This is a genomic window from Chryseobacterium ginsengisoli, from assembly GCF_039542325.1.
GTDB classification, from domain to species: domain Bacteria; phylum Bacteroidota; class Bacteroidia; order Flavobacteriales; family Weeksellaceae; genus Chryseobacterium; species Chryseobacterium ginsengisoli.
Window position 1 is genome coordinate 115,343 of record NZ_BAABHX010000006.1, and the last position, 186,287, is coordinate 301,629.

At 33.6% G+C, this 186,287-nt stretch carries 155 protein-coding genes and 9 tRNA genes; 57 read left to right on the forward strand and 107 right to left on the reverse strand.

What is annotated here, in order from left to right; genetic code table 11:
• The first annotated feature begins 98 nt into the window (after positions 1 to 98).
• Entirely contained in the window at positions 99 to 1,394 is a 1,296-nt protein-coding gene (gene tyrS, locus ABD940_RS17195; protein WP_345206744.1) for a tyrosine--tRNA ligase, read from the forward strand.
• 128 nt (positions 1,395 to 1,522) lie between these two features.
• Here the strand turns inward: tyrS and ABD940_RS17200 are convergent, their stop codons facing one another.
• Positions 1,523 to 1,963: a hypothetical protein gene (locus tag ABD940_RS17200; protein ID WP_345206746.1), complete on the reverse strand. Its 441-nt coding sequence runs from the start codon at positions 1,961 to 1,963 to the stop codon at positions 1,523 to 1,525.
• Positions 1,964 to 2,204: 241 nt separating this feature from the next.
• Between ABD940_RS17200 and ABD940_RS17205 the strand changes: the two genes are divergently transcribed.
• The 3 genes from ABD940_RS17205 (at position 2,205) to ABD940_RS17215 (ending at position 4,813) form a co-directional block, all read left to right on the forward strand.
• The gene (locus tag ABD940_RS17205; protein ID WP_345206748.1) at positions 2,205 to 2,843 is read left to right on the forward strand and encodes an alpha/beta hydrolase; all 639 of its coding nucleotides are present in this window, start codon (positions 2,205 to 2,207) and stop codon (positions 2,841 to 2,843) included.
• Between the two features lie 109 nt (positions 2,844 to 2,952).
• Complete coding sequence (locus ABD940_RS17210) at positions 2,953 to 4,284, forward strand: PDZ domain-containing protein (RefSeq protein WP_345206750.1); 1,332 nt, start codon at positions 2,953 to 2,955, stop codon at positions 4,282 to 4,284.
• A gap of 1 nt (position 4,285) precedes the next feature.
• A complete protein-coding gene (locus ABD940_RS17215; protein ID WP_345206752.1) occupies positions 4,286 to 4,813 on the forward strand; it encodes a hypothetical protein in 528 nt (175 codons plus the stop codon).
• Here ABD940_RS17215 and ABD940_RS17220 read toward each other — a convergent pair.
• The 3 genes from ABD940_RS17220 to ABD940_RS17230 all read right to left on the reverse strand — a co-directional run bounded on the left by ABD940_RS17220 (position 4,810) and on the right by ABD940_RS17230 (position 7,395).
• Positions 4,810 to 5,847 carry a L,D-transpeptidase gene (locus tag ABD940_RS17220; RefSeq protein ID WP_345206754.1) on the reverse strand — a complete coding sequence of 346 codons (1,038 nt, stop codon included), beginning with the start codon at positions 5,845 to 5,847 and terminating at the stop codon, positions 4,810 to 4,812. The genes ABD940_RS17215 and ABD940_RS17220 overlap by 4 nt on opposite strands.
• A 109-nt stretch (positions 5,848 to 5,956) precedes the next feature.
• On the reverse strand, positions 5,957 to 6,430 hold the full coding sequence (locus tag ABD940_RS17225; RefSeq protein WP_345206756.1) for a hypothetical protein: 474 nt from the start codon (positions 6,428 to 6,430) through the stop codon (positions 5,957 to 5,959).
• A complete protein-coding gene (locus ABD940_RS17230; protein ID WP_345206758.1) occupies positions 6,430 to 7,395 on the reverse strand; it encodes a cytochrome P460 family protein in 966 nt (321 codons plus the stop codon). The genes ABD940_RS17225 and ABD940_RS17230 overlap by 1 nt, the downstream gene beginning before the upstream one ends.
• A 167-nt stretch (positions 7,396 to 7,562) precedes the next feature.
• Between ABD940_RS17230 and ABD940_RS17235 the strand changes: the two genes are divergently transcribed.
• Positions 7,563 to 8,675 (forward strand): LytTR family transcriptional regulator DNA-binding domain-containing protein, encoded by a 1,113-nt coding sequence (locus ABD940_RS17235; protein WP_345206760.1) that lies wholly within the window; start codon positions 7,563 to 7,565, stop codon positions 8,673 to 8,675.
• A gap of 14 nt (positions 8,676 to 8,689) precedes the next feature.
• Here the strand turns inward: ABD940_RS17235 and ABD940_RS17240 are convergent, their stop codons facing one another.
• The 7 genes from ABD940_RS17240 to ABD940_RS17270 form a co-directional block, all read right to left on the reverse strand.
• Positions 8,690 to 10,276, reverse strand: a complete 1,587-nt coding sequence (locus ABD940_RS17240) for a Na+/H+ antiporter (protein WP_345206762.1) — start codon at positions 10,274 to 10,276, stop codon at positions 8,690 to 8,692.
• Positions 10,277 to 10,423: 147 nt separating this feature from the next.
• Positions 10,424 to 10,795 (reverse strand): hypothetical protein, encoded by a 372-nt coding sequence (locus ABD940_RS17245; protein ID WP_345206764.1) that lies wholly within the window; start codon positions 10,793 to 10,795, stop codon positions 10,424 to 10,426.
• 246 nt (positions 10,796 to 11,041) lie between these two features.
• Positions 11,042 to 11,115, reverse strand: a tRNA-Asp gene (locus ABD940_RS17250).
• A 315-nt stretch (positions 11,116 to 11,430) separates the two neighbouring features.
• On the reverse strand, positions 11,431 to 12,120 hold the full coding sequence (locus ABD940_RS17255; protein WP_345206766.1) for a hypothetical protein: 690 nt from the start codon (positions 12,118 to 12,120) through the stop codon (positions 11,431 to 11,433).
• Complete coding sequence (locus ABD940_RS17260) at positions 12,074 to 15,688, reverse strand: hypothetical protein (protein ID WP_345206768.1); 3,615 nt, start codon at positions 15,686 to 15,688, stop codon at positions 12,074 to 12,076. Before ABD940_RS17260 ends, ABD940_RS17255 begins: the two co-directional genes overlap by 47 nt.
• Positions 15,689 to 16,080: 392 nt before the next feature.
• A complete protein-coding gene (locus ABD940_RS17265) occupies positions 16,081 to 18,525 on the reverse strand; it encodes a P-loop domain-containing protein (RefSeq protein ID WP_345206770.1) in 2,445 nt (814 codons plus the stop codon).
• Between the two features lie 585 nt (positions 18,526 to 19,110).
• On the reverse strand, positions 19,111 to 19,518 hold the full coding sequence (locus tag ABD940_RS17270; protein WP_345206772.1) for a VOC family protein: 408 nt from the start codon (positions 19,516 to 19,518) through the stop codon (positions 19,111 to 19,113).
• Positions 19,519 to 19,923: 405 nt separating this feature from the next.
• Between ABD940_RS17270 and ABD940_RS17275 the strand changes: the two genes are divergently transcribed.
• Positions 19,924 to 20,958: an SDR family NAD(P)-dependent oxidoreductase gene (locus ABD940_RS17275; RefSeq protein ID WP_345206774.1), complete on the forward strand. Its 1,035-nt coding sequence runs from the start codon at positions 19,924 to 19,926 to the stop codon at positions 20,956 to 20,958.
• 117 nt (positions 20,959 to 21,075) lie between these two features.
• Positions 21,076 to 21,891, forward strand: coding sequence for an AraC family transcriptional regulator (locus ABD940_RS17280; protein WP_345206776.1), 816 nt, complete (start codon positions 21,076 to 21,078; stop codon positions 21,889 to 21,891).
• Between the two features lie 167 nt (positions 21,892 to 22,058).
• Here the strand turns inward: ABD940_RS17280 and ABD940_RS17285 are convergent, their stop codons facing one another.
• From ABD940_RS17285 to ABD940_RS17335, 11 genes are all read right to left on the reverse strand, one after another.
• The gene (locus ABD940_RS17285; RefSeq protein ID WP_345206779.1) at positions 22,059 to 23,261 is read right to left on the reverse strand and encodes a PQQ-dependent sugar dehydrogenase; all 1,203 of its coding nucleotides are present in this window, start codon (positions 23,259 to 23,261) and stop codon (positions 22,059 to 22,061) included.
• 64 nt (positions 23,262 to 23,325) lie between these two features.
• Positions 23,326 to 23,787, reverse strand: coding sequence for a (R)-mandelonitrile lyase (locus tag ABD940_RS17290; protein ID WP_345206781.1), 462 nt, complete (start codon positions 23,785 to 23,787; stop codon positions 23,326 to 23,328).
• Between the two features lie 15 nt (positions 23,788 to 23,802).
• Positions 23,803 to 24,441 carry an NAD(P)H-binding protein gene (locus ABD940_RS17295; RefSeq protein ID WP_345206783.1) on the reverse strand — a complete coding sequence of 213 codons (639 nt, stop codon included), beginning with the start codon at positions 24,439 to 24,441 and terminating at the stop codon, positions 23,803 to 23,805.
• Between the two features lie 11 nt (positions 24,442 to 24,452).
• On the reverse strand, positions 24,453 to 25,451 hold the full coding sequence (locus tag ABD940_RS17300; RefSeq protein ID WP_345206785.1) for an alpha/beta hydrolase: 999 nt from the start codon (positions 25,449 to 25,451) through the stop codon (positions 24,453 to 24,455).
• Between the two features lie 102 nt (positions 25,452 to 25,553).
• Positions 25,554 to 26,300, reverse strand: coding sequence for a carboxymuconolactone decarboxylase family protein (locus ABD940_RS17305; protein WP_345206787.1), 747 nt, complete (start codon positions 26,298 to 26,300; stop codon positions 25,554 to 25,556).
• Between the two features lie 31 nt (positions 26,301 to 26,331).
• Complete coding sequence (locus tag ABD940_RS17310; RefSeq protein ID WP_345206789.1) at positions 26,332 to 26,961, reverse strand: flavodoxin; 630 nt, start codon at positions 26,959 to 26,961, stop codon at positions 26,332 to 26,334.
• 79 nt (positions 26,962 to 27,040) lie between these two features.
• Positions 27,041 to 28,120 carry an alpha/beta hydrolase gene (locus ABD940_RS17315; RefSeq protein ID WP_345206791.1) on the reverse strand — a complete coding sequence of 360 codons (1,080 nt, stop codon included), beginning with the start codon at positions 28,118 to 28,120 and terminating at the stop codon, positions 27,041 to 27,043.
• Between the two features lie 4 nt (positions 28,121 to 28,124).
• Positions 28,125 to 28,574, reverse strand: a complete 450-nt coding sequence (locus tag ABD940_RS17320) for a nuclear transport factor 2 family protein (protein ID WP_345206793.1) — start codon at positions 28,572 to 28,574, stop codon at positions 28,125 to 28,127.
• 52 nt (positions 28,575 to 28,626) lie between these two features.
• On the reverse strand, positions 28,627 to 29,610 hold the full coding sequence (locus tag ABD940_RS17325) for an aldo/keto reductase (protein ID WP_345206795.1): 984 nt from the start codon (positions 29,608 to 29,610) through the stop codon (positions 28,627 to 28,629).
• A 12-nt stretch (positions 29,611 to 29,622) separates the two neighbouring features.
• Positions 29,623 to 30,777, reverse strand: coding sequence for an aldo/keto reductase (locus ABD940_RS17330; RefSeq protein WP_345206797.1), 1,155 nt, complete (start codon positions 30,775 to 30,777; stop codon positions 29,623 to 29,625).
• Between the two features lie 28 nt (positions 30,778 to 30,805).
• On the reverse strand, positions 30,806 to 31,657 hold the full coding sequence (locus ABD940_RS17335) for an aldo/keto reductase (protein WP_345206799.1): 852 nt from the start codon (positions 31,655 to 31,657) through the stop codon (positions 30,806 to 30,808).
• 196 nt (positions 31,658 to 31,853) lie between these two features.
• On the opposite strand from ABD940_RS17335, the gene ABD940_RS17340 reads away from it, so the two are divergent.
• Positions 31,854 to 32,750 carry a helix-turn-helix domain-containing protein gene (locus ABD940_RS17340; RefSeq protein ID WP_345206801.1) on the forward strand — a complete coding sequence of 299 codons (897 nt, stop codon included), beginning with the start codon at positions 31,854 to 31,856 and terminating at the stop codon, positions 32,748 to 32,750.
• A gap of 99 nt (positions 32,751 to 32,849) precedes the next feature.
• On the opposite strand, the gene ABD940_RS17345 is transcribed toward ABD940_RS17340, so the two are convergent.
• The 20 genes from ABD940_RS17345 to ABD940_RS17440 form a co-directional block, all read right to left on the reverse strand.
• Positions 32,850 to 33,569: an IS1 family transposase gene (locus tag ABD940_RS17345; protein ID WP_345206803.1), complete on the reverse strand. Its 720-nt coding sequence runs from the start codon at positions 33,567 to 33,569 to the stop codon at positions 32,850 to 32,852.
• A 206-nt stretch (positions 33,570 to 33,775) separates the two neighbouring features.
• Positions 33,776 to 33,849, reverse strand: a tRNA-Asp gene (locus tag ABD940_RS17350).
• Between the two features lie 35 nt (positions 33,850 to 33,884).
• Positions 33,885 to 33,958 (reverse strand) — tRNA-Asp (locus tag ABD940_RS17355).
• Positions 33,959 to 33,993: 35 nt separating this feature from the next.
• Positions 33,994 to 34,067 (reverse strand) — tRNA-Asp (locus tag ABD940_RS17360).
• A gap of 145 nt (positions 34,068 to 34,212) precedes the next feature.
• Positions 34,213 to 34,551, reverse strand: coding sequence for a thioredoxin (gene trxA, locus ABD940_RS17365; protein ID WP_345207048.1), 339 nt, complete (start codon positions 34,549 to 34,551; stop codon positions 34,213 to 34,215).
• Positions 34,552 to 34,613: 62 nt separating this feature from the next.
• The gene (locus tag ABD940_RS17370; RefSeq protein WP_345206805.1) at positions 34,614 to 35,789 is read right to left on the reverse strand and encodes a cysteine desulfurase family protein; all 1,176 of its coding nucleotides are present in this window, start codon (positions 35,787 to 35,789) and stop codon (positions 34,614 to 34,616) included.
• 118 nt (positions 35,790 to 35,907) lie between these two features.
• Positions 35,908 to 36,495, reverse strand: a complete 588-nt coding sequence (locus ABD940_RS17375) for an HAD family hydrolase (protein ID WP_345206807.1) — start codon at positions 36,493 to 36,495, stop codon at positions 35,908 to 35,910.
• Between the two features lie 49 nt (positions 36,496 to 36,544).
• Complete coding sequence (locus tag ABD940_RS17380; protein ID WP_345206809.1) at positions 36,545 to 37,270, reverse strand: SDR family NAD(P)-dependent oxidoreductase; 726 nt, start codon at positions 37,268 to 37,270, stop codon at positions 36,545 to 36,547.
• Between the two features lie 5 nt (positions 37,271 to 37,275).
• On the reverse strand, positions 37,276 to 38,592 hold the full coding sequence (locus ABD940_RS17385; RefSeq protein WP_345206810.1) for an FAD-binding oxidoreductase: 1,317 nt from the start codon (positions 38,590 to 38,592) through the stop codon (positions 37,276 to 37,278).
• A complete protein-coding gene (locus ABD940_RS17390; RefSeq protein ID WP_345206812.1) occupies positions 38,589 to 39,476 on the reverse strand; it encodes a decaprenyl-phosphate phosphoribosyltransferase in 888 nt (295 codons plus the stop codon). Before ABD940_RS17390 ends, ABD940_RS17385 begins: the two co-directional genes overlap by 4 nt.
• Positions 39,477 to 39,583: 107 nt before the next feature.
• The gene (locus tag ABD940_RS17395) at positions 39,584 to 40,273 is read right to left on the reverse strand and encodes a YiaD family glycine zipper/OmpA-like lipoprotein (protein ID WP_345206814.1); all 690 of its coding nucleotides are present in this window, start codon (positions 40,271 to 40,273) and stop codon (positions 39,584 to 39,586) included.
• Between the two features lie 22 nt (positions 40,274 to 40,295).
• The gene (locus ABD940_RS17400) at positions 40,296 to 40,790 is read right to left on the reverse strand and encodes a hypothetical protein (protein ID WP_345206816.1); all 495 of its coding nucleotides are present in this window, start codon (positions 40,788 to 40,790) and stop codon (positions 40,296 to 40,298) included.
• Positions 40,791 to 40,915: 125 nt separating this feature from the next.
• Positions 40,916 to 42,592: a S8 family serine peptidase gene (locus ABD940_RS17405; RefSeq protein WP_345206818.1), complete on the reverse strand. Its 1,677-nt coding sequence runs from the start codon at positions 42,590 to 42,592 to the stop codon at positions 40,916 to 40,918.
• A 1-nt stretch (position 42,593) separates the two neighbouring features.
• Positions 42,594 to 43,217, reverse strand: a complete 624-nt coding sequence (locus ABD940_RS17410) for a WbqC family protein (protein ID WP_425550371.1) — start codon at positions 43,215 to 43,217, stop codon at positions 42,594 to 42,596.
• Between the two features lie 57 nt (positions 43,218 to 43,274).
• A complete protein-coding gene (lepB, locus tag ABD940_RS17415; protein WP_345206822.1) occupies positions 43,275 to 44,930 on the reverse strand; it encodes a signal peptidase I in 1,656 nt (551 codons plus the stop codon).
• A gap of 98 nt (positions 44,931 to 45,028) precedes the next feature.
• A complete protein-coding gene (gene dapB / locus ABD940_RS17420) occupies positions 45,029 to 45,730 on the reverse strand; it encodes a 4-hydroxy-tetrahydrodipicolinate reductase (RefSeq protein WP_345206824.1) in 702 nt (233 codons plus the stop codon).
• 121 nt (positions 45,731 to 45,851) lie between these two features.
• The gene (locus ABD940_RS17425; RefSeq protein ID WP_345206825.1) at positions 45,852 to 46,493 is read right to left on the reverse strand and encodes a DUF5683 domain-containing protein; all 642 of its coding nucleotides are present in this window, start codon (positions 46,491 to 46,493) and stop codon (positions 45,852 to 45,854) included.
• Positions 46,494 to 47,384 (reverse strand): ParB/RepB/Spo0J family partition protein, encoded by an 891-nt coding sequence (locus ABD940_RS17430; RefSeq protein WP_345206826.1) that lies wholly within the window; start codon positions 47,382 to 47,384, stop codon positions 46,494 to 46,496.
• 38 nt (positions 47,385 to 47,422) lie between these two features.
• On the reverse strand, positions 47,423 to 48,196 hold the full coding sequence (locus ABD940_RS17435) for a ParA family protein (protein WP_345206827.1): 774 nt from the start codon (positions 48,194 to 48,196) through the stop codon (positions 47,423 to 47,425).
• Positions 48,197 to 48,359: 163 nt separating this feature from the next.
• Positions 48,360 to 49,196, reverse strand: a complete 837-nt coding sequence (locus ABD940_RS17440) for an energy transducer TonB (RefSeq protein ID WP_345206828.1) — start codon at positions 49,194 to 49,196, stop codon at positions 48,360 to 48,362.
• A gap of 389 nt (positions 49,197 to 49,585) precedes the next feature.
• Here ABD940_RS17440 and ABD940_RS17445 point away from each other — a divergent pair, with 389 nt between their 5' ends.
• Positions 49,586 to 51,187: a hypothetical protein gene (locus tag ABD940_RS17445; RefSeq protein ID WP_345206829.1), complete on the forward strand. Its 1,602-nt coding sequence runs from the start codon at positions 49,586 to 49,588 to the stop codon at positions 51,185 to 51,187.
• Between the two features lie 311 nt (positions 51,188 to 51,498).
• Entirely contained in the window at positions 51,499 to 53,337 is a 1,839-nt protein-coding gene (locus tag ABD940_RS17450) for a hypothetical protein (RefSeq protein WP_345206831.1), read from the forward strand.
• A gap of 227 nt (positions 53,338 to 53,564) precedes the next feature.
• Here ABD940_RS17450 and ABD940_RS17455 read toward each other — a convergent pair whose 3' ends face one another.
• Complete coding sequence (locus ABD940_RS17455; RefSeq protein ID WP_345206833.1) at positions 53,565 to 54,851, reverse strand: adenylosuccinate synthase; 1,287 nt, start codon at positions 54,849 to 54,851, stop codon at positions 53,565 to 53,567.
• A 95-nt stretch (positions 54,852 to 54,946) separates the two neighbouring features.
• The gene (locus ABD940_RS17460) at positions 54,947 to 55,510 is read right to left on the reverse strand and encodes a hypothetical protein (RefSeq protein WP_345206835.1); all 564 of its coding nucleotides are present in this window, start codon (positions 55,508 to 55,510) and stop codon (positions 54,947 to 54,949) included.
• A 93-nt stretch (positions 55,511 to 55,603) separates the two neighbouring features.
• Here ABD940_RS17460 and ABD940_RS17465 point away from each other — a divergent pair, with 93 nt between their 5' ends.
• Positions 55,604 to 56,194, forward strand: coding sequence for a hypothetical protein (locus ABD940_RS17465; RefSeq protein WP_345206837.1), 591 nt, complete (start codon positions 55,604 to 55,606; stop codon positions 56,192 to 56,194).
• A gap of 75 nt (positions 56,195 to 56,269) precedes the next feature.
• Here ABD940_RS17465 and ABD940_RS17470 read toward each other — a convergent pair whose 3' ends face one another.
• Positions 56,270 to 57,859 carry an ABC-F family ATP-binding cassette domain-containing protein gene (locus tag ABD940_RS17470; RefSeq protein ID WP_345206839.1) on the reverse strand — a complete coding sequence of 530 codons (1,590 nt, stop codon included), beginning with the start codon at positions 57,857 to 57,859 and terminating at the stop codon, positions 56,270 to 56,272.
• A 437-nt stretch (positions 57,860 to 58,296) separates the two neighbouring features.
• Here ABD940_RS17470 and hpt point away from each other — a divergent pair, with 437 nt between their 5' ends.
• The 3 genes from hpt to obgE all read left to right on the forward strand — a co-directional run bounded on the left by hpt (position 58,297) and on the right by obgE (position 60,617).
• Entirely contained in the window at positions 58,297 to 58,851 is a 555-nt protein-coding gene (gene hpt / locus ABD940_RS17475) for a hypoxanthine phosphoribosyltransferase (protein ID WP_345206841.1), read from the forward strand.
• Between the two features lie 125 nt (positions 58,852 to 58,976).
• Positions 58,977 to 59,555 (forward strand): adenylate kinase, encoded by a 579-nt coding sequence (locus ABD940_RS17480; protein WP_345206843.1) that lies wholly within the window; start codon positions 58,977 to 58,979, stop codon positions 59,553 to 59,555.
• 78 nt (positions 59,556 to 59,633) lie between these two features.
• Positions 59,634 to 60,617 (forward strand): GTPase ObgE, encoded by a 984-nt coding sequence (gene obgE, locus ABD940_RS17485; protein ID WP_345206845.1) that lies wholly within the window; start codon positions 59,634 to 59,636, stop codon positions 60,615 to 60,617.
• Between the two features lie 63 nt (positions 60,618 to 60,680).
• Here the strand turns inward: obgE and ABD940_RS17490 are convergent, their stop codons facing one another.
• Complete coding sequence (locus tag ABD940_RS17490; protein WP_345206847.1) at positions 60,681 to 61,412, reverse strand: class I SAM-dependent methyltransferase; 732 nt, start codon at positions 61,410 to 61,412, stop codon at positions 60,681 to 60,683.
• A 199-nt stretch (positions 61,413 to 61,611) separates the two neighbouring features.
• Between ABD940_RS17490 and ABD940_RS17495 the strand changes: the two genes are divergently transcribed.
• On the forward strand, positions 61,612 to 62,040 hold the full coding sequence (locus ABD940_RS17495; RefSeq protein ID WP_345206849.1) for a DUF6438 domain-containing protein: 429 nt from the start codon (positions 61,612 to 61,614) through the stop codon (positions 62,038 to 62,040).
• Positions 62,041 to 62,124: 84 nt separating this feature from the next.
• A complete protein-coding gene (locus ABD940_RS17500) occupies positions 62,125 to 63,432 on the forward strand; it encodes a DEAD/DEAH box helicase (RefSeq protein WP_345206851.1) in 1,308 nt (435 codons plus the stop codon).
• Positions 63,433 to 63,486: 54 nt separating this feature from the next.
• Here ABD940_RS17500 and ABD940_RS17505 read toward each other — a convergent pair whose 3' ends face one another.
• The 8 genes from ABD940_RS17505 to ABD940_RS17540 all read right to left on the reverse strand — a co-directional run bounded on the left by ABD940_RS17505 (position 63,487) and on the right by ABD940_RS17540 (position 71,735).
• A complete protein-coding gene (locus ABD940_RS17505; RefSeq protein WP_345206853.1) occupies positions 63,487 to 64,635 on the reverse strand; it encodes a hypothetical protein in 1,149 nt (382 codons plus the stop codon).
• A 45-nt stretch (positions 64,636 to 64,680) separates the two neighbouring features.
• On the reverse strand, positions 64,681 to 65,442 hold the full coding sequence (locus ABD940_RS17510; protein ID WP_345206855.1) for a TatD family hydrolase: 762 nt from the start codon (positions 65,440 to 65,442) through the stop codon (positions 64,681 to 64,683).
• Positions 65,443 to 65,447: 5 nt separating this feature from the next.
• Positions 65,448 to 65,963: a DUF4269 domain-containing protein gene (locus ABD940_RS17515; protein WP_345206857.1), complete on the reverse strand. Its 516-nt coding sequence runs from the start codon at positions 65,961 to 65,963 to the stop codon at positions 65,448 to 65,450.
• Positions 65,956 to 66,915: a GSCFA domain-containing protein gene (locus tag ABD940_RS17520; protein ID WP_345206859.1), complete on the reverse strand. Its 960-nt coding sequence runs from the start codon at positions 66,913 to 66,915 to the stop codon at positions 65,956 to 65,958. The genes ABD940_RS17515 and ABD940_RS17520 overlap by 8 nt, the downstream gene beginning before the upstream one ends.
• 86 nt (positions 66,916 to 67,001) lie before the next feature.
• Positions 67,002 to 67,973 carry a polyprenyl synthetase family protein gene (locus ABD940_RS17525; RefSeq protein WP_345206861.1) on the reverse strand — a complete coding sequence of 324 codons (972 nt, stop codon included), beginning with the start codon at positions 67,971 to 67,973 and terminating at the stop codon, positions 67,002 to 67,004.
• A 102-nt stretch (positions 67,974 to 68,075) separates the two neighbouring features.
• On the reverse strand, positions 68,076 to 69,218 hold the full coding sequence (locus ABD940_RS17530) for an inorganic phosphate transporter (protein ID WP_345206863.1): 1,143 nt from the start codon (positions 69,216 to 69,218) through the stop codon (positions 68,076 to 68,078).
• 15 nt (positions 69,219 to 69,233) lie between these two features.
• Positions 69,234 to 69,872 carry a DUF47 domain-containing protein gene (locus ABD940_RS17535; protein ID WP_345206865.1) on the reverse strand — a complete coding sequence of 213 codons (639 nt, stop codon included), beginning with the start codon at positions 69,870 to 69,872 and terminating at the stop codon, positions 69,234 to 69,236.
• Between the two features lie 150 nt (positions 69,873 to 70,022).
• The gene (locus tag ABD940_RS17540) at positions 70,023 to 71,735 is read right to left on the reverse strand and encodes a DEAD/DEAH box helicase (protein WP_345206867.1); all 1,713 of its coding nucleotides are present in this window, start codon (positions 71,733 to 71,735) and stop codon (positions 70,023 to 70,025) included.
• Between the two features lie 227 nt (positions 71,736 to 71,962).
• Here ABD940_RS17540 and ABD940_RS17545 point away from each other — a divergent pair, with 227 nt between their 5' ends.
• The 7 genes from ABD940_RS17545 (at position 71,963) to ABD940_RS17575 (ending at position 80,043) form a co-directional block, all read left to right on the forward strand.
• The gene (locus ABD940_RS17545) at positions 71,963 to 73,273 is read left to right on the forward strand and encodes a TolC family protein (RefSeq protein ID WP_345206869.1); all 1,311 of its coding nucleotides are present in this window, start codon (positions 71,963 to 71,965) and stop codon (positions 73,271 to 73,273) included.
• 4 nt (positions 73,274 to 73,277) lie between these two features.
• The gene (locus ABD940_RS17550) at positions 73,278 to 74,558 is read left to right on the forward strand and encodes an efflux RND transporter periplasmic adaptor subunit (protein ID WP_345206871.1); all 1,281 of its coding nucleotides are present in this window, start codon (positions 73,278 to 73,280) and stop codon (positions 74,556 to 74,558) included.
• A gap of 21 nt (positions 74,559 to 74,579) precedes the next feature.
• Positions 74,580 to 75,329, forward strand: coding sequence for an ABC transporter ATP-binding protein (locus ABD940_RS17555; protein ID WP_345206873.1), 750 nt, complete (start codon positions 74,580 to 74,582; stop codon positions 75,327 to 75,329).
• Between the two features lie 26 nt (positions 75,330 to 75,355).
• Positions 75,356 to 76,585: an ABC transporter permease gene (locus tag ABD940_RS17560; RefSeq protein WP_345206875.1), complete on the forward strand. Its 1,230-nt coding sequence runs from the start codon at positions 75,356 to 75,358 to the stop codon at positions 76,583 to 76,585.
• 97 nt (positions 76,586 to 76,682) lie between these two features.
• Positions 76,683 to 77,348, forward strand: a complete 666-nt coding sequence (locus ABD940_RS17565) for a DUF2461 domain-containing protein (RefSeq protein ID WP_345206877.1) — start codon at positions 76,683 to 76,685, stop codon at positions 77,346 to 77,348.
• 394 nt (positions 77,349 to 77,742) lie between these two features.
• The gene (locus ABD940_RS17570) at positions 77,743 to 78,534 is read left to right on the forward strand and encodes an FkbM family methyltransferase (protein ID WP_345206879.1); all 792 of its coding nucleotides are present in this window, start codon (positions 77,743 to 77,745) and stop codon (positions 78,532 to 78,534) included.
• A gap of 9 nt (positions 78,535 to 78,543) precedes the next feature.
• Positions 78,544 to 80,043 carry a lipopolysaccharide biosynthesis protein gene (locus ABD940_RS17575; RefSeq protein ID WP_345206881.1) on the forward strand — a complete coding sequence of 500 codons (1,500 nt, stop codon included), beginning with the start codon at positions 78,544 to 78,546 and terminating at the stop codon, positions 80,041 to 80,043.
• Here the strand turns inward: ABD940_RS17575 and ABD940_RS17580 are convergent.
• The 4 genes from ABD940_RS17580 to ABD940_RS17595 form a co-directional block, all read right to left on the reverse strand.
• Positions 80,036 to 81,082, reverse strand: a complete 1,047-nt coding sequence (locus ABD940_RS17580) for a hypothetical protein (RefSeq protein WP_345206883.1) — start codon at positions 81,080 to 81,082, stop codon at positions 80,036 to 80,038. The genes ABD940_RS17575 and ABD940_RS17580 overlap by 8 nt on opposite strands.
• Before the next feature lie 111 nt (positions 81,083 to 81,193).
• Complete coding sequence (locus ABD940_RS17585) at positions 81,194 to 82,048, reverse strand: glycosyltransferase family 2 protein (protein ID WP_345206885.1); 855 nt, start codon at positions 82,046 to 82,048, stop codon at positions 81,194 to 81,196.
• A 95-nt stretch (positions 82,049 to 82,143) separates the two neighbouring features.
• Complete coding sequence (gene aspA, locus ABD940_RS17590; RefSeq protein WP_345206887.1) at positions 82,144 to 83,544, reverse strand: aspartate ammonia-lyase; 1,401 nt, start codon at positions 83,542 to 83,544, stop codon at positions 82,144 to 82,146.
• Positions 83,545 to 83,615: 71 nt separating this feature from the next.
• Entirely contained in the window at positions 83,616 to 84,641 is a 1,026-nt protein-coding gene (locus tag ABD940_RS17595) for an N-acetylmuramoyl-L-alanine amidase (protein ID WP_345206889.1), read from the reverse strand.
• A 136-nt stretch (positions 84,642 to 84,777) separates the two neighbouring features.
• Between ABD940_RS17595 and ABD940_RS17600 the strand changes: the two genes are divergently transcribed.
• The 3 genes from ABD940_RS17600 (at position 84,778) to ABD940_RS17610 (ending at position 85,066) form a co-directional block, all read left to right on the forward strand.
• Positions 84,778 to 84,862: transfer RNA gene (locus ABD940_RS17600), tRNA-Ser, on the forward strand.
• A gap of 23 nt (positions 84,863 to 84,885) precedes the next feature.
• A tRNA-Pro gene (locus tag ABD940_RS17605) sits at positions 84,886 to 84,960 on the forward strand.
• Between the two features lie 32 nt (positions 84,961 to 84,992).
• A tRNA-Arg gene (locus ABD940_RS17610) sits at positions 84,993 to 85,066 on the forward strand.
• Between the two features lie 103 nt (positions 85,067 to 85,169).
• Here the strand turns inward: ABD940_RS17610 and ABD940_RS17615 are convergent.
• On the reverse strand, positions 85,170 to 85,496 hold the full coding sequence (locus tag ABD940_RS17615; protein ID WP_345206891.1) for a hypothetical protein: 327 nt from the start codon (positions 85,494 to 85,496) through the stop codon (positions 85,170 to 85,172).
• Positions 85,497 to 85,660: 164 nt separating this feature from the next.
• Here ABD940_RS17615 and ABD940_RS17620 point away from each other — a divergent pair.
• Positions 85,661 to 85,735 (forward strand) — tRNA-Pro (locus tag ABD940_RS17620).
• A 32-nt stretch (positions 85,736 to 85,767) separates the two neighbouring features.
• Positions 85,768 to 85,841 (forward strand) — tRNA-Arg (locus ABD940_RS17625).
• Positions 85,842 to 85,944: 103 nt separating this feature from the next.
• Here the strand turns inward: ABD940_RS17625 and ABD940_RS17630 are convergent.
• The 10 genes from ABD940_RS17630 to ABD940_RS17675 all read right to left on the reverse strand — a co-directional run bounded on the left by ABD940_RS17630 (position 85,945) and on the right by ABD940_RS17675 (position 100,443).
• Positions 85,945 to 86,445, reverse strand: coding sequence for a hypothetical protein (locus tag ABD940_RS17630; RefSeq protein WP_345206893.1), 501 nt, complete (start codon positions 86,443 to 86,445; stop codon positions 85,945 to 85,947).
• Positions 86,446 to 86,459: 14 nt separating this feature from the next.
• Positions 86,460 to 86,936 carry an SMI1/KNR4 family protein gene (locus ABD940_RS17635; RefSeq protein ID WP_345206895.1) on the reverse strand — a complete coding sequence of 159 codons (477 nt, stop codon included), beginning with the start codon at positions 86,934 to 86,936 and terminating at the stop codon, positions 86,460 to 86,462.
• Between the two features lie 63 nt (positions 86,937 to 86,999).
• On the reverse strand, positions 87,000 to 87,845 hold the full coding sequence (locus ABD940_RS17640; RefSeq protein WP_345206897.1) for an SH3 domain-containing protein: 846 nt from the start codon (positions 87,843 to 87,845) through the stop codon (positions 87,000 to 87,002).
• Between the two features lie 18 nt (positions 87,846 to 87,863).
• Positions 87,864 to 88,691, reverse strand: coding sequence for a 50S ribosomal protein L11 methyltransferase (prmA, locus tag ABD940_RS17645; protein WP_345206899.1), 828 nt, complete (start codon positions 88,689 to 88,691; stop codon positions 87,864 to 87,866).
• A gap of 513 nt (positions 88,692 to 89,204) precedes the next feature.
• Positions 89,205 to 89,918, reverse strand: coding sequence for a 3-ketoacyl-ACP reductase (locus ABD940_RS17650; RefSeq protein WP_345206901.1), 714 nt, complete (start codon positions 89,916 to 89,918; stop codon positions 89,205 to 89,207).
• A 169-nt stretch (positions 89,919 to 90,087) separates the two neighbouring features.
• Entirely contained in the window at positions 90,088 to 91,671 is a 1,584-nt protein-coding gene (locus ABD940_RS17655) for a calcineurin-like phosphoesterase C-terminal domain-containing protein (protein ID WP_345206903.1), read from the reverse strand.
• 88 nt (positions 91,672 to 91,759) lie between these two features.
• Entirely contained in the window at positions 91,760 to 93,211 is a 1,452-nt protein-coding gene (locus tag ABD940_RS17660; protein ID WP_345206905.1) for a SusD/RagB family nutrient-binding outer membrane lipoprotein, read from the reverse strand.
• 12 nt (positions 93,212 to 93,223) lie between these two features.
• Positions 93,224 to 96,187 carry a SusC/RagA family TonB-linked outer membrane protein gene (locus tag ABD940_RS17665; RefSeq protein ID WP_345206907.1) on the reverse strand — a complete coding sequence of 988 codons (2,964 nt, stop codon included), beginning with the start codon at positions 96,185 to 96,187 and terminating at the stop codon, positions 93,224 to 93,226.
• 338 nt (positions 96,188 to 96,525) lie between these two features.
• Complete coding sequence (locus tag ABD940_RS17670) at positions 96,526 to 97,272, reverse strand: glycerophosphodiester phosphodiesterase family protein (protein ID WP_345206909.1); 747 nt, start codon at positions 97,270 to 97,272, stop codon at positions 96,526 to 96,528.
• Positions 97,273 to 97,335: 63 nt separating this feature from the next.
• The gene (locus tag ABD940_RS17675; protein ID WP_345206911.1) at positions 97,336 to 100,443 is read right to left on the reverse strand and encodes a TonB-dependent receptor; all 3,108 of its coding nucleotides are present in this window, start codon (positions 100,441 to 100,443) and stop codon (positions 97,336 to 97,338) included.
• A gap of 242 nt (positions 100,444 to 100,685) precedes the next feature.
• On the opposite strand from ABD940_RS17675, the gene ligA reads away from it, so the two are divergent.
• Both ligA and ABD940_RS17685 read left to right on the forward strand, forming a co-directional pair.
• The gene (ligA, locus tag ABD940_RS17680) at positions 100,686 to 102,692 is read left to right on the forward strand and encodes an NAD-dependent DNA ligase LigA (RefSeq protein WP_345206913.1); all 2,007 of its coding nucleotides are present in this window, start codon (positions 100,686 to 100,688) and stop codon (positions 102,690 to 102,692) included.
• Between the two features lie 95 nt (positions 102,693 to 102,787).
• Positions 102,788 to 105,346 (forward strand): DUF7619 domain-containing protein, encoded by a 2,559-nt coding sequence (locus ABD940_RS17685; RefSeq protein ID WP_345206915.1) that lies wholly within the window; start codon positions 102,788 to 102,790, stop codon positions 105,344 to 105,346.
• Between the two features lie 51 nt (positions 105,347 to 105,397).
• Here the strand turns inward: ABD940_RS17685 and ABD940_RS17690 are convergent, their stop codons facing one another.
• Positions 105,398 to 106,102: a hypothetical protein gene (locus tag ABD940_RS17690; protein WP_345206917.1), complete on the reverse strand. Its 705-nt coding sequence runs from the start codon at positions 106,100 to 106,102 to the stop codon at positions 105,398 to 105,400.
• Between the two features lie 94 nt (positions 106,103 to 106,196).
• On the opposite strand from ABD940_RS17690, the gene ABD940_RS17695 reads away from it, so the two are divergent.
• The gene (locus tag ABD940_RS17695) at positions 106,197 to 106,844 is read left to right on the forward strand and encodes an MgtC/SapB family protein (RefSeq protein WP_345206919.1); all 648 of its coding nucleotides are present in this window, start codon (positions 106,197 to 106,199) and stop codon (positions 106,842 to 106,844) included.
• Between the two features lie 185 nt (positions 106,845 to 107,029).
• Entirely contained in the window at positions 107,030 to 109,168 is a 2,139-nt protein-coding gene (locus ABD940_RS17700) for a S46 family peptidase (RefSeq protein WP_345206921.1), read from the forward strand.
• Positions 109,169 to 109,242: 74 nt separating this feature from the next.
• On the opposite strand, the gene ABD940_RS17705 is transcribed toward ABD940_RS17700, so the two are convergent.
• Positions 109,243 to 112,110, reverse strand: a complete 2,868-nt coding sequence (locus tag ABD940_RS17705; protein WP_345206923.1) for a M16 family metallopeptidase — start codon at positions 112,108 to 112,110, stop codon at positions 109,243 to 109,245.
• A gap of 150 nt (positions 112,111 to 112,260) precedes the next feature.
• Here ABD940_RS17705 and ABD940_RS17710 point away from each other — a divergent pair, with 150 nt between their 5' ends.
• From ABD940_RS17710 to ABD940_RS17800, 19 genes are all read left to right on the forward strand, one after another.
• Positions 112,261 to 113,586, forward strand: coding sequence for a sigma-54-dependent transcriptional regulator (locus tag ABD940_RS17710; RefSeq protein WP_345206925.1), 1,326 nt, complete (start codon positions 112,261 to 112,263; stop codon positions 113,584 to 113,586).
• A gap of 580 nt (positions 113,587 to 114,166) precedes the next feature.
• The gene (gene kdpA / locus ABD940_RS17715; protein ID WP_345206927.1) at positions 114,167 to 115,861 is read left to right on the forward strand and encodes a potassium-transporting ATPase subunit KdpA; all 1,695 of its coding nucleotides are present in this window, start codon (positions 114,167 to 114,169) and stop codon (positions 115,859 to 115,861) included.
• Positions 115,862 to 116,005: 144 nt separating this feature from the next.
• Complete coding sequence (gene kdpB / locus ABD940_RS17720; protein WP_345206929.1) at positions 116,006 to 118,045, forward strand: potassium-transporting ATPase subunit KdpB; 2,040 nt, start codon at positions 116,006 to 116,008, stop codon at positions 118,043 to 118,045.
• 12 nt (positions 118,046 to 118,057) lie between these two features.
• Entirely contained in the window at positions 118,058 to 118,606 is a 549-nt protein-coding gene (gene kdpC, locus ABD940_RS17725) for a K(+)-transporting ATPase subunit C (RefSeq protein ID WP_345206931.1), read from the forward strand.
• 258 nt (positions 118,607 to 118,864) lie between these two features.
• A complete protein-coding gene (locus tag ABD940_RS17730) occupies positions 118,865 to 120,232 on the forward strand; it encodes an outer membrane beta-barrel protein (protein WP_345206933.1) in 1,368 nt (455 codons plus the stop codon).
• Positions 120,233 to 120,296: 64 nt separating this feature from the next.
• Positions 120,297 to 121,379, forward strand: coding sequence for a porin (locus ABD940_RS17735; protein ID WP_345206935.1), 1,083 nt, complete (start codon positions 120,297 to 120,299; stop codon positions 121,377 to 121,379).
• A gap of 106 nt (positions 121,380 to 121,485) precedes the next feature.
• Positions 121,486 to 122,598 carry a sensor protein KdpD gene (locus ABD940_RS17740; RefSeq protein ID WP_345206936.1) on the forward strand — a complete coding sequence of 371 codons (1,113 nt, stop codon included), beginning with the start codon at positions 121,486 to 121,488 and terminating at the stop codon, positions 122,596 to 122,598.
• 4 nt (positions 122,599 to 122,602) lie between these two features.
• Positions 122,603 to 124,318, forward strand: coding sequence for a HAMP domain-containing sensor histidine kinase (locus tag ABD940_RS17745; protein ID WP_345206938.1), 1,716 nt, complete (start codon positions 122,603 to 122,605; stop codon positions 124,316 to 124,318).
• Positions 124,319 to 124,373: 55 nt separating this feature from the next.
• The gene (locus ABD940_RS17750) at positions 124,374 to 124,958 is read left to right on the forward strand and encodes a hypothetical protein (protein ID WP_345206940.1); all 585 of its coding nucleotides are present in this window, start codon (positions 124,374 to 124,376) and stop codon (positions 124,956 to 124,958) included.
• A 181-nt stretch (positions 124,959 to 125,139) separates the two neighbouring features.
• The gene (locus ABD940_RS17755) at positions 125,140 to 125,853 is read left to right on the forward strand and encodes a hypothetical protein (protein ID WP_345206942.1); all 714 of its coding nucleotides are present in this window, start codon (positions 125,140 to 125,142) and stop codon (positions 125,851 to 125,853) included.
• 2 nt (positions 125,854 to 125,855) lie between these two features.
• Positions 125,856 to 126,608 carry a helix-turn-helix domain-containing protein gene (locus ABD940_RS17760; protein WP_345206944.1) on the forward strand — a complete coding sequence of 251 codons (753 nt, stop codon included), beginning with the start codon at positions 125,856 to 125,858 and terminating at the stop codon, positions 126,606 to 126,608.
• 23 nt (positions 126,609 to 126,631) lie between these two features.
• Positions 126,632 to 127,786, forward strand: coding sequence for an FAD-dependent oxidoreductase (locus ABD940_RS17765; protein ID WP_345206946.1), 1,155 nt, complete (start codon positions 126,632 to 126,634; stop codon positions 127,784 to 127,786).
• 152 nt (positions 127,787 to 127,938) lie between these two features.
• Complete coding sequence (locus ABD940_RS17770; RefSeq protein ID WP_345206948.1) at positions 127,939 to 128,367, forward strand: hypothetical protein; 429 nt, start codon at positions 127,939 to 127,941, stop codon at positions 128,365 to 128,367.
• Between the two features lie 39 nt (positions 128,368 to 128,406).
• Entirely contained in the window at positions 128,407 to 128,967 is a 561-nt protein-coding gene (locus ABD940_RS17775) for a YdeI/OmpD-associated family protein (protein ID WP_345206950.1), read from the forward strand.
• Positions 128,968 to 129,508: 541 nt separating this feature from the next.
• Positions 129,509 to 129,907, forward strand: a complete 399-nt coding sequence (locus ABD940_RS17780; RefSeq protein ID WP_345206952.1) for an immunity 22 family protein — start codon at positions 129,509 to 129,511, stop codon at positions 129,905 to 129,907.
• 21 nt (positions 129,908 to 129,928) lie between these two features.
• A complete protein-coding gene (locus ABD940_RS17785; protein WP_345206953.1) occupies positions 129,929 to 130,663 on the forward strand; it encodes a protein phosphatase 2C domain-containing protein in 735 nt (244 codons plus the stop codon).
• Positions 130,664 to 130,683: 20 nt separating this feature from the next.
• Entirely contained in the window at positions 130,684 to 131,100 is a 417-nt protein-coding gene (locus tag ABD940_RS17790; protein ID WP_345206955.1) for a hypothetical protein, read from the forward strand.
• Positions 131,075 to 131,320: an FEKKY domain-containing protein gene (locus ABD940_RS17795; protein ID WP_345206957.1), complete on the forward strand. Its 246-nt coding sequence runs from the start codon at positions 131,075 to 131,077 to the stop codon at positions 131,318 to 131,320. The genes ABD940_RS17790 and ABD940_RS17795 overlap by 26 nt, the downstream gene beginning before the upstream one ends.
• A 249-nt stretch (positions 131,321 to 131,569) precedes the next feature.
• Complete coding sequence (locus tag ABD940_RS17800; RefSeq protein ID WP_345206959.1) at positions 131,570 to 132,799, forward strand: hypothetical protein; 1,230 nt, start codon at positions 131,570 to 131,572, stop codon at positions 132,797 to 132,799.
• Between the two features lies 1 nt (position 132,800).
• Here ABD940_RS17800 and ABD940_RS17805 read toward each other — a convergent pair whose 3' ends face one another.
• From ABD940_RS17805 to tssO, 25 genes are all read right to left on the reverse strand, one after another.
• Entirely contained in the window at positions 132,801 to 133,775 is a 975-nt protein-coding gene (locus ABD940_RS17805) for a hypothetical protein (RefSeq protein WP_345206961.1), read from the reverse strand.
• A gap of 19 nt (positions 133,776 to 133,794) precedes the next feature.
• Entirely contained in the window at positions 133,795 to 134,586 is a 792-nt protein-coding gene (locus ABD940_RS17810) for a hypothetical protein (RefSeq protein ID WP_345206963.1), read from the reverse strand.
• Between the two features lie 13 nt (positions 134,587 to 134,599).
• Entirely contained in the window at positions 134,600 to 135,952 is a 1,353-nt protein-coding gene (locus ABD940_RS17815) for an AbiH family protein (RefSeq protein ID WP_345206965.1), read from the reverse strand.
• A 4-nt stretch (positions 135,953 to 135,956) separates the two neighbouring features.
• Positions 135,957 to 138,794 (reverse strand): DNA polymerase I, encoded by a 2,838-nt coding sequence (polA, locus tag ABD940_RS17820; RefSeq protein WP_345206967.1) that lies wholly within the window; start codon positions 138,792 to 138,794, stop codon positions 135,957 to 135,959.
• 398 nt (positions 138,795 to 139,192) lie between these two features.
• Positions 139,193 to 139,543 carry an immunity 51 family protein gene (locus ABD940_RS17825; protein WP_345206969.1) on the reverse strand — a complete coding sequence of 117 codons (351 nt, stop codon included), beginning with the start codon at positions 139,541 to 139,543 and terminating at the stop codon, positions 139,193 to 139,195.
• A gap of 112 nt (positions 139,544 to 139,655) precedes the next feature.
• Positions 139,656 to 140,414, reverse strand: a complete 759-nt coding sequence (locus ABD940_RS17830; protein ID WP_345206971.1) for an immunity 22 family protein — start codon at positions 140,412 to 140,414, stop codon at positions 139,656 to 139,658.
• 11 nt (positions 140,415 to 140,425) lie between these two features.
• Positions 140,426 to 145,171, reverse strand: a complete 4,746-nt coding sequence (locus ABD940_RS17835; protein WP_345206973.1) for an RHS repeat-associated core domain-containing protein — start codon at positions 145,169 to 145,171, stop codon at positions 140,426 to 140,428.
• Positions 145,172 to 145,360: 189 nt separating this feature from the next.
• The gene (locus ABD940_RS17840) at positions 145,361 to 146,620 is read right to left on the reverse strand and encodes a tetratricopeptide repeat protein (protein WP_345206975.1); all 1,260 of its coding nucleotides are present in this window, start codon (positions 146,618 to 146,620) and stop codon (positions 145,361 to 145,363) included.
• Positions 146,621 to 146,732: 112 nt separating this feature from the next.
• Positions 146,733 to 148,901, reverse strand: coding sequence for a type VI secretion system Vgr family protein (locus tag ABD940_RS17845; protein ID WP_345206977.1), 2,169 nt, complete (start codon positions 148,899 to 148,901; stop codon positions 146,733 to 146,735).
• 236 nt (positions 148,902 to 149,137) lie between these two features.
• Positions 149,138 to 149,545 (reverse strand): type VI secretion system tube protein TssD, encoded by a 408-nt coding sequence (gene tssD / locus ABD940_RS17850; RefSeq protein WP_345206979.1) that lies wholly within the window; start codon positions 149,543 to 149,545, stop codon positions 149,138 to 149,140.
• A gap of 466 nt (positions 149,546 to 150,011) precedes the next feature.
• Positions 150,012 to 150,995: a DUF2931 family protein gene (locus ABD940_RS17855; RefSeq protein WP_345206981.1), complete on the reverse strand. Its 984-nt coding sequence runs from the start codon at positions 150,993 to 150,995 to the stop codon at positions 150,012 to 150,014.
• Positions 150,996 to 151,082: 87 nt separating this feature from the next.
• Positions 151,083 to 152,753, reverse strand: a complete 1,671-nt coding sequence (locus tag ABD940_RS17860) for a T6SS phospholipase effector Tle1-like catalytic domain-containing protein (protein ID WP_345206983.1) — start codon at positions 152,751 to 152,753, stop codon at positions 151,083 to 151,085.
• A gap of 2 nt (positions 152,754 to 152,755) precedes the next feature.
• Entirely contained in the window at positions 152,756 to 154,693 is a 1,938-nt protein-coding gene (locus ABD940_RS17865; protein WP_345206986.1) for a type VI secretion system Vgr family protein, read from the reverse strand.
• A gap of 46 nt (positions 154,694 to 154,739) precedes the next feature.
• Entirely contained in the window at positions 154,740 to 155,612 is an 873-nt protein-coding gene (locus ABD940_RS17870) for a lytic transglycosylase domain-containing protein (RefSeq protein ID WP_345206988.1), read from the reverse strand.
• A gap of 57 nt (positions 155,613 to 155,669) precedes the next feature.
• Positions 155,670 to 158,165, reverse strand: a complete 2,496-nt coding sequence (locus ABD940_RS17875; protein WP_345206990.1) for an ATP-dependent Clp protease ATP-binding subunit — start codon at positions 158,163 to 158,165, stop codon at positions 155,670 to 155,672.
• Between the two features lie 272 nt (positions 158,166 to 158,437).
• On the reverse strand, positions 158,438 to 158,842 hold the full coding sequence (tssD, locus tag ABD940_RS17880) for a type VI secretion system tube protein TssD (RefSeq protein ID WP_345206992.1): 405 nt from the start codon (positions 158,840 to 158,842) through the stop codon (positions 158,438 to 158,440).
• 189 nt (positions 158,843 to 159,031) lie between these two features.
• Complete coding sequence (locus ABD940_RS17885) at positions 159,032 to 159,994, reverse strand: hypothetical protein (protein ID WP_345206994.1); 963 nt, start codon at positions 159,992 to 159,994, stop codon at positions 159,032 to 159,034.
• A gap of 161 nt (positions 159,995 to 160,155) precedes the next feature.
• The gene (locus ABD940_RS17890; protein WP_345206996.1) at positions 160,156 to 160,686 is read right to left on the reverse strand and encodes a hypothetical protein; all 531 of its coding nucleotides are present in this window, start codon (positions 160,684 to 160,686) and stop codon (positions 160,156 to 160,158) included.
• A 153-nt stretch (positions 160,687 to 160,839) separates the two neighbouring features.
• Complete coding sequence (locus ABD940_RS17895) at positions 160,840 to 161,673, reverse strand: hypothetical protein (protein ID WP_345206998.1); 834 nt, start codon at positions 161,671 to 161,673, stop codon at positions 160,840 to 160,842.
• 1 nt (position 161,674) lies between these two features.
• A complete protein-coding gene (locus ABD940_RS17900; protein ID WP_345207000.1) occupies positions 161,675 to 164,905 on the reverse strand; it encodes a glycoside hydrolase family 19 protein in 3,231 nt (1,076 codons plus the stop codon).
• A gap of 19 nt (positions 164,906 to 164,924) precedes the next feature.
• A complete protein-coding gene (locus ABD940_RS17905; RefSeq protein WP_345207002.1) occupies positions 164,925 to 165,428 on the reverse strand; it encodes a DUF4280 domain-containing protein in 504 nt (167 codons plus the stop codon).
• A gap of 92 nt (positions 165,429 to 165,520) precedes the next feature.
• On the reverse strand, positions 165,521 to 167,920 hold the full coding sequence (gene tssR / locus ABD940_RS17910) for a type VI secretion system protein TssR domain-containing protein (protein ID WP_345207004.1): 2,400 nt from the start codon (positions 167,918 to 167,920) through the stop codon (positions 165,521 to 165,523).
• 49 nt (positions 167,921 to 167,969) lie between these two features.
• Positions 167,970 to 168,878 carry a PKD domain-containing protein gene (locus ABD940_RS17915; RefSeq protein ID WP_345207006.1) on the reverse strand — a complete coding sequence of 303 codons (909 nt, stop codon included), beginning with the start codon at positions 168,876 to 168,878 and terminating at the stop codon, positions 167,970 to 167,972.
• A 69-nt stretch (positions 168,879 to 168,947) separates the two neighbouring features.
• Positions 168,948 to 169,475, reverse strand: coding sequence for a type VI secretion system transmembrane protein TssO (locus ABD940_RS17920; RefSeq protein ID WP_345207008.1), 528 nt, complete (start codon positions 169,473 to 169,475; stop codon positions 168,948 to 168,950).
• A gap of 11 nt (positions 169,476 to 169,486) precedes the next feature.
• Positions 169,487 to 170,023, reverse strand: coding sequence for a type VI secretion system TssO (tssO, locus tag ABD940_RS17925; protein WP_345207010.1), 537 nt, complete (start codon positions 170,021 to 170,023; stop codon positions 169,487 to 169,489).
• A 202-nt stretch (positions 170,024 to 170,225) separates the two neighbouring features.
• On the opposite strand from tssO, the gene ABD940_RS17930 reads away from it, so the two are divergent.
• The 6 genes from ABD940_RS17930 to ABD940_RS17955 all read left to right on the forward strand — a co-directional run bounded on the left by ABD940_RS17930 (position 170,226) and on the right by ABD940_RS17955 (position 176,327).
• Positions 170,226 to 170,873 carry a LuxR C-terminal-related transcriptional regulator gene (locus ABD940_RS17930; protein WP_345207051.1) on the forward strand — a complete coding sequence of 216 codons (648 nt, stop codon included), beginning with the start codon at positions 170,226 to 170,228 and terminating at the stop codon, positions 170,871 to 170,873.
• A 140-nt stretch (positions 170,874 to 171,013) separates the two neighbouring features.
• Positions 171,014 to 171,304 carry an HU family DNA-binding protein gene (locus ABD940_RS17935; protein ID WP_027388329.1) on the forward strand — a complete coding sequence of 97 codons (291 nt, stop codon included), beginning with the start codon at positions 171,014 to 171,016 and terminating at the stop codon, positions 171,302 to 171,304.
• A 362-nt stretch (positions 171,305 to 171,666) separates the two neighbouring features.
• Positions 171,667 to 173,229 carry an Rne/Rng family ribonuclease gene (locus ABD940_RS17940; RefSeq protein WP_345207012.1) on the forward strand — a complete coding sequence of 521 codons (1,563 nt, stop codon included), beginning with the start codon at positions 171,667 to 171,669 and terminating at the stop codon, positions 173,227 to 173,229.
• A 66-nt stretch (positions 173,230 to 173,295) separates the two neighbouring features.
• The gene (locus ABD940_RS17945; RefSeq protein ID WP_345207014.1) at positions 173,296 to 174,714 is read left to right on the forward strand and encodes a T9SS type A sorting domain-containing protein; all 1,419 of its coding nucleotides are present in this window, start codon (positions 173,296 to 173,298) and stop codon (positions 174,712 to 174,714) included.
• A 269-nt stretch (positions 174,715 to 174,983) separates the two neighbouring features.
• A complete protein-coding gene (locus ABD940_RS17950; RefSeq protein WP_345207016.1) occupies positions 174,984 to 175,451 on the forward strand; it encodes an OsmC family protein in 468 nt (155 codons plus the stop codon).
• A gap of 228 nt (positions 175,452 to 175,679) precedes the next feature.
• On the forward strand, positions 175,680 to 176,327 hold the full coding sequence (locus ABD940_RS17955; protein ID WP_345207018.1) for a response regulator transcription factor: 648 nt from the start codon (positions 175,680 to 175,682) through the stop codon (positions 176,325 to 176,327).
• 221 nt (positions 176,328 to 176,548) lie between these two features.
• Here ABD940_RS17955 and ABD940_RS17960 read toward each other — a convergent pair whose 3' ends face one another.
• From ABD940_RS17960 to ABD940_RS18010, 11 genes are all read right to left on the reverse strand, one after another.
• Positions 176,549 to 178,060 carry a carboxypeptidase-like regulatory domain-containing protein gene (locus ABD940_RS17960; RefSeq protein WP_345207021.1) on the reverse strand — a complete coding sequence of 504 codons (1,512 nt, stop codon included), beginning with the start codon at positions 178,058 to 178,060 and terminating at the stop codon, positions 176,549 to 176,551.
• Between the two features lie 11 nt (positions 178,061 to 178,071).
• A complete protein-coding gene (locus ABD940_RS17965) occupies positions 178,072 to 179,436 on the reverse strand; it encodes a CsgG/HfaB family protein (protein ID WP_345207023.1) in 1,365 nt (454 codons plus the stop codon).
• Positions 179,437 to 179,464: 28 nt separating this feature from the next.
• Positions 179,465 to 179,875 carry a curli production assembly/transport component CsgF gene (locus tag ABD940_RS17970; protein WP_345207025.1) on the reverse strand — a complete coding sequence of 137 codons (411 nt, stop codon included), beginning with the start codon at positions 179,873 to 179,875 and terminating at the stop codon, positions 179,465 to 179,467.
• 11 nt (positions 179,876 to 179,886) lie between these two features.
• Positions 179,887 to 180,618, reverse strand: a complete 732-nt coding sequence (locus ABD940_RS17975; RefSeq protein WP_345207028.1) for a CsgE family curli-type amyloid fiber assembly protein — start codon at positions 180,616 to 180,618, stop codon at positions 179,887 to 179,889.
• Between the two features lie 12 nt (positions 180,619 to 180,630).
• On the reverse strand, positions 180,631 to 181,029 hold the full coding sequence (locus ABD940_RS17980; RefSeq protein ID WP_345207030.1) for a hypothetical protein: 399 nt from the start codon (positions 181,027 to 181,029) through the stop codon (positions 180,631 to 180,633).
• A gap of 159 nt (positions 181,030 to 181,188) precedes the next feature.
• Positions 181,189 to 182,007 (reverse strand): hypothetical protein, encoded by an 819-nt coding sequence (locus ABD940_RS17985; protein ID WP_345207032.1) that lies wholly within the window; start codon positions 182,005 to 182,007, stop codon positions 181,189 to 181,191.
• A gap of 648 nt (positions 182,008 to 182,655) precedes the next feature.
• On the reverse strand, positions 182,656 to 183,123 hold the full coding sequence (locus ABD940_RS17990; RefSeq protein ID WP_345207034.1) for a hypothetical protein: 468 nt from the start codon (positions 183,121 to 183,123) through the stop codon (positions 182,656 to 182,658).
• Between the two features lie 53 nt (positions 183,124 to 183,176).
• Complete coding sequence (locus ABD940_RS17995; protein ID WP_345207036.1) at positions 183,177 to 183,665, reverse strand: hypothetical protein; 489 nt, start codon at positions 183,663 to 183,665, stop codon at positions 183,177 to 183,179.
• Between the two features lie 2 nt (positions 183,666 to 183,667).
• A complete protein-coding gene (locus tag ABD940_RS18000; protein WP_345207038.1) occupies positions 183,668 to 184,576 on the reverse strand; it encodes an RHS repeat domain-containing protein in 909 nt (302 codons plus the stop codon).
• Positions 184,577 to 184,957: 381 nt separating this feature from the next.
• Complete coding sequence (locus ABD940_RS18005; RefSeq protein ID WP_345207041.1) at positions 184,958 to 185,314, reverse strand: hypothetical protein; 357 nt, start codon at positions 185,312 to 185,314, stop codon at positions 184,958 to 184,960.
• On the reverse strand, positions 185,314 to 186,287 hold a 974-nt coding region (locus tag ABD940_RS18010), incomplete at its 5' end, for an RHS repeat-associated core domain-containing protein (RefSeq protein ID WP_345207043.1). The genes ABD940_RS18010 and ABD940_RS18005, both read right to left, overlap by 1 nt.

Sequence of the window (186,287 nt, forward strand, 5' to 3'; positions counted from 1 at the left end):
AATGACCGATAAATGTCTTATTTGCCTTTTCAGCTTTCTTCGACTTATTCCTTTGAATTTATTATCTTTGCAACTTAAAATTTTAAAGAAAATAATCAATGAATTCCTTTATAGAAGAACTAAAATGGCGTGGTCTTTTTGCCGATATGATGCCCGGAACCGATGAACAACTGAATAAAGAGGTAACAACTGCGTATATTGGATTTGACCCAACAGCTGATTCTTTGCATATCGGAAGTCTTATTCAGATAAAAATCCTTGCTCACTTTCAACAGCATGGTCACAAACCAATTGCTTTGGTTGGAGGTGCTACAGGAATGATTGGAGATCCGTCCGGAAAATCTGCGGAGAGAAATCTTTTGGATGAGGAAACACTTTTGCATTACGTAGATTGTTTGAAAAATCAACTTTCAAAGTTTTTGGATTTCTCAGGAAACGAGCCTAATAAAGCAGAATTGGTGAATAATTATGACTGGATGAAAAATATTTCTTTCCTTGATTTTGCGAAAAACGTAGGAAAAAATATTACCGTTAATTATATGATGGCGAAAGATTCTGTAAAGAAAAGACTTTCAGGAGATGCCGGTGTTGACGGGATGAGTTTTACTGAGTTTACTTATCAATTAATCCAAGGGTATGATTTTTTACATTTGTATCAAAATAATGGTGTGAAACTTCAAATGGGAGGTTCTGATCAGTGGGGAAATATCACGACAGGTACAGAATTGATCCGCAGAAAAGCTCAGGGAGAAGCTTTTGCATTAACGGTTCCTTTGATCACGAAAGCTGACGGTTCGAAATTCGGAAAGTCTGAAAGTGGTGAAAATTACTGGTTAGACAAGAAGAAAACTTCGCCTTATAAATTCTATCAATTCTGGCTGAATGCAACAGATGATGATGCTGAAAGATTCATTAAATTCTATACTTTTTTAGATAAAGAAGAAATTGAAGCTTTAATTGAAGAACATAAAACAGCTCCTCACGAAAGAAAACTTCAGAAAAAACTGGCTGAAGAGGTTACAGTCTGGGTTCATGGAAGAGAGGAATATGAAAAAGCTTTAAAAGCTTCAGAAATTCTTTTCGGACGTTCAACTGCGGAAGATTTAGTAAGTCTTGATGAAGAAACTTTTTTGGAAGTTTTTGATGGTGTTCCTCAAAATGAAATAGCAAAATCTGATGTTTTGGGAGTGAATATTATCGATCTTCTTTCAGAAAAGTCAGGGTTTTTGAAATCTAAAAGTGAAGCTACGAGAGAAATTAAAGGAAATGCCATTTCTATCAACAAAGAAAAAGTGAATGATACTTTTACAGCCAACGAAAGCGATCTTATTGATGGTAAGTTTTTATTACTTCAAAAAGGTAAGAAAAGTTATTTTATTGTAAATGATTATTAATTTTTTAAATAAAATATAATATCAGGGCGCGAAATTTTCAATTTCGCGCCCTGATCTTTTCACACAAATAGAAATAAAAAAAAGACCATCTTTTCAGATGATCTTTATATATTTTAAAGTATAATTTCTTATAATTCTAAGAAGCTATAAGCAACTGCTGCACTTACTACATTTGCTCCGTTACCAACAACAGTCATAGTTTTAGCGATCTCGCCATCTACCCAAATATTAACAGTCAGTTTAGAGTCTGTATTCGGAAGAACTGCATTTGCAGCAAAATTCAACTGAGACTGGCTAGAGCTAACGAATTGCTCTCCACTTGTCCATGTAAAAGTTGTAGGATTGAAAGTTGTAGCCTGAGCTGTTCCTATCTGAGTTACAACAGCTTTAAAAGCACCCGTTCCTGTACCAGTTCCGTTATTGATTTTTGCCTCAAACTGAATAATATGATCTGTAAATTCGTCATCATCATCCTTTTTACAAGAATTAAGAACAGAAATTACTGAAAATAATACGGCGAATAAAAAAGAAAGTCTAAGTAAACTTTTTGATTTGTAAAATTGCTTCATTTCTCCAAATAGATTTTTAATGTTTCAAATATAGGTTTTTTATCAATATAAAAATAACTTTTATGAAAATTTTCCAACAAAGATTTCTAAATAATATCAAATCAATAAACGTTTATAACGTAATTTATGTTCAAATATTTGAAAGATTTAAGAACTATTAGACACAATGTCACAATATTTCGAATGGTCTCATTTTTACATTATCAAATCAAAATAAATCATTATTAATTATCTTTGCTTTATGAATTTAGATTACATCGTAAGAGAACCCGAAAATATCACTAAAAATACCTCTATTCTTTTTATACTTCATGGCTACGGAAGTAATGAACAGGATCTTTTTAGTTTCAGAGAAACACTTCCTGAAGACTGGATCATTGTAAGTTTCAGAGCACCGAGAGAAACACAGTTTGAAGGATTTTCGTGGTATGATATTGATTTTAATAATCCTGATAATTTTATTGATGTTCCGCAAGCAACAGAATCGTTGAACAGTGTTTTAGAAAATATTTTAAAAATTGTTAATCATTACGGAATTACGGAAGGTAAAACTCACCTTTGTGGCTTCAGTCAGGGAGGAATTCTTTGTTATGCTTTGGCATTAAAATATCCGGAAATGTTCAATTATGTAGCATGTTTAAGCAGTTATCCTGAAGAAAAATTATTGACTGATATTGTAAAGGATAAGAAAAAACTGGAAAGACTTCGTTTCTTTGTTTCTCATGGAAGTGATGACGCTGTGATTCCTTTCGAATGGGGCAAAAAAGCTGCCGATCTGTTATATGATTTAAACTGTTATTTTACATTCAGAGAATATATGAGCGGTCATGGAGTAAACCAGAAAAACTATATGGATTTGATGGATTTCTTTTCAAAATAATTTATGAAAAGTTAAACAATTATTTTAATTCGTTATAAAATACATAAGCATTCTCAATTTTGGGAATGTTTTTTATTTATGATAAGGATAAATTTAGTAAATTAATAAAATGAAACTGAAGCATTTTTTATGGATATTTTTCTTAAGCATTTTTGTGAATGCTCAGGATTCATTTGAAGTTCAGGATGCTAAAAAAACAGTGATTCCTTTTAAATTAATTAATAATCTGATCTTCATTCCGGTAAATATAAACGGTGCAGAACTCACTTTTTTATTAGATACGGGTGTTGCAGAAACATCGATCTTCAGTCTCGAAAATCAGGATCTAAAATTACCTAATATTGAGAAAATAAAATTTTCCGGTTTGGGCGGAGCAGCAAGTATTGATGGATTTCGCTCCGATAATAATATTGCGAGAATAGGGAAAAACTACGTCAATTATTCTATGACAATTTTTATTATTGTCGATCAGGATTTTAATATTTCTTCTCATGTCGGAATTCCTGTGAATGGAATTATCGGTTATCACTTTTTTAAAAATCATCCCGTTCAGATCGATTATTCCTCAAAGAAAATTACCATTTACAATGACGAAACTTTATTTAAGAAAAAAATAAGAAACTTTGATGCACTCAACATTAGCATTGAAAGAAACAAACCTTATCTTTTTGCTGATGTGGAAATGACCAATGAAAAGAAAAGTTCAAAATTATTAATCGATCTTGGAAACAGCGATCCTCTCTGGCTCTTCCCTATTCTCATTAAAGATTTTGTGTACAATCGTCCAAATATTGATGATTTTCTAGGAAGAGGTTTTAATGGTGATGTTTATGGAAAAAGAAGCAGAATTCACAATTTTTATCTGGGAGATTTTAAATTTGAAAAACCACTTACTGCGATGCCCGATGAATATTCTATTCAACATGTAAATATGGTGGAAAGTAGAAAAGGATCCATTGGCGGTGATATTATGAGACGGTTTACTGTGGTTTTTGATTATGCCAATCAAAAAATATATTTAAGGAAAAACGGAAATTACAACGATCCTTTTCATTTCAATATGAGTGGACTCGATTTCAAGCAAGATGGACTCGAATGGACAAAAGATGTAGTCAATCTTCCCGCAAAAAACAAAGACAATCCCAATGGAGGTGTTGAAGTTATTAATAACAGTCTGCAGTATAATTTTGTGTTAAAACCTATCTTTTCTATTGCCGGAATTCGTAAAGATTCGCCGGGCGCTAAAGCCGGATTACAAAAAGATGACAGGCTAATTAGCATTAATGGCAAGAAAACTGCAGATATGACATTGAATAAAATCATGGAAATGATGAAATCTGATGAAGGAAAAACGATAAATATTTTGATTGAAAGGAAAAATAAACAAATGACTTTAAGTTTTACCCTCGAAGATCCGATACCTTACCAAGAACAGGAATGATATGAATACCGAAGAAACGACTTTAGATAAAATAAGAACCAGACCAAGGTTTAAAATGTTTACCCATTTAACCAAAGAAGAATATGCAGAAAATCTAAAAAAATATCTTGCAGAACACAGAGATGAATTTTCAGGAAACATCAATAAAGAAGTTGCCACAATCTGTGTTGAAAGTGTATACGAAACCTATTGGAAACCCAGATTATCTTTAAGAATAGAAATTGAAGACGAAAAAACTGCGATACGAGGTGTTTTTGGACCCAGTTCCGCAGTTTGGACTTTTTTTATGTTCTTATATTTTTCTTTTTCGATTCTCTGGATGACTTTTTTCTCCATGTATTATGTTGAAAAACAGATCAAAAGTCACGAATATCCTTGGGCGCTTACAGCATCTTTTGTGATGTTAGCTTTAATTGCACTTACTTACGCTGCCGCAAGATTTGGACAACATAAAGGCAAAGGTGAAATGCTGAAACTCAGAAGATTTGCAGAAGAATCTACTTTACAATTTGAAAAATTAGATGATTAAGGAGCTACAGTTTTCGGAGTTTGGGGCATTTGTTCCAACACCGCTCTTGCAGCTTTGATAGAATCTACCACTTTTTCTCTGTTATCCTGTTCTTTTAATATTTTTTCGATATTCGGCTCGATCATCTTTGTCATTTCTTCTACAGAAACGCTGTTTGCATTTGGATCATCCAACAATTTTTTCCAAGGTTTTCTTTTTCCCCAACCGTAATCTCCATACACCAAAACTGCTGTTCCTCTAGCTTTGGTCGTTGCTCCACCCGGATTCAAAACCCAAGTATCTGCATAACCATATAACCATTTTGCGTCTTTCAACAGTAATCTTAAACAAGAGTGCGATGCAGGATATCCGGGAAGGTCGTATTGATGCCATCCGATTCCGTCAAGATTAAAAATATTGAAATTATACGGTAATTTCCACTCGCTGCTTACCGTAGAAATTGCTAATTGCTTTTTCCAGTTCGCGAAAGTAAGACCGGTTTTTGTTTTTGCCGCTTTTTTCCCCATACTTGTCGGTCCCCATTTTACCAAACTTCCGTTTGAATAAACTCCATAAGCCTGAATTGGGTATGAAAATACAACAAATTTCTTCACCGGACTTAATACGTCCAATTGCATTGGAAATGGCGAATATTCCATCAATGTTGTATCAATTTTCGCGGGAACGACCAATGTATCGGCATTCCATTTATTTTTGGAATCCAGTCTGTTTAAAGCAAAAATTGCATAACGTTCTTTCTCCGTATATTTTTTATTAAACACTGAAAACAAAGAATCCTTCATTTTCTTATCTTTTGGGAAGATAAAAGCATTGTAAAAACCATCTTCCTGCATTGCGGGAGGCATAGATTCTTTTTGTATAACTGAATCTTTTTTTGCAACTACCGAATCTTTTTCAGAATCCTGCTCTGTAACAGAAGATGCAGTGTCGTTGATTTTATCACTAATTTTGTCAATTTCTTTTTTACAAGAAACCACCATTAAAGCTATAAAAAGTACGTATAAAAATGATTTTTTCACAAATATGTTTTTCATAAATAACTTGAGTCTATTAATTTTTTCTACTCAGTACAAATATCAGACCTAAAATCGAATTATAAAAATACTTCATCAAATTACCGTAAAAATACGGTAAAACCCTAAGTTAAGGCGATACAGCCATTTTTTGAGAAATAATAAAATCTTTTCTTGAATTCCCTTCTTCTTCATTAATTTTAACTTGTTTTAAAGGCTTTCCCTGATATTTTTCGTAAACAGAAAGATGATTTTCATTAAAAATGATTTTCTCCACAGAATAAATTTCTTTCGGTACATTTCCTCCCAACCAAACTTCATCAGGTTTTTGTTTCCAGGTTACTTCGTAAAGAACTGCATCTTTTGGATAATTGGAATCTGAATTTTCTTTAGCATAATTAAAAGCAATCTCATTTCCATATAATGTCGACATCGTGTTATTTTTTGGCTGAATTGAAGACGTTATTGGCTTCATTAATAAAGGATTTTCCGATAATTCATCATTTTGCCGAACGGATGCATTAACATTTAAAAACTCTTTTGGTTTTTGTTCACACGAAACCATTAATACAAATGCTAAGAATAAAATTATATGATTTTTCATTATTTCTGAATTTTTTTAAGTTGAGAAATTAAATATAAAGGCGATGTAAAAACATAATCCCGATTCGCCATCGGTTTATGACATTCAATACATTCTTTGTCGAAATCCGGCGTGTCTCCGTAAGGTTTTAGATCATTTCCTTTCCATCTTCCCCATCCCCAACCTTTTGTTTTCTCATATTTTTTAGCATCTTTCACCATAAATTCCACCTGAATAAATTCTCCCGTTGTAATGCTCCCATCTTTCTGCATTTGCTCTTTCCAGGCTGTTTTTGCGAAAGCCGTTCCGTCCGGCCAAGGATTTGTATTTTTCTCCTGAATTGCTTTTAACGCAATATCATTTCCGAAAATAATCCGCATTGTTCCGTTATCAAAACGGTCTGTCGTACTGATAGCTTTCCAATTTCTGTAATCGGGAATATACTCCAATCCGTTTGGTGAAGGTTTTACAGTCGGATGTTTCAACTCTCCTTTTATCCATGAATTGTATTGCTTTCCGGAAGAATTTACCTGCGAACTATCCGCAACTTTTCTTGGCGAAAGTGACAACGCATAATTTTTAAGAATTTCAACCTGTTGAGCATTCAATTTTGCTGAATAATGTACCGCCGCATAACTCGGAATCGGCATTTCGCCTGACAAAACTTTATTAATGGCATAATAAATCGTAGAATTCTGCTGTGGTTTCGGCCACGAACTCCAATTTGAAAAATCCAACGCGGCACGACCTTCTTTGATATGTGAATTAACCAGAAAATTAGCCGGTGTAATTTTATCATACCAACGTAAATTCGCTTCCGAAGAATGGCAATCGAAACACGAACTCCTTAAAATCGTATTGACCTCTTTTGGAACATTTACAAGATCCTGAGTTCTCATTCCATGATCAATTTTTTCAGGGCGAGAAAACTGCAATCCTACAAATCCCACCAACAAAACCAAGATCAATTTATTCTTATTTTTCATGAGAGAATAATTTTAAAGTTTATTTTAATATTGGATCAAAGGTAAACACCGTCAATACTTTACCTATTAAATTTAAGCATAAAACGGAAGAATAAGACCTTAAAAGCGAATATTTTCTTGTGAATAATTGTTTATTTTTGAATTTAATTAGAACCTATTTCCTTTTAATGAAAAAATTCAATCTTTATACAGTCACATTTTTTGCAGTCAGTATTGTTATTTTAATGATCAGTTTTTTTTCATTTCAATATTTGTATACTTCTTCAAAGGAAGATCTTTTCAACAGTAAATTCGAAGCAGGAAAAAGAGAAGCCCGCGAAATCGGAAAGTTATTGGAGTTACAATTAAAAGACGGAATTTCAAAAGAAAATGTGATTCAAAATCTACAAAACAGCATTGTAAATACTGATACACAAAGCGGATTTATTTGTATGTACAATCAAAACGGTATTGAACTTTGCCACCCGAATCCGGCTTTAATCGGTCAAAAAATTAATAAAAATAATTCCGGATTTACTTCCGGTGATGAAAATAAAAGTGATTTTATTGAAATTTTAAACTCAGGAAAAGAAAATACAGGAATTCGGAATTTTAATAAAAACTCAAACCGAGCTTCAGAAATTGTGAGTGTATTTCCAGTCGTCGGTAGCAATTGGATGGTTGCTTCTCATGCTAATACGGAAGTTATTGAACAGCAGATTTCAGATTTATACTTAAAATTTTTAATTGTTTTCCTGATTGCAACTTTATGCATTTTAGGAATAAGTTTTTTATTGATCCGAATGATTTACAGAAAATATGAAGCTCAGAAAAATGATGAAATTAGAAATCTGAATGATGAAATTAATAGCTTAACGGCTATGAATACTCAACTTAATATTATTCATGAAAAATTAAAATTAAGCGATAACCATTCACTTAATGAAGATTCAACGGAAAATTCAAAAAAGAGAATTATCACTTATCATAAAGATGAATTGATTTCTCTGGAAAGTTCAGAAATTGCTTATTTTTTTCTCGAAAATAATATTGTTTATGTTAAAACTAATACAGAAAATCAATATTCTATCAACTCCAGTTTAGACGAATTGATCAAAACTTTGGATTCAAAAATATTTTACAGAGCGAACAGACAATTCATCATTAATGTAAAAGCGATTAATAATATTCTGGTTTATGGTAAAAATCAATTAAAAATTGTCACAAAACCTGAAAGTGATGAAATAATATTAATTAGTAAAAACAAAGTTGCAGAATTCAAGAAATGGCTTGAACAATAATTAACCTTAAAATTTTACAACATTCTTATCCTTTCTTCTTCCAAATCGATTAGAAACAGCTGTTCTCTAATCACTTCTTCATCAACTTCCTTATCTTTATTAAGCTCAGAAAGATAATCCCTCTGAAATTCCAACATTTCTATAAAAATATTTTTAGTCTTTTCATTCATCCATTCTTCATCATTGGCTTTCATCTTATCTTCCCAATGATCAAGCATTTTTTTCATTCCGCTATGATCGTGGAGTTCGTTGTCATATTTATTTCGAAGAAATTTATAGGTTTCTGCTCTCAATCCGCTTTTCATTTTTCGTTTGGTAGATTCCTCTAATTCTTCCATCGCAGAGCTGTCGAAAAGATTTCCGTGCTTTATAAAATATGGCAAAGTAAGTCCCTGCATTAAAAGTGTGAGAAGAATGACCACGAAAGTCACAAAAAGAATCAGATTTCTATGCGGAAACTCTGCTCCATTTCCCAAATGAACAGGAATTGTAAGCGCTGCTGCTAAAGAAACCACGCCTCTCATTCCCGTCCAACCCAATAAAAGAGGGAGGAAAAATCTTCGTCTCCTGCTTGCCTGTGAAATCTGAATGACATCTCGCCTAAAAATCATGGTCGCAAGCATTGCTATGTATGAGCTTACAATTCTAACCAAAATTAAAACTCCTGTCACTAAAACTCCGTATCCAATTGCTGTTTCCAAAGGAATTCCTTTTGCGCGAAGTCCCTGTGTAATTTCCGGAAGCTCAAGACCTATAATTAAAAATACAACTCCATTTAAAATAAAAGTAAAACTTTCCCAAACACTATATGCGCGAATCCGACTGGTACTGTTTAAAAATTTTAAACGCTGATTTGACATTAATAAACCTCCGGCAACAACCGCCAATACTCCCGAACTATGAAAATATTCAGCCACCCAGTACAAAATATAGGGTTCAATCAATGTAAAAGCAATATCTGAAGGCGCATCTGTCGGCAACCTTTTATGAGCCTGAATAAAAATCCAACCCAAAAGCAATCCAATTCCCACTCCGCTGAAAACCATCCACGAAAACTCAGTGATAGCTTCATGCCAAATAAACTGCCCCGTTCCTACAGCAATTAATGCAAACCGGAAAATAATCAGCGAGGAAGCGTCATTCAACAAACTTTCCCCTTCAAGAATAGCAGAAGTCGATTTTGGAATTTTCACAAACTTCATGATTGCTCCTGTACTTACTGCATCGGGTGGAGAAACGATTCCTCCCAATAAAAATCCTAACGCCAGAGTAAATCCCGGAATAAAATAATTCGCCGCAATTGCGACTGACAAAGCAGTGAAAAACACTACTAAAAAGGCAAAACTGGTGATAATTCGCCACCATTTCTTCATTTCTTTAAAAGAGATCGTCCAAGCTGCTTCACATAATAAAGGCGGCAAAAATATAAAGAATATCATGTCCGGATTAATCCTAACCTGTGGAAGCCCCGGAATAAAGCTCACAGCAAGCCCTGCCAAAACCAATATGATCGGATAGGCAACTCTGAGTTTTGTCGCCAACATTTCCAAAAGCACGATCACAGCGATCATCGCCAATAAAAAAGGTAATATACTATGCATTAAAGATGAGAGTATTTTGATAAATAAAATTTGAATCAAATAAATACTTAATACTCAAAAGAAGATATTAAATAATTATTTTCCACATTGTTTTTGATAAAAATAAGGATATTTTTAAAAATGGCAGATAAATTAAATGTCTTTATCTTAACTACCCAATTTAATTTTACATTGCATAAAGTATTCTACACAATCGCAAATAAGAGGATCATTTGTTTCTGAGCAATAAGTCTGCATATCATTTATAAATAATTCCTGAATTTTTTCCAAGTCAGATAATGATTTTTTGCGTGAAAAAATTTCTCTTATGTAACCTTTTAAATCACTGATTATATATTTTCTTTTAGTACAATTTTTGTCAAACATAAAGGGAAAAACCATTTCCATCCACACCATATTATGAAAAAGTAAATCTTCGTCTTGCTCCATGAGAATTGCGTTTTCGTCATAAGCCCATTTTTTAAGATTTATTTTCAATTCATCTTTATTGTTCCAATCAAAGTTTAATGTGTAGTCCATTTGGTGTTTTTTATGTTTAGCTGATCTCAAATAATAAATACAATTTTGATCTTAATTGAGATAACTTTTCAGAATTGTATTTAAATGTAGATAATCAAATATAATAGTTTTTCACCTCGCTTTTCTATAAATAATATAATAGTAAAATGGAAAAAATTTATAATATATTGCCACAGAAAAGCAATAATGTTTGTTCGTTTATTATTTAAAATAAAAAAGTCTCCTAAAATTTAGAAGACTTTTCTGCGATCCGGACGGGACTCGAACCCGCGACCTCCGCCGTGACAGGGCGGCATTCTAACCAGCTGAACTACCGGATCAATTTTATTTTAAAAGTAAATTGAGAAAACTTTTGCGATCCGGACGGGACTTGTTCTTATTTGAAAAACGCCCTATCCATAAGCTTTATAACGTTCTCTTATTTTTAGGTCACCGAATAGGTCACTTTTTTAAACAAGATTAAGATTGTTTGTTTTTACTGGTGCAAATATATGTGTTTTTTTAATTGTTGCAAATAAATTTAGGATTTTTCGTTTCAATCAATCATATATCTCAGATTATCAAATATAAAAATATTCTACAACAAATAAGAAAGAAGTAAATTATCATATAATATCTTAAAGTTCAAAAAAACATTATTTATTATTAAGATAGTTTTTCTTTATCTTCAAGAGTTCCTTTTTTTGTTCATCTATTAAATTTTCTAATTCATCAAACATAAATTTTATTCTCTTTGAATTATCATCTGACATCTCAAAATCATTTAAATCAATTACTCCTTTACTAAAGTCATTATCACTCATAACATCAACAAGCTCAAGAAAGTTTATCTCATCTCTACTAAGAAAATTTTTATTTTCCTTTAGCCACTCTTTATCTTTACTTAAAATGTCTTTGTGTAAATTCATCTGAACAACTTTACTGAAGATTTGCTCCGAATTATTTTTAACTAAGTCAACAAGTGAAGCCCATTCGTTATTACGAGGTAATGAATTATATTCAAGCCAACGTGGTAATATGCTTACTTCTTTTTGTTCTTTTAAAACCTCTAATATTTCTATAATAGGTTTTAAATTATCCAGAGGTTTTGTAATTGGTAGATTTTCCTTTTGAGACCAAACTTTTAGTATAATATCACAACATTCCTTTTGCAATATTTTTTTTTCTCCTTCAGATTCAATGTTATCTATATTTTGCATTAACTCAGCAAGATAATGGGACATCCATCTTGCTAATGTATTTGTGGAATATTCCAGGTCGAGTTCCTTTACTAATTTTTCACCCAATTTTATAATCTGTTCCTCTGAGTGTTTTAACTGTGCCATCTGACTTAATTAAATAAAGTTTAACTTGATTTCTATTATCACTATTTCTTTCTCGGTAGTTTCTTTCCTCTAGTTGTCTATCGACTATACAGCGAATTATTAAAGATTTCTGTTCAAGTTTTAGGAAATTCAAAATAAATTCACTTTTGACTTTAAAAAAACAACCAGAAGTCTCTGTATCCGTATTATATTTTCTGTAATTATCATCCGTTATTTCATTCCAATTTTCATATATACTTACTTCATTATCTTCAAAGTATCCCCTTGTATAAATGTTATTGTATTTTATATTAAAATAAGAATTTACAATATCCCCAAACACAAAATATCCTTTAGAGCTATCAGTAAACAATGAATCATTAGTATCAAGACCGTCATATTCACTTCGACTTTCCCTTAACCATCCCTTAAATTTAAAATCTACTTCATCTATCTCAGAGTCGTCATTATCACTATCTTTTTCAAGAGGAAGGTAATAATCATAGCTATCCTTAGTTGTATTCAAGGCCCGCAATAGAGCTTCTGAACCCCTATTTGAAACTAAACACGAAGTAAAAGTTATTGTTTCTTGATTTTCTCCTGTATATTTTTTGATAGCTCCATACACATTTAGAAATTCGTTCTTATTTTCTTTTGAAAAACCAACATTTTCATCAAAATATTCTTCCGGAATTGAATCTCTCCAAAGTAAGTTAAAACTTTCTACATTATTTTTCCAGTAATCTAACTTTAATGGAATAGCAGTTCTTATATCTGATAACCAAAAGTCGTCAAAAGCGTTTGCTTCCGAATTTAACCAACCTTCCCAGCTATCCCAATAATCAGAGTAATCTGTTTTCATAAATGGTTCGTGCTCTAAAAAGAAATTTGCTGCACAATACATTGCATGGTATTCAAAATAAGTAGATAAATCTTCTATTTCCGGATTACTCCCGTGATCATTTCTTGTTAAATACCAATCTCTATCATAAAGTTGACTTCGAAGATAATCATCATCATTAGGCTTACCAACATAACCCCATTTTTCAGAAATAAATTGATCTGCAATGTCGGCAACGTCATATTCTGATAAATTAAAAATATCTCCAATTCTGCTATACCAATATGGTAAAGTATCTATAGAGTCAAAGCGGAATTTCCATTTTTGTTTAGATTTACTTGAATATCTTCGTTGTTGCCTACTGTATTGTTTTTCTTCTACATAACCTAATTTACTTTTGTTAATACCTTCAATACTTTGCAATTCAATATCCGTAAATATAGACTGATCGAATTTGTAAAGATTTAAACAAGATTTCTTGATATAATGTCTGATTAAAACGTGAGGCAAAGCTTCACTTTTAAGCTCTTTATAGAAAACATCTTTAAAAGGAATTAGTATTTTAGGATTTTCAATTGAGATTCTGTCTATTGCAATCCACAAATATAATTTAGCAGACATCCAATAATAGATATAATCCTTATTCTGAAAAGGAAAACAATCCTTTTCATTTTGTTTGTCTAATAATACTTTAAGTATTCCTACATTATTAAGACTTGCCAATCTTCTGATAGAATGGATAGCCCTCCAACGCAGTTTTTTATCTGGGTGTCCTAGAATGAATCTTAGCAAATTTGCAACGTTTATATCAGAATCTGCTGGAGTATTTAAATCTTTAGTCCAAACACCATCTGCAACCTCAGGTTTAATTTTAGAGTTCCATCTTTCTAAAACCCACGATAATAATTGTTCATTTTCATCTGGGTTCAGCTTACTTTTAATCAATTCAAAGGAACTGTAAATTGACTCGTCAGTTAATAAATCTACTTTTTGCGGTAAGATTCCTACAAGAGCATCTGCTAATTGAATATTATCAATATTAAACAAACTGGCAAACTCTCTTAGTGACCAAATATTTAAAGTATTTCCATAATCAAAGTGCTGAAGTTTTGTAGATATTACATTATTAAAGTTCTCCTTTTTCCAAATTTTCACAGCCGGATAGTAGTCCCATTGAGTGAAGGCTTTTTTTAAAGTTATCTCAAAAGAATTGAAATCCAATAAGCTTGGATCGACCTCCACCAGTACTGATAAAAATAAAGTGTATTCATCTGGAGAGCATTTATTTAAAATGTCTGCGAAAAGATTTTCAATTTTCCATCGATGATTATAAGTCTCGATATTATCTAAAACAATTTGATCAATAGCTTTCTCTATTTCTTTTGTTGAGGTATAGTCCAACTTGTTCAAATCAATATTATGAGCAAATTCCTCTTTTTTGAAGCCATTACTTGTATATGTGTTAGTTTTTTTGTCTTCAAGTCTATCTAAAAATTCTGTATAATTTTTTATTTCATTTACAATATTGCTATCAATAAATTTCCCAGATTTAATTTCATCATAAATTTTTCTTGTGAAATGTTTGTCTTTATTTAGTCTTAAATTTTTATACTCTGAATCTATATATTTGCTTTTTAATTCAGAATTACCTGTTTGGTCAAATTTCTGAATCAATAACTTATAAAGACTTTCCAATTCTTTAAAATTATAATTTGTTTTTAGAAGGGTCATTGAACCTGCTACAATATGGTTAATATACCCTTTCTCAACAGCTATTTTAATTAAGGAAGTAATCTCTTCACCAATTCTAACAACATTTCTATGATGCCATCTGCAAATTGTAGCAAACATTGAAGGCGTATCTATGTTGGCAATTCCCAAGAGTCCTTCCCTATATGGAAAGTGTTTTTTGTCGTAAGAACCCAATTTTATATCACAATATTCAACAAAACGTGCATAGTGATAAGCCAATTGAGGATTAGGTTTATTAATTCCTATTTCCGATAAATAATAAATACATAATATTTGAGAAAAAGCTTCATAATCTATCTCTGAAGTAGCTTTTATAGCCTCATCAAAAAAATATTGACTGAAAGCATTATCAATCTTACTGCTAAAAAGTAAACACTTAGTATAGTTATCTGTCGCTTCTTTCGCTGATAAATCAGAATCCTTAATTATTTCATCTGATTCAGCTAAAATTTTAAATGAGTTTTTGATTAAGTCTTCAATTAGGATTGTCTTGCTTAAAACTTCAAATCTAAGTTTTAACTTATCTGTTTGATTATCTAAAGATTTTATGATAAAATCAATCCGCTCGGCTTTCTCTTTAAAAAATAGAGCAATCTCTGCCAGCTTTCCTGATAGAAATGTTAACCTATCATTTATCTGATAACCGTACTGATATTTTAATTCATAATCGCTTCCAATATTACTGCATATTGTCTCAAATTTCGATAGACATTCAGATTGAGTGATTCGCTCAGTCAATAAATCAGAACGTAATTGGTATATTCTAACTGCATATTTATAGAAACTTACAAACTCTTTTTTATCACTTTCTATTGATTTTCTTTTTTCATAATCTTTAATTTTATCAATATTTCTAAACTTATCCGGAAAAAAAGATTCTATAGTAGCTTCTGAATTGTTTAGGGAAAAAATTAAAGTTTCCTTAGCTAAAGTTATATCCATAGCTATTTCTTCATCTTTATCAGAATAATTATAAAAATAAGGAATTCTTTCCAAAGGTTTTATGATTATAAAAGCTAGAATATCCAGTATTATTTTTGGATTTGTTTTACGTTGAGCTAAAATTCCACAAAACTGAATGATAAGTTGTTGAAATCTCTTACTAAATTTTATTCGTTTTTTTATTAGGATATTTAATAAGTGATTGGTAATAAGATTTAAGTCAAAATTGATTGGTTGGTTATATTGAAACAACTTACAAATAATAAATATTTTAACATCCGTCCTAAAACTTGGATATTGCAACCACTCACCAATATTTTCTTTTGTAGAAAAACTAATCAGATTTTCTACTAAATAATTACCTGCCGACAGTCTGATTTCTTTTGGCTTCCATCTATTTATTGCTCTAATTGCTTTACGTACACCAGATATTCTTAAGACAGTTTCTACTTCGTAGGCAATATCAAGACTGTTAATGGGATAATCATTAACTCTTCATTTTTTTTATTGCGTCTCCAATTTAACCACTCATCGGCTGTTTTTAAATGTTTTAATGCAATCTCTTTGGTTTCAGGTTTACGTGAATATATTCCTGCCAATTTTAAATGAAATGCTCCTGCCCACGGTTTTTCGTCTGAGTTTAATTTAAGTCTGGACAAAGACACTTCATCTCCAAATCTAGAGACTAAGTCAGGATAGGTTATAAGTAAGTTGGATAAGGCCTTGTCTGTTTTTAATTCTTCAGCTACAATAAACAATAACTTGAAATACGTTAAATTATCCTGAAGGTCGTAACTTATTTTTAAAGCTAATTTTGCTCTATTTATGTAAACTTCTTTATTTCTAATCGGGTCTTTTGGGAACAGTAATAATTTTCTATTTAGAACAATATCCAAAAGCTCTTGTTTGTATTCAGCATTAAATAAAAGACTTCCTAGATTAGTTGCAGCATATTCGTCAGTTTCAGATTTAATTATAAATATTTTAGTAATTTCTTGTAATTCTTCCAAGGTAGCATGATACGTCTCCCCAATATAATTTTCAAAATCCTCATCTCTGAAGCTAAATAAATCGTCTTCTAAAATCAACCCATTCCAAATATCAGAAGATAAATCTTTTAGAAAATCTATCTCAACTTTCATTATTTCGGATAAATAACCAATAGGTACAGGTCTTGGCAATGATATCAGCAATTTAAAAAACTGTTCTACTAAAGGTTTTTTATCTTTTCCAATTCTACTTACAGCTTGATCAATTTTATCAAGTATTAAATCCCCTACAACTTTTCCATTTGGTTTTAGATAGTTTATGATTTCACTTATTCCCTGAGTTTTCAGATTTAAGGAATAAAACTGTACTCTTGGGATTCCTTTGGTATATTTATGAAACTCTGCAATCTCTTCGCCAGTAATATGTGGAAAAATTTTTTTTGCAAATAATGTTGTTTCCTCAAAGCTAAATGGTTTTAATTCAACATCGGTATAATTATTGGGCAGATTAAGAGATTCTTTTCTATAACTCCTTGATGTTACAATAATATGACAACCACTTGGAATTTCAATATTTACCAGATCTTCAATAAAACTTTTTTCACCATTATTTTTTGCTGCTGTAACACTATTATCTGCGGCATCGATTATAAACACTAAAGAAGCACTTGGATTTCTACTTCTTAAAATAGCAACACCATCTCGGATTCTTTTTATAAGTTCTTTTAAATAAATGTCATCCGATTCATTTTGTAAAAGTAAAAATTCTGTTCCTACTTTTTTTGCTAATTCGTTTGCTAACTGAAGTATCGCGTTTCTGTGAAGATGTCTCTTATCTTCAGGGGTTTGATATTTTCCTGCTCCATAACAATCAAATAAAATACATTCAGAATATTCAGGTAAACTATTTTTTATTTGATGTGTAATCGTAGACTTTCCTATTCCTGCTCCTCCGTGGATGCAGATTGGCAAATAAGAAGTATTGTTTTCTATGATTGATATGATATCACTTAATTGTTCTCTATGAATTGCGTTAGAACTATTTTCAAAATTTTGGGTAACTGGAAATAAGTTTTCAATACTACTAAATCCAAAATTAGCAACTACATCTATGAAGGTCAGTGTTCTTTCTTCACGTTTTTCAGGCATCATTTTACTCCAAATCATTTGGAATAAAGAATTGAATTGGTTTTGAGATTTTATACTTGCACTAGCTATAGAATTAATAAGTTCAAATTTCAGTAATTGCCTTGAATTTGTTCCACAATCTTCAAAATCTAATAATCTTATAAAATCAGTAAATTCATTTAAGTTAAGTCTTGATGCTTTTTTTAATTTAGAAAAAGGATCTTTTGAAATCTCCGGGAACTCATTCAAAACAGCATTAAAACTTATCGATCTTTTATTGCTTACTAAATAATCTTGGATTTGAGCAATTTGCTTTAAATGGGAAGCATTGATATTTCTATTGCTTATTAATTTGATTTTTATTTTCTTAATTATCTTCTCTCTTCCAAATTGATCTATAAATGTTTTAAATATCGTTGCTAACCTATGAATAATTGACCCTTCATAGGAATTTGATTTTTTCCCCTCATAAAGTTTAGAAAAAGTGAAATTTTCTTCCACTCTTCTTGTACTATATTTTAACTGAGAGATCGTAATTGAATCCGCACTTTCAAAATCACTTCCTCCAAAATACTCTGTTAAATCAATCCCTAAGAATTTTTCTCCAAATGGATCTATCGTTTTAGATAAATTCTTCTCAAATCCTTCAATTGTAATAGCCTTTAAACTTTGATTGTTAAAATTTAATAATTCCAAAGATTTCTTAATAGTCCATAATATATGAAAGTCATCTCCTGCACTTGATAAATCAGCATCCGAAATTGTCTTAGCCATTGAAAAAATTTTAATGTAAATGCTAAATTAGGACATTTGGTGGATTTTTATGCCTACTATGCATCTGAATCTATTTATCAATAATTAGCAAAATTATTTTTTTTCATAAAATTACAATTTGGTACATTCAAGTATATTGTCACCTAAAAATGGCAACTATATACTTGTATGTACCTAATCAATAAAATACTATTTGTTTTACAATCAATTTCATAATATATAAAGAAGTAAAATTGATTTTTCAGTGTAAAAATAAGTCTGATACATTTAAGTATATAGTAACCATAAATTTATTACCACAAATGCTTCGAAGATGTGCATTGGTAGTTACATTTTTAACCCCAGTTTTTAGACAGGAAACCTCATCGTCAATGTATTTTTAATTTCAGTAGTTTAATATTCTTTTACCGAGAAGGAAGATATAAATTAATTGTTTCTTCACAGATATTTATAAAATTTTTCAAAGAAGTTTTCATATTAATAAATTCATATTTTTCACCATTAATAACATCTATTTCATACATCAATACTTATTTCTTATACTTCATAACGGTAATTCCATTTGTCCGTTTAATAGTTGATATACTACTCCGTTGGGAATTTAGACATATCCATATAGAAAACTTCCCAAGTGTGTCCGTCGAAATCTTCGATGGTGCGTTGTACCATAAAGCCGTAATCGCGCATTTCATTGGGTTCTGTTCCGCCTGCTTTTATTCCGCTTTCCATAATCGTGTTGACTTCTTCTAGACTTTCCGTCGACATTGAGAAAATTCCCGCTACGCTTGACTTGGTGTCTGCAATGGGCTTGGTTACAAAGCTTGAGAATTTTTCGTACGATAAAAGCATTACGAAAATATTGTCACTCCAAACCATACATTTTCCCGTATCATCAGAAAATTGAGGATTATTAGAAAAGCCTAAAGCAGTATAAAAAGCCTGAGACTTTTCCACGTCTTTTACTGCGAGATTGATGAAAATTTGTTTTGCCATTTTTTATAATTTAATTGTATTGAGGTATATCTAATAGTTCATTCAAATTTAAGTCAATAAAGAATTCTGAATAAATATTTTTTAATAAATATTTATCTCTCCAATTAATGGATATCTGCCAGTATTTTATCAATGTCAGAATAATAGACTTTTACTTTTGTAATAATTTATAGGCAACTATATACTCGTATGTACCTAATCAATAAAATACTATTTGTTTTACAATCAACTTTATAATACATAAAAAAGTAAAATTGATTTTTCAGTGTAAAAATAAGTCTTGTACATTTAAGTATATTGTCAACTTAATAATTGCGACCTATAAACAAAGTAAAATAAGACTTCTGAACAAAATTTTTACTTATTTAGGATTATAAATTTGTTTCAATAAAAAACAAGTTTAAAATGACACAGAACAATTATCAGGGTACGTTTCAGAAATCAGTAAATTCAGGATTCAACGCAGCTTCAACCTCAACAGAAGTTATTGAGGGTATCAATCTTAATGGTAAAACCGCTATTGTAACGGGAGGTTATGCAGGAATCGGATTGGAAACAGTAAAGGCATTGGCATCCGCTGGGGCAACTGTCATCGTTCCAGCAAGAAATGTTGAAAAAGCAAGTAAAAATCTTGAAGGAATTCCCAATGTAGAACTCGAAAGAATGGATTTGATGGATCCGGCATCAATCGATTCTTTTACCGAAAAATTTCTTTCGTCTAAAAGACCATTGCATCTTCTGATTAATAATGCAGGCATTATGTGGGTGCCTTTGCAAAGAGATAGCCGTGGCTATGAAAGTCAGCTTTCTACCAATCATCTCGGACATTTTCAGCTTACTGCAAGGCTTTGGAAAGCATTAGTTGATGCCAATGGTGCAAGAGTAATCAATGTTTCCTCTTGGGGTCATCATTTTTCAATGTTCAATTTTGAGGATCCCAATTTTGAAAACCGGGAGTATCAGACTTTATTAGGTTATGGTCAGTCGAAAACAGCCAATATCCTCTTCTCATTGGAATTAGACAACAGAGGCAAGAGTTTTGGTGTCAGATCTTATTCACTTCATCCAGGTGCAATAGTGGAAACAGATTTAAAAAGACATTTGACTTCCGAAGAATTATCCGGTTTAGGAGTGTATGATAAAGATGGTAATGTTATTAGAGATGCTTCCAAAGGATTAAAAACACTTGCTCAAGGCGCTTCGACAACTGTTTGGGCAGCGACGAGCGGCAAGCTAAATGAAATCGGAGGTGTGTACTGTGAAAATACCGACATTGCTGAAATTGATAAAATTGCCAATGAAAATCACGAACATTTTTCTGAACGAATGAATGATATTGAAAAATTATCCGGTGTTGCTGCTTATGCTCTCGATGAAGCAACGGCAAAAAGACTATGGACAATTAGCGAAAAACTTACCGGAGTAGAGTTTAATATTTAATCTTATCTGTAAAACAAAACACGCTTTTAATAAAGGATAATTCATATTTAAAACCTGTCAGGACAATTTAGAAAATGTTACTCTGACAGGTTTTTTGTACATTTGAGATATAAAGGTATGACGCAACAACAACGAAATAATTATGCTGAGATTGTGCTATCGTGCATAGAAGAAAAATACTTCAAGAACGAAATTGTTTTGGAAGATCATTCTTTTGTCAAGATCATATCCGGTGAAATGAAAATCATTCAGGCAGATAGCACTTTTAGTTTTGGACCCGGAGATATGTTGTTGTTTCCCCGGAATCAATTGAGCACAATCATCAAATACCCTAAAGACGGAAGATCATATAAATCTGTAGTGATGACACTGACTGAAGACAGGCTGAAAAGGTTTTATACAAAAAATCCTATTAAATGTACAGAACAAAATAAGCACAGAATTCTTTCTTTTGAAAAACATCCTTTACTGGAAAGTTTCTTCACGTCACTACTTCCCTATTTTGATTTGGAAACAGAACTTCCTGAAAAATTATCTGCTTTGAAAATTGAAGAAGCACTTACCATTCTTCGCACAATTGATCAAAGTATTGATAGTATCTTGTCTGATTTTTCTAAACCCGGTAAAATAAATCTCGCCGATTTTATGGAGAAGAATTTTATGTTCAATATGCCCATTGAAAAATTTGGTTATCTAACGGGAAGAAGCCTTACAACCTTTAAAAAAGATTTTAAAACGGCTTTTCAAACCACTCCTCAGAAATGGCTTACTCAAAAACGTCTTGAGCTGGCTCATTATCAATTAAGCGAAAAAAAAAGAAGACCTGTTGAGATTTATTATGAGACAGGCTTTGAAAATCTTTCTCATTTTTCGTATGCATTTAAGAAACAGTATGGTTATTCTCCGACAGAATTACTTAACAGTAAAAATTGAAATTCTATAACATAAAAAACAGCTTCAAATTATTTTGAAGCTGTTTTCAAATAATTTACCGACGCTCAGTTTTTATAACCACATTATTCAAGCTTTAATGCCAAAAAATGTGAATTTTAAACCTAATTTAAACAACGGTAAACGGCTATTATTCAATTATTTATTTTCTATTGCCTATCTATACGATAAAATCTTCCGGCATCAGTTATCGCATATAATGCATTATCAGCGCCTTGAATAATATCTCTAAATCTTTGACCTTCTCCTACTAACAATCTTTCTTCGCCTGTCACCTGATTATTCTGGATAACTAATCTGATGATATGAGTTTGAGTAAGGGAGCACAGGAAAAGATTATTTTGCCATTCTGGAACTTTATTACCTGCATAAAAAGTCATCCCACTTGGAGATACAACGGGATCCCAGTAATATACAGGCTGCTGCATCCCGTTTTGTTGCTGAATTCCTCCTCCAACTGGTTGACCACTATATTCGATTCCATAACTGATAACCGGCCATCCGTAATTGGCTCCAGGTTGAAGTCTGTTAAGTTCATCTCCTCCTCTTGGACCGTGCTCACACTCCCAAATATCACCAGTAACAGGATGAATGGCTAAGCCCTGAGAATTTCTATGTCCCATAGTAAATACTTCAGGACGTGCTCCTGGTTGTGAAATCACAGGATTTCCAGCAGCTGCATTTCCATTGGTATCAATGCGTATAACTTTACCAATACTACTGCTGGCGAATTGAGCTTCTATTCTAACATTATCTGAGAAACGATCACCAAATGTCACCAACAGATTTCCTGTCGAGTCGAACATTAGGCGGGAACCATAGTTACTTGTAGGACTTGCCGGCGTAGTTGAAGCATAAATAACGACAGGATTTTCGATCACTGTTTCATTATTTGAAAGCCTGCCTTTTCCCACCGCAATAGCAGTTCCTCCCGTGACGTTTCTAACATAGGTCCAATAAACCATACGGTTTGTAGAAAAGTTAGGATCTACACAGACATCCAGCAACCCACCCTGTCCGGAATTATTAACAGTTGGGAATCCAGTAATTGGTGCACTAGCTGTTCCTGTTGAAGTTAAAATCCGCATATTACCTACTTTTTCTGTTACGAGAAAACGACCATCCGGAAGAGCTACAATACCCCACGGCGCAGATAATGATGAATTGAGAATTGTACTCTGGTAAGGTGTTGTGGTTTGCACACTATTTACTCTGGTTTGCCCGACAAATGCTGGTGCATAATTCGTATTTGCTTGACCTGTTTCTACTGGTGCTCCTGTTGCCGGATTTTGGTTTACAGGATCTTGTTCATCCGCAATATCATCTTTAGAACAAGCTACAAAACTTAACATAGCCACCGCTACTGAAAATAGTTGAATTTTGGTTTTCATAAACTTTATTTTGGATTGGTTTTAATTATTTATAATATTCCTCGTCCGTGACTGGCTGTAACCATACAACTGCCCCTTTGTCATTATCTGAAATTGCTACGTGCACCATCTGACTCTCCGGACTTGCGCCGTGCCAATGCTCTACATTTGGCGGACATTTTACAACATCACCTTTACGTAATATTTTTTTTGGATAACCTTTTTCCTGATAATATCCAATGCCATCAGTAACCAAAAGAATCTGCCCTCCCGGATGAAGATGCCATTTGGTTCTGGCTTTCGGTTCAAAAGTTACGTTACCCACATTTGTATTCAATGATTTCTCATTCTGACCCAACATCTGTAGCCAAACAGAACCTGTAAAGTTATTGTTGGTCACCTTTTCTCCTTTAGGAAAAATATCTGATCTACCGATAGCCGTATTAGATTTTGTACAGCAGCTTGATACCATTAGTACTGACAAAAGTGAAATAACTATAGATTTCATATTTTATTTTTAGTATTAATAAAAAGAGGGTTTATCCCAATTGGTATCAGGTTCGCTAACGCCAATACTTGTTTTTAGAAACTGACCACTTTCATCTTGCAGAATATCCGTAATCAATTGTGAAACAGCCTGTCTTGTTACCTGTGCTCCTTCAAACGGCTCACCTTTGTATGTAAGATGATAATTGCTGTTTCCCGCCTGATTATACAACCAAGTAAGCCTTAGAATTGTATAATCAAATTCCGGAATTTCGAATAAAGCTGTCGCTTCTTTATGGCTTTGAATACCGGTTGCGCCAACCATTCTTGTATTCCATTTTCCGAAAGCTCCGGGAACTTCATCATAAATTCCAAGGATAGAAGCAAGAATTATTCTTTTAGTTCCCGATTCTTTCATTGCTTTGGCAATAGTCTCAACACCTTCTCTGCTGTTCATATCATTCAGATAAATGGCATCGACATTTTTCATTGTACTGACCAATAATTCATAGTCGGTAAAATCACCACTTATCATAGTAATTTTTTCAGATTTGATGTTTAATCTTTGTGATGCATTTCGGGCAAACAATACCAACTCGTTGTCGGTTTGCTCCAGCAAATCTTTCGTCAGCATTCTTCCGATTTGTCCTGCTGCTCCTAGTATTAAAATTTTCATTTCTAAATTTTTTAAAGATTTTTCCCGAAAAATTCAGTCAGTTTTTTAACAGCTTTTTCTACATATTCAGGTCTCCAATAAGTTTGAATATGTGTTGCACCGTCTATAATGAACAGTTCTTTATCTTTTGTATTAACTGCTTTCGGAAAAGCTTCATCCGTCATATATTTCGTATCGGCTTTGCTTCCTGCTATCATCAATAAAGGCTGATTAATCAAATCCATATTGTCTGCGGCGTCCCAAGTCATTAAATCTAATAAATTACTAGTCGGATATAAAAAAGTCGAATTTGGATGCGCATTGGTTCTGTAATAATAAATATATCCTTCACGATAAAGGTCAGTACTGGTTTTCTGGATTTCTTCATCGGTAATGCTTGCCACACCGGAATATATTATTTTACCACCTGCGGCTTCCTGTGCTCTTGCATCAGAAGCTTGTTTTAAGCGTTCTTGAATAGTATTCAATCCTGAATTCATAAATCCATTACGTCTAACTTCACCTGAATTGAACATACTTAAAGTAGCAACCGCTTTAAATCTTTTATCTGACTGAGTAGCTTTCAAAGTATAGCCTCCGCCACCACAAATTCCGAATGCACCGATTCGATTGGTATCAACTCCGGGATATTGAGAAATAAAATCTGCCATCCCGTGAATGTCTTCTGTTCTATAAACAGGTTTATCGGTATGACGGGGTTCTCCTCCACTTGCACCTTGATATGAAGCATCTGCAGCAATAGTGATATACCCCGCTTCTGCTAGTCGTTGTGCGTAAAGTCCTGCAGTTTGTTCTTTAACACCGCCATTGGGGTGCGCAACTGTTATGGTAGCATATTTTTTTGAAGGGTTATAATTTGCAGGTGTGTAAACATTGGCTGCTATATCAATTCCATTTAATTTGTAAGTTACAGGATGGATATTTACTTTTCCTTCTATATTTTCTGTGATTGCATCATCGTAAACCAATCCGAAAGGGTTGTTACGTTTGATAACTTCTATTTTTTCCATTTTTGTTTTTTTTGTTTGGGCATTAATACCTGAGCTGACCGCAAGTATGATTAATGCTGTTACTGACATTATTATCTTTTTCATTTTTCAATTTTTTGCAGTTTATTTGGGATTAGGATTATTTTTTAAAACCTCATTTAAAACTGTTTTAACTGCACTTGATTTTTCTTTATTAATTGTAGAGCTTACAACAGAAACAAATTCAGTCAATTGCTCTGGCTTCCATCCAACCTTTAAAGAAATACCTAAATGAGATTGCAACATTGGTTCTGCATCACCAATGGCGCTGATTACAGAAATCGTCACCAATTCTCTTTGAGCATAAGTCAAAACATCTCTCTCAAAAATATCGGCGAACAGATGTTCCTTTAGAAATGTATCTATTGCCGTTGCAAATGCTGAATAACCCGAAAGTTTGTCTGGTTGTTTTGTTTGGGTAAGTTCACCAAGAATTTCCTTTCCTCGTTCATACTTACTTTTGTTATTTTCTATTGTTGAAGCTTCTTTTCCAACGACATCCTTAATGCCTTTTACCTTTCTTTCATCAAGAACTTCCATAAAAGTTTGTAACCCTCTGATGCTTCTTGGAAAACCACAATAAGCATACGTTTGAACCAAAATTTCTTTTATTTCATTAATGGTCAATCCTGCATCAAGTCCGGAATTTAAGCTACCTTTTAATTCCTGTAGTTTACCTTGTGCTGTAAACGAAGAAATGGCAATGGTACTTTTATCTTTTTCACTCAAGCCATTGCTTTGTGTTGGCAATTGTTGTGCTTTCATATTAGTTACAAAAAGCGAAATACTTATTATCTGGATAATTAGAACGAAATACTTCAATTGTTTCATTATTTTACTTTTAAAGATTAATTCAATGGCTTTATTTCGATATTCCGATTTTAGTCAGCCATTCTTTTACTTTCTTTTCCGCTTCAACTTTCTTCTTTCCGTCCATTACGAATAAAATTCCGTCACGTTCTATTCCTCCTTTTATAGTAAATCCTTCCAATACTTTATTATTTGGAGCTAATTTTTTCACTGTTTCAAAACTGCTTCCGATTCCGTAACCTGCATTGGTATTAAATGGAATAATTGTTTTTCCTTTAAAATCATTCTTGCTTAAAAAACTTTTCATAGGTGGAGGCAATTGCATTCCCCAAGTGGGAAATCCTAAAAAGATAACATCATATTTTTCTATATCCTCAATCTTTGTTTTAAGCGGAGGCAAAAAATTGGCTTCATTTTCTTTGGCAACCTGCTCAACGATTGACTTATAATTTTCAGGATAAGGATTTTGTAATTCCAGTTCTACTAAAGTTCCACCAACATTTTGATGAATGATTGCTGCAACTGTTTTTGTATTTTTTGTTCTCGATAGATAAACAATCAATACATTTTTGTCTTTAGATATTTCCTTTTTTTCGGACATTGATTCCTGAGCTTTAGAACAAGATGACAATAGGAGAAGTACTGCACAAAACCATACACTATAATTTTTCAACTTTTTCATATCTCTTATTTTGTTATTACAAAGTTCAGGAAATAGCATTTTAAAATCGGTAGACAGATTACGGATAATGCAACCAATGTTACTTATCCAATTTTTTCTCTTTCAACCATTTCGACATCAAATCAGCTACTTCTATATTATTCAAATCTGAAAATGGAAAATGTGTATTTCCTTTGAGACCAACTTCCGGAAGATGGACAACAGTTACATCCCCACCATATCTATTAACAACATCCCGCCATAATCTCGCCATTTCCAAACGGGCTCTCCATCCGTCTGCGCCTGAATTTTCAGACTGTTTTTCTGGGATATTATCTCCGTAATAAATCACAATTGGGATTTTAGTCAGCTTCATAAAATCTTGCATTGGCACAGTTGAAGCTTCTAAAGCTCCAGCAGAACTTGCAATTGGTTTTGGCGCTTCTCCTTCAGGAAATAAAAATCCGCTTCCGGGTTCGTATGAAACAATGGCTTTCACATTCTGATTTTTGATAGCCGTTATCCAACCCATTCCACCAGAATGTGAGTGAGTAACCAAAATTGCAGGACCTATTTTACTAAATAAAGCAGAAGCAGCATCTGTTGTCACATTAATATCAATCGTCCCAAGATTTGGAGTCATCGAACGGAAATACTGATTAAGTGTAGCCGAATCACGTGCAAACTGTACATTGTCGTAATATTTCGGCCATAATCCTACACGAAAAACATTGAACCACTGCTGCTCATCGGGAACGGGGTCAATTTTTGAAGAAACTGTACTCCTTCCTGCATTTCCGCGTCTGGGTTGGTCAATGATGTAAACCGGGAAATTTCTTCGCAAGAAAATATTTTGGTAGCCTTCTCTTCCGTCCGGTGTTGTTTCCCAGGTTTTAGAAAACTGCCCGATTCCGTGCCACATTACCAAAGGATATTTATGAGGCTTTACAGGAATTTGGTAGAAAACATAGGCGTGGTCGCCGTGATAGGTTTGTCCTTCCGCAGTAGGTTTGGAAGGATTAAATGTTCCGGGATTGGTAATTACTGTTCCACCCACGGCAAAACTTCCCTGCTCAGCAATCATTAAAGGTTGCCTTTGAGTTTTTTGAGCTTGAATATTTATCGTATTGAGAAACAATAACCCGACGAGTGCGATTTGTTTTAAAATTCTAACTTTCATATTTTTATTTTTCGGATGTCATTAATTTGGTAAAAGACAATGAACCCAATTTCCATTTTTCATTCTCTTTGATGTAAACTTCTGTTACCATAAAGGGATTCGTAACTTCATTTCCGCCGACTACCGCCAGTAATGTAATTCGGTTTAAAAGAATTGCCGTGTTTCCTATCAATTTTACAGAAACATCGTGGATGTCTGCTTTTTTGTACCAAATACCTCCACTTTTAATGATATTTAATTCCTGCTCTTTTCCCCAAGCGCCACCCATATGAACAAACATAGACTTGGCATCAAATAAATCAGCGAGTTCTTCTGATTTTTTGTCAGCCATCCATTGCCATTTTTGTTTGGATAGATTGATAATTTCCTGTTCAATAGGATTTGCTGAGTTTTGTGCAGATAATAGATTCATATTTACAAGAATTAAAAAAAGGCTAAGAATTAGATTTTTCATAGTGATGGTATTTGATTGTAAAATTTTATTTTAGAGATTATATATTGGGATTCTACTTCCCTACTCTCTCTTTTAAATGCTGTGGATATCTTTCTCCAACAACTTTAATTGCAGAAAGAGCCTCTTCGATTTCAGATAAATCCTGAGAAGTCAGTTTCAAATCAGCTCCACCAATATTTTCGTTTAAACGATTTAGTTTAGTAGTTCCAGGAATCGGTGCGATGAAAGGTTTTTGAGCCAAAAGCCAAGCCAAAGCAATCTGAGCAGGCGTAGCTTCTTTCTTTGTTGCGATTGATTTTACCAAATCTACTAAAGCCTGATTTGCCTTTCTGTTTTCTTCTGAAAATCGAGGGACGATATTTCTAAAATCTGAGTCTTCAAATTTTGTTTCTTCATTAATCGCTCCCGTTAAAAAACCTTTACCTAATGGACTAAAAGGTACAAAACCGATTCCAAGTTCTTCCAATGTCGGAATGATTTCTTTTTCCGGTTCACGATAAAATAAAGAATATTCACTTTGTAATGCAGTTACCGATTGTACTGCGTGTGCTTTGCGAATAGTTTCCACGCCGGCTTCCGAAAGACCAAAGTGCTTCACTTTCCCTTCAGAAATTAAATCCTTAACAGTTCCTGCAACATCTTCAATCGGCACATTGGGGTCAACTCTATGCTGGTAAAATAAATCGATGTAATCGGTCTGCAATCTTCTCAAAGAATCTTCAACTACTTTTCTGATTCTTGCAGGGCTACTGTCCAGACCTTTTGTAGAATCCCCATCCTCAAACCCGAATTTCGTTGCAATCACAACATCTTTTCTGAATGGTTTCAATGCTTCACCTACTAATTCCTCATTAGTAAACGGTCCGTAACATTCAGCGGTATCAAAAAAAGTTACACCATTTTCAAATGCGGCTCTTATCAATCGAATGGCTTCTTGTTTTTCAGTCACTTTTCCATAACCAAAACTTAAGCCCATACATCCTAATCCCAATGCGGAAACTTCTAATCTATTATTTCCTAATATTCTTTTTTCCATTTTCACTAAATTTTATTTTGTTTTTAATGGCGCTTCCACATCTGAAAACTGTTGAACAAATGGCGGTAATCTATCTCCAGCAATTTTAATAGCATTCAATTCTTTGCTTAATTCCTGAAATTCAGTGCCGGAAAACTTAATATTATCTGCTCCTGCATTTTCAAGCATATGTTCCATTTGCGTTGTTCCCGGAATGGGTACTACCCAAGGTTTTTGATGAAGTAACCAAGCCAATGAAATCTGTCCTGGTGTAGCATTTTTCTTTTCAGCCCAATTCTTAAGAACTTCTACCATTGCTAGGTTTTTAGTAATATTTTCAGGAGAAAAGCGGGTTTCTCCTCCTCGAATATCTCCTTGAGCAAATCTTGTGTTCGCATCAATTGCACCCGTCGTAAAACCTACTCCAAGCGGACTCCAAGCCACAAAACCGATACCCAATTCTTCACAAAGTGGCAATATCTTTTGCTCCGGTCCTCTCCACAACAACGAATATTCATTTTGAATCGCTGCTACAGGATGAATTTTGTGTGCGCGTCTTACGGTTTCAACGCCCGGTTCTGAAAGTCCGTAATGAAGAACTTTTCCTTGTTTTATTAAATCCTCTATTGCTCCCACAACATCTTCGATTGGAACTTCAGGGTCAACACGATGCTGAAACAACAAATCAATTCTGTCGGTTTTGAGACGTTTTAAAATTCCTTCGACCACCAATTTGATATGGTCCGGTTTACTGTTTAATCCCGGTAAACGAGCTCCAGTCTGCTGATCGATGTTCCAGCCGAATTTTGTTTCAATGACAATTTTATCTCTAAAAGAAGATGTTGCTTCTCCTAAAATCTTTTCGCACTCAAAAGGTCCATAAGCTTCTGCCGTATCAAATAAAGTTACCCCATTATCAAATGCTTTCTGAATGATATTGTGCATCTGTTTTCGGTTCGGGATAGTTGTCTGATAGGTTCTGCTCATATTCTGAACGCCTAATCCAACGGAAGAAACTTCCAGAGATTTCCCTAGTTTTCTGCGACCACTCAAAAGACCTGTCTGGTTTTCGTTTTCAGTTAATTTATCATTTGTTGGAACGGCTCCCTTTAACAAAGAATCAAAAGGCATTAATGCGCCTCCCACTGCTACAAGACCTGCAGTTTTCAAAATATCTCTTCTGTTCATTTTATTTGGTTTTTATTGATTAATAGAATTATAAATCTAATTTTCTTTCGCTAAGCCATTTTACCATATTGGGGTCTCTATGGTCGAAAAATAAGCTGGAAGCAGTATCTAAAGTTGCGATAGCATCCATATCTTCAGAAGAAAGCTCAAAATCGAAAATGTCGAAATTCTCAGCCATTCTTTCTTTTCTTACAGATTTTGGAATAACAATTACATTTCTGTTCGTCAGCCAATTCAAAATAACCTGAGCCACCGATTTGTTATATTTTTCTGCTATTGATTTTAAAACCTCATTATTAAAAATATCATTCTTTCCCTCTGCGAAAGGTCCCCAGGATTCTATCTGAACATTATTTTCAGTTAAGAATTTTTGAGTTTCTGTTTGTTGATGAAATGGATGTGTTTCTACTTGATTGACTGCCGGTGTAAATCCACCGTTAGCAATCAAATCTGCAATTCTGTCGGGGTGGAAATTTGAAACTCCTATTGCTCTTATTTTTCCTGCATTATACAATTCCTGCATTGCTTTCCAAGAACCGAATACATCTCCATAAGGTTGATGAATAAGGTATAAATCCAAATATTCTAATTGAAGTTTTTTCAGCGATTTTTCGAAAGCCTTTAAAGTATTTTCATATCCTGCATCCTGAACCCAAAGCTTTGTCGTTATAAAAAGTTCTTCTCTGGCAATACCGCTTCTTTTAATTGCGTTTCCTACTGCCTCCTCATTTCCATAAGATGCTGCTGTGTCAATCAATCGGCAGCCTGTTTCAATAGCTTCTACTACTGCCTTTTCACATTCTGCCAAATCTGCTACTTGAAATACTCCAAATCCTAAAATCGGCATTTCTACGCCGTTGTTTAATATTACTTTTTTCATTTTTTTTATTTAAATTATTATTGCTTCACAAAGAAGTAAAATTTGTTAATCAACTTGTTATTGCAAATTTCCAACCTATTGATATGTATAATGGTAGATAGATTACGGAATTGATAACCAATATTACTGTTTCGGGACAGAAGATAAAAAAGAGGTCGTTTTTATATTTAGATTTGCATTACAAAATGATACCGTTATGAATCAGTCCATCTATTTTGAGACCGTCGATGATTATAATAAATTCAATAATCACGAGACACTTCATCCTTTGGTAAGTGTGATAGATTTTTCAAAAGCGCATAAAAGAACAGGTTCTAAAATGTACTTTAATTTGTACTGCATTTTTCTAAAGGATGTAAAATGTGGTGATTTAAAATATGGCCGAGCAACTTACGATTATCAGGAAGGAACATTGGTATTTGTTTCTCCGGGACAGGTTGTTGATGTAGAAAATAAAGTCGATATCTACCAACCATTGGGACACGGATTGGTCTTTCATCCAGACTTGATTAAAGGAACTCCCCTCGCTAAAAGTATTTCAGATTACGGTTTTTTTGACTATCAAACCAATGAAGCACTTCATCTTTCCAAAAAAGAACAACAAATGGTGTTGGAAATGTTCGCTAATATTCAGTTTGAACTTAATCGACCTGTGGATAAACACAGCAAGAAAGTTATTACCTCCAACATCGAGCTTTTTCTCAGTCATTGTGAACGTTTCTACGACCGCCAGTTTATTACGCGCGAAAATGTCAATAAAGGAACATTAGAAAAATTTGAAGAATTACTCAACGGCTATTTTTCTTCTGAAAAGCCAAACTCGATTGGACTTCCATCTGTTGCTTACTGTGCGGATGAACTGCATTTTTCAGCCAATTATTTTGGAGATTTGATAAAGAAAGAAACAGGAAAAACAGCACAAGAGTTTATCCAAAATAAGATTATTGATGTTGCAAAAGAAAGAATTTTTCATGTTGATAAATCCATCAGTCAAATTGCTTATGAGTTAGGATTCAAGTATCCACAGCATTTTATTAGGCTCTTCAAGCAAAGAACCGGTGTCACTCCCAATGAATACAGAAGTTTGAATTAGAAAATGATTAAAAAAACAGGTCAATAATATACTCTAATGTAAAATTATAAGTTTTTATATTAGAGTATATTGCCACCTTAACTAAATCAATAGTGCTACCTAATTCAGATAAGACAAACTCTTAGATTCCTTATTTTTATTAAGAGAAATTCCCCAAAAATAGATTTTCAATATAGCGTCTGTATATTTATCTCTTTGAGCTTTATTGATACTTTTCCTTCCCAGTCGCTTTATGTGAGTGCGTAAATCAAGGAATTTCCGTTCAATATGATTGGTTTCTCTTCTTTTAGTACTATGAAGATGCTTTGGAATTAATTTAGGATAGATATTTAAGCGATCACTGTATATCTTTTTTGGATTTGCAAAAAGCAAAGTATCTGTAATACATTTTATCGTTTTGGTTGTTCTTCTACCAAGCTTATAATCAATTACTTTCTTTGTTTCCCTGCAATAAGCCGCAACTACCCACCGTTCATTGGTTTTACTTTGAGTGTATGTTTTTAACTCATCAATTTCGACTGTAATATTCTTAGGAATTGGTGGCTTAACAACTTTAGAAGCAATCTTTAAAATCTTTTTAAGTACAGTTGTTTTGCTGACATCAAGTAATCTGCTAATACCTCTAATACCAACTCCTTCTTTTATCAGCTGTTGAATATTATGATTAGTACTTTTGTGATATGCACGATAAGAATAGTTCCCAATGAACTTCTTTTTACATTTTTTGCACTGATAGCGCTGTTTATTTTGTGATGTTATTCCTGCCTTGATACAGTAGCTGTAATTACAGTGAATACATTGATTTCGCCGTTTATTCATAATGATTTAAAGTAAATTAGTAACTCCACATCTGAACCATCAGCTTTTGGACTAATGTATTCCGGAGTCGCTATTTTGCTTTTTTAGTCGGCAAAAATAAAAAACGATGACCTATAGTACATCGTTTTTTTTATTATATCTTTGTAGAGTATTGATAATCAATGAAGTTAATTAAAAACTCCACATCTGTACCATTACCATAGTTGCGATCCGGACGGGACTCGAACCCGCGACCTCCGCCGTGACAGGGCGGCATTCTAACCAGCTGAACTACCGGATCAATTTTATTTTAAAAGTAAATTGAGAAAACTTTTGCGATCCGGACGGGACTCGAACCCGCGACCTCCGCCGTGACAGGGCGGCATTCTAACCAGCTGAACTACCGGATCAATTTTATTTTAAAAGTAAATTGAGAAAACTTTTGCGATCCGGACGGGACTCGAACCCGCGACCTCCGCCGTGACAGGGCGGCATTCTAACCAGCTGAACTACCGGATCAAATTTTTATTGTTGTTTCCTAGTTTGGAAGAACTCGTTTCTTTTTTGTGATTGCAAAAGTACAACTTTTTTCGTCACCTGCAAATTAATTTCAAAAAAAATGCCTTCCAAAGATGGAAAGCATTCATTATCAAATTTATTATTTTTATAAGTGAGCGCTTAATTTTTCAGCGATCACTTCTTTCGGAGCTACTCCAACAATTTTATCAACAACCTCTCCGCCCTTAAAAATTAGAACTGTAGGGATATTTCTAATACCATACTGCATAGAAATTTCCTGATTGTTGTCTACATCTACTTTACCAACTACTGCTTTTCCTTCGAAATCGTTTGCTACTTCTTCGATGATTGGTCCCAAAGTTCTACATGGTCCGCACCATACTGCCCAAAAGTCTACTAATACTGGTTTGTCTGATTTTAAAACCTCCTGAAATGAGCTATCTGTAATTTCTAAAGCCATTTTGTTTCTTTTATTTAAATTAATATTATTCTTTAATGATTATCCTTAATTTGGATATTCAAAATTACGCTTTTTGAGTAATAAGACTATCTATGCTCAACATTTGTATTTTCTATAACGAAATCTTTTGAAATTTCTTTCAAAGCCGTTACCAAAGCATCGATATCCTCTTTTGTTGTTAAATGACTGAACGAAATACGAAGTGGTGTACAATGATCCATTTCATCTTCAGATAAAACCATCATCATCACCATTGAAGGTTTTGAAGCTCCCGAAGAACATGCGCTCCCTTGAGAAATAGCAATTCCTTTCATATCTAACTGAAGTCCTATCAAAGGGTTTTTATATGGCAATAAGGCACTTAAAACCGTGTAAAGACTGTTTTCCTTCTCAGAGCTTCTGCCGTTGAATTTAATTCCCGGAATCTCTGCCGTAAGCCTTTCTGCAGCATAGCTTTTGATATCCTGCATGTGATTTGTGTAAGTTTCAAGGTTTTTAAGAGAAAGTTCCAATGCTTTTCCTAACCCTACAATTCCTGCAACATTTTCAGTTCCAGCTCTTAAGCTTCTTTCCTGAGGTCCTCCTGTGATAATTCCTTTCAATCCGCTTGATTTTCTGATGAAAGCAAAACCAACACCTTTCGGTCCATGGAATTTATGAGCACTGCAAGACGCAAAATCAACCTGAATATCGGAGAAATCCAAGTTCATATGAGCCATTGTCTGTACCGTATCTGAATGGAAAAGTGCATTGTTTGCCTTGCAAAGTTCTGCAACTTTTTTAATATCTATAAGATTTCCGATCTCGTTATTGGCATGCATTAAACTTACCAATGTTTTCTTGTCGGAAGCCTTTAATAATTCTTCTAATTTATCAAGATCAATATCTCCTTTTTCGTTTGGACGGATATAGTTTACCTCTACTCCTTTTCGAGATTTCATATCCAAAATACTTTCAGAAACACATTTGTGCTCCAAAGGAGAACTGATGATTCTTTCAACTCCAAGATGTTCTACACTGGATTTGATGATCATATTATTTGATTCTGTCCCGCAAGAGGTGAAAATAATTTCAGCGGGTGTCACGTGAAGATAATCTGCCACCTGTCTTCTTACATTTTCAATAAGAATTTTTGCCTCCTGTCCGAAGCTGTGCGTTGAAGAAGGATTCCCGAAATTCATTTTCATGGTTCCTACCATAGCATCAATAACTTCGTCTGAAAGCGGTGTTGTTGCAGCGTTATCTAAGTATATTTTATTCATTTTTACTTTGAATATATTAGTTTCTACGGAATATGTAATATGTGCAAAAATGAATAAAATAAACTGATACTTCAAAAATCAAAGCATCATTTAATTCTTACATTTTTACTTCTCAAAATTAGTGAAAAAATTGATAATGACCTTCATTTGCCCATTTCAGCATCGGCTTATCTCCTGAAGTATCTCCGAAAGCTATGATTTTATCGTACTTATGATCATTAATTTCAGCTTGTATCCGGACTAATTTTTCCTTTCCGTTACAGTTTTTTCCGATGAAATTTCCTGTAAAAACTCCGTTCTGGAACTCGGCTTTCGTAGAAACTAGCTGCATTTTAAAAGCTTCGGCAAAAGGTTTTGCCCAAATATCTAGAGACGCAGTTACCAATAGACTCTTCGTATTATCTCTATCTATATTTTGAATAAAGTCCAGTGCATTTTCCCTGACAATTTTAGGGTAATGTTCTTCAAAAAACTGTTTAGATTTTTTTTCAATTTTCTCCTGAGTTTGTCCCTTCAGAATAGAACCGATGAAACTTTTCTTTACCTTTTCGGTTTCGGCAAGCTTTAATTTTAATAAAACAAAAAGCGGCACATGTCTCAAAAACTGTATCTGGAATTTTATTGGATCATAGAATTTAAGATACATAAACATGGTATCCTTATAAGTCAGAGTTCCGTCGAAATCAAAACAATACAATTTTTTCATTTCCGTTTTTATCTAAATTTTTAATTAATGCAAAGGTTGCAAAAATATTTTAAAGCTTTAATTTTTTAAATATAAATTCAGGAATATTCCTAATAATCATCATAATAATTCCCCAAATCGGCAAAACATATGCTACATTTTTCTGCTTTTTATAAGCTTTGAAAATACAAGTTGCAGCCTGTTTCGGGGTTGCTGTCAATTTTGGATTTAATGGTAAACCTTCCGTCATTTTAGTTGCCATAAATCCCGGTTTTACAGTCATAACATGAACTTTTTTATCAAAAAGATAATTTCTCAATCCACTTAAATAAGCTGTAAAAGCTGCTTTTGCACTTCCGTAAATAAAATTGCTCTGTCTTCCGCGATCTCCCGCTACAGAAGACAAACCAATGATTGTCCCAGATCTTCTGCTCTCGAATTTCTGAGCAAAATGATTCATCACAGGGACTAATTTGGCGTAATTAATATCAATAATTCTCTCCGTATTTTTATTGTCATACAAACCTTCTTCTGTTCCGTCGCCCAAATATCCAGTTGCGCAAAATAACAAATTTGAGTTAATACTTTCAAATTTTGTGTAATCAATTTCTTTCATTAAATCAAGCTCTATCACTTCTGCCTGCTGAAGAAATTTCACATCAATATGTCTTGCAAATCTTTCTGTCGTTTCTTTGCTGGAGGTGAAAAGATAGATTTTCTCAAACTTTTCTCCCTTCTGCAATGCTTCTTCTACAAAAGCCTGTGCTACTTCCGATGTACTTCCTAAAACGATCATTTGCGTTAAATATTATTTAAGATTCTTTTGTGCTGTAAAGACACAAATTTTGAACTCTGCGTGTTTTTCAGATAATTTGTCAGAGACGATCGGCTCATGCTGTCTTTTGTAAGATAAATTCTTCCTCCAAACTCCTGAACGATCTGATCCAACTGATCTACCAGTTTTTTTAATTTTGAATTAACTTTAAAATCCAAAGCCAATGTATATCCTTCAACCGGAAACGAATTATACGCTTCAGGATTGTGCTTTCCAAACAGTTTTAAAACCGCCAGAAACGAACCATTGCCACTATTTGCGATAGTTTCAAGGATCTTTTTCATTCCTTCTTTTCCTGTTTCTTTAGGAATCACCATTTGATATTGGATAAAACCAGACTTTCCGTAGATTCTGTTCCATTCATGAATAGCGTCCAAAGGATAAAAAAATGTTTCGTAATCGATGAAATTCTTAACCTCTTTTTTTGACTGCTTTTTATAGTACAAAAGATTAAAAATTTTAACCGTCAAAGCATTTAAAACAAATCCCGGAAAATAAAAAGGAACTGTCGGTTCAAATTTTTTCTTTAATCTTAAAGATTTTTCTTTTAAATTCTGAGGAAGCTCATGTTGAAAAGCATGTTCTCCTCTCATTAAAATACTTCTTCCTATATCTTTTCCTTTTTGAAGGCAATCGATCCAAGCAACAGTATATGTCCAGTTTTCACTTTCGTCGAATAATTTAAAAATTTCATCTAAATTTTCGGCTTTAATGCTTTCCTGACGAATGTATGCAGATTCAATGTTTTTTAATTTAAATTTTGCTGTAAGAATAATTCCCGTTAATCCCATTCCACCAATGGTAGCCCAGAATTTCTCGATGTTTTCTTCTCTTGAGCAAGTGATGATCTCACCGTTTTCGGTCATTAATTTAAATTCAATCACATATTCCGAAAAGCAACCTTCTGCATGATGATTTTTCCCATGAACGTCTGATGCAATTGCGCCTCCGACAGAAACAAATTTAGTCCCCGGAGTTACGTAAAGAAAATACCCCTGCGGAACAGAAATTTCCAGAACTTCTGAAAGTAAAACTCCCGATTCGCATTCAATAATTCCGTTCAGACGATCGAAACTGATGAATTTATTTAATTTTTTTGTTGAAAATATATGTTCGCCCAATGAAGCATCTCCGTAACATCTTCCGTTTCCTCGTGCGATAACTTCATTGTTATTAACTACAAATTCTTTTATTTTTTTGAAGCTGTCTTCAGACTTCATTTCCTTTTCCACTATGGGAAAATTGCCCCAATTGGTGACTTTCTGTATAAAATTCGGCTTCATTTTTTAAAGTAAATTTGAATTAAAAATGCAGCCACCCATAACAATAAGGTAACCTGTATATATCTGTCTCTATAAACAATTTTGGTAGGAGATTCCGTTCTGTTGTATACCAAAGTCTGTTGTAAGTATCTTAAAAAGGCAAAAACAACAAAAATCACAGTATAGAAAACTCTCGAATGAAACCTCGCCTGAACTTCCGGTGATAACGTAAACATCAGGTAACAAATAATCGCCAATGTTACAGAAATAGAAAGTGCAATATCTGCAAACTGAACGTTGTACCCATCCAAAGCTTTTCTTGTTTTACCAGAAACCTGTGCATTGATCAGTTCTCCACGTCTTTTTCCTATTGCTAAAACTAATGCCAAAACAAAAGTCAATAAAATCGCCCACTGAGAAATGCTGATTCCCGTCATATAACCTCCTGCCAAAACTCTTAAGACAAATCCAACTGCAATGATAGAAATATCAATGATCGGAACGTGTTTTAATTTAAAAGTATAAGCAAGATTCATCACAAAATAGAATCCTACAATCGTAGCAAATTTCCACAAACTTTCGTGAAAATATGCCTGAGCAAAAAGAACAAGTGCAATATTTACTGCAATAAGACCGATAAAAATTCCAATTGCCTGTGGTTTTGAAATGGCACCACTCGCCAAAGGTCGCCGTCTTTTTTCGGGATGCTGTTTATCTGCCTCGATGTCGTTGTAGTCATTTAAAATATAAACGACACTCGCTGCCAACGAGAAAATAATAAAAGCAAAAATACTTTTGGTAAGTAAATCAAGATTCTTGATATTACCTGAAAAAAATAGAGGAACAAAAACAAACAGGTTCTTCACCCATTGCTCCACGCGGAGCAGCTTAAAATATTTCTTCATTTATGTTGTTTCAAATGCAAAAATAATGATTTCAAAAATATCCACCATAAAAATACAAAAATAACCGCTATTGCGGTTATTTACGAAAATATTTATATGTTAATTAATTATTGCCCTTGTTGAGCGTCATTAATCATTTTTTCATTCGCAGTAATGGCAAACTCTACTCTTCTGTTCTTAGCTCTTCCTTCTTCTGTATCATTCGTTGCAACCGGCATACTTTCACCTTCTCCCAAAGCAAATAATCTGCTTGAAGAAATACCTTTTCCTGATAAATAAGCTTTTACAGAATTTGCTCTTCTTTCAGAAAGCTTCATGTTATAATCATCAGCACCTTTACTGTCTGTGTGACCATAGATGTTGATATTTGTATCAGGATTATTGTTAAGAACCTGAGCCAATTTATCTAAGTTTGTAATTGATGCAGCCTTTAAATTAGAAGAATCAAAATCAAAATTTACGATACTTTCATTTAAAGTAATTTTAATACCATCTCCTACTCTTTCTACTTGAGCTCCAGGTAAAGTTTCTTTAATTTCTCTAGCTTGCTTATCCATTTTATTACCGATCACGTTACCTGCAACACCACCGATAATACCTCCTAAAACTGCTCCTAAAGCCGCGTTCTTACCTTTCCCTACGTTATTTCCTAAAATCCCACCGATTACAGCTCCGGATGCTACACCTACGGCTGTACCTCTTTGCTGATGATTAGAATTTTGTACAGCCTCACAACTTGTAAGTAATAAAGCTGATGATAAGAAAAGTGCTCCTATATATGTTTTTGTAAATTTCATCTTTTTATATTTTTTTATTAAATTATTTCATTCCAGTTCTTTCGAAGTTGTAAACAACTCTTACATTTTCCCCGTCAAAAGGAATGTTTTGTTCAAGCGAAAATTGATCTGTAGTTTGATTTGTCAGTGTTAAAGTATATCCTGCTGTATTCTGCTTTGCTTTTGTACCGTCAGCAATTTTTTTGAAGTTAAAAGTATTTCCGCTTACTACATCGATTTTAATTGGCTGATTAAATCCTGCTCCACATGTTCCTCCTCCATTTACTGTATAAGCTCCTGTCCAGTTATTTGGAATCAATCTCCAATGACTTCCTACAAAACATTGTGCATCTACACCATCATCAAAGGGTTTAACCTTAAAATTCTTATCATAATTGATGCTCACAATCTGCCAGTCTCCTTTCATTTTAAGGAATTCTGATCTTTGGTTTTGGGCTGTTTTTGCGTTATTAACGGCGGAACACGAAACTGCAAAAAGCGCTGTTCCCAACATCCCTGCAAGTAGTAACTTTTTCATTTTGTTGTTTATTATTTTGTTAGAATAAAGTTACAAAAAACCGTGCCAAAATTGAAAAATAAAAATAAAAAAAGTCCGAAAATTTCGGACTTTGTATGGTTCTACCTTAAAAACAGGAAGATATATTATTTTTTAACAGTCTTTTTTACGGATTTTTCAGCCTTCTTTACAGAACCTGATTTTCCGTTATAAAAATTTGTGTAAGCATACTCTGCTGCCTTTTTCAAATCAATTATACCTCCAGCCTGAGAGAAGTCTCCAAACTGATTCGCTGTACTTGGATTGCTCGATTTCACTAAAGATTCAATGACCTGAGCCGGAGTTAAAGTCGGCATGTAAGCCAATAAAACTGCCGCCGCACCTGCTACAACCGGAGAAGCCATTGAAGTTCCCTGTAAATATTTATACTCATTATGAGGAACTGTAGAATAAATTTCTTCACCTGGAGCAAAGACATTTACCATTTTCTTATTGAAATTAGAGAAACTTGCTCTTAATGCGTCATTTTTATTTGTACTTGCACCCACAACTAAAACATTATTTACAAATGGTTTTTCATCTGTTACATTTTTAAAGTTTGTAGGATAAGCTAAATGTTCTGCAACATCTTCGTTTTCGTTACCTGCAGCTTTTACCAAAAGAACTCCTTTATCCTGAGCATATTTAAAGGCATCCCAAACTACATTCTTACCCGGAGAAACTGGTTTACCAAAGCTCATATTCAAAACTTTAGCACCATTATCAACAGCATATTTTATTGCGTTTGCAACATCTTTATCTCTCTCATCACCGTTAGGAACTGTTCTTACAGACATGATTTTAGCCACTTTTGAAGCTACACCATACTGAACTTCTTTTCCGTTCGGAAGACCTGCAATGATACCAGCAACGTGAGTTCCATGCTCTGCATCAGTACCTTCATAATGATTATTTCCATAATTTTTCTCAGAATAATCATCATAATTATCTCCTACAATTTCTTTTCTTGGATCATAAGAAAGATCATATTGTTTTGATTGAGGCTCGAAATAATCAAGAGCTTCTTTCATTTGGTCTTTGATTGATTTTTCGAATTCTGCAGAAGACTTTCCTTTAAAATCAGGGCTTTGAGAAACCTGTGTTAAAACATTTAAAGCAAAAGCATCTTTCTGATCTGTTGCTTTGATTGAAGCTATATTTTCAGGAGTTACAGATTTTCCATTCAGCAATTTTACCATATTTGGAATAGCATCATTGATCATCGTATAGGTCTGAAAACCTTGTCTTGCTTCAACACTTTTTTTTGTAAAAAGCTCTTTAGACTTCATATACATTGCAAATTCTTCAGGCATTTTAGCTTGATTTGCTTTGTTTTTTGTAGAATCATCTCCCTCGAAAATCGGCTTATATTTCGCAACAACTCTCGTTACCTCCATATTGTCGATTCCGATATCTCCGTTTTTCCCACCAATGAAATTCCATCCGTGAATATCATCGATAAATCCATTTCCATCATCATCTTTACCATTTCCAGGAACTTCATTTGGATTTGTCCAAATATTTTTCATCAATCCCGGGTGATCTACCTGAACTCCGCTATCTAAAACTCCTACCAAAACTGTTTTTGGTTTTAGACCTTTAGATTCTAAAAATTTATATGCATTTTCTGTATTAATACCATAAACTTTCGTTGTAGCAAAATCTTTATGATACCAAGTCATCAAATCTTTATCTTCTTTCGGATCAACACCCGCTTTTGATTCCTGAGCGTAAGAGAAACCAAATCCCACTAAAAACACAGCAGCTAATAATACCTTTTTCATGCTAGTATGATTGTTTAATATTTTTAATATAAGTCAAAGATTCCGGTCCTTTGTTACAAATTAAGTCTAAAATTGATAAATCCTTTAAAAATCCCAGTTTATCTGAGAAGGTTTGATAATATTCATCCATCTCAAATTCTGAAGGGGTTTTTGCTGAAAATTTTTCTCTAAAATTAATCTCTTCCGGAATTTTGATATATTCTTCATTCAAAGAGTATGCCTTTTCTGTTTTTAAAATCTGCTGAATGATTTCAAGCCCCTTTAAATTAAAATCTACTAAATATTTTTCATTCAAATCAAATATTTTTCTGAATTTATCTTCATAAAACTCAAAATAAGGAGAACTTTGATACGCTGTTTTTATAGATTTCCAATGAAGATTTCTCCAATCTTCGCGGTGAGAAATTTCAATATCTTTAAATGCTCTGCTTCCGTTATGAGCAATAGGAATGATTAATGATAATTTTCCGTTTGCTCCATAAATATTGGTTCTGTTTCTGTACGTCTGTTTTGGAAAACTTTCAAACTGCTCAAAAGAAATTTCATTTTCAGGATCTAAAAACACTGAAAACCATGAAATTGGCGGTAAATAAAATACCGGTAATAATACGTTCTTCATATTCATAATGCAAAAATGAAGTATTTTTTCAAACACTTCATTCTATTTCTAATTTATTTTAATTTATAAATCTTCTTCTGTTTTTTTCTTTCTGAATAATTTCATGAAGTACTCCCATCCGAAGAATAAAATAAGAATCATTGCTGCAACCCACCAGTAAGAAGTTTTGTTGGCTTCACCTGTATTTGTAGCTTTAAACATCCTTTCCCAACGAACTTTAAACGGAGCCTGATAAGAAGAACTTGCGTCTTTGAAAGCTCCCTGCAAGCTCATCCAGGTAAACATCGGCTTTCCAACGATATTTTCTTCAGGAACAAAGCCAAAGAATCTCGCATCCAAGGAAGCATCTCTATTGTCTCCGATCATCATATAATAATCCTGTTGAATTGTATATTGATTCGTTTCTTTTCCGTTAATGAAAATTTTTCCGTTCTTGTTCTCCAAAGTATTATGTTCGTATTTAGAAATAACCCATTGATACATTGGAAGAGATTCTTTATCAATAGTAACAACATCACCCTTTTTAGGAATTTTCAAAGGACCATACCAATCCTGATTCCAAGGTTTGTTGATCGGGAAAATAGATTGAGTTGTATCAATACTTTTTGTATACGCTGTTTTATCAGCATTTAATTTATATGAAATCGTAGCGGAATCTTTTGGATAAATATTTTCTTCCATGCTCACTACGCTCGGCAATGTTTTTATTTCCTTTGCCGTTTTATCAGTAAGACCCTGGAACATGTAGATGAAACCTTTGTCACCTTGCATTTCTCTTACAGGTAAGAATCCATAAGTGTTATATAAACTTGGAATATCTAACTGAGTTCCCGTATTTACCGTATAAGCGTGCTGAACTTCCTGATCACCCAAAACCGTTTCAGGTTTTCCGTTTACAAAAAGTCTTCCAGCTCTCATTTCGAAAGTATCACCTGCAACGGCAACACATCTTTTCACATAAGGATCTTTTCTGTCGATCGCTGTGTGTACTGAATCCTGAGGATAGTTGAAAACAACGACATCATTTTTCTGAGGTTTGTTGAATTGTAAAATTCTTGAATAAGGCAATTTTACAGCATCAACATAAGATTTTGGATCATCTTTTGGGTTTCCTTTTTCACCGGAATCAAAAATTGTTCCCTGTAAGAAAGGTATTGCTAAAGGACGCATCGGAAGTCTGTAACCGTAGCTCCATTTATTTACGAAAAGGAAATCACCCACCAATAAAGTTCGCTCCATAGATCCTGTAGGAATCCCGAAAGGCTGCGTTACAAAAACGTGGATAATTGTAGCGAAAACTACCGCAAAAGTCACTGATCCTATAAAAGAATCTTTCTTTTTTGCATTTTTTTCTTCGTCTGTTAAGAACAAATCATTTTCATCTTCTAACTCTACATCTTTACCATAATTCACCGTTGCCATATAAATGAACGGAAGAATTACCGTAAGTAGCTGATCTTTGAAAAGAGTTTTACCAAATTTTTTCACCAAATATAAATGAAAAACAGACATCATGATTGGTCCCACGATTGGCAAATAGGATAAAATTGCCCACCATTTAGGATGTTTTGTCTCTTTTAAAATAATGAAGTAATTGTAAAAAGGTATAAAAGCGAATAACGGATTATACCCTAATTTCTTGAACAGCTTCCAACTGGAAATCCCCATCAATACTGACAAAATGAGAACATAAACTGTATACGTTAAAAAATAATTCATAAATTTTTGTGCCTAATCTATAATATAATTGATGAATGATAAATGATTAATTCACCATTCATTCTTATTAGTTTGCAATGTATGGATTTTGTTACAAATTAAAGTCCCAAAACATCCTTCATTGCGAAATTTCCTTTTTTATCTTTGATCCATTCTGCAGCGACTACTGCTCCCAATGCAAAACCGTTTCTGTTGAAAGCTGTATGCTTGATTTCAATTTCATCCACTTCGCTTTTGTAAAAAACGCTGTGAGTTCCCGGAACCTCATCTTCACGGATTGCAAAGATTCCCAGTTGATTGCCTTGAGTTTCTTCCAATTTCCAAGCGTCAAATTTTGGATTGTGTTTGAAAATACCTTCTGCAATGGAAATCGCGGTTCCACTCGGAGCATCTAATTTGTGAATGTGATGAATTTCCTCTAATTGACAAGAATATTCATCCACATTTTTCATTAGATCTGCTAATTTTTCGTTTAAAGCAAAAAATAAATTTACTCCCAAACTAAAATTTGAACCATATAAAAAAGCTGTTTCATTTTCAACAGCCAGTTTTTCAATTTCAGATTTCTTTTCCAGCCAGCCTGTTGTACCGCAAATTACAGGAATTTTGTTTTCAAGACAAGCCTTGATATTTTCGTAAGCTACTTCTGGCAAAGAAAATTCGATAACAACATCTGGATTGTTAAGATTTTCAGCAGTTGGGGTTTCTTTTAATCGGGCAACAACTTCATGCCCTCTTTTTGTGGCAATTCCATCAATGATTTTGCCCATTTTACCGTATCCAACTAATGCTATTTTCATGTACTTTTTTATTTAATTTTATAATTTAACGCAAAGCCCGCAAAGATTTCCTTTAAAATTGTCGTGTATATTTTCCGTTCGCAAAGGCGTTTCACTCAGCTAAGACTGCATTAATTATTTTTTAAAATCTATAACTTAAACTTAAGCCCGTTTTTGGAGGAGCAATTCCATACTGATCCTGAATCATTGTAGGACTGAAAGTCAGATCCGGATCATGACGGCTTTCATACAAATGTGCGTCTACAACAGCATCTACAATGTTCAAAATATAAATTATACCCGTAATTGCGATTGCATAATCTCGTTGTCTCTTTGCTCTGTCTTGTACGTTTCCTAGTGCCACTTTATCCAGCCAAGGACGACTGTCAACAAATTCATTAGGTGTTCCGTTCAATTTTGCGATGTAATATTCTCTGTATTTTTTATACTGATTATCATTCCAGACCGCAATACCAACACCCGCTCCTACAGCCCCCAAAACAATAGGAACTTTCCAGTATTTTTTGTTGTAAACCTGTCCTAAACCCGGTAGTACAGCCGAATATAATCCAGCTTTTGTAGGATTTAGTTTTAAAGTTTTTCTTGTTGGTCCGTTTGCTTTTTCAAGATCTGAAACAACTTTTGCTTCAGTCTTTATATTCTTTTTTTCCACAGACACACTATCTTTCGGATGATGTTCCACCCGAATCGTATCATTAGGATTTACCTGTGAATAAGCAATTGCAAACAGACACAGAAAAAATGTGAAAAGTATTTTCTTCATTTATTTAATGTGAGATAAAATATATTCCAGCTCATCTTCATTTTTGAAGTCCAGAACAATTTTCCCTTTTTTACCATTTGGAGCAGCTTTGATCTCAACTTTTACATCTAATATATCCGCAATCGTCTTTTGTACCCTCTTATAATTATTAGAAAGCTCAGCTTTTGCTCTTTTTGCAGCCGGAGATTTCGGATTTTTTATTGCTGTGGCGGCTTGTTCAGCCTGACGTACATTCAGTTTTTCTTTAATAATTAAATCAAATAAAATCTGCTGATGTTCTTCACTTTCAAGACTGATGATCGCTCTGCCATGTCCAGCAGAAATCTCACCACTTCTGATTGCATTCTGAATATCTGGATTCAACCTTAACAATCTGATAGAGTTTGTGATCGTACTCCTGTCCTTTCCAACTCTCTGGCTAAGATTTTCCTGAGTAAGACCGATCTCATCCATTAATCTTTGGTAAGTCAATGCAATTTCTATCGCATCAAGATCTTCACGTTGGATATTTTCAACAAGAGCCATCTCCAGAAGCTCCTGATCATTTACCAAACGGATATAAGAAGGAATAGACTCTAATCCTGCAATTTTACTCGCACGGAAACGTCTTTCTCCAGATATAATTTCAAACTTTTCGCCATCTTTTCTTAAGGTAATAGGTTGAATTACACCTAAGTTTTTAATAGACTCTGCAAGTTCATTTAATGCCTTTTCGTCAAAATAAGTTCTTGGCTGGGTCGCATTGGGATAAATATCTTCTAACGAAATCTCAACAATATTCCCTACAAATTTATCTGCTCCCTCATCAGTCGCAGAATTGATTGTCGCTTTGGATTCAGCACTTAGAATTGCGCCCAAACCACGTCCCATCGCTCTTTTTTTGTCCTTCATATTATGCTTTTAGCTTTAGCTTCCTGACTAGTCGCTTTTTAATTCTTTACTAATTTTTCGTTTTTTAATAAAACCTCTTCTGCCAACTGAATGTATTGTATAGCTCCTTTACTTTCAGCATCATAATTCAAGATACTTTCTCCGAAACTTGGTGCTTCACTCAATCTTACGTTTCTACTGATAATAGTTTCGAAAACCATTTCAGGGAAATGTGCATTTACTTCCTCCACAACCTGATTAGACAATCTCAAACGACTGTCGTACATTGTAAGCAGCAAACCTTCAATATCAAGATCTTTATTATGGATTTTCTGAACATTTTTAATGGTGTTCAATAATTTCCCAAGACCTTCCAGAGCAAAATATTCACACTGGATCGGGATAATAACGGAATCTGCTGCCGTAAGAGCATTTACTGTAATTAAACCTAAACTCGGTGCACAATCGATGATAATATAATCGTAATTATCTCTTACACTTTGTAAAGCTTTTTTCAACATGTACTCACGGTTTTCCTTGTCAACCAATTCAATCTCCGCTGCGACTAAGTCGATATGAGAAGGAACAATATCCAAATTCGGAGTAGCTGTTTGTTTGATACACTTAATGGTCTCAACACTGTGCTCCAAAAGATTATAAGTAGAATACTGAACATCTTCAACTCCCAAACCAGAAGTTGCATTTGCTTGAGGATCAGCATCAATAATTAATATTTTTTTCTCTAATACCCCCAATGCTGCTGCTAAATTTACGGCTGTTGTCGTTTTTCCAACACCTCCTTTCTGATTAGCGATACCTATGATTTTTGCCATTATTCGAACTTTAAGCTTCAAAAATACACATTTTTCCTTGCTCTGAATGAATGGATAAAACGAAATTTGAGTTAAAATATTGTTAATAAGCATTTTAGCAATAAAAAAAATTATCCACAAAAAAAATTCTTTGTGGATAACTATTCAAGATTTGTTTTTTATGTTATTCTTCAAACTTCATGGACATTGGAAATTTGAAGTAACTTCTTACAGCTTGACCTTTAAATTTAGCCGGAACCCATTTTCCTTTAATAGATTTGATAGTTCGCATTGCTTCATTATTAAAATCAGAATTTTTTCCATCTGCTTTAATTCCTGAAATCGTTCCGTCTTTTTCTACAATAAATGTAATTGTAGTTTTCAATACTCCATCAGATTCAAATCCAGAATTATCAAAATTATTCATGACTTTATTTCTGAAAGAATCAATTCCTCCCATAAAAGTAGCTTCTACATCTACCGATGTTGGAATACCATTAGGATCTTCAACTTTATCTATTATTTTAGGAGGAGGAGATGTTGAAATTGGACCTGTGTTAATAGTCTGAGGTGGCACATAGGTATTTGTAGGAGCAGTTTCTCCGTCAGAATTATTTTTAATACCAGCAACAGCACCTTCAATTTTTTCTACAACTTTTTCTTTAGTTACATGAGTTGTAGGTTCTGGAACTGTAGTATCCTCTGTTTTTAATTTAGGAGCCGTCGTTTGCGGAAATGGTTGAACTTTTGGAGGAACTATTACAACATCATCCGGAATTACCGGATCTTTAATATTAATTACAACTCCACCGTCATCTTTAGATACCACATCATTTTTAAAAGCATTAATCAAAACTGGAGTCAAAGAAATTGCAGCCAATAAACTGACTCCTATAAAAAATGCTTTTGTTAAAATTTTATCTGATTCGTTTCTTAGAACGTATGCACCATATTCTTTATTACGGTGTTCGAAAAGAACTTCGTTGAAACGAAATTCTTGATTTTGGTTTATGTGTTTCATCACTAGAAAATATTTAAACTGTTAAAATTTTGATTATTAGTTTTTATAATTGTTATCGATAAGCATTGTTTCAATATCAAAACATTTGCCAAAAAATTGTTAAAATCGCAATATTTTGAAAATTTTTATAATAATACTAAAATTTAACTATGTTTTAAATAATAAATAACTATCTATAAGCATATTACACATTCTTATTTTTCAAAAAATAATTTGGTATCATTCAATAATATTCAACAAAATTCAAATTATCGTAAAAACCACATTCCAAAATAGGAAAATCACTGACTAATTCCTTGTGAGACTGAAAGATATTTGTATCATAGAAAATCGGGAACGCTGAAAACCGAAAAGAGTAAGCAAACAAACACCTTAAAAAAACTTATATTATGCCAACATTAACTCAAGAAGCAAGATCAAACTCATTAATGAGTATGCTTTTAAAACAAGTTTACGATTCTATTACAAACGGAGGAGATCCGGATTCTATCGGCCCTAATGATTTTATCGCATTCGACCCGATCGGAATTACTTTGACAGAAGATACTTTCGATTATGCGTTAAACGGACTTTTCGGAAATGCTCCGGCTCCAAAACCATTATTAGACGGAACAGGAAAACCAATTTTAGATGCAAACGGAAATCCTAAAACAAATCTTGAGGAATTCCAAAACGCAATGAAAGACAGCAAATTCCGCAAATATCTTCAAATGGAACAGTTTTCTGCAATGGTAGACGCAATTCCTTCTACTCTACCACCACTTACAGAAAATGGAAACGGAAGAATGATCACGATCTTTAATGATTCTTCTAAAAGAGTTTCTAAAGTATACGAAGATCTGATGCAGTGGTCAGTCGTTGTAGACACTCCAATGGATCCTAAGGTTGAAAAAAATCTTGAAAAACTGAGAGACAAACTTTTCAAAATTAAAGTCGTAAAAAACCCTGATTTTGATGAAAATGCTCCGGTTGACGATCTTAACAAACCTGAATTGCACCAAACTTTCGTTGCGCCAATGTATTCTAAATATATCGAATATCAAATGAAATATTACGATATCGTGGATGCCAACAATTCCATCAGAGTAGACGCAGACAACGGAGATCCGGATGCAATGGCAACGTTATCTATCGACGGCAAAAATATGAAGAAAAGAGAAGATGCCGCATTAAAAGCCTGGCAATCTCTTGGATACAAAGAAGCGGTGGAAAGAATTCAGAATTATTTAAGTGAAATTGAAGAAAAACACATGCTTGTCATTAAAAAACGTCTTCAGTCTGAGTTCAGAAACAGCCAGAGAACGAGAGTGATCGATTATATCAACTATTCTCCGTCTATTCCAATTTCTGCAAATGCATTGAAAGAATCTAAAAACTGGCCGACAATTTCCATGTATGAAGGAAGTGCGCACAGCGACTATTCTAAAACGATTCATAATTGGAGCGCAGGAGCAGGCTTTAGTATGGGACTATTCAGTATTGGAGCAAGAAACAGCGGAAATACGGCGAGAACATCGATGAATACAGATTTCAGCAACCTTAAAATTTCATTTAAACTTGGAAAAGTAAGAGTAGAAAGAGGATGGTTCAGCGAAGAATTTGTTGAGTCTAAATACTGGAAACTTCACGAAACTTCTCCTCAAGCATTAAACGGAGACATCATCAGTGATGGTCAGGGAAAAGGATTGATGCCGATGATCGTTACGGAATTAATTATTGCAAGAGATGTAATGTTGGACTTCAGCGAAAACGCAACGGCTTACAAAGCAGCAAGTACAAAAATCAGCACTGGAGCGGCAGTGGGAATCGGACCTTTCGTATTTGGTGGAAGTCACAATTATGAAAACCAAAATTCTCAAACTGATGCAAAATGGAGCGGTAAAAAATTGCAGTCCAACGGAATTTATATCATCGGATACAAATGTCATGTGATTCCAAAATCTCCAAATCCAAACCCAGACATCAAAGTTTGGACAGACGGAAAATCATAATATTCTTCTCATAATAGGGGTAACCGACAGAAAAAATCTGTCGGTTATTTCAAAAAACTTTGATGTGATATTTTTGATCTGATGTTTTTTGAACACAACGTCACTTCGAGTAGATTTTTGAAAAAAAATCGTATCGAGAAGTTGATCTAGATAAAAGTTCTCGATACATTTCCTTCATTTCCTTACGAAAAACACTCGAACCGACGTAAAGACTTCAATTGCTGGTTTTACATTAAACTTAAAAAAACTGAAAACCAAAACCAAAACCCAACAACCAGCAACAATCAACTAATAACCAAAAACCAATTGCCATGAAATATTTTGTTGCCGTTTACCAGAAATTGAGAAACATTTATATCTCTCAAAGTTCGATGGAAAATGATTTACCGATGATCTGCCCTTCTCTGAGAGTGTACGAAAATGAGGAACTGGAATTATTAAAACCTCCAAGTTTATTAAATGATGATCAGAAAAAGGCGCTTTCCATTATTAAAAAACAAAACGTGGCGTATGAACTCAATTCTGTTCCGATTTCTCCGAATTTCTGGGATCTCAATCCCAATAATGCTTTGTTTGATATTTACAGAGATATTTTGGATAAAAACAGTTTAAAAAATTTAGAGGAAAGTTTAGATAAAGTCGTTGCGAGTCAAAGTGCGATTTTATTTGATTCAAAAGGAGCCGACACGAAAGAACTGAAATCCTACAAAAAATATCAGGAGGTTCACGAAACCGCGGTTAATAATGTAGGAACTCACCTTGAATTATTCGATGGATTGGATACTGATGAAGAAAAAACAAACTGGAACGATCAATTAATCAACCTTAATAATCTAAAAGCACTCGCTTTTTCTGAATGGAAAGTGAAAGGCAGTAAAGATTTAATTGAAAAAGAATTAAGCAGAGTTAATAAAAATTCTGATGCCGATTTGTATCTCGCAATGGCTCAAAATGCAAAAAACACTTTTGAAGCCGCCGAAAAAACCGATGTCATCAACAATTCTTCGATTCATGATATTAATTTTATTCCTTATGATTTCATGGAAAATGAATCTGGTTGGAACAATATGAGACTTGAGAAAACCGAACTGGAAACTTTACACGCCGAAGCCAAAAGCTCCAATGAGAATCTGCCTTCTGAAATTCTTTCCATTGATTATGATGAAAGTGTGATTTTAGCAGTGGAATTTGATTATTCATTTGTTCATTTAAAAAGAAACTGGTTTAATAAAAATTTCATGCTTTCCGAAATGTTTGAATGGAAAGAACCTAAAAAAATATCCGACGGACAAACAATTTCCAGTGATTTTAAATTATCTGCATTTCCAAAAACAATGATGTTGATTAAAAATTTAAAAATCGTTCTCGATCCGTCCATCACCAATGATACTGTAAATAATCCGAATCAACTGATTTATTTTGGTCCTCTGATTATGAAACAACAGCTTTTCGTCAACAAAACCAATAACCAGAAATTCCTGAAAGCTGTAACCAATGTAAGAACCATAAAATCTGATCAATTAAATACCTTAACCAGAAAAACCGCAACTTTAGATGCTGCAAAAATATCTACTCCTGAAGATGCCCCAAAACCTGTTCTTCAACCTGTAACGGAAGCTCCGAAAGTGAATCCTATTTTTAACAATAAAATAAATATGAATGTTTTCGGAGGTGTAAGAAATCTACGATCTGTAACTCCTGTTGCGGCTCCTGTTCAACCTCAACCGACTACCGTAAAACCAGTAACTCCGATTATTGCAACACCGATAAGAACTCCCGGAATTTTTGTTCCGATCCGACTTCCTATTCAGGTGCAGCCGACTGCGGCAAATGTACAATTCAAGGTTTTTGATAAAATAAATAATGATCCTATTTATAAATGCGCAATTTCCATTAAAGGAACAAACAATAGTAGGATTTTTGAAATTGAAACCAATGAAATCGGGATAATCAGCCAGATGATTCCTGTCGGAGAATACAGTATTGAACTGAGAGTCGATGATTATGCTGTTTTGAACCAAAATTTTAGTGTTGTGAATACAAATCCCGTGAATCTGGAATACAGACTTCAAAGAGAGGAAGTGAAATTCAAGTCTTTCTTTTTGATCGGGATGATTTGTGAGAGAATGCCGAAAATTCCTGTGAATTAAATTCACTTAAAAATACAAGAATCAAAAGAAATTTAACTTTTGACTAAGAATGACAAACTTTGTGGTTATTCTAAAATGTTGAAAGGAATGACTGCAACTCTAGCCCCGATTGCAGTGGAAATCCTTTTTTGAAAAAAAAGATTGCAGCGAAAAGCGGGAAATAGCTCCAAAATAAAAAAGAGACCATCAAAACTGACAGTCTCTTTTTATTTATTTAAAAATATTCCTTAGAATAATTCTTTTCTGATAATGTTCTGACTTCTTTCAGGACCAACAGAAACCAAGTAAACGTTGATTCCCAAATACTTCTCGATAAATTCGATGTATTTCTGAGCGTTGTCCGGAAGTTCGTCGTAGCTTCTTACTTTTGTAAGATCTTCGTTCCAACCCGGTAAATCTTGATAGATTGGTTCGTAGTTGTATAATTTTTCTGTTGAAGAAGTGAAATAATCGATGATTTTTCCGTCTTCAGTTTTGTAATGAGTAACGATTTTAAGGTTTTCAATTCCTGTAAGAACGTCTAATTTCGTAATTACCAAGTTGTTGATTCCGTTAATCATACAAGCATGCTTCAAAGAAACAAGGTCTAACCAACCTGTTCTTCTTGGTCTACCTGTAGTTGCTCCGAATTCACCTCCGATTTGTCTGATGCTTTCTCCTAATTCATTGTCTAATTCAGAAGGGAAAGGTCCGTTTCCAACTCTTGTACAATATGCTTTTGCAACTCCGATAAGGTTCTGTAATGAAGTTGGTGGAACTCCTGCTCCTGTACAAACTCCTCCAGTTGACGGAGAAGATGAAGTTACGTATGGATACGTTCCAAAGTCGATATCCAACATCAAAGCTTGTGCTCCTTCGAATAAAACGTTTTTACCGTCTCTGATAGCTTCGTTTAATTCTAATTCAGTATCAACGATTCTGTCTTGAAGCTGTTTTCCGATTTCTAAATATTCGTTGTAAATTTCTTCAACGTCTAATGTCGGTTTTCCGTAATATTTTTCAAATAGAGAATTCTTAATTTTTAAGTTTTTCTCGATTTTGTCTCTTAAAATCTCAGGATTCAGAAGATCGATCATTCTGATACCAACTCTTGCAATTTTGTCTTCATAACAAGGTCCGATCCCTTTTTTCGTCGTTCCGATCTGCGTTCCTCCGTGCTCTTCTTCACGGTAAGTATCCAAAAGAATGTGGTAAGGCATGATGACATGCGCTCTTCTGCTGATGAAAATGTGATCAGTTCTTAAGTTTTTGCTTTCGATCTGATTCACCTCCTTAATGAAAGATTTAGGATTTACCACTACTCCGTTGGCAATGATACACTTCCCTTTGCACTGAAGAACTCCCGATGGAAGAAGGTGCAAAACGAATTTTTCATCGCCTACATAAACCGTGTGACCAGCGTTGTCCCCTCCCTGGAAGCGTACAACGTAATCCGATTTTGCCGATAAAACATCCGTGATTTTTCCTTTACCTTCATCTCCATACTGAAGACCTACAACTACGTAAGTTGACATATTTTACTTTTATTTTAGATTCATGCAAAATTACTTTTAAAAAATTGGGTGGGCAAATTTGTGGTGGATTTTATTTTATAGACAAAGTTTAACCATTAATTTTTAATCCTTTTTCGACGAATAATAATTAAAAGAAATAATAAAGCGACAAAAGAAAAAGCTAAAATCATTTCTTTATTAATTCCCTTCGTCTCAGTTTCCATTTTAATAACATCTTTATTATTTGCTGTAATAATACCGTCATTCGCATTAGAAATACCAACGGTTTGAGTTGCATCATCGTAAGCATTTTGTTGAGAGGTTTGTTCAGACATATTAATAGCTTCCCCTAAATCTGTTGGCGCTTCCCTAAAACCTGATATAGATTGTGCAGCATTTCTTGTAGCTGAATTTTCAATATTTTTATATTGATTAACTTCTTCTTTTTGTTGCTGTGAAAGCTTGTTTATATCTAGTCTTTGCTGTCTTTTAGCACTTAGCCTTTTTTTTATTTCCCTTATTCGTTCAGTGTCATTTGGAGATTCTGCATAAGGATTATTTTTTTGTTGATATTCTTTTTCATATTCATCAAAAATTTTATCTAAATCATCGAAACCTCCTTGTTGAGAATAAACAAAACTAAAAGATAACACCATCCAAATCATTAAAATTCTTTTCATTTCTATTTGTTTTTAAATCAAATATACTTATAAAATTTACAAATTATTAAACGGGAATCCGTAAGTTTAGTTTTCAAAAACATTTAAAATAAAATGCAACAAAACTCAAAAGATGAACTTTTAAAAATAGCCGAAGAATACGTCCTAAATAATGCTGGAGATCATGTTGAAGTTAGTTACACAGAAGATTATGATGATATCTTCGTTTTTGGTTATCAAGCAAAAGACAAAAAAGTAAGGTTAGTCGGTCAAGGACCAATACTTCTTGTAAAAAAAGATGGAAGAATATTTGAATACGGAAGTGGTACAGGTATAAAACAAGCTCTCATTGAAGTGACCAATAAATTAAACAAAGAGAGATTAATAAGACTTTTCTATAAAAATTACAATATTCAAAACAACAATTATGATCTAATAATTACTGATATATATGAATTAGACGAAGGTGAAAATTTCAATGAACTAATAACTGTTTTATTAAGAAACAGAATTCAATATTTTACTTATGATGAAAATAATGAAACACATCGTCACTATTATACTAAAGAACAACTGGAAGAAACTTTAAAACAAACTCCTATCAATTTAGGCAGATATTTTTGTTATTATAATTTGGCTCATGTTCTCGTTGATCTTATCAATACAAATATTTATTTTGACTGGACATTATCAGAAACTAAATAAATATCATTCCGCAGAAACCTTTCAACAAATTAGATTCCTGCGGAATGACAAACAGTATGAATATTTTTATTATTCTTATTTCAACAAAACCTCATTCACAACCCCAATCTCCTCCAAAAACACTCCATCATGCGAAATCACCACCAAAGTTCCATGATAATCCTTAATAGAATTCGTCAGAATTTCCACATTTTGAAGATCTAAATTATTCGTCGGTTCATCGAGAATAATCATATCGGGTGCTTTATTGCTGATGGAAAGTCCGCACAGAAGAAGTCGCAGGCTTTCTCCGCCACTCAGAACATCGCAGTTTTTATCCCAGACTTCCTTTCCGAATAAAAATCTAGACAATAAGGTTTTCACTTCAGATTCCTGCATTGCATTATCGTTGAATTGTTGGGCAAATTCATAAACCGTTGCATTTCTATCAATCAAAGAATACTCCTGATCAATATAAATCGTCTGAAAATCAGCTCTCGAAATTGTTCCAGCAGAAGGCAGCAAATTTCCTAACAACAGCTTGATCAAAGTCGTTTTTCCCGAACCGTTCGAGCCTTTGATAGAAATTCTGTCACCACTTCGGATTTCAAGATTGAGATTTTCTTTCCAAAGATTTTCATTATCATATTTAAAATTAATTTCTTCCGCCAAAATCAAAATTTTCCCCGAATGCAGATTCGAATCATTAAAATTCACTTTCATCTGATCCGCATTTCTCACAGACGACCGCAAATCCCGTAAATCACCGGAAATATCATTGATTTTATCGGCATGAATTGATTTTAATTTGGAAGAATTTTTCTCAGCATTATTCCGCAGAGTATTCATCATAATTCTCGCCACACCCGATTTTTCCTGCTTTCCTTTTCCTCGTGCATCGAGTTTTTGCTTTCGTTCGATTGTTTCTCTTTCTTTTTCTTTGGCTTTTTTTAGCGCCCTTTCTTTGGAATGAATATCATTTTGTAACGCTTCATTTTCAATTTCTTTTTGTTCGACATAAAAATCATAATTTCCGCCATAAGTCGAAATTCCCTGATTGCTCAATTCAAAAATTGTATCGACCAAATTCAGTAAAGTACGATCATGACTGACAATCACAACCGTTGAATTTGTTTTTTCAATAAAATCATACAACAGATTTCGACCTTCCAAATCAAGATGATTCGTAGGTTCATCCAATAAAATAATTTCAGGCTGATTGATTTGAATTCCTGCAAGAAAAACCTTTGTTTTTTGTCCGCCACTTAGAGTTTCTAATTTTTGATTTAATTCTAAATTTTCAAGTTTCCAATATTGTAAAGCTTGTTGGCAACGTTCTTCAATTTCCCAATCGTCATTTAATGTTTCAAAATAAATTTCATCCACTTCCCCACTCGTTATTTTTTGAAGGGCTTCGAGTTTTTTATCTATTTTCAAACATTCAGCAACCGTTAAGTCATTAAAATTTCCAAACATCTGAGGAACATAAAATAAATCGCCCTGGATATTGACGTTACCTTCCAAAGGTTCGATTTCATTCGCCATGATTTTCAGCAAGGTAGATTTTCCCATGCCGTTACTTCCGACCAAAGCCGATTTTATGTGAGTTTGTATCGTTAAGTTGATAGAATTAAATAAGAGATTTCCCGCCGGAAACCCAAAGGATATATTTTGTAGAAAAAGCATAATTTCTTTCTTTAATTAAAGTTAAAACTGCAATAACATTTTCTGTTATTGTTTATTAAATCTGAAAGAAATTGTATCCTACATCTTATTTGGGGGTTGTGAGTTGCAAAGATAATGATTTTTAAATATTTCAAAATTTTAAGCGTAATGTTTGTTATTTCGACGAAGGAGAAATCTACTATCTTAAATTATTAAAGCTTCCTGTTTCCAACTAAGCCTTTAATAACTTTATAAAGATGCTTCGAGAACCTCAGCATGACAACTCTAATACTAACCGTTTTAATTAGTGATACATTTATAGCAATGTTATTCTATGGCTTTCGAAGCATTTATTTCGTTTTAATAATACTTTCTCTGTCAAATGTTTTACTAAACTGAAACACCCTTCAAAAAACTTTCATCAAAAATCCGTAACTTTGCCGCCTACTAAAAATTTTATGGAAAGTATTAAAGTTCACGACAAAACTTTTGTTCCTTATTTGGAGGACGCCGAAATTCAGGAGATTGTAAAAGCTACGGCTTTAAAAATTTATGAAGATTACAAGGATGAAGTTCCTGTTTTCATTGGTGTTTTAAACGGAGTAATCATGTTCTTCTCAGACCTTTTAAAGCATTATCCGGGAGAATGTGAGATTGCATTTATCCAGATGAGTTCTTATGCCGGAACAGAATCTACAGGAATTGTTTACCAGAAAATGGAATTAACGAAGGATGTAAAAGACCGTCACATTATCTTGGTAGAGGATATTGTAGACACGGGAAATACGGTTGAAAGTCTTTTTAAATACTTCAACGAAACACAACGTCCGAAATCTGTAAAAATCGCTTCTTTCTTATTAAAACCTGAAGTTTACAAGAAAGATTTCAAGTTAGATTATATCGGAAAAGAGATTCCAAACAAATTTGTTCTAGGTTACGGATTGGATTACGATGAATTAGGTAGAAACTTACCGAATTTGTACCAATTGGAAGACGGACAAATCAACCATTAAATTGCCATGAGCTTTTAGCTTCCGGCTATTAGCTTTTAAAATTATATCTAAGTAAAAGTAAATATTAACTAAAAAAGCTAAGAGCTTAAAGCGTACTGCCTAAAGCCTGAAGCAAAATGAAAATTATGATAAACATTGTTCTGTTCGGCCCTCCAGGAAGTGGAAAAGGAACTCAAGCGCAAAACTTAATCGAAAAATTCAATTTAAAACAAATCTCAACAGGTGATCTTTTCAGATTCAATATGAAAAATGATACTGAACTTGGGAAATTGGCTAAATCATTCATCGATAAAGGAGAATTGGTTCCGGATCAGGTAACGACAGATATGCTGGTTGACGAAATCAGAAAACCAACCGATGCTGCAGGATTTATTTTCGACGGATATCCGAGAACAGCAGTTCAGACAGAAGCATTGGAAAAAATCGTAAAAGAAGAACTGAATGATGAGATTGATGTTTGTCTTTCATTAATCGTTGAAGATTCAATTTTAGTTGAAAGATTATTGAAAAGAGGTGAAATCAGCGGAAGATCTGATGACAGCAATGTTGAGATCATCGAAAACAGAATAAAAGAATACTACACAAAAACAGCAGAAGTAGCCGAACTTTACAAACAACAAGGTAAATATGTAGAGATTAACGGTGTAGGAGATATCAACGAAATCTCTGAAAAACTTTTCGCTGAAGTAGAAAAAGTAAAATAAGGAATTAGGGTTTAGGAATTAGGTAATAGTTTACGCTAAATCCTAGGCTCTAAGCCCTAAATCCTAAGTTAAAAAAATATGTCAAATTTTGTAGATTACGTAAAGATTCATTGTAAAAGCGGTCACGGAGGTGCAGGTTCTGCTCACCTTCGCCGTGAAAAGTATATTCCCAAAGGTGGTCCTGATGGTGGAGACGGAGGTCGAGGCGGTCATGTTATCATGAAAGGAAATGCTCAGGAATGGACTTTACTTCCGCTTCGTTATACCCGTCACGTAAAAGCTGAACGTGGTGAAAACGGAGCAAAAAACCAGTTAACAGGAGCTTACGGAGCTGATGTTTATATTGAAGTACCTATCGGAACCATTGCTAAAAATGAAGAAGGAGAGATCATTGGCGAAATCATGGAAGATGGTCAGGAAATCATTCTGATGGAAGGTGGAAAAGGTGGAAAAGGAAATGAGCATTTTAAATCTTCTACTAACCAGACTCCACGTTTTGCACAACCCGGAATGGACGGTCAGGAAGGTTTTGTAGTTTTTGAACTTAAAATCTTAGCAGATGTAGGTCTTGTTGGTTTCCCGAATGCTGGAAAATCTACTCTTTTAGCATCTGTTTCTGCGGCAAAACCGAAAATTGCCAATTATGCATTTACCACTTTAACGCCCAACTTAGGAATTGTTGATTACAGAAATTATAAATCTTTTGTAATGGCAGATATTCCGGGAATCATTGAAGGTGCTGCAGAAGGTAAAGGTCTTGGTCACAGATTCTTAAGACATATTGAAAGAAACTCGATCTTGTTATTTTTAATTCCTGCAGATTCTGAACAGCATTTTCAGGAGTTTAAAATTCTTGAAAACGAATTGAAAGAATATAATCCTGAATTATTAGACAAAGATTTCATTATTTCCGTTTCAAAATCTGATCTTTTGGATGACGAACTTAAAAAAGAAATTGCTGCCGAATTCCCTGAAAATAAACAGCCTTTGTTTTTCTCTGGAGTTACAGGAGAAGGTCTTGTAGAATTAAAGGATGCAATCTGGAAACAGTTGCACGGGTAAAATTTAAATTAATTTATTATATAAAAAATCCGTCTCATAATTTGAGGCGGATTTTTTATATAATTACTTTGTACAGATCAGTACTTTTTCGTTCTGGGAAAATCCGTAATAATCATCTGCCGCAAAAGTCCTTACTTTTACCTGAAAACCTGCTTCTTTTAACCTGCTTTCCAAAGCTTTTACTGAATAGATTCTTACATGATCTTCCTGTCCAAAATGTTTTAAACGTTCTTCATCAGTAACAATAGAGTAATCTTCATAGATTTCACCTTCTTTAAAAGGAGTCTGTATCAATACATTTCCACCAATTTTTAATACTCTGTACAGTTCACTCATTGCTTTTCTATCATCAATAATATGCTCTAAAATATGATAGCAGATGATAAGATCAAAAGTTTCATCTTTACAGTCGATATTTGTAATATCATAACAATGATCAGCTATAAAATCATTTCCGAAATCTGTTGCAAAATATTGGATGTCAATTTTCTTTTTCCATTTCCTATATAAAATTCTGAAAGGTGAGAAATCCAAAACAACGATATTGGGCTTAAAGAATTCTTCGGTCAAAAGCTTATACAATCTTCTTGCTCTAGAAATACTTCCACAGACAGGACATATAAGATCTCCATTCCCCAATTGAGCGAAATTCTTCAGCTTTGTTCCACAAACATTGCATTCATGATTCTTACCCTTATAAAAAGGGATCAGAAGTCTTCGGAATCGATCTTCATTATTGATAAGGGCTTTCTGAGGAATAATATTTTTAGCAACCGACTTCAGGAAGTTATACATAAATAAGAATGTGAAATTATAATGATCAAAATAACAAAAATTTATCCGAAAAATCTTTTCTTAATATTAAATTTCTATTTAATCTTTTTTTATCTCTAATTTTGGAACAATTCTTGGAAGACACCACAAAATTTAAACTATGAAATATTTATTAGCCCTTTGCTCATTTATCTTTTTGTTCTCATGTAACTCTCAAAAAATGATCTCAAAGTATTCTAGAATTGAGTACGAGGCAACACCTTGTTTCGGATCTTGTCCTATTTTTAAAATAACGATCAATCCGGACAGAACAGCTGTATTTGAAGCTGAACATTTTAACTTTTCAAAAGGGTTTTCAAAAGGGGAATTCGACAAGCCGAGAGAAGGAACTTTTAAAGGAACAATTAAAGAACCAGATTACAACAAACTTATAGCTTTATTGGATGGTCTTGATGTAAAAAACTTAAATGATAAATACGGAGAAAGAAACGTTACAGATCTTCCAACATCTTATTTAAGAATTAATTTTGCAGATAAAACGTCTAAAACAGTAGAAGATTACGGCAAAAAAGGAACAGAAAAACTGGTAGAAGTTTATAAGTTTTTTGAAGATTTGAGAAACAACCAACAATGGACAAAAGTGAAATAACTCACTTAAAAATATTTAAGCTACCTTTGCAAACATAATTCCTTCATTTTGAAGGAATTTTTATTTAATATAAAAACAATTCATTTGAATTTTACAGATTTAAACTTAATCGAACCCATTGCAAAAGCAATTGAGGAACAAGGATATACAAACCCAACTCCCATTCAGGAAAGATCAATTCCTGAAATTCTACAGGGAAAAGATTTTTTGGGTTGCGCGCAGACGGGAACAGGAAAAACGGCAGCATTTGCCATTCCTATTTTACAGAATCTTTCTAAAAATAAAACGCCAAACAAAAATATTAAAGCGTTAATATTAACTCCTACAAGAGAATTGGCGATACAGATTGAAGAGAACATAAAAGCTTACGGGAAACACCTACCATTAAGGCACTTAGTAATTTTCGGAGGTGTAAAACAGGGAAATCAGGAAACGGCTTTAAGAAAAGGTATTGATATTTTGGTGGCAACTCCGGGAAGATTGCTGGATTTTATTGCTCAGGGAATTATCAGTTTGAAAGACCTTGAAATTTTTGTCCTGGATGAAGCCGACAGAATGTTGGACATGGGTTTTGTACACGATGTAAAAAGAATTATTAAGCTTTTACCTCAAAGAAGACAGACATTATTTTTCTCTGCAACAATGCCTTCTGAAATTCAGAAATTAGCAGATTCTATTTTGAACAATCCTGTAAAAGTAGAAGTCACTCCGGTTTCTTCAACCGCAGAAACAATTAAACAGTCGGTATATTTTGTTGAAAGAGATAATAAACTAGATCTTTTGACACATATTTTAAAGAATGATATTGCGGATTCTGTTTTGGTTTTTGCCAGAACGAAACATGGCGCAGATAAAATTGCAAGAAAACTGCAGAAAGATGATATTACGACAGAAGCAATTCATGGAAATAAATCTCAGAATGCACGCCAGAATGCTTTAAGTAATTTTAAGTCGGGGAAAACCCGAGTTTTAGTTGCAACAGATATTGCAGCAAGAGGAATTGATATTGATGAGCTGAAATATGTTGTTAATTTCGAGCTTTCAGACGTTTCCGAAACCTACGTTCACAGAATCGGAAGAACAGGAAGAGCCGGAGCTGAAGGAAACTCTATTTCTTTCGTTGACGGGCTTGATTTATTAAATCTAAGAAATACTGAGAAACTTATCGGAATGAAAATTCCAGTGGAAAAGGATCATCCGTTTCATACGGACAATTTGGTTGCTCAGAAAAGAGATTCAAATAACAAACCAACAACGGCAGGTGGAGAAAGACCAAGAACTTCAAGATTCAGTTCTCCAAAACCTAATAAAAATAAAAAAGCAACGGATTCTACTGCATCTTCGACAAGCTTTAAGAAGCCGAAGAACAAGAATTTCACAAGAAAGAAATAATAAAAAAGCCTTCTGATCGGAAGGCTTTTTTATATTAAATTAAGATTCATTGAATTATATAAATGGAATTTTATCTTTTATAAATTCTAATAATTTTTCTTGAGAATTTCCAGAGGTATCATATTTTATATGCAGGAAAAATACAATGAAAAAAAGAATACTTACAAGCAACAAAGAAGTATTAAACGTCCCTTCTATATAAGGTTTTCTTTTATCATTATCTGGTAATGCCAATATGATAAGTATGATAAGTAATAATGCATAGATATGATTCCAACGGAACCAATCTGCACCTAAAAAATACAGTGGACTAACCCAAATTAAAGACATTAAAACAAAAATTTTAAATACTTTTACTTTTAATGGTAAATATCTTTTTACGAATGCAAAAAATAAAAATATCATAAGTAAAAGCTCCAAAGCAAATAAGATGTACGATTTATAGGCAGCAAACATCTCTTTTCTTTCTTTTGCCATATCATACGTGAAGATGTTTAATTCACTAAGTTTTATCCCTCTAAGCTTTAAAATTTCTATCGTTTTTCCTTGGTTGATTTCTCCTCCAAAAAAGAATAATATTCCGACTGTTAATGTAGATACCAAAAATAAATTTAGTAGATATTTTAAATTAATTTTATTAGTCTTTAAAATATAAACAGCAATAATAAAAGGCAAATAAAAATAAAATAATTCATGTAAAAATAAACCTACAATATAACCGATGAAAAGAATATATTTCTTCAAATGGTTTGCTTCTCCATAGGCAAAGAAAGCCACTAATGCAATTAAGATAATCTCTTTTCTACCGGAATTAAAAATATTAATAGGGATAAATAAAAGACAAAGTGGAGAGCACAACAATATTAAAATATCCCAATTTATTTTTTTTAGTAGAAATAAACGAATGATAAAATAAAATATCATCGTCACAAAAAAAAACTGAATAATAAAAATCTGAGTATTGAGTGGTATCTTTAATATGTCTTGAATGAAAAATAGAATACTTCCGGAAAATCCTCTACGCTTAAATCCTCCATCTTCATAATTTATTAGCCAGTCAGAACCAGTCCAGCTGACCTCCGGAAGATGAGATTTAATATAAAATTGAGCAACTATATATGCTAAAATTATTATAAGAAATCCTATATAACCATAAAGTTCAACATTTTTAGATATTTCTCCTATTTTGTGTTTAAATTTCAAATGTTTTAGTATTTCTTATAATAATTTTAATCAATTTAAATATACCTAAGAAAACATTTTCTTTGCATTCTCAGTCGTAATTCTATCAATTTCCGAAAAATCCACCTTATAAATATCAACTAATTTTCCGGCAACAAGATCAAGATAAGAACTTTCATTTCTTTTTCCTCGGTGTGGAACCGGGGCTAAATACGGAGAATCTGTTTCCAAAACAATTTTATCTAAGGAAATTTCATTTAAAAACTGATCGATTTTACCATTTTTAAACGTCACTACTCCACCAATTCCTAAAATAAAATTAAGATCAATCGCATGTTTTGCCTGCTCTAAATTACCAGAAAAACAATGAAAAATCCCTCTTAGTTTCGGATGCTTTTTTCTTTCTAATACCTCAAAAGTTTCATCAAAACTTTCTCTTGTATGAATCACAATTGGCAGATCTTTTTCAATTGCCCAGTCGATCTGCTGTTCAAAAGCTTTTACCTGAATATCCAAAGTAGTTTTATCCCAATATAAATCAATTCCGATTTCTCCAATAGCCGGAAAAGCCCTTTGATCCAAATAATTTTTAACGGTTTCAAGTTCTTTTTCCCAAGTTTCAGGTTTTACATAACAAGGATGCAAACCCATCATTGAGAAAATTTGGTTTGGATATTCCGCTTCCAATTGCAGCATTTTTTCATGAGATTCTGAATCGATTGCAGGCAGATAAAATTCTGTAATTCCTTTATCTAAAGCTCTTTGAATAGCCTCTTTTCTATCTTCATCAAATTCTTCTGCGTATAAATGTGTATGTGTATCAATCATTTTCTTTAAAATTTTAATAGATCTTCATAAGGATTTTCCATACCCAGTAACATTCCAAAAGCGGGTTCTGTTTTGATTCCCTGTTTCTTCAATTCTATTATTTTTTGTTTAAAATCTTCTCCTTTTTCCTGTAATATTTTATATTCTGCAATCATATGAAGATAAGCGTTTTGCCGTTTCACAGGCTTATTCTGACCAAAAATTTCAATTGGAAACTCTTCTAGCATAAAATTTAAGACAATTGATTTTTCGCCATTAATTATTATCTTCTCAAGATTAAAATTATTGTAATTCTGAAAGTTTTGATTTAAAAATTCAATAAAATCAATCTCATTTTTAACTTCACAAATAATGTCCAGATCGCTTCCTTCAACATCAATTTCAATCGGAATAGTTCCCGCTAATACTGGCGAATAATTTTTCAGCTTTTCGAAAATTTGATATTTAATGAGAACTTCAAAAGCTCTTTTTTGTGTATCATTTCCGTTTTTCAAATAATCAATCGTAGTAAAATCAATCATTTAAAAATATTTTATGTTTTACTTTTTGTCGCTGAATTTCAATTTTTTGGTTTAATTTTTCTTTAAATTCGATATACTTAGGATCTTTTTCGTCGCTCGTTCTATGTTCTAAAGCCTGATTAATTTTGAAATTTTCTTTAATAAAATCTTTAGTTTCTTCAGAAAAATAAGCATTTCCAAATTTTTCAAAAATATAATTTACCGCCTGATTACTAGGATGGATCATATCTTCTTTATAAAAACGGTAATCTCTAAGATCATCCATTAAAATTTCATAAATCGGAAGATAATGGCAGTAATCCAATCCTTCGATCATTTCGTGAATTGCAGTAATTAATTTCGACTTACTTAATTGATTTTCAATCATTCCGTCCTTTGTATGACGAACGGGCGAAACTGTGAATAAAATCTGAACATTATCTTTACAAATATCATTTAAATTTAAAATCGTATTGTAAATAGAATCAGTCAGTTCCTGATGAGTCAATAATCTTTTTTCAAAGAATTTTTGGGGAATTTTATGGCAGTTTGCCACTAATTTTTGCTTCGGAACAAATTCATAAATAAATGAACTTCCGTATGTTATAATTACCCAGTTTGAATTTTGGAGAAAAGAATTTCCTTTCTCAAGATCAGCATTAATTTTCGCTAATGTCTGATGAATATATCTTGTATCAAAACTAGAATGATGATCTAAAGAAATGAATTCATCATTAAAGGTTATTAATTCCTCCTCATGATAAAACTCTGCATCATGGAGTCTTTTAATGGAATCACTAATAGAAAAAGGGTTGAAAATCGTTCCAAAAGGATTATTAACTGTCTGCAATTGTCCCTGCTTCAGTAAATCCGACATTTCAGAAGCAAAACAGGAGCCTATTGAAAATATTTTATCTTCAACGCCAATCTTCTTCTGTGATTCTTTAATGTCAACTTCTGTTCTGAATTTCATGTTTTTGGGATTAGGATTTAGGATTTAGGAATTAGTTAAAAGCTGTTTAAAAACTCAGCCCTAATTCCTAAAACCTACCACCTAATTTAACTTTCTCTTCTCAATAAATAATTTGCCAGTTCTGCGAAAGGTTTTTTCTTTTCTTCCGGGATATCGATTTTCTTAAGGTAACTTTGTCCGATTTCGTTGTGTTTTTCAATTAAACGTAACGCCTTTTCATCCACTTTTGTTCTTCTGAAAATCTTTTCTACACCGTAAACTTTATCAATATTATCGGTCTTTTTAGAATACCAGTAGTCAAGTTCTTTTCTTTCTTCTTCTGTCGCATGCTCTCTCGCCATCAGATAAAGAACCGTTTTTTTATTTTCATAAATATCTCCCGCATGTTTTTTACCAAACTGAGCCTGATCTCCGAATACATCTAAATAATCATCCATGATCTGGAATGCAATTCCGATATGTTTTCCGAAGTTGAAAATTGCTTTTGCATCTTTGAAGTTTGCTTTTGCAATTAATGCTCCTATTTCGAAAGATGAAGCACTCAAAACTCCGGTTTTATAAGTAATCATTCTTATATAATCATCAAAAGTTACATCCTTTTGAGTTTCAAAATTGATATCATATTGCTGACCTTCACATAAAAGCAAGCCTGTATGAGTGAAAATTCTTATACAAGCTTTAAAAATTTCAGGTTCAAGATCTTCGAAAAATTTATATGCTTTTAACATTAAACCATCACCGGAAAGAATTCCTACATTGATTCCGTGTAAAGTATGGATCGTAGGCTTATTTCTCCTCAAAGGTGCTTCGTCCATAATATCATCATGGATCAGCGTAAAATTATGGAAAAATTCGATTGCCAAAGCGGGTTTTATCGCTTCTTTCATATCACCCCCAAACAGATCACAAGCCATTAAAACCATAATCGGACGAAGACGCTTTCCTCCGTGAGAAATGATGTAATTCATCGGCTCATATAATTCCGCAGGTTTATCTTTAAAAGTATATTTGGTAATGGCATCAGCAACAATCTGTTGGTATCTGTCTAAAAATTCCATAAATTTTAATAGTTTAAGCAAAAATACGATTTTTCGAGGCTTTATAAAACAAAAAACTTTGCCCAAATGAGCAAAGTTTTAATAATATTTAAAATTTGTATTTTAAGAGAAGAATGCTACAAGAAGATAAGTAACTCCTGCAACAATTGCTGAAATAGGAATTGTAAGAACCCAAGCCCAAAGAAGACTTACAGTAATTCCCCATCTTACAGCAGAAATTCTTTTTGTAAGACCAACTCCGATAATAGAACCAGTAATTGTGTGTGTTGTAGAAACAGGAATACTCAACTGATCTGTAATGAAAAGCGTGATTGCACCTGCTGTTTCTGCACTTACACCTTCCAATGGAGTTACTTTCGTAATTTTAGTTCCCATTGTTTTAATGATCTTCCATCCTCCACTCATTGTTCCTAAACCGATTGCTAAGAACGAAACCAAAGGAACCCAAAGGTAATGTTGAGCAAAATAATCGAAACGTTCAGCAGATGGTATGTTTACATAAAGAGGATCATGCAACATTTCAACGTGATAATAGATCAATGCAGCACCAATAATACCCATTACTTTCTGAGCATCATTCAAACCGTGTCCTACACTAAACAAAGCTGAAGAAACAAGCTGTAACTTTTTAAAAGATTTGTCTGCTTTGTATGGATTTGATCTTTTATAAAGGTGAACAATAATTAATGTGATGATAATTGATATAACCATCCCTATAATCGGCGCCATGAAAATGAACAGGAAAATAGGTATTACTTTATCAAATTTCACTACACTCTGAGTAGTTAATTGATGAAAAGCCAGTTTTAAGGTATCAAGTGATCCTAAATTTGGCTGTGATGACACCACATCGTGATAATCCAGCATAAAAGCATGCATTAATGCAGCTCCCAAAAATCCTCCGATCAATGTATGTGAAGATGAAGAAGGGATCCCAAACCACCATGTTAAAAGGTTCCATGCAATTGCTGCCACAAGACCTGAAAATATCACTTCAAGCGTGATAAAATTTTCATTAACCGTTTTGGCAATGGTATTTCCAATTCTGAATTCACCTATTACATAAACTGCTAAAAAGAATGCTGCAAAATTCCAAAGTGCTGCCCAAAGAACAGCCTGAAAAGGCGTTAAAACCTTTGTAGAAACAATTGTTGCAATTGAATTGGCGGCGTCATGAAAACCATTGATATAATCGAAGATTAGAGCTAAAGCAATAATAACCGTAAGTAAAATCGGAAATTCCATTTTTTGTTATATTGTTTAGGCGTATTTAATCATGATGTTCTCAATTGTATTGGCAACATCCTCTGCTTTGTCAGTTACTACTTCAAGATAATTAAGTACCGATGAAATTTTAATAATGTTGATTGCATCGTTTGTTTCGAATAATTCTACCATAGAATTTGACAACAAATCATCAGCAATATTTTCAATTGAATTTACTTTGATACAAGCTTCTTTTACCTGCTCCATATTTTTAAAACCTTTAAGGTTTTTCATCGCATTCTGAATCTCAAGACATGCCTTGTGGATCAATAAAGAGAAATCTGAATATGCCTTCATTTCAGGCGACTTGTATAGGAAAATGTATTTTGTAGAAGCGTAGATATAATCTGCGATATCGTCTAATCCTGTTGCTAACGTGTGGATATCTTCTCTGTCGAAAGGAGTAATGAAGTTTTTCCCCAATTCTACGAAGATCTCGTGTGTTAATTCATCATTTTTGTGTTCGTAATCGCTCATTTTCTTCAACATTGTATCGTCGTTTACGTCGAAATCTTTGATACCAGTATTGAAATCCTCAGACATTGCTACCAGATTTTCAGTTACTTTTTCGAAAAGCACAAAGAAGATTTTATCTTTAGGTTGAAAAGCGTGGAAAATATTACCAATTCCCATTTTTAAGTTTTTATAATTCGTGTGCAAATTTCTTAAAAAAGAGCCTTACCAAAAAGCATATAACATTAAGTTTTGTTAACATTGAATTCACACTTCGTTAGCAAACAAAAAAACCGGCACAAAGCCGGTCTTATATAGTTCAGAATGAGTTTAGTTAGCCTCTTCAGCTCTCATATCTTTTCCTCTGAATTTCATTGACTGAATATTGCTTAAAAGGTCTCCTTTAAACGATTTTTCAACCTCAAAGAATGAAAATTTTTCTAAAATTTCAATATCTCCGATTTCAGCTCTTTTTTTACTTTTTCCGTTAGAAGTAGCTTTATTGATAATATCCAAAACATCAAGTTTCTTCAATTGATCTTTTTTACCAAGATTGAAGAAGAATCTTACCATATCCTCGTTCTTTCTTCTTGGTTTTGCAATACGCTCTCTTCTATCTCCGCTTCTTTCGTTTCTGTCTCCTCTGTCGCGGTCTCTGCCTCTGTCACGATCTCTTCCTCTATCGCGATCTCTACCACCTCTGTCATCGTCACGACTGCTTAGTTTCATATCAACAAGGTCTTGTTTATCTTTATAGAATAAAGCAAGATCTTTCAACTGGAACTGAAGTAATTTGTGAACAAGTTCTTCTTTCGTGAAGTTTGATAAATCAGGAATTAAAGCATCATCAAATTCAAAGAAATCTTCGTGTACTTCGAATAGACTTTCAAAAACGCCACCAACCTGAGCTTTAACGATATCTTCTCCCGTAGGAATTCTAGCTTCGTTAATGTCAATTTTAGTAACAGATTTTATTTGTTTTAATTTTCTGCTTTCTTCAGGCTTAATCAAAGCAATTGAAATACCGTCTTTTCCAGCTCTACCCGTTCTACCACTTCTGTGAACGAATACTTCAGGATCATCCGGTAAAGAGAAATGAACAACGTGTGTAAGAGAGTTTACATCCAATCCTCTTGCTGCAACATCTGTCGCTACAAGAATATCAATGTTTTTCAATCTGAATTTCTTCATCACCGTATCTCTCTGAGCCTGAGAAAGATCACCATGAAGTGCATCTGCAGCATAACCATTCTGCATCAAGAAATCAGCAACTTCCTGAGTTTCCATTCTCGTTCTGCAGAAAATGATTGAATACTGATTTGGATTAGCATCAATTAATCTCTTAAGAGCCTCTTTTTTCTGACGGTAACCTGTCACATAATATTCATGTTTAATGTTCTTTTTAACCTCGTTAATAGAACCTACAGAAATTCTGTGTGGCTTTGTCAAATAATTTTTAGAGATTCTCTCCACCTCTTTACTCATCGTTGCCGAGAATAAGAAAGTTTGTTTTGTTTCAGGAGTTTCGCTCAAAATTGTTTCCAATTCGTCTTTGAAACCCATTGAAAGCATTTCATCAGCTTCGTCTAAAACCAACCAATGAATCGCTGAAAAGTCAAGCGCTTTTCTGTTAATTAAATCAATAACTCTACCCGGAGTTCCCACAATGATTTGCGGTTTATCCTTTAAAGATCTGATTTGCTCCATAATACTGCTTCCACCATAAACTGCTGTAGTTTTGATATCTTTCATGTATTTAGAGTAATTTTTTATGTCTTTAGTAATCTGAAGACATAATTCTCGTGTCGGACAAAGCACCAAAAATTGGATTTTGCGACTCGTTGCGTCAATCATATCCAAAATCGGAAGCGAAAACGCTGCTGTTTTGCCTGTCCCCGTCTGCGCAAGTGCGATCAAATCGCGAATATCTGAAAGAATGAAAGGGATAGTCTGTTTTTGGATTTCTGTCGGGCTTTCGTAACCCAGTTCGCCAATGGCCTTAAGAATGTCAGGACTTAAATTGGTCTCCGTAAATAAATTCATTAAATATTTTAAAATTTTTGCAAAGATACAACAAATATTTGACTTGTTTTTGAATGAAGTGTTAAATAAGTAAACTTAAATTCAGAATTCTTTAATATTTTTTTAATTTTTAAAAAATTTACCGCAAAAAAACGGCTCCTGTGTTAAAAACCTGTTAAACATTATTTTTTTTCATTAAATTGGATTGATTTTTTCTTTGCTATTTATGAATTTTCAAAAATTAAGCTATGAATCGTAAATTTTTCTTTTTGATATTCTTCTTCAAAACGCTCGAAATATTCGCACAAACTAATAACTATCCACCAAGCTGGACATTGGAAAACTGTATCGAATATGCAAAAGAAAATAATATTTCAATCAACTCATTAAGATTATCAAAAAATTCTGCAGAGCAGGATCTTCTTCAGGCAAAAGAAGCAAAATATCCCAACCTTAACGGAACAGTCTCACAAGGACTTTTTGCCGTCAATGGAAATAATGGGCTAAATGTAAACGGTGCTCAGTCTCAAAATATTGGAGCAAATTCTTCCATGACGTTATATCACGCGGGATATATTAAAAACAATGAAGTTTCGAAAAACCTTCAACTTCAGATGGCAGATTTATCTGTGACAGAAGCACAAAATAATATCACATTAACGATTACTCAGGCTTTTTTGAATATTTTAATGGCACAGGAAAATATCATTTCGCTTGAAAGTGTTTTGACAACCACAAAAACTCAGCTAAAACAGGGCGATCAGTTTTATAAAGCAGGAAATATTTCAAAATTAAATTACCTTCAAATTCAGGCTCAGGTTGCACAGGATGAATATAATTTGGTTGCCGCACAAAACAGCTTGAGAACAAATATTGTTAATCTTAAACAAATTTTACAACTTCCCACCACTTATGATTTCCAAATCACTAAACCCGACAGTATTATTGTTGATGAAAATTTAAAATCTTTATCTGAGGTTCAGAATTTAGCACAAAACCAACGTCCGGAAGTAAAATATGGAGAATTAAATGTTGAAAATTCGAATACTAATTTAAAAATGACTCAGGCTTCCATTCTTCCTACTTTGAATGTCGTTGGAAATATTTCAACTAACTACGCTTATAACAATGGAAATTATTTTAATCAATTAGGTAATAATTTTTATCTGCCAATTGGTTTAAGTCTGGGAATTCCCATTTATAATAACAGAATTTATAAAACAGCTGTTGAAAAATCAAAAATTGAAATTCAACAAGCTAATCTTGATTTATTAAACACAAAAACAATTCTTAATCAACAAGTTGAACAATCATTTATCAACCTTCAAAATGCACTTTCACAATACGAATCCGCTTCCAAGCAAATGGATCTCAACAAACAAAGTTATGACATTGTAAATGCTCAAATGAAAATCGGAAGCATTGATTATGTGCAACTTCAACAACAACGACTTAATTATATTCAATCAATACAAAATTATCTGCAGTCGAAATATTCTGCGGTTCTCAATAAACAGATCTACGAATTTTACGCAGGAAACCCAATAAATATCAAGTAAAACTATGAAAACAAAAAATAAAAAATGGCTGTATTGGATCGTCGGTGGTATCATTGTTTTGGGGGCGGTTTGGTATTTTTTCATTCGGGAGAAAGAGGTTAAAATCCAGCTTGAAACAGTACAACCTGAGATGGGCGAAATTTCAAATTCCATTACAGCAACAGGAACAGTTCAACCTGTTGATACAGTTGCAGTAGGAACACAGGTTTCTGGAATTATCAAAAACATTTACGTTGATTTCAATTCTACAGTGAAAAAAGGAGAACTTTTGGCAACTTTAGATCCCGATCTTTTACAATATCAAACTGAACAGATCAATGCTAATTTGCAAAATGCAAAAAGTAATCTTTCGTATAATGAAATTAATTTCAACCGTCAAACTCAGTTATATAAAGTCGGGGCTGTAAGTAAAGCGGATTATGATGTGGCTCAAAACCAAATCAATGCAGCAAGAGCGCAGGTAAATTCTGTAAGTGCGCAACTTTCTACAGCTAAGAAAAATTTATCACTGACTAATATTTACTCACCCATCGACGGAACGATTCTGAATAGAAATGTAAGTGAAGGACAGACCGTTGCATCCAGTTTCAGTACTCCTACTCTTTTCAGTATTGCTAAAGATTTAACGAAAATGCAGATTCGTGCTTCGGTAGATGAAGCGGATATCGGAAATGTAAAAATAGGCCAGAAAGCAACTTTTACCGTCGATGCTTTTCCTGATGAAACTTTTAACGGAAGTGTTTCCGAAGTACGACTACAGCCAACAGTTTCATCGAATGTTGTGAATTACACAACTATGATTAATGCCGATAATTCAAGCTTAAAATTAAAACCGGGAATGACCGCAAATATTACAATCTACACAGAGGTTTTAAATAATGTCATGAAAATTCCTGCTGCAGCCACGAGTTTCAGACCGGATAGTTTGGTAATTAAAAAATATAAAGTTGCCTCACCTTTTGCGAATGGTAAAAAAGGAAAAAGAAAAGGGAATGGACAAGGGAAAAATCTATCAACTAATGAAAATAAAAACGAAGCTGCAGTCTGGATCATCGGAAAAGACAGCACAATCACCCGCAAAAAAATAAAAACAGGAATGGATAATGATACAGAAATTCAGGTGATTTCAGGTCTGAATAAAAACGATAATATTATTACAGGGTATAAAAGTTTGTCTAAAAAATCTTCGGGAGGTGCTGCAAAAAGTCCATTCATGCCTCAAAGACGAGGAGGTGGAAACGGCGGTGGAAATCGAGGCGGAACCGGAGGAGGTGGTCCGAGATAAATTTATCTAAAATTTGAAATCATGGCAGAAAAAATTCTCGAAATAAATGAATTGAAAAGAGAGTTCAAGATGGGCGACGAAATTGTCCATGCCTTGAAGGGCGTTACATTTTCTGTTGAAAAAGGTGAATTTGTGACAATCATGGGAAGCAGTGGTTCCGGAAAATCTACATTATTGAATATTGTTGGATGTCTAGATAAACCCACCAGTGGAGATTATATTTTGGACGGAGTCAATATTAAAAATCTGGATCGTGACGAACTGGCAATTTTAAGAAATCAAAAAATCGGATTTGTTTTTCAGTCGTACAATCTTTTGCCCAGAACGACTGCGAAAGAAAATGTGGAACTTCCGCTTTTATACAATTCGAAAATATCATCGGAAGAAAGAAACGAACGTTCTATCAAAGCTTTAACAGCCGTAAAATTAGAGACCAGAATCGATCATTTACCCAATCAAATGTCGGGTGGACAACAGCAAAGAGTTGCGATTGCAAGAGCTTTGGTTAATGAACCTGTAATGATTTTGGCAGATGAAGCTACCGGAAATCTCGATACTAGAACTTCCTACGAAATCATGGCTTTAATGCAGGATTTGAACAAACAGGGAAGTACGATTGTTTTCGTAACGCATGAACCGGACATTGCCACTTTCAGTAGCCGTACAGTCACTTTAAGGGACGGAAAAGTCATTAAAGATGTAAAAAATGAAGACATAAAATCTGCCAGAGAAGCCTTGGAAAATCTTCCTGTAAATGATGATTATAAATAAATTTTAATCAAAAAAACTGAAACGAAATGAATCTTTCAAATCTCTTCAGAATCGCCTGGAAAGCTCTTTTACGAAATAAACTCCGTGCATTTTTAACTATGCTCGGAATTATCATTGGGGTCGCTTCAGTTATCGCAATGACCGCGATTGGTGAAGGTTCCAAAAAAAGTATTAGCGATCAGCTTTCTTCAATGGGTTCGAATATGATTACAATTCGTCCCTCAAGCAATGTAAATGTTTCAGGAGGAGCGAGAATTGGCGCAACAGGCTTACAAACACTAAAATCTCAGGATGCAGACGCGATTGCGAAAGGCGCTCCCGATGTATCGTATGTTTCACCCGCGGTTCAGACAAACGGACAGGCAATCAACGGTCCGAATAACTGGCCGACTCAGTTGCAGGGTGTAAATGAAGATTATTTCAGCATCAGAGATTGGGGAATTTCCGACGGCTCGCTTTTTACTAAAAAAGATGTAACGTCTTCCAACAAAGTTTGTTTACTTGGTCAAACAGTTGTTACAAATTTATTTCCCAACGGTGAAGATCCGGTTGGAAGCATTATCAGATTTAATAAAGTTCCGATGAAAGTAATCGGAGTTCTTTCCTCAAAAGGTTCGAATGCTTTCGGACAGGATCAGGATGATGTGATTATTGCACCTTTCAATACAGTTCAGAGAAGATTTTTGGGAATTACCTATGTTCAGACAATTTATGCTTCTTCTACGAATGAAAATACCTCTCAACAAGCTACAGATCAGGTTTCTGAAATTTTAAGAAAACAACATAAACTTCCGCTTGACGGGAACAGTGACGATTTTTCCGTGAGAACTCAGGCAGAATTGATTTCTACAATGAGCTCTACAAGCCAGCTTTTAACCGTACTTTTATCCGCCATTGCCGGAATTTCATTAATTGTTGGGGGAATCGGAATTATGAATATCATGTACGTTTCTGTGACAGAAAGAACTAAAGAAATAGGTTTAAGAATGTCGATCGGAGCAAGAGGAAAAGACATTTTGTATCAGTTTTTAATTGAAGCTATTATGATTAGTATTACAGGAGGAATTATTGGCGTTTTGTTAGGGATTTTAACCACAAAACTGGTCACTTTTTTCCTTTCATGGCCGACTTTTATTACAGAATCTTCAATTATTGTCTCATTTATTGTCTGTGCAATTACAGGTGTATTTTTTGGATATTATCCTGCTTTAAAAGCATCAAAACTAGACCCGATCGAAGCATTGAGATATGAATAGTTTTTGTATTTTTGGTTGTTAGTTGATAATTAATAAGCAATAATTTCTCACCCTTTTTCTATTTAATTATCTTAGTAACAATAAACTAAATATTATTATGTCCGCAACAATCTCTCCAAAAGTTTTTGATTTCTTAAACAAGCTTACTTTAAATAATAACCGTGAATGGTTTACTGAAAATAAAAATCTTTACACAGAATCACAGCAAAATATAATTGCTTTTCTTGAAGATTTAATTAATGAAATGTCTGAATTTGATGATGAATTAAAAAAAATTGATGCTAAAAAATCATTGTTCAGAATTTATCGTGATACAAGATTTTCGAAAGATAAAATTCCTTATAAAACCAATTTCGGAGCATCTTTGGGAATGGGAAAAGGAAGCCAGAAAGGTGGATATTACCTTCACATGGAGCCTGGAAAATCTTTCATTGCAGGAGGAATCTACATGCCTGAATCTTCTGTTTTAAAGGAATTGAGAAAGGAAATTTCGTTGTATGGAGAAGATTTTCTTAAAATCATCAATGATAAAGATTTCAAAAAACATTTCCCTGAGCTTGATCAGGATGATAAACTGAAAAAAATTCCACAGGGTTTTGAAAAAGAAGATCCAATGGGGGAATATCTGAAACTGAAAAATTTCATTGTCGTTTATAATTTAAAAGATGAAGAAATTCTGGATAAAAATGCCGTAAAAAATCTTACAAAAGTTTTCAAATTAATGAAGCCTTTGAATGATTTTCTGAATACGCCGTTCGTATAGGTGGAATGATGGGTAATCAATTTTCTAATATCCTGTAATTCACAATTTATTATTAATTATTGATTTTCTAAATTTATCGGGTAAAAACTTTGTAGTTATTTCTAATGCTGAAATGAAAAACTATCGCCTAGCCCTGATCGCAGCAATTGTTTGAGCTCATTTTCTTGGTTTCGGCGGCAAAGCCGCCGCCGAAACCAAGAAAATAGCGAGTGCGGAGAGCAGGAAAAAGCTTCAAATAAAAAGTGAAATTCTACTTGACATTGAAATTAAATCAACTTTTTTATAAATTTTAAGCATTAAACTAATCACTGATTTTCAATTAATTACAATTAAATATTTTTAACAATAATTTAACCATTTTTCTTATATTTGCTGATTAGTCAAAATGCCCACAATGTCCTTATACCAAAGAATTGCCGAAAAACTGCAATACATCAGTCCGAGTTTTTATAAAAAAAGATATTTTAAGAATTTAAACAATCTTAATAAAGATAATTTCTCGGCAAGAAATGTAGAACCGGAATTGGTCTGGATCAAAGAATTTTTGCCCAAAAAAGCTGTAATTCTGGACATTGGCGCAAACGTAGGAACTTTTTTGTATCAATTGGAGAACAGATTGGATCATGAACACATTTATGCTTTTGAGCCCAACAAAAAATTGTACAGACGTCTGAAAAGACTGTTCCCTACAATGAGAGTTCTTCCTTTGGCACTTTCCGACGAAAATACGACGGCTGAATTTAAAGTTCCGATCATTAATGGGAAAATGATAGCCTCAAGAGGAACATTAAACACAGATTACAAAGAAAAAGGCGAAGAAAAAAGCTATACTGAAAAAGTAAAAGTGATAAAACTTGATGATTGGTCAGCAATTGAGCATTTTCACAGACTTGATTTCATCAAAATAGATGTTGAAGGTAATGAAATGAAAACGCTTTACGGAGCAAAGGAAATTATCAAACAATTTGCACCTACTTTGATGGTGGAAATGGAACAAAGACATCATGAAACCCCGATCTGGAAAGAAATTTCCGAGGTTGAATCTTGGGGATATGACGCAAAATATTTAAACAGACATAATTTTGAGCTTGAAAAGTTAACGGAAGAAATTCTTTTGAAAAATATAAGCGACGAAAAAAATAAAACGGAATACATCAACAACATTATTTTTATTCCCAAAAACTAATAAAAAATCATGAGTGTAGTAGCGAGGCAAGGATTTAAATATTCCATCATTGGCTATCTTGGTTTTCTGTTGGGGACCGTTTCGATTTTTATTTTCATGAACGATCTTGAGTTTTACGGAACATTAAGATACATCATGCCAACTGCAGAAATGCTTGTACCATTCGTAGTTTTCGGAATTTCGTATGCGAATGTAAAATTTTTCCCTAAAGTAGACAAAGACGGGAAACGACAGAATATGCTATCGCTTTCATTGGCTTTGGTTTTTATCAATTTTATTGTTTTTCTGTGTATCTTTTTCCTGATTCCGTATTTTTTTCCAGGATTTAAGAATATGAAAGCCTGGAAGATCAAAGAAATTATCCTTCCTCTTACTTTAATGCTTTCATTTTGTGCTATTTTCAACAAATATATTTCGAATTATAAAAGAATTGTTGTTTCCAATATTTTTGATAATTTATTTCCAAAAATTGCCAATCTCGGAGCTTTTTTAATCTTCATTTATCTCGTTTCGCGGTATACAGAAACTTCACCGATTCCTGAGAGAATTGCATTGATATTCTTTTTCGGCATGTTTGCCTTGATGTTTGTCGGATATGTTTTTTACACCAATAAACTGGAAAAAATTAAATTCGATTTCAGTACGGATTACTTTAAAAAAGATGATTTTTATAAAGAATTTGCGGCTTACAGTTTTTTCGGATTTTTAGGAACATTTGGTAATTATCTAGCAATCAACAGTTTTATGATTGGCGAATTTCTGGGAATGGAAGAAAACGGAATCTATTCTACGCTTTATGCATTGATATCATTAGTTTCAATTCCACAATTAGGCTTATTCAATATTTCTGCACCTATCATCAGTAAAAATCTTGCTGACGGAGACATGGAAGGATTGGATAAATTTCATAAAAAAACATCTCTTACTTTGTATTTTCTAGGAGCTGTTCTATTCTCCTGTATCATGGTTGGATTTCCTTATCTGACTTATTTTATGCCTAAAAACGGAATGATGCTGAGAGAATATGAACCTGTCGTATGGATTTGGGGATCAGCAGTTTTGGTGGATTTAGCAACCGGATTCAACGGAAATATTATTTCACTTTCAAAATACTATAAATTTAATATTATTGTCATGCTTTTATTGGCAGGATTAACGATTGCTTTAAATCTTTATTTCCTTAAAAATACAGACTTGAAACTGATTGGAATTGCTTTATCTACTGCCATTTCTTTGACGACTTATAATGTCATAAAAATCATTTTCAATTATTTTATGTTTAAAGTTTCTCCGTTATCGATCGAGATGATTTTCGTTTCTATTATCTGTACTTTGGCAATTACGGTCGCGATTGTTTTACCGAATTTCAGTAATAATTTCATCAATTTGATTTATAAACCTGCAGTCGTTCTAATCTTGATTTTTATCGGAAATTACTTCACCAAAGTTTTTCCTATTGAGGATTATCTGAACAAAAACTTTATTAAAAGTATTTTTAAATTTAAATAGAAATCAATCTGTTTAAAACTTTTTCTAATTTTTCCTGAACCGAGTTTTTATTATAATCTTTTTGGAAATCGAATTGAGAGTTTTTAAGTCGTTTAAACTGTTCAAGAATATTTTTCTGTTCAGGAATAATAAACTTTAATTTCGAAGGATAATTTGAAGGAAAAACAGCTAATTTCCCAAATTTTATTGCATCCCCTAAATTTCCTGTCATTTTGGTTTTGCCATAAATTTCTTTTTGGCTGAAAAATTCGGTTTCCTGCTGAATCGGACACCACAAAAAATCTGTTTTTTGCATCCATAATTCAAATTCCTCTGAAGAAACTCTTTCTGAGAAATATTTAATGTTAATATTTTGTGGAAGATTTAACGATAAATTTTCGAGTTGTTCTAATTCATCGTCTTTTGCTTTTCCGAGAAATATAAATGTAAATTTTTCGTCTGTTTTGAAATTTTTAATGATTTTAAAAACGTGATTATAATCTCTCCTTTTTTGAGAAACACCACCAGGAATTACGACAATTGTATCGTTATTGAATTGCTTTTCTGAAGTTTCAGTATAAAAGAGAGGCAAAAATTTAAATTTGTCGGAAGAAAGCTCTTCATCTAAAACTAAAATATTTTTCGCTTTTTGATAGGGTTTTGATGAATAATATAAACCTTCTTTCCACCATAATTTCAACCTGTAAATAACATCTTCTTTGAAAATACTTTTGATTAAATTAAACCTTGAAGTATTTGTAAAATTGATGTTATGAACAATCACTGAAGTATTATATTTCTGAACAATAGCCTGAAAAGTATTGAAATAACGATGAATCGTGCCAATAATAATCAGATCATAATTGTTCGTTTTCAACTGATCTAAAATCATTGAACTGTCGGACAAAAAAATTGATTCTCCATTATCAACAATCTGATCCTTAATCTTTTTTGAAAAATAATAATCCACTGAAAAAGATTGGGAACCTTCCATAATTTTCATGAAAGATTGCGCAATTTCTGCGTGAGTATCGATTTCTATGTAGGCTATTTTTTTCAAAGATTATTATTATTTAACATGATGTCATTTCGACAAAGGAGTTCACTACAACTTCTTTTCGTTCTGAATGACGAATATTATGCTTATTGGTCTTATTTATAGTCAGAAACATTACATCTTTAACCACTTTTTCTTCAACATATTCCAACGTTGATCGTTGATGATTTTCTGTTCGTGTTTTGATATTTTTAATTCCAATTTATTCGAGCAACAATTTTCGTAAGCTTTAATAATATTAAAGAAAAAAGAAACGGATTTACTTTTCATGGCTTCTTTTGAAGAGGCTACATAAGCTAAAAACCTATTTAATCCTAAAAAATAAAAATACCGTCCATAATAATCTGCAGGTTTTATTGTGTAATCTGCACCTTTTACTTTGATTAATTTCACATGTAATTCAGGTAAAACAATTTCTTTCCAACCCAAATTTTCAAGTAAAATCGAATCGATATTATCCCAACCTAATGTTTCACGAATTCCACCCATTTGAATAAAACTTTCTTTCCGGTAAGCTTTCATCGGACCTCGAACATGATGTTTATTAGAATTCCCTTCATAAACCCAATCTCCATCTTTTTCCACATATAATAATCCGCCGATCAAGCCATATTTTGGATTGTTTTTAAATGAGTTTTCAACTTTTTCAAGGTAATTTTCAGATAAAATTATGTCGGCATCGAATTTACAAATGATCTCAAATTCGTCAATATTTTGAGTATTTAAACCATTTTTAAAAGCATTCACCACTTTTGAACCCGGTTGATGTGCAGATTTTTGAAGATTAACAGTTTCAAATCTGGAATCATTATCTGTATATTTTTTGATAACTTCAGAAGTTCCGTCCGTTGAACCGTCATTAACAATCACTACCTTGAAATCCTTAAAACTTTGCTGTTGTAAAGAATCCAGTGTGAATGAAAGATTATTTTCTTCGTTATGCGCAGGAATGATGATTAGAAATTTCACTTTCAAATTATAAATGATGAATGATAAGTGATAAATGGTTAATAAGACATTTAAAATTTAATCTATAAATTACCATTTATCACTTATCTTTTATATTACTTGTTATGCGGTTTCAGCATGTTTTTAGGATCAAGAATTTCATCCAGTCTTTCTTGGGAAAGAAGTCCTTTTTCCAAAACTAAATTATAAACGCTTTTTCCTGTTTCCAGAGCTTCTTTCGCAATCGCTGTAGATTGTTTGTAGCCGATGTAAGGATTTAATGCTGTTACGATTCCGATGCTGTGTTTTACCATGTTTAAGCAAACATCTTTGTTGGCTGTAATTCCTACAATACATTTTTCACGAAGTGTATCCAAAGCGTTGCTCAGGAAATGAATATTTTCCATAATGGCGTGAGAAAGTACCGGTTCCATTACGTTTAATTGTAATTGTCCTGCTTCTGCAGCAAAAGTCACCGTAAGATCATTTCCAAAAACCTTAAAACAAACCTGATTAACAACTTCCGGAATTACAGGATTCACTTTTCCAGGCATGATCGATGATCCCGGTTGCATTGGCGGTAAATTAATTTCTGAAAGTCCGGCTCTTGGTCCTGAAGATAATAATCTTAAATCGTTACAGATTTTCGATAATTTTACCGCAAGACGCTTCATTGCTGAGGAATAGATTACATAAGAACCTGTATCCGGCGTTGCTTCAACTAAATCCGGAGCAGAAATTACAGGAAAACCCGTTAATTGAGCCAAGTTTTTCGCACAAAGCGTTGCATATCCAACCGGAGCATTAATTCCTGTTCCGATTGCCGTTGCACCCATATTTACTTCTACAAAAAGATTAGCATTGTTATTTAATTTAGAAATATCTTCTTCCAAAGTCGCTGCAAACGCTTCAAATTCCTGCCCCATAGTCATTGGAACAGCATCCTGAAGCTGCGTTCTTCCCATTTTAATTACATCCTGAAACTCTTTTCCTTTTGCTCTGAAAGCCTCAACGATTTTCTCCAATTTTTCAACCAAAGAACTATTCATCTGCAACAACCCCATTTTGATTGCCGTAGGATAAGCATCATTCGTTGACTGAGAAAGGTTGATATGATCATTTGGTGAACAAAATTCGTATTCCCCTTTATTTTTGCCTAATTTTTCTAAGACTATGTTCGCAATTACTTCATTTGCATTCATGTTAATTGAAGTTCCCGCTCCTCCCTGAATCATATCCACAGGAAATTGCTCATGAAACTGTCCGTCAATTAATTCATCACAAACTTCAGCAATTTTAAAATATAAATTTTCATCAAGCAAACCAAGTTCGTAATTGGTTTTTGCAGCAGCTTTTTTAACGAAAGCCAGCCCTTTAATGAATTCAGGATAAGAAGATAAAAGCTGTCCCGATATCTTGAAATTATTGATCGCTCTTTGCGTCTGTACACCATAATAAGCATTTACCGGAACTTCTAATTCGCCCAATAAATCGCTCTCTTTTCTGAAATCTTCCATTACAGATTTTTTTAATATTTTGAGGTTTTAAAGATAACAAAAACGCACCGAACCCGATGCGCTTTAATTATTTATTTTGTTGGATATTTTAGTATCAAAGCCTGTAATATTGAGAATGTTTCCGCGTCCATAATTCCGTCAGAATTTTGTGGACGGAAATGATACTGAAATGCTTCAATTGTTTTCTTTGTTGAATCGTCCCATTTTCCACTCAGATCCAATCCGTAGCCGAATTTCTGCAATTGAGTCTGAACATTAAAGATAAATGTAGGATCGTTGTATTTAACCTGAAAATCCGTAGATGTTGCTAAATCGTAGAAACTTTGTTTTGTTGCTTCATCGTACCACATTCCGATCTGATATTCATCGTATAATTTTTTCCACGGAAATAATGGTCCCGGATCCTGCTTTCTAGTCGGAGCAATATCTGAATGCGCCAAAATATTGGTTGCAGGAATTTGATATCTCGCTGCAATATCTTTCACCAAAGCCGCTACTTTTTTCACTTGGGCATCATCAAATGCCATAAAAGTTCTTTTTCCTACTGCATCAGCTGTAAATCCTGCATTTACAATTTCAATCCCGATTGATGTATCATTAAGATTTTTATCGGCTCTCCAAGTGCTTACTCCTGCATGATACGCACGTTTGTTTTCATCAACCAACTGATAAATTTCATTATCTCCTGTATTGTTAACTAAATAATGAGCACTCACCGCTTGCTGTGTAAGAACTGTGATCGATTTATCGTCCGGTAAAGCCGTATAATGTAAAATCAAATATCTCTGTCTGAAATTCTGCGCAATCGCGGGGAAATATGTTTTCACTACTTTATAACCTGCAGGTTTTGCAGAAACAATAGAACCATAGCTGGTCGTGTTATCATTTTTTGCAGGGTCTGCTATATTAGTAGTAAAAAATTCTACTCCATGCTCAGAAGTGATTTGGGATCTTGGTTTTTCAGCAGTTGTTTTAGTTGCCGTTTTTGGCTGTACTACGGGAGTTCGTGGGATGTATTGTTTTTTTTTTGCATTTTGTTGAGAAGTACAAGAAAAAACAAGCGTGCTTAATCCGATGATATATAATGTCTTACGCATTTGTCTGTTTTTTTATTCGTTTATCAGCTCAAAAATACACAAATTTTTCTTGAAAAATATTTGGTAAATAAAGAAATCTGTTCTATATTTGCACTCGCAATAACGGAACAACGATCATTAAAAAATAAGATAAACAGGAGGGTTGCCAGAGTGGTTAATGGAGCAGTTTGCTAAACTGTCGACGCGAAAGTGTCGCAAGGGTTCGAATCCCTTACCCTCCGCTTTTTCTTTTACAAAATATATTCGGGGCGTAGCGTAGTCCGGTCATCGCGCCTGGTTTGGGACCAGGAGGTCGCAGGTTCGAATCCTGCCGCCCCGACAGTTTTGGTAGTTTTTTCAAAATTACACAATGGGTGCGTAGCTCAGCTGGATAGAGCATCTGCCTTCTAAGCAGACGGTCAAAGGTTCGAATCCTTTCGCGCTCACTTAAAACTCACAATTTTTATTGTGAGTTTTTTTTATACTCTTTAATCGTTTTTTAGCAAAAAAAGACAACATTCGTTCAAACAATTTAGTCTAAAAAAATTATTATATCCAAAGATTATTAAAATATTTCGCAAAAGCATTTAAGCCTTTTTCAATCTTTTTATTTATTTCATCTTTTTCCATATTTTCACAATCGATATCGCCTGAATAATATCCAAAAGGGAAAAGCATTTCTTCCAAAATATTTTTCCAATAATTTAATTTTTCTTCACGAGAAAACTTGTTATTGAAGTTTTCATCATTTTTAAAATTAGGAATTGTTGGAGACTCATCTTTATCAAATTTTTCCTTGAAGACTTTTAATCTTGGATAAATTAAATCTGATAAGGTATATTTTAAATCATAAATTTCTTCTTCTGTAATTTTCATAAATTATATTTAATATAATGATTATTAGAAGAGTAAAATTAGTAAAAAATGTTCTTTAAATTTTTATTTAAAATATTTTAAATTTTACTTTCATAATTCAAAAAAACATTATACATTTGCAACCACAAAAAACAAGGTAATTCTTGTTAAAGGATGACCTCAATCGGGGCGTAGCGTAGTCCGGTCATCGCGCCTGGTTTGGGACCAGGAGGTCGCAGGTTCGAATCCTGCCGCCCCGACAGTTTTAGATAATTTTCTCAAAATTACAAATGGGTGCGTAGCTCAGCTGGATAGAGCATCTGCCTTCTAAGCAGACGGTCAAAGGTTCGAATCCTTTCGCGCTCACTTAAAAAACTCACAAGAAATTGTGAGTTTTTTGTTTATCATACCTATTGTTATTTAATTCTTCGAAAACTCATAATAACTTTTTTCAGACAATTTTCAGATATTATCCAAATCCTGAACTCCATTGCCAATCATTCAATAAGATTTCACTAATTATAAAATCGTCCGGATACTTATTAAATCCATTTTTTTGCCTGAGAAAATCAACAACATCGTTTGCCATTTTTTCATCAGAGAATACGCCTATTTCCCGTTCATCATCCAAAAATGTATGAATTGTATAAGTATGACTCACTTTAAAGACCGTCTTTAAATCTAGTTCTTTAATTATTTGATTGTAATCAGGAACAAAATCATCTTCTGGTAAATAATCTCTTCCTATTTCACCTACAACTTCTGTAAAACCGTTTTGCCAATTTATCTTATTTAATCCAACTTTTTTCAAATAGAAATCATTGGGATAATCTGAAAATCCGCGAAAATGTAATAATCTTTGCTTTTCCTTTTCCGCTTTGTCAGCATCGTTAAAATATCCTAAAAACTTACTATCACGATGGGTTTCGTCCATATAAGTATGCTCAAGAGCATACACAAAATAATCCATACTATTTATTTAACTTAAATATAAATTTCCTCTGGTTTATTTAAATATAAATCTACAAATTCTGTAAAACTATTAGCGATGATTCTAAAATATTCTCCACAAAGAATAAAAATTCTATTTTCCAACGAAATATTTTGACGCAATTCAACTCCGAAAGCGTAAAGATTAAATTCGTATTCTCCAAAAACGAAAACATTTTCTACTCCAACAAAATTTAAATTACCATAATTTGGGATCCCTCTCCAATTCATTAATTCTTCATGGATTTTCTTAGTCCGATTAATACTATAAAATTCATAAAGATTATCCAAGGTTTCATTTCCACTTCCATTTACTTCTAAATAATAATTCCGTAAATCCAGTGGAATTTCAACATCATATTTATCTTGGAAAGCTTTAATTTCATCAAAATTGGAAGGAAAAATCTTTGCTTCATTTTCCTCAAAATTCTTTTTTAATAATTTCAGATCAAAAAGTCCTTCTTTTGTCATGATATAAAAATTAAAAACCACCGTAAATATACAGTGGTTTTCAAATTTATCATTAAAAATTTCCTACTTCAATTTGTAAGAATTTCCATTCCACAAATAAACTTTCGAAGCTTTTTTCTTCTTTTCACGATCTTTCTCATCCTTTTCCATTTCTTCCATTTTAAAAATAAAAGTGTTTGGAATTCCGCTTTTATCATTTGGGAAAACAAATTCTTCGGTGTGATAATAAACATCGGCATCTCCAACGTTCATCAATTGAGGCAAAGGAACCAGTTTTTTGTCTTTAAATAAAATATATTGGTCATAACTTGCAATTCCACACGCTTCACCGGAAACAGTGGCTTTTAAGGTTAATTCTACATTTTGGAGCTTATGATTGCTTTCGATATTAAAGGTTCCATAACTTAAACTTTCAGCGGAACCCGTTTCAAAAGAAACCTCATCAATCAAGGTATTTCCCTCAACAACTTTTACTGATGCAATATTTTGCTGGATATTAATTTCCGGATATTCCTTGTCTTTTTTATTGATCGTTTTCGTTAAACCGAAAAGAAAATCGTAGCCATTTTTATTTCTGTAACCAACACAAAGGTTTCCACCCCAAACATAACCTTCAGAAGTTTTATCATCTTTTTGATACGATATTTTATACCAATTGGCTCTTCTTTCTCCCAATTTCAGAATGGTTTCATCTTTTTTAAGAATCAAAATCTGTTGATTGGTTTGTAGAGAATCCATGATTTGGGCATTAACATTTGGTGATTGTCGAATTCTCGTCCAGTCAGTGAATATTTTTTGTGTTTTATTTTCTTCAAAATTGAAAACTCCGTTTGCATAAACGTAATCTTCTTCCTGCGCAGACAAAAGCTGAATAATGAATAAAAATAAAACGGTAAAAAAACTTTTCATATTACTATTTTGTGGTGATTATTTTTCAAGCAATAAACTTACCCATTCTTCACGTTGAAGTTTCTTTTTCAGTTCTAAATTATTTTCTTTACAAACTTCCAGAATATCATCAACATCGAAGAAACATAATCCTGAAAGCAATAATTTTCCACCGTCATTCAATACGGAAACGTAAGTAGGGATGTCTGAAATCAAAATATTTCTATTAATATTTGCTAAAATAATATCGTAATTTTCTTTTCCTAAATTTTCTGCGGTTCCCAATTCGATGTCTAATTCAACATTATTTCTTGCCGCATTTTCTTTTGAGTTTTCAACTGACCATTCATCAATGTCGATTGCTTTTGTATCTCCTGCCCCGATTTGTTTTGCATAAATTGCTAAAACAGACGTTCCGCAACCCATATCCAAAACTTTTTTGTCATTAAAATCAATATCCATCATTTGTTGAATCATTAAATGAGTCGTTGGATGATGTCCTGTTCCGAAAGACATTTTTGGCTGAATAACAATTTCGTGCATTCCCGGAACTGATTCGTGGAATTCTGCTCTGATCAATACTTTATCATCAATATTAATCGGTTCGAAATTCTTTTCCCATTCTTCGTTCCAGTTGATGTTTGGCATTTCTTTGAATGTGTACTCTATTTTTACTTCTTCATTCTGAAAAAGCGGAAGCGTCTTCAAATCTTCTTCATTAAATAAATCTTTCTGAATATATCCTAAAATACCTTCCAACTCTTCTGTGAAACTGTCGAAACCTATCTCAATAAGTTCTGCCATTAAAATATCACTCCAAGGCTGAAGCGGAGAAATTTTGAAATCGAATTCTAAATAATTTTGCATGTGAATAATTTGTTGCAAAAATAAAGAATTAACATCACAATCTTAGCTGTTAGTATTAGAGATGTCATACTGAGCTATGTCGAAGTGTTTTTAACGCAAAAAGCATCAAGTTTTTTTGAAATTATTGAGAATATTTTTTGTTTGCAAAGGCGTTTCACTCAGCAAAGAACACAACGTATGTCATTCTGACGAAGGAAGAATCTATTTTTATTATATTATGCTTCATTTAGAATAATAAATAGAACGATTGTAAAGTCATGTCCAATGGTGAGAAGAAAGACAAAAATCCTAGCCCCGATTGCAATGAAAATCCTTTTTTGAAAAAAAAGATTGTAATGGAAAGCGGGAAATAGCTCCAAAAAAATAATGAATGATTAATTCTAAATTGCAGATTCTTCATTCCGCATCGTTCTGAATGACAGATATTACTCATAAAAAAAGCGAACCGAAGTCCGCTTTTATATAACAACAGTTAAAAAACTAATTTCTCGTATCTAATTTTTAACTTCTCAATTATGGATTTGTAGAAAAAATAGAGCCGTTTGCAATCAATGCTCTTCTATTCATTTTTAAAATATCTCTTACCCATTCTGCGAAATCTTCAGGCTGAAGAACAGTTTCAGGGTTTCCATCTGTTAAACCGCCTTGAATAGACATATCAGAAGCGATTGTACTTGGCGTCAATGTGATAACACGGATGTTTTGTTTTCTCCATTCTGCCATCATCGATTGTGATAATGAAACTACTGCCGCTTTTGAAGCTGCGTAAGCCGACATATTTGGACCGCCTTTCAATCCGGCTGTTGAAGCTACGTTTACGATATCTCCTTCACCTTTTGCCTTCATGAACGGATGAACTGCTTTCGCTGCATAATATACTCCAAAAAGATTGGTCTTAATAACCTGTTCCCAAGTTTCAGAAGACATTTCCTCGATTGATCCGAAGTCGCCGATTCCTGCATTATTAATTAAAATATCAACACCTCCCAACTGCTCCACCAAAGATTCGATTCCTGCTTTTACATGAATTTCATTATCAATACTGAAAACTGCATAAGCCGCTTTTACACCTAATTTTTGGATTTCGTCGACTGTCATTTTAAGGTTTTCTTCATTTCTTCCGGTGATTCCTACATTTACGCCTTCATTTGCCAACGCTAACGCTACAGCTTTTCCCAAACCTCTTCCTCCACCTGTAATGATGGCATTTTTTCCGTTTATGTTCATACTAAAATGTATTATTTATTCGTTTAAGCAAATTTACGAAAGATTAATTTAGACTTTGATTAAGGTTAAGATTTTTTATGAATAGTGAACATAATTTATATGTATCAGAAAACAAAACCGACCTCAAATTGAGGTCGGTTTCTTTGAAAGTATAGTAAAAAAATGAAAACTAAGGAATAAAAATCGAGTTTTGAACCTCGAATTCCTGTGATGTTGAGAACTGATTTCCATACATATCCATCGCTCTTACCTCAACCTTATGTTTTCCTAAAGAAAGTTTTTTAGAGAAATCTCCCGTCCAGATGTGTTTTGAAATTTCAGGATTTGAAGGTCTTCTTCCCGGAAAGAGATTCTGAGTCGTATCCCATTTGAAAACTGACATGGCAAAACTTGGGTCAACTGTTTCGTCGTACTGCATTTCTTCCCAATTTTGATCGTCAATTCTATATTCTACTTTGTCTTTTTTGCTTCCTATAAAGAAATTTGCCAAGATTTTTGCAGAAGTTTTTCCGGGATGCGGAACCGCTTTCGGAACATATAAATTGATCTGATAATCTTCTGGTTTTCCGGCTGTTTTGTATTTAACTTTATATTCATTATCATTAAAACTAATGAAAGAATATCCTTTCGCAGTACCGTCTCTCATTGTTGAAGTCGGCAATCCTGCATCATCTGAAGTTCCGGACCACCAATCACCACAAGTTGTTCCTACGTTGTATTCATGCAAATCTTTTGAACCATTCCAACCCGCTTCTTTTCCGTAAAAAAGCTGTTGCTGAATATGTGTGTGAGCCGATAAAATCAAAGCATTTTTGAAAGGTGTCAAATAATCAAATAATTTCTGACGATCTGCATTTCTGAAGTTATCTTCGTTTTTATGTTCCAACGGAATATGGAAAGAAACAACGATCAATTTATTTTTATCAACCAATTTCAGATCATTTTCAACGAATTTCAACTGATCTTCACGAAAACCTCCCCAATATCCTTTTCCATCTCTCGGATCCGGATACAAAATATCATCCAAAATAATGAAGTGAACATTTCCATAATTGAAAGAATAATTTGCAGGTCCGAAATTAGATTCAAAAGTTTCGTCTGAAAGCAGATCTTCTTTCGCTTCGTAATTCATATCATGATTTCCCATCACGTTGTACCAAGGTAAACCAACTTCTTTCATGACATCTGCATAAGGTTTTTGCAAGCTTAAATTATCTCCGACCAAATCTCCTAAACTGATTCCCAACACTGCATTTTTCTTGGTATTCTTAACTTCATTTACAATTGATCTTTTAAAATAATCCAATTGTTTTTCTGTGTAAGGTTGCGGATCTCCGAAAACCAAAATATCGAAGTTTTTGCTTTCATTTTGTTTGTTTAAAGCAAAATTAATTTCTTTCGGAAGCTCTCCCGTTGGTGCAGAACCTTTGTATTTAAAATCTGCAGGTGAACCTTTTGGCTTATATTGATAATAATATTGAGGTAAATTATTTCCATTCACCGGAGTCATGTAGCCTGAAGGTTTAATGACAAAAATTGTCTGACCTTCCTGAATCGGTAAGCTGTATCTTCCGTTTTTGTCCGTCAAAACTACCTGATTTCCATTAGAAACTGCTACATTTTCGATTCCCTTTTCTTTATTTTCTTTTTTAAGATTTTTGTTGCTGTCTTCAAACACATATCCAGAAACAGAAGCCTGTGAGAATGCCATTGTTGAGATTAACAGACACGGCATTAAAAATTTTATGTTCATTTTATTATTGTTTAATTAAGTTTTGGCTAAAGCCAATTTTGATTTTTCTTCTTAAGATCAAGCTAAAGCCCGATCCTATTGATGAATTCTATGGCTTATTCCACCACATTTTTACATTGATGTTATCTCCGCCCATTGATTGTACTGCTGCATTATAATTTTCTGTATTCATCACTTTTGTCTGTGTAGGGTACATGAATCTTACAGGCATTTGTCCGCTATTCTGAAGACCCCCGTTGTTTGGTAAAACAGGAAGTCCTGTACGTCTGTATTCATACCATTGTTGATGATCTACAAAGAATAAAGAAATATATTTTTGAAGCATAATTCTGTCAAACGTTCCGTTGTAAGCCACATTTGCATTAGTAAAATAATTTGCAGGAACAGTTGCTCCCCATTGCTCAATAATTGATTTTACTCCAGTTTCATAGAAAATTTGTGTATTTCCAGAAATAATTCCTTTATAAGAAAGTTCTGCCAAAATAAACTGAACTTCAGAATAGGTCATAATCAAATCTTTCAAAGGTGCTTTCGCCAGATTTTGATTAAAGTTGGAAGGCTGATAAGTAAAAGTACTTCCCAAAGCATATCCTGAAGGAGCTCCTTTATAGCCGATATTTGCATTTGTAGCCAGATCTTTTGCCTGAGTAAAAAACATACTCATTCTCGGGTCATTATTATTTTTCATTGCATCAACAAAAAATTCTCCTGCAGCTCTGTAAGCTGTAAAATCCTGTGGACGCGCAATCGGCGGAAGATATGGTGAAACCCCTGAAATTGCAAGAAGCGCACTATCCGTATTATTCTGGAAAATAGGATATGTTGTAGGATTGCTGACAATCTCCTGAATTCTTTCGTTTACATTTACTTCTCCATTTCTTTTTAATATTCTCGTTAATAATCTTAATGATAAAGAATTACAGAATTTTTTCCAGTTTATGATTCCTGCAACGTTGTTGTTTGCATTATAAAAAAGATCGGTTTCAGACAAAGCTTTCGTTGTATCGAATAAACTGTTGGCTGTTTTAAGATCATTTAAAAGCTGAACATAAATATCTTTCTGCTTATCAAATTTAGGCGTTACAATTCCATCATCAATTTTTACAGCTTCAGAAAATGGAACATCTCCGAATGAATCTGTAAGATTAGAATAAATCCATGCGTTCAACACCATTGAAATAGCCAGATAATTATTATTCTGTTCTTTTTTAGCGAAATTTTTCAGGTCATTTACCTGCTTCAGCCATTTGTAAGAAGTGCTCCACACAGCGGTTCCACTTCCTTCAGTCATATAATATCTACTGTAAGTATTTCCTTCATTCGGAAAATCAAGACCGATCTGCATGATATCGAATGTGAAACCATTGGCTCTATTGTACCCGTAATTTGCCATTTCATATTGAATCGGAGCAAGCAAACTCCCAACTGACGGATTAAGTATTTTACTCGTATCTGTATTGATCTCTTCAAAGTTTCTGTCACAAGAATTAAAAACAAAAAGTGAAGTAACCAAAGCTGTATTGATGAATAATTTTTTCATTTTTCTTAAAGTTTAGAATTTAACATTTAACTGAAAACCAACCGTTCTTGATGCCGGAAGCTGTCCCATTTCCACACCCGGTGTAATGGTAGAATTGTCTAATGTTGCCACTTCCGGATCAAACATTGGAAACTTCGTCCACATCCAAAGGTTTTTCCCGAAAATTGCCAGCGTAAGATCCTGCAATCCCAAAGATTTTATAGTTTCTTTCGGGAAAGAATAAGAAATTCTTGCATCTCTCAGCTTAATAAAATCCGTACTGAAACTGTTTGTTTCTACGTTTGCTCTTCTATAATAATCTGCATAATAGGCTGCAACAGTAATAGGCTTTGTATTCGGGCTGTAAGAAACATCAGGATTTTGTACAACACCATCTCCCACGATCATTCCGTTTGGATTATCCCTCCCCGGAAGTGTAGATGTTAACTTTCCTTGTTCGGACATTTTGTGATGTGACTGAGAGTAAGCAACTCCTCCGTATTGACCGTCGAATGAGAAACTTATCGTAAAGTTTTTAATTCTGAAATCATTTTGTAATCCGGCTCTCCATTTCGGGAAAGCATTTCCTACTTTTTCGATTTCTGTAGGTCTTAAAGGTAATCCCGCGTTATCATAAATCACCTGTCCCTGTTCATTTCTTGCTAATTTGAAACCATACATATCTCCCAAAGAACCTCCTACAACAGCTTTATAAAAAACCACTCCTCCAACATTCGAAATAATTCCGTCAAAACCTTCAGAAGTTGTCAGGACTCTATTTTCATTGGTAGACCAGTTTGCACCCACCGTCCATGTAAAGTTTTTGGTTTTAAATGGTGTCGTGTTCAATGCTAATTCCAATCCTCTGTTTCTGATTTTTCCTGCATTGATAATTCTTTGAGAATAACCGCTTTCGTAAGGTAAAGAAACAGGGATGATCTGGTTTTCACTCATGTTTTGATAAAGGGTGAAATTAAAATTCAATCTGTTTTTGAAAACGCTAAAATCCATACCCGTTTCAACATTGGCATTTTTTTCAGGTTTAAGATTCGGATTATTAAATATATTTCTTGCCACTACACTTCCTGTGATAGAACTTGTATCATAATAAGTATCTAATTGATATGGAGAACCGTCGATACCTACTTTTGCCCATGAAGCTCTCAGTTTCCAATAATTAAACTGTTCACTTTTTAAGTTGAAAATATCCGACAAAATAAAACTAGTACTCACAGAAGGATAAAAAAATGATCTGTTGAATTGAGGAAGCGTAGAACTCCAATCATTTCTACCTGTAATATCTACGAAAAATTTGTTATCATATCCTAAAGTCAATAAACCGTAAACACTGTCAACCTGTTCATCTCCCGGTTTAGGATATTTTACATCGATACCAAGAGCGTTTGTAAGATTATATTCTCCGGCAATTTTTAATCCGTTTGCCTGATAATCATTCATTATATACTGATTGTAACGTACACTTCCTCCGGCTGATGCAGAAATATTGAATTTATTAAAATCTGCTTTATAGGAAAACAATACATCATTATTGTATTCATGATTTTTGATATACTGTTCTCTGTAAAAACCTTTCAGGTAGTTCGCTGAACTCCAAGGTCTTTGAGTTGTTCTTTTTTCATTAAGAACTTCAATCCCCGATCTCAACATTAAGCTGAAATTTTTATTGAACTGATAATCTGCGGTAATATTTCCGAAAATTGTTTTTTTATCAACTCCATTAAGCATCTCATAAGCAATAAGATATGGATTATCAATAAAACTACTGAAAGGGTGAATCTGATCGATCTGCTCCTGTCCTGCTTTCCAAATCGGTTTATACCATGACAAATCAACATTCGGATTCTGGAAAATCATGAAATATGAAATCGACTGATTGTTATAACCTGTTGCAGGAAGATTATCACTGCTCATTTTATTGAACGTCAATTTTGTTGAAATTTTCAACTTTTTTGTAAGCTGATGCGAGAATGATAATGCAAAATTCAGTCTGTCGAATCCTGTATTCGGCATCATCCATTCGTTATTCAGATAAGTAAGTGATGTTCTGAAATTCGTTTTATCATTAGAACTTTCTACAGAAAGACTGTTGGAATAAGTAGAACCCGTTCTCCAAAATCCTTTAATATTATCTTCATATGCTCTCCAAAGCTGTCTTTCTTTACTTTGCCCCTGTACATTCGGATCATACTGGAAATAATACTGTCCGTCGAATTTCGGTCCAAAAGCACTACTTGTACCTCCTGTACTTACTCCATCCGCAGAAGCTCCGTAAGAATAATAAAATTGTCCGGCAGTATTTTTAGTCAAAGTTCCCTGACCGTATTCGTATTGCCAATCCGGCCATTTTAATACCGTATCATAGCTTGAATAAGAATTAAAAGTAACCTGGATTTTTCCATTTTTGCTTTTACCTGATTTTGTTGTGATCATTAAAGCTCCGTTTGCCGCACGTGAACCGTACAAAGCCGCAGCGGAAGCTCCTTTCAGAACTGTTACAGATTCAATATCATCCGGATTGATACTGTTCAGTCCGTTTCCAAGGTCAATCGGAACATCACCTCCTGAACCTGCACCATAAGCCGGCGTTCCGGTTCCTGTAGTGGAATTTCCCAGTGGAATACCATCAACAACAATCAAAGCATAGTTATTATCCATAACCATAGACTTCTCTCCTCTCAAAGTAATTCTGGAACTTCCAAGCGGTCCCGCTCCTGCCGTCTGAACTTTTAATCCGGCAACTTTACCTTCCATAGACTGAGCCCAGTTGTTGTTCTGAGTCTCTTCAAATGTCTCTGAATTTACTTTTTCAGCAACGTACCCTAAAGATTTATCATGCCTTTTAATCCCTAAAGCCGTTACCACTACTTCGTCAATGGTTTTAATGGTGTCTCGCTTTGCCTTTTGTTGAGCCGCCAAATTCACACTGACCAATCCTAATAATGATAATATTAGTACTTTTTGTGTCTCTTTACGCATATCCTTTTTTGTTTGCGCAAAATTAGAACGACATTATGATTACAGTTTTAACACGGTTTTAACATTTATTAAATAAATATTAAACACCATATTAATTTAATTTTAACAAAAACGCACATTGATTTGGTTAACAACAGGTTAAAATAATTAAGGATTATTAATACAAAAGATTAAGTTTATTTCTATAATTTTATTGTCTTTTCGTGATAAAATATGAATTTTCTTTTATTCATGATGATTTTAAAAGATTAATTTTTTAAGCTAAAATTTAACCATTTCACAAGAAAAAGCCCATCCCAATAAAGAGACAGGCTGTAAAAGTTATATTAATAAAGGAATTATTTATTCTTCAGCTGATCCGGAATGTTGGTTGTGATAAATCCAATTCCCTGAGCTTTTAATTCGTCTGAAATGGCAACATCATTTACTGTCCATGCATTTGTGATCAATCCTAAAGCTTTTGCATCTGCAATCCAAGTTGGGTTTTTCTGGAAAATGCTGTAGTGATAATCGATTCCGTCTAATCCTTCATCTTTGATCTGCTGTGGAGACAATTCACCTTTCAGATATTGAACTTTGAAAGTTGGTTCTAGTTTTTTAATTTCCTTACAAATATTTAAGCTGAAAGAAATAAAATCACATTGAGATCCAAGTTTCATATCCTTGATCATTTTGATTGTCTTTGCCGTAAGTTCATCTTCTTTTTCCTTTGTTTTATCAGGCTTTATTTCAACAACCAGTTTTAATGATTGATCTTTTTTTCCTTGCTTCAAATAATCTTTTAATGTAGGAAAGTTTTCACCGTTGGATAATTTTACTTTTTCCAGTTCTTTAAAATCTGTTTCAGAAATTTCCATTTTTGCGTGATGTTCGTCGTGATTTATTACCAAAACACCATCTTTAGTCATTCTCACATCGAATTCCGCTCCATAAATCTTCGAATTCTGTGCATTTTCCAACGATTTTAAAGAATTTTCCGTCGTAGGTGGCTGCGTCTGCCAATAACCTCTGTGCGCGACAATCTGGGTTTGTGCCTTCATTACTACTGTGCTTAAAACTGCGAACCCTAAGATAAAATTTTTCATAATATAAATTAGATATTTAAATCAAAAGTCTTTCGACTTTTAGATAAAGGTAATATTTTATTGTTAAAAAGAATATTTTGCTCCAATCTGAATCTGATAAGGATTTCCTGTTAACGGCTCCAATCCGCTTGTGTTTAAGCTATATTTAAGCTGTTTCGTAACCTGATCGAATCCGGTAATTCTGTAAAGCGACATGTTGCTGTACGATTTATTAACACCCCATTCTTTATTAAGCAAATTCGCCACGTTGAAAATATCAACAGAAAATTCGAATGCCCCAATTTTTTCAAACTTGATCTTTTTTGCTACACGAACGTCCCAAACTCCATAGAATCCGTTCTTTCCGCCGTTTCTTTCTGCAATTTTATTGTTATAATCTGTGATGTAATTCTTTAAAGCCTGTCCTACATCCGGATTATCAATTAGAGTTTGTGTAAGATTCGGGAAAATATATGCTAAATCATTAGTATCAACAAAATCTCCGTTTACGTTTCCTCCCGCAGTCACAGAGAAACGTGTTCCTCCCATTCCCGCATATCTGATTCCTAAAGTAAATCCTGCAATGGTCGGTGAATTACCATAAATTACCACTTTATTTCTGAACTGATTATCAGAATATGACATTCTTAAATTTCTCGGATCACCTGAAACCAATGTAGACAATGTAGCAGAATTCGCTACGTTTCCGTTGTAAGAAGTGTTGTCTTTAATATCTGCCCAAGTGTAACTCGCTGTAATTTCTCCATCTCTCCAGTAACGGTAACTTGTATCTGCCACGAATGAGAACTGATTCACTTTTCCGTCACTTACCAACTCAAGAACTCTTCCGAAATTTTGGTTAATTCTTCCGTCTTTCCAGTTCATCGTTCCGTTTGCTGCAATGGTAGCTGCCGGAACATAAACTCCTCTTCCACCTTCATTATCCAATGTGAAATAAGGATTTGCCACCATATTTCTGTCGTAATAGAAGTAATTGTTTCTACCTAAAGCCATATATCCTGCCACTCCCGCTCTGAATCTCTCGTTGAAGAAGTGTGTATATGAAATATTTGCTTTGTAAACGATCGGAATTTTCGCATCTTTTCCTGTGTAATTGATTGTAGGAAGCTGATATTGAGACAGCGTAGGAACAGTTCCGTAATCATTTCTATAACTGTTAAAATCAGGAGTAAGACCAATTTGTGAAGGATTCACGTCAACTGTAGCCAAATGTCTTCCGTCAAATACCAAATTATTGATAATCATATAATTGTTGATATCTGAAGAGAAAATACCTGCTCCGAATTTCAAGAAATCTTTATTTCCTTCATTAATATTCCAATCAAACTGGAATCTTGGCTGAATGATGAATGATTTGATCTGATTATCCGTTCTGATTCCCATCTCATCATACAACTTTTGGTTGAATCCAGCTTTCGGATAACCTCCATAATCTAGTCTTAAACCAGCCATTAAATCAAGACCTTTTGCAATTTTAGTCTGAATCTGTCCGTAAACTCCTAAATTATAAATATTAGATTTCACTGAAGGATCATCCATCAAAGGAACTTCTCTGTAAAATCTGTAAGCGATAAGATTATTAAAATTAAATAAATTATCACCACCATTCACAGTAGGATTTTCTCTGAAATGGAATCTTCCGTTCACCTCACTTCCGTAGATAGATTTTGCCATCGTATACATTAAGTCGGCTCCGAAAGTATATTTAATTTTATCTGTATTGTAATATAAATTATCAACAACCTGGAAAACATTATTTCTAAAACTTTCCTGCCCGAAACGGTGACCACCGATCTGAATATTTGTTGCTTTACCAACTCCGTCAATCGTAGAAACAATATTCTCAACGATAGCTCTCGGAACAGCATGTCCCAATTCGTCGTTCTGATAACTGTCCTGTGCAGTGTAAAGATATTGAGCTTTTAATTCATTGGTCATGTTTGGCTTTAAGTTCGATCTTAAAGTCAATAATAAGCTGTTGTCTAAGTTTTTATCATTTCCGTAAGACTCAAATGCATTAATTGCCGTATTATCTACTAGTCCGTTTTTGTTTAAGTCGTAAGTAAAGTTATTTCTTAATGTCAATAAGTTTTTATCATTAATCTGCCAGTCTAAACGTAAAAATCCAGCATCAGAATTTCTTACTTTATCAAAGCTTCCGAATTGAGGTGTATTTCCAACTCCGTATTTTGCCCTTGCAATGTCTAAGAATTTATTTAAAGTAGCTGTTGTTGTATTGAATCTCAATTCATCTTCATGCGATTTGATATCAGCAATCTGCAATGGTCTAGAATCCAACTGATGATCCCAAGCCATGAAGAAATGTAGTTTATTTTTAATAATTGGTCCGCCTAAAGAGAAACCGAACTGAGAAGTTGAGAAATCATTATTAATTCTATTTCCTCTGATGTCATATTTGCTGGAAAGCCAGTTTGTTCTCAAATATTCCCATGCACTTCCTGAAAACTTGTTTGTTCCGGATTTTGTAACTGCACTTATCGTTCCACCGCCGCTTCTTCCCAATGTCACATCATATTGATTGGTAGTCACTTTAAATTCACGAACCGCTTCGATCGAAATGGAAAACGGAGCACCGCTTCGGCTTGTTGTAGCTCCCGCAGAAGTCGGATTTTTCGCGGTCATTCCATCAATTGTAAAGTTGGTAGAAGAACTTAACTGTCCTGAAATACTTCCGTTTTTACCACTTAATGGAGATAATTCCGCAAGATTGGCGAAGTTTCTTCCGTTTACCGGCAATATTCCAATATTTTTAGTCGTAATTGCTGTTGCAGCACCAAGGTTTCCGATTTTATTTTTCAGGTTTCCTACTACTACAACTTCTTCAATTGTTTTCTCACTTCCCAAAGCCAGATTTACCGTTACCTGATCTCCAAAATTCACAGAATATCCTTCTCTTTTTTCATCGTTTACGATTACTGTGTAAGGTCCGCCCAAAGGAATTTCTTTAAAAATATATTCACCTTTTGAATTGGTTTCAGTTTCGGTTTTAAAACCTGTCGATTCGTTTACGATCGTTACTTTCACTTTTTCCTGCGCCTGATTTCCGGCACCGGTTACTTTCCCCGTTATAGAAGCCTGAGTCGTCTGTGCATAAGCCAGTGTCCCAAAACTTAAGAATAATAACCCCAATACAATCTTTACTTTTTTCATATCTTCAAATTAGCTGTGCAAAGGTATCCTGTCTTTGGGAAGCGCTTGTTTAAGGGAGTTTTAACATTTTTTTAATTAAATGAAAATATTATGTTAAATAGATTTTAACATAATATTTATTCCTTACAGAACCAGCCCGTTGGAATATGTTACGAGATTTTAATTTTCTCAGAATATTTATTTCTCTTATTTTTTTAAAATGAAATTACTTTAGTTATTTTTGCTCAAAAGATAGAAACCCAATGTCCGAAAACATTCAACATAAAATAGAACACCTTCGTAAAGAACTTCATCAGCACAACGAAAATTATTATCTTCTTGATACTCCGACGATTTCAGATTTTGATTTTGATATGTTGCTGGAAGAACTTCGTGATCTGGAAGCAAAACATCCCGAATTTTACGATGAAAACTCTCCTACTGTACGTGTCGGCGGAGGAATTACAAAGGTTTTCCCTACTGTTCAGCACAAATTCAGAATGTATTCTCTGGATAATTCTTACGATTTTGATGATCTTGAAGACTGGGAAAAAAGAATCATTAAAACCATTGATGAGCCTGTAGAATTTGTTGCAGAGTTAAAATATGACGGTGCTTCGATTTCTATTTTGTATGAAAACGGAAAACTGGTTCAGGCTGTAACTCGTGGAGACGGTTTTCAGGGTGATGAAATTACAGCGAATGTTCGTACGATCTCTGATATTCCATTAAAATTGAAAGGTGATTTTCCTGAACATTTTTTCATGCGTGGAGAAATTTATTTAACGAGAAAAAATTTCGATAAAATTAATAAACTTCGTGAAGAAGAAGGTCTTGATCCATTCATGAATCCAAGAAATACAGCGAGTGGAAGTCTGAAAATGCAGGACAGCGGTGAAGTGAGAAAACGTGGACTTTCATCGGTTTTATATCAGTTTATTTCAGAGGAAATTCCTGCAGAATCGCATTGGGAATTGCTTCAAAAAGCTCAAAGCTGGGGTTTCAAAACGTCTCAACAGGCGAAATTGTGTACGACTTTGGATGAGGTAAAAGAATTTATTAATTTCTGGGATATTGAAAGACATAATTTACCTTTCGAAATTGATGGTATTGTTTTAAAAGTCAATTCATTAAAACAACAAAGACAACTTGGATATACGGCAAAATCCCCACGTTGGGCAATGGCTTATAAATTCAAAGCTGAAAAAGTTGAAACTCAATTAGAAAAAGTGACTTATCAGGTTGGAAGAACTGGGGCAATTACTCCTGTTGCCAATCTGAAACCTGTTTTATTAGCCGGAACGATCGTAAAAAGAGCTTCTCTGCATAATGAAGATATTATTAAAAAACTCGATTTGCATGAAAGCGATTTCGTTTATGTAGAAAAAGGTGGTGAAATTATCCCGAAAATCGTCGGCGTAAATACTGAAAAAAGGACTGACGAAAGCAAAGAAATCGAATACATCAAACATTGTCCTGAATGCGGAACTGAGCTTGTAAAAGTTGAAGATCAGGCAATCCATTTTTGTCCAAATGACCTGCATTGTCCACCACAAGTTGTGGGAAGAATGATTCATTATGTTTCGAGAAAAGCTTTGAATATTGATAATCTTGGAAGCGAAACAATTGAACAGCTTTATAGAGAAAGATTAATCGAAAATCCTGCTGATTTTTATGTTTTAACAAAAGAACAGCTTCTTCCGTTGGAAAGAATGGCGGAAAAATCTGCACAGAATATCATCTCAGGAATTGAAAAATCCAAAGAAATTCCGTTTGAAAAAGTATTGTATGGAATTGGAATAAAACATGTAGGAGAAACGGTTGCGAAGAAATTAGTTAAAAATTTCCCGACGATTGAAGAATTAAAAAATATAACCGTGGAAGAACTTTGTCAGGTTGAAGATATAGGAACTAAAATCGCAATAAGCATCGTTGAGTTCTTTGCTAATTCTGAAAATATTTTAATGATCGAAAGGTTAAAATCTTACGGAGTTCAGTTGGAAAAAGGAGAAAGTACAAACGAAGTTTTATCCAATGTTTTAGAAGGGAAAACATTTCTTTTTACCGGAAAATTGTCTTTATTCACAAGAGAAGCTGCAGAAGAAATGGTAGAAAAACACGGTGGAAAAAATATTTCGGCAGTATCAAAAAACCTTAATTTCCTTGTTGTAGGCGAAAAAGCCGGAAGCAAACTGAAAAAAGCTCAGGACATCGGAACTATTGAAATTCTCGATGAACAGCAGTTTTTGGATTTGGTTGAAAAGCAATAAAATTCTGAAAATATTTAACATAATAAGCCATTGAGATTTACTTTCAATGGCTTATTTTTGCCTTTTACTAAAAAGTAACGACTAACTAATAATACATGAAAAAAATCTATTTAATCATTTGTGTGATGATGTGTGCTGTGTTTCAGGCACAGACTTTAAATGTCGATGCATACCTGAAAACAAAATTGTTTACTTACGGAGCAACAAGTGATTCTAACGGAAACTTTATTACTCTGGATACAAATAATGATGGACAGATTCAACTATCGGAAGCTTCGCTGGTTTATAAAATAAATCTATCTGATCTTTCAAATGCTATTACAAGTTTATCAGTACTTACTGAATTTCCAAATTTAACTGAGCTAAAATTAACAAGTCCTAATATATCCTCTAATCTGCTTTTCAGTAATTATACTAATCTTCAAAAATTAATTTTTTCAGGTGGAACAGTAGGTAACGTAACGATTGAAAACTGCAATGCTCTAAATATCGCACAACTTGGAGCTCCAGGAAACATTATAAATATACAAAACACCTCAGTACAGGAAGTTTCTGTTTCTAATATTAATGGGTTCAATATTTCTACAGTTCCCAATCTTAAAAAACTATCGGTAGGGAGTTCAACGATGACCTCCTTAAATTTAAGTAATCTCCCTGCACTAGAAGAGGTAAATGTTAGTCAAAACCAACTTCTAACAAATATCAATTTTGCAGGAGATACAGCTTTAAAAAAACTAGAATTATATCGTAATAAACTAAACAGCCTTTCAATTCCTAATCCTTCTCTGGTAAACTATTTAAGTATAAGTTTCAATCTTTTCCAGACTTTTGACGCAACTCCTTATACTGGATTGGGAATGTTTCTTGCGAACGACAACCAAATCACAAGTTTGGACTTTAGTTCAAGCCCTCTGATTGGAGTGCTTTATATTTATAATAATAACCTTACTACATTAACACTTCACAATAACCCTATTTTAAGTTATTTGTATGCCAATGATAATCATATAACTAATATTGCATTTGATCAGGCAAAAGGCTTAAAAGGTATCCAGGTAATGAATAATTCGCTTACGAATATTGATTTATCAAAGCAGACTATTCTAGATATTGCTGATCTTGATAATAATCTTAATCTACAGACTCTAAATCTCAAAAATGGAAAACATAATTATCTTGGCATTGGTTTTTCAAATACACCACAACTACAATATGTATGTACTGATCCTATAGAAACCAGCTATATTATGTCGCAGTTGGCGTCTTACAATCAACCCAATACTGTCGCAAATTCTTATTGTTCTTTTACACCAGGAGGTTCTTCTTATTTTACGCTTCAGGGTAAGACAAGATATGATATGAATGCAAACGGATGTGATATTAATGATGTAGTAAAACCTTTTCAAAAATTCAACATTTTAGGGCAAAATATTACAATTTCAGATGCATTCGGATCTTATTCCTTCCCTCTGATATACGGAACGAACACTATCTCTCCGATGTTGGAAAATCCTTCTTATTTTAACATTACACCACCTTCATTTACGACCAATTTCCCAACACAGGTAAGTCCTTATACGCAGAACTTTTGTTTAACGGCAAACGGAACTCATAATGATCTGGAAGTCGTGATTCTTCCTATAACTATTGCACAACCAGGATCTGATGCTAAATATAAAATTCTGTATAAAAATAAAGGAACTACAACACAGTCTGGAGTATTGTCATTCAATTATAATGATGATGTTATGAATTTTGTAAATTCATCGTTAGCTCCAAACTCACAATCAACTGGAATTTTGAACTGGAATTTCAGCAATATACTTCCCTTTGAAACTAGAGAAATTAATTTTACTTTTAATTTAAATACTCCTACTCAGACTCCTCCACTGAACAACAGCAGTATTCTTCATTACAATGCGCAAATAAACGGTGCTACAGATGACACTCCGCTAGATAATATATTTACATTAAACCAAGCTGTAGTCAATTCTTACGATCCTAATGATAAAACGTGTCTGGAAGGAGCTTCCATTACACAGGCAAAAGTGGGAGACTATGTTCATTATCTGATCCGATTTGAAAATACAGGAACTGCAAACGCCCAAAACATAGTGATAAAGGATGATATTGATGGGACTAAATTTGATACTTCAAGTTTAATTGCTTTAGGAGCAAGTCATAATTTTGTAACAAAAATTTCAGCAAATACAGTAGAATTTATTTTTGAAAACATACAACTTCCTTACACAACAGGTAATAATGGCGGATATATTTCATTCAAAATCAAAACAAAATCCACATTAAACGTTGGAGACAGTTTTAGCAACAAAGCAGGAATTTATTTTGATTATAATGCTCCAATTATTACAAATAATTACACAACAACCGTTCAAAATGTACTAGCAACGTCTGAGATCAACAAAGAAAACAAAACGATTTCTATTTATCCTAATCCGGTAAAAGATGTTTTAAATATTCAATTTAAAAACGAAATTGTAAAAGCTGAAATCTACGATGCAACAGGAAGAATTTTAATATCAACTTCAGTAAAAGGAAATTCCATTAATGTTTCTGAACTTACAAAAGGAAATTATATTCTCAAATTATCTACAAAAGATAAAACTTTCACTCAGAAGTTTATTAAAAATTAACTTCAATGAAATATAAATTAAAGACTGTCTTTTTAGGCAGTCTTTTTTATTTCAACTATGTTCAAAAACGTACAAAGCATCAGAAATTTCTCTTGCAAATCGTTGATCTTTATTTTCATAATGATAAAATCCGGCTTCAAGATGTTTTGCATTTTCTTTAATCCATTTTAAAAATTTATCATCATCTATTTCATTAAAATCTTTAAACTCATCATTTTCATTGATAAAATCCTGATAATAATATTTAAGAAAATCAACGTAAACTACAAAGTTATTTTGGGTAATATCAATTTTCCAAATCTGTAATAATTTGTCAATATTTTTGGTCAGTTTATAAATTCCATAAAACAAATCTTTATCAAAATAAGACTGTCTTTCCAGAAAATATTTCCACCATTCAAAAAGGAAAATCTTAATTGCTTCCTGTTCTTCCGACTCCCAATTTTTCCAACTTCCATATTCTAATTTTCCAAAAATCACAAACGTAGAAACTCCTAAATTATCATCTACTAAAAGTTCCAATATTCTTGGTAAAAAATGCTTAAAATCATTCACATTACCAAAAGTTGTCAGTGCTTTGAAAGCATATCGCGAAAGATCTTCTTCCTGCAAATCTCTCAACTCCTTACTATGTATTTTTTCTTTATCTCGGTCTGAAACACAACATGGGCAGCCAACAATTTTGGAGCTTATTTCATATTGAGAAAATGTCGAGTACAGGTTTTCAATTGATTTTTCAAGATTTTCAGGAATCATTTTCAAATTTTATTTATAAACACAATTTACTTCATTTGGCTTTACATCAAAAGAATTATTGTAATTTTATTCAAAGAAGTTTAAAATTTTAAAGATGGAATTTTTAAAGGATCATTACGTCATTGAAAATGAATTATTACTGATATTTATTTCTGTAATTCTTGGCATTATGATTGGCACAGAACGCGAATACAGAAACAAATCCGCAGGGTTGCGTACGTTTATTTTGGTGTGCTTCGGATCTTGTTTATTTACGATTCTTTCCATTAAAATCGGAGTAGGAAATCCCGATCGTTTAGCTGCAAATATTATTACAGGAATCGGATTTTTAGGAGCAGGAGTTATTTTCAAAGGAGATAATAAAATCGACGGAATTACTACTGCAACCACAATCTGGGCAACAGCTTCTATCGGAATGGCAGTCGGCTCGGGATATTTTTATATTGCACTTTTAGGAACTGTCTTAATTTTGCTGGTTCTGAATACGCTTACTTATTTTGAAAGATTTATTGACAGAAAACACAAAATCAGGGAATATAAGATCGCTGTAGTAAATTATCACGACATTAAACATTGTGAAGATCTTTTTAAAATAAATCATCTAAAATTCCTTCTTTCAAAACAACAATATACACAAGGAAATCTCGCTACAACATGGATTATTACAGGAAATAATATTAATCATGAGTCGTTGATGAAAAGTCTTATGGAAGATGAAAAAATCATTGCTTATCAGTTTTAAAATATAAATTAAGCCGTGAAAAAATGATGGATTATAAATGATGGATTATAATTAAAAAGAGAATATTAAAATCATAATCAATTAAAAATCAAATAAGAACACAAATATTTTCATTTATAATTCATAACCCTTAATTCATAACTCAAATTTCCCTTTTTCTTTGTAAATTCGGCAAAATTTTGATTATGACAAAAAAGATACTTTTATCTGTATTTCTTTTGCCGGCTGTAATGACGTTTGCACAGCAATACGGTGGAATGTGGATTCCGACAGAGCTTAATGAAAAGGAAATGAAAGACTTAGGGTTGAAAATCTCTGCTAAAGACATTTTCAACCCTCAAAAAGCAAGTATAAAGGATGCTGTTGTACAGTTCAATGGAGGTTGTACTGCAGAAATTATCTCTCCAAAAGGTTTATTGTTAACGAATCACCACTGTGGTTTCGGACAAATTCAAGCGCATTCAACGGTTCAGAACGACCTTTTATCGAATGGTTTCTGGGCAAAAAATACGGAAGGAGAACTTCCGAATCCGGGTGTGACTGTAGATTTTATTGTTGATATTAAAGAAGTTTCCAATCAGATTTTAGAAGGAACAGACAATCTTACAGAACCTGAACTTTCGAAACAAATTGCAAAAAATATTGAGATCTATAAAAATTCTCAAAAAATTGAACCTTATCAGTCAATTTCTGTAAAATCAATGTATTACGGAAATAAATTCTATGCTTACACGATCGAAACTTACAAAGACATTCGTTTGGTAGGTGCACCGCCGCAAAGCATCGGAAAATTCGGGTCTGATACGGATAACTGGGTTTGGCCAAGACATACGGGAGATTTCTCGATGTTTAGAATTTATGCAGGAAAAGACAACAAACCTGCAGAATATTCAAAGGACAATATTCCTTACGTTCCGAAACATTTTCTTCCGGTTTCTATCAAAGATAAAAATGAAAATGACTTCACTTTCGTTTTTGGATTCCCTGGAAGAACAACGGAATATCTTCCTGCAATCGCTGTTGAAAAGATCATGAAAGAGATTGATCCTGCGAGAATTGCGGTAAGAGATGTTGCTTTGAAAACATTAGACGAAAAAATGCGTACCGATGATGCAACACGTATCCAGTATTCTGCAAAATACGCTTCTGTAGCCAACTACTGGAAAAAATGGATCGGCGAAGTGGAAGGTTTGAAAAAATCAAACGCGGTAGAGAAAAAAGTAATGTACGAAGGTTCTTTAGTTGCTAAAAATCATGAGGTTAAAACAACTTTAGATCAATTAAACAAACTTTACAATGATCAAGCTCCATTTGCTTTAAATAATGCTTATTATTCTGAAACGTTAAGAAATGCTGAAACGTTGATGTTGGCAAATCTTTATTACAACTACATTACTTCTGTGGAAGCAGGAAGAATGGACGATAAAGGTACGACCGCTTTCAAAAGCAGACTGACTTCTTTCTACAAAGATTACAACGCAGAACTGGACGCAAAAGTAACTGCAAAATTATTGGCTTTATATTCAAACAAAACAGCTGCACAGTTTTTACCTGCAGGATTTGAAAAGTATAAAAACGAGGCTCAGAATATTCAGTCTATTGAAGAAATTTCCAAAAACTCGATCATTACGGGAAGAACTGAAGTGAATAGTGCTTCTTTAAGCAAAGACATCGAAAAAGCTTTCTCTAATCAGGATAAATTGATCAAAACATTGAAAAAGGATCCTGTTTATCAGCTTTTCGTTTCAATGAGAGACACTTATACAACAAAAGCTGATCCTCAATTTACTTCTTTACAGACAAAAATTGATGCACTTCAGAAAACTTTCATGGCTCAGCAAATGGCAACGGATAAAGACAGAAAATTCTTCCCGGATGCGAATTCTACGCTTCGTGTAACATATGGAAAAGTAAAAGGTTCTTCACCGAGAGACGCTGTTTCTTACAATTATCAGACACATTTGGCGGGAGTTTTGGAAAAATATGTTCCGGGAGATTACGAGTTTGATGTTCCAAAAAAGCTGATTGATCTTTATAACAAAAAAGATTTTGGAAACTATAAAGATAAAACGGGTGATGTTCCTGTAGGATTCACTGCAACGAACCACACAACCGGAGGAAATTCAGGAAGTCCGGCTCTTGATGCGAACGGAAATCTTGTTGGATTAAACTTCGACAGACAATGGGAAGGAACGATGAGCGACATCAATTACGATCCTCGTTTTAGTAGAAATATCATGGTTGATACGAAATATATACTTTTCATCATTGATAAATATGCCGACTCGAAATGGCTGATTGATGAAATGAAAGTTGTGAAATAATTTTGGCTAAATAAATTTTAAAAGTCCCAGAAATTAATTTCCGGGACTTTTTTTATCTTTAAATTAAATATTTCTTAATGTCCGAAAATATCTTTCAGACTTACTTCTTTAAATGTTCCCATCTGATTGACAGCTTCCATATTCAGGTTTTCTTTTTTCCCTATAATGGCTGTGTTGAAACGGATCGGTTTAATTTCTGTCTGATAAAACTGTCTTAAATCATCAAACTTCAAACCTCCAATTTGTTGATAAATATCTTTCCTGAAATCATGATGAATATTTAATTTTTCTAATCTTAATTTATTAAAAAAGACATTTGTTCTTGTAATTCTGGTGGATGCAATTTGCTTTAAAGCTGCATTTTTAGCATTCTCAAACTGAGTTGGAACTTCAGGAAGTTCATCCATCAGTTCTGTCATTGTATCAACAGCAATCTGCAATTTATCCGGCTGAGTTCCGATATAAGTTGTGATATAATCAGGATGATTCAGTTCGGCATTTGCAGCGTAAGAAACATACGCAGAATAAGCCAGACTTTTACTCTCACGAATTTCCTGAAAAACAATTGAAGACAATCCTCTTCCGAAATATTCATTAAAAACATTGATTTTTCCAAAATTTTCCGGATTTACATCATGTCCTTTTCCTACCTTACTCATTTCCATCTGAACCATGTCGTAATCGGTAAAATATACATTTCCAACAGTTTCCGGTTCAGGATATTTCCTTGGCTCCTGAATTTGAAGGCTTTTATTCTGAACATAATTTCCGATATATTCTTTAAAATTTTCAAAATTTCTTCCATAGAAAAAAATCTGATAAGGATAGTTGAATAACTTCTTCATTTTGTCAGTGAAAACCTCAACATTTCCATTTTCAAGTTCTTCTTTGGAAATAATGTCTGTAAAACGGGAAAATTCACCTAATTTCGTGTAATTCGTCAAAGCCGTCATGATTCTGCCTTTGTCTTTCTTCATTGCAGCTCTGTTTTCAAGCACAGTTTCAACAAATTGCGTATAAATTTCCTGGTCAGGTTTCACATGATACATCCAATGTTGAAGCAATTCGATTCCCTTTTCAATATTTTCTTCCAATCCGCTTAAAGAAATGATAAGCTGATCATTGGCTGTTTTAAAGTCATTTGAAACCCCGATTTTAAAGAATTCTTTTTTAAGATCTTCAGGTGAAAATTTTTCCGTGCCCAAATATTGAAGAACCTGCGTGGAAATCCCCAAATCACGGTCATTATCACTTCCAAAAGGGAAAATGAAATGAATTTGGGCAATATCGTTGTATTTATTTTTAACGAAATTGAGCTTTTTATCTTTAATTAAATCTGTCTTAACTTCTTTCTGATAATCAATAAATTCCGGCTGAATATCTTCTGTTTTCTCGGCTAAAATTTCCTGTAAAAAATCAGATTGCGCTTCACGGTTGATTTTCACAGGAGTAATTCCCGGATTTTCAACGCGGATTAATTTATCATTTACACCTTTTTCTTTGTAAACAATTACATAATTATCTTTAAAAAATTCATTGGCAAAAGCAACAACATCATCTTTTGTAAATTCTGTATATTCCTCCATTTCATTAAGTTCCTGCTCCCAAGTTCTGCCTTTGATGTAAGTATCATAAAGATTAGTTGCCAATCCGTCTGCAGTTTCCAAAGCTTTCATTCTCTGAATTTTAAAGTCATTGATGATGGCAGGAAGCATCCAATCCGGAAAATCCCCTTTTTTCATCAATCCGATTTGTTCAAGAACTAAATCTTTTGCCTCATCCAATGTCTGTGCTTCTTTCGGAACAGCAACAATTGAAAAATATCCATATTGTTTCAAACCTACAGAATAAGCCTGCCCCCAAAGCATTTTCTGAGTTTGGTTAATATTTAAATCTATCAATCCTGCTTCTCCTCTGTTGCTCAAAATATTGGCAACAATATCCGCCAACATTGCTTCTTTTGTTCCATAACTTTCAGTTCTCCAAGCCAATTGAACTCTCGGTGTCGTCGGACTTTTCACTGTTCTTTTTACAATCTCAGTGATTGGTTTTTCAACAATTTGAGTTTTCTTTGGTAATTCTCTATAAGGAATTGTTCCAAAATATTGATCTACGAGCTGAATAGTTTCTTCAAAATCAAAATCTCCCACCAAAACCATTGCATAATTATTAGGAACATAATATTCATCAAAATACTTATGAATAGCCTTCATAGAAGGATTTTTCAGATGGTCAGGATTTCCTAAAGTTGTTTGCTGACCATTCGGATGTGTTGGAAAAAGAGCATCCATCAATTCATAATTCACCAATCGCGAATCATTATCCTGCGCTCTGTTGAATTCTTCGTAAACGGATTCCAATTCAGTATGGAAAAGTCTTAAAGCTAATTCAGAAAATCTTTCTTTCTCAATTTTAAGCCACTTTTCAAGCTCATTATTAGGAACATTATTTTTATAAACCGTTTCGTCGAACCAAGTGTGTGCATTTGTTCCCGTAGTTCCCAATGATGAAATTGCCTTATCATATTCATTGGCAATTGCAAACTGACTTGCTTCCTGAGAAACTTCATCTATTTTTTTATAGATTGCTTTCTTTTTTTCGGCGTCCTGTTCTGCTTTATGCTGTTCGTATAAATCTGAAATCTGGTTTAATAATTCACTTTCCTTTTCCCAGTTATGAGTTCCCAATTTTGAAGTTCCTTTAAACATCATATGTTCAAGATAATGCGCCAAACCTGTATTATCAGAAGGATCATTGTTACTTCCCGTTCTCACCGGAATGTAAGTCTGAATTCTCGGGGCATCAAAATTTTGGGCAAGAAAAACCTTTAAACCATTTTTTAAAGTGTAAATCCTTACTTTATTTTCGTCGTTGGAAATCGTGATATATTCGTGGTTATTTTTATCTGTATGAATCGTTTCGCTGTATTTTCTATCTATCATAAATAAATTCATTTTCATTCTTAAAGATAAGAATGTATACAAATGTAAGGAATCGAAAAAGAATCATATTATTTTATAAAAATTAAAATCTATCATTAACATTCGCTTTTTATATTTAAGTTTGCACTAAGTTTTCCAAAAAATACTACCATGTCAGGAAACATTCTGATCATCGATGATGAGATCAAGCTCCTAAAACTGTTAGGAATGATCCTTTCCCAAGAAAATTTTAACGTAAAAGAAGCTTCCACAGCACGTTCTGCAATGACGATGCTCGAACAATATGATTTTGATGTCGTTTTGAGTGATGTCCGGCTTCCCGATGCTTTTGGAGTTGATCTCGTGAAGTCTATCAAAGCAAAATATCCTCATCTGGAAATAATTTTAATGACCGCTTTCGGAAATATTACGGATGCAGTTCAGGCGATGAAAAACGGAGCTTATGATTATTTGGTGAAAGGTGATGATAACGAGAAAATTATTCCGTTGGTGTATAAAGCATTGGAAAAGTCAAAGGACAATAAATCTAAAATTCTTCAAAAAAGCTCTTATCAAAAGGGATTTGAAACCATTATCGGAACTTCGCCATTAATTCTTCAGGCTAAAAAATTAGCAGAAAAAGTTGCCTTAACTGATGCAACAGTACTTTTAACCGGAGAAACAGGAACAGGAAAAGAGGTGTTTGCGAATGCCATTCATGAAGGAAGTGACAGAAAGAAAAATAATTTTGTTGCCATCAATTGTTCTGCATTCAGCAAAGAAATTCTGGAAAGCGAGCTTTTTGGGCACAAAGCAGGAGCGTTCACAGGAGCTATAAAAGACAAAAAAGGTCTGATTGAAGAAGCCAACGGCGGAACTTTATTTTTGGATGAAATCGGGGAAATGCCTATTGAGCTTCAGGCAAAATTACTTCGCGTTCTGGAAACGAAAGAATTCATCAAAATGGGTGAAACCAAAGTCTCAAAGTCCGATTTTAGGCTGATTGCCGCGACCAACAGAAATTTGGAAGACGAAATAAAACAGGGACATTTTCGGGAAGATCTCTATTTCAGGTTAAATGTTTTTGAAATCACCCTTCCTGCCCTTCGTGAAAGAAAAGATGATCTAAAAGCTTTGGCTAAAAATTTTGTTGATGTCTTTTCACAGAAACTTCATTTAACGGCAGTTCAGGTCGATCCGGAATACTATAAAGCATTAGAAAAAAACGACTGGAAAGGAAATATCCGTGAATTAAGAAATACCATCGAAAGAAGTCTGATCTTAATGAGCAATAATATTTTAGACGTTGAAAGTCTTCCGCATTATTCTGAAAAAAATTCTACAGAAAAGGATTCTTTAAGTATAAAATCTTTGGAGAAAGAACATATTTTAAAAGTCCTGCAATACACAAAAGGAAATAAAGCCGAAGCCGCAAGATTGCTGGAAATCGGTATAGCAACATTATACCGCAAATTGGAAGAGTATAATTTGAGATAAAAATTAATAAAATTGAACCATTAAGATTATTTAAGAAGTGAAGTTTAGTTAAGAAAATATTCTTTGAATATTTTTAAGCTTAAAGCGAAGCTCATCTTAATATTCTTAACTCCTTAAATAAATCTTAATGGTTTAAAAAACCTTATCATTTTAATAACGAGCCTATCATTTTGATAGGCTTTTTCGTTTTCTGGCACAATCTAAAATTCCTGTAACAAACTAATATAAAACGATTTAAACGAAATTTCATTTAAACGGATCTTTTTTTGGCATTATGGTTTTAGAATAAAATATTTTAAAAATGACAATTTCAAGAAAAACGTTCAAAAAACCGAAGCACTCCACATTGAGTATGCTCATGGTCTCATATGTGATTTTCACCATTCTAACATTAATCGCAACAACATGATCCTGCTTACTTTAATTGTATTGTGTGTTCTGATGTTTTTGTTGTTATACAAATCCGTTGAATTTTTTGACAAAATATAAAATTATGTGGAGCTTATTTTTCCTTTCGATACTCGCATTTGTGTACATCTGCTATGTTTTAATAAAACCTGAAAAATTTTAACCAATTACCATGAATACAGAAATTTTAGGCATCATAACGATGTTCGCAATCACCTTAGTAATTGGTATTTTCTTAGGAAAGTACATTGCTAATATTTATGGTTACAAAAAAACTTTTTTAGATAAAATTTTTCAGCCTATTGAAAATTTGATTTATAAAATTTCAGGTATCAATCCCAATAAACAAATGACCTGGAAACAGAATATGTTCGCCATGCTGACCATTAATCTGGTTTGGTTTATCATCGGATTTTTTATCTTATTAAATCAATCATGGCTTCCCTTAAATCCAGACGGAAATCAGAATATGTCGCCCGATTTGGCTTTTAATACAGCAATTTCTTTCTTGGTTAACTGTAACTTACAGCACTATTCGGGAGAAACGGGAGTCAGTTATTTGAGTCAGTTGTACTTAATGTTTTTGCAATTTGTAACAGCAGCAACCGGAATGGCTGCAATGGCGGTACTTTTCAAAGCATTTAAAGATAAAACGACTACAGAATTAGGGAATTTCTATGATTTTTTCACCAAATCAATGATCAGAATATTGATCCCGATCAGTATCGTGGTGGCTTTTATCCTTTCTGCCAACGGAACTCCGATGACATTCGAAGGAAAAGACCATATCACCACATTGGAAGGTCAAAAAGCTGATGTTTCCAGAGGTCCGGCTGCCGCTTTTGTGGCGATCAAACATTTAGGAACAAACGGTGGTGGATTTTTCGGGGCAAACTCGGCACACCCGCTTGAAAACCCGAATTATCTGACGAATATGACCGAAATGGTTACTCAAATGATCATTCCGTTTGCTTTGGTTTTTGCATTAGGATTTTATTTAAAGAAAAGAAAACTTTCATGGACAATTTTCACTGTCATGACCATTGGTTTTCTGGCATTGACCACTCCAACGATCATTAACGAAACACATGGAAATCCGTTGATTACCCAAATGGGAACCGACAATCATCTGGGAGCGATGGAAGGTAAAGAAATTCGGTTCGGAAGTGCTGCGTCAGCGTATTGGAGTATTGCAACGACCGTGATTTCAACAGGTTCTGTCAACGCCATGCATGACAGCATGATGCCACTTTCCGGGATGAATCAAATGTTGGCAATGATGATCAACTGTTTCTACGGAGGTTGTGGAGTCGGAATTTTAAACTACTTTATTTTTATCATTCTGGCTGTATTTATAAGTGGTCTGATGGTGGGAAGAACCCCGGAATTTATGGGTAAAAAGATTGAAGCTAAAGAAATGAAAATCGCGATGATCGTTGCTTTATTTCACCCTTTTTTAATCCTTGTTGGCACAGCTTTAACAGCCTATTTCCCTGAATTTGGAGCAAAAACATTGAACAATCCAGGCTTTCACGGATTCAGTGAAATCTTGTATGAATTTACTTCATCATCCGCCAATAACGGTTCAGGCTTCGAAGGATTGGGCGACAACACCCCTTGGTGGAATATCTCAACAGGAATTGTTTTGTTATTCTCAAGATTTATCCCAATCATCGGTCCGATCGCAATTGCAGGATGTTTAGCACAGAAAAAATATATCCCGGAAAGTTCAGGAACTTTAAAAACAGATACCGCAACCTTTGGATTTATGACTTTAGCTGTCATTCTTTTGATCGCTGCCCTGTCTTTCTTTCCTGCGCTTACTTTGGGACCGATAGCAGAACAAATTCAATCTTTTTCTAAATAATTAAAATATATAAATCATTGAAGAAATAGATGCTTCGACAAGCTCAGCATGACATCGCTAATACTATTCGGTTATTAATAGTGAATACTCGTAGTTGTTAAGACTTTTTTTAATGGTTTATATTCAAAATAACTTTTCAAAAAAATGAAAAATCAATCACAAACATTGTTTCAAAAAGATTTGGTTAACGAAGCGATTAAACAGTCTTTCGTTAAGCTGAATCCGAAAATCATGTTTAAAAATCCTGTCATGTTTCTGGTGGAAGTCGGAACAATCGTAATGTTTATTGTAAGCTTATTCAGCTTAACGGGAGACAAATCGCAGGGAAGTTTCATATATAATTTTTTAGTATTCATTATCTTATTTTTCACGGTTTTATTTGCCAACTTCGCCGAAGCCATCGCTGAAGCAAGAGGAAAAGCTCAGGCAGATACGTTAAGAAAAACGCGTGAAGAAACTCCGGCAAAATTAATCATAGAGAACAAACCCGGATTTCAGGTAGAAACTTCATTAAAAATGTCTGCCGAAATGAAACTCGGAGATATTTTTCTTTGTGAAACAGGCGACCAAATCCCGATGGACGGGGAAATTATCGAAGGTTTAGCAACGATCGATGAATCAGCAATTACCGGAGAAAGTGCACCCGTAATCAGAGAAGCGGGAGGTGACAAAAGCTCGGTAACAGGCGGTACAAAGGTACTTTCCGACAGAATAAAGGTGAAAGTCACCACTAAACCCGGAGAATCCTTCCTTGATAAAATGATTGCCCTTGTAGAAGGCGCTTCAAGACAAAAAACACCTAACGAAATCGCATTAACAATACTTCTAGCAGGGTTTACCCTCACTTTCATAATAGTTACAGTTACTTTAAAACCTTTTGCAGATTATTCGCAGACGCCGATCACCATTGCGGCATTTATATCACTTTTCGTTTGTCTGATACCCACAACGATTGGCGGTCTGCTTTCTGCAATCGGAATTGCCGGGATGGACAGAGCATTGAGAGCCAACGTTATCACCAAAAGCGGTAAAGCCGTTGAAACAGCAGGAGATATTGACGTTCTGCTTCTCGATAAAACAGGAACGATCACCATCGGAAACCGTAAAGCGACGCATTTTCATCCTTCAAATGGAATTCAGCTTGAAGAATTTATAAAAGCTTCGGCATTAAGTTCTGTTGCCGACGAAACTCCGGAAGGAAAATCAATTATAGAATTAAGCCAGTTAAAATCAGAAGATCTGCTTGTTCCTAACCCAGTTTACATTGATTTTACAGCTGAAACCAGAACCTCCGGAATTGATTTTGAAAATACAAGAATCCGAAAAGGAGCGTATGATACGATCAAGAAACTGACTGAAAAAGCCGGAAATATTTTTCCACCCGAAACTCAGGAAGCCACGACTAAAATTTCTGAAAACGGCGGAACTCCATTGGTAGTTTCCGTGAATGATAAAGTATGGGGAGTTATTGAGCTTCAGGATATTATCAAAACAGGAATTCAGGAACGTTTTCAACGATTGAGAAAAATGGGCGTGAAAACGGTGATGGTGACAGGTGATAATCCTTTAACTGCAAAATTTATCGCAGAAAAAGCTGGTGTAGACGATTTTATTGCAGAAGCCAAACCTGAAGATAAGATGAATTACATCAAAAAAGAACAACAGGAAGGAAAATTGGTTGCCATGATGGGTGACGGAACGAATGACGCTCCTGCCCTAGCTCAAGCCGATGTCGGTGTTGCCATGAACAGCGGAACTCAGGCAGCCAAAGAAGCCGGAAACATGGTCGATCTGGATAATGACCCAACAAAATTGATTGAAATCGTAGAAATCGGAAAACAGTTATTAATGACTCGTGGAACGTTGACAACTTTCAGTATTGCGAATGACGTTGCTAAATATTTTGCCATTATCCCGGCGTTGTTTATCACGTTTATTCCTGCACTTCAAAAGTTGAATATCATGAATCTTCACAGTCCGGAATCGGCAATTTTATCGGCAATTATTTTCAATGCAGTGATTATTCCTTTCCTAATTCCATTGGCTTTGAAAGGCGTTGCTTACAAACCGATCGGTGCAAGTGCTTTGTTGAGAAGAAACCTTTTAATCTATGGTTTAGGTGGAGTTATCGTTCCATTTATTGGGATCAAGCTTATCGATTTATTTATCAGTCTATTCTTTTAAAATTTAATAAAAATGAAAAATCATATTCTATCAGCGTCAAGATTGACACTTGTTATGTTGGTTATCGTTGGAATTTATTTAGGAATTGTTTACGCAGGTTCTAAAATTTTACCGACACAGGGAAATGCAGAGATTATCAATTATAAAGGTCAAAAATTCTATGCCAATATCGGTCAGGATTTTAAGTCTTCTAAATATTTCCACAGTCGCCCATCTGCAGTGAATTATAATGCTGCAGGAAGCGCGGGAAGCAATAAAGGGCCAAGTAATGAAGAATATTTGCAGACGGTTCAGAAAAGAATTGACACTTTAAAAATGCAAAATCCGGAAATGGAAAATGTAAAAATCCCTGTAGAATTGGTCACTGCAAGCGGAAGCGGTCTTGATCCTGATATTTCTGAGGACGGTGCTTTATATCAAACAAAAAGAATTGCAAAAGTGAGAAACATTTCTGTGGAAAAAATTGAAAATCTGATTAAAAACCATACAGAAAAACCACTTTTTGGACCATCTAAAGTCAATGTTTTGAAATTAAATATTGCTTTGGATCAACTTCAATAATTTCTTTTGTCTTGAAACAAAAGAAACAAAAATTCAAGACTTGGATTTGTCGGCTAAAAATTATTTCTGTTCTCTAAAAATTCTAAAACTCGCACGAATTTAATATTTGTTCTTCGTTTCTAAATTCGTCTCGTGCTCAAACAGTAGAATTTTCTTAACGTTCACAGAATTAATTTTATTAACGCCTCCAACTCCTAAGTCATCTACGTGATGCTTTAAAATTTAGTTACACAACACATTGTTATCAATATTTATATAATGAAATCAACAACTATTCAGGCTATTTTTTTATTTGGGCTTTTTGCTTTAAATCCTATGAATGCTCAGGAAATGAAACAGAATTCTATTTCCCTGCTACCTAAAGATTCTTTAAAAACAAATGATTCTAAAATCCCTTTTGACGGTTACGATCTGACTTGGATCAACGGTCAAAACCGTCAGACGGATTTTCCTTTAACTTTAAAAGATAAAGACGGAGAAACGATTTTAACGGGTGTAACGTATGTAGATGCCTATTACAACTACGATTTCCGTAATCCGAAAGATAATACACACACGATTTCATCAGCCATCGGTCGTTCCAATGAATTTACAATCAACATGGCAAGTATTGGTTTGGAAACCAACTACAAAAATATGATCGGGCGTTTATGGTTACAATATGGGCAAATGGGCTCTATCGTTCAGGATTTGGATGGAACGGTGAATCATGGTAAAAATACAAGCGTCAATAATTTAAAAAACATCCGAGAAGCTGCGGCAGGTTATCATTTCGACGTAATGCACGGTTTGAATGTTGAAGCCGGGATTTTCATGAGCTACATCGGTTTGGAAAGTTATGTTTTGGGTGAAAACTGGAATTATCAGAGAAGTTTGGTCTGCGATTTTACACCGTTCTATTTTCAGGGAGCGAGAATTCAGGCATATCCTTCAAAAAAATATAAGGTTGAACTTTGGTTATTAAACGGTTGGCAGAGTTATAATTCATGGAATAAAGGTCTTGGATTAGGAGTTTCCAATTATTACCGTCCGAATGAAAATCTTCAGTTGGTTGCTAATTTTTATTTAAACGGAAAAGATACCAGAAATAATTCTGATGTGCGTCGTTTTCACCATGACCACAGTATTGTTGCGAGATATTTCCACAATAAAAAAAGCAATGGATTGTCTCAGGCTGCATTCAGTATCAACAACCATTACGGATTCCAGAGCGGAGGCGGTTTGAAGGCAAAAGACAATTACATGATCGGAACTTCCATTGCCAACAGACTTTGGTTTCATCATAATAAAGTGGCTTTATCTTTAAGAGCCGATGCCATTTCTAATCCGGGAGCTTACTTAGCATTCTCCCCTTCTCCTGTTCCAAATAATGATTTTAATGATGCCCTAACAAATGGAGAAAAACTGAAAATGTTACAGGGAACTGCAACGGTTGACATCATGCCAAATCAATTCGTAACTTTCAGATTAGAATATGGATACAGAAAAAGTAATATTCCTTATTTCGCCGGACCTCAGGGAACAACCAGCCCGGATGGATGGATCGATACGCCAGTTGACTCCTGGAGACCGGATTTAAGAAAATCTGACAGCAGAGTGACTTTGGCAGTGATGTTTAGATTATAAAAAATTAATTAACTTAATTTCATGTGAAAAGACTAATTCTTTTTACTTTTAAACTAAAACACACATGAAGAAATTTTTCACTGCAAGTATACTTTTAGGATTATTTTTTCCGAAAGCACAAAGTTCAGATTCTTTAAAGCTAAGTAACTTCAAATTATCTGTATATACGGAACTCTTTTATACTTATGATTTTAATGAACCAACTAATCATTATCGTCAAAATTTTATCTATACATACAACAGGCATAATGAACTTAATCTTAATCTGGGTCTTATAAAAGGGAGTTACGAAAGTGATAATCTTCGCGCCAATATTGCTCTCATGGCAGGAACTTACGCACAGGATAATCTTGCGGCAGAACAGAATGCATTACGATATGTAAATGAAGCCAACATTGGAATCAGACTTTCTAAAACTAAAAATTTATGGGTTGATGCAGGAATTATGCCTTCTCATATCGGTTGGGAAAGTGCCGTCGGGAAAAATAATTTCAATGTAACAAGAAGTCTGGCTGCAGAAAATTCGCCTTACTTTGAAACAGGAGCTAAAGTTTCTTATACAACAGATAATGGAAAATGGTTTTTGAGTAGTCTGGTTTTAAATGGATGGCAGAGAATTGCCAAAGCAGAAGGTAATCAGAGTTTATCTTTTGGACATCAATTAACCTTCAAACCGAATGATAAAATTACGCTGAACAGCAGTTCGTTTATAGGAAATGATAAATCTAAAGATGATAAAAGAATGCGATATTTCCATGATTTATACGGAGATTTTCAACTGACGGAAAAATTTTCTGCATTGCTTGGTTTTGATATCGGAGCCGAACAGAAAGAAAAAGGAAGTAAAAGTTACAATCTTTGGTACACTCCGAGTATTTTGATGAAATATCATTTGGATGAAAAATGGACTTTAGCCGGAAGATTAGAATATTATAATGATAAAAACGGAGTTATTGTTTCAACAGAGACACCAAACGGATTTCAAACTTTCGGGTATTCTCTGAATGTGGATTATGCAATTTTTAAAAATGTGCTTTTCCGGACAGAAGCAAGAGGATTTACTTCTAAAGATGCCATTTTTGTGCAAAATGATGAATTAAAACAGGGGAATTTTTTCATTACAGCAAGTCTTGCGGCTTGGTTTTAAAATTACAGGAAGATAAAAGCTGGAGGTTAATACAAAATTGACTTCCTGCTTTAAACTTCAAGCATTATTTATGTTTCAAAAAATTAAATTAAAAAGAATAAAATCAATGTCATCATCAGCAAAAGATTTTCTGGAACTTATTCAAAAATCCCGAAAAGGAAAGTTTAAAATTTACATCGGAATGAGCGCAGGTGTAGGAAAATCTTTCCGTATGCTTCAGGAAGCGCATGCTCTTTTGCGAAACGGAATTGACGTGAAAATCGGCTACATCGAAACTCATCACAGAGAAGAAACGGAAGCTTTGGTTGAAGGAATTCCCGAAATTCCGAGAAGATCGTCCTTTTATAAAGGTAAAAATCTGGAAGAAATGGATCTTCAAGCAATTATCAATATTCATCCTGAAGTAGTTCTCGTGGATGAATTGGCACATACAAACATCGAAGGCTCAAAAAACAAAAAAAGATGGCAGGATGTTTTGGAAATTCTCGATAACGGAATCAACGTCATCAGTGCGATGAATATTCAGCATATTGAAAGTTTAAATGAAGAGGTCAGGAAAATCACAGGAATTGAAGTTACAGAAAGAGTTCCAGATAAAATTTTAGCTTTAGCAGATGAGGTTGTTAATATTGATTTGACGGCGGATGAATTGTTGACCAGATTGAAAGAAGGAAAAATCTACAAAAAAGAGAAAATTCAGACAGCTTTAAATAATTTTTTCCAAAGCGGACATATTTTACAGCTTCGTGAACTGGCTTTAAAAGAAGTTGCAACTCATGTCGAAAGAAAAGTCGAAACCGAGATCAAAACTGAGAACTTTAAACCTATAAAATTCCTCGCCTGTATAAGCAGTAATGAGAAAATTGCGAAAAATATTATCCGCAAAACAGCAAGACTGGCAAGTTATTATAATAGTCCGTGGACAGTTTTGTATATTCAGAAACCGGCAGAAAATCCTGAAAAAATTGCACTGAACAAACAACGTTTTCTAATTAATAATTTTAATTTAGCACAAGAATTGGGAGCAAAAGTGATGCGTGTAAAAGAAAACAGCATTCATAAAGGAATTTTGGATTATGTGATCGAGCACAACATTACAACGGTTTGTATTGGTAAACCTCATGCGCATCTTTTGCAGAGAATTTTTGGCTACAGCTGGATTTATACGCTAATGAACCGATTGAATGAAAGACAAATAGATATTATCATTTTATCCTAAAACAATGAAAATCAAAACAAAACTCACGTTAGGAGTAGGTCTTTTGTTTGTACTGATCGTTTTACTTTCAGTGATTGGCTCAGTGTACATCAACAAATTAAAATCCGACACAGAGAAAATTCTTACTGCTAATTATAACAGTATAGAATTTTCCAAAAATATGTTGTTGGCTTTAGATAAAATAGAAACCGACAGTGCCGTTGCAATCAAAGATTTTAAGAAAAACAGCATTTTACAGGAAAAAAATTTAACAGAATTTGGAGAAAAGGAAGCCACTCAAAACCTTAATTTACATTTTAAAAGTTACCTTCAGCAACCTTCTGATGAAAAAGAAAAACTGATCCGCGAAGATTTGGTAACGATCATGTCTCTGAATATGAAAGGTATCGAGCGAAAAAGCGACATTGCCATTATCACTGCGGAAAATGCTACTTTTTGGATCGCTACTTTAGGGACGATTTGTTTTTTAATTGCTGTTACGTTGTTATTTAATCTTCCTCAAACTATTGCTGAACCTATTAATCAGTTGACTTTCAGTATAAGACAAATTGCAAATAAAAACTATAACGAAAGAGTTCATTTTAAAGGAAGTGAAGAATTTAACGATCTTGCCAATTCCTTCAATATCATGGCGGAAAAACTTCAGGAATACGAAAGCAGTACGCTATCAGAACAATTAATGGAGAAAAAGCGTATTGAGACTTTGGTTAATAATATGCACGACGCGGTGATTGGTCTTGATGAAAACCATTTCATCTACATGATCAACGATGAAGCACTGAAAATCACCAATTTAAATAGAGACGAAATCATCGGAAAAACCGCTCATGAAGTTGCTGTGAATAATGATTTGGTAAGAGAATTATTGAAAAATATTGATCTTTCGGTAAAAGAGCCTATTAAAATCGTTTCTGATAACAAGGAAAATTATTTTGAACAGGATATTATTCCGATCAATATTGTAAGAACAGGCGAAAAAGAAAAAAAATACATCGGAAAAGTAATTCTATTAAGAAATATTACACCTTTCAAAGAACTTGATTTTGCGAAAACCAATTTCATTGCAACTATTTCTCATGAGCTGAAAACTCCGATTTCCGCCATTAAAATGGGTGTACAATTATTAAATAATCAAAAATTCGGAGAGTTGAATGATCAGCAAAAAGAATTAGTAAACGGCATCAATGATGATGGACAACGTTTGTTAAATATAACAGGAGAATTATTGAATTTATCCCAAGTTGAAACAGGAAATATCCGTTTAAACATTGAAAATTGTTCACCAAAAGAAATTGTTCAGGCTGCGATAAAAAATGTTGAGAAATTAGCAGAACAGAAAAATATTTTAATTAATCTCCAATATTTACTGAATGATAATGATTTTGTTTCTGCAGATTTTGATAAAACGGTTTGGGTGATGAATAATTTTCTGAGTAATGCCATCAAACATTCTTTTCAGGATGAAAATATTCAGATTTTAGTTGAAAAGATTAATTCAAATATAAAATTTAGCATTACTGATACCGGAAAAGGAATTGATGAAAAATACCATCGTCAGGTTTTTGAACGGTATTTTCAGGTTCCCGGAGAACATCAAAACGGAACCGGACTTGGTTTGGCTATTTCTAAAAATTTTATCGAAAAACAGCACGGAGAAATTGGGGTAAAAAGCAGCTTAAATCAGGGAAGTACTTTTTATTTTGTGTTGCCTTCAGTTTAAATTAAACTTTACAAATAACTTTTTATAAATTTGAGTTTTAAAATTTAGCTTAACCATGAAAAGTATTTTTTCAATTCTATTTTCGCTCTTTATTTGCTTCAATATTTATGCTCAAAATTCAGGCACGGAGTTTTATAGTCCGGATTTTAAGTGGAAAATCCAGATTCCGGAAGGTTTTGAAAAAGTAAATAGTGAGGAATGGGCTAAAATGCAGGGAAAAGGAGAACAGGCTTTAGAAAAAACTGTTGGTCAAGATGTTATAAATCATAGTAAAACAATTTTCATTGTTAAATCCGGAAATTTCAATTATCTTGAGACCAATTACCAACCATTCGACACTAAAACAGATGGCAATTATGAGGAAGCCAATAAATTTGTAAACGATATTGTTTATAAATCTTTCAAAGAAAATATGCCTGATGCAAAAATTACAAATACAACAACTAAAGAAAAAATCAATAATCTTATCTTTTACAAAAGCAGTTTCAAAATATTAATGCCTAATAATATGACGATGGAAATGATTATGTTCAGCAGATTATTTGGTAAAAAGGAATTTACTCTAAACATAATGTTTATGGATCCTGAAAAAGGAGAAGAAATGCTAAATGTATGGAAAAACTCAACATTCAGTAACTAGTTTAATTGAGAAATGCCTGAAGTTTCATTTTATTATTTTTTTATTGCAAGTATTTGCTCGACATTCATTGTAAGTATTTATTTTTTGATTCAAAAGTGTTCAACTCATTTACTATCCTGAATATCTTCATGGAAGAAGCAGAAAAATAACTTTAAAGAATCTTGATCAAGAACAAATTTTGATGTTTGAAAATTTATTAGAAGGAAAAGCAGAAGATTTTATTAATATGAAAATAGAACTTATTCCCGTTATAGAAATTACAAATTATGATCAGGATATACCAATGCCGCCTTCCGGTCCTCATTGGGAATTTCCTGATGAATGGGAAAACTATCACATTTCGGCAAGTCTAAAAGTTGGTTTTTCCGAAAGTTTTACACCTTATTTTAAAAGCTCTTCTTTATATAGATTAAGTGAAATTTCGGATGAAGATTTATTAAAAATTATTGAAAGAGAAATTTCAGAACTAGAAACAGATGAAGATTTTGAAATTGAAGATTTATTGAGCCCTCTTGATGGCGGATATATTTTAAAAATTGATGATGTTGATAAATATTTCCCGCAATGTTGTACTGATTTAAGTGACATTAAAGACTGGGAAAATTTGCTTGATAACGATGAACCTCATTTTTATATAGGTCATCCCTATCCAAAGGTTGAAAAATCCGGAAATAAAATCGTTTTTGATTTTTTGAATTCGCCAATTAAAGAAAATTATGCCCCTCCTGTTTTTGAAGATCGTATTGAAGTTGATAAAGAATCATTAAAAATTGCAATTGAAAGTGCTAAAAACGAACTTCATTGTTTTGCTCAACAACTCATAAAAATCAATATATCACAAAATTTAAATATTCCTGCAATTGATAAAATATTGATTTACGGAGTTAAAGAATAAAAATGTCAAGCCTGATCTATCAATCACAAAAAGCAGATCCTACCCTTTCCGATTTTGTAGAAAGTTTTTGGATGCTCGATAACCTTTCGGAAAACAGAGAAGTCATTCTTTTACCCGATGGAAGGATTGATCTGATCTTTTCTCAATCTTTAAAGGATCCGTTTCATATTGTTTTGTTGGGAATCGGAACTCATCCGGAACAGGTTGTTATTGCAGAAAAAACGAAGATTTTTGCAGTGAGTTTTAATTTATTGTCAACAGAATATATTTTACATCAAAGTGTTTCTGAATTATTGAATGATGCGAAAATTTTACCGCAAGACTTTTGGAATTTCAATGTTGATGATTTAAACAATTTTGATAAATTTTGTGAAAAGATTTCAATTAAGATTAAAGAAGAACTTTCCACTCAAAAAATTGATGAAAGGAAAATTAAATTATTTGATTTAATTTATTCATCAAAAGGTTCATTAACGGTGAAAGAACTTTCGGAAAAAGTCATTTGGAGTGAAAGACAAATCAATCGTTATTTCAATCAGCAATTTGGGATTTCATTAAAATCATATTGTGGAATTCTGCGTTTCCGAGCTTCTTTTCAACATATTAAAGAAGGGAAATTATTTCCCGAAGAGAATTTTACCGACCAGTCTCATTTTATTAAAGAAATTAAAAAACTTTCCGGTTTTCTGCCGAAAGAGCTAAGCCAAAACAAAAACGACCGATTTATACAATTTTCCGTATTGCCCAAAAAGTAATTTTGTACCATAAAATTTAAGTTATGGTCATAGAAAATAAAAAAATAGCCATTGTTGGCGGCGGTCCGGGAGGATTAACTTTAGCAAGACTTTTACAATTAAAAAATGCTGATGTAAAAGTGTATGAAAGAGATGAAAATAAAGATGTTCGTTTGCAGGGCGCAACTTTAGATCTGCATGAAGAATCGGGATTGGAAGCGCTTCAAAGAGCGGGATTAATAGATGAATTTAAATCCAATTATCGCCCGAATGCCGGAAAATTAAAAGTTTTAGACAAAAATTTAAATGTTTACCTCGACGAACATACTTCTGAAGAATCTTATGCAGAAGATCGTCCTGAAATCGACAGAGCTCCTCTTAGAAAAATTCTACTGGAATCTTTACAACCTGAAACCGTGGTTTGGGACAGTCAGTTTATTTCAATGGAAAAGCAGGGAGAAGACTGGAAATTGCATTTCAAAAACGGAAATTCTTATTATGCGGATATCGTGATTGCAGCTGATGGAGCCAATTCTAAAATTCGACCTTATCTTACGGATATTAAGCCTATTTATTCCGGAGTAACGATGGTTGAAGGTAATATTTATAATGCGGAAATTAATGCTCCCAAAATTTGGAAGTTGGTAAATGGTGGAAAAATTTTTTCTTTAGATAACAATCAGTCCTTGCTTTTCAGTACAAAAGCCGACGGAACTTTGACTTTCTACACAGGATGCAAAACTGATGAAAACTGGGTAGAAAATTCAGGAATTGATTTTAAGAATAAAAATCAGGTTTTTGAATGGTTTAAAGATGAATTTTCTTCATGGAATAAAGATTTTCATGAATTATTTGAAAGCGATGATATCTCTATTATTCCAAGACCACAATACCACTATCCTCTTGATCAAAATTGGGAAACTTCATCAAATCTTACTTTATTAGGCGACGCCGCTCACAGAATGCCTCCTTACGCCGGAGAAGGAGTAAATATGGCGATGCAGGATGCTTTTGAACTGGCTGAAAATCTAACAAATAATGAGTTTAAAGATGTGAAATCTGCTATTTCAAATTACGAACAAGAAATGTTGAAGCGTGCGTCTAAAATCACGGAAACTACCTTATTCAATACAGAAATGCTTCATGCTCCGAATGCAATTGAAAATCTTTTGAAGATGTTTCAGGGAGAAGGAGTCTAAAGTTTAAATTCAGTGTTCGATGTTTTGAACTTTATGTTTGAAGTGGGGTTCGGGCGAGAGCTTTGCTCTCGCCCGAAACTTTTTATAATTTCTATTCTTAATTTTAAATTTAATAAATTAGTTTTAACATTAAAAATAACACACTGTAAAAAATGCACAATTTCGAGTTAACTTTATCTGGAAACATAAACGTAAAAATTGAATCCATATTCCAGGAGATTACTTACAGTGGAGTATTGGAAGGATATCCTTGTGAAAAATTAAATAAAATGGTTCTTAATAATAAAGAATCTTACGCACGAAGAATCTTCAATATGGATGAAGTTTATCTTATTCCTCCCACAATTAAATTTATAGATGGTGAAGAACATAAAGTTTGGGGTAAAGCTCAGGAACTTCCGATGGTTACCTGCATTGCAGAACTTAAATGTCTTGATGTTTTCAGGGATATGAAAAAAGATTATTCGAATCTGATTGTGATTTGGTTTCAGGATTATTATACATTTCCCATTCAGGAAGATATTTTAGAAAAGTTACTCAACATTCCTTACAAAGAAGTTTGCGGAGAGTTTGATTATTAAATTTAATTCCAATTCATTATCAATTTATATTCAATACAAATGACAGCAACATTTTTCCCAAACCAAGAAGACTTCCGAAAATGGCTGGAAGAAAATCATAAAATCGAAAAAGAACTTTTGGTCGGATTTTACAAAGTCGGAACAAAAAAACCATCCATAACCTGGTCGGAATCCGTAGATCAGGCGTTGTGTTTTGGTTGGATTGACGGTGTCCGAAAATCGATTGATGAAGAAAGTTACAGCATTCGTTTCACACCCAGAAAACCGACAAGTATTTGGAGCGCCATCAATATCAAAAAAATGGAAGATCTTACCAAAGCCGGATTAATGACTGAAGCCGGACAAAAAGCTTTTGCTTTGAGAAAACCAGAGAGATCTGCAATTTATTCTCACGAAAAAGAATTGGCAACTCTTTATCCGGACTACGAAAAACAATTTAAAGCCAATAAAAAAGCGTGGGAATTTTTCAATAATCAAGCTCCATCTTATAAAAAGGTGATGTTACACTGGATTACGAGCGCAAAACAGGAGAAAACCAGATTGTCGAGACTGGAAAAGACAATTGAGGAAAGTGAATCTGGTAAAAGAATTTCACTGTAATGGTTGAATTTTTAATTATTGTCGCAGTACTTTTGGGAATTTCAAATTTTTATTTCTTTTTATTTTTTAGAAGAAATGATAAAAAACGTAAATCAAAAATATTCTTTGGAGTAATTTTCAGCCTTACGGTTCTACTTGATATTATTTTAATTATAAAAAATTCTGATTCTTTTGCTTATAAGGCTTTAGAAAATATCTTATTCTTATTGTTGATAAACATTTTAATTCCCGGCTATTTTTTAATGCTTTGGGGAATTAATTCATTGTTAGAAAATATCCTTATTATTCGGGGGTATTTTTCCTATAATGTCATATTTTCAATTCTGATTTTGACTTCAACAATGCTTTATTATTTTTTAGGTATGATGATTTTATCGTTTAATTATTTTCAATAATTTTAATTACACTCTAACTAAATTCATCATCAATCTTAGATATATAGCTGAATAATCCAGTCTATTAAATGAATTGAGAATTTACTTTGCTTAAAATATTGTTATACCTTTGATTTTTTAAGTAAAATTTAAAATCAGAATAATAGATGAATACAGATACACTAGATTTTTGGGTAGGAAATTTCCAGAGTGAAGAGGATTTTTATGAATTCGTGGAAGAGGATGAAAATTTCTACATGGAAGAAGAATCTGACGAAAAATATATATCAAAATTTGCAGAATCTCAAGATACGATCTGGCTGGATCATGATTTCGTAGAATACGGTTTTGAAGACGGAAACAGAACAATCTACGAGAAATTTGCAGAATATTCTTTTGCTGAACAATGGCTTCCGATTTTGGTAAACAGACTAAATGAAATCAATCTGAAATTCGATATCAATTCTATAATTTTCCTGAATAAAGGACAAGTTCCTAAACCTGTTTCTGTGGAAGAGGACTTCTTTTCGCTGGTTTATATCGGCGGAATTGACTTCAGTGCTTAATTATTTATCATAAAATACGTAATGGATATCCATACTGCACTACAAATTGGGGATTATCATATCAATCATTGCGAGGATTTTCTTGTCACAAAGAAAATCGGAAGCGATAAAATATTATGTGCAGTAATGGACGGTTGCTCAACAGCTATGGAAAGTCATTTTGCGTCAACCATGATTGGCAAAATTTTACGGAAAATATCTGTTGAAAAAAGCTATCAGGAATTATACGAAACCAATAATAGTAGTAATATTGAAAAAGATTTAAAATCAGTTTTAAAAGATTTATTCAGAGAAATGATTTCAATCAAAAATCAATTGATGCTTGATGAAAAGGAATTATTGACTACATTAATTCTACTTCTTTACAACAAAAAAGAAAATGAAGGAATTGTTTTATGTATTGGAGATGGATTAATTTGTATTAATGGGAAAATCACCGAATTTGAAAGAGATAATAAACCCGATTATCTGGCTTATCATTTGAAAGAAGATTTTGAAAATTGGTATGAAAATCAAACTCAGAAAGTATTTTTTAGTCATCTTGAAGATATTTCTATTGCTACCGACGGAATTTCTACATTCTCTCCCGTTAAAAAGACCGGTCATGATGAAAAAATAAACCCTATTGATTATCTTTTACTTGATAAAACCAGCATCAATTCTGAGGAAATGCTTTCTATAAAATTAAAAAAACTGGAACATTATTATGGCATGAAACCGACGGATGATTTAGCGATAATCAGAATTACAAAATAACTTTTAAAAAATTCAAAAATATGATTTCCAGAAAGTTGCTTACTATCAATATTATTGTTCTTACCTTACTTATTGTAGCTCATACTTTAGGAAATTATCTTATAATTTATCCGATGAGGTTTGATTTTTGGGAAGTTGTGGAGGGAAGCAAACCACAATACCTTCTCTTTGCTTTGGCTTTTTTTGCTTTGGTTTCTTGGTTAATTAGTCATTTAAAAATTAAAGATTTTTCTTCAAAAAATAAATTTCTTCTGGTTTTCACAATTTTATGCAGCTTGTTGTTTTTGTATGTCGGTTATTATAATTTGAGCATATTTTTTCAGACCCAAAAAGCAATAACAAAAAGTGAAAACGAATATATCGAACAGGCGAAAAAAGATATAAAAAACGACAGTATTGTCTTTAAAAGTTATGGGTTTACCCTTATTCATCTATGATAAAGCAACATATCAGAAAATTGACAGCATCAGAAATAGTTATGGAATTCATGCTAAGAATACGGGTTGTACTGTAGATTACATAGAAAATAAAGGTCGTGATAAATATGATGAAATGGTAATGCCATTTCTCGAAAAAAGAAATGGTAAAGGATGGCATAAAAAGATGCTTGACAATATTGATAAACTGAAAAAAGTAGAATTGCATCCTCAAAAATAAATTTCATTAATATTTTAGTTTTTAAGAGAATTTTCGTTAAATTTAAAATACACATTATCAATCAATATTTTAAAATGGATTGATAACGAAAAACTAACCATAAAAACTAAAAACATGAAACCAAACTTTAATCTCATTCCTAATATCTTTAGGTAAAATTCATATACATTTTGTGTTTTCAAAAAATTCCTTTCTGAAAGTAAGGAAAGATTGTTTATATGTAATTCTTAATTAATAAAAACTGTTACCATGAAAATCGGAATTTATATATCAGGATTAGGTCAGTTAAATGATAATAATTCTGTTGAAAAATATGCAGAGCGCCTGAAAAATGAAATGAATTTCAATACTAGATATCTCCAGTACCAAACAAAAACTGAAAAAATAAATTATACTAAAGACAAAGAAAGTATAATTGTGAGCATCTATGAAAAGAGTTCACCAAGCGAAATTATTTACAAATTTTATGATTTCAGATATCATGAAATACTTACTGAGAAATTCAACGGTAGATCTTTGATTTTTAAAAGTTTTTGGTTATTATTATTAGTTATAGGTAAATTTCCATTAATTATTAAAAGAATATTTTCTCCAGCAAGCTATAGCAGACCTTTCCAGTTATTCTATGTTTTTTCTATTTTTTTAGTTTTATCATTTTCTTTGGTTTTAATGATTCCTGCAGTATTAGAAATCATGACAAATACCTTTAAAGAAAATCATATTGACTTATTAGTGTTAAAAAATTTTATTTATAAAGGAGACATCCCTTATTTAGCTATAGATTGTAAGAATGCCCGTTTCTGTTTAGACATTGATAAAATTTCTAAAGGAATTATTTTATTTACAGCTTTATTAGTATTGATTATCCCTAATGCAAACACAATCATTACGAACTTAGCTACAAATTTTGTTTGTGCTAATGATTATTTACAACATGGTTCTCAAAGACAATTGATCCAAGGCAATCTTGAGCATCTCGTTGATTATGTTACAGAACACGAAAACGATTGTGAAATCCATCTTCATACTTATAGTTTTGGGACAATTTTAGGACTGGATTACATTTATCCTTATGGAATAAAAGCTTCACAAAATGCTCTAAAATACTGTAAAGCAATTATTACGATTGGAACTCCGTACGAATTTGTAAATTCTTATTATCCAAAATTTTATAAAAATCGTGAGGTCAAACCTGGAGATTATCTTCAATGGCTTAATGTTTATTCAATTGCGGATGCACTTGGTACTAATTTCAGAAGAGATTCAACAATTGGTGCAGCAGAGTTTGGGCTAGAAAATACATTAAATAAACCGATAAATATAAACTATGAAGTTTCTCCTTTAAATAAAGCTTTTATTACAGATTTCATTATGCTACATAGTATAAGAACTCATGAAATGTATTGGGATCCTAAAACAGAAGGACAAAGCTGTTTGGGACTGATATATAATGAGATGAAATTCAGAAGTTTAATCTAAGTTATTTCTTTACAGGTTCATAAAAATAAGGAGGACGAGCTCCCATAGGAGGAACAACAAAAGATCCTTTATTTGAAAAATAGGTAAAAAAACCGTTCTCTTTATTTGATTTATCAGGATAAAAAATTAGTTCTACCGATTTTATTTTATCTGAATCATCTTTAATTTCGCCAATCTCGAAGTATTCAAATACAAAAGGGTCATTCGGAAAATCATAATATGTAATTTCTTTTTTATCAAAATCTATATATGCATTTTGCTCCTTATCTCTGAATAATTTCTGGTTTTTAAAGTAATTCTCAATATCATTTTTATTGCCGAATGGAATAACCTTAGTTTTTGGATCTCCAAACATTACATCACTTACAGAATCTGTGCTCAAGCCAAGTAACGTAAGTTTTTTACCATCAAATCTGAAATAAAATTCAAATGTTTTGCTTTTACCTTTTGTAATTCCTGTTGCCGAAAAATTACAAAGTGTTTCAATTTTTTTATTCTCCTTAAAAAAGGATTCAGGATGTGAAGTATAAGAATCGTCAAATTTTTTTAAAGAAAAATTACCCTTATTTTTTGTTACAAAAAAGCCTGTTTTCGAAAATTCAAAATCGCCTAAATAGTCAGGAGAATTTTCAAACGCAACGTTCTCAAAAATGTCTTGATTAAACCAATCAATTTCGTCTTTTATTGTGGAAGTTACCTTAAGAATCGGGTACGGACCATCATGATAAAAGAGCATCATTCCTAATTCTGGATCAATGTATTTATCTATATTGTCAGCTTTATGAGAATTGAAATCTTTAACAAATTTTTCAAAAATAAGAAGAGAATCATTTTTTTTACCTTTTACCGTTTTAATTTGATTTTCAAATGGTTTCCCTTCAATTTTCTGTTCTTTTTTATTTATTAAAAATATAAAAGTTGCCAATAAAATAACAACAACAATAGAAGCGAAAAAATATACTTTGAATCTTCCCATTTTACAAGCAAAAATATTTTTAAAATTTCGAATAATTATCCTCAACAAAACTCCTTATGATAGAAGCTTCTTTAGGATTTATATCAAAATTTTCTTTTACCTCTTTTAAATTTTTATCTGAAAATAATTTAAAGAAAATACAGGCATTAAAATAAGAACCGATTTTTGACGGATGCGTATCATCATCCCACATATTCAGATCAGGATGTTCTTTTTCAAAAACATATTCCATTGCTGAATGTTTTGTGAACGTAAGATTGGTTTCTTTTGTGATAGCAGCATATTGATTTTCCAGATATTCTTTTTCTTCTTCTAAGCTTTCGAATTTTTTTGAACAATATCTTTCGTTGATATCCTCTATCTTGTGTGTGTAAACCGATTTAGGATAACAGATCTGATAAGGATATTGCTCCTTTCCTACCCACGTTGCAAAAAGATAAAATTTTGCCTTTTTGTTTTTATCATAGCCTTGAAATGCTTTAATGCTAGGCACAATATTTATAGCAACTTCCTCCGGAACATAATATCCTAATGTTCCATGTTGCAAAACTACATCATCCCAATCCTTTTCATCAAATTTTAACTTTGCAATACCTTCCGAAATATGGTGTTCTAACTGAGTTCCGGGTGAAGTAATCTGCGTAATTTTATAACTAATAGTATTGTTTTCATTCAACATTTTCTCCAGCATTTGAGGCATATCGAAATAATACGTCAGACTATTTCCGATAAACAAGATTTTCCTTTCCTGAGCACCGAAAAAAGCACTCAGGAAAAGAAAGATCAGTTGAAAAAAATATTTTTTATTCATTCTATGATTTCATTTAAAGTTCTTTAAATAAATTTTCTGAAGTAGATTCTATAAACTGCAAAATACCGAACTTCATAAATCTTTCAATTTTTTCTTTCTTAATAATTCCTAAAAGATTTTTTAGCTGATCTCCTTTTGCAGAAATAGAATGATAAAAAATTATAATTTTACTACCATCACTATTTTCTATCAATTTAAATATTTCTCTTATATATTGTCGGTCAGAATAATCTAAAGAATGTCCCCAAAAATAAAAAGTATATTTATCAAAACCTTTAAATTCATTTGTAGAGTGAAAATCTTTTAAGAAAAGATAATCAGTCTCTTTATGTAATTTTTGAAAATATTTAGTGAACTGAAATAGTTTATGCTTTTTTAGTGAATCATGAATATCATCTACTCCTAAAACTATTTTCATTTTATTTAAATTATTAATGTAATTCTCAGAATCATCATTCCAATTTGATATTGCATTTCCATGTACAAATTGATAATAGTTTTCCCTTTTTTTTAATTTAGCACCTATCTTTACAAGAAATTCATTATCAGTAGTTACATCACTTTTATAAAAATTTTCGTAGGTTGAAGTATAGTTAAAACTAAAAACTTGATTTACATTCTCAAATAACACTTTTCCATTTCTCAATATAAAATCTTCTTTTTTTTCTTCCTTAAGATTACTATAAAATAAATTAATAATGTAAATTATATAATCATTGAATATTCCAATAAATTCCTCTAGTGAACTATACAAAAAATTAAAAAAGTCTCTTTCTTTATAATACTGAACGTATTTTCCTATATTTAATATAAATTTTTCTTGAACAATCAAATAGCGATCATATTCACTAAATATCCCAAAAGATTTTAATAATGATGATTGTAATTTATTTTTAAAATATTCTTTATCTAAATCTATTGGGACAAAGAACCTTGATATACCACCAATATTTCCAAAATTTGGTTTTTTTAATTCATTTTTATTAAAGCTTTCAAAATATTCTAACACAGAAAGTAAAATTCTTTCAATTTCAGTTTCAAAGTCAATCCAAGTTTCAATTTTATTTTCATCAACTGATTTAAAATATTGAAACCAAGAATTTTCCTTAACTCTATTTTTAATTGAAGTAATTAGATCAATATCAAAAACAAAATTTTCTGTGTGATAGAATTCCTCAATTTGATTATAAAACCAATTATCTTTTTCTTTAAAAGTTTTACCAAATAAATCTGAAAAAGAAACACTATTGTTTCCGCTTTTAAGTTTTTCGATTTCAGATAAAATAGAAATTAGATGATTATAAGATGTTGGTAAAAAATGTCTTAAATCAAAACCATTACCAATAATTACAATTTTTTCTTCCATAAAATTAATGCGCTTCCAGCCAATTATCTCCTATTCCGACTTCCACCAACAACGGAACCTGCGTTTCAATCGCATTTTCCATTTCCATTTTAATAATATTTTTGGCTAATTCTACCTCATCAATCGGGGATTCAAACACCAATTCGTCATGAACCTGAAGCAACATTTTTGTCTGTAGTTTTTCTTTTTCCAGTTCCTTTTGAATTTTAATCATCGCCATTTTCACAACATCTGCAGCACTTCCCTGAATGGGAGCATTCACAGCATTTCTTTCGGCATGAGCTCGCACCACAAAATTTCCGGAATTGATGTCTTTCAAGTGACGTTTTCTTCCTAAAATTGTTTCAACATAACCGATTTCACGAGCTCTTTTTACTTGTTCCGCCATATATAATTTCAACTTCGGATAAGTGTCATAATAGGCCTCGATCATTTGTTTGGCTTCAGATCTGGATAAACCGGTTTGTTCGGCTAAAGCAAAAGCTCCTTGGCCGTATAGAATTCCAAAATTAACGGTTTTTGCCTGTCCACGCTGAGTTTTTGAAACTTCTTCCAATGGAATATTAAACAATTTTGCCGCTGTTGAAGCATGAATATCTTCTCCGTCCTGAAACGCTTTGATCATATTATCTTCACCCGAAATTTCGGCAATCAGACGAAGTTCGATCTGTGAATAATCGGCAGAAATAATCTTCTTTCCTTCCGCAGAAACAAACGCTCCACGAATTTGCTGACCTCTCAAAGTTCGGATCGGAATATTCTGTAAATTTGGGTTTACACTCGCCAAACGACCTGTTGCAGCCGTAGTTTGTGAGAAATTGGTATGAACACGGTTGTCCGTTTTTTCAATCTGTGACGGTAATGCATCAACGTACGTCGATTTTAATTTCTGATACGTTCTGTATTCAAGAATATGCTTGATAATTTCGTGTTTTGAAGACAGTTTTTGAAGCACATCTTCCGAAGTCGCATATTGACCTGTTTTTGTCTTTTTTGCTTTCGGATCGAGCTGCATTTTTTCAAACAAAATTTCGCCCAACTGTTTCGGCGAATTCATGTTGAATTCTTCCCCAGAAATTTCAAATATTTTTGATTCTAATTGTCTTAAATCATTTTCAAGATCAATACTTTCCTGAGCCAGCCATTTTTCGTCCAAGGAAATTCCGGAAAGTTCCATTTTAGCTAAAACTTCCATTAACGGCATTTCAATATTAAAAAATAAATCCTCTAAATTTTCTTTTTTCAATTGCGGTGCAAATAACTCATACAACTGGAAAGTTACGTCCGCATCTTCTGCTGCGTAATCCGTTTGAGTTCTTAAATCTGCATCTCTAAAAGTCCCCTGATTTTTTCCTTTTTTTCCAATAATCGTTTCAATGGAAACAGGTTTATAATTTAGATACATCTCTGAAAGATAATCCATTCCGTGTCTTCCGTCCGGATTTAAAAGGTAATGTGCGATCATCGTGTCGAACATCGCTCCTTTTACAGTAATATCATATTGTTTCAGGATTTTATAATCGAATTTTAAGTTGTGAGCCACTTTCAGCAAATCTTCTTTTTCGAAGAATGGCCTGAAAATTTCCAGCGTCTGCAACACTTCTCCCTGATCTTCCGATAAAGGAATATAATACGCCAATCCTTTTTTATAAGAGAAACTCATTCCGACCAATTCGGCTTCTAATTCATTTAAAGAAGTTGTCTCTGTATCAAAACAAACCACTTTTTGTTTCAATAAATTCTGAACTAAAATTTTCTGAGCTTTCGCATTATTCACAAATTGATATAAATGATCATTTTGCTCAATATTTGATTTTGAAGAAGTTGCCTGATCCAATTCTTCATACGTTGCAAAAAGATCTAATTGACCAACCGCCTGTGCAACTTTTTGCTGTGGACTTTCAGTTACAGTAACCTGAACTTCAGCAACAACAGTCGTTGTAATTGCAGTCGGAGCAAAAGCTCTATAAAGATTTTCGTATAATCTCGTAAATTCTATCTCTTCAAAAACTTTTTTTGCCTGCTCAAAATCGGGTGTTTCAAGGTCGTATTGTTCCTGATGGAATTCAATCGGAGCATCACAAATAATAGTTGCTAATTTTTTAGATAAAATTCCGCGTTCTGCAGAAGCTTCTATCTTTTCTTTTATCTTACCTTTAAGTTGATCTGTATTTGCCAAAAGATTTTCGATACTTCCGAATTCTTTCAGGAATTTCATAGCCGTTTTTTCTCCAACTCCATCCAATCCGGGAATATTATCAACCGCATCGCCCATCATTGCTAAGAAATCGATCACCTGTTTCGGATCTTCAATTTCGTATTTAGCCTTCACTTCTTCAACGCCTAAAATTTCAATATCTCCACCTTTTAACCCTGGTTTATACATTTTAATTTTATCCGTAACGAGCTGTGCAAAATCTTTATCAGGCGTTACCATGAAAGTGGTATATCCTTCTTTTTCAGCTTTACAGGCAATGGTTCCGATCACGTCATCTGCTTCATATCCTTCCATTCCAAGATACGGAATATGCATCGCCTCCAAGATCCTGTGAATATATGGAATCGCAATTTTAATGGCTTCCGGAGTTTCACTTCTATTTGCTTTATACTCAGCGAAGTCATCTGTACGTACACTTGCCTGTCCGACATCGAAAACCACCGCTAGATGGGTCGGTCTTTCTCTTCTGATTAGTTCGATCAAAGAATTGGTAAAACCAAAAATCGCAGAAGTGTCCAATCCTTTACTGGTAATTCTCGGGCTTCTAATCAATGCATAATATCCCCTGAAAATCATCGCATAAGCATCGATGAGAAATAACCTTTTATCTTGTGTTGCGTCCATATTTTCCATAAGGAACAAATATAAGGATTCTTCTCTTTTTCTTTTGTATTGATACTATTTTCTATGACGATTTTATTTTAATATTTTTCTTTTGTCTTAACACAAAAGAAACAAAAAGCCAAGACTTAGAAACTGAAAGCTAAAAATTAAAATTTAATCCTAAAATTCCAAAAACTTGTACGATAACAGTATTTGTCCTTTAATTCTAAATTCGTCTCGCGCTTCGAACAGTGGGAATTTCTTAACGGATTAATTTTTAATTTTCTTAACGCTTCAGCTTCCGAGGTCGGTTTTGCGATATGGCTAGTTATTATTTTATTTGTGAAAATATTTTTGTGATTTGTGTTTAAAAACGAAAAAGACCCCGAAATAAGGTCTTTTAATGATATAAAATATTTTTAATCCAATTCTGCTTTTGAGAATAAATCCTGAATCAACATTTCGTCTTCACAGGCTTTTTTGAACTCCGAAATAAACTCTTTTAAACTCTCCGGATTCGTGGAATATGCGCAAAACATGTCGGCTTCAGGATCAAACTTGATATCACTTGACAGATTTGGTGTTTTTTCGTTGACAAAAACCTTTGCCAAAGAAGCCCAATCGTAGCCATTGCCTTCAAAACCTTCATCTTTTCTCCATTCGAAAATATCTGGTTTGTAAGTTCCCGCATTTAAACACACTGAATACGTTTTTTCTGAGGCTACCCAAAAAAAGGGTTTAATCGTTGTTTCAAAATTGTACGCTTCCATAACTGTTTTTTATTAATTTTAATTGAATATTAAAGATAATAAATTTCTGTTTTGGGAAGTTTTTTATACGGCGTCTTAACTTTTATTTATGAAATTGTTGTTGAATATCTTTTTATTCCAAATCAAATTTTCCGATATATTTCATTTCTAAAGCTGAGCCTATTTTTTCACCATCAAGTTTTAAATTTCCTTTTACAGCAAGGTCAAGCATTGAATTGGCTGTAGTGATTTTCATTGTATCAACTTTTAAAATCATCTTTTCGGCTACATTATAATCTTCAACCTGAAGAATCAGTATCTCGTCAAGTTTTTCGCTTTTAGCAGTATGATAATAATTGAGTTTTATGACTTTATCTTTATCAATTTCAGCCTGTTTCAGAATATTTTTTTTATCAATTTTATTTTCCCCAATCCATAAATGATGAACGGTTGAATCTTCAGATAAATTTTCATCAGAAGCCTGTTGTAACTGACCAATATATTTCACAGCTGTAGAACCGGAAGCCTTTTTTTCGCTTAAGTCGCTATCTTCATAAGCGATCACAGAATTAAAATCACTGATTTTATGCTTTTTGCATAAACTTTCAAATTCTTTTTCATCTACAAGAATATCGTGAGCAACAGTTTTGATATCAACAGGTTTTTTATAATACTTCATGATCATAAAATCTTCATCATAAGTATCTATATCAACTTCCTTACAGAAATCGCAACGTAATTCCGGACTGGGTTCGGCATCTTCTTCTTCACTTCCCGTAGGTGGTTCATTGTCATAAACAGCCCATGCTTTCAAATATCTTTTCTGATCCAAATATTTTTCAAACTCCTTTTCCGAACCGAAATTTCCCAGCCATATATGCAATTTACTCATAGTATATTATTTTATTTATAAACTTTTTTCACTTTCACATGTTTTGTGTGATGACGTTTTGATATTCTCTTAGCTCCTATTTTTGTTTTGGCTACTGATAAATCGCCAATCAAGTTATCATGGAAAATTTTACTTGCAGCACTTTTGTGGTGTGCTCCCGTCAATAATTCTCCGGTTTTGGGATCAGGCACATCTTTAAATACCAATCCTTTTGTAGGAACACTCGCATTTTTTATGTCTTCCGCCGTAAAGCCTAAAGCTTTTAATTTTGGAGCCAAGCAAACAGGAAACATCTCATGCATTCCTCCACCGTTTCTCAATGCTCTCGATACTGCCGATTTATTTTTAACAATGTCTCCAACTGAAGCATTATTAAACCATTCGTTGAACCCTCCTCTTGGCCATGGAGCTAATCCAAATGGGTCGATAAGAAGATTGACATCATCTACATAACTGTAAAATGAAAGACCTCCCATTAAACCTATCGGATCCTGACTTATATAAACTCCAGAATACTGATCATAGTATCGGAATCTGTTATAGCTTAAATCTATTTCAGCATCAAAATACTGCCCTTGATATTGAAAAGGTATAAAATTAAAATCTCCTTTTTCCTTTTTTACACTTCCATAAATATCCAGTTCTCTTTCCCATACAATATTTCCTTCTTCATCAAAAGCCTGAATCGGAGTTCCCAGATAATCACTTATTACAGAATATTTCCTATCATTAATCAGTTTGGCAATCGGAGTAAGTACATCCTGATCGCTGTTATCATAAATCCATGTAACGACATTCTCAATAGGTTCTTTTTCAACAATTACATTTCCTTCATCATCGACAAGAGTTTTTGGTTCTCCGTCAAGATCATAGCTCCATTCGTGTAAAAGAAGATTATCATCCCAAATATAACGAGTTATTTTTTTGTTTCCAATTTTTGAAATTCTTCTTCCGAGTGCATCATATTCAAAACTCACCTCTCTTCCATCCGGTCGTTTTACTTTTTGTAACATTCCATTGGCATTCCAGAAATATCCCCAATCTCCGGATTGCCATTCTGGATTCTGGATTTCGGATTGAGAACTTTCGTTGACGTTTGGCAGAATATTTCCATCTTGTAGCTTCGGTTCGTTCAGCCAATCTGCAGCGATGGATTTGTAATAAGGATGAGAATTTTCTTCTTCATCTTTTTGATTTGATTTTAAATTATTAATAGGTCTTTTACTTTTCAACAATAAATTCCCTTCTTCATCATAATGATAAAACCAGTTTTTATCGCGCATCAACTTCCCGCCTTTGTCGTAAACACGGTCGGTTTGTTTTGCACTTTCGTATAGACAGCCCGTTTCATCAGGATTTTTATACTGAATTTCGCCATTCGAATATTCTGCTGCAACAAGGCTCCCGAAAGCATCATAATCGAATCTCGTTCTTCCGCCGGTCACTCTGTCTAAAACCTGCAACAATCGGCTTCCGACTGCCCAATAATAGTCTTTATGAAAAGCAGTATTGGTCTTATTCACCATCACTTTTTGGCTGATCGGCATTCCGATATGATCGAACTCGAAAATACTTTCCACGCCCCCTGTCATTTCACGGGAAAATAGTTGTCCGTTTTGGCTCATATTCAAATTCATTTGCCACGGTTGGTGAATGTCTTTTTTGGCAGCTGTTACGTTCTTAAGCTGACCAAGATCGTTGTAGGCATAATCTATTTCTGCACCCAAACTGCTTTTTAGACCAATCAGATTTCCCTGATCGTCGTATTCATAATTGATGGAATGTTCGCCTTGTTTTTCGCTGGTTACCAATCCCAATTTATTTCTCTGAAAAGCTACACTGCTATTTTCATTATCAGCTCTCACCAACATTCCTGAAGTATCGTATTGATAAGCTTCCCATGTTCCGTCGGGATAATGAGTCTGCGTCAATCTTCCGCCTAAATCATATTCATAAAAAATATTTTTTCCTTGTGGATTTCGGGTTTGAGTTACCAATCCGTCTTTGTCTCTCACAAAGAATTTTTGCTGTCCGTCAAAACCTGTTTCTCCGATAATATCATCGTTATTATTTCTTTCGAACTTATAAACTTCGCCTTTTTCATTCGTAATGCTCATCAGATTTTCATACGCATTATAGCCGAAAGCTAAAGTTTCTTCTTTTTTATAGGTTAAAGCATTTCTACGAACCTGACGTTTCAAACTTCCCATCGGTGTGTAGCTCATCAACCATTCTGCTCTTCCATCTGTCGCATAAATCGGAAGATCATAAGCATCATAACGAAGTTTTAGTGGTAATTGACCTGGCTCATTGACTTCAATCACTCTTCCCATTTTATCTCTGTTCCAAACCGTTCTGTTTAAAGGTCTTGGACTGAAAATCAACAATCTTCCATAATCGTCATACTTCCAGTATTGTTCGCCACCGATATTGTTGGTTAATCCTACAATTTGATTCCTGTTATTGTATTCGTAATACGTTTCAATTTCCTGTTTTATACTTTTTTCAGGAAGTTTTTCTTCATTAAAATATTCATAATAAACACTTTCTTCAGTTGGATCTGTATAACTTAATAATCTTCCTTCTTCATCATAATTCCAGATTTCTGAAGTTCCTGAAGGTGCAAAACGGGCAATAATCTGTCCCAATTCATTGTACTGATAATGATACTCTTCTCCATCCGGTGTGTGGAAAATTTTAATATTTCCATATTCATCATAAGTATATCCCTGAACTCTTCCTTCCGGAGTTCCGATCATTTTTAATTCATTGTGGGAAGTGTAATCGTACCAGGTTTCTCCGCCTTCACCATCACTCTGTTTGTACACCAAAAGATTTTCATCGTAATAATATCTTTCAGTTTTATTATTTTGTTTTGGATAAATAACTTCTGTAAAGCCTTCTTCATCATTGTAATTTAAAAATCCTTCCATGAAACCTTCCAGACCTTTTGTATGAACTACCCTGTCTTTTTTATCATATTCCCAGTGATAGCTCATTTCGTTTCTGTTGGTTCTTCGGATCACTCTGTTTTGATCGTCATATTCAAAAACAATAGCTTTTTTATGAATATCCCAGACATGAGTAAGATTTCCGCGTTCATCATAATTGTAACGAACCTGTAGATCTTTTTTATTTTTATAAACGTAATAAACTTCCGAAACTTTTTTAAGCTCTGGATGAAGAATAGTTTCTATCCTGAAACCGCTTTTAACATCTTTAATACTTTTTAAAACAATATTCCGATCCTGATAATCGTATTCTCTGATCGTTCCGTCTCCGTATTCAATGTGAATGACTTTAAAAATACTTCCTTCCGTAATATGATGGAAACATTTGTAAGTGTAAATATCTGTTCCTTTTCTAATAATCCAAATGCTATCATTCGGACGGTATTGCCAGATTTTCTGACTTCTGTAATAGGTTAATTCTTCTCCAACCGGCGGAACAGGAATCGGCATCGGCTGCAATTCTTCAGGATGAACCCACGCTGCAACCTCATCTTGTTCGTCGGGAACGATATAAAGGTCGTGAGAATTGAAAATTCCGTTTCCCAACATTCCTTTGGTATAAGGTCGGTCGCTGTACCAAATATTTGTCCATTCTAAAGGTATTCCGGCTTCAATTTCAAAATCATCCCATTCGAATAACATCGCTCCGGAAGCGAAATTTACAGGTTCTAGACCAACTTTACATAAAGCTCTTGAAATAGGGTTGGTTTTCCCGAATTTTCCCTGTAAAAAATGATTAAACTTAGTAACTCCTTTTCCTAAACTTTTTGTCAAGCCTCTCATCAAAGCCATTCCCGCAAAACGCATCAACATTTCTCCCGGCGTATACACATGAGGAATAAAAGCTCCACCCACCAAAACAGGATCTCCGGTATTGATCTGAATATATAAACTTGAAAAATTATTATAAAAAGCAAAATATGCCAATGGATTTTTCTTTGGTTTATCCGGCATTGCAGGAAGCATTGTCATTCCAAAAGGTAATCCCATACAAGTTAAAACCTGTTGAGGCAGATTTCCGCTCATTTTACTTCCCTGTCCCAAAACGGTTTGTGCACCATAATAAACTTCTCCTTCATGCGGAGCTTCCTGTGGAAACGGAATTGTATAAACGGGAATTAAAGAAGTAACATGCTTAAAAGGAATCACCACTCCCATTACAGAAGTCGTCGTTGTGGCTTTGTGTCTTCCGTGGACATATATTGAACCTCCCATCGGAATACCTTCCGGAAGGTCTGGTTTTAAATTTCTGATAAATTGCGGAATCGGAATGGTGAATTTGATATAATCCATCACATCGAAAACGATCCCGATAAATGGATGCGGCAAAGGCAGCGGAATCAACATAAATGATGGCGGCGGCGGAATCAAAGTCCAGTGAATATCGATCGCCAACACAATATCAAAATGTTTACTGGTGTGCTGAAATGCAGTGGGAACAATTGCAGGTGTATTAACTTTGATTAATTTAATCTTACTTTTTGGCGAAGCATTTTCTGCCGTTACAGAAGTCCCGCCTCCATCACCGCTTGATTTTGCCTGATCACTGTCTCCGCCAACTACAGATTTTACCATAGAAACCGGATTCAGAGAATCGAAATTATTTTTCATTCCGTTTTTCCAGCCTTGAGTTGTTCTGCCCATGCTGAACGAAGTGACGTCCGCAGAAACACTCAGAGACCGATCCGGATTCATATCTGGCTTTACAACCTTTATCTTTTTTATATTTTTATTTTGATCTGCCATGATATTTAATTTGTGATTTGGTGTGTTTTAATTTATCGCAGAACCTTCCAAAATTTTTTGAACCATTAAGGACATTTAAGGAATTAAGTTTTATTAAGAAAATCAAATAGATTTTTATTTAAAAGCATCAAACGCTTAATAATCTTAACTTCTTAATCAAAATCTTAATGGTTCAACTATTTTTCAGATTTAACTATATTTTGGCTTTTCAACGCTCACTTTCCAATCTTCACCAAAATAATTTTTCATTTCGCTATCTAAAGTTGTTTTTTTGTCTTTGTCACCTTCATATTTAATAAAAAGCATAGATGCTACAAATTTCAAACTGCTTGATTCTCTTGTTGAAGGTTCCATTATTTTTGCTATGTCAAGGCATTTTTCGAAATATTCGATCATTTTATCTTTTGTTAACAGCGTATCATTCAATGTTCCGATGATTCTGTAGCATTCGATTGCCATTGCATATTCGCCGATTTCCTGAGCGACTTCTGCAGCTTTTTCGAATGCGTTTTCTACCTTTGATTTTTTTGAATTTCCCAACAAATAACTTCCGTAATTCATGTACATCTGAATTTCCAGCGGTGAATTGGGTTCTACTTCTTCAAATATTGTTCGATAAGTATCTTCTGCTCTTTCCTTTTTCCTGTCGGCGATGAAAGCCTGAGTCAACATAAAATAGGCAGAGATTTCTCCTTGTTTATTTTTTTGTTCTTTGGCTAATTTTACGGCATTTCTCAATGCAAATTCGGCTTCTTTGTATCTTCCTTTGCTTAAATGATTGCTTGCTGTAAGAATTTGCTGCTGAAAATCCGTATCTACACTGTTTTTCTTTCGATTGGTATGAGCGGCTGTATTCTGCATCAACTGATGAATATCTACATTAACTCTGAAACTATGCGCCGAAGAATTTTCCGGTAAGGTTTTATACGTATGATGTTCTGTCCAAATCAGTTTAACATCTTGATTTCCTGATTTTTCGCAGAGTTTGCACCAATCTTTTATCCAAATTGACAATTCTTCAATATCACTGATTCTCACCGGAGCGATGTACAGATAGATCTTAGAATTTTTAAGATTAGGAAAGTTTTTCTTTAATTCTAATAAAGGAAAAAACGCTTTGTATGCATCTGTTTTAAATTTTTCATCAGCATCGGTCAAATTCCATTGCGGGACATTTTCTTTGCTTTTTTCCAGTAATTCATAATATTCTTTCCAATCGTCAAATAAGATCTGACCAAAAGAATCCATACCATTAAATTCCTGATAATGAATTAAAAAAATATCTTCACCATCATAATCTTCAGACAATCTTGATTTTATAAATCCATCAAAAAGATCGGTTTCATGTTTTTCGCCTAAACAAATAAACATTGGCTTTTTATCGTTTGCTTTAACGACGTTTTGCCATTGTCTTTTTAATTTTACGAGCTCCAGATCTACGGGATTCATTAGTTTTTTAATTTTATTTTGAATCTTTGTTTTTGATAATGTTTTAAACACTAAGTATCACGAAGGCACTTCGCTTAAATTAAGATCACAAAGTTTTTTAGCTTAACCAGCTTTAATTCAATTTTACAGTTCCACTTACAATATTGGTTTCGCTTCCTCCTCCGATATTGATTTTTGCACTGCTAAGATTAGCTTCAGTTTTTGCACCCATTGACAATGTGGTTGTTCCGACATCTAGAGTTGTTGATTCAATGCCGATTCCTGAAGTAGGATCTCCACCTTCAGGACCAACGCCAATTCCAACGCTTGCAGTTCCGCCAACACCAATATTTTCGCCCTGAACCATAATTTCTTTTCCTTTAATGATAATATTTCCAGCTTTATCCATGAAAATAGAACTCTTTCCACAAGTCAGTGTGATTGATTCTTTACTTTCAACACTGATCTTCCCAGCTCCATCCAAAAACATATTGTTTTGGTCTTTATCTCTTATGGTAATTCCGCCTCCGTCGTCCAAACTTACGGTGTGACCGCTTTTACTGCTTAAACTTTTAATATTATTTCCGGCTCCACCACCGCCGCCAACTCCGCCGTGAAACATTCCTCCCATAACGAAAGGTCTGTCCGGATGTTGATGTGCAAAATTCACGACAACTTGGTCTCCAACTTCAGGAATTGCCATAAATCCACGGTTTTTACTGACTTTTTCGCTTCCTCCTGCATCGGGAGTCATAACTCGAATATATTCTGTTGTGGTAGAACCATTTTGCCAATCAAACTGCACCTGAACTCTTCCCTGATTTAAAGGATCTGTATTTGAAATTACTTTTGCAAACTGTGCATCCGCTTTCGGAGTCTGAAATTCTGGACGAGGGATGAAACCTGTATCCGAAGCTATCGCATCAAAAGTTCCTGTATAATAACCTCTTGCATCTACTTCATGATTGACTTCCAAAATCATTAATTTGGTGAAATAAGACGTTTCATTACTGTCAGTTTTTCGCATTTCAATATCTGCGATACAACCCGGATATAAAAACGGAACTGTCGTCGTTCCGGATGTTACGAAGACATCGGAAGCTTTACTTCCTGCCGTTCCTTTTTGAGACGTTTCCACATCCATAAAAGATGCTGCCTTGATCGGGGCAACTCTTAATGAAGGTGTTGTGAAAGTTTTTTCTGAAATTTCATAAGCACGTTTTGCAATATCTGAAGTGTGAGAAATTTTTGAACTTCCAGTTGTTAATTTTTCGTTTTTACTGCTGTTGTAGCCATAAAAACTTGGATTAACATGCTGTGCTTTCATTCTGATCTTAACATCATTTACACTGCTTCCATATGTTAATTTTATCGGTTTTTCCTGAGGTGGAAGTTTCCCGAAATGAAGAACTTCTCCGTCATAATAGAATTGTTCGCCATAAGCTTCCGCCATTCTTGCCAGGTAATTGTAATGCGTTTCTTCGTATTGTGAACTGTAGGAAACATTTCCGTGTTGAGAATCCACTCTAAAATCGAATTTTCCTTGTCCAAGACCTTCTTTAATAACATGATCTGCAATACTGTTTAAACTTATTTCCTGCGCACCTCCAAAACTTTGAATATGTGGAGCAGCATCAAGAAGAACTGTAGGACTGCAACCTGTAAGGACAATATTTCCCAAGCTTCCTTTTTCCTGACTGAAACCAACTTCTGTGATCACACCAACAAAACTTCTTTCAGGACCCTCTTCCACATCTTTATATTTGAAAACAACGGTAATTCTTTTACCTAAAAAGTTTTGAGCTTCTTCAAGATTATGATTTTCTGCGCTTCCCAATATGTCGTGAGCCAACATCAGACTGAATTCATGATGTTTGCTTGCACTTTGTTTTAACTGAAAATTTTTGAAATGTTTTATCGTTTTTCCCTCAACTACGATATCGAGCTTTACAACACGATTAATGCCCTGAATCTGGCTTTCGGGAATTGCCTGAGCATTGTGTATTTTTGAAGTCGGCTGTTGAGACCAGACTTTATCTTCTACTAAAGTGGGCGAATTGGGCTGCATTTGCTGATTCATCAACATTCCGGAAACGCCCGTGACAACTCCTGTATAAGCTTGAGCCTGTGCCAGTTTTTGTGTCGTTTTCTGAACCGTTCCGCTTGTTTTTTCCTGAATTTTTTGTGTAGCCTTGCTTACTGCCTCATTTTTTGCCATCTCTTTCATCTCTCCCATTTGTTTTGTCATGGAAGATTTTCCTGTCTGAGAAGGCATTTTTGGCGTATTGTCATCCTGAAACATAGCCTTACTATTTTGATTGATTGTGTGTGTTTTATTTTAAATGCTAAAATTTATTCGACTTAAAATCAAATAAATTCTTATTAATCAAATTTCAATTTAAAGCTGATTTTTAACTCGTTAAATTGAAAAATATGAAATAATTTAGTTCCAAAAAGAAAAAACAGAATAGCTACTCTTATGAGCTGTGCTATTCTGTAACCAATTTTATTTTTACTAAGATGATTGTAATTTTTTAATTACTTAGCTCCAGGCCATAAACCTTCGAATTTAGAATTTCCGTAGTCGATTGTTTCTGCACTGATGATGAAACTGATCAACATACTGTTTTCGTCTACTGCGTCGAAGTCTACTTCATGCTGGATCACGTATCCGTTTTCCCAACCTAAAGTAATAAGAGTACCTTCTTCGTGAGACTTGTTGAAAGTGATTTCGCCTGTTGTAGGCTTGTATTTTCCGTTTAGTAAGCTTTCTAAGATGTCTGACTTTTCAGTAGCTTCTACGGTAACCTTAATAAGTGCATTGGAAGGATCTGAAGCTACTCTACCAGAAACGTCTGTAGATCTTGAAACACTGTAGTTCAGTTTTAATAATTTTTGACCTTCTCCTCCGTTGAATTTTAAGATTCCTCTTGAATTTGCTGCCATGATTTGTAAATTTTAATCGTTAATATTTTGTGATTTGATGATTTGGTTTGTGTGATTTGTTGAGTCAAAGATAGAGTACATATTTTTAACTTGAAAGTTTTTAAATAGCAATCTTATTTTTTGTAGTAGTTCTACGATTTGGTGTAGTAATTCTACGACACTTGAAATAATTAATTTTATATTTAATTAAAAATCAGTTAATTAAATCCATTATATTTAATATAACTCTAATAAATTTTCACACTACAAAGGGAAATATTAAGATTTAATTAAGAAATTTTTAATAATTGTTAACATATCTTAAATTTAATTTTTGGGCGAAAAAAATCCGGCAAATTGAAAATTAACCGGAATTTTTTTTATTTACAGATGTTTCGAGAACCTCAGCATGACATTGCTAATACTAACTGAATTTCTTTATTATGAAATTAAATTTTATTCTTTTAGATCAATCCAGTTTTGAAGCTTATTTATAAGAATCTTTAAATGTAAAATTACTTGTGTAGACTCTTGTACTGTCGATTTTGATAGGATGACCTAATAAAAGAACTTCAAAGCTTTTATTATCTGGTGCTATCTTTAATTCTAATGGAAAATTCTCTCCGGCATTTTCAAACTGATCATCTGTTTCTGCCCAATTAAAGAATGCCCTTCCTTCGAATGCCTCACCTTTTCCTGTTTCCCAAAAAAATGTGATCTCTTTCGGAAGTGCTCTTTCCTTCATTACAGGCTTTTCAACCCACGGACGAAGCATCACTTCCCTTTCGCCATTGTAATATTCTGCCTGAATATTAAACAATTTAAAGCCTTTATTTTCCGAATGAATGGTCGGCGCCCATTGATATCGTGTTCTGTATTTTTCCCAAACAAGTGGCGAAGCATTTGCAATAAACAAATCTTTTTTAATGTCTTCTCGGGTCTGTGAAATTTTAGAAAATAATTTTTCAGCATATTTTTTATCATCTTTTACAACTTCAGCCTGAAATTTTCCCAATTCGATCTGAACATAGCCGAAACGAAGCCAAACGACAACCATTCCTTTCGGAGCAAATCCGAAAACAAGATCCCCTAATTTTTTATAAGCTCCACAATAATTTTCTTGATCGGTGTAAACAAATTCTTTCAGAATGCCACAATCATTGTCTTCTTCGTCTGCATAAGCTCTTCGGATAAAATCTTTAACCTCTTTTTCAGGAAAATCTGTCTTTAAATGATAAAATGTATCTTCATATCGAGAAAAATAGACAATATCTGCACCTTTTGGAGTTCCCCGTCTTTCTGTAAATGTTTTTCCTGAATCGCCCCAATTTCCGGACGAACTTCCATAAGGTAAACTGGAATCGTTTCCTTCGAATGTAAAAATCTTATCTTCGACCGGAGTAATTAAATATTTATTATCCGGATGAGAAATTTCTACATTATAAACAGGTACCGTTTCTTTTTCTGACATAGATTGTTTTTTTGATTGCTGACAACTTATAAGCTGAAAAATTCCTAACAGCCAAGCTACTATTTGAGTTTTAAAATTCATACTTTTTTATCCGGGAATTATAGATCTTTTTCTTTTGTCTACAGTGAGCGCTCCGCTTATACGAGGTCCCATTCCAGTTGCGTCTACATTTGCAGACCAATGGAAAAATCCGTTTCTTAATTTTTTTAACATTTCTTGATCAATTATCGAAAGATAAGATAATGCTTTTATTTCCGACTGATATTTTGCAATGGAAGCGTTTCCGCCTTTATTATATTGTTCTACATAACGGTTTCTTAGGTCGTTACATTGGTTCATATAGCTTAATAACTGGCTGTATGCATTCTGAATATCAGAATTGATAATATCATTATCTTTAACCAAAGATTCCACATACTTCACCTCGAACTGCTTCGAGTAATAGAACATTTGTTTTAAAGGAATTTTATCGTAATGATTTGAAAGTTTTCTTGTACCTCTCAACTCATATTTTGTACTGTAATTGATTCCTAAAAGTGATTTCTCAATTTCAAAAATTTCCAACTGTCCGGGAGCAAACCAACCTTCACTTTCCAGAATTTCTTTCATTTTTTTGCATTCATCCATAGTTCCGTTGCAGATATTGGCTTTTTCTTCTGCCCCGTCTTTGTAAGAACCTCCAATGTCTGAATGCACTCCGGGAAGGGTAAATTCTAACCCCTTAATTCCTGTGCTATTGATATTAGTAAGACTGAAATTCTCTCTGTATTCGTTATCTGAAGCAATTTGTAAAGTGAAATTTGCCTGCCTTACAGCATTTAGACCTAATTCTTCGGAGTCGTTATCAATAACACTAAAAGATCCTACTTTAAAACCTCTATGATTCATCCCAAAAGATGCAACCGTATCATAAAGCCCAATAAAGTTGAAAACAACTCTTTTTACTTTAATTTTATTTTTAAGCAAACAAGCTCCAAAGAAACCATAGCTCTGTAAATAGGTATGATTTCTATCTTCGGAAGAAACTTCAACATTCTGCTGATTATTTTTTTTATTTTTTTCGTCTTCCGCAGATTGTTCAAACCATTTTGCAGCGTAAACTATATATTTTCCGGAATCTTCAAGCAAAACGGCTCTTTTCGTAGAAGTTGCGACATGTACAAAATGTCTCGCTGCCGTAGCTCCACGACTGAAACCGTAAACATTGATTCTTAAAACATCAATTTCTTTTCCTTTAAATTTTTTTGCTAAAGATTCGGTTCCCGTTAAGCAACCTTTGGTAACTTTCGCTTCAACACCTCTATCTCCTTGTCCTAAAGCTCCACCAATATTATTAGGATAATCACTAAACCATTTCATTGTATCTCTTGCACCATCTACAGTTCCAATACCTTCAATGTAAACGGCAACTTGTTTACCTACACTGGAATCTACGGCGTCATAGCCTCTTGCAATATTGGTAAAATCATTGGCATAACTGTCACTGCCGCTAGAAGAAGAACTGCTTGTTCCAGCTTCAGTATTTGATTTATTATTCATAGTTCCGTCAAAAAACAGATTAAGATCTACATCAATTGTATTGACAGGTTTATCATTCGGATTAACTGTTTGAGCCGTGTTATAATTAACGCCTGTCTCACTGCCTTTCTGCTCAACGGTTGCGGCACTATTATGACTGATACCTTCTTTCGCAAAAGTACGGTTGTCGCCTCCTGTCTGAAGCGTGGCTTTACCTTCTACAAAATATTCGATACTCATCTTTAATGATTTTTAGATTTCTCTCCGCTGTTATTCTGAACTTCTTTTTCAGCGTGATGCTCTACTTTTCCCTGACTGCTGACTTCAACACCTTTAAGTGTGGTTAATTTATGTTCCTTTTCTCCATAAACTTCCATATCACCTTTTACATAATGACTCATTTTTCCGACAACATTGGTCATGAAATCTGCACCAGTTGTCAAATATTTCATTGAACCGACACTTTCCGTATGGTTTGCCATGATCGTATCAGATTTATTCACTCCAACATTGGTTGTCATATTTTCTCCAACGTTGATATTCATATTTCTGCAATTCAACGTCATGGTTTCCGGAGCGGTAATCGTAATGTTGCTTCCAGTGGTATCTAAATGAATTTCGTTTCCTGATTTATCTGTGATAATAATACTTTCATCTTCTGTAAAAACTATTCTGTGACCACTTCTTGTCTGAATAGATTTTACACGGTTACTTGCTCCTCCGCCAAGACCAACTCCGCCATGAAACATTCCTCCCATTACGAAAGGTCTGTCCGGATGACTGTGAACGAAATTCACCATTACCTGATCTCCAACTTCCGGAATCGCAACATACCCTCTGTTTTGAGTAATCTGATCTGTTCCTCCCGCATCCGGACTCATCATTCGGATAAAATGTGTGGTATCATTGGTCTGCCAGTCGAATCTTACCTGAATTCTTCCCTGTCCTTCCGGATCTGCATTGGAAATTACTGTTGCAATCTGTGGTTCTGCTTTCGGCGTTCTGAATTCCGGTTTTGGTAAAAATCCGGTGTCTGAGGCAATTCCTTCAAAACTTCCGGTGTAATGACCGATTGTATCGATTTCATGAGTAACTTCCGTTATCATGATTCTGGTAAAATAGTCTGATTGATTGGTATCAACCTTTCTCATTTGAACATCAACGACACAACCCGGATGTAAAAACGGCACCGTTGTATTTCCTGATAATGAAAAAACATTTACCGCTTCACTTCCAGCTGTACTTTTCTGAGAATATTCTACATCAAGATGTGTTGAAGCTTTTATTGGAGCAACCTGTAACGCTGGAGTTTTATAAATTTTATCGTTGTGGGCGTAAGCCGTTTTAGCCAAATCTCCAACATGTTGAATTGGAGTATTTCCAGACGTCAGTTTTTCATTTTGGCTACTGTTGTAACCATAGAATTGAGGTTTTGTATGAACTGCTTTTAATTCAACTTTAATATCATTTGCGCTGCTTCCGTAGGTTAGTTTAATCGGTTTATTCTGTTGTGGAAGTTTTCCGAAATGCAGTACTTCACCGTCATAATAAAACTGTTCACCATATGCTTCAGCCATTCTAGCCAAATAATTATAATGTGTTTCATCATACTGACTGCTGTAAATAATCTGGGAATAATCATTGGTATCAACTCTGACATCAAAACGGCTTGAATCAAGACCTTGTTTAATAACTTCATTGGCAATAATTCCCATATTTACAGGTGATCCACCTCCGAAACTTTGAATATGAGGTGCTCCATCCAGCAAAATAGTCGGACTATAACCTGTCAACACAATATTTCCAAGACTCATTTTTTCCTGACTGAATCCAACTCCTGTAATGACACCTACAAAAGTTCTTTCGGGGCTGCTTTCAATATCTTTATAAGAAATTACGGCTGTCAAACGTTTTCCGAGGAATTTATTTGCTTCTTCCAACGTGTGAGTCTGTCTGTCTCCCAACGCATCATGAGCCAACGCAAGACTGAATTCATGATGACGCTTCGAACTTTGGGTCAGCTTAAAATGTTTGTAATATTTAATTACTTTTCCTTCGATAACCAAAGAAAGTTTTACCAGTCTGTTGATTCCGGCATGATGATTTTCCGAAATTCCGTCGGCATTCTGAGATGGGCGGAATGAAGGGCTATTTAGTATATTTTGTGATTCTGTTTTCATATTTCCTGTGATTTGGATAGGTTAAACATGATCGCTTAGTGTGTGATTATTGTTTGGTGTTTGATGTGTGTCCTTCTTTTATAGATCTTGAAAGTATTTTGTTTTTCCTTAATAAAAAATCCGGCATCAGATCTGTCGGCAGATGTAATGTACTTTCACCTTTTTGCTGCAGTTCTTCATTGATTCCAGGATTCCAGGAAAGAAGTTTATCGACCTCTACATCCAGTTCATCTGCAATGATATTGAGATTAAAACCTGCATTAATTTCAGTTTCAGAAAGACCTCCTAAATCTTTCCTGCTTCCTCCGTTTACAAAGAAAACGGTATTCATTCTGGAAGAATTATAATTGCTCAAAACGCTTTGCAATTCTCCCGTTGCGTAACAAGCATTCAGATATTTTTTAACATGATTAATGGTTTCTTCCGGTAAAAATTTATAAAAAATATGATATTGAGTAGAACCCGCAGAAGCCATTGCTTTGGCTATATTTCCTTCACCACAATTATAAGCTGCAACTACAGTTACCCAATTGTTGTATTTTTTATAAAGGTTAGTTAATGAAACCGTTGCTGTTTTTGTGCTTTTATAAAGGTCAGTTCTGTTTTGTTCAGTCAAACCATATTGATTGGCATGAGCTGTCATAAACTGCCAAACTCCTACTGCTCCGGCTCCCGAAGTGATTTTTCTATCGAAATGTGATTCAATTAGCGCTAAGTTTCTTAAATGTTTTGGCAATCCTTTCTGAGCCAGCGAATATTCGATAAACTCAACAATTTCTTTATTGGCATTAATAATACTCTTATATCTTTTCACACTGCTTTCCGAAGTATCGGAAGCCGTGAGAAACTGTGCATTCACAATCTGTGAACACATCAACAATATTGTTGTTAATAAGATATTTTTGAGGTTTGGTGTCATTGTTTTTTAATTTTTAAGCTAAAAAGCTTATAAAGCAAGGGAAATTTGATTTTTTACTTATTCCACTTTCCAGCTTAATTTCTCTTCTTCCGAACTCCAGTCTACATGAATAGTCTGTCCGGATTTTACTTCTTCTCTCACAATCATTTTTGAAATCGGTCGTGCCAATTGAGATCTTATCACTCCTGAAATTTGTCTTGCTCCATATTTGCTGCTGAATCCGCCTAAAGCTAAGTTTTTCACCGCTTCATCAGAAATTTTTAAGCTAATTCCTAATCTTGTCAATGAAGTATGAAGTGATTTTAACTGAATATTAAAAATTCTTTCTGCAATAGATTCTGTGATCGGTGCAAAAGGAATAATTTCCGTGATTCTCGCCAAAAATTCCGGTCTGAAACGTCCTGAATTTGACATAATCTGCATCAATGATTTTGACTCCGGGATTTTTCCTTCTTCAAACTGTTTTACAATTTCCTCACTTCCGATGTTTGATGTAAATAAAATTAAAGCATTGCTGAAATCTCCTTCTTTTCCAAGCTTATCATGAACTTTTCCTTCATCCATGATCTGTAAAAAGACATCAAAAACTGAGTGATGAGCTTTTTCAATTTCATCAAATAAAACCACCGTGTAAGGTTGTTGTCTGATTTTATTTACCAACATTCCTCCTTCCTCATAACCAACATATCCAGGAGGCGCACCATATAAAAGTGCTGCAGAATGTTCTTCTTTAAACTCTGACATATCGAAACGAACCATCGCTTTTTCGTCATTGAAAAGCAGTTCAGCCATAGATTTTGCCAGTTCCGTTTTACCGGTTCCAGTTGGTCCCAAAAGGAAAAATGAACCGATTGGCTGTCCCGGTTTATTCAATCCGCTTCGGTTTTCAACAATCGCATCTGAAAGGATTTTCAATGCATGATCCTGACCGACAACTCTGTTCATTAAAAGACCTTCCATATTCAGAAGCTTTTCTTTTTCTTGAGCCTGAATTTTACCAATCGGGATGTTTGTTTTTGCTGCCATTACAGCCGCCAATTCCAAACGATCTACTTTTTCTCTTTTCTTTGATGCGTGTTGCAAAAGTTCAGCATAACTATCTTCAATAATTTTCTGAATCTGATCAACAGGCATTGAATTGTCAATTTGTGGCTGTTCACTTAAAGAACCCCACAAAATCGGACTTATTTTGTCTCTCAACAAATTATAATTCCAGACCAATTCGTCTGCTTTATCTTTTTCGTCGAAATATTCTTCGTTTTGAAGAGCTTCGTATGTTACTTTCCAGCTTTCCAGTTCTTTTTCTGAAAGTTCGTCAAGCATTTTAATTGCTGCCATTGTTCTGTCAAGCAAATCAATAGCTGCATCCGGTAATTTTTTACCTTTTGAATATCTTTTAGCCAAACGAACACATTCCGGAAGAGCATTTTTTTCAACTTCAATTCCGTGATGTTTTTTGTAGCCGTCTAATAAAACGTCGATCATTTTAACACACGTTTTTTCATCCGGTTCATTCACGGTTAAAACTTCAAAACGACGGTTGAAAGCCTGTTCCGGCTCGATTATTTTTCTATATTCTTCTTGAGTTGTTGCTCCGATTACGGTAATTTCACCTCTTGCTAATTCAGGTTTTAATAAATTCGCAACGTTTCCGATACTTCCTTTCGGATCTAAAAGCGTGTGAATTTCATCAATAAAAAGAATGGCTTTTTCAATCTTTTTACATTCGTTGATTACTTTTTTAAGACGGTCTTCAATTTCGCCTTTATAAGAAGTTCCTGCTAATAAAGCTCCAGTGTCCAATTCTAATAATGTCCCATTTTTCAACATTTCAGGAACATTTCCTTTAATAATTTCAGTGGCAAAACCTTCAACTAAAGCTGTTTTCCCAACTCCCGGTTCTCCAATGATAATTACGTTTGGCTTACTTCTTCGGCAAAGAATTTCAACAAGCATTCTCAGTTCTTTGTCTCTTCCGATGATGTTTTCCAGCTCGCCTTTTCTAGCTTGAGCCGTTCTGTCTACACAATAACTTTTAATAGAAGGAAAAGAATTATCCGAATAATCTGATCCATTCGAAAAAATTGAAGAAAATTCTCCATTATCCGAAGTTTCATACGGTGTATCTTTTCTATATAAATTGAAAATCTCATGTTCCCTAAGTGGTAGAGATTTTAATTGCTGTAAAGTAAATGCAACCTGAGGTTTTACAATAGCCGTTAAAATACAGATCGGAGTAATCTCGTCCAAGCCTAATTTTAAACGAATATCATCTGCTTCTTCCACAATATTATCCACAAATTCATCTTCATCAATTTCGTTTGGAAGATGGGTTGTTTTCGGATAATCTTCGATTCTTACATCTGACCATTCGTAGAAATATCCCGGATCTTTATCTATACTCTTAAGAAATTCATTAAGACCAATATCTTTGTGCATTAAAGCCTGCAAAATATGTGGTCCGCCGTAAGTTCCGTTATAATTTTCCCTTGCGATGGATTGTGCAATATGAAAAAGCTGTTTTACCGTCTCATTGGTTACTAGTACTCCCATTGTGATTTTTTCTCAAAAATTAATATTATATCTGATTTGGTGTGTTTCATCGATCATGTTTCGCTAAACCTCAGCAAAAATTAATCCATAATCGTCTGAAATTTTATTGTTTACTAAGATATTAGTTTTTTTCAGAAGATAAAAATATGTCTTAAGAAAGTGAGATATCAATATTATTCTTTACATAACAATGATATGATCCGATATTGGAAAAAAAGACCGTCTTATTGGGACAGTCTTTCTTTTTATGAATGTTAATACATTTAATTATTTTAGCTTGACGGCCAAAGACCTTCGAACTTAGAATTTCCGTAATCGATTGTTTCAGCGCTTACGATGAAACTGATCAACATACTGTTTTCGTCTACAGCGTCAAAATCAATTTCGTGTTGGATTACATATCCGTTTTCCCACTTTAAAGTAATTAAAGTACCTTCTTCGTGAGACTTGTTGAAAGTGATTTCACCTGTTGTAGGCTTGTATTTTCCGTTTAGTAAGCTTTCTAAAATGTCTGATTTTTCAGTAGCTTCTACCGTAAGTTTGATTAATGCATTCGAAGGATCTGAAGCAACTCTACCTGAAACATCCGTAGATCTTGATACACTGTAGTTTAGCTTCAATAATTTTTGACCTTCGCCGCCGTTGAATTTTAAGATTCCTCTTGAATTTGCTGCCATGATAGGTAAATTTTAATCGTTAATAATATTTTGTGATTCAGTGATTGTGATACAAATATAAGACGGCAAAATTCTTTCTGAAAGTTTTTAAATACCAATTTCAGTTTTTGTAGTAGTTCTACGATTTGATGTAGTAATTCTACGACAATAGATTTAACATTAGCTTAACATTCCTTTATTAGAAGTGGATTACGATAATTCTTTAACGGTAAAAAAATTATAATTTTTTACACCAAACTGAGAAATATTATATTGAATTTCGATCTCTTTGACCATTCCGTTTTCTGTATAAACAGTATATTCTCCGGTAAAATTTTTATCTTTTTCTAAAGAATTGTCAGTTTGATGAAGAATAATTTCTTTGCTGTATTCCGGACTTTCCACTTTTTGCTGAAGACTGATCAGTGTATTTTCCTCACCGATTGACTGTTGTAAATACGATTTTCCGTTTACAAAACCGTTCCTTAAAGCTGCAAAATACGTTTTAATAAAAACATCTTCCTTCATTCTTTGGTTGAATATATCTTTATTTAAGACTGCAAATTCAAATTCTTCGAGATAAATTTTTGCATATTTATCGGAGAAAAGATCATATAATTTTTCTTTAATTTTTCCAAAATTGCTGATTGTTTCTTGAGTTAATGCAACATTTGCAATTTCACCTTTGTGATCTGTTTTTACTTCAATCGGATTCAATGAACGAATAGATTGTGAGGCAAGATCGGTCATCATACCTCCATGTTCGTCGGAAAAATTGTTTTTAAACAAATGAAAAATATGAAAATCCCCTTCTTTTCTGATCCATTTTACGGAAACCGTGTATAAAAGTATATTGCTTTTCTTTTCAAGCTCGTTTTCCTCTATTTCCGTATTGATAACAGAATATATCTGGCTGAAATTTTCAGGATTAAAGCGTATTTCGGGGTTTAATTTCGGATGTTTGAACGGAGCATCGTTTTTACTGTTGTATTCTCTGATCTTATGATGATCAGGAATAAGAAGCTTTTTTCGCGGAATTAATTTATCAAAAATAAAATCTTCTCTTGCACAATATGTATTGTGAAATTCTTTAAGGTATTTTGGATTTTCAAGATTAATTTCTTCAGATATGCTTTCCAGCGTTTCTCCGGAAAGTATAAAATGAACGATCATATATTTTTGTTTTTTGGCTAAATCGAATTTAGAGTAAAAATTTTATTTTACAAAATAGTTTTACATGTATTTAATTCTAAAAAATCTTTGGATTGACGAATTTTAAACAAAAAAAACAGCATACAAAACCGTAGGCTGTTCTTTTATTATTTTTAAAGTGACTATTTGCTCTTTGTAAACTCCAAATATTTGTCGCCACATTGCGAAAAATGCTCAAATTCATTCATAGAATTTCCTGAATTTTGGACTATTATTTTATCTCCTTCATATAAACCTCCGATTTCGCCCATTGTAACGTTCGTTATTTCGCCCGTTTTTTCGTCAGTTTCCGTAGAAACATTTCCTGCGGCTATTATTTTTGTTTTATCAAAAACTTTAAAAGTTGGTTTTCCATCTACATTTTTAAATTCTACTGAAAATCTTCCGCCGTCACAAGTATTTGCAACAAATTTTCCTTCGATCAGATTTTTTGAAACAGCAGTTTTAGGATCTTTTTCTTTCGGATTTTCTACAATTTCAGTATCGGATTTGTCTGTTTCAGGCTTTTTAAGAGAATCTGAGGAATGATCTGAAGTGCTGGAAACTGCCGATGAATCAGGTTTGTTTTTTTTATGTTTTGATTCATTTTTGCTGCATGAGATCACAGAAAGTCCGACCAGAAGACAAAGACCGATAAAGCTTTTTTTAATCATATAGTTTTTACGTTTTAATGTGATTGTTTAATCAAAAATACCATAATTTTTAATTGAAAAAATGGTTTTAGAGAAATTCATTCAAAATAATTTTAAGAATAAAAAAGAGACCATGTAAAAACACGATCTCCTTTCATTATTTTTTTAAATTCTTTAAGGATGATAAACCTTAATTACTTTTCCAAGCTTATATACTTCAATTTTATCAACGGGACCTTCAGGAGAATAGTTCCATTCGCCGTCTTTTATACCATTAATATAATTTCCGTCCTCAATAATATTTTTATTGTAATCAATTGAATATTTTTTCTCGATCCAATAACCATTTTTTAAATGATCATTGATCTTTCCTTTCAACTGATATTCGTATCCGTTTTTTTCCTTGCCCCATTTTTTATCAACAGCCTGAGTTTCAAAATAATCCAGAAAAACCCCATTTTTCACTTGGAACTGTAGATTTTGCTTTAAATCCGGTCTTTTTAATATCATCTGAATTTTATCTCCTTTTACTTCAGAATATCGTTGATAGTTTTCTTCAGATTTTAGATCTTCAAATACGATCATGCTGTTGTAAGGATCATTAGAATTTTCATTGACCAATAAAATACATTGATAATTCCCATCTTCATAGTTTATTTTAGCATAGTAAGATTTAAATAAATTATTGTTAATCGTAAAATCTTTATACTGATAAAACTGCAGTAAAGAATCGTTCGAAGAAACAAAAATATCCCACATATAAGGTCTTTCAACCTCTCTTTGTAAAGAATTTTTCAGAATATTTTTTAAATTTTTTATTTTTCCCTGATCTTCAATTTTCTTTCCGACAGCATTCTGATCCACCGAATTGATCACAAAAGGATCTGTGTTGGATTTTAGTGCTGCAACCGCTTCATAAGTCTGTACTTTTGAAGGTGAAGCTGCTGGTGTTTCTGATTTACAATTTTTAAACTGAAACAGAAAAAGCAAACAAAAAATTAACTTCATTTTATATTTCTTTTAAAGTTGGTGCAAAGCCCTGCAAATGCAAATGATCGTTGTGCCCGCTGTTTTTATCATTGGTACAGTGATTTAGGATCTTTGCATCTTTCTCACCGTAATTTTGCGACAGCATACTTTTCCATCCGAATTTGTACAAGGCATCATTAAATGTATTCTGTCTCGATTCGTCCATACCTTTCCATCCAGTTTCTTCATTATCGCTGAAAAGGTCTGTCTTTCCTCCTTTTTTATCGGTTCGAAGATATCTTAAATCGCCGTTCATTCCGTTTTTATGGGATTTACTTCCTCCAACAGATTCTCCTTTTTCATTACTGAAACCATTGAAAGTAAAATCATCATAATTACATTCCATTAACGCGCCAAAAAGTGCAGCCATCGTCACATCGTTCATGTAATAACGGCTCGTGTTTATAACCATCGTAAAACCTACAGAATCTTTTTTATAACTGTGTTTCACATTTCGCACGTCGATAAGATAAATATTTTCGGTGTCTTTACCAAGCTTGTCTTTATAAACTCCGCCGTAATTTTCTTTTACTTTCACTAATTTATACTTTCCAAGATCATGAACATTTCCTGTACTGTCGTGGTAAAAATAGGCGGCAGATTCGCGTTTTTCATTTTTAAATTTATACTGAATTTCTCCCGTACTTTGAATATGATATTCTACGTCGGAATCTCCGGTGTTCGTCGCCTGACATTCATCTGTTTTCAGAACCTCTTTTATCTTTGTTAAGATCGTTTCTCTCGCCGAAACGTCATTCGTAGAACCGTGGATAAGTCTTGTTACTTCCTTAAAATCACCTTTATCGGCAACCCCGTTCAAATCCTTTTCACTGCCGTCACCTAATAAAACTCCGTGCAGCCAGTACCAACCTGCAGAACGAGTTGCTAAATCCAGATCACCCAACAACAGATCCGGATCGGCAACAAGATCTTTTCCTGCGTATTCCCCAAACCTTCTGAAACCTTTTTTTCTGGTAATCTGTATCAAACCACGACCTCTGTATTTATAACCGTCACCACTCGCTTCATCACCATTTTCTGCAATTCCACGGTAGACGTAATTTCCTAGTTTTTCAGGACTTTTAAAGAATTCGCTTGGATTTGAATACAATCTCGGATGACTTGCTTTCGTCCAAAAGCTGTGCAGCGCGGCTTCCGTTGTATAATAAAGATTTTCATCCGCTCTTGAAAAAGATCCCGTTTCTTTGGTAATCTGAGCCATGAAAAATGCTTTTTTAACGCATGTATTTATTTTAAATTCTTTAAAAGTTTTATTTAAAGACTTCAGAAAAGTCTCAATTGTCGGAGATCCGAAACTGTTTGTTCCCAATGTAAACAACTGTGAAGTATCAGGATACATAAGTTTAAATTCATCCACTGTAATTTCTGCCTCACATCGCGGACATTTTTTTGCAATCTCGAAATAAGCTCCTTCTTTTTTCAGGAATTCACCTTCATGTTTTTTAATATTTCCGGTGCATTCGGCTTTCAGCCAAAGAAATTCCGTCATTTTTTTGAAAACATCAAAAGTGACTTCTTCGCCTTTGTTGTAAATTTCCTTGGTCAGTGCTTTTATTATTACATCAGATTTTGTCAGTTTCTCCTGTTTTGCCAGTTCATCTTTAATTTTGTTGGTAATAATTCCTGCAATTCGTTTTTTTTCTTCGGCAGTCGAAGTTTTATTTCCGTCACCGCCAAATTTGTAAGTATATGTTCCGTCTTTTTTACCAATGAGCTTGTCTCTCCATTCTTTTAGTGTTTCATCGGATTTTGGACGAAGCTTTATTTTTACTTTTGCAATTCCTTTCTCTGCGGTTGCCTTTAATGTCGTAAGTTCAGCGCCGTTTTCTTTAGCTTCTATTACAGGCAGATTGGCATCTTTTGCGACTAAATATTCTTCTTTTTCTCTGATATTAATGCTTACTTCTTTACCATCCAGCAACATCGTTTTTGCTACCACAAAGATCTCTTCTTCCAACGGCGCATTATTGATCCGAACCATAACAGGTCCTAATTTATATAACGAAAAAGAAATAGATTCTCCTTTTTTGTAGGAAGTTTTGCTTAATGCATTCTTGATATCATCCAGTTTCGCATATTTTTTATCTTTTTTCACCGCAGGATCTACTTTTCCTTTAATGACTTTGGCAATATTTTCTTTATTGATATTATTGTTATCCTTTGCAAAAGTGTATTTATAAGTTCCATCTGCATCATCGGTGGGCTGTGTAAACTCTTCTTTTGCAAAAAAGGCATCAAGAAGACTTTCCGTTTTGGGTTCTTCCACAACACTTGTTGTTTTTCCTTCCGGATTTGGTACGGCAGGCTTTTTTTCCGGCTCTACTGTTCCTTTGGTTTCCTTTACAGCATCAGGTTTTTGGGAATTATCTCCAACATCTTTTTCTTCTTTCTTTGAAGCAGGCTGATCCTGAGTTTTTGCGGGCGTATTGTTTGAAGGATTATTATTTTGAGAAGGGCTTGAAGCCGGCTGCTTAGGTTCTTCTTTTGGTTGTTTTGCAGGTTCTTTATATTCCGGATTCTGAACATCTACATTATTGGTAGCATGTTTTTTATCTTTATAATATTCTACAGTAACATAAAACTCGAGTTTTTTAGGATCTTTTTCTCCTTGAGCTGCCTTTTGCATTAAAGCTTTTGATAAAACAAATTCGGCGGCTGCATTTCCTGTTCTGTCAACAATACCTTCTTTACTGTCAACAAATAAATTTTTAGAATCATGACCGTCATCCGAAGCATCATCTTCCCAAAGTGTAAACAACAGTTTTTTACCTGTAAGATTCACACACTGAGCTTTTGCCACCAATTTTTCATTATAGCTGAAAACTGTTCCCGGAGAGTCATCTACATAACGCAATTCAACTTTATTAATTTGCGGAACTCCTGCCGGTTGAGGTGTGATATCGATGGTTGTAGAACCTTGTCCTTCCGGCTCATGAAGATAAGCTTCCAGACGATAAGTATTTTTTGCGGCAACTTCTCCAAACGTAAAATTTCCGTCTCCTTTTTTCTTGATATTTGTACTCGTATAACTTCCGTCAGAACGTTTTTTAAACAATTCCCAAGTTACCAGATCCGGATTTCTTTCCTTCGTTGGAGTTGAAGGATACCAATCTGTGATGGTGTATGCAGTTTTCTCCCCTACTTTTGGTGAAGGATTTCCTGAAATTTTTGCCACTCCTTTTTTTGACATAATAGAAAGTGTTTAAAAATTAATAAGCGTCTAATTCACTTTCCAGAACCGTCTCTTTGAAATCCTGCATTTTCACCAGCGAATTGATGTGCTGTACCGTTTTACTGTCGGCATTTTTTACATTCTGTTTGCTCATCTGTCCACGTTGTCCGTGATCATTGATGGTAATTTTTCCGCCAATGACACATTGAAGTTCAGAAAGTTCGGTTACGATCTTTTTGCCCATGATCTTTACTTTATCATAGGTTTTCTGCCATTTTCCGGCTGGAGCATAAGAACATGGCAAATATCCACCGGAAGTTGGCTTCAGTTTACATTGTCCGAAACTTGGACCGGGAGGATTGAACTGAAGATCATCTTCGGTTACACCGAGAAAATCTGCATTTCCGTCAGAGTCATTCCAAAAATGCTTCTGATGTGCAGTGACTTTATATTGAGGAAATTTATCACCCTGATTACATTGGGCTTTACCTTTCTGTACAACAAAATATTTGCCGTCATGAGGTGATGATTGCTGTGACATATTTATGCGATTTGGGTATGGTAAAGATAAAAAAATTACATTAAAAAAATAAAAAAGCGGAAAAAATTTCCGCTTTTTAACATTATAAGTTACTAATGTTTAGTATATTCGGGTTCTTCTGTTGGTAACATTGTCGGCATGAAGTATTCATTAAGCCAATAAAAAGTCTGCCCGTTTTGCTGAATTTTCACAGCCGGATCGTTTCTGTGCGACAACATTCTTTCCGCCAGATCTTTATAGTGTTTAAAGTAAGTTCTTACCGCTTCTTTGGTCACAATTTTAGGTTTTTTCCAACCTTTTAACATATATTTTGACATGATTTCCTCCTCAGAAAGGTCAAATCCTGTACTGATTCCCACCGCGTAAGACATCGGCTGTTTGTAAAGATCGCTTTTGTCAAGGAATTTTATTGTCGGGTTATATTTTTTCAACAATTTCACATACTCATTCACCGCACTTGACTGGCTGAAATCAGCTCTTTCTGCACCAGTATTTTTATAAACTTCCGTATAGAATAACTTTAAATTATCATATTCAGTTTCAGAAATTAATATCCCTTTCTCCAATCCGGGTTTATAATCTTTCAATTCTTTTGGAATATATCCTTTTACCAAAAACGGACTTCCATAATTGATCAATTGAGCTGCAATTCCTGCAGGAACCGGATTTGTAAGTCCCGGATATAGATATTTGTACTTTAAATCAACATCTGTTCTTCCCGCTCCTACTGATGAATGGAAATATTCGTTTAAAGATTTGTCCAGCGTCGTATTATCCAAAGTAACCTGAGCAATTAAGCTGTCAACAGATTTTTTAAGATAACCCGGCGTTGCAATGTCTCCTTTTTTAGGGAAAATAACAAAACCTTGAGCCATACTTTGTTTAGGATAATCCAATGAGAAGAAACCTTCATCACCTTCAACCAGATTGAAATTATTTTTAGTTAAAACATCATTTTGGTTAATGATTTTCTGTTTCTTTAATTCGGCGATATTTTTTGCTGTATTTGTCACTACATTTTCAGCCATTAAGACAAAATCATTGTAAGTATCTGAAGATCTTGCGCTTGTCTGGAACATAATTACTCTTGCCTGAGCTTGCGTTAAAGAATTAATCACTCCGTACATATTTCCGCTCTGGTTTGCTGAAGTTCCTACTGTTACAACAATATTTGTTTCATCCGGAATTTCTGACAGAAGATTTCCAGCCGCCATTAACCCTTCATTTACAGGCTGATAACCGCTATTGCTTGTACAATTCATCTCATTGGTCTTATCATCAATGAATTTTGTAATCTTGCTATAATCCGTACTTAAATTTGAAACGGCAACATTGTCTCCGCAAGAATTATTTTTATATAAAACAACTCCATATTTTACCTGATTAAAATAAGAAGGTTTTTCGAATCTAAGCTGTAAATCCTGCAATAAAGATTTTACAATCGGAGCATAAGGCGCATTCGGCGCACTGATGTCTAAAGTGAAAACAATATTGATTCTTTTATTTCTTTCTGTAATTTCTCTGTAACGGTCAAAATAAATCTGCTCACCCAAAACATTGAAAACATAATTTTTGCTGTAATCTAAAACATTGGTAAAATATTTCGTTTTAGAATCAGGAGTCGGGGCTTCGTTTAATGGTAAAGTCACCGGATAAATATTTTCAAGAGGTGTTCTTTTATTAACATCTGTCAACAAAATTGCAGTCCTGTTTTCCGTTTCATTTCCTCCCGGAGAACCTTCGTGAAGACCTAGAGCAGTTTCTGTGACACCTGTCGTATTTTTCATTTTAACAGCAGAACGTTCTCCCCAAGCTGAAACGACATTGGAGCTCACCCAACCGTACAAACTTGTACTGATGCTGTCTATATCAATCGTAGGTTTCTTTCCAACCAAGAATCTTTTGTTATTTTCTGCCTGCTTGTAAACATAAACAACCTGTCCGTTTGGAATTTTCACATTTGCCTGCTCGATCAGACTTGGCGAATTGAATACCATGATCGAATCATTTTTATAATACCTTTCAGAGCTTCGGATAACTTCGCTATTACTTGGTAAAACGGCAACTCTTACAGGAAAACCTGTTCTTTCACTTTTTAGAGAATTGCTCCAAAGAAGAAGATCCGATTCAGGAATCCAACCGTATGTTTTGATCTGTTTGGACGAAACTTTTTTCATTAAAGCATCAGGAATGTATTCTGCTACTTTTACCATTCCGTCTCTGTTTTTCAAAACCATCAACGGTTCTAAAAACTTAACTTCTTTATACGATTTTTCATCACTTTTATCTAAATATGCCGTATTTCTGGATCTGTCTGAAATAGCGATCCAAGGAACTGATTTTTTAGGAAAACCATTTACAACAGGCGAATTATCGACCTGTCCGTATTGTGAAGGCTCCGGAGTTCTTTTCGACGGCAATTTTACCTGGCAACTAACCAGTAAAACCGAAACTCCTACGTAATATGCTGCTAGAGGAAATTTATTTTTCATCCTAATTTATTTAATGATTGGTGCGCTCAAAAAAATTCTGAACGAGAAATTATTTACTTTGGTTTATATCAACTTTTGTTACGCAGTTTTGTGTATCATCGAAGTTTACTTTTACAGTCTGAATGATCGTATTTTTATCAAACTGAAGACCTGCGCAATACATGTAAAAATTATTTACTTTACTGTCACTTACTTTTACCACAGTATTTTCGTTGTTACACAGATATGTTTTCAACAAATAATTGTAATGCATATTGAAACTGTTTCCGTTGGCAATCTGCTGTAGGTGATATTTAAAATCGTTATCAATTTTAGCATAAGAATCTTCTACGCTCACTTCATCCTGCAATGCGTCGTAGTAAGGAAGAATTTTAATCTGATGTAAAATTGGCTCTTCGCTTTCGTTCGTATAAAGCGTTACAACATAATCTCCAGGTTTTTTGTAAGAATAGATTGCCATTTTATCTTTGGAATCGATATTTCCGGTCTCCCCAAACTTCCATGTGAATTGTGTGCCTTCGGAAATTGCACGAAACTGTACATTTTCAAACTGCATTGCCTGACTTTGAGCATCGATCAAAGTTTTAGATTTCGTAGAATCTTTCGGCTTCGGAAGACTTCTTGCAGAAACCATTACGGGAAAAGATTTAGAATATTTATTATCAATAATCAAAGTTACCTGATAATATCCCGGTTTATTGTAAAAGTGGATTCCACTGTTTTTATCGCTCGATGTACCATCTCCAAAATTCCATCTTTTGGTTTTTGCGAATTGGGTCTTGTCTTCAAACAAAAGTGTATCCCCTACTTTTACGGAAGATGGATAGACAACCCCGACAATATCATCGGCAGAGTGTATCACCTTCTTCTGCAGCCATAGTGCAACCAACGCAGCTATGAGCAAAGTCGCGATAACGCCAATAATAATGTTTTTTTTGTTTTTTTGAAAGTAATTCATAGTTAATGATTGTGTGATGTGTGTTTTATTCGTGTGTGATTTTTCTTCCTTAGTTTGCAATTTCCCATATTACTGGGTTCTGGATTTCAAAGCGGTTTCGCGTTGGAAAAGCTGACTTTTCTTTTCCTTAAAGCCAATCGAACATTCATCAAATTGTTTTTCGAAACTTTTGATATTCTCAGTCTTGCTTGAAATAATTTTTTTATCGTTAAAATACATCTTGTAAAACTTCGCAATCTGCGGATAAGCATCTTTTCTGATGTCTGAGATATTATCTCCATTCTGAAAATAGTTTGCAACATCATTGATTCCGTACATGATATTATTTTCTACGAAAGGCTGCGGCGCTTCATCCGTCAATCGATTAATCATCGAAAATGTACTGTCTAAAGTTTTGTAAGAAAATTTCTGTTTCTGATCAAATTTTGCCTTTTCCTCAAGGTTCTGAACCGAAATAATATCTTCATCCGAAAACGGAGATTCAAATCCTTTTAAAAATATGATTCCCAAAAAAATAAGTGCTGCGAAAAGCATTAAGATCAAATATAAAAACTGATAATGTCTTTCTTTTTTCGATAGTGTGATTTGTCCCTGCATGATTTTAGTTTTTATCTTCTACGTCTGCTTCCTGTAAATTTTCTTGTAGGATCTACTCTCAGTTCGCTATTTACGATTCCTACTTTTCCTCTACACTCGCTCAAATCCCGCAAAGCATTCTGTTCTTTGTAAGAAACAGCTACAATTTGGTTCTTTAAAGCGAGCATGGGCTCGATGTGTTTCATTAAGACAGAATAATGCTTAAAATTGTCCACACTATCCTTTCCCATGATGTTTTTAGCGTCTCTTACGTTGTCCATGATGTAGTTTCGGAGGAAAATGTCATTATCCACCTTATTGATGTCAAGCTGATCCATCCTGTAAAGAATACTGTCTACATGAATCCTCAGAAGGTCGCTTCTGGTAAGTAATTCGCGGTAGTCATCCGCTTGTTTTTTTATTCCTTCTCTCTGAATATCATAGCTTTTGAAAAAGAAAAATACGCAGATGAAAGAAACACCTGATAAAGCAATAAACGATAGAACAAATTTCCAAATGCCTACCGTGACGTCCGTTTTGTTTAATTTTTTCTCCCGATTCGAAGACATATGTTTGTGATTTGTTTGGTCTGTGAATTTATAAAAAAATAATTTATTCACAAAATTTAAGATTTTAAGTGAAATAATACTATTCTTTTAATTAATTTAAGATTAATTTTCACTTTCATCATATTTTCCTAATTTAGTGACCTGAATTTTAATTATCAGTCACCAAATCGATATTAAAGTGAGTAAAATACTAACTAATACTGTGCGATTTTCTATAGCAGACAGTGATTTTTATTTTAAAAAAATAATGATCAGGACGCTTACCGAAAACCCGTTTTACATGCTTCTTAATGACTGCAACAATGGCCACGAGCTTATCAGCAGAAATTACAGAAGGCAGGAAGACGTATTTATCGTAGAGCTTTTTATGCCGGTATTAAGCGGAATTGAAGCCATAAAATACATCAGAAAAAGCGATACCGAAACCCCAATCATTACCTATTCCGGGACTTATCAGGAAGATATGGCGGAAATTCTTTCTAAAATTCCAAATATTTATTATTGTCAGAAAAAAAGTAATGTCATCAAAGATATTATTAAAGGAAAAATAACTTCCGACAGCTTTGATTATGAGGCTTACTCAAAAGAGTGGGAACAGCAGCCTTTGGCAGTTCAGGATTATATGGATCGCCAAAAAAAAAGCCAGGAAGAGCTTTCATCGACCGAAATCCAACTGATGAAATTCTGCTATGAAGGCTTCAGTAACAAAGAGATAGGCGAAAAACTGAACCTCAGTACAAGAACCATTGATACTTACATCAACCGCCTTACAGAAAAGCTCGGACTAAAGACAAAACTTCACCTCATCCGCTTCTGTGTGGAGAATGGATACTACAATTCCAGCATGTAAAAGTGAGTTAATATTATTTTAATCTTGAGTAAACATTAAATTTTCAACCTCTTATCAAAAAATATTTTGCCACTAATTTGCTAATATTCAATTTTTTTAACTAAATTTGCACACCTAAAATTTAAAATTAAAATAAGGAAATGACAAAGGCAGAATTGGTAAACACCATCTCAAACAAGTTGGGAACCGAAAAGAATGAAACACAGAAAGTTGTAGAGGCTTTTATGCAAGAAATCAGGACTTCTATGTATAATGGAGATAACGTTTATCTAAGAGGTTTTGGATCTTTTATCATTAAAACAAGGGCAGCAAAAACGGGAAGAAACATCTCTAAGAACACTGCAATTGAAATCCCTGCTCATAACATTCCTGCTTTCAAGCCATCAAAATCTTTTGTGGAGAAAGTAAAAACGAAAGTTACAGTAAAATAAGACATTAACTGAATATTAACTAGTTACTAAAAAATTATAATTATGCCAAGCGGAAAGAAAAGAAAAAGACACAAGGTTGCAACACACAAGAGAAAGAAAAGAAGAAGAGCGAACAGACACAAGAAGAAATAATCTCTTTTTCTCGATTTAAAATATAAAAATATAGTTGGTGATTTTAAGTTTTAAAGCCTCACCGACTATATTTTGTTTTGCAACTATAAGATGTCGAAGGAAAAGAAAGTTTATTTTTATCAAAAAAACTACTGCTTATTCAGAAGTAATTCTTAACTTAAAGTTAAAATTTATTTGATGAAAAACACAATCTTTTCCTACAATCTTAACAATTTTATCTTACAAACAAAATGAAGAAAGAACTAATAGTTTCGCATGAAGATGATCTTACAAAGATTGCACTGCTGGAAGACGGAAGACTATGTGAACTTCATGAGCAAGAGGACAAAAGCGATTTTATAGTTGGAGATTTGTTTGTTGGAAAAGTAAAAAAACTGGCGCCCAACCTTAATGCTGCATTCGTAAACATTGGATACGAAAAGGATGCATTCCTGCATTATCAGGATTTGGGACCACAATATCTTACCTACAGAAAGTTTCTGAGAGATACTATTTCCAAAAAACAGAGCACATCAAGCTTAAAAAATTTCGAGATACAGCCCGAAATAGATAAAAACGGAACCGTAGACAAAGTAATCGCCAAAGATGACCTTGTTTTACTACAAATTACCAAAGAGCCTATCTCTACAAAAGGTCCGAGAATCTCTACTCAGATCTCTTTAACAGGGCGCTTTTTGGTACTGATACCTTTCGACAATAAAGTTTCGATTTCTAAAAAAGTGAAAAGCTTTGAAGAAAAAGAGAGACTGAGAACATTGATTGAAAGTATTAAACCTGAAGGATTCGGAGTTATTATAAGAACCGTAGCCGAGGGTAAAAAAGTAGCCGACCTGCACAATGACATGAATCAGCTGATTCAGAAATGGGAAACTACTTTTAAAAATATACAGAAAAATAAAGTTCCGTCAAGAGTTTTAAGCGAAGATGACAAAGCTTCAGCTATTTTAAGAGACAATTTCAACCAAGATTTTGTAAGTATCACTTGTGATGACGAACAAATGGTTGAAGAAATGAAAAACTATCTGGAAGTAATTGCTCCGGAAAGAAAAAACATTGTCCATTTTTACGATTCTCATATTCCTCTTCTGGAATATTACAATGTTGAAAAACAGCTCAAACAAAGTTTTGGAAAACACGTCAACATTCCAAGCTCAAAAGGTGCTTATCTTGTCATAGAACATACAGAAGCACTACACGTAGTCGACGTAAACTCCGGAAATAATATCACAGCCGGAAATACTGCCAATAAAGAACACGCACTGAACGTGAACAAAATGGCATCAACCGAGATCGCAAGACAACTGCGTCTCCGTGATATGGGTGGAATCATTGTGATCGATTTTATCGACATGCCGAATCCGGATCACAGAAGAGATCTGTACGAACATCTAAGGGTAGAAATGAGCCGTGATAAAGCGCGCCATAAAATTCTTCCGCCTAGTAAGTTCGGTTTGATACAAATCACCAGACAAAGAAACCGTCCGGAAAAACAAATCGACACCAAAGAAGAAAATCCCAACAAAGACGGAGAAATTGTAGCTCCGATCGTGATTGTAGAAAGAATGGGCGAAACCCTGAGAACCATCATGCAAAAGGAAAAAGGAAAACTTTACCTGCATGTACATCCATTTGTGGAAGCTTACCTTACAAAAGGTTTGATAAACAGTATTCAGATGAAATGGTTCAGAAAATACAAAAAATGGGTGAACGTTATTCCAAGGGATTCTTTTAAGTACTTAGAATACAGGATTTACAATTCGAAAAAAGAAGAATTGATTGGATATTCTAATTAATACAAAATTTTAACCTCTAGTTTTTCTGGAGGTTTTTTTTATATTTGTTGTTCATAAAAAACAACAATGAAAAAAGAATTATTACTTGCTCTGCTTCTTGCAGTACAGATTGCCTTTGCGCAAATTATTTCCAAAGATCCTGCCTTTGCATTAAACGGAGTATCTAACGTAGCCAATTTTACTTATGCATGGAATATGGCTCAAGATTCTAATGGCAGTATTTATTCATCTTATTCTATCCCGAATGGTACTGAAACATTTGTATATAAACTTACAACTAATGGAATTTTAGATTCAAATTTTGGAAACAATGGAAAAGTTCAATTACCGTATTACACCTATCAATGTCAATCAAAAGTACAACCTGACGGAAAATTAATAATTTTTGGTTATGGCAACATTAATGGCGGGGTTTCCGGTTCGAGTCAGGTAGGGATAATATATAGAATGCTTCCAAACGGACAATTAGATGCTACCTTCGGAACCAATGGTATTTCAACAACACCTAATGGTGTTGGTAGTGATGCAAATGGTCGTTCTTTAGGACTAATCTTACAAAATGGAAAAATAATCGTTTATACTTCTACTACTATATATAGATTTAATAATAACGGAAGTATCGATACCTCTTTTGGAAACAATGGTTCTGTAGCTATTCAGGGAAACTTTTATTATGGTGCGTTTGTATTAATAGATAATCAATCTAATCTTATCTGCCTAACTAAGATCAATTCAGCCTTTGGCAATGGTGTTATTGAGAAATTCAGTCCTGATGGACAGCCGTTAACGAGCTTTGGTAATAATGGTGTTTTACAATCTAATTTGGATTTTGCACCTTTGGGTACTGCAATTATAGACAGCAATAATAAGATTCTTATTTCAAAATCAAATTCCACGGGTAATGAAATTTTTAGACTAAACCCAAATGGAACTCTTGATAGCACATTTAATTGTGCGTTATCTGCAATATATCCCAATGCTTTAGCTAAAAGTATTGTTGAAAAAAATGGATATTATTACATTGGAGGAAACCAATCATCCCATCCATACATTCCATATGGTTCAGACGAATCTCCTACTTTTTTTACAAAACTCACTCAAAGCGGCTCTATAGCATCTGATTTTGGTTATTATCCTGACAGTTCATTTGCCAATATTGAAGAAATGGTTGTTAATAACAATAATATTATTTCAAATGTAGGGGGAGCAATTGTAAAATATTTACTTAATACTACAACATTATCAACCGCTGATGTTACAAAAACCAGTCTTACTATATCTTTTGAAAATCCGGTGAGGCAAAACCTAGTTTATAAATCGGAAGAAAAGGTAAGTAAAATAGAAGTTTATTCTCTTGACGGAAAATTAATTAAAACTATAAAAGAAAATAATTCAAATATTTCTGAACTTCCAAAAGGAGTTTATTTTGCAAAAGTAACTTTTGATAATGAAAAATCTGTGACCGAAAAGATCATAAAACTTTAATAATAGAATCATTATATTGATGAAATTCAAAATCTCCGTGTTTTTACGGGGATTTTTCGATTTATTTAATATTACATTTACATACGGATGTTATACAAATTCAAGCAATTGATTTTTTCTTGCATATTGCAAAGCAGAACTTTTCTACATAAATCAATTTCAGGATTTCAAAAACCCCAAAATTTAAGTGATATTTGCGAAAATAGAATTATTAATAAACCTCTATTGGAAATGGAAGGAAGGAAGGAATCAATTATTAATTAAATAAAATGAAAAATCACCATTACAAAACTACCATCCAATGGACAGGAAATAAAGGAACCGGAACCAGCAATTATCGCGATTACGAAAGAAGCCACACCATTTCGGTAGAAAATAAACCGACAATTGAAGGTTCTTCAGATCCGGCTTTTCGTGGTGATAAAACAAAATACAATCCTGAAGAAATGTTTTTGTCATCACTGTCTTCTTGTCACATGTTGTGGTATCTTCATTTTTGTTCGGAAGCAGGAATCATTGTTACAGATTATGTTGATAATGCGACAGGAATTATGACAGAAACAGCAAATGGAAGTGGTCATTTTTCGGAAGTTACATTGAATCCGATTGTAACTGTTTCCGAAGAATCAATGATTGAAAAAGCAAAAGAACTTCATCACAAAGCCCATGAATTTTGTTTCATTGCCAACTCAGTTAATTTTCCCGTAAAAAATATCCCAAAAGTGTTAATTAAATAAATTGGTTATTACATTGCAATATCCAAAACCACTATTAATAGAGCGTTTTAACAACGATAACTCTAAAATTTTGCATTAAAACTCTACTCAAAGGGAATTATTTATTAAATTATCACAAATAGTTACATTATTTTAATTATTTATTTGATATAAAAGTGAATTTTTTAATTATTTTACATTAAAAGTGAATTTTTTTTCATATTTTTATATATAACTAAAACTAATCTAATGAGACCCCGATTAACCATCTTTGACGAGCCGCTGTTGTATACAGAAGGGCTTTCTAAACTTCTCGGCCAGAGTGGCATTTTCACTACTATTGATATCTGCAACTGTCCTGAAGCCCTCAAACTACTCCTAAAAGATGATCCTCCCGAGTTTCTCATGATAAGTTCAAACATGCTTATTTTTACAGATCTTTACAAATCGGTAGAAAATATCACTTCGGCAAACAAATCCATTAAAATAATCATTATAGGAAGTGATTTTGACATTATCGATATTCGAAAATTATTCAATAAAGGCATCAAAAGCTATCTTGATAAAAACAGCAGCTACGATGAATTCATAAAATCCATCCAGGCTCTGCTTCTTAATGAAATTTATATCTGCGATCACGCCAAAGACAGAATGATCAATTTTATCAGCAACGAACAGGATCAAAGTAAAATCCATATCAAAGATCCATTGACCAGACGTGAAATGGAAATCCTTAAATTGATCTGCGACGGATACAGCAGCAAAGATATTTCAGAAAAACTTTTCATAAGTATAAACACGGTAGAAACACACAGAAAAAGAATTCTTTTAAAACTGAACGTAAAAAACTCAGTAGGGGTTGTAAAATATGCGCTTGAAAATCATATCATAGATTGACAAACAACCAACTTAATTAACTAAAAATTCCAAACCCGTAAGTTTGGAATTTCTTTTTAATATACCATGAAAAAATCAAAAAATGTTCTTATTAAATCAATTTAAAAAGTGAATGGCCGATTTTGCTTCGTAATGTGAATCATGAATTTTAAAAACTTGTCTATTCAAGATTCACTACCAAAGTATTTATTTGCAGAGCAAAATCGACCACTCACAAAGAATTACTCATAATCCGGCATTTCCGCGTTACTGAAAAGAACAGCTCTAGTGAGATCCGTCATCGAGCTGTTCAGATCAATAACCATAACATTCCGTTGGGAGATGTTATCATTAGAAGTATTCATGAAAATTACCTGTGCATTGTTTGGAGAAAATCTTGGATCGAGATCATTCGTTCCCATCACTTTATCGCTTTCCAGCGAAATATCGTAGCTCGTGCTTGTCGTTAAATTATATACAAAAACATGAGAATCCAGCTGTCTGTAATTACCGGAAGTATCTTGATATCCGGAAACATCGCGTGAATAGACCAGCATTTGTCCGTCAACAGAGAAATTCAGTCCGCCACTTGCTCCGAGAGTTCCTGTAAGAACTGTTTTCAAAACATTTCCCAACATATCTATGACATAGATTTTTGTATTATACCCGTTATAGTCATTAGTTTTTAAAGCTATTTTGCTTCCGTCATAGCTCCAGTCACATTCGGAAATCATACTTCCGTCGGGCGTTGTGTAAACCAAGCTTAGTCCGCTTCCATCTTTATTGATTCTGTATAATTTATTAAAATTGGTATACAAAAGTTCCTGTCCGTTTGTGCTCCACGAAAAATCGAGTTCATCATTTCTGAAGCCTGCAACGGGAACAGTCGTTACTTTAAAAGGATTCGAGCCATCAGGATTTGAAGTATAAATATGATTACTTCCACCTTCTGTTCTTAAAAAAGCGACCAATCCCGAATTATTATTTTTTCTCGGGCGCCAACTGTTGTAAGAAGGATTCGTTAACTGGAAATTCGTTCCGGAAGCATCACTTGACATAATCACGAGATTTCCGCTTTGCTTTCTCACATAATGATAGCGGTTTGTAGGAACAGTATTCGTTGTGAATTTACTGATCACGCTCAAAACCGGAGGATGAATTCCGTCTGAAACTGAAACCTGCCAGAAATAACTTACTCCGTAATTTAAATTGGATAAGGTATAATGTGTCGCTGTCAAATCATTTACCTGAACAACATTGGTATTCACATTATTTTTTATGGTTACATTGTATTTCAAAACGTCTGTAGCATCGGGATCTGTAGCGCTCCATGTCAACTCTACACTCAAAGGCTGATTGACGGCATTGTCAACCGGACTTAATAATAATGGTGCAGTTGGTGGAGAATTTAAAGATTCATCATCTTCCATTTCAAAAACCACACTTACCGCCTGATTTTGAGTCTGAATATTGACTGCCTGATAATTCGTAACATAGCCTGTAAGCTCTGCTTTTACAGAATAATTTCCGACAGGCATTCCTGCAATTTCAAAAGATCCGTCGGCTCCTGTAAAAACCGTTTGTGTGCTTGGTGAAGTAAAAATTTTCACATTGGCAATCGGTGCATTTGTTCCTCTTTTTACTACCTTTCCTTTCAGGGTTCCTGTTTGAGCCTGATCTACGAGTTCTTCATTGCAGGAAATCATACAAAGGGAAAAGATGAATATGCTGAGAATTTTAAATAAAGTTTTCATAGTTCATGTTTTTATTTGTTACCGATGTAAAAATTAAGTCCCAACGCAAATCGTAATGCCTGATCTTTTCTCTGACCATTTATCAACCCTTCCCATTTATCTTTAAAACCAAGATCATACTGAGAAGAAGCTCTCAAACCTACATTTTTGGCAATTATATATTCGAAACCGCCTCCAAACTGTCCTTTGTACTGAGGTTTGATTTCTGAATACATCACTCCTGCTCCCCCGTAGATATAAGGTGTAAATTTATATTTAGGGAAAAGAAGATATTCGATATTAACTTCCGGAACGAAGAATGTACGTTTTACAATATTTTCATTTTCTAGCGTGAAAATATTTGAATTGAATTCAAGGTTGAAACTTGGGCTCATAAAATATTTAAAGCCGATTTTTCCGCCGATATTCATCTTAGGATTTACATAATCGTCTTTGATTTTTTGTGCTTCAACATTTACGAAAACAGCAAAATTCTGTCTGTAATTGCCTGTAAATTTATTTCCGATGACTCTGTTTACATTGTCTTTCTGTTCTCTGTCGTATTCATCGATTACTGTCTGATAACTGGAAACATCGTCTACAGATTTTCCCCATATTTTATCTTTAATTCCTTCAACGATTAAACCTTTTACGGCTTTTTCGATAGCTTCTGTCACGGCAAGCTGAACCGGCTCATTTTGAGTAAGACCCACTTCAGCTTCCAGCAATCTTTCAGTATCAATATATCTGAAAAAACTACCGTTGATACTTGTGGAAAGAATCGTTTTTGAGGTGTAAACGGTTTTCAGAATTTCACCGTTCAAGGTAGAAACTGCACGAAGATAAATGGTAATTCTGTCCTGTCTGTACTGTGTAGAAGCACCAATTCCGAAATATCTCGCTCCCAAACCACCGGTCATAATATTGCTGTCATAGGAAATAACTCCTCCTTCCAGTAAAATTCCGGCATATAAAAGTGGTGGTAAAGCCTGGCTGTTTTTATCGGCATCTTTCAGATATTCCTGTCTTGTGGAACGGATGATCTGTCTTTCATTTAAAAGATTGGCGATGTTTTCTCTTTCGATGGGAATGAACCATTTGCTGTCTTCTAATGCTTTGATCAAAATGGTTGTTGTACCCTGCGGAACAGCTGTGCTCCAGTTGTTTCCGTTTTCTGCAGGTTTGTACTGCCCTGTCTGATCCCGAAATTTGTAAACTCCGATTACAATTTTCTCTTTGGGTAATGGCATACTTTTTAATTCTGTAGTATAGACTGTGTTTTCGCCTAAGGTAGATCGTTCAGGATTCGAAGGCAACCCGAACATAGAACTGCAGGCTTGTAAAATGCACAGAATAATCACACAGAAAAAAATTCTGGTGTAAGTTTTGGATCTCATGTTAAAAAAATTGGTTTAGGTATTTTCTTTATTTCGGAATAATAATTTCAGACTGATCGCCTGTATTTGTATCCAAAATATTAATCAACAGTCCTTGTGCGGTAGTGGTAATCTGTAAATACATAGAGCCGAAAAGGTAATTTCCTGGCTGTATACTTCCTTCACCGAACTGGTCTTCAAACAATTTTCTGGACAATTCACTTAAAACCTGACGGTTAAGGCTTTGCGTGAAACTATCTAGAGAATTTAAATTATCCAGTAAACTGTTATAATCTTTTTTGTCATCAAACTGATTCTGAGCGTTTGCCGAGCTCAGAAGCCATTGATAATTGAATGTATCCCCACCAAAAGCCGGATTAATGGGCTTATAAACGAGCTGTTGGGATTTCCCGAGGAAAGTTCCCGCGGTAATGGTGAAAATAATTATAAAAGTTTTCATGGCTGGCGTTTTTAGTATATAAATTCATTTTTAATTAAGTTTTTCTTGGCATTGAAGTCTTTTATATATTTTAAAGTAGCTACTAACTGTTCTTTAAGGTAATCTTCGCTTGGATTTGTCATAAAACTGTAGACAACTTTGTCTTCGATCTCTATATTAATCTGTCCGCTTGTTCCGCGAACCGGAAGCTCTGAGACAGTGACTGCAGAATTACTTTTATCCGGAATCTGACTGTACTGTATATAAAAAAGATCGTAGAAGTCTTTACCTACTTTGCTTTTGGTTTCGTCTATCGTTAAACCTTTTAACTCAAAGAAAACATCTTCTTCTATTTTAGCAACTTTCTTTTTAAACAGATCACTATTGAGTTCCAGACTATCCTTGGCGATCAGCTTCTGCGATTCTTCATCTTTTATATAGAGAAAAGCTTTTAGGGCGTCTTTTTTTTCGAGGTTTACATTAATTTCGGATAAAACTTTTACTTCATTAGGATTAATTGAAAATTTACCGTTTTGTTTATTATTTGAAAGATTTCCGCCATTTCCTTTTTTAATGGAAATCAAAAGATAATTAAGCTCCTGATAGATTGCTGTATTGTTTGTGACCACAGCTTTTAGTTTGATCTGATCTTCGAGAGTTGTACTTTCTATTTTTGCTGTGACTTTTTTATCCTCCTGCCCATAAACGACGAAAGAAAAGAAGATAAAAAAAGTACACAAAGTCAAAGAGGGAAAGTTTTTCATCACATTGATGTTTTAATAGTTTCTCATGAAGATGGTTTTGTTGTCTCCTTTTACATTGATCTGTAATCCTTCAGACACGCTGTTACTTCCTGTAATATCAATAATATTGTTATTGCCTTGGGTAGTAATTGCAGTTTTCGTTTCCGTATCAGTGAATGAATTGACAAATAGCAGTGTATTATAATCTCCCAACTGTTTCACTGTAATATCAGTTTTAGCATTAATGGAAAGCTCCGCACTGTTACCGTTACCTATTTGAATGATATTGGAATAGGAAGTAGCCTGATTAGGATTTTGAGCGGCAATAATGTTGAGAACGCTATTGCTGTTGATCTTGTCCCAATCGATCTGCTGAGATTTTACAGACACGAAAAAGAAAAGTGTAAAGACACTCCACCCCAAATTAAACATGGTATTAATTTTTATCTAAAGTTAGTCGATTAAAGAATTGCAGAAAACACGTCTAATTGGTAATGTTTAAAAATCACGGTTTACCGTTACTTTAAAAATTTTAATTAAAAATAAAAAGGAGAGACCGCAGCCTCTCCTCTACTTCAGATTACAGAAGTACTAATTTGATTGATTAACCATTAAAGAGTTATTATTTCCCATTTGAGTTCCTACATGGATATGATTATCTCCAGTTTGGCTTACAACAGCGATGTTTCCGTCACCTGTTTGAGAATCTAAGGCAATATTTCCATCTCCTATTTGTAATTGTACCAGTAAATTACTGTCTCCTACCTGAGTTCCCATAGCCATATTATCATTTCCAATTTGTAAAGTTGTAGCTATATTTCCATCACCTAGTTGAACATTGGTTGCACTATTATCATTTCCTTCCTGATATTGCAATAAAAAATTTGTATTACCAATCTGCGTAGATGAAGCGTCATTTCTTCTACCAAGTTGAACCTGTAGTGCTCCATTACTATCACCCCATTGGAAAGATGAAGCGTCGTTTCTTCTTCCATCCTGATATTGATAAGCTGTGTTTGAAGTACCCCATTGTGTGGAAGACACTTCATTTCTTCTTCCAATCTGTGTTTGTTCCGTAGAGTTCAGCATACCTACCTGCCAAGTTGTAGCAACATTACGGTTTCCTGTTTGGCTTGTTACGTTTGCGTTTGCGACACCCGTTTGATCTACATCAATAGAGTTTCGGTTTCCTATACTTTCTGCGTCATTTGTGTTTAAAGCTCCTACCTGATCAATATCTGCAGTGTTTCGGTTTCCATCCTGATTCAATTGATTTACGTTTAAAAGACCTGTTTGGTCAACAGTAGCAACGTTCATGTTTCCATTTTGAGTACTCACGTCAACATTCCATTGTGCAAAAGTAAAACTCATGGCCATTAGTGTAAATACACCTGTAATAAAGTTTTTCATCTTAGTAAAAATTAATTGGTTAATAGTGAGACAAAGGTAGAATCTAAACCAACTGCGCGAACCACGATAAACCTGTAAATTTTAAAAATCACTGATTATAGTCTGAAATTGTCACTGTTTGCTGGTTTTGTGGTATCACGGATTTTGATTAGGGGAAAATACGGTGATGAATTCTAAATTAAAAAGTATCTTTTAGAAAACATATTCTTACTACAATTTAAAGATTTAAACATTATAAATTAATAATCAACACTTTAAATCATTTCAAAAGTCAATATTCCATAACTCCTGTTAGTAAGCTGTAGGAAATCGTTGTACATATTTTATATTAAAATCTTTTAGAATTATTGTTTTTATTTATGTTTGTGAAGATTCGGGTTGTTTTGATTATTATATTCAAAAGATTTCATATCACTAATCTTATATGTCTAGTTTTTAAGGATGCTTACAATAAAACAGGCGATTTTTTTTCGGTTAAAACAAACACGAGTAAGAATTCCTTACTCGTGTTATTAATAATTTATCTTAATGTTTGTTAAATTTCAATGATTTAACTACTTAAAAATTGTCATCGCTAAATTTGATACACTACCAAGTTAAATAACTCTAGCAGTGAATTACAAAAATAGTGTACTGCTAGAGTTTATGTTATTTAACTTTTTCTTTATATCGTGTGAGGATTAAAACACCTTCATAATTATTGCGTTTTGTACCCTGTAAAATAATAGTGTCTTTATTATAATAAAGTATTTTTCTATTATCTTTATGATAATATCCACTTTTAGAATTTCTTACAGATCCAATACTAACAGTAGAATCATTAATAACAAACCATTTTTCAGGATTATATAAGTCATCTTTGGGTATAGTATCTAAATTTTTAGTAGTATAGTTATTAATGTATTGAATTTGCCGCCCATCTTTGAAAAATTCTCTTACTCTAAAAGGGTAAAATGCTTGAGAACAATGGATACTGTCTATACTATAGGCATACCATTTTTTACTGGTTTCTCCAGCAAAAGCTGATCTTATTTTATCTTGCTTGTTTTCTTTACAGGAAAATATAAAGAAAGCTAAAAAGAGATAACTAATCTTGTAGATTTTTAATGTCTTCATATGATTTTGTTAGATAAGTATTATTACCTACACTATTTTTGTAATGGTTACATTTACCATATTTTTATTATTCCTTTCTGCTTTCCCATTCCTTCTATTTCAATTCTAATAGTATCTTTTAAGTATGGCTGCCTTAAATATCCCCATACTACATCGGAGCTATCTAATTTTTTTTTATCCTCTGGAAAAATATTCAACACAATAGAATCCTTTATATTCCTCTCATAACTTAAATTATAAGGATAGTGTGAAAAATTATCTATCCTTGTATCTTCCATAGAATGATAACCATATTTAAATCCTTTTTCAATATAAGGTTTAAAATAGAAGCCTTTCAAATTAGCAGAATCAACGATTTTACAATTCAATTCTTTTACAAAAACTTTTCTTTGTTTTGATTCTCCAATTGTTGTAGTGCCACCCCTATATTTCCATTTTTGGTAACCATACCAACCAACACATGAAGAAAAAAAACCAAATGCATAGTACAAAAATATACTAAGTATAATAATGCCTGTAAGAATAAAAACTACTTTTTTCATAACTATCGAGCTCTATTGTTGTTATCCACTCCATCAGGAATAAGAGGACCGACTTCAAGCTTTCCTACTTTTCGAGCTTGTATTTCTTTATCAGCAGGAAGAAAAAATCTATTTAAATGATTGATTCCTCCTACTTTTTCTTTATTAAAATAATCCATAATATTATTGGGAGCTGGATCTCTAAATTTTGGTACATACCAGGCATTATTGGATCTTATATCTTTAAGTTCATTAAGAGCATCCAACATTACACAAGCACAAGATTGCCCAATTACTTTATATTTTTTTGCACTTGCGGCCTTAGCAGCAGCTGTTTTTATCTTAACATCCTCTTCTTTTGTTGTTTTGACGGTAACAAATTTATCATAATGGTGTTTTTCACTTGGAGCTGGATTAATTGTATTTGCCTTTATCATTGCTTGCTTGGGGCTTAATCCTGTTCCTAAAAATGTCCCAATATCAGGATTTTTAGAGTCACCGAAAGGTTTTGAACCTTCACCAGTTCCATTCATTGAATAATAATACCACCCATCTTTTTCATTACCCACAATTACAGCACCGTGACCTGCAACAGGAACAGCTTTGGAATCTGCAAGAAATATTACATCTCTTCCATCAGGATCAATCCCATTAATAGGGTCATTAACAACATAACTATAAGGACTATGACTACTAAATTTCTCAGCAAGTTCATCAACCACGCCCCATCTACCAATATCACTCATATACATCCTCGCTCCATAATCATACATACCCATCTCCTGCAATTCTTTTCCGTTGTACTTGTAATTTTTATAAGAACTCGTCCCAAAGAAAGAAGTCCCACTCTTTAAATGATTCATACCAAAAGGATAATAATCGTTACTGTCTACGATCTCTAAAGCATTTGCGCTGGTTTTTCCAAAACTCACCCTCACATTTCCCAAGTGATCTTTATACTAGTAAATATATTGATTATCTCCACAAAATTTATTAACATAAAAATAAAATAGTTTCAATCAGTACTTTATAAAGGGTTTTAAGACAATAGTTTTCAATATCACTAAAAGAATGACATTCAATCATTTAAGTATGCTTTTTTCGACAAAAATAAACAAGAGCAGGGAAATACTTATTCTTGTTTTGTTTATCAGATTTTTAATTATTACTGAAATTCAATACGTTGATTATTAAAAATCTTTCATCACTAACTCTGATACGTGACCACAAAAACCCTCGCAAATTGCGGGGGCTTCATTGTTATTCGCTCAAAGTTACAAACTTTGCGCAGCGGGTCAAATTACCAAGAATCATTATTTTTTATTTAAAATAATATTTTCTTTAAACATCATAAGTTTTTTATTTCCAATTATTTTAAGCTTATAATCTCTTTGATTCATATAACCATTAGAGAGCATTTTAGTAACTACGTTTTCTTTACTACATTTTAAATGTAGGGTGTCTTGTAAAATTTCCCACTTACCTATACATTTCGGAGAAGCGTCTTGAGATTTGTACGATATATGAAAACTATCTTTTTTTATTAAAAGATTATATTCTTTTGGAAAACCATTCGAAACACCTTTATATTGATAATTGCCATATAGGTTTTTCTTTGTCATGCAAGAGCATATAACAAAAAACAAACAAAATATTCCTAATTTTCTCATTACTTAGTTTTTATATTTGGGTAACCGTTTTTAAGAGTAAAAGTACTGGGTAAGGTATTCAACGTAGCTGCATTATGAGGATAAGCATTAATCAAATCAGTTTTTGTCGAATTTACATTTAATGGTGCAATGGCTGTATTCGTTCTACCTCCGGGATTATATAAAGTGCCTCCATCAAGTCCTTGTACCCAACCAGTAGTAATATCGTTAGCTGAATTTACAGTAGTTCCCGATGTTGAAGGTAATCCCGAAACTGAAGAAGGATCATAAAAATATTGTGCCTTATATGCTGAAACTTCATCTCCTATATCTTGAGCAACTACATCACCTGTAGTTCCGTCAAAACCAATATCTCCAGATTCAAATTGTGCTCCGTGAGTCATTTCGTGTACAAAATTAGCATCTGTTCCATACGCAAAAACGATATTACCAGTACTAGGATCATATGTTGTTCCTCCAATTCCTGAAGAACTAATACTGCTTAAACTGTACACTTGAGTACTTGCTTCTAGTGTATTCATATTGTTAAGTGTAGTGGTCAAACTTTGAACTTTATCCGAAAATGCTCCATTGGTTAAAAAATTTACAGCCATCGCTGAAGCTTGCTGAGCCTGAACAGCTTGTTTTTGTCTATTCCATTCTGCTTGACTTCCAGGTTCTATTTGTTCGGGAGCTCTTCCATCCGGGTCAATAAATCGAATTGGATTATTAAACGCATAATTATAAGGACTATACCTTGTCATCTTCTCCGCCAGCGGATCTACAGTTCCCCATCTCCCAATATCACTCATATACATTCTCGCGCCATAATCATACATCCCAGTTTCCTGCAACTCCTTGCCGTTGTACTTGTAATTCTTATAAGAACTCGTCCCAAAGAAAGAAGTTCCACTCTTCAAATGATTCATCCCAAAAGGATAATAATCATTAGCATCAACAATCTCAAGAGCACCTGCGCTGGTTTTTCCAAAAC

Excerpts from the sequence above, each read along its gene's own strand:
- ABD940_RS17210 (WP_345206750.1), top strand. The coding sequence starts at position 2,953 with ATGAAACTGAAGCATTTTTTATGGATATTTTTCTTAAGCATTTTTGTG.
- hpt (WP_345206841.1), top strand. The coding sequence starts at position 58,297 with ATGGAAAGTATTAAAGTTCACGACAAAACTTTTGTTCCTTATTTGGAG.
- tssD (WP_345206992.1), bottom strand. The coding sequence starts at position 158,842 with ATGGCAGCAAATTCAAGAGGAATCTTAAAATTCAACGGCGGCGAAGGT.
- ABD940_RS17635 (WP_345206895.1), bottom strand. The coding sequence starts at position 86,936 with ATGACAAAAGAAGGACTTTTTGATCTGAAATTATTAAAAAAGAATTTT.
- ABD940_RS17745 (WP_345206938.1), top strand. The coding sequence starts at position 122,603 with ATGAAAATCAAAACAAAACTCACGTTAGGAGTAGGTCTTTTGTTTGTA.
- kdpA (WP_345206927.1), top strand. The coding sequence starts at position 114,167 with ATGAATACAGAAATTTTAGGCATCATAACGATGTTCGCAATCACCTTA.
- ABD940_RS17390 (WP_345206812.1), bottom strand. The coding sequence starts at position 39,476 with ATGAAGAAATATTTTAAGCTGCTCCGCGTGGAGCAATGGGTGAAGAAC.
- ABD940_RS17970 (WP_345207025.1), bottom strand. The coding sequence starts at position 179,875 with ATGAAAACTTTTATAATTATTTTCACCATTACCGCGGGAACTTTCCTC.
- ABD940_RS17975 (WP_345207028.1), bottom strand. The coding sequence starts at position 180,618 with ATGAAAAACTTTCCCTCTTTGACTTTGTGTACTTTTTTTATCTTCTTT.
- ABD940_RS17670 (WP_345206909.1), bottom strand. The coding sequence starts at position 97,272 with ATGAAAAATTTTATCTTAGGGTTCGCAGTTTTAAGCACAGTAGTAATG.
- ABD940_RS17320 (WP_345206793.1), bottom strand. The coding sequence starts at position 28,574 with ATGAAAAATCTAATTCTTAGCCTTTTTTTAATTCTTGTAAATATGAAT.
- ABD940_RS17220 (WP_345206754.1), bottom strand. The coding sequence starts at position 5,847 with ATGAAAAACATATTTGTGAAAAAATCATTTTTATACGTACTTTTTATA.
- ABD940_RS17985 (WP_345207032.1), bottom strand. The coding sequence starts at position 182,007 with ATGAAAAACTTTATTACAGGTGTATTTACACTAATGGCCATGAGTTTT.
- ABD940_RS17780 (WP_345206952.1), top strand. The coding sequence starts at position 129,509 with ATGAATACAGATACACTAGATTTTTGGGTAGGAAATTTCCAGAGTGAA.
- ABD940_RS17270 (WP_345206772.1), bottom strand. The coding sequence starts at position 19,518 with ATGGCAAAACAAATTTTCATCAATCTCGCAGTAAAAGACGTGGAAAAG.
- ABD940_RS17655 (WP_345206903.1), bottom strand. The coding sequence starts at position 91,671 with ATGAACATAAAATTTTTAATGCCGTGTCTGTTAATCTCAACAATGGCA.
- obgE (WP_345206845.1), top strand. The coding sequence starts at position 59,634 with ATGTCAAATTTTGTAGATTACGTAAAGATTCATTGTAAAAGCGGTCAC.
- ABD940_RS17955 (WP_345207018.1), top strand. The coding sequence starts at position 175,680 with ATGAGACCCCGATTAACCATCTTTGACGAGCCGCTGTTGTATACAGAA.
- ABD940_RS17650 (WP_345206901.1), bottom strand. The coding sequence starts at position 89,918 with ATGAACATAAACGGAAAAAATGCCATCATTACAGGTGGAGGAAGAGGT.
- ABD940_RS17685 (WP_345206915.1), top strand. The coding sequence starts at position 102,788 with ATGAAAAAAATCTATTTAATCATTTGTGTGATGATGTGTGCTGTGTTT.
- ABD940_RS17945 (WP_345207014.1), top strand. The coding sequence starts at position 173,296 with ATGAAAAAAGAATTATTACTTGCTCTGCTTCTTGCAGTACAGATTGCC.
- ABD940_RS17700 (WP_345206921.1), top strand. The coding sequence starts at position 107,030 with ATGACAAAAAAGATACTTTTATCTGTATTTCTTTTGCCGGCTGTAATG.
- ABD940_RS17760 (WP_345206944.1), top strand. The coding sequence starts at position 125,856 with ATGTCAAGCCTGATCTATCAATCACAAAAAGCAGATCCTACCCTTTCC.
- ABD940_RS17830 (WP_345206971.1), bottom strand. The coding sequence starts at position 140,414 with ATGAGTAAATTGCATATATGGCTGGGAAATTTCGGTTCGGAAAAGGAG.
- ABD940_RS17295 (WP_345206783.1), bottom strand. The coding sequence starts at position 24,441 with ATGAAAATTTTAATACTAGGAGCAGCAGGACAAATCGGAAGAATGCTG.
- ABD940_RS17865 (WP_345206986.1), bottom strand. The coding sequence starts at position 154,693 with ATGAAAACAGAATCACAAAATATACTAAATAGCCCTTCATTCCGCCCA.
- ABD940_RS17540 (WP_345206867.1), bottom strand. The coding sequence starts at position 71,735 with ATGAATTTATTTACGGAGACCAATTTAAGTCCTGACATTCTTAAGGCC.
- ABD940_RS17275 (WP_345206774.1), top strand. The coding sequence starts at position 19,924 with ATGACACAGAACAATTATCAGGGTACGTTTCAGAAATCAGTAAATTCA.
- ABD940_RS17340 (WP_345206801.1), top strand. The coding sequence starts at position 31,854 with ATGAATCAGTCCATCTATTTTGAGACCGTCGATGATTATAATAAATTC.
- ABD940_RS17615 (WP_345206891.1), bottom strand. The coding sequence starts at position 85,496 with ATGAAAATTACAGAAGAAGAAATTTATGATTTAAAATATACCTTATCA.
- ABD940_RS17675 (WP_345206911.1), bottom strand. The coding sequence starts at position 100,443 with ATGAAAAAAGTAAAGATTGTATTGGGGTTATTATTCTTAAGTTTTGGG.
- ABD940_RS17705 (WP_345206923.1), bottom strand. The coding sequence starts at position 112,110 with ATGATAGATAGAAAATACAGCGAAACGATTCATACAGATAAAAATAAC.
- ABD940_RS17950 (WP_345207016.1), top strand. The coding sequence starts at position 174,984 with ATGAAAAATCACCATTACAAAACTACCATCCAATGGACAGGAAATAAA.
- ABD940_RS17460 (WP_345206835.1), bottom strand. The coding sequence starts at position 55,510 with ATGAAAAGAATTTTAATGATTTGGATGGTGTTATCTTTTAGTTTTGTT.
- ABD940_RS17630 (WP_345206893.1), bottom strand. The coding sequence starts at position 86,445 with ATGGATTATTTTGTGTATGCTCTTGAGCATACTTATATGGACGAAACC.
- ABD940_RS17470 (WP_345206839.1), bottom strand. The coding sequence starts at position 57,859 with ATGCTTTTTCTACAAAATATATCCTTTGGGTTTCCGGCGGGAAATCTC.
- ABD940_RS17290 (WP_345206781.1), bottom strand. The coding sequence starts at position 23,787 with ATGAAATCTATAGTTATTTCACTTTTGTCAGTACTAATGGTATCAAGC.
- ABD940_RS17545 (WP_345206869.1), top strand. The coding sequence starts at position 71,963 with ATGAATCGTAAATTTTTCTTTTTGATATTCTTCTTCAAAACGCTCGAA.
- ABD940_RS17870 (WP_345206988.1), bottom strand. The coding sequence starts at position 155,612 with ATGACACCAAACCTCAAAAATATCTTATTAACAACAATATTGTTGATG.
- ABD940_RS17305 (WP_345206787.1), bottom strand. The coding sequence starts at position 26,300 with ATGAAACAATTGAAGTATTTCGTTCTAATTATCCAGATAATAAGTATT.
- dapB (WP_345206824.1), bottom strand. The coding sequence starts at position 45,730 with ATGAAAATAGCATTAGTTGGATACGGTAAAATGGGCAAAATCATTGAT.
- ABD940_RS17570 (WP_345206879.1), top strand. The coding sequence starts at position 77,743 with ATGTCCTTATACCAAAGAATTGCCGAAAAACTGCAATACATCAGTCCG.
- ABD940_RS17335 (WP_345206799.1), bottom strand. The coding sequence starts at position 31,657 with ATGAAAAAAGTAATATTAAACAACGGCGTAGAAATGCCGATTTTAGGA.
- ABD940_RS17750 (WP_345206940.1), top strand. The coding sequence starts at position 124,374 with ATGAAAAGTATTTTTTCAATTCTATTTTCGCTCTTTATTTGCTTCAAT.
- ABD940_RS17595 (WP_345206889.1), bottom strand. The coding sequence starts at position 84,641 with ATGCGTAAGACATTATATATCATCGGATTAAGCACGCTTGTTTTTTCT.
- ABD940_RS17575 (WP_345206881.1), top strand. The coding sequence starts at position 78,544 with ATGAGTGTAGTAGCGAGGCAAGGATTTAAATATTCCATCATTGGCTAT.
- ABD940_RS17465 (WP_345206837.1), top strand. The coding sequence starts at position 55,604 with ATGCAACAAAACTCAAAAGATGAACTTTTAAAAATAGCCGAAGAATAC.
- ABD940_RS17695 (WP_345206919.1), top strand. The coding sequence starts at position 106,197 with ATGGAATTTTTAAAGGATCATTACGTCATTGAAAATGAATTATTACTG.
- ABD940_RS17400 (WP_345206816.1), bottom strand. The coding sequence starts at position 40,790 with ATGAAAAAGTTACTACTTGCAGGGATGTTGGGAACAGCGCTTTTTGCA.
- kdpB (WP_345206929.1), top strand. The coding sequence starts at position 116,006 with ATGAAAAATCAATCACAAACATTGTTTCAAAAAGATTTGGTTAACGAA.
- ABD940_RS17330 (WP_345206797.1), bottom strand. The coding sequence starts at position 30,777 with ATGAACAGAAGAGATATTTTGAAAACTGCAGGTCTTGTAGCAGTGGGA.
- lepB (WP_345206822.1), bottom strand. The coding sequence starts at position 44,930 with ATGAATTATTTTTTAACGTATACAGTTTATGTTCTCATTTTGTCAGTA.
- ligA (WP_345206913.1), top strand. The coding sequence starts at position 100,686 with ATGTCCGAAAACATTCAACATAAAATAGAACACCTTCGTAAAGAACTT.
- ABD940_RS17800 (WP_345206959.1), top strand. The coding sequence starts at position 131,570 with ATGAAAATCGGAATTTATATATCAGGATTAGGTCAGTTAAATGATAAT.
- ABD940_RS17815 (WP_345206965.1), bottom strand. The coding sequence starts at position 135,952 with ATGGAAGAAAAAATTGTAATTATTGGTAATGGTTTTGATTTAAGACAT.
- ABD940_RS17825 (WP_345206969.1), bottom strand. The coding sequence starts at position 139,543 with ATGGAAGCGTACAATTTTGAAACAACGATTAAACCCTTTTTTTGGGTA.
- ABD940_RS17855 (WP_345206981.1), bottom strand. The coding sequence starts at position 150,995 with ATGTCAGAAAAAGAAACGGTACCTGTTTATAATGTAGAAATTTCTCAT.
- ABD940_RS17375 (WP_345206807.1), bottom strand. The coding sequence starts at position 36,495 with ATGAAAAAATTGTATTGTTTTGATTTCGACGGAACTCTGACTTATAAG.
- ABD940_RS17875 (WP_345206990.1), bottom strand. The coding sequence starts at position 158,165 with ATGGGAGTACTAGTAACCAATGAGACGGTAAAACAGCTTTTTCATATT.
- ABD940_RS17385 (WP_345206810.1), bottom strand. The coding sequence starts at position 38,592 with ATGAAGCCGAATTTTATACAGAAAGTCACCAATTGGGGCAATTTTCCC.
- ABD940_RS17535 (WP_345206865.1), bottom strand. The coding sequence starts at position 69,872 with ATGGGAATTGGTAATATTTTCCACGCTTTTCAACCTAAAGATAAAATC.
- ABD940_RS17990 (WP_345207034.1), bottom strand. The coding sequence starts at position 183,123 with ATGAAGACATTAAAAATCTACAAGATTAGTTATCTCTTTTTAGCTTTC.
- ABD940_RS17690 (WP_345206917.1), bottom strand. The coding sequence starts at position 106,102 with ATGATTCCTGAAAATCTTGAAAAATCAATTGAAAACCTGTACTCGACA.
- ABD940_RS17285 (WP_345206779.1), bottom strand. The coding sequence starts at position 23,261 with ATGTTAAGTTTTGTAGCTTGTTCTAAAGATGATATTGCGGATGAACAA.
- ABD940_RS17435 (WP_345206827.1), bottom strand. The coding sequence starts at position 48,196 with ATGGCAAAAATCATAGGTATCGCTAATCAGAAAGGAGGTGTTGGAAAA.
- ABD940_RS17370 (WP_345206805.1), bottom strand. The coding sequence starts at position 35,789 with ATGAATAAAATATACTTAGATAACGCTGCAACAACACCGCTTTCAGAC.
- ABD940_RS17490 (WP_345206847.1), bottom strand. The coding sequence starts at position 61,412 with ATGTATAACTTCCTGAAGTCGGTTGCTAAAAATATTATTCCTCAGAAA.
- ABD940_RS17860 (WP_345206983.1), bottom strand. The coding sequence starts at position 152,753 with ATGAGTATCGAATATTTTGTAGAAGGTAAAGCCACGCTTCAGACAGGA.
- ABD940_RS17440 (WP_345206828.1), bottom strand. The coding sequence starts at position 49,196 with ATGAAACACATAAACCAAAATCAAGAATTTCGTTTCAACGAAGTTCTT.
- ABD940_RS17640 (WP_345206897.1), bottom strand. The coding sequence starts at position 87,845 with ATGAAAAGTTTTTTTACCGTTTTATTTTTATTCATTATTCAGCTTTTG.
- ABD940_RS17525 (WP_345206861.1), bottom strand. The coding sequence starts at position 67,973 with ATGGAATTTTTAGACAGATACCAACAGATTGTTGCTGATGCCATTACC.
- ABD940_RS17840 (WP_345206975.1), bottom strand. The coding sequence starts at position 146,620 with ATGAATCCCGTAGATCTGGAGCTCGTAAAATTAAAAAGACAATGGCAA.
- ABD940_RS17775 (WP_345206950.1), top strand. The coding sequence starts at position 128,407 with ATGACAGCAACATTTTTCCCAAACCAAGAAGACTTCCGAAAATGGCTG.
- ABD940_RS17810 (WP_345206963.1), bottom strand. The coding sequence starts at position 134,586 with ATGAATAAAAAATATTTTTTTCAACTGATCTTTCTTTTCCTGAGTGCT.
- ABD940_RS17765 (WP_345206946.1), top strand. The coding sequence starts at position 126,632 with ATGGTCATAGAAAATAAAAAAATAGCCATTGTTGGCGGCGGTCCGGGA.
- ABD940_RS17520 (WP_345206859.1), bottom strand. The coding sequence starts at position 66,915 with ATGAAATTCAGAACAGAAGTTGACATTAAAGAATCACAGAAGAAGATT.
- ABD940_RS17665 (WP_345206907.1), bottom strand. The coding sequence starts at position 96,187 with ATGCGTAAAGAGACACAAAAAGTACTAATATTATCATTATTAGGATTG.
- ABD940_RS17890 (WP_345206996.1), bottom strand. The coding sequence starts at position 160,686 with ATGATTAAAAAAAGCTTTATCGGTCTTTGTCTTCTGGTCGGACTTTCT.
- ABD940_RS17430 (WP_345206826.1), bottom strand. The coding sequence starts at position 47,384 with ATGAAGGACAAAAAAAGAGCGATGGGACGTGGTTTGGGCGCAATTCTA.
- ABD940_RS17280 (WP_345206776.1), top strand. The coding sequence starts at position 21,076 with ATGACGCAACAACAACGAAATAATTATGCTGAGATTGTGCTATCGTGC.
- ABD940_RS17740 (WP_345206936.1), top strand. The coding sequence starts at position 121,486 with ATGTCATCATCAGCAAAAGATTTTCTGGAACTTATTCAAAAATCCCGA.
- ABD940_RS17510 (WP_345206855.1), bottom strand. The coding sequence starts at position 65,442 with ATGATTGATACACATACACATTTATACGCAGAAGAATTTGATGAAGAT.
- ABD940_RS17205 (WP_345206748.1), top strand. The coding sequence starts at position 2,205 with ATGAATTTAGATTACATCGTAAGAGAACCCGAAAATATCACTAAAAAT.
- ABD940_RS17230 (WP_345206758.1), bottom strand. The coding sequence starts at position 7,395 with ATGAAAAATAAGAATAAATTGATCTTGGTTTTGTTGGTGGGATTTGTA.
- ABD940_RS17450 (WP_345206831.1), top strand. The coding sequence starts at position 51,499 with ATGAAATATTTTGTTGCCGTTTACCAGAAATTGAGAAACATTTATATC.
- ABD940_RS17960 (WP_345207021.1), bottom strand. The coding sequence starts at position 178,060 with ATGAAAACTTTATTTAAAATTCTCAGCATATTCATCTTTTCCCTTTGT.
- ABD940_RS17905 (WP_345207002.1), bottom strand. The coding sequence starts at position 165,428 with ATGTCACAGCAATCATCACCTCATGACGGCAAATATTTTGTTGTACAG.
- ABD940_RS17345 (WP_345206803.1), bottom strand. The coding sequence starts at position 33,569 with ATGAATAAACGGCGAAATCAATGTATTCACTGTAATTACAGCTACTGT.
- ABD940_RS17980 (WP_345207030.1), bottom strand. The coding sequence starts at position 181,029 with ATGTTTAATTTGGGGTGGAGTGTCTTTACACTTTTCTTTTTCGTGTCT.
- ABD940_RS17445 (WP_345206829.1), top strand. The coding sequence starts at position 49,586 with ATGCCAACATTAACTCAAGAAGCAAGATCAAACTCATTAATGAGTATG.
- ABD940_RS17965 (WP_345207023.1), bottom strand. The coding sequence starts at position 179,436 with ATGAGATCCAAAACTTACACCAGAATTTTTTTCTGTGTGATTATTCTG.
- ABD940_RS17795 (WP_345206957.1), top strand. The coding sequence starts at position 131,075 with ATGGGTTTACCCTTATTCATCTATGATAAAGCAACATATCAGAAAATT.
- ABD940_RS17560 (WP_345206875.1), top strand. The coding sequence starts at position 75,356 with ATGAATCTTTCAAATCTCTTCAGAATCGCCTGGAAAGCTCTTTTACGA.
- ABD940_RS17325 (WP_345206795.1), bottom strand. The coding sequence starts at position 29,610 with ATGGAAAAAAGAATATTAGGAAATAATAGATTAGAAGTTTCCGCATTG.
- ABD940_RS17935 (WP_027388329.1), top strand. The coding sequence starts at position 171,014 with ATGACAAAGGCAGAATTGGTAAACACCATCTCAAACAAGTTGGGAACC.
- ABD940_RS17405 (WP_345206818.1), bottom strand. The coding sequence starts at position 42,592 with ATGAAAAAGGTATTATTAGCTGCTGTGTTTTTAGTGGGATTTGGTTTC.
- ABD940_RS17410 (WP_425550371.1), bottom strand. The coding sequence starts at position 43,217 with ATGAATATGAAGAACGTATTATTACCGGTATTTTATTTACCGCCAATT.
- ABD940_RS17225 (WP_345206756.1), bottom strand. The coding sequence starts at position 6,430 with ATGAAAAATCATATAATTTTATTCTTAGCATTTGTATTAATGGTTTCG.
- polA (WP_345206967.1), bottom strand. The coding sequence starts at position 138,794 with ATGGACGCAACACAAGATAAAAGGTTATTTCTCATCGATGCTTATGCG.
- ABD940_RS17895 (WP_345206998.1), bottom strand. The coding sequence starts at position 161,673 with ATGAAGTTAATTTTTTGTTTGCTTTTTCTGTTTCAGTTTAAAAATTGT.
- prmA (WP_345206899.1), bottom strand. The coding sequence starts at position 88,691 with ATGCAAAATTATTTAGAATTCGATTTCAAAATTTCTCCGCTTCAGCCT.
- ABD940_RS17660 (WP_345206905.1), bottom strand. The coding sequence starts at position 93,211 with ATGAAAAAATTATTCATCAATACAGCTTTGGTTACTTCACTTTTTGTT.
- tssD (WP_345206979.1), bottom strand. The coding sequence starts at position 149,545 with ATGGCAGCAAATTCAAGAGGAATCTTAAAATTCAACGGAGGAGAAGGT.
- ABD940_RS17900 (WP_345207000.1), bottom strand. The coding sequence starts at position 164,905 with ATGTCAAAAAAAGGAGTGGCAAAAATTTCAGGAAATCCTTCACCAAAA.
- ABD940_RS17530 (WP_345206863.1), bottom strand. The coding sequence starts at position 69,218 with ATGGAATTTCCGATTTTACTTACGGTTATTATTGCTTTAGCTCTAATC.
- ABD940_RS17805 (WP_345206961.1), bottom strand. The coding sequence starts at position 133,775 with ATGGGAAGATTCAAAGTATATTTTTTCGCTTCTATTGTTGTTGTTATT.
- ABD940_RS17550 (WP_345206871.1), top strand. The coding sequence starts at position 73,278 with ATGAAAACAAAAAATAAAAAATGGCTGTATTGGATCGTCGGTGGTATC.
- aspA (WP_345206887.1), bottom strand. The coding sequence starts at position 83,544 with ATGGAAGATTTCAGAAAAGAGAGCGATTTATTGGGCGAATTAGAAGTT.
- ABD940_RS17885 (WP_345206994.1), bottom strand. The coding sequence starts at position 159,994 with ATGATCGTTCATTTTATACTTTCCGGAGAAACGCTGGAAAGCATATCT.
- ABD940_RS17835 (WP_345206973.1), bottom strand. The coding sequence starts at position 145,171 with ATGGCAGATCAAAATAAAAATATAAAAAAGATAAAGGTTGTAAAGCCA.
- kdpC (WP_345206931.1), top strand. The coding sequence starts at position 118,058 with ATGAAAAATCATATTCTATCAGCGTCAAGATTGACACTTGTTATGTTG.
- ABD940_RS17255 (WP_345206766.1), bottom strand. The coding sequence starts at position 12,120 with ATGGCACAGTTAAAACACTCAGAGGAACAGATTATAAAATTGGGTGAA.
- ABD940_RS17380 (WP_345206809.1), bottom strand. The coding sequence starts at position 37,270 with ATGATCGTTTTAGGAAGTACATCGGAAGTAGCACAGGCTTTTGTAGAA.
- ABD940_RS17480 (WP_345206843.1), top strand. The coding sequence starts at position 58,977 with ATGATAAACATTGTTCTGTTCGGCCCTCCAGGAAGTGGAAAAGGAACT.
- ABD940_RS17235 (WP_345206760.1), top strand. The coding sequence starts at position 7,563 with ATGAAAAAATTCAATCTTTATACAGTCACATTTTTTGCAGTCAGTATT.
- ABD940_RS17495 (WP_345206849.1), top strand. The coding sequence starts at position 61,612 with ATGATCTCAAAGTATTCTAGAATTGAGTACGAGGCAACACCTTGTTTC.
- ABD940_RS17565 (WP_345206877.1), top strand. The coding sequence starts at position 76,683 with ATGTCCGCAACAATCTCTCCAAAAGTTTTTGATTTCTTAAACAAGCTT.
- ABD940_RS17755 (WP_345206942.1), top strand. The coding sequence starts at position 125,140 with ATGTTTGAAAATTTATTAGAAGGAAAAGCAGAAGATTTTATTAATATG.
- tyrS (WP_345206744.1), top strand. The coding sequence starts at position 99 with ATGAATTCCTTTATAGAAGAACTAAAATGGCGTGGTCTTTTTGCCGAT.
- ABD940_RS17995 (WP_345207036.1), bottom strand. The coding sequence starts at position 183,665 with ATGAAAAAAGTAGTTTTTATTCTTACAGGCATTATTATACTTAGTATA.
- ABD940_RS17240 (WP_345206762.1), bottom strand. The coding sequence starts at position 10,276 with ATGCATAGTATATTACCTTTTTTATTGGCGATGATCGCTGTGATCGTG.
- ABD940_RS17265 (WP_345206770.1), bottom strand. The coding sequence starts at position 18,525 with ATGGCTAAGACAATTTCGGATGCTGATTTATCAAGTGCAGGAGATGAC.
- ABD940_RS17315 (WP_345206791.1), bottom strand. The coding sequence starts at position 28,120 with ATGAAAGTTAGAATTTTAAAACAAATCGCACTCGTCGGGTTATTGTTT.
- ABD940_RS17245 (WP_345206764.1), bottom strand. The coding sequence starts at position 10,795 with ATGGACTACACATTAAACTTTGATTGGAACAATAAAGATGAATTGAAA.
- tssO (WP_345207010.1), bottom strand. The coding sequence starts at position 170,023 with ATGTCTTCGAATCGGGAGAAAAAATTAAACAAAACGGACGTCACGGTA.
- ABD940_RS17730 (WP_345206933.1), top strand. The coding sequence starts at position 118,865 with ATGAAATCAACAACTATTCAGGCTATTTTTTTATTTGGGCTTTTTGCT.
- ABD940_RS17425 (WP_345206825.1), bottom strand. The coding sequence starts at position 46,493 with ATGAAGAAAATACTTTTCACATTTTTTCTGTGTCTGTTTGCAATTGCT.
- ABD940_RS17395 (WP_345206814.1), bottom strand. The coding sequence starts at position 40,273 with ATGAAATTTACAAAAACATATATAGGAGCACTTTTCTTATCATCAGCT.
- ABD940_RS17790 (WP_345206955.1), top strand. The coding sequence starts at position 130,684 with ATGATTTCCAGAAAGTTGCTTACTATCAATATTATTGTTCTTACCTTA.
- ABD940_RS18005 (WP_345207041.1), bottom strand. The coding sequence starts at position 185,314 with ATGAGAAAATTAGGAATATTTTGTTTGTTTTTTGTTATATGCTCTTGC.
- ABD940_RS17300 (WP_345206785.1), bottom strand. The coding sequence starts at position 25,451 with ATGGAAAAAATAGAAGTTATCAAACGTAACAACCCTTTCGGATTGGTT.
- ABD940_RS17710 (WP_345206925.1), top strand. The coding sequence starts at position 112,261 with ATGTCAGGAAACATTCTGATCATCGATGATGAGATCAAGCTCCTAAAA.
- tssR (WP_345207004.1), bottom strand. The coding sequence starts at position 167,920 with ATGAAAAATAAATTTCCTCTAGCAGCATATTACGTAGGAGTTTCGGTT.
- ABD940_RS17770 (WP_345206948.1), top strand. The coding sequence starts at position 127,939 with ATGCACAATTTCGAGTTAACTTTATCTGGAAACATAAACGTAAAAATT.
- ABD940_RS17735 (WP_345206935.1), top strand. The coding sequence starts at position 120,297 with ATGAAGAAATTTTTCACTGCAAGTATACTTTTAGGATTATTTTTTCCG.
- ABD940_RS17555 (WP_345206873.1), top strand. The coding sequence starts at position 74,580 with ATGGCAGAAAAAATTCTCGAAATAAATGAATTGAAAAGAGAGTTCAAG.
- ABD940_RS17200 (WP_345206746.1), bottom strand. The coding sequence starts at position 1,963 with ATGAAGCAATTTTACAAATCAAAAAGTTTACTTAGACTTTCTTTTTTA.
- ABD940_RS17915 (WP_345207006.1), bottom strand. The coding sequence starts at position 168,878 with ATGAATTACTTTCAAAAAAACAAAAAAAACATTATTATTGGCGTTATC.
- ABD940_RS17940 (WP_345207012.1), top strand. The coding sequence starts at position 171,667 with ATGAAGAAAGAACTAATAGTTTCGCATGAAGATGATCTTACAAAGATT.
- ABD940_RS17215 (WP_345206752.1), top strand. The coding sequence starts at position 4,286 with ATGAATACCGAAGAAACGACTTTAGATAAAATAAGAACCAGACCAAGG.
- ABD940_RS17310 (WP_345206789.1), bottom strand. The coding sequence starts at position 26,961 with ATGAAAAAGTTGAAAAATTATAGTGTATGGTTTTGTGCAGTACTTCTC.
- ABD940_RS17920 (WP_345207008.1), bottom strand. The coding sequence starts at position 169,475 with ATGCAGGGACAAATCACACTATCGAAAAAAGAAAGACATTATCAGTTT.
- ABD940_RS17455 (WP_345206833.1), bottom strand. The coding sequence starts at position 54,851 with ATGTCAACTTACGTAGTTGTAGGTCTTCAGTATGGAGATGAAGGTAAA.
- ABD940_RS17515 (WP_345206857.1), bottom strand. The coding sequence starts at position 65,963 with ATGATTGATTTTACTACGATTGATTATTTGAAAAACGGAAATGATACA.
- ABD940_RS17785 (WP_345206953.1), top strand. The coding sequence starts at position 129,929 with ATGGATATCCATACTGCACTACAAATTGGGGATTATCATATCAATCAT.
- ABD940_RS17845 (WP_345206977.1), bottom strand. The coding sequence starts at position 148,901 with ATGTTTCAGGATGACAATACGCCAAAAATGCCTTCTCAGACAGGAAAA.